General features: G+C 57.0%; 217 protein-coding genes, 2 tRNA genes and 1 pseudogene (1 of these 220 running past the window's edge). 108 read left to right on the forward strand and 112 right to left on the reverse strand.

What is annotated here, in order from left to right:
• Positions 1–144: 144 nt before the first annotated feature.
• A complete protein-coding gene (locus ACR0DK_RS12150) occupies positions 145–468 on the reverse strand; it encodes a hypothetical protein (protein ID WP_170393212.1) in 324 nt (107 codons plus the stop codon).
• Between the two features lie 164 nt (positions 469–632).
• On the opposite strand from ACR0DK_RS12150, the gene ACR0DK_RS12155 reads away from it, so the two are divergent.
• On the forward strand, positions 633–998 hold the full coding sequence (locus ACR0DK_RS12155; RefSeq protein ID WP_170465407.1) for a HesB/IscA family protein: 366 nt from the start codon (positions 633–635) through the stop codon (positions 996–998).
• On the opposite strand, the gene ACR0DK_RS12160 is transcribed toward ACR0DK_RS12155, so the two are convergent.
• Positions 995–1,909, reverse strand: a complete 915-nt coding sequence (locus tag ACR0DK_RS12160; RefSeq protein WP_480736330.1) for an isopenicillin N synthase family dioxygenase — start codon at positions 1,907–1,909, stop codon at positions 995–997. The two genes, ACR0DK_RS12155 and ACR0DK_RS12160, sit on opposite strands and share 4 nt — an antisense overlap.
• A gap of 120 nt (positions 1,910–2,029) precedes the next feature.
• Between ACR0DK_RS12160 and tpiA the strand changes: the two genes are divergently transcribed.
• Positions 2,030–2,779, forward strand: coding sequence for a triose-phosphate isomerase (gene tpiA / locus ACR0DK_RS12165; protein ID WP_480736331.1), 750 nt, complete (start codon positions 2,030–2,032; stop codon positions 2,777–2,779).
• Positions 2,780–2,788: 9 nt separating this feature from the next.
• On the opposite strand, the gene ACR0DK_RS12170 is transcribed toward tpiA, so the two are convergent.
• The 7 genes from ACR0DK_RS12170 to ACR0DK_RS12200 all read right to left on the reverse strand — a co-directional run bounded on the left by ACR0DK_RS12170 (position 2,789) and on the right by ACR0DK_RS12200 (position 10,219).
• Positions 2,789–3,235, reverse strand: a complete 447-nt coding sequence (locus ACR0DK_RS12170) for a nucleoside deaminase (RefSeq protein WP_480736333.1) — start codon at positions 3,233–3,235, stop codon at positions 2,789–2,791.
• Between the two features lie 65 nt (positions 3,236–3,300).
• Positions 3,301–3,612, reverse strand: coding sequence for a DMT family transporter (locus ACR0DK_RS12175; RefSeq protein WP_170562909.1), 312 nt, complete (start codon positions 3,610–3,612; stop codon positions 3,301–3,303).
• Positions 3,613–3,769: 157 nt separating this feature from the next.
• Positions 3,770–5,146 carry a TRAP transporter large permease gene (locus ACR0DK_RS12180; protein WP_170393218.1) on the reverse strand — a complete coding sequence of 459 codons (1,377 nt, stop codon included), beginning with the start codon at positions 5,144–5,146 and terminating at the stop codon, positions 3,770–3,772.
• A complete protein-coding gene (locus ACR0DK_RS12185; RefSeq protein WP_170393219.1) occupies positions 5,146–5,823 on the reverse strand; it encodes a TRAP transporter small permease in 678 nt (225 codons plus the stop codon). Before ACR0DK_RS12185 ends, ACR0DK_RS12180 begins: the two co-directional genes overlap by 1 nt.
• 116 nt (positions 5,824–5,939) lie before the next feature.
• Complete coding sequence (locus ACR0DK_RS12190) at positions 5,940–6,941, reverse strand: DctP family TRAP transporter solute-binding subunit (RefSeq protein ID WP_480438504.1); 1,002 nt, start codon at positions 6,939–6,941, stop codon at positions 5,940–5,942.
• 318 nt (positions 6,942–7,259) lie between these two features.
• Entirely contained in the window at positions 7,260–8,489 is a 1,230-nt protein-coding gene (locus ACR0DK_RS12195) for a sigma-54-dependent transcriptional regulator (protein ID WP_170735136.1), read from the reverse strand.
• Positions 8,486–10,219, reverse strand: coding sequence for a sensor histidine kinase (locus ACR0DK_RS12200; protein ID WP_223118110.1), 1,734 nt, complete (start codon positions 10,217–10,219; stop codon positions 8,486–8,488). Before ACR0DK_RS12200 ends, ACR0DK_RS12195 begins: the two co-directional genes overlap by 4 nt.
• Positions 10,220–10,265: 46 nt before the next feature.
• Between ACR0DK_RS12200 and ACR0DK_RS12205 the strand changes: the two genes are divergently transcribed.
• Complete coding sequence (locus tag ACR0DK_RS12205; RefSeq protein ID WP_480736337.1) at positions 10,266–11,447, forward strand: cytochrome P450; 1,182 nt, start codon at positions 10,266–10,268, stop codon at positions 11,445–11,447.
• A 105-nt stretch (positions 11,448–11,552) separates the two neighbouring features.
• Here the strand turns inward: ACR0DK_RS12205 and ACR0DK_RS12210 are convergent, their stop codons facing one another.
• Entirely contained in the window at positions 11,553–12,026 is a 474-nt protein-coding gene (locus tag ACR0DK_RS12210; RefSeq protein WP_010439761.1) for an Lrp/AsnC family transcriptional regulator, read from the reverse strand.
• A 245-nt stretch (positions 12,027–12,271) separates the two neighbouring features.
• Between ACR0DK_RS12210 and ACR0DK_RS12215 the strand changes: the two genes are divergently transcribed.
• From ACR0DK_RS12215 to infC, 6 genes are all read left to right on the forward strand, one after another.
• Complete coding sequence (locus ACR0DK_RS12215; RefSeq protein ID WP_170393224.1) at positions 12,272–12,586, forward strand: DUF2849 domain-containing protein; 315 nt, start codon at positions 12,272–12,274, stop codon at positions 12,584–12,586.
• 65 nt (positions 12,587–12,651) lie between these two features.
• Complete coding sequence (locus ACR0DK_RS12220) at positions 12,652–14,316, forward strand: nitrite/sulfite reductase (protein WP_480736340.1); 1,665 nt, start codon at positions 12,652–12,654, stop codon at positions 14,314–14,316.
• A complete protein-coding gene (locus ACR0DK_RS12225) occupies positions 14,306–15,067 on the forward strand; it encodes a phosphoadenylyl-sulfate reductase (protein WP_170421362.1) in 762 nt (253 codons plus the stop codon). The genes ACR0DK_RS12220 and ACR0DK_RS12225 overlap by 11 nt, the downstream gene beginning before the upstream one ends.
• The gene (locus ACR0DK_RS12230) at positions 15,064–15,471 is read left to right on the forward strand and encodes a DUF934 domain-containing protein (RefSeq protein WP_170393227.1); all 408 of its coding nucleotides are present in this window, start codon (positions 15,064–15,066) and stop codon (positions 15,469–15,471) included. Before ACR0DK_RS12225 ends, ACR0DK_RS12230 begins: the two co-directional genes overlap by 4 nt.
• A gap of 105 nt (positions 15,472–15,576) precedes the next feature.
• Positions 15,577–16,410, forward strand: coding sequence for a ferredoxin--NADP reductase (locus ACR0DK_RS12235; RefSeq protein ID WP_170405452.1), 834 nt, complete (start codon positions 15,577–15,579; stop codon positions 16,408–16,410).
• 245 nt (positions 16,411–16,655) lie between these two features.
• Positions 16,656–17,117, forward strand: coding sequence for a translation initiation factor IF-3 (gene infC, locus ACR0DK_RS12240; RefSeq protein WP_238528775.1), 462 nt, complete (start codon positions 16,656–16,658; stop codon positions 17,115–17,117).
• Positions 17,118–17,192: 75 nt separating this feature from the next.
• Here the strand turns inward: infC and ACR0DK_RS12245 are convergent, their stop codons facing one another.
• Positions 17,193–18,509, reverse strand: coding sequence for an aspartate aminotransferase family protein (locus tag ACR0DK_RS12245; RefSeq protein WP_480736343.1), 1,317 nt, complete (start codon positions 18,507–18,509; stop codon positions 17,193–17,195).
• The gene (locus tag ACR0DK_RS12250) at positions 18,506–19,258 is read right to left on the reverse strand and encodes a beta-keto acid cleavage family enzyme (protein ID WP_480736346.1); all 753 of its coding nucleotides are present in this window, start codon (positions 19,256–19,258) and stop codon (positions 18,506–18,508) included. The genes ACR0DK_RS12245 and ACR0DK_RS12250 overlap by 4 nt, the downstream gene beginning before the upstream one ends.
• Positions 19,259–19,368: 110 nt before the next feature.
• Here ACR0DK_RS12250 and ACR0DK_RS12255 point away from each other — a divergent pair, with 110 nt between their 5' ends.
• Entirely contained in the window at positions 19,369–20,268 is a 900-nt protein-coding gene (locus ACR0DK_RS12255) for a MurR/RpiR family transcriptional regulator (RefSeq protein ID WP_480736348.1), read from the forward strand.
• Positions 20,269–20,315: 47 nt separating this feature from the next.
• Here the strand turns inward: ACR0DK_RS12255 and ACR0DK_RS12260 are convergent, their stop codons facing one another.
• From ACR0DK_RS12260 to ACR0DK_RS12280, 5 genes are all read right to left on the reverse strand, one after another.
• On the reverse strand, positions 20,316–21,107 hold the full coding sequence (locus ACR0DK_RS12260; RefSeq protein WP_170510198.1) for an FAD binding domain-containing protein: 792 nt from the start codon (positions 21,105–21,107) through the stop codon (positions 20,316–20,318).
• Between the two features lie 95 nt (positions 21,108–21,202).
• Positions 21,203–23,563, reverse strand: a complete 2,361-nt coding sequence (locus ACR0DK_RS12265; protein ID WP_170510202.1) for a xanthine dehydrogenase family protein molybdopterin-binding subunit — start codon at positions 23,561–23,563, stop codon at positions 21,203–21,205.
• A 51-nt stretch (positions 23,564–23,614) separates the two neighbouring features.
• Positions 23,615–24,100 carry a (2Fe-2S)-binding protein gene (locus tag ACR0DK_RS12270; RefSeq protein ID WP_170393234.1) on the reverse strand — a complete coding sequence of 162 codons (486 nt, stop codon included), beginning with the start codon at positions 24,098–24,100 and terminating at the stop codon, positions 23,615–23,617.
• 156 nt (positions 24,101–24,256) lie between these two features.
• Positions 24,257–25,258 (reverse strand): molybdopterin-binding protein, encoded by a 1,002-nt coding sequence (locus tag ACR0DK_RS12275; protein ID WP_223118117.1) that lies wholly within the window; start codon positions 25,256–25,258, stop codon positions 24,257–24,259.
• Positions 25,255–26,223 (reverse strand): XdhC family protein, encoded by a 969-nt coding sequence (locus ACR0DK_RS12280; RefSeq protein WP_170393236.1) that lies wholly within the window; start codon positions 26,221–26,223, stop codon positions 25,255–25,257. Before ACR0DK_RS12280 ends, ACR0DK_RS12275 begins: the two co-directional genes overlap by 4 nt.
• Positions 26,224–26,429: 206 nt before the next feature.
• Between ACR0DK_RS12280 and ACR0DK_RS12285 the strand changes: the two genes are divergently transcribed.
• Complete coding sequence (locus ACR0DK_RS12285; RefSeq protein WP_170393237.1) at positions 26,430–26,930, forward strand: hypothetical protein; 501 nt, start codon at positions 26,430–26,432, stop codon at positions 26,928–26,930.
• 3 nt (positions 26,931–26,933) lie between these two features.
• Here the strand turns inward: ACR0DK_RS12285 and ACR0DK_RS12290 are convergent, their stop codons facing one another.
• Both ACR0DK_RS12290 and ACR0DK_RS12295 read right to left on the reverse strand, forming a co-directional pair.
• Complete coding sequence (locus ACR0DK_RS12290) at positions 26,934–28,190, reverse strand: vWA domain-containing protein (protein ID WP_480736352.1); 1,257 nt, start codon at positions 28,188–28,190, stop codon at positions 26,934–26,936.
• A 34-nt stretch (positions 28,191–28,224) separates the two neighbouring features.
• Positions 28,225–29,133, reverse strand: a complete 909-nt coding sequence (locus tag ACR0DK_RS12295; RefSeq protein WP_170421335.1) for an AAA family ATPase — start codon at positions 29,131–29,133, stop codon at positions 28,225–28,227.
• A 146-nt stretch (positions 29,134–29,279) separates the two neighbouring features.
• Between ACR0DK_RS12295 and pyrC the strand changes: the two genes are divergently transcribed.
• The gene (pyrC, locus tag ACR0DK_RS12300; RefSeq protein ID WP_480736354.1) at positions 29,280–30,317 is read left to right on the forward strand and encodes a dihydroorotase; all 1,038 of its coding nucleotides are present in this window, start codon (positions 29,280–29,282) and stop codon (positions 30,315–30,317) included.
• Here the strand turns inward: pyrC and ACR0DK_RS12305 are convergent.
• The gene (locus ACR0DK_RS12305; protein WP_170421331.1) at positions 30,314–31,609 is read right to left on the reverse strand and encodes an MmgE/PrpD family protein; all 1,296 of its coding nucleotides are present in this window, start codon (positions 31,607–31,609) and stop codon (positions 30,314–30,316) included. The genes pyrC and ACR0DK_RS12305 overlap by 4 nt on opposite strands.
• Before the next feature lie 38 nt (positions 31,610–31,647).
• Complete coding sequence (locus ACR0DK_RS12310; RefSeq protein WP_170801000.1) at positions 31,648–32,091, reverse strand: type II toxin-antitoxin system RatA family toxin; 444 nt, start codon at positions 32,089–32,091, stop codon at positions 31,648–31,650.
• Between the two features lie 72 nt (positions 32,092–32,163).
• On the opposite strand from ACR0DK_RS12310, the gene hpt reads away from it, so the two are divergent.
• Together hpt and ACR0DK_RS12320 are read left to right on the forward strand one after the other, a co-directional pair.
• On the forward strand, positions 32,164–32,712 hold the full coding sequence (hpt, locus tag ACR0DK_RS12315) for a hypoxanthine phosphoribosyltransferase (protein ID WP_010439696.1): 549 nt from the start codon (positions 32,164–32,166) through the stop codon (positions 32,710–32,712).
• Positions 32,712–32,885 carry a hypothetical protein gene (locus ACR0DK_RS12320; RefSeq protein WP_170421327.1) on the forward strand — a complete coding sequence of 58 codons (174 nt, stop codon included), beginning with the start codon at positions 32,712–32,714 and terminating at the stop codon, positions 32,883–32,885. Before hpt ends, ACR0DK_RS12320 begins: the two co-directional genes overlap by 1 nt.
• Here the strand turns inward: ACR0DK_RS12320 and ACR0DK_RS12325 are convergent.
• Positions 32,875–34,020, reverse strand: a complete 1,146-nt coding sequence (locus ACR0DK_RS12325) for an amidohydrolase (protein ID WP_480736356.1) — start codon at positions 34,018–34,020, stop codon at positions 32,875–32,877. The genes ACR0DK_RS12320 and ACR0DK_RS12325 overlap by 11 nt on opposite strands.
• Positions 34,017–34,967: a lipoyl synthase gene (gene lipA / locus ACR0DK_RS12330; RefSeq protein ID WP_170405410.1), complete on the reverse strand. Its 951-nt coding sequence runs from the start codon at positions 34,965–34,967 to the stop codon at positions 34,017–34,019. The genes ACR0DK_RS12325 and lipA overlap by 4 nt, the downstream gene beginning before the upstream one ends.
• 262 nt (positions 34,968–35,229) lie before the next feature.
• Here lipA and ACR0DK_RS12335 point away from each other — a divergent pair, with 262 nt between their 5' ends.
• Complete coding sequence (locus ACR0DK_RS12335) at positions 35,230–35,778, forward strand: peroxiredoxin (RefSeq protein WP_170393246.1); 549 nt, start codon at positions 35,230–35,232, stop codon at positions 35,776–35,778.
• A gap of 12 nt (positions 35,779–35,790) precedes the next feature.
• Here the strand turns inward: ACR0DK_RS12335 and ACR0DK_RS12340 are convergent, their stop codons facing one another.
• Positions 35,791–36,753 (reverse strand): hydrogen peroxide-inducible genes activator, encoded by a 963-nt coding sequence (locus ACR0DK_RS12340; RefSeq protein WP_480736359.1) that lies wholly within the window; start codon positions 36,751–36,753, stop codon positions 35,791–35,793.
• Between the two features lie 60 nt (positions 36,754–36,813).
• On the reverse strand, positions 36,814–37,911 hold the full coding sequence (locus ACR0DK_RS12345; protein WP_480736361.1) for a DUF6456 domain-containing protein: 1,098 nt from the start codon (positions 37,909–37,911) through the stop codon (positions 36,814–36,816).
• Positions 37,912–38,152: 241 nt separating this feature from the next.
• Between ACR0DK_RS12345 and ACR0DK_RS12350 the strand changes: the two genes are divergently transcribed.
• A complete protein-coding gene (locus ACR0DK_RS12350) occupies positions 38,153–38,452 on the forward strand; it encodes a DUF6477 family protein (protein ID WP_170610387.1) in 300 nt (99 codons plus the stop codon).
• On the opposite strand, the gene ACR0DK_RS12355 is transcribed toward ACR0DK_RS12350, so the two are convergent.
• Together ACR0DK_RS12355 and ACR0DK_RS12360 are read right to left on the reverse strand one after the other, a co-directional pair.
• A complete protein-coding gene (locus tag ACR0DK_RS12355; protein WP_170393250.1) occupies positions 38,453–39,997 on the reverse strand; it encodes a trimethylamine methyltransferase family protein in 1,545 nt (514 codons plus the stop codon).
• 134 nt (positions 39,998–40,131) lie between these two features.
• A complete protein-coding gene (locus tag ACR0DK_RS12360; RefSeq protein ID WP_170625983.1) occupies positions 40,132–40,572 on the reverse strand; it encodes a GNAT family N-acetyltransferase in 441 nt (146 codons plus the stop codon).
• Positions 40,573–40,642: 70 nt separating this feature from the next.
• Between ACR0DK_RS12360 and guaA the strand changes: the two genes are divergently transcribed.
• The 10 genes and pseudogenes from guaA to ACR0DK_RS12410 all read left to right on the forward strand — a co-directional run bounded on the left by guaA (position 40,643) and on the right by ACR0DK_RS12410 (position 50,722).
• A complete protein-coding gene (gene guaA, locus ACR0DK_RS12365) occupies positions 40,643–42,202 on the forward strand; it encodes a glutamine-hydrolyzing GMP synthase (RefSeq protein WP_480590580.1) in 1,560 nt (519 codons plus the stop codon).
• A gap of 57 nt (positions 42,203–42,259) precedes the next feature.
• Positions 42,260–42,852 (forward strand): annotated as a pseudogene (locus tag ACR0DK_RS12370) (acyltransferase).
• A gap of 187 nt (positions 42,853–43,039) precedes the next feature.
• Positions 43,040–43,927: a DMT family transporter gene (locus ACR0DK_RS12375; protein WP_480736363.1), complete on the forward strand. Its 888-nt coding sequence runs from the start codon at positions 43,040–43,042 to the stop codon at positions 43,925–43,927.
• Positions 43,928–44,064: 137 nt separating this feature from the next.
• Entirely contained in the window at positions 44,065–45,291 is a 1,227-nt protein-coding gene (locus ACR0DK_RS12380) for an OmpP1/FadL family transporter (RefSeq protein ID WP_170393255.1), read from the forward strand.
• 82 nt (positions 45,292–45,373) lie between these two features.
• The gene (locus tag ACR0DK_RS12385; RefSeq protein WP_480736366.1) at positions 45,374–46,285 is read left to right on the forward strand and encodes a DMT family transporter; all 912 of its coding nucleotides are present in this window, start codon (positions 45,374–45,376) and stop codon (positions 46,283–46,285) included.
• A 49-nt stretch (positions 46,286–46,334) separates the two neighbouring features.
• The gene (locus ACR0DK_RS12390; protein WP_170562988.1) at positions 46,335–47,207 is read left to right on the forward strand and encodes an ATPase; all 873 of its coding nucleotides are present in this window, start codon (positions 46,335–46,337) and stop codon (positions 47,205–47,207) included.
• A 38-nt stretch (positions 47,208–47,245) separates the two neighbouring features.
• A complete protein-coding gene (gene metA, locus ACR0DK_RS12395) occupies positions 47,246–48,163 on the forward strand; it encodes a homoserine O-acetyltransferase MetA (RefSeq protein ID WP_480736368.1) in 918 nt (305 codons plus the stop codon).
• Entirely contained in the window at positions 48,153–49,106 is a 954-nt protein-coding gene (locus ACR0DK_RS12400) for an alpha/beta fold hydrolase (RefSeq protein WP_480736370.1), read from the forward strand. The genes metA and ACR0DK_RS12400 overlap by 11 nt, the downstream gene beginning before the upstream one ends.
• A gap of 48 nt (positions 49,107–49,154) precedes the next feature.
• Positions 49,155–50,024 carry a polyphosphate kinase 2 gene (gene ppk2, locus ACR0DK_RS12405; protein ID WP_170393259.1) on the forward strand — a complete coding sequence of 290 codons (870 nt, stop codon included), beginning with the start codon at positions 49,155–49,157 and terminating at the stop codon, positions 50,022–50,024.
• 83 nt (positions 50,025–50,107) lie between these two features.
• A complete protein-coding gene (locus ACR0DK_RS12410; RefSeq protein ID WP_170393260.1) occupies positions 50,108–50,722 on the forward strand; it encodes a TetR/AcrR family transcriptional regulator in 615 nt (204 codons plus the stop codon).
• 11 nt (positions 50,723–50,733) lie between these two features.
• Here the strand turns inward: ACR0DK_RS12410 and ACR0DK_RS12415 are convergent, their stop codons facing one another.
• The gene (locus ACR0DK_RS12415) at positions 50,734–51,951 is read right to left on the reverse strand and encodes a tetratricopeptide repeat protein (protein ID WP_480736373.1); all 1,218 of its coding nucleotides are present in this window, start codon (positions 51,949–51,951) and stop codon (positions 50,734–50,736) included.
• 239 nt (positions 51,952–52,190) lie between these two features.
• Between ACR0DK_RS12415 and ACR0DK_RS12420 the strand changes: the two genes are divergently transcribed.
• The 5 genes from ACR0DK_RS12420 (at position 52,191) to ACR0DK_RS12440 (ending at position 57,998) form a co-directional block, all read left to right on the forward strand.
• Entirely contained in the window at positions 52,191–52,469 is a 279-nt protein-coding gene (locus ACR0DK_RS12420; RefSeq protein ID WP_480736374.1) for a hypothetical protein, read from the forward strand.
• A complete protein-coding gene (locus tag ACR0DK_RS12425; RefSeq protein WP_170405371.1) occupies positions 52,466–54,106 on the forward strand; it encodes a sulfatase-like hydrolase/transferase in 1,641 nt (546 codons plus the stop codon). The genes ACR0DK_RS12420 and ACR0DK_RS12425 overlap by 4 nt, the downstream gene beginning before the upstream one ends.
• 99 nt (positions 54,107–54,205) lie before the next feature.
• Positions 54,206–55,873, forward strand: a complete 1,668-nt coding sequence (locus ACR0DK_RS12430; RefSeq protein ID WP_170421294.1) for a sulfatase-like hydrolase/transferase — start codon at positions 54,206–54,208, stop codon at positions 55,871–55,873.
• A 45-nt stretch (positions 55,874–55,918) separates the two neighbouring features.
• Positions 55,919–57,163, forward strand: coding sequence for a DUF3179 domain-containing (seleno)protein (locus tag ACR0DK_RS12435; RefSeq protein ID WP_480736379.1), 1,245 nt, complete (start codon positions 55,919–55,921; stop codon positions 57,161–57,163).
• 82 nt (positions 57,164–57,245) lie between these two features.
• Positions 57,246–57,998 carry an outer membrane protein gene (locus tag ACR0DK_RS12440; protein ID WP_480736381.1) on the forward strand — a complete coding sequence of 251 codons (753 nt, stop codon included), beginning with the start codon at positions 57,246–57,248 and terminating at the stop codon, positions 57,996–57,998.
• A gap of 7 nt (positions 57,999–58,005) precedes the next feature.
• On the opposite strand, the gene ACR0DK_RS12445 is transcribed toward ACR0DK_RS12440, so the two are convergent.
• From ACR0DK_RS12445 to ACR0DK_RS12505, 13 genes are all read right to left on the reverse strand, one after another.
• Positions 58,006–58,713: an ABC transporter ATP-binding protein gene (locus tag ACR0DK_RS12445; RefSeq protein ID WP_170393266.1), complete on the reverse strand. Its 708-nt coding sequence runs from the start codon at positions 58,711–58,713 to the stop codon at positions 58,006–58,008.
• On the reverse strand, positions 58,713–59,444 hold the full coding sequence (locus tag ACR0DK_RS12450) for an ABC transporter ATP-binding protein (RefSeq protein ID WP_480736383.1): 732 nt from the start codon (positions 59,442–59,444) through the stop codon (positions 58,713–58,715). Before ACR0DK_RS12450 ends, ACR0DK_RS12445 begins: the two co-directional genes overlap by 1 nt.
• The gene (locus ACR0DK_RS12455) at positions 59,441–60,388 is read right to left on the reverse strand and encodes a branched-chain amino acid ABC transporter permease (RefSeq protein WP_170393268.1); all 948 of its coding nucleotides are present in this window, start codon (positions 60,386–60,388) and stop codon (positions 59,441–59,443) included. Before ACR0DK_RS12455 ends, ACR0DK_RS12450 begins: the two co-directional genes overlap by 4 nt.
• Before the next feature lie 2 nt (positions 60,389–60,390).
• Positions 60,391–61,242: a branched-chain amino acid ABC transporter permease gene (locus tag ACR0DK_RS12460; RefSeq protein WP_480736385.1), complete on the reverse strand. Its 852-nt coding sequence runs from the start codon at positions 61,240–61,242 to the stop codon at positions 60,391–60,393.
• 65 nt (positions 61,243–61,307) lie between these two features.
• Entirely contained in the window at positions 61,308–62,588 is a 1,281-nt protein-coding gene (locus tag ACR0DK_RS12465) for an ABC transporter substrate-binding protein (protein ID WP_170393270.1), read from the reverse strand.
• A gap of 96 nt (positions 62,589–62,684) precedes the next feature.
• Complete coding sequence (locus ACR0DK_RS12470; RefSeq protein ID WP_480736388.1) at positions 62,685–63,095, reverse strand: Rid family hydrolase; 411 nt, start codon at positions 63,093–63,095, stop codon at positions 62,685–62,687.
• Positions 63,092–64,273: a malate dehydrogenase gene (locus ACR0DK_RS12475; protein ID WP_480736390.1), complete on the reverse strand. Its 1,182-nt coding sequence runs from the start codon at positions 64,271–64,273 to the stop codon at positions 63,092–63,094. The genes ACR0DK_RS12470 and ACR0DK_RS12475 overlap by 4 nt, the downstream gene beginning before the upstream one ends.
• The gene (locus tag ACR0DK_RS12480) at positions 64,273–64,896 is read right to left on the reverse strand and encodes a BMC domain-containing protein (RefSeq protein ID WP_170393272.1); all 624 of its coding nucleotides are present in this window, start codon (positions 64,894–64,896) and stop codon (positions 64,273–64,275) included. The genes ACR0DK_RS12475 and ACR0DK_RS12480 overlap by 1 nt, the downstream gene beginning before the upstream one ends.
• Positions 64,893–66,272: an aldehyde dehydrogenase family protein gene (locus ACR0DK_RS12485; RefSeq protein ID WP_223118138.1), complete on the reverse strand. Its 1,380-nt coding sequence runs from the start codon at positions 66,270–66,272 to the stop codon at positions 64,893–64,895. The genes ACR0DK_RS12480 and ACR0DK_RS12485 overlap by 4 nt, the downstream gene beginning before the upstream one ends.
• Positions 66,272–67,456, reverse strand: coding sequence for a hypothetical protein (locus tag ACR0DK_RS12490; protein WP_480736393.1), 1,185 nt, complete (start codon positions 67,454–67,456; stop codon positions 66,272–66,274). The genes ACR0DK_RS12485 and ACR0DK_RS12490 overlap by 1 nt, the downstream gene beginning before the upstream one ends.
• 23 nt (positions 67,457–67,479) lie before the next feature.
• Positions 67,480–67,788: a BMC domain-containing protein gene (locus tag ACR0DK_RS12495; protein WP_170393275.1), complete on the reverse strand. Its 309-nt coding sequence runs from the start codon at positions 67,786–67,788 to the stop codon at positions 67,480–67,482.
• 43 nt (positions 67,789–67,831) lie between these two features.
• Positions 67,832–68,098, reverse strand: a complete 267-nt coding sequence (locus tag ACR0DK_RS12500; RefSeq protein ID WP_170393276.1) for a EutN/CcmL family microcompartment protein — start codon at positions 68,096–68,098, stop codon at positions 67,832–67,834.
• A complete protein-coding gene (locus ACR0DK_RS12505; RefSeq protein WP_170405351.1) occupies positions 68,098–69,390 on the reverse strand; it encodes a glutamine synthetase family protein in 1,293 nt (430 codons plus the stop codon). Before ACR0DK_RS12505 ends, ACR0DK_RS12500 begins: the two co-directional genes overlap by 1 nt.
• Before the next feature lie 92 nt (positions 69,391–69,482).
• On the opposite strand from ACR0DK_RS12505, the gene ACR0DK_RS12510 reads away from it, so the two are divergent.
• Entirely contained in the window at positions 69,483–70,622 is a 1,140-nt protein-coding gene (locus ACR0DK_RS12510) for an FAD-dependent oxidoreductase (protein WP_170393278.1), read from the forward strand.
• Here the strand turns inward: ACR0DK_RS12510 and ACR0DK_RS12515 are convergent.
• From ACR0DK_RS12515 to ACR0DK_RS12535, 5 genes are all read right to left on the reverse strand, one after another.
• Positions 70,619–70,969, reverse strand: a complete 351-nt coding sequence (locus ACR0DK_RS12515; protein WP_480736396.1) for a hypothetical protein — start codon at positions 70,967–70,969, stop codon at positions 70,619–70,621. The two genes, ACR0DK_RS12510 and ACR0DK_RS12515, sit on opposite strands and share 4 nt — an antisense overlap.
• Positions 70,970–71,058: 89 nt before the next feature.
• Positions 71,059–71,703 carry a type 1 glutamine amidotransferase gene (locus ACR0DK_RS12520; RefSeq protein WP_480736398.1) on the reverse strand — a complete coding sequence of 215 codons (645 nt, stop codon included), beginning with the start codon at positions 71,701–71,703 and terminating at the stop codon, positions 71,059–71,061.
• 50 nt (positions 71,704–71,753) lie between these two features.
• On the reverse strand, positions 71,754–73,178 hold the full coding sequence (locus ACR0DK_RS12525; RefSeq protein WP_480736399.1) for an FMN-binding glutamate synthase family protein: 1,425 nt from the start codon (positions 73,176–73,178) through the stop codon (positions 71,754–71,756).
• Positions 73,163–73,876 (reverse strand): GltB/FmdC/FwdC-like GXGXG domain-containing protein, encoded by a 714-nt coding sequence (locus ACR0DK_RS12530; protein ID WP_480736401.1) that lies wholly within the window; start codon positions 73,874–73,876, stop codon positions 73,163–73,165. Before ACR0DK_RS12530 ends, ACR0DK_RS12525 begins: the two co-directional genes overlap by 16 nt.
• Positions 73,873–74,817 (reverse strand): class II glutamine amidotransferase domain-containing protein, encoded by a 945-nt coding sequence (locus tag ACR0DK_RS12535; RefSeq protein ID WP_170421277.1) that lies wholly within the window; start codon positions 74,815–74,817, stop codon positions 73,873–73,875. The genes ACR0DK_RS12530 and ACR0DK_RS12535 overlap by 4 nt, the downstream gene beginning before the upstream one ends.
• A gap of 128 nt (positions 74,818–74,945) precedes the next feature.
• Here ACR0DK_RS12535 and ACR0DK_RS12540 point away from each other — a divergent pair, with 128 nt between their 5' ends.
• Positions 74,946–75,617: a GntR family transcriptional regulator gene (locus ACR0DK_RS12540; protein ID WP_170405336.1), complete on the forward strand. Its 672-nt coding sequence runs from the start codon at positions 74,946–74,948 to the stop codon at positions 75,615–75,617.
• A 57-nt stretch (positions 75,618–75,674) separates the two neighbouring features.
• Here the strand turns inward: ACR0DK_RS12540 and ACR0DK_RS12545 are convergent, their stop codons facing one another.
• On the reverse strand, positions 75,675–76,982 hold the full coding sequence (locus tag ACR0DK_RS12545; RefSeq protein ID WP_223118143.1) for a serine hydroxymethyltransferase: 1,308 nt from the start codon (positions 76,980–76,982) through the stop codon (positions 75,675–75,677).
• Positions 76,983–77,078: 96 nt separating this feature from the next.
• Between ACR0DK_RS12545 and ACR0DK_RS12550 the strand changes: the two genes are divergently transcribed.
• Positions 77,079–77,957: a LysR family transcriptional regulator gene (locus ACR0DK_RS12550; RefSeq protein ID WP_480736404.1), complete on the forward strand. Its 879-nt coding sequence runs from the start codon at positions 77,079–77,081 to the stop codon at positions 77,955–77,957.
• A gap of 107 nt (positions 77,958–78,064) precedes the next feature.
• On the opposite strand, the gene ACR0DK_RS12555 is transcribed toward ACR0DK_RS12550, so the two are convergent.
• From ACR0DK_RS12555 to pyrH, 10 genes are all read right to left on the reverse strand, one after another.
• Positions 78,065–78,154 (reverse strand) — tRNA-Ser (locus ACR0DK_RS12555).
• Positions 78,155–78,218: 64 nt separating this feature from the next.
• Positions 78,219–79,046: an exonuclease/endonuclease/phosphatase family protein gene (locus ACR0DK_RS12560; RefSeq protein WP_170732004.1), complete on the reverse strand. Its 828-nt coding sequence runs from the start codon at positions 79,044–79,046 to the stop codon at positions 78,219–78,221.
• Between the two features lie 87 nt (positions 79,047–79,133).
• Positions 79,134–81,587 carry a DUF3772 domain-containing protein gene (locus ACR0DK_RS12565; RefSeq protein WP_480736406.1) on the reverse strand — a complete coding sequence of 818 codons (2,454 nt, stop codon included), beginning with the start codon at positions 81,585–81,587 and terminating at the stop codon, positions 79,134–79,136.
• Positions 81,587–82,621, reverse strand: coding sequence for a cysteine synthase A (locus tag ACR0DK_RS12570; protein WP_170393289.1), 1,035 nt, complete (start codon positions 82,619–82,621; stop codon positions 81,587–81,589). Before ACR0DK_RS12570 ends, ACR0DK_RS12565 begins: the two co-directional genes overlap by 1 nt.
• Before the next feature lie 66 nt (positions 82,622–82,687).
• Positions 82,688–83,806: an NUDIX domain-containing protein gene (locus ACR0DK_RS12575; RefSeq protein WP_170393290.1), complete on the reverse strand. Its 1,119-nt coding sequence runs from the start codon at positions 83,804–83,806 to the stop codon at positions 82,688–82,690.
• 29 nt (positions 83,807–83,835) lie between these two features.
• Positions 83,836–84,276 (reverse strand): TrgA family protein, encoded by a 441-nt coding sequence (locus ACR0DK_RS12580; protein ID WP_170405320.1) that lies wholly within the window; start codon positions 84,274–84,276, stop codon positions 83,836–83,838.
• A 16-nt stretch (positions 84,277–84,292) separates the two neighbouring features.
• On the reverse strand, positions 84,293–85,501 hold the full coding sequence (locus tag ACR0DK_RS12585) for an SAM-dependent methyltransferase (protein ID WP_170393292.1): 1,209 nt from the start codon (positions 85,499–85,501) through the stop codon (positions 84,293–84,295).
• A 69-nt stretch (positions 85,502–85,570) separates the two neighbouring features.
• On the reverse strand, positions 85,571–86,995 hold the full coding sequence (locus ACR0DK_RS12590) for a cryptochrome/photolyase family protein (protein WP_480736409.1): 1,425 nt from the start codon (positions 86,993–86,995) through the stop codon (positions 85,571–85,573).
• A gap of 47 nt (positions 86,996–87,042) precedes the next feature.
• Positions 87,043–88,269, reverse strand: a complete 1,227-nt coding sequence (locus ACR0DK_RS12595) for an aminotransferase class V-fold PLP-dependent enzyme (protein ID WP_223118150.1) — start codon at positions 88,267–88,269, stop codon at positions 87,043–87,045.
• A 333-nt stretch (positions 88,270–88,602) separates the two neighbouring features.
• Positions 88,603–89,355 (reverse strand): UMP kinase, encoded by a 753-nt coding sequence (gene pyrH / locus ACR0DK_RS12600; RefSeq protein WP_480736412.1) that lies wholly within the window; start codon positions 89,353–89,355, stop codon positions 88,603–88,605.
• A gap of 97 nt (positions 89,356–89,452) precedes the next feature.
• Between pyrH and miaA the strand changes: the two genes are divergently transcribed.
• The 5 genes from miaA to ACR0DK_RS12625 all read left to right on the forward strand — a co-directional run bounded on the left by miaA (position 89,453) and on the right by ACR0DK_RS12625 (position 97,194).
• Positions 89,453–90,346: a tRNA (adenosine(37)-N6)-dimethylallyltransferase MiaA gene (gene miaA / locus ACR0DK_RS12605; protein ID WP_480736414.1), complete on the forward strand. Its 894-nt coding sequence runs from the start codon at positions 89,453–89,455 to the stop codon at positions 90,344–90,346.
• Positions 90,347–90,697: 351 nt separating this feature from the next.
• Positions 90,698–92,368 carry an ABC transporter substrate-binding protein gene (locus tag ACR0DK_RS12610; RefSeq protein ID WP_480736416.1) on the forward strand — a complete coding sequence of 557 codons (1,671 nt, stop codon included), beginning with the start codon at positions 90,698–90,700 and terminating at the stop codon, positions 92,366–92,368.
• A gap of 121 nt (positions 92,369–92,489) precedes the next feature.
• The gene (locus tag ACR0DK_RS12615; RefSeq protein WP_170393299.1) at positions 92,490–93,536 is read left to right on the forward strand and encodes an ABC transporter permease; all 1,047 of its coding nucleotides are present in this window, start codon (positions 92,490–92,492) and stop codon (positions 93,534–93,536) included.
• A gap of 13 nt (positions 93,537–93,549) precedes the next feature.
• Positions 93,550–95,013 (forward strand): ABC transporter permease subunit, encoded by a 1,464-nt coding sequence (locus tag ACR0DK_RS12620; protein WP_170393300.1) that lies wholly within the window; start codon positions 93,550–93,552, stop codon positions 95,011–95,013.
• A gap of 93 nt (positions 95,014–95,106) precedes the next feature.
• The gene (locus ACR0DK_RS12625) at positions 95,107–97,194 is read left to right on the forward strand and encodes a dipeptide ABC transporter ATP-binding protein (RefSeq protein WP_170393301.1); all 2,088 of its coding nucleotides are present in this window, start codon (positions 95,107–95,109) and stop codon (positions 97,192–97,194) included.
• 115 nt (positions 97,195–97,309) lie between these two features.
• On the opposite strand, the gene ACR0DK_RS12630 is transcribed toward ACR0DK_RS12625, so the two are convergent.
• The 3 genes from ACR0DK_RS12630 to ACR0DK_RS12640 form a co-directional block, all read right to left on the reverse strand.
• Positions 97,310–98,296: an MBL fold metallo-hydrolase gene (locus tag ACR0DK_RS12630; protein ID WP_170510750.1), complete on the reverse strand. Its 987-nt coding sequence runs from the start codon at positions 98,294–98,296 to the stop codon at positions 97,310–97,312.
• 129 nt (positions 98,297–98,425) lie between these two features.
• Positions 98,426–99,388: a LuxR C-terminal-related transcriptional regulator gene (locus ACR0DK_RS12635; protein WP_170405297.1), complete on the reverse strand. Its 963-nt coding sequence runs from the start codon at positions 99,386–99,388 to the stop codon at positions 98,426–98,428.
• Between the two features lie 87 nt (positions 99,389–99,475).
• Complete coding sequence (locus tag ACR0DK_RS12640) at positions 99,476–100,054, reverse strand: lytic transglycosylase domain-containing protein (RefSeq protein WP_170421251.1); 579 nt, start codon at positions 100,052–100,054, stop codon at positions 99,476–99,478.
• Positions 100,055–100,261: 207 nt separating this feature from the next.
• Between ACR0DK_RS12640 and ssb the strand changes: the two genes are divergently transcribed.
• Positions 100,262–100,747, forward strand: coding sequence for a single-stranded DNA-binding protein (gene ssb / locus ACR0DK_RS12645; protein ID WP_170393305.1), 486 nt, complete (start codon positions 100,262–100,264; stop codon positions 100,745–100,747).
• Between the two features lie 18 nt (positions 100,748–100,765).
• Complete coding sequence (locus tag ACR0DK_RS12650; protein WP_170595835.1) at positions 100,766–101,836, forward strand: site-2 protease family protein; 1,071 nt, start codon at positions 100,766–100,768, stop codon at positions 101,834–101,836.
• A gap of 3 nt (positions 101,837–101,839) precedes the next feature.
• Here ACR0DK_RS12650 and aroB read toward each other — a convergent pair whose 3' ends face one another.
• Together aroB and ACR0DK_RS12660 are read right to left on the reverse strand one after the other, a co-directional pair.
• Positions 101,840–102,952 carry a 3-dehydroquinate synthase gene (gene aroB / locus ACR0DK_RS12655; RefSeq protein WP_480736420.1) on the reverse strand — a complete coding sequence of 371 codons (1,113 nt, stop codon included), beginning with the start codon at positions 102,950–102,952 and terminating at the stop codon, positions 101,840–101,842.
• Positions 102,952–103,539: a shikimate kinase gene (locus ACR0DK_RS12660; RefSeq protein WP_170510337.1), complete on the reverse strand. Its 588-nt coding sequence runs from the start codon at positions 103,537–103,539 to the stop codon at positions 102,952–102,954. Before ACR0DK_RS12660 ends, aroB begins: the two co-directional genes overlap by 1 nt.
• 79 nt (positions 103,540–103,618) lie before the next feature.
• Between ACR0DK_RS12660 and ACR0DK_RS12665 the strand changes: the two genes are divergently transcribed.
• From ACR0DK_RS12665 to ACR0DK_RS12705, 9 genes are all read left to right on the forward strand, one after another.
• Positions 103,619–103,768, forward strand: coding sequence for a hypothetical protein (locus ACR0DK_RS12665; RefSeq protein WP_170393309.1), 150 nt, complete (start codon positions 103,619–103,621; stop codon positions 103,766–103,768).
• Positions 103,758–105,284 (forward strand): hypothetical protein, encoded by a 1,527-nt coding sequence (locus ACR0DK_RS12670; RefSeq protein ID WP_480736423.1) that lies wholly within the window; start codon positions 103,758–103,760, stop codon positions 105,282–105,284. Before ACR0DK_RS12665 ends, ACR0DK_RS12670 begins: the two co-directional genes overlap by 11 nt.
• A gap of 2 nt (positions 105,285–105,286) precedes the next feature.
• On the forward strand, positions 105,287–106,243 hold the full coding sequence (locus ACR0DK_RS12675; RefSeq protein WP_170393311.1) for a site-specific tyrosine recombinase XerD: 957 nt from the start codon (positions 105,287–105,289) through the stop codon (positions 106,241–106,243).
• Between the two features lie 63 nt (positions 106,244–106,306).
• Positions 106,307–107,614: an HlyC/CorC family transporter gene (locus ACR0DK_RS12680; RefSeq protein ID WP_170393312.1), complete on the forward strand. Its 1,308-nt coding sequence runs from the start codon at positions 106,307–106,309 to the stop codon at positions 107,612–107,614.
• Positions 107,615–107,719: 105 nt separating this feature from the next.
• Positions 107,720–110,137, forward strand: a complete 2,418-nt coding sequence (locus ACR0DK_RS12685) for a GcvT family protein (protein ID WP_480736426.1) — start codon at positions 107,720–107,722, stop codon at positions 110,135–110,137.
• Positions 110,138–110,168: 31 nt separating this feature from the next.
• Positions 110,169–110,783 (forward strand): nucleotidyltransferase family protein, encoded by a 615-nt coding sequence (locus ACR0DK_RS12690; RefSeq protein WP_223118155.1) that lies wholly within the window; start codon positions 110,169–110,171, stop codon positions 110,781–110,783.
• Between the two features lie 746 nt (positions 110,784–111,529).
• The gene (locus ACR0DK_RS12695; RefSeq protein ID WP_223118156.1) at positions 111,530–112,966 is read left to right on the forward strand and encodes a DegQ family serine endoprotease; all 1,437 of its coding nucleotides are present in this window, start codon (positions 111,530–111,532) and stop codon (positions 112,964–112,966) included.
• A 163-nt stretch (positions 112,967–113,129) separates the two neighbouring features.
• Positions 113,130–113,810 (forward strand): response regulator transcription factor, encoded by a 681-nt coding sequence (locus tag ACR0DK_RS12700; protein WP_170393316.1) that lies wholly within the window; start codon positions 113,130–113,132, stop codon positions 113,808–113,810.
• Positions 113,803–115,173, forward strand: a complete 1,371-nt coding sequence (locus tag ACR0DK_RS12705; RefSeq protein ID WP_170510807.1) for a sensor histidine kinase — start codon at positions 113,803–113,805, stop codon at positions 115,171–115,173. The genes ACR0DK_RS12700 and ACR0DK_RS12705 overlap by 8 nt, the downstream gene beginning before the upstream one ends.
• A gap of 35 nt (positions 115,174–115,208) precedes the next feature.
• On the opposite strand, the gene ACR0DK_RS12710 is transcribed toward ACR0DK_RS12705, so the two are convergent.
• The gene (locus ACR0DK_RS12710; RefSeq protein ID WP_480736429.1) at positions 115,209–116,432 is read right to left on the reverse strand and encodes a cytochrome P450; all 1,224 of its coding nucleotides are present in this window, start codon (positions 116,430–116,432) and stop codon (positions 115,209–115,211) included.
• Positions 116,433–116,524: 92 nt separating this feature from the next.
• On the opposite strand from ACR0DK_RS12710, the gene ACR0DK_RS12715 reads away from it, so the two are divergent.
• Positions 116,525–116,872: a TfoX/Sxy family DNA transformation protein gene (locus ACR0DK_RS12715; RefSeq protein ID WP_480736431.1), complete on the forward strand. Its 348-nt coding sequence runs from the start codon at positions 116,525–116,527 to the stop codon at positions 116,870–116,872.
• On the opposite strand, the gene rpiB is transcribed toward ACR0DK_RS12715, so the two are convergent.
• The 3 genes from rpiB to ACR0DK_RS12730 all read right to left on the reverse strand — a co-directional run bounded on the left by rpiB (position 116,869) and on the right by ACR0DK_RS12730 (position 119,166).
• Positions 116,869–117,318 (reverse strand): ribose 5-phosphate isomerase B, encoded by a 450-nt coding sequence (gene rpiB / locus ACR0DK_RS12720; protein WP_170405254.1) that lies wholly within the window; start codon positions 117,316–117,318, stop codon positions 116,869–116,871. The genes ACR0DK_RS12715 and rpiB overlap by 4 nt on opposite strands.
• A 118-nt stretch (positions 117,319–117,436) precedes the next feature.
• Positions 117,437–117,859, reverse strand: coding sequence for a nucleoside-diphosphate kinase (gene ndk, locus ACR0DK_RS12725; RefSeq protein ID WP_008757405.1), 423 nt, complete (start codon positions 117,857–117,859; stop codon positions 117,437–117,439).
• Positions 117,860–117,963: 104 nt separating this feature from the next.
• Positions 117,964–119,166 (reverse strand): multidrug effflux MFS transporter, encoded by a 1,203-nt coding sequence (locus ACR0DK_RS12730; RefSeq protein WP_170405251.1) that lies wholly within the window; start codon positions 119,164–119,166, stop codon positions 117,964–117,966.
• A gap of 105 nt (positions 119,167–119,271) precedes the next feature.
• Between ACR0DK_RS12730 and ACR0DK_RS12735 the strand changes: the two genes are divergently transcribed.
• From ACR0DK_RS12735 to ACR0DK_RS12765, 7 genes are all read left to right on the forward strand, one after another.
• Positions 119,272–121,125, forward strand: a complete 1,854-nt coding sequence (locus ACR0DK_RS12735; RefSeq protein ID WP_480704610.1) for an ABC-F family ATP-binding cassette domain-containing protein — start codon at positions 119,272–119,274, stop codon at positions 121,123–121,125.
• The gene (locus tag ACR0DK_RS12740) at positions 121,122–121,742 is read left to right on the forward strand and encodes a MarC family protein (RefSeq protein ID WP_170393323.1); all 621 of its coding nucleotides are present in this window, start codon (positions 121,122–121,124) and stop codon (positions 121,740–121,742) included. The genes ACR0DK_RS12735 and ACR0DK_RS12740 overlap by 4 nt, the downstream gene beginning before the upstream one ends.
• A gap of 41 nt (positions 121,743–121,783) precedes the next feature.
• Positions 121,784–122,365 carry a TIGR02281 family clan AA aspartic protease gene (locus ACR0DK_RS12745; RefSeq protein WP_170405245.1) on the forward strand — a complete coding sequence of 194 codons (582 nt, stop codon included), beginning with the start codon at positions 121,784–121,786 and terminating at the stop codon, positions 122,363–122,365.
• A 49-nt stretch (positions 122,366–122,414) separates the two neighbouring features.
• A complete protein-coding gene (locus ACR0DK_RS12750; protein ID WP_170731966.1) occupies positions 122,415–123,041 on the forward strand; it encodes a hypothetical protein in 627 nt (208 codons plus the stop codon).
• A 43-nt stretch (positions 123,042–123,084) separates the two neighbouring features.
• Complete coding sequence (locus ACR0DK_RS12755; protein WP_480736437.1) at positions 123,085–124,299, forward strand: MFS transporter; 1,215 nt, start codon at positions 123,085–123,087, stop codon at positions 124,297–124,299.
• The gene (locus ACR0DK_RS12760; protein ID WP_170405236.1) at positions 124,296–124,892 is read left to right on the forward strand and encodes a YceI family protein; all 597 of its coding nucleotides are present in this window, start codon (positions 124,296–124,298) and stop codon (positions 124,890–124,892) included. Before ACR0DK_RS12755 ends, ACR0DK_RS12760 begins: the two co-directional genes overlap by 4 nt.
• Positions 124,893–124,972: 80 nt before the next feature.
• Positions 124,973–126,196, forward strand: a complete 1,224-nt coding sequence (locus ACR0DK_RS12765; protein WP_170393328.1) for an MFS transporter — start codon at positions 124,973–124,975, stop codon at positions 126,194–126,196.
• 31 nt (positions 126,197–126,227) lie between these two features.
• On the opposite strand, the gene ACR0DK_RS12770 is transcribed toward ACR0DK_RS12765, so the two are convergent.
• The 3 genes from ACR0DK_RS12770 to ACR0DK_RS12780 form a co-directional block, all read right to left on the reverse strand.
• Positions 126,228–127,901, reverse strand: a complete 1,674-nt coding sequence (locus ACR0DK_RS12770) for a flotillin family protein (protein ID WP_170393329.1) — start codon at positions 127,899–127,901, stop codon at positions 126,228–126,230.
• Between the two features lie 35 nt (positions 127,902–127,936).
• Complete coding sequence (locus tag ACR0DK_RS12775; RefSeq protein WP_480736440.1) at positions 127,937–128,653, reverse strand: OB-fold-containig protein; 717 nt, start codon at positions 128,651–128,653, stop codon at positions 127,937–127,939.
• Positions 128,654–128,829: 176 nt separating this feature from the next.
• Entirely contained in the window at positions 128,830–129,786 is a 957-nt protein-coding gene (locus ACR0DK_RS12780; protein WP_480736441.1) for a hypothetical protein, read from the reverse strand.
• 210 nt (positions 129,787–129,996) lie between these two features.
• On the opposite strand from ACR0DK_RS12780, the gene metG reads away from it, so the two are divergent.
• From metG to ACR0DK_RS12795, 3 genes are all read left to right on the forward strand, one after another.
• The gene (gene metG, locus ACR0DK_RS12785; RefSeq protein ID WP_170817665.1) at positions 129,997–131,715 is read left to right on the forward strand and encodes a methionine--tRNA ligase; all 1,719 of its coding nucleotides are present in this window, start codon (positions 129,997–129,999) and stop codon (positions 131,713–131,715) included.
• Between the two features lie 291 nt (positions 131,716–132,006).
• Complete coding sequence (locus tag ACR0DK_RS12790) at positions 132,007–133,188, forward strand: efflux RND transporter periplasmic adaptor subunit (protein ID WP_170393332.1); 1,182 nt, start codon at positions 132,007–132,009, stop codon at positions 133,186–133,188.
• Positions 133,188–136,325 (forward strand): efflux RND transporter permease subunit, encoded by a 3,138-nt coding sequence (locus ACR0DK_RS12795; protein WP_480736444.1) that lies wholly within the window; start codon positions 133,188–133,190, stop codon positions 136,323–136,325. Before ACR0DK_RS12790 ends, ACR0DK_RS12795 begins: the two co-directional genes overlap by 1 nt.
• 78 nt (positions 136,326–136,403) lie before the next feature.
• Here the strand turns inward: ACR0DK_RS12795 and glpD are convergent, their stop codons facing one another.
• Positions 136,404–137,981 carry a glycerol-3-phosphate dehydrogenase gene (glpD, locus tag ACR0DK_RS12800; protein ID WP_480736446.1) on the reverse strand — a complete coding sequence of 526 codons (1,578 nt, stop codon included), beginning with the start codon at positions 137,979–137,981 and terminating at the stop codon, positions 136,404–136,406.
• Positions 137,982–138,170: 189 nt separating this feature from the next.
• Here glpD and ACR0DK_RS12805 point away from each other — a divergent pair, with 189 nt between their 5' ends.
• The 4 genes from ACR0DK_RS12805 (at position 138,171) to ACR0DK_RS12820 (ending at position 142,110) form a co-directional block, all read left to right on the forward strand.
• Positions 138,171–138,929 carry a DeoR/GlpR family DNA-binding transcription regulator gene (locus ACR0DK_RS12805; RefSeq protein WP_170510387.1) on the forward strand — a complete coding sequence of 253 codons (759 nt, stop codon included), beginning with the start codon at positions 138,171–138,173 and terminating at the stop codon, positions 138,927–138,929.
• An 89-nt stretch (positions 138,930–139,018) separates the two neighbouring features.
• Positions 139,019–139,381 (forward strand): DUF3302 domain-containing protein, encoded by a 363-nt coding sequence (locus ACR0DK_RS12810; RefSeq protein ID WP_170393336.1) that lies wholly within the window; start codon positions 139,019–139,021, stop codon positions 139,379–139,381.
• 21 nt (positions 139,382–139,402) lie between these two features.
• Entirely contained in the window at positions 139,403–140,548 is a 1,146-nt protein-coding gene (locus ACR0DK_RS12815) for an HlyD family secretion protein (protein WP_223118167.1), read from the forward strand.
• 11 nt (positions 140,549–140,559) lie between these two features.
• On the forward strand, positions 140,560–142,110 hold the full coding sequence (locus tag ACR0DK_RS12820; protein WP_480736448.1) for an efflux transporter outer membrane subunit: 1,551 nt from the start codon (positions 140,560–140,562) through the stop codon (positions 142,108–142,110).
• A 3-nt stretch (positions 142,111–142,113) separates the two neighbouring features.
• Here ACR0DK_RS12820 and mprF read toward each other — a convergent pair whose 3' ends face one another.
• Together mprF and ACR0DK_RS12830 are read right to left on the reverse strand one after the other, a co-directional pair.
• Positions 142,114–144,720, reverse strand: coding sequence for a bifunctional lysylphosphatidylglycerol flippase/synthetase MprF (mprF, locus tag ACR0DK_RS12825; RefSeq protein WP_480736451.1), 2,607 nt, complete (start codon positions 144,718–144,720; stop codon positions 142,114–142,116).
• Positions 144,721–144,811: 91 nt separating this feature from the next.
• The gene (locus tag ACR0DK_RS12830) at positions 144,812–145,240 is read right to left on the reverse strand and encodes an Lrp/AsnC family transcriptional regulator (protein WP_170393340.1); all 429 of its coding nucleotides are present in this window, start codon (positions 145,238–145,240) and stop codon (positions 144,812–144,814) included.
• 86 nt (positions 145,241–145,326) lie between these two features.
• On the opposite strand from ACR0DK_RS12830, the gene rocF reads away from it, so the two are divergent.
• The 3 genes from rocF to ACR0DK_RS12845 are packed head-to-tail and all read left to right on the forward strand — an operon-like array spanning position 145,327 to position 148,217.
• The gene (rocF, locus tag ACR0DK_RS12835) at positions 145,327–146,247 is read left to right on the forward strand and encodes an arginase (protein WP_170801112.1); all 921 of its coding nucleotides are present in this window, start codon (positions 145,327–145,329) and stop codon (positions 146,245–146,247) included.
• On the forward strand, positions 146,247–147,167 hold the full coding sequence (gene ctlX / locus ACR0DK_RS12840) for a citrulline utilization hydrolase CtlX (RefSeq protein WP_480736454.1): 921 nt from the start codon (positions 146,247–146,249) through the stop codon (positions 147,165–147,167). Before rocF ends, ctlX begins: the two co-directional genes overlap by 1 nt.
• Before the next feature lie 6 nt (positions 147,168–147,173).
• Positions 147,174–148,217, forward strand: coding sequence for an ornithine cyclodeaminase (locus ACR0DK_RS12845; protein WP_170662270.1), 1,044 nt, complete (start codon positions 147,174–147,176; stop codon positions 148,215–148,217).
• Positions 148,218–148,267: 50 nt separating this feature from the next.
• Here the strand turns inward: ACR0DK_RS12845 and ACR0DK_RS12850 are convergent, their stop codons facing one another.
• The 3 genes from ACR0DK_RS12850 to ACR0DK_RS12860 are packed head-to-tail and all read right to left on the reverse strand — an operon-like array spanning position 148,268 to position 151,380.
• On the reverse strand, positions 148,268–149,671 hold the full coding sequence (locus ACR0DK_RS12850) for a TRAP transporter large permease (protein WP_170393344.1): 1,404 nt from the start codon (positions 149,669–149,671) through the stop codon (positions 148,268–148,270).
• Positions 149,672–149,674: 3 nt separating this feature from the next.
• Positions 149,675–150,304 (reverse strand): TRAP transporter small permease subunit, encoded by a 630-nt coding sequence (locus tag ACR0DK_RS12855; protein ID WP_170393345.1) that lies wholly within the window; start codon positions 150,302–150,304, stop codon positions 149,675–149,677.
• A gap of 59 nt (positions 150,305–150,363) precedes the next feature.
• Positions 150,364–151,380, reverse strand: coding sequence for a C4-dicarboxylate TRAP transporter substrate-binding protein (locus tag ACR0DK_RS12860; RefSeq protein ID WP_170393346.1), 1,017 nt, complete (start codon positions 151,378–151,380; stop codon positions 150,364–150,366).
• A gap of 408 nt (positions 151,381–151,788) precedes the next feature.
• On the opposite strand from ACR0DK_RS12860, the gene acs reads away from it, so the two are divergent.
• The 8 genes from acs (at position 151,789) to ACR0DK_RS12900 (ending at position 161,181) form a co-directional block, all read left to right on the forward strand.
• Positions 151,789–153,753: an acetate--CoA ligase gene (acs, locus tag ACR0DK_RS12865; protein ID WP_170405196.1), complete on the forward strand. Its 1,965-nt coding sequence runs from the start codon at positions 151,789–151,791 to the stop codon at positions 153,751–153,753.
• Positions 153,754–153,760: 7 nt separating this feature from the next.
• The gene (locus ACR0DK_RS12870) at positions 153,761–154,444 is read left to right on the forward strand and encodes an adenylate kinase (RefSeq protein ID WP_170510418.1); all 684 of its coding nucleotides are present in this window, start codon (positions 153,761–153,763) and stop codon (positions 154,442–154,444) included.
• A gap of 182 nt (positions 154,445–154,626) precedes the next feature.
• Positions 154,627–154,911, forward strand: a complete 285-nt coding sequence (locus ACR0DK_RS12875) for a DUF4212 domain-containing protein (RefSeq protein WP_010439512.1) — start codon at positions 154,627–154,629, stop codon at positions 154,909–154,911.
• 5 nt (positions 154,912–154,916) lie between these two features.
• Positions 154,917–156,701, forward strand: coding sequence for a sodium:solute symporter family protein (locus ACR0DK_RS12880; RefSeq protein ID WP_170393349.1), 1,785 nt, complete (start codon positions 154,917–154,919; stop codon positions 156,699–156,701).
• A 108-nt stretch (positions 156,702–156,809) separates the two neighbouring features.
• Positions 156,810–158,633, forward strand: a complete 1,824-nt coding sequence (locus ACR0DK_RS12885) for a DUF294 nucleotidyltransferase-like domain-containing protein (RefSeq protein WP_480736462.1) — start codon at positions 156,810–156,812, stop codon at positions 158,631–158,633.
• Positions 158,634–158,660: 27 nt separating this feature from the next.
• Positions 158,661–159,179, forward strand: coding sequence for a hypothetical protein (locus tag ACR0DK_RS12890; RefSeq protein ID WP_170393351.1), 519 nt, complete (start codon positions 158,661–158,663; stop codon positions 159,177–159,179).
• Between the two features lie 2 nt (positions 159,180–159,181).
• Positions 159,182–160,594 (forward strand): 3'-5' exonuclease, encoded by a 1,413-nt coding sequence (locus ACR0DK_RS12895; protein WP_170405188.1) that lies wholly within the window; start codon positions 159,182–159,184, stop codon positions 160,592–160,594.
• Positions 160,595–160,680: 86 nt separating this feature from the next.
• Positions 160,681–161,181, forward strand: coding sequence for a flavin reductase family protein (locus ACR0DK_RS12900; RefSeq protein ID WP_170421191.1), 501 nt, complete (start codon positions 160,681–160,683; stop codon positions 161,179–161,181).
• Here ACR0DK_RS12900 and ACR0DK_RS12905 read toward each other — a convergent pair.
• The 3 genes from ACR0DK_RS12905 to ACR0DK_RS12915 are packed head-to-tail and all read right to left on the reverse strand — an operon-like array spanning position 161,178 to position 163,410.
• Positions 161,178–161,657 (reverse strand): DUF6505 family protein, encoded by a 480-nt coding sequence (locus ACR0DK_RS12905; RefSeq protein ID WP_480736464.1) that lies wholly within the window; start codon positions 161,655–161,657, stop codon positions 161,178–161,180. The two genes, ACR0DK_RS12900 and ACR0DK_RS12905, sit on opposite strands and share 4 nt — an antisense overlap.
• Positions 161,654–162,352, reverse strand: a complete 699-nt coding sequence (locus ACR0DK_RS12910; RefSeq protein WP_480736466.1) for a biotin/lipoate--protein ligase family protein — start codon at positions 162,350–162,352, stop codon at positions 161,654–161,656. Before ACR0DK_RS12910 ends, ACR0DK_RS12905 begins: the two co-directional genes overlap by 4 nt.
• Positions 162,349–163,410, reverse strand: coding sequence for an Mrp/NBP35 family ATP-binding protein (locus ACR0DK_RS12915; RefSeq protein ID WP_170510433.1), 1,062 nt, complete (start codon positions 163,408–163,410; stop codon positions 162,349–162,351). The genes ACR0DK_RS12910 and ACR0DK_RS12915 overlap by 4 nt, the downstream gene beginning before the upstream one ends.
• A gap of 132 nt (positions 163,411–163,542) precedes the next feature.
• Here ACR0DK_RS12915 and ACR0DK_RS12920 point away from each other — a divergent pair, with 132 nt between their 5' ends.
• Entirely contained in the window at positions 163,543–164,271 is a 729-nt protein-coding gene (locus tag ACR0DK_RS12920; protein ID WP_480704576.1) for a hypothetical protein, read from the forward strand.
• On the opposite strand, the gene ACR0DK_RS12925 is transcribed toward ACR0DK_RS12920, so the two are convergent.
• Positions 164,265–166,220, reverse strand: coding sequence for a 4Fe-4S binding protein (locus ACR0DK_RS12925; RefSeq protein ID WP_480736628.1), 1,956 nt, complete (start codon positions 166,218–166,220; stop codon positions 164,265–164,267). The two genes, ACR0DK_RS12920 and ACR0DK_RS12925, sit on opposite strands and share 7 nt — an antisense overlap.
• 250 nt (positions 166,221–166,470) lie before the next feature.
• Here ACR0DK_RS12925 and ACR0DK_RS12930 point away from each other — a divergent pair, with 250 nt between their 5' ends.
• The 10 genes from ACR0DK_RS12930 to ACR0DK_RS12975 all read left to right on the forward strand — a co-directional run bounded on the left by ACR0DK_RS12930 (position 166,471) and on the right by ACR0DK_RS12975 (position 175,626).
• Positions 166,471–167,025, forward strand: a complete 555-nt coding sequence (locus tag ACR0DK_RS12930) for a DUF3305 domain-containing protein (RefSeq protein ID WP_170393358.1) — start codon at positions 166,471–166,473, stop codon at positions 167,023–167,025.
• Positions 167,022–167,603 (forward strand): DUF3306 domain-containing protein, encoded by a 582-nt coding sequence (locus tag ACR0DK_RS12935; RefSeq protein WP_170626027.1) that lies wholly within the window; start codon positions 167,022–167,024, stop codon positions 167,601–167,603. The genes ACR0DK_RS12930 and ACR0DK_RS12935 overlap by 4 nt, the downstream gene beginning before the upstream one ends.
• Before the next feature lie 4 nt (positions 167,604–167,607).
• Complete coding sequence (locus ACR0DK_RS12940; RefSeq protein ID WP_480736469.1) at positions 167,608–168,219, forward strand: TorD/DmsD family molecular chaperone; 612 nt, start codon at positions 167,608–167,610, stop codon at positions 168,217–168,219.
• A gap of 56 nt (positions 168,220–168,275) precedes the next feature.
• Entirely contained in the window at positions 168,276–168,464 is a 189-nt protein-coding gene (locus tag ACR0DK_RS12945) for a ubiquinol-cytochrome c reductase iron-sulfur subunit N-terminal domain-containing protein (RefSeq protein WP_170393361.1), read from the forward strand.
• 105 nt (positions 168,465–168,569) lie between these two features.
• Positions 168,570–171,464, forward strand: a complete 2,895-nt coding sequence (locus tag ACR0DK_RS12950; protein ID WP_170393362.1) for a formate dehydrogenase subunit alpha — start codon at positions 168,570–168,572, stop codon at positions 171,462–171,464.
• Between the two features lie 11 nt (positions 171,465–171,475).
• Positions 171,476–172,069 (forward strand): formate dehydrogenase FDH3 subunit beta, encoded by a 594-nt coding sequence (gene fdh3B / locus ACR0DK_RS12955; RefSeq protein WP_037307340.1) that lies wholly within the window; start codon positions 171,476–171,478, stop codon positions 172,067–172,069.
• Positions 172,070–172,142: 73 nt separating this feature from the next.
• Positions 172,143–173,351 carry a formate dehydrogenase subunit gamma gene (locus tag ACR0DK_RS12960; protein WP_480736471.1) on the forward strand — a complete coding sequence of 403 codons (1,209 nt, stop codon included), beginning with the start codon at positions 172,143–172,145 and terminating at the stop codon, positions 173,349–173,351.
• The gene (locus ACR0DK_RS12965; RefSeq protein WP_480736473.1) at positions 173,352–174,614 is read left to right on the forward strand and encodes a c-type cytochrome; all 1,263 of its coding nucleotides are present in this window, start codon (positions 173,352–173,354) and stop codon (positions 174,612–174,614) included.
• A gap of 13 nt (positions 174,615–174,627) precedes the next feature.
• Positions 174,628–174,753: a hypothetical protein gene (locus ACR0DK_RS12970; protein WP_255612119.1), complete on the forward strand. Its 126-nt coding sequence runs from the start codon at positions 174,628–174,630 to the stop codon at positions 174,751–174,753.
• Positions 174,754–175,626: a substrate-binding domain-containing protein gene (locus ACR0DK_RS12975; RefSeq protein ID WP_480736475.1), complete on the forward strand. Its 873-nt coding sequence runs from the start codon at positions 174,754–174,756 to the stop codon at positions 175,624–175,626. It begins immediately after the preceding gene.
• 39 nt (positions 175,627–175,665) lie between these two features.
• Here ACR0DK_RS12975 and ACR0DK_RS12980 read toward each other — a convergent pair whose 3' ends face one another.
• The 10 genes from ACR0DK_RS12980 to ACR0DK_RS13025 all read right to left on the reverse strand — a co-directional run bounded on the left by ACR0DK_RS12980 (position 175,666) and on the right by ACR0DK_RS13025 (position 184,992).
• Complete coding sequence (locus ACR0DK_RS12980) at positions 175,666–176,481, reverse strand: substrate-binding domain-containing protein (RefSeq protein ID WP_170731929.1); 816 nt, start codon at positions 176,479–176,481, stop codon at positions 175,666–175,668.
• A 22-nt stretch (positions 176,482–176,503) separates the two neighbouring features.
• A complete protein-coding gene (locus ACR0DK_RS12985) occupies positions 176,504–177,238 on the reverse strand; it encodes an ATP-binding cassette domain-containing protein (protein WP_480590700.1) in 735 nt (244 codons plus the stop codon).
• Complete coding sequence (locus ACR0DK_RS12990) at positions 177,231–177,944, reverse strand: ABC transporter permease (RefSeq protein ID WP_170421167.1); 714 nt, start codon at positions 177,942–177,944, stop codon at positions 177,231–177,233. Before ACR0DK_RS12990 ends, ACR0DK_RS12985 begins: the two co-directional genes overlap by 8 nt.
• A gap of 161 nt (positions 177,945–178,105) precedes the next feature.
• A complete protein-coding gene (locus tag ACR0DK_RS12995) occupies positions 178,106–179,095 on the reverse strand; it encodes an ABC transporter substrate-binding protein (protein ID WP_170393369.1) in 990 nt (329 codons plus the stop codon).
• 59 nt (positions 179,096–179,154) lie between these two features.
• Positions 179,155–180,000: an ABC transporter permease gene (locus ACR0DK_RS13000; protein ID WP_170393370.1), complete on the reverse strand. Its 846-nt coding sequence runs from the start codon at positions 179,998–180,000 to the stop codon at positions 179,155–179,157.
• Complete coding sequence (locus ACR0DK_RS13005) at positions 179,997–180,914, reverse strand: ABC transporter permease (protein WP_170405143.1); 918 nt, start codon at positions 180,912–180,914, stop codon at positions 179,997–179,999. Before ACR0DK_RS13005 ends, ACR0DK_RS13000 begins: the two co-directional genes overlap by 4 nt.
• Positions 180,911–181,342, reverse strand: a complete 432-nt coding sequence (locus ACR0DK_RS13010) for a GNAT family N-acetyltransferase (protein ID WP_170393374.1) — start codon at positions 181,340–181,342, stop codon at positions 180,911–180,913. The genes ACR0DK_RS13005 and ACR0DK_RS13010 overlap by 4 nt, the downstream gene beginning before the upstream one ends.
• The gene (locus ACR0DK_RS13015; RefSeq protein WP_170421163.1) at positions 181,342–182,139 is read right to left on the reverse strand and encodes an ABC transporter ATP-binding protein; all 798 of its coding nucleotides are present in this window, start codon (positions 182,137–182,139) and stop codon (positions 181,342–181,344) included. The genes ACR0DK_RS13010 and ACR0DK_RS13015 overlap by 1 nt, the downstream gene beginning before the upstream one ends.
• A gap of 55 nt (positions 182,140–182,194) precedes the next feature.
• Complete coding sequence (hydA, locus tag ACR0DK_RS13020; RefSeq protein WP_170393377.1) at positions 182,195–183,649, reverse strand: dihydropyrimidinase; 1,455 nt, start codon at positions 183,647–183,649, stop codon at positions 182,195–182,197.
• A gap of 92 nt (positions 183,650–183,741) precedes the next feature.
• Complete coding sequence (locus ACR0DK_RS13025) at positions 183,742–184,992, reverse strand: Zn-dependent hydrolase (protein ID WP_480736630.1); 1,251 nt, start codon at positions 184,990–184,992, stop codon at positions 183,742–183,744.
• 171 nt (positions 184,993–185,163) lie between these two features.
• On the opposite strand from ACR0DK_RS13025, the gene ACR0DK_RS13030 reads away from it, so the two are divergent.
• Positions 185,164–185,772 carry a TetR family transcriptional regulator C-terminal domain-containing protein gene (locus ACR0DK_RS13030; protein WP_170393378.1) on the forward strand — a complete coding sequence of 203 codons (609 nt, stop codon included), beginning with the start codon at positions 185,164–185,166 and terminating at the stop codon, positions 185,770–185,772.
• Positions 185,773–185,884: 112 nt separating this feature from the next.
• Entirely contained in the window at positions 185,885–186,031 is a 147-nt protein-coding gene (locus ACR0DK_RS13035) for a hypothetical protein (RefSeq protein WP_480736480.1), read from the forward strand.
• Between the two features lie 51 nt (positions 186,032–186,082).
• Here ACR0DK_RS13035 and preA read toward each other — a convergent pair whose 3' ends face one another.
• The 3 genes from preA to ACR0DK_RS13050 form a co-directional block, all read right to left on the reverse strand.
• Positions 186,083–187,387: an NAD-dependent dihydropyrimidine dehydrogenase subunit PreA gene (preA, locus tag ACR0DK_RS13040; RefSeq protein WP_480736482.1), complete on the reverse strand. Its 1,305-nt coding sequence runs from the start codon at positions 187,385–187,387 to the stop codon at positions 186,083–186,085.
• A 45-nt stretch (positions 187,388–187,432) separates the two neighbouring features.
• On the reverse strand, positions 187,433–188,767 hold the full coding sequence (locus ACR0DK_RS13045) for an NAD(P)-dependent oxidoreductase (protein WP_480736484.1): 1,335 nt from the start codon (positions 188,765–188,767) through the stop codon (positions 187,433–187,435).
• Between the two features lie 158 nt (positions 188,768–188,925).
• Positions 188,926–189,558, reverse strand: a complete 633-nt coding sequence (locus ACR0DK_RS13050) for a cupin domain-containing protein (RefSeq protein ID WP_480736486.1) — start codon at positions 189,556–189,558, stop codon at positions 188,926–188,928.
• 152 nt (positions 189,559–189,710) lie between these two features.
• Here ACR0DK_RS13050 and ACR0DK_RS13055 point away from each other — a divergent pair, with 152 nt between their 5' ends.
• From ACR0DK_RS13055 to ACR0DK_RS13065, 3 genes are all read left to right on the forward strand, one after another.
• The gene (locus ACR0DK_RS13055; protein WP_170595910.1) at positions 189,711–190,706 is read left to right on the forward strand and encodes a hypothetical protein; all 996 of its coding nucleotides are present in this window, start codon (positions 189,711–189,713) and stop codon (positions 190,704–190,706) included.
• A 72-nt stretch (positions 190,707–190,778) separates the two neighbouring features.
• Complete coding sequence (locus tag ACR0DK_RS13060; RefSeq protein ID WP_480736488.1) at positions 190,779–192,071, forward strand: O-acetylhomoserine aminocarboxypropyltransferase/cysteine synthase family protein; 1,293 nt, start codon at positions 190,779–190,781, stop codon at positions 192,069–192,071.
• Positions 192,072–192,075: 4 nt separating this feature from the next.
• Positions 192,076–192,786, forward strand: a complete 711-nt coding sequence (locus tag ACR0DK_RS13065; RefSeq protein WP_170662233.1) for a GNAT family N-acetyltransferase — start codon at positions 192,076–192,078, stop codon at positions 192,784–192,786.
• A gap of 1 nt (position 192,787) precedes the next feature.
• Here the strand turns inward: ACR0DK_RS13065 and ACR0DK_RS13070 are convergent, their stop codons facing one another.
• On the reverse strand, positions 192,788–193,483 hold the full coding sequence (locus tag ACR0DK_RS13070) for an SIMPL domain-containing protein (RefSeq protein WP_170421149.1): 696 nt from the start codon (positions 193,481–193,483) through the stop codon (positions 192,788–192,790).
• Between the two features lie 164 nt (positions 193,484–193,647).
• On the opposite strand from ACR0DK_RS13070, the gene ACR0DK_RS13075 reads away from it, so the two are divergent.
• Positions 193,648–195,534 carry a hypothetical protein gene (locus ACR0DK_RS13075; RefSeq protein ID WP_480736491.1) on the forward strand — a complete coding sequence of 629 codons (1,887 nt, stop codon included), beginning with the start codon at positions 193,648–193,650 and terminating at the stop codon, positions 195,532–195,534.
• A 56-nt stretch (positions 195,535–195,590) separates the two neighbouring features.
• Here the strand turns inward: ACR0DK_RS13075 and hppD are convergent, their stop codons facing one another.
• On the reverse strand, positions 195,591–196,688 hold the full coding sequence (hppD, locus tag ACR0DK_RS13080) for a 4-hydroxyphenylpyruvate dioxygenase (protein ID WP_170393394.1): 1,098 nt from the start codon (positions 196,686–196,688) through the stop codon (positions 195,591–195,593).
• A gap of 99 nt (positions 196,689–196,787) precedes the next feature.
• Here hppD and ACR0DK_RS13085 point away from each other — a divergent pair, with 99 nt between their 5' ends.
• Together ACR0DK_RS13085 and ACR0DK_RS13090 are read left to right on the forward strand one after the other, a co-directional pair.
• Positions 196,788–197,291: an Lrp/AsnC family transcriptional regulator gene (locus tag ACR0DK_RS13085; protein WP_480736493.1), complete on the forward strand. Its 504-nt coding sequence runs from the start codon at positions 196,788–196,790 to the stop codon at positions 197,289–197,291.
• A gap of 20 nt (positions 197,292–197,311) precedes the next feature.
• Positions 197,312–199,195, forward strand: a complete 1,884-nt coding sequence (locus tag ACR0DK_RS13090) for a monovalent cation:proton antiporter-2 (CPA2) family protein (RefSeq protein ID WP_170393396.1) — start codon at positions 197,312–197,314, stop codon at positions 199,193–199,195.
• Here the strand turns inward: ACR0DK_RS13090 and cobT are convergent.
• Entirely contained in the window at positions 199,192–200,202 is a 1,011-nt protein-coding gene (gene cobT, locus ACR0DK_RS13095) for a nicotinate-nucleotide--dimethylbenzimidazole phosphoribosyltransferase (protein WP_480736495.1), read from the reverse strand. The two genes, ACR0DK_RS13090 and cobT, sit on opposite strands and share 4 nt — an antisense overlap.
• Positions 200,203–200,281: 79 nt before the next feature.
• Here cobT and cobS point away from each other — a divergent pair, with 79 nt between their 5' ends.
• On the forward strand, positions 200,282–201,046 hold the full coding sequence (cobS, locus tag ACR0DK_RS13100; RefSeq protein ID WP_480561699.1) for an adenosylcobinamide-GDP ribazoletransferase: 765 nt from the start codon (positions 200,282–200,284) through the stop codon (positions 201,044–201,046).
• Here the strand turns inward: cobS and ACR0DK_RS13105 are convergent.
• From ACR0DK_RS13105 to ACR0DK_RS13130, 6 genes are all read right to left on the reverse strand, one after another.
• Positions 201,043–201,804, reverse strand: coding sequence for an ion channel (locus ACR0DK_RS13105; protein WP_480736632.1), 762 nt, complete (start codon positions 201,802–201,804; stop codon positions 201,043–201,045). The genes cobS and ACR0DK_RS13105 overlap by 4 nt on opposite strands.
• A 124-nt stretch (positions 201,805–201,928) precedes the next feature.
• Positions 201,929–202,438: a CarD family transcriptional regulator gene (locus ACR0DK_RS13110; RefSeq protein WP_010439402.1), complete on the reverse strand. Its 510-nt coding sequence runs from the start codon at positions 202,436–202,438 to the stop codon at positions 201,929–201,931.
• Positions 202,439–202,722: 284 nt separating this feature from the next.
• A complete protein-coding gene (gene fdxA / locus ACR0DK_RS13115) occupies positions 202,723–203,061 on the reverse strand; it encodes a ferredoxin FdxA (RefSeq protein WP_010439399.1) in 339 nt (112 codons plus the stop codon).
• Between the two features lie 65 nt (positions 203,062–203,126).
• Positions 203,127–203,492 carry an RNA-binding S4 domain-containing protein gene (locus ACR0DK_RS13120; RefSeq protein ID WP_170393403.1) on the reverse strand — a complete coding sequence of 122 codons (366 nt, stop codon included), beginning with the start codon at positions 203,490–203,492 and terminating at the stop codon, positions 203,127–203,129.
• A 6-nt stretch (positions 203,493–203,498) separates the two neighbouring features.
• On the reverse strand, positions 203,499–206,315 hold the full coding sequence (locus ACR0DK_RS13125; RefSeq protein ID WP_480736499.1) for a helicase-related protein: 2,817 nt from the start codon (positions 206,313–206,315) through the stop codon (positions 203,499–203,501).
• Positions 206,316–206,338: 23 nt separating this feature from the next.
• Complete coding sequence (locus tag ACR0DK_RS13130) at positions 206,339–206,947, reverse strand: tetratricopeptide repeat protein (protein WP_170405089.1); 609 nt, start codon at positions 206,945–206,947, stop codon at positions 206,339–206,341.
• A 30-nt stretch (positions 206,948–206,977) separates the two neighbouring features.
• Here ACR0DK_RS13130 and ACR0DK_RS13135 point away from each other — a divergent pair, with 30 nt between their 5' ends.
• From ACR0DK_RS13135 to ACR0DK_RS13145, 3 genes are all read left to right on the forward strand, one after another.
• A complete protein-coding gene (locus ACR0DK_RS13135; RefSeq protein ID WP_170393409.1) occupies positions 206,978–207,268 on the forward strand; it encodes an SCP2 sterol-binding domain-containing protein in 291 nt (96 codons plus the stop codon).
• Entirely contained in the window at positions 207,268–208,239 is a 972-nt protein-coding gene (locus ACR0DK_RS13140) for an alpha/beta fold hydrolase (protein ID WP_480736501.1), read from the forward strand. The genes ACR0DK_RS13135 and ACR0DK_RS13140 overlap by 1 nt, the downstream gene beginning before the upstream one ends.
• Before the next feature lie 79 nt (positions 208,240–208,318).
• Complete coding sequence (locus tag ACR0DK_RS13145) at positions 208,319–210,139, forward strand: M3 family oligoendopeptidase (protein WP_480736503.1); 1,821 nt, start codon at positions 208,319–208,321, stop codon at positions 210,137–210,139.
• Positions 210,140–210,166: 27 nt separating this feature from the next.
• Here the strand turns inward: ACR0DK_RS13145 and ACR0DK_RS13150 are convergent, their stop codons facing one another.
• The 3 genes from ACR0DK_RS13150 to ACR0DK_RS13160 are packed head-to-tail and all read right to left on the reverse strand — an operon-like array spanning position 210,167 to position 212,376.
• Positions 210,167–211,060 (reverse strand): DMT family transporter, encoded by an 894-nt coding sequence (locus ACR0DK_RS13150; RefSeq protein WP_170393415.1) that lies wholly within the window; start codon positions 211,058–211,060, stop codon positions 210,167–210,169.
• Between the two features lie 15 nt (positions 211,061–211,075).
• Positions 211,076–211,345 (reverse strand): DksA/TraR family C4-type zinc finger protein, encoded by a 270-nt coding sequence (locus tag ACR0DK_RS13155; RefSeq protein ID WP_170393417.1) that lies wholly within the window; start codon positions 211,343–211,345, stop codon positions 211,076–211,078.
• Positions 211,346–211,401: 56 nt separating this feature from the next.
• The gene (locus tag ACR0DK_RS13160) at positions 211,402–212,376 is read right to left on the reverse strand and encodes a Gfo/Idh/MocA family protein (protein ID WP_170510509.1); all 975 of its coding nucleotides are present in this window, start codon (positions 212,374–212,376) and stop codon (positions 211,402–211,404) included.
• A gap of 339 nt (positions 212,377–212,715) precedes the next feature.
• Between ACR0DK_RS13160 and ACR0DK_RS13165 the strand changes: the two genes are divergently transcribed.
• Positions 212,716–213,783, forward strand: a complete 1,068-nt coding sequence (locus ACR0DK_RS13165; RefSeq protein ID WP_170393421.1) for a fasciclin domain-containing protein — start codon at positions 212,716–212,718, stop codon at positions 213,781–213,783.
• A 47-nt stretch (positions 213,784–213,830) separates the two neighbouring features.
• On the opposite strand, the gene rpoH is transcribed toward ACR0DK_RS13165, so the two are convergent.
• Together rpoH and ACR0DK_RS13175 are read right to left on the reverse strand one after the other, a co-directional pair.
• Positions 213,831–214,727, reverse strand: coding sequence for an RNA polymerase sigma factor RpoH (rpoH, locus tag ACR0DK_RS13170; protein WP_170393423.1), 897 nt, complete (start codon positions 214,725–214,727; stop codon positions 213,831–213,833).
• A 147-nt stretch (positions 214,728–214,874) separates the two neighbouring features.
• The gene (locus tag ACR0DK_RS13175; protein ID WP_480736506.1) at positions 214,875–215,909 is read right to left on the reverse strand and encodes an RluA family pseudouridine synthase; all 1,035 of its coding nucleotides are present in this window, start codon (positions 215,907–215,909) and stop codon (positions 214,875–214,877) included.
• Here ACR0DK_RS13175 and ACR0DK_RS13180 point away from each other — a divergent pair.
• Entirely contained in the window at positions 215,908–216,210 is a 303-nt protein-coding gene (locus ACR0DK_RS13180) for a DUF6476 family protein (RefSeq protein WP_170563212.1), read from the forward strand. The two genes, ACR0DK_RS13175 and ACR0DK_RS13180, sit on opposite strands and share 2 nt — an antisense overlap.
• A 2-nt stretch (positions 216,211–216,212) precedes the next feature.
• Here ACR0DK_RS13180 and ACR0DK_RS13185 read toward each other — a convergent pair whose 3' ends face one another.
• From ACR0DK_RS13185 to ACR0DK_RS13205, 5 genes are all read right to left on the reverse strand, one after another.
• The gene (locus ACR0DK_RS13185) at positions 216,213–218,213 is read right to left on the reverse strand and encodes a tetratricopeptide repeat protein (RefSeq protein WP_480736508.1); all 2,001 of its coding nucleotides are present in this window, start codon (positions 218,211–218,213) and stop codon (positions 216,213–216,215) included.
• A 155-nt stretch (positions 218,214–218,368) separates the two neighbouring features.
• On the reverse strand, positions 218,369–219,502 hold the full coding sequence (nagA, locus tag ACR0DK_RS13190; protein ID WP_223118203.1) for an N-acetylglucosamine-6-phosphate deacetylase: 1,134 nt from the start codon (positions 219,500–219,502) through the stop codon (positions 218,369–218,371).
• Complete coding sequence (locus tag ACR0DK_RS13195; protein WP_170645878.1) at positions 219,499–220,527, reverse strand: SIS domain-containing protein; 1,029 nt, start codon at positions 220,525–220,527, stop codon at positions 219,499–219,501. The genes nagA and ACR0DK_RS13195 overlap by 4 nt, the downstream gene beginning before the upstream one ends.
• 12 nt (positions 220,528–220,539) lie before the next feature.
• A complete protein-coding gene (locus ACR0DK_RS13200; protein ID WP_170393434.1) occupies positions 220,540–221,295 on the reverse strand; it encodes a GntR family transcriptional regulator in 756 nt (251 codons plus the stop codon).
• Positions 221,282–222,169: a glucosamine kinase nucleotide-binding domain-containing protein gene (locus ACR0DK_RS13205; RefSeq protein ID WP_480736511.1), complete on the reverse strand. Its 888-nt coding sequence runs from the start codon at positions 222,167–222,169 to the stop codon at positions 221,282–221,284. The genes ACR0DK_RS13200 and ACR0DK_RS13205 overlap by 14 nt, the downstream gene beginning before the upstream one ends.
• Before the next feature lie 159 nt (positions 222,170–222,328).
• Here ACR0DK_RS13205 and ACR0DK_RS13210 point away from each other — a divergent pair, with 159 nt between their 5' ends.
• The 6 genes from ACR0DK_RS13210 (at position 222,329) to ACR0DK_RS13235 (ending at position 228,353) form a co-directional block, all read left to right on the forward strand.
• Positions 222,329–223,252 carry an N-acetylmuramic acid 6-phosphate etherase gene (locus ACR0DK_RS13210; protein ID WP_170421117.1) on the forward strand — a complete coding sequence of 308 codons (924 nt, stop codon included), beginning with the start codon at positions 222,329–222,331 and terminating at the stop codon, positions 223,250–223,252.
• Positions 223,249–224,499 (forward strand): ABC transporter substrate-binding protein, encoded by a 1,251-nt coding sequence (locus tag ACR0DK_RS13215; protein WP_170405048.1) that lies wholly within the window; start codon positions 223,249–223,251, stop codon positions 224,497–224,499. Before ACR0DK_RS13210 ends, ACR0DK_RS13215 begins: the two co-directional genes overlap by 4 nt.
• Before the next feature lie 66 nt (positions 224,500–224,565).
• Positions 224,566–225,480, forward strand: a complete 915-nt coding sequence (locus tag ACR0DK_RS13220; RefSeq protein WP_170731892.1) for a carbohydrate ABC transporter permease — start codon at positions 224,566–224,568, stop codon at positions 225,478–225,480.
• Between the two features lie 10 nt (positions 225,481–225,490).
• Complete coding sequence (locus tag ACR0DK_RS13225) at positions 225,491–226,330, forward strand: carbohydrate ABC transporter permease (protein WP_170393445.1); 840 nt, start codon at positions 225,491–225,493, stop codon at positions 226,328–226,330.
• On the forward strand, positions 226,327–227,361 hold the full coding sequence (locus ACR0DK_RS13230) for a Gfo/Idh/MocA family protein (protein ID WP_480736514.1): 1,035 nt from the start codon (positions 226,327–226,329) through the stop codon (positions 227,359–227,361). The genes ACR0DK_RS13225 and ACR0DK_RS13230 overlap by 4 nt, the downstream gene beginning before the upstream one ends.
• Positions 227,358–228,353 carry an ABC transporter ATP-binding protein gene (locus ACR0DK_RS13235; RefSeq protein ID WP_170662208.1) on the forward strand — a complete coding sequence of 332 codons (996 nt, stop codon included), beginning with the start codon at positions 227,358–227,360 and terminating at the stop codon, positions 228,351–228,353. Before ACR0DK_RS13230 ends, ACR0DK_RS13235 begins: the two co-directional genes overlap by 4 nt.
• 27 nt (positions 228,354–228,380) lie before the next feature.
• Here the strand turns inward: ACR0DK_RS13235 and ACR0DK_RS13240 are convergent.
• A tRNA-Leu gene (locus tag ACR0DK_RS13240) sits at positions 228,381–228,467 on the reverse strand.
• A gap of 129 nt (positions 228,468–228,596) precedes the next feature.
• Here ACR0DK_RS13240 and ACR0DK_RS13245 point away from each other — a divergent pair.
• Positions 228,597–228,867, forward strand: the start of a protein-coding gene (locus ACR0DK_RS13245) for a DsbA family oxidoreductase (RefSeq protein WP_480736516.1). It continues 389 nt past the right edge of the window; only the first 271 of its 660 coding nucleotides appear in the window; its start codon is at positions 228,597–228,599; the stop codon falls past the right edge of the window.

A 228,867-nucleotide genomic window follows, 5' to 3' on the forward strand; every position in this document is an offset into this window, starting at 1 on the left:
GATGTCGAATAGCGGGCGTCTTATCCGATTGCCCCGCTAAATTGACATACTTCGTGAATTGCATGGGCCTCTGACCATAGCCATCCCCCATTCAATGGGCCCATTCCGGGCCGCTCTTGCCCGAGAGCGGCCCTTTTTGTTTGATTATTCGATGTTACAGGTCGACTTGATTTCAGCAGCGCGCGCGTCCAGCTCTTTTATATAGTCGCCTGACAGCATCTTCAGGTGCTTGCTCTCGGTTCCTGTGACGAGACCCAGCAAGGCACCGGCAGGGAGGATCGAGAACACGCTTTCAGCCTGCTGGTCCTCGGCATGTTTCTTTTCAGCTGCGATTGCGCGCAGATCACCGGGTGCGGTAGCACAGTTGACCGGGTGCCGTTTTGTGTCATCTATCGCAAGTGCCGCAGACGCGGACGCCAGCAACATAGATGTGAAAATGGCTGCTCCTGCCCAGTTCTGCGCTCTCATCGATCCAAACCTCTCTGGAATGCCTGTCCTTTACTTCAGGTACGCTAAAGCTTTGCGCACCATCGTGACAACCCTGCGCGGAGTGTGTATTTGAACAGGCTCTCTCTTGAGCCCGGCGCGTGTCGGCCTTAGATTAGAGATAACGCGCGATAACGGAGCCCACCATGTTTGGCATTCCCGGCAAACAAGCCGTGACCATGACACCTAAAGCTGCTGAACAGATTGTTCGGCTTATGAAATCCGGCGGTCACACCGGATTGCGCATCGGCGTCAAGAAAGGCGGCTGTGCGGGGATGGAATACACCATGGACTACGTCGATGATGCCGACCCGAACGACGAAGTGGTCGAGCAGGATGGCGCGCGTGTAATGATCGCCCCCATGGCACAGATGTTCCTGTTCGGAACCGAGATCGACTACGAGGTTTCACTGCTTGAGGCCGGGTTCAAGTTCCGAAACCCGAATGTAGTCGATGCATGCGGATGCGGAGAATCGATCAAGTTCGACGAAACCTTGGCTGAACAACGCTAACTCGCAGCTTTTAGGTGGACGTAGGTCTCATTAAATCGCCGCGTCAGGTGCTCTCCGGCGCGGATCGTGGCGTATGAACCCGGCGGCGCAACATTTGTGTCGTAAGAAGGATTGAAGAACAACGGAACCGAGATCCTCTCGTTCACGCTGCCTTTGACCCTATGCTCGGTCGCTTTGACTTCTCCTGCGGTCCAAAACTCCAGCATCTCGCCGAAATTGATTATGAATTGTCCCGGTGTGGCGTTTACAGCTTGCCAATCGCCATCGGGCATACGAACTTCCAGACCCGGTGTGCCGTCCGTGGCCAGCAAAGTCAGGCAGCCATAATCCGTATGCGCGCCGATACCAAAGTCCTTTTCTCCTGCCCAATCAGGGCGTTGCGGATAGAAGTTACCGCGCAGCAGCGCCATTGGCGTATCAAAGGCCGCATCAAAACTGTTTGCATCCCTACCGATGGCAATCGCAATCGCGCGCAAAACGCGAATGGCAACTGAGCAGGCGTCTGAATAGTAACTCTGGATCGTTCTCCGAAACGCGTCGGCCCCGTCTGGCCAGAGATTTGGGGCATACACACTTAATCCCCGCCCCGCATAGGGATCATCGGCTGGCAGTTCAAAACCGCTATCAAAGACTTCTTTGAAATCCGGGTTCGCCCTGAGATCCACCTGTTCGGAACGCGGCGCACCCCAACCGCGGTTGGCACCCGTAGCTGCCATATCGACGCTCTGCTTGATCTCAACTGGTTGACGAAAAAAATCGCGATACGCGTCAATCACCAGCTGCACACGGGCGGCATCGAGGCCGGAATTGGAGATTGTTAGAAATCCGATCTGGTGAACAGCACGTCTCAGCTTTTCCATCTCAGCTGGATCACGCAGATCCAATTTGGCGAGATCGAGATCGTCTATCATGCCATCCTCCGCAACAACGCGCGCAATGTGTCCCGACACGTGGCGCTATGCAACCGGAATTGTCAGCCCCGCCTGCGGGTGATATCCGAGGGTTCAAAGCAGAAAACCGGAGGGATCGCGATGCGGCGTAAGTTGGCGGCAGGCAACTGGAAAATGAACGGAACTGGCGTTGCGCTAAGCGAGCTGGAAGCGTTGAAAGCCTCGCACCCATCTTCTGCGGTAGAAATCCTGATATGCCCACCAGCCACTTTGCTTCATCGCGCGGCAAATACGGTTGAAGGTTCGGGCATTACTGTTGGTGGCCAAGACTGCCACGCGGCGCTCTCGGGTGCGCATACCGGGGATCTGAGTGCCGAGATGCTGTTGGATGCAGGGGCGAGCGCAGTGATCCTTGGCCATTCCGAGCGCCGTGAAGATCATGCTGAGCAGAACGAAGACATTCGTGCCAAAGCCCGCACCGCCATGGATGCAGGCCTGAAGACGATCATCTGCGTCGGTGAAAGCCTTGAGCAGCGCGAAGCAGCAAATACTCTGGATATCATCGGTGGACAGATGTCGGGTTCGATCCCGGATCAAGCGACAGGCGAGAACCTGATTGTCGCATATGAGCCGATCTGGGCCATCGGCACCGGCAAGGTTCCAACTTTGGAAGAGATCGGAGAAGTGCACGATTTCATACGCGCACGTCTGGAACGCCGATTTGGCGAAGGTGTCGGCCGGTCAGTCCGCCTGCTGTATGGCGGATCGGTCAAACCCGGTAATGCTGCCGAGATTTTCGGCGTTTCAAATGTTGACGGAGCATTGGTGGGTGGCGCCAGTCTGAAAGCAACTGATTTCTCGGGCATCATTCAGGCGCTTGAAAGCGCCTGATCGCCAACCTCATTCGGCAATATCTTCGGCCCAAAGCGCGGGCTTCTCTTCGATAAAACGCTTCATCAATGCAATGCAGTCCGGGTCATCTGCGATGATGACCTCGACACCACGATCGCGCAGGAAGTCCTCATTGCCGCCAAAATTCACGGTGTCTCCGATCACAACACGCGGGATACCGAACTGTACGATCGTACCAGAACACATCATGCAAGGCGAAAGCGAGGTATAAAGCACAGTATCGCGATAGGTCTTCTGCCGCCCAGCCTTGCGCAGCGCATCCATTTCCCCATGGGCGATCGGGTCGCCCAGTTGGACACGCTGATTACGCCCGTGCGCGACGACCTCACCACCCCGCGCAAGCACTGAACCGATTGGGCAGCCTCCTTCTTCAAGTCCAGCTTTCGCCTCATCATAGGCGACGCGCAGCAAGCGTACATCGGTGTCGGTCAGCATATGCAGGTGTCCTTTGTTCGGAGTTGTTTCGCAAAGCTGCCCGACACCACAACGGCGGTCAACGCTTAGGCCAGTTTCATGATGACCAAACCCGTCACGATTAGAACCGCAGCGCCGATCCGCATGGGCGTCAGCGCTTCACCCAGGAACAGGATGCCAATAGTGAACGCCCCTACTGCGCCGATCCCGGTCCAGATCGTATAGGCGGTACCAAGCGGCAGATCCCGCATGGCCATTGCAAGCAGGCCAAATGACCCGATCATCGCAACACCCATGATCGCCGTCGGCCACAGCCGCGTGAAACCAGCGGTCTGCTTCATCGCGACGGCCCAGACGATTTCGAGCAGGCCAGCAAACAACAGTAATATCCAGGGCATAAGAACACCTCACTTTCCGAGATCGGGTCGTCCCGAATAATCGTCCATGATGGTGAGGTCGTCCTCTGACCCTCAGATATGCGTTTGGGCATCAGTTTCAAGACAAAAAAAACCGGGCGGATTACACCGCCCGGTTCATATGCTCGGTTTAACCGATCTAGTTGGTTATGATCTCAGGCCCCATGAATGTGTTGGGCAGGAATGTCGAAATCCACGGGATATACGTAACCATGATGAGGAAGACGAACAGCACGGCCAAGAACGGCAACGCTGCCTTCACAACACTCATCATCGGCATACCTGCCACGCCCGAGGTTACGAACAGGTTCAACCCGACCGGAGGCGTGATCATCCCGATCTCCATGTTCACCACCATGATAATGCCCAGATGGATCGGATCGATACCCAACTCGATGGCAATCGGGAAGACCAGCGGGGCCACAATGACCAGCAGACCTGAGGGCTCCATGAACTGGCCACCGATCAGCAGGATCACGTTGACCACAATCAGGAAAGTCACTGGCCCCAGACCCGCCGATAGCATGGCGCTTGCGATATGCTGGGGCACCTGCTCATCCGTCAGCACATGTTTCAGGATCAGCGCGTTGGCGATCACGAACAGCAGCGTGACAGTCAGTTTGCCCGCCTCGAAAAGTGTATGCTTGGTGTCGGGGTGCACAAAGGCCGTGATCAACGCATAGGGTTTCTTGAGCAGCGAGATGTTCTGCGCATCCCCTTCGGTGCTGAGCGGACCCATATCCTTGTAGACAAAACTTGCGATCAGGAACGCATAGACGGCAGCAACAGCCGCGGCCTCGGTCGGGGTAAAGATACCTCCGTAGATACCGCCGAGGATGATGACGATCAGGAACAGACCCCAACCGGCCTCGCGTGCTGACGTGAAGACCTCACCCCAACCTTTCCAATCGCCTTTGGGAAGGTTCTTGACCTTGGCCATGACGTAAATGGTGATCATCAGCATCAGACCAGCCATCAAACCCGGAATAACGCCCGCAAGGAACATCCGCCCGACCGAAACCTCCACGGCTGCCGCATAGACCACCATCACGATTGATGGCGGAATCAGAATGCCCAGTGTCCCTGCGTTACAGATCACACCGGCGGCGAATTCCTTGGAATAGCCCACCTGACGCATGCCAGCGATGACGATCGATCCGATGGCCACAACTGTCGCCGGAGACGAACCCGACAAGGCCGCAAACAACATACACGCGAAGACGCCAGCAATTGCCAGACCTCCGGGCAAGTGCCCTACACAAGCGATCGAGAACCGGATGATCCGCCGCGCCACTCCACCTGTGGTCATGAAAGATGACGCGAGAATGAAAAACGGGATAGCCAAGAGTGTGAAATGTCCCTCAAATGCCTCGAACAGCGTGCCAGCGACCGAAGCCAATGAGCTGTCGGAATAGATCAGCAGGAATAGGGTCGAGCTGAGACCAAGTGCCACCGCGATCGGAACTCCGATCAACAATAGGCCAATGACCATCGAGAAAAGTAGTACGACGTCCATCAGTCATGCTCCCCCTGCTGGGCGCGGACTTCTTCGATCTCGTCCTCAACCTCGTGGCTAGCTACAAGGCGATCAGTTTCACCGCGCCAAATCTGTACTGCGACCTGTGCAAAACGGATCACCAGCAGCAACATCGAAAGAGGCAGAACGAAATACGGAACGACCTTGGGCAGTTTCTCGTAATACTCGCCATAGTTGATCATATCTTCCAGAAACCGCAGCGGCGCGACCATCGGGATATCATCAACTTCATAGAAGCTCTGGCTGCGCGCGCTCATGTCAAAGCCGGTCGGAAACCAGCGACCCGAGGTGGGCGGCAGATCGGCAAACACTGCCCAGTAGTCATACGAACCCTTGAGCAGGAGCAGAGAAAACACCAGACAGCAAGCCACGGCTATCAGCGCCAAAACCCGGCGTGGCGCGGGGGCCAGCATGTTCAGGATCGCATCAACACCCAGATGTGCATGCTTTTTCACTGCATAAGACGCACCCAGCAGCACCAACCAACCGAAGGTGAATACTGTCAGTTCCAGCGCCCAAAGAATGTTAGAATTGAATACAAACCGCGCGATCACATTGGCGAAGGTGACAATTGTCATCAGACCCAACAGGCACGCAATCATGGTTTCTTCGATATGGTCGACCAGCCCGCCTTGGCCGGGTTTCGCACCAGACATCTCTCTGTCCCCGCATTTTTTTGATGAGAGTGGTGGGAGTGTGGCGGGCCATTAAGGCCCGCCCAGCCTATGCGTCCATAACTCCCCAGTCCCCGGACGCGTGGCTTGAACCGGGATCAGAACCCGGCGTTGATCGCCTGTGCGGCGTCGATCTTGTCCTGACCAACGTCACCGGCAAATTTGTCCCAGACTGGCTTCATCGCATCGACCCAGGCCTGGCGCTGCTCGGGGTTCAGTTCCCGGATGATGCCCCCTGCGTCAGTGATCGAAGCCTTGGCAGCTTCGTTTACGGAAAAGGCCTCCTTGTTACGGGTCTCGGTCACTTCGGCGAGAATCGTCAGGAATTGATCGCGAACTTCAGGCTCCAGGCTGTCCAGCCAGTCAACTGAGGTTACAACCAGATAATCGATGATACCGTGGTTCGTTTCTGTGATGCCGTCCTGCACCTCGAAGAACTTCTTGCCGTAGATGTTCGACCAGGTGTTTTCCTGCCCGTCAACAACGCCCTGTTGCAGAGCACCGTACACTTCTGAGAACGCCATCTTCTGAGGGCTGCCACCAATTGCTTCCATCTGGGCAACCAATACGTCCGATGACTGAACGCGGAACTTCAGGCCGTTCGCATCCGAAGGATCTTCCAACGGCTTGTTCGCAGACATCTGCTTCATGCCATTGTGCCAGAATGCCAGCCCTTGAAGGCCGCGGCGCTGCATGCTGTCTTTCATCGCCTGACCATCAGCCGAGGCTTGGAACGCATCCACAGCATCGATGTTCTTGAACATGAACGGCAGATCGAACAGGCGGAATTGCTTTGTAAATTTCTCGAACTTCGACAGCGAGGGCGCGGCCAACTGCACGTCGCCCTGCAGCATCGCTTCAAGAACCTTGTCATCGTTGTAAAGAGTGGAGTTCGGATAAACCTCCATGCACATCACGCCGTTCATCTCGTCATTGACGCGCTGCTCAAGCAGCGAAGCGGCGATGCCCTTGGGGTGTTTGTCCGTATTGGTCACATGCGCAAACTTCACGACGATCTCGCCATCATCGCAAGCTGCTACACCAGCGGTCGCTGTCACGGACAGTGCGATTGCGGTTGCTGCCGTTGTCAGGAATTTCATCAGTCTTATCCTCCCAGACTTCCCTAAAACTTCCATCGAGCGCTCAATCAGCGCCGTATGTTGCGGAGTGAACCGAATCGGCTCCTCACTCTCAACATTTTGTTTAGATGTTACTGAAATCTGTTTTTTCCAATTAATTTCTTACTGTTAAATGATGATCGTTATAAATCTGGTGTTTCGGCAGAACTACGCTGTGCGATTTTTCGCACAGGCAGTCAGCACCTTGTGCGAATTTCCGCACAATATCCGAATCGATGCGAGCGAATCGCTCGCTTAAGACGCAGCGCAACCGCGGCTCGCCCTAGCGGAAGTGTTTTGCTAACGACGATAGTCTTCTGGCCTGATGTGGTAGCGGGTCAGCTTGTCATAAAAAGTTTTGCGCGGCAGCTTCAGTGCTTTGGCTGCATCCGCAGCCTTGCCATTGTGGCGCCCAAGGGCTGCAATCAGCAAAGACCTCTCAACCCGCGCCAATTGCTCGCTCAACCCCAGATCAGCGGCCTGTGCAACCTCATCCGGCATCCCCAACACAAACCGCATTGCCGCCGACATCAACGATCGGGCATTGCCCGGCCAATCCTGCGCCATCAACGAGGCCAGATGCTCGGGTGTCACTTCAGGTTCCGCAATCCCGGCCTGCTCAGCGGCCTGCGCCACATAGCGGCGAAAGATGACGGGGATATCCTCGGGCCGTTCTGACAGGGCCGGGATTCGCACCCGCATGACATCCAACCTATAGAACAGATCGGCATTGAATCTTCCTTGTGCAGTAAGTTCAGACAAATCAGCCGTTGCCCCCGCAATGATTCTGGCGTCCGTCCCTTGTTCGATCAGTTCCAGCGCGGCGTATTGCGTGGCATCCGACATCGCCGAGATCTCATCCAGATACAGCGATCCGCCTGCCGCATCCTTACAGACACGCAACAAATCATCCGGGTTCAGGCCTGAGGCAGGGCGTTTGACAAATGGCCCCTGTCCAACCGGAGACATCAGATGGACAACTTCAGCGACCTTTGAAACTCCGCTACCCGCTGGCCCGGTAACCAGTACCTCGGCCCGTGTTGGCGCTACGCTCCGCACTCGCTCACGCAAGGCTTCGGCTTGATCTGACAACCCAAACAGCATGCGTGCTGCGGGATCGCCACGCTCAAGTTCGCGCCGTTGCTCGCGTTCCTGCAGAATTTCTGCGCGCGCTGCGAAGGCTCGCTCGAGTACCGCCAATAAGTCCGCTGCTGCACAGGGCTTTTCCAGAAAATCAAATGCTCCCTGCCCCATGGCCTGTACCGCCATCGGGATATCGCCTTCACCTGTCAGCAATACCACCGGAAGTTCAGGATCAACCTCGCGCGCGTATGCGAGCAGATGAAACCCATCCCGCCCCGGCATGCGAATATCCGAGATGATCACACCGCCGAAGTCACGATGAATATGATCCTTTGCGGCCACGAAAGATCCCGCGGTGACCGGTTCATACTCGGCCAATTCGAGGGTTTGCGCCAAGGCCTCACGTACGGCGGCATCATCATCGACCAAAAGCACTTTGCGGATCATGCTGCCTCATCTTCTTCAAAGGGTTCCAGTTCAACCGTGAATTCAGCACCCTCGTCCGTGTTGGCACCGCGAATATCCCCCCCGAAGCTCTGAACCAGACCGTAGGATATCGACAGCCCCAGACCCATCCCTTCGGACGTCCCAACCGTTTTTGTGGTGTAGAACGGCTCAAACACGCGGTCGGGGTCCTCGATGCCGGGTCCGGTATCCCGCACCGACACGCGAATAGGCTTTCCCCCTGACAGAGTGACCAATATTCTGCGCGTCGGTCGATCGACCATCGCATCCGCTGCATTATTGATTAGGTTGACAAACACCTGCACCAGACGCACCTCTCCACCCCAAGCATAGACCGCAGTCTTTGGCGGCACCCACTCCAACGCGACGTTCTCATCGCGCAGGCGCGCCTCGGTCAATTCTGTGGCAGTGTTCAGAACCTGAACCAGATCAACGCGCCCCATTGGTTCGTTTTCATTTCTCGCAAAGGCCCGCAGGTTCTTGATGATCCGCGCCATGCGTGCGGCCATATCGGAAATGCGGCCCAGATTTTCGCCAGCTCTCTGGCCCTTGCCGCGCTCAAGAAAGGCGGTCCCGTTGTCGGCGAACTGCTGAATCGCCATCAAGGGCTGGTTCAATTCATGACTGATGCCAGCCGACATCTTGCCCAAAGCGCTCAACTTACCAGCCTGAACCAAATCGGCCTGCGCTTGTTTGAGCGCGGCCTCCGCCTCCTGCCGCTCGGCAACTTCGTGGCGCAAAGCGCTATTAGCCGCCGTCAAGGCGCGCGTACGTTGCGCGACCCGGCTTTCCAGCACGGTATTTGCCTCTGCAAGTGTCCGACGGCGTTCCGAGGCCAGAAACAACAAAGCACCAAAGGCGAAACAGATCGCCGCAACCGCCGCCGCCTGCAACCCCGCCAACCGGCGCGCCGGGGCGACATCAACCAGCATCTCTGCGGTCATCGCAATCACCGGAAGATCGAGCGTCAGATGCAGGGCGCGACGGGGCAGATAGCGACCCCAATTGAGCTTCCACACTTCATATCCCGCAATCCGGGTTGAGGCGAAATCGACATTCTCACCTTCTGGTGACATCAGCCCTTGCTGCCCTTGCCCGCGGCGCCATAGTAGCAGATCCGATCGGTTCGAGATAAAGACAACCCCATCCGTATCAACGAAAAACACCGCATCGGTACTGCCGCGCCATGTTTGTTCCACATCCTGCACATCGGCCAGAACCATCAACGCGCCTTCTATTTGGCCCAAATCCCCGAATGATGGGGCCGCGTATGAATAAATGCGGTCACTGCTTGCGTCTTCGACCCCATGTGCGCTGCCCAGGGCCCCCTGCATGGCGCGCTCGAAGGCCGGATGTGCGGACATATCGCGCTGCGTCACCGGTTGGGCCGCGACCAGAACCTGACCCTCCGGATTCAGGTACATAACGTTAACGGCAGCGGTTTTGTCTGCCACATCCAGCAGCACCTTTCGGGCGGCCCGTTGCTGTTCTGATGTTTCTAGCTCCTGCAAAGCAGGATGGTCCGCCATCAAGGCGGCCACTTCCTGATAGACCTGCATTTGAGTGCTCAGACGGTCGGCGGCCAGTTCTAAATCGGCCTCGGCCTTCTCGCTCAGTTGCGACAGGGCCTGACGATAGCCATAAGTCCAGACCGCCGCTGACAGCAATCCGACCGCGCATAAGAAACCGGCTATGATCCAAAAACGTTGCATATCTAGGGTCTTGCATTCAGCAGCCGCCATGGCAAGTCTGCACCGCATGAAGACGCTGACCCAATCCCCGACCGACCCGGCATTCGTGCAAAACCCATACCCCTTTTATGACAGCGCACGTCAGTCGGGCGATCTGTTCTACTGGAAAGACTACGGCCTTGTCGCGGCTGTCTCGCACAAAGCGGTGCAAATTCTGCTGCGCGATCGGCGCTTCGGGCGTGAAATCCCGGCGGAACTTGCAAAACCCGGCCCAGACCATCTTGCACCCTGGCTAGAAGTCGAATCCCATTCGATGTTAGAGCTTGAACCCCCGCGTCATACTCGATTGCGTTCTCTGGTACTGCGGGCGTTTACCTCTCGCGCGATCACGGCGCTTGAGGGGTCCACTGAACAGTTGTGCCACGATTTGATCAAGCAGTTTCCCGCTGGCCCCTTCGATCTGCTGGAGGCCTATTGCACCCAGGTCCCCGTGATCACGATCTGCCGTCTGCTCGGTGTGCCAGAAGACATGGCACCGCAACTGTTGCAGTGGTCGCACGCCATGGTGGCCATGTATCAGGCAAACCGGACGCGCCAGACCGAAGACGAAGCCGTCCGTGCCACACAAGCCTTTACCACCTATCTCGAAGAATACATCGAAAAACGCCGCACTGACCCGCGTGACGATCTGATCACCCGGTTGATCGCGGCAGAGGAAGATGGCGAAAAACTCTCGCGGGACGAACTGATCACGACCTGCATTTTGTTGCTGAACGCCGGTCACGAGGCCACCGTGCACGCTATTGGCAATGGCGTGAAGACTATATTAACGACGGGTACACAGCAGTATGTCCTGGCGCCCGGCACTATCGATAGCGCAGTCGAGGAAATCCTGCGTTTCGATCCACCACTGCACATGTTCAGACGCTATGCCTATGAAGACATTGAACTCTTCGGTCACCGCTTTGCGCGTGGTGACGAAGTTGCCTTGCTTCTGGGCGCAGCCAATCGCGACCCTGCTGCTTGGTCCCAACCCGATACATTCGACCCGATGCGAGATGTAAGCGCCAATACTAGCTTTGGTGGTGGCCTTCACTTCTGTGTAGGCGCTCCGCTGGCCCGGCTTGAGATGCGGATCGCCCTGCCCATCCTGTTCCAGCAATGCCCAAAGCTAGAGCTGACGGCAGAGCCGCAATATTCGGACAGCTACCATTTCCACGGGCTGACCAAACTCATGGTAGCGGTCTGACTTAACATCCTGTCAAGAAACCCGGATCCGTGCTTCATCTGGCCATAAATATCTCGGGGAGTCGCCTTCGGGCGGCGGGGGCGGCGCCCCCATTCACGCTTCATCCTATCCGACAGACTTCAGTGGTAGCATGGTGGTCGATTTGATCTCTTCCATCGAAAGCAAGGCTGTGACGTTGTGCACCCGTACCTCTGAAATCAAAGCCTGATAAAACGCATCATACGCACGCGCGTTCTTGACGCGCACTTTCAGAATGTAATCGATGTCTCCAGCCAAACGGTGCGCTTCCTGAACCTCTGGACGATCGCGCAACGCTTTCAGGAACTTCTGCTGCCACTCAGCCTCATGTTCCGACGTACGGATCAGCACAAAGAATGTGGCCTCAAAGCCCAACGCTTCGGCATCCAGCAATACGGTCTGCTGGCCAATGACCCCTGCCCCCTTGAGCTTGCGAATGCGATTCCAAACCGGCGTCTTGGAGCTCCCTACACGGGCTGCGATTTCGTCAAGCGACTGGCTGGCATCCCGTTGCAGCTCGGCTAGAATTTTCCGATCCGTGTCGTCTATTCGCACCGACATTCCAATTTCCCTTCCAATTCAGAACAAACCTTCTTCCACTCGCCGAAGATAGAACATTTGTCCTTATTTCTTAGCGCATATGGCGATTTGGCGGGAATATTTCCTATATTGGCACACAAGTCAATTCAGTCACGAGATGATCCGATGCAGGTCAAACAAACAAATATGCGCATTCACAAACCCGGCGTCGCCCGAGTTGCGCAATACCCGCACAAAGTCTCGGTTTTCAATAAGGAGCTTGCCTGATGGCCCGCGCTTTTACCCCCAAAGTCGTCACCGCCAACGACTTGTTGGAAGGTGATGTGATTTACCAGACCGAAGATGACCGGTGGTCGCGCGAGTTGTCCGATGCCGAACTGATCACGGACGAAGCCCACGCTCAGGTTCGTCTGCTGGATGCCGCGCGTCAGGCCAACAAGATCGTCGGCGCCTATCTTGCCGACGCGGTGGCCGGAGAAAACGGCCCCGAACCCACCCATTTTCGGGAGGATTTCCGCCGGACTGGTCCGTCCAACTATGCCCACGGCAAACAGGAAACCTCCCCGCAGCCTCGGGCCTGAGCTCAGGCCATTCTCTCTCCCCTTCAAGGCCCCGGGTCCGGGGCTGCAACTAAGGACAGCTAAACATGTATCGCTACTCCGAGTTCGACACAGCATTTTTGGCAGAACGCAACGCGCAGTTCCGTGCGCAGGTTGAGCGTCGCATTGACGGTTCGCTGACTGAAGACGAATTCAAGCCACTGCGCCTGATGAATGGTCTGTATCTGCAATTGCACGCTTATATGCTGCGGGTCGCTATTCCATATGGCACGCTGTCCAGTGCTCAGATGCGTCAGCTCGCTTTGCTGGCCGAGAAATGGGACAAAGGTTACGGCCATTTTACCACCCGTCAGAACATTCAGTACAACTGGCCGAAGCTGAACGACGTGCCGGATATGCTGGACGCACTGGCCGAGGTTGGCATGCACGCCATCCAGACCTCGGGTAACACCATCCGCAACGTGACCGCCGATCATTTCGCCGGTGCCGCCGCGGATGAGGTCGCTGATCCGCGCCCCTATGCCGAACTGCTGCGCCAGTGGTCGACCGACCACCCTGAATTCCAGTTCATGCCCCGCAAATTCAAGATCGCCATCACCGGCAGCGAGAATGACCGCGCCGTGATCAAGGCGCATGACATCGGTCTGCAATTGGTTGAGCGTGATGGCGTTCTGGGTGCCCGCGTCATCGTTGGCGGTGGTCTGGGCCGTACGCCCATGATCGGCAAAGAGCTATCGGAATTCGTCGCCTTTGACGACCTGCTGGCCTATCTTGAGGCCACCGTTTCCGTGTGGAACCAGATCGGCCGTCGCGACAACAAGTACAAGGCACGTATCAAGATCACCGTGCATGAGCACGGCATCGACGCCATCCGTGCCAAAGTGAACGAACGCTTTTTGAAGGTTCGCCCGCAATTCAAAGGCGCGGATATGAGCCTGCTGGACAAAATCAAAGGCCACTTTGCGCCTCCAGCCTTCCGTGATGGTTCGGTTGCCTCGTTCGAGAGTGCCTACACCAACGATCCGGTCTTCCGTTCGTGGGTCGACACCAACATCGCGCCGCACAAGAACGCGGACCACGCGATCGTGACGATCTCGATCAAGAAGCACGGCCAGACGCCGGGCGATGCGACTGCCGAGCAGATGCGCGTGATGGCCGATCTGGCCGAAGAGTTCGCCTATGACGAACTGCGTATCAGCCATGAGCAGAACGTAATCCTGCCGCATGTCCACAAATCCGACCTGCCCACGATCCATGCGAAGCTGAAAGAGCATGAGCTGGCCACCGCAAATATCGGCTTGATCAGCGACATTATCGCCTGTCCCGGTATGGATTACTGCGCACTGGCGACGGCACGTTCGATTCCCGTGGCGCAGGAAATCGCGACCCGGTTCGAAGACCTGAAACTGGAGCATGATATCGGCCACCTGAAGATCAAGATCTCGGGCTGCATCAACGCCTGTGGTCACCACCATGTGGGTCACATCGGCATTCTTGGCCTGGACCGCGCTGGCGTCGAAAACTACCAGATCACTTTGGGTGGTGACGGTACCGAATCCGCAGCCATCGGTGATCGTACTGGCCCGGGCTTCGCCTATGACGAGATCGTTCCGGCGGTCGAGCGCATCGTCGACACGTATCTGGAGCAGCGCGACAGCGCCGAAGAGACCTTCTTGCAGACCTATCGCCGCGTTGGCATGGCACCGTTCAAAGCGGCGCTTTACCCCGAGGCACAGGCCAATGCCGCTTGACCTGATCCAAACGGAACTGGGGGCTGACCGCGCCGAACTGACCGAAAAGGTCGAGGCGCTGAACGCCCGCTTCCGCCACCACAGTGCCCATGATGTGATGCATGGCGCATTGGACGAGATCGAGGAGCTTGCTCTGGTCTCCAGCTTTGGCGCGGAATCGGTGGTGTTGCTGCATATGGCTGCAGTGGTCGACAAGATGACCCCAGTGCTGTTCGTGGACACCCAGATGCTGTTTGCAGAAACGCTGGAATACCAGCAGGAGGTCAGCGAGCGTCTGGGCCTGCGCAATGTGCAGATCATCCGCGCCGAGGATGAAGATGTTCAGCGCGACGATCCTTATGGAGCGTTGCGTCTGCGTGACACCGATGCCTGCTGCAACCTGCGCAAGACCTTCCCGCTGCAGAAAGCTCTGACCGGGTATTGTGGCTGGATCACCGGGCGCAAACGGTTTCAGTCCGGCACCCGTGCCGCGCTGGACTTTTTCGAGGTCGAGGACGGAACCGGCCGGATCAAGGTCAACCCCTTGGCCCACTGGGCGCCCGACGATGTGCGCGCCTATATGGAAGAAAACAACCTGCCCCGGCATCCGCTGGTGGCCAAAGGATACCCCTCGATCGGCTGTGCGCCCTGCACTTCGCCGGTCAAAGAAGGCGAAGACCCCCGCGCCGGGCGCTGGCGCGATCAGAACAAGGAAGAATGCGGCATCCATTTTGTTGATGGAAAAATGGTGCGCATCGGAGAGAAAACATGAACGTAATCGTAAACGACGAGGGCTTTGCCCCCGATGATTGGACCGATGGCTATGTCACGCTGGACGATGCAGCGAATGACGTGGTTGCACTGGATATCGCCTCGGACACTGACCCCGATGAACTGTTTGACCGGCTGGGCAGCGCCCAGATGGTGCGCGTGGACTTTCCATCCTCAGCGGATGGGCGCGGCTTTACGATCGCGCGCGTTCTGCGTCTGAAAGGTTATACAGGTCGCCTGCGGGCAAAAGGCCATGTTCTTGCAGACCAATACGCCATGGCGCGTCGTAGCGGCTTTGACGAAGTCGAAATTGATGACACCTTGGCGAACCGGCAGCCCGAAGATCAGTGGCTGGCCCGGGCCAATTGGCAGGACAACAACTACCAGGCCCGCCTGCGCGGCTGACCCGCCATCGCCAACCTGTGATACGAAAGGGGCAATCTGCCCCTTTTCCTGACTTGGATCAAAGATTAAACGGAGATGTCGGTTTAGCAGACCGGTAGTGAAACGATGACAGAGATGAAACCCGTGAGTGAAGCAACCGCCGTTAAGGCCCCCGTCCTGCCCGACGCCCAGACTGTGACCGAGGTCAAACATTGGACCGACCGCCTGTTCTCTTTCAAGGTGTCGCGCCCTGCATCGCTTCGTTTCCGCTCGGGTGAGTTCGTGATGATCGGCCTGCTGGGCGACAACGGCAAACCGCTGCTGCGCGCCTATTCCATCGCCTCGCCTTCATGGGATGAGGAACTGGAATTCTACTCGATCAAAGTGCAGGATGGCCCGCTGACCTCAAAACTGCAGCACATCCAGCCTGGTGATCAGATCATCCTTCGGCCCAAACCCGTCGGCACGCTGGTGCATGACGCATTGCTGCCCGGCAAGCGCATCTGGTTCTTCGCCACCGGCACAGGCTTTGCGCCCTTCGCGTCGCTGCTGCGTGAACCGCAGACCTATGAGGATTATGACGAGGTTATCATCACCCATACCTGCCGCGACGTAGCTGAATTGGATTACGGTCGCGAGTTGATCGAGAGCGTCAAACAGGACGAGTTGCTGGCCGAACTAATTGGTGACGGTTTCGCCGACAAGATTCGCTATTATCCCACCACCACGCGGGAAGAGAGCCCAAAGATGGGCCGTATAACCGAGCTGTTGAAAGACGGCACCGTATTTGCCGATCTGGGCATCGAAGGTGGTATCAAGCCAGATACTGATCGCGCGATGGTTTGTGGCAGCCTTGCCTTCAACCATGACATCAAAGCAATTCTGGAAGAGTTCGGCTTGCGAGAAGGTGCAAATTCCGAACCCAAGGAATTCGTGATTGAAAAGGCATTTGTGGGCTAATGGGGTTTGCCGGTGGGGTTATCGACACCCTAAACCGGCAAAAACTCACGAAATTCATGGAAAATTCATGCGGCTTGCAATTTATGCCGCTTGAAACACCTCTCAGCCCGGTCTAAATTCCGGGCTCGAAATTCTGCAATCATCAAAGGAATGAACCCATAGCCCGCAGACCTCACAACGCGCCGCCACAGCGAGATACCGGCCCGCGCGTCAATGACAAGATCCGTGCTCCCGAAATTCGCCTGATTGGCGCCGAAGGTGAAAATGTCGGGGTGGTTCATCCCGCAAAGGCCATGCAGATGGCCGCCGATGTCGGCCTCGATCTGGTTGAGATTTCGCCCAACGCGAACCCGCCGGTCTGCAAAATCATGGATTTCGGCAAGTTCAAGTACGAACAGCAGAAACGCGAAAGCGAAGCCCGCAAGAAGCAAAAGATCATTGAGGTGAAAGAGGTCAAGTTCCGGCCCAACACCGACACGCATGACTATGACGTCAAGATGCGCAACGTGTTCAAGTTTCTTGAGAACGGCGACAAGGTCAAAGTCACCCTGCGTTTCCGGGGCCGCGAGATGGCGCACCAGAACCTGGGGCGTGAGCTGCTGGAACGTGTGGCCGAAGACGTCAAGGATCTGGGCAAGATCGAGAACATGCCCAAGATGGAAGGCCGTCAGATGATCATGATGATTGGCCCGCTGCCACAGAAGTAGGTTTTCTTTTTGTAGAATGACAAAAGCCCCTCCGAAATCGGAGGGGCTTCTTTGTTTTCTGGCTTCTCGCCTAAATCAGATCACCGAGGATATCGCCCGATCCAGCTTGTCTACAAGCTCGACCAGTTGGTCATCTTCGATGACAAAGGGCGGTGCTAGGAGGATATGATCTCCGTTGCGTCCGTCACGCGTGCCTGACATCGGGTAACAGATCAATCCCTCGGCCATGGCGGCCTTCTTGATTTTGCCCGCCACGCCACGCGACGGATCAAACGGGGTTTTCATATCTCGATCCTCGACCAGCTCAATCCCTCGGAACAAGCCGAGACCGCGAATATCCCCGACATTCGGGTGCTGACCGAACTTGTTTTCCAGCATGCTCTGCAGCTTATCCCCCATTACACCTGCCCGCGCCGGCAGATCACGAGAGGTAAGTTCCTGTATAACGGCAAGCGCAGCCGCAGTCGCAACCGGATGACCGATATAGGTGTGGCCATGCTGGAAGAAACCCGATCCATCCCGGATCGCATCATAGATTCGACCCGAACACAGCATCGCTCCGATAGGCTGATACCCTGCACCCAACCCTTTGGCGATACAAAGAATATCCGGCGCGACATCGTCATGATCACAGGCAAACAAATGCCCGGTACGACCCATGCCGCACATTACTTCGTCGAGGATCAGAAGAACGCCGTGTTGATCGCAAATTTCACGGATTCGCTTGTAGTACCCCTCGACTGCCGGAACAGCCCCAAGCGTCGCACCAACCACCGGCTCTGCCATGAAAGCCATGACCGTTTCAGGCCCAAGGCGCAGGATTTCTGCCTCCAGCTCATTCGCAACGCGCTGACCATATTCAAAACTGCTCTCATCCTCAGGCTTTTCGGCGTACTCATAGCAAGGAGCGATATGAGTCATCTCGATCAGCATCGGTGCAAACTGCGCCCGCCGCCATTCATTGCCACCCGCCGAAAGTGCCCCCAAAGTGTTGCCGTGATAGCTTTGCCGACGCGCGATCACATGGCGGCGTTCTGGCTGACCGGTTTCCAGATAATACTGCCGCGCCAGTTTGATAGCAGCCTCGGTCGCCTCTGACCCGCCCGAGACAAAATAGACCCGGTCCAGTTCGCCGGGGGCGTGTTTAATCAGCAGATCGGCCAGTGCCTCGGCCGGTGCCGAGGTCATAAAGCCCGTATGCGCAAACGCAATCTGCGCCACCTGATCCTGCACCGCTTTGACCACAGCGGCGTTGGAATGGCCGAGGCATGAAACGGCAGCATCACCACAATCCAGATAGCGACGGCCGGTTGAGTCGATGAGATAACAGCCGTCACCACCAGCGGCCTCAGGCAGTTCCGACTTTGTATGGCGTGGAAATACGTGACTCATGTCGACGTCCTTTTCAGAAGATCAATCAGCGCCGCGACGGATGCGGCATTGTCTGCCCAAGCCTGGCCATCCGGACCGGCAAGGCTGTTCTCAAAACCAACGCGCACATCGCCACCCAGCTGCGCGGCCTTTTGCAGGCACGCATGCTCCTGCCCTCCAAAGGCACAGACCATCCATGGATCAGCGCTGTGCGGAAACACATCCAGATCATTCGGACTCGATTCCTGCGCCGTGGCATAGCGACCAAGGACAAGCAGACGGTCGACCTGATCCGATTTTACCACCCCTTCAGCCTGCCAATGGGTCAGTAACTCAACGTCAGCGACATCATAGAGGATATGCTGAACACGAGTCCCTTGTTCCGCGCACAGAGCGTAGACCTTTGGCGCAAGTTCGGGCGACCGTGCAATCTCGCGCACCGAAATCGAAGCCCAGTCCGGGCGCACATTTTGCAAACAAGCAAGTTGTGCTTGAACGCCGAAAACGCCAGCAGCTTCTGTCGTAATCTGGATGTCCATGTCAGGGGCCGCAGCACGCAGTTCAGCAATGGTTTCGCGATACAAACCCGCATCTAGTGAATGGTTACCTGACTGATCGCGAATATGCAGATGCAGACCTTGCGCACCTGCCCTATGGCACGTTTTCGCGACCTTGACGATTTCATCAGTCTTGATCGGCAGGGCAGGATGATCTCCATGCCCTCGTCGCGCCCCGTTCGGAGCCACCAACACATATGGCCTTCTCGTCATCCTCAAACCAGTCCCAGACATTCCGTCACCTGTTTTTTACGATCCCGAATTAGACACCTCGCTCACGTTTTCAATTTGCAATCTTCATAACATTTGTTTTTTCTTACCAAATGCAACACACCTCATCCCAACTCACCGAGCAGCTTCGGCACGAAATCGACACCCTGCCTCAGCAAATGCAAGCCGCAGCGAAATACATCATCGACCACCCTGGCGATTTCGGGCTCGACCCGGTTCGGCTTACCGCCGAAAAGATCGGTGTCAGTTCAAACGTTTTGGTGCGGTTGGCACAACGCATGGGATTCGACAGTTTTGAGTCGTTCAGACGACCCTTTCGCCAAACCCTTGTCACAGACCGAGAAGATCGGCTGGGTCAGGGCTGGCTGGATCGCATGAAATCGGGGGGCCAATTCAGCGCCGCGCAAGCTGGGTTTGCGCAAAACGAACTGAACGTCGTAGCCCGCTCCTTGCGACTGGCCGATCCTGATTTGATGCAACAGGTCACAGAGTACATGATTGCAGCTAATCGCTGTTTCCTAACCGCGACCCGGGCCAGCTATGCTTTGGCCTACTATCTCCACTATGCGGGTCGGATGGCACACCCAGGATTTCAGCTTATCCCGCGACATATGGGATCAGCCATCGATGATTTGCTCGAGGCCGATGAAGCGGACTGCCTTTTCGCTATTACCGTTCACCCCTATTCCTCTGACACCATACAATCCATGCGTTTTGCGCGTAAACGCGGCATGCGCATCGTGCTATTGTCGGATAGCGACGTCATCGCCCCTGGTGTTAACCCTGACATCGTGCTGCCTGTAAGTACCCGCGCGCAACATCACTTTTCCAGCTTCTCCGGAGCGATGGCAGTGCTTGAATGCCTGCTGGGTCATCTCTTTGCCGCCGGGGGATCAGCCGCGCGTGACCGCGTGGAACGCTATCAGACGGCACGAGAAGACACCGGCGCCTACTGGCGCCCCGCCAAGCCCCCAAGAGTTCGGAAAGAATAAAGAGCCCCGGCTTTCACCGAGGCTCTCAAAGCTGATTAACAATCAGATCAGCTGCAAGCTTCGACAGCCCGTTTCGTCATAACAGTGACCAGATGCGCCCGATACGTTTTGCTCCCGTGCAGATCACCAATCATGTTCATCGGATTGATGTGCAGCCCCATCAAAGCGTCCGCGCGGAACTCTTTGTTCAGGGCCTCCTCAGCCTCTGCCCAGCGGAAAACTCCGTCCTCGCTTGCGCCGGTTACTGCAACCCGAACGCCATTGGCGAACCGAGCGAGATAAACCCCGACCAACGCAAACCGAGACGCGGGCTGCAAAAACTTCTGATAACTCGCCGCCTGAGGCACAGGGAAACGCACCGAAGTGATAATCTCGCCCTCTTCCAGAGCTGTCGTAAACATGCCCTGAAAGAAGTCATCCGCCGCTATCTGGCGATTATTGGTGACAATGGTCGCGCCTGAACCCAGCACTCCCGCCGGATAACAGGCCGCTGGATCATTGTTGGCAATCGAACCGCCAATAGTGCCACGATTACGCACCGCAGGATCACCAATCTGGCCGGCCAGCGCTGCCAGCGCCGGATAGTTACCAGCAGCTTCAGCGGCCACATTTGCGTGGGTTGTTGCACCGCCTATCGCTACCGAGCCATCATCCTCGACGCAGACCCCTTTCATTTCAGCGATTCCGTTGACCGAAACCAGCTTGGATGGCGCGGCCAACCGCTGCTTCATTGTGGGGATCAGGGTTTGCCCACCCCCCAATGCCTGTGCATCCTCAACTCCCAACGCAGTAACCGCGTCAGCGATGGTCGAGGGTTTCTCAAACTCGAAATTGTACATTTCGTTCTTCCTTTCCGAAAAGCGCGGATCCGCCCTTCATCTGGCTATAAATATCTCGGGGAGCGCGAGGGGCTGGCCCCTCGCACCCGAACCTCTCAACCATGCATTGCTGTCCAAACACGCGACGGGCTCATCGGCATGTCAATGTGATCAACAGCCTTACCACCCGAATTCAGCGCATCCAGAACCGCGTTGACGACGGCAGGTGGCGAGCCAATCGCACCAGCCTCGCCACAGCCTTTCACACCCAGCGGGTTGTGGGTGCATGGCGTCTGGCTGGAATGGTCGACCGCGTAGAACGGCAGATCATCAGCACGCGGCATCGCGTAGTCCATGAAGGATGCGCTCAGCAACTGGCCATTCTCGTCATAGGCGCAGTTTTCCAACAACGCCTGACCGATACCCTGACCGATACCGCCATGTACCTGACCATCCACAATCATCGGGTTAACGATGTTGCCAAAGTCATCCGCAGCGGTGAAGGCTTCGATGGTCACCTGTCCAGTCTCGGGATCCACCTCAACCTCGCAGGCATATGCCCCCGCCGGGAAGGTGAAGTTGGCCGGGTCATAAAATGCGGTCTCCTCCAGCCCCGGCTCAACCTCCAATGGGAAGTTGTGCGGTACATAGGCTGTCAGAGTCACATCACCCCAGGCCACCGACTTGTCAGTGCCCGCGACGCTGAACTGACCGTCCTTCAGCTCGATATCGGCCTCGGACGCCTCGAGCAGGTGGGCCGCGATCTTCTTGGCCTTGTCGATCACCTTTTCGGTCGCCTTAACCATGGCCGAACCACAGACCGCCAGCGAGCGTGAGCCATAAGTGCCCATGCCGAACGGGATCTTCGAGGTGTCGCCATGCACAATCTCGACCATCGACTCATCGATGCCGATCATGTCGGCCACAACCTGCGGGAAAGCGGTCTCATGCCCCTGCCCGTGGCTATGTGCACCAACCATGACACTGATAGAACCGGTGGCGTTTACCCGAACCGTAGCTGCATCATAAAGACCCGCCCGGGCCCCCAGCATGCCGACGATGTTCGAGGGCGCGATGCCGCAGGCCTCGATATAGCAATTGACGCCTAGGCCACGCAGCTTGCCATTGGCCTCGCTTTCCGCCCGTCGCGCGGCAAAGCCAGCCAAATCAGCAGCAGCTTCAAGCTTATCCATCGTTCCGTTGTAATCCCCGGTGTCGTAGGTCAGCGCCACCGGTGTGTCATACGGGAACTGGGTGATGAAATTCTGGCGACGCAGGGCGATCGGATCGACACCCAGTTCACGCGCCGCCTTGTCGATGACGCGCTCCAGCTGATAGGTCGCCTCTGGCCGACCCGCACCGCGATAAGCGTCCACCGGCACTGTGTTGGTGAACATTGCCTTCACATTCACCTGAATGACCGGCGTCTTGTAGTTGCCCGCCATCAGAGTGCCATGCAGCCAAGTCGGAACCGAGCTTGAGAAGGTCGACAGATACGCGCCCAGATTGGCGTAGGTGTTGGTGCGAAGGCCTGTGAAGTTATTGTCCGCGTCCAAAGCGAGCTCAATCGTGCTGACGTGGTCGCGGCCCTGCGCATCCGACATAAACGCCTCGGACCGGCTGGCGGTCCATTTGACCGGACGGTTGCAGGCCTTGGCAGCGAATGTACAGAACGCCTCTTCCGCGTAGTGGAAAATCTTCGTGCCAAATCCACCACCAACATCAGGCGCTACAACACGCACTTTGTGTTCAGGCAAGCCCAGAACAAATGCGCACATCAGCAAGCGGATCACATGCGGGTTCTGCGAAGTGGTGTAGAGCGTGTACTCATCCGTACCCCGGCTGTATTCGGCCACCGCAACGCGCGGCTCCATCGGATTCGCAACCAGACGGTTATTGATCAGGTCCAGAGTGGTGACATGGGCCGCGTTGGCAAAAACCTCATTGACCTTGTCATTGTCTTCTTCGCCTAGATGCCAGTCATAGCAGATGTTGTTCTTCAAATCCTCATGGATAAGCGTCGCGCCATCCTGCGCTGCGGCTTTCATATCCAGCACGGCAGGGAGCTCTTCGATATCCACTTCAATCGCTTCCGCCGCATCTCGGGCGAGTTCAAGGCTGTCCGCGACAACGGCCGCGATGGGATCGCCTACATGTCGGACCTTGCCTTGCGCCAGAATGGGATGCGGTGGTTCTTGCATCGGGGCGCCATGACGGTCGGTTACTTCCCAGCCGCAGGGCATTCCGCCCACGCCTTCAAAGTCCTTGCCGGTGAACACCTTCACAACCCCCGGCAAACCCTCGGCGGCAGATGTGTCAATGTTGGTGATCCGGCCATGCGCGATGTCGGACCGTAGGAAATGCACATAGGCCTGGCCATGTACGTTGATGTCGTCGGTGTAATTGCCTGCTCCGGTCAGAAAGCGTACGTCCTCGCGCCGCTTGGAACTGGCTCCGATGCCACTGTCTTTGGGCATTGCTTGTTCTCCTCCGTGGAAAAGAATTTTCGTCGAAAATTCTTAACCGCCTCACTCGGCGGCGATGCTGGAAACGTCTTGACCCGATGCGGCCATGATTGCCTTGACGATGTTGTGGTAGCCTGTGCACCGGCATAGGTTACCCTCAAGGTACTTGCGAATTTCGCCTTCGGTCGGGCGCGGGTTATCCTTGAGCAATGCTGCAGCGCTCATCACCATGCCCGGAGTGCAAAAACCACATTGCAGCCCGTGATGATCCTGAAAGGCCTGTTGGATCACGTTCAGCGTGCCATCTTCGGCCGCCTGCCCCTCGATCGTGCCCACATCCGCGCCGTCTGCTTCCAGCGCCAGCATGTTGCAGGATTTGACCGCCTCACCATTCACGTGCACCACGCACGCGCCACATTGAGCCGTGTCGCAGCCAATATGTGTGCCTGTCAAATTCAGGTGGTCGCGTAGAAATCCGGATAATAGAGTCCGCCCTTCAACATCACCGCTGACGGCAACGCCGTTCACGGTCATTGAGACCTTGGTCATAAGATCCTCCCCTTTTTTTGGCTTATTTGCTAAGCCAGAGTTAAACACGGTAAATTTCGTTTGAGAACAAAAATATTTGCCTGATTTTTCCGCAGTTTCGCTGATCAGCCTTCTAACAATGATGCGTCCACCAAACAGGGCAAAATTGCCGTTGCGTCATTTACTCTTGGCAGCGCGGGGCTGTGGCCGCGTCGGGATTTCTTTTAGCAGCCCACCGACACCCATCCCTGCGATGTCCGCGCCCGTCGTTTCGATTCCGCAAGCAACGCGGGACAAGACCCAATCCGCCCCGTTCAATGCTGGTGAGCGCGCGCATCCGGGCAAACCGATAATGGGGCGCCCGCCGGAAGATCCCAAAAACAACAGGTTCCCCGGATCGACCGGCATTCCAAACCGGTCGACGATACCCCCCGCTGCCCGCACAGAAGCAGGCGCCACATCATCTTTATCCGACGTGGCCGATCCGGTCAGGATCATGACGATCTCACCCCGAATGGCCGAAATCGATGCTGTTAAGTCGCCCATCCGATGCGGCACCACCTGAACATCTGACAGATTCATACCCAAAGCCTCAACCCGGCTACGAATAGCAGCGATACCTTTTTCATTAGATGGCCCGCCAGCAATGTCGGTAACGATGAGACCCGCGTTTTCGTATTTGGGCACCGATAACCGAATAGCGTCCTGCGCATGACGGGCCGCACTCTCAACGTCGGATCGAGGTACGGCATAAGAAATCACCTTGATCGTCGCGACCATGCCGCCAGCCGCCATCTGCTGATATTGCGGCACCGTGGCAACCGTGATCATCGGGTTGACCTGATTGAACTTTTGCAAGGCATCGGTATCCAGCACCGCGACGCCTGGTCCATTTGCTAAAAGGTTGACCCGGCCTGTAAAGGCTTCGGTGACACGCAGATTTGCCTGTGTGGGACTTGGTGCAAGCGCTTCTGCCAGCAGCGCTGCGGCTTCGTCCTCATGGCAATCACCTTGCTCCAGTCTGGCGACTGTGACCTCGGTCAGACCGGCTTGGTGCAACTCGGCTATGTGCTCGGACGCAAGCGTTATACCTTTCCTAAGCTTGCGGTTTCCCGCTTTGACGGAATGGGCCAATATCGCGCCGTTGGCGTCGGAAACGGGTACAGGACCAAACTTCACGCTCTGCCTCGCAGGACCGCCGTCATCTGCGCAAGGATCGCAACGGCTATCTCAGACGGTCCAGCCGCCCCGATATCAAGCCCAACAGGTCCGTGAATCAGTGAAATCTGGTCATCGTTGAACCCGGCCTGCTTCATCCGCTCCACGCGTTTGGCATGTGTGCGCTTAGATCCGAGTGCGCCGATGTAGAACACATCGGCCGCCAAACCGGCCTGAAGCGCGGGGTCATCAAGTTTGGGGTCGTGGGTCAGCAACACAAGCGCCGTGCGCGAGTCGAGACCCAGCTTTGATACAGCCTCATCCGGCCAATCCGTAAGGATGGTTTCTCCGGGAAAACGTGCGTCCGATGCGAAGGCCTCGCGCGGATCTATAATCGCCGGGTCATAACCCGCGATCCGGGCCATCGGCACCAGAGCTTGGGCGATGTGCACCGCTCCCACCACTATCAACCGTAACGGTGGGTTGTGGACAGCGACAAAGGTCTGCCCATCCTCTTCGAACCCGGACCTGTCCATACGCAAGCGTTCGGAATAGGCATTTCGGCGCAACGCGCGCTGGCCCGTCTCGACATTGACTTCATAGGCCAAGGGTTCGCGCCGCGCCCGTGCCGCGACCAGTTCGGCCAGCATTGGTTCGGGCAGGACCTTGCCGACCGGTTCAACCAAAACCCTGATCGTACCGCCGCAAGCCAGACCGACGGCAAACGCATCCTCGTCGCTTACACCGAACTCTAGCAGCCTTGCCTCGCCTTCATCTATGGCTTCCAGCGCTTCGACGATCACGGCACCTTCGACGCAACCACCAGAAACCGAGCCTTCGATCCGACCATCGCCCGCAATGACCAACTGCGCGCCTACACGGCGCGGCGCGCTGCCCCAGGTCTCAACCACAGTGGCCAAAGCCGCGCCCTTCCCGGCGCGATACCATTTTAGTGCGGTTTCCGGGCTGCTATCGAATCGTTCCATTTAGACCTCCGGCCTTGCTTGGGTTCAACATAGTCAGCTTTGGAGCAATGAAAAGCGCTCAGCGGGTCGATCTTGTGGCGCTAACAAGCCGATTTTGAACTCACATTCACAAATTGTTGAATGTTGGAAGGCGTCATTCTAGCCTGCATGCGATTCCGGGGCCTATTCGGGATCGTCCCAACATATTTCATAGCGGAGACAAACAGTTGAAACGCATTCTTACACTCGGAGCAGCGATCGGCCTGTTGACTGCCAGCACCGGCTGGGCTGACACATTTCTGAAATACGGTGAGGTCGAAGGCTGGAAGGTTTTCATCGATCAGGACAAGAAATCCTGCCTTATCGAAGCGGTTGATGACGCTGAAAATGTCGTACAGATGGGCCTGACCGAAGATCGCGGCGTTGGCTATGTGGGCGTCTTCACCAAAGCCGAGACCAACATCAAGAAAGGCGAGAAAGAGGCCGTCGCCATCCTGATCGGAGACAATATCTATGTTGGTGAGGCCACCGGCATGAAGGGGAACATCACCAAGGGTTATTCGGGCGGATATGTCCTGTCGGACGACCCTCAGTTCGCGGATGACCTTGCCAAGAAGAAGGTAATGGTCGTGTTCCCGGAAAAAGAGTTCGCCTTCACCGTCGATCTGACCGGCACTTACAAAGCCATGGAGATGGCACGGAAGTGCAATGAAGAGCAGCTTTCGTAACAGCTAGTCGGAAAGCGCGGACATCAGCCGCGCTTTCTGCCCCTGATCATCTGGCTGTGAAATCACGGCGGCCAGATCTTCCAGCGACGCAATCGAATGCCCGGCGCGGAAGCTGTCGACATGTGGAAGCATTGTCGCCACACCCTGAGCTTTCGGTGCGAACCCGTCCCAGCGCAGCAATGGGTTCAGCCAAATCAGACGCCGCGACGACAGGTGCAGACGCTCGATTTCCTTTTCCAGCATCTCGGGATCGCCCCGCTCTAACCCGTCGGTGATCAACAACACGACCGCCCCCTGCCCCATGACGCGCCGCGACCAGTCGCGATTGAACTGATGCAGGCATTCTCCGATCCGGGTTCCGCCTTCCCAGTCCCGTGCCTCGGCCCCAGCAGCGGCCAGCGCTGCATCGACATCACGTTGATGCAGATGGCGGGTGATGTTGGTCAGGCGTGTGCCAAACGTGAATGCGTGCACTTTGGCCCAACCTGCGCCTTTGGCATTCGAAACCGCGTGTAGAAAGTGCAGAATGATCCGACTGTATTGGCTCATCGACCCGGATATATCGCACAACGCCACCAAATTCGGCCACCGAGGTTTGGGTTGCAAGTGCGCGATATCGCGTAGTTCGCCACCCTGCCGCATCGCTGACCTAAGTGTCCGAGCGCGATCAATGCGGTGACCGAGGTGACTGGCCTGACCTCGGCGAGACTCGATGGGTTTGACCGGTAAGTTCAGGCGCGACAGCATGCGTTTGGCCTGGGCGATCTCGGATGTACTCATCTGTTCGAAATCGAGGTTGCGCAAGCGTTCTTCAGATGACGCGGTTTGGGTTGCGTCGATCTCGATCTCGCTTTCCTCTTGTTGCTCGGTTGATTCTGGCAAGTCGCGTTCGACGCCATCCAATAACGCCTCAGCCGCGCGCTTTTCAGCCGCATCCGCTTTGCGCTCCTCCTGAACACCGCGAATGGCGGGCAGCATCATGGACATCATATGTTCTAGATACCGCGGATCGCGCCAATAGAGGCGGAAGACTTGCGCAAAAACCGTTCGATGTTCCGGCCGGTTCACGAAACAGGCATGCAGCGTCCAGTAGAAATCTCTTTTCTCGGTGAACCCCGCAGCCTGCACCGCGCGGATCGCGTCAATCACGCGCCCAGTTCCTATCGGCAGTCCGGCCTTGCGCAAAGCGCGCGCAAAATGGGTGATGTTCTGGGCCAGTTTGGGGTTGTCCGGTATATCGAGTGGGAGTTGTTCGGCCATCAAACCCCCAAAGTATTTTCGAGCATATGAAGCATCAGGCTGGTTCGAGATCGGCTTTCGCCTGATCCAGAATGCGTTTGGCCTCGGACCCCTGCAACTTTTGGATGTCGTCCTGGTATTTCAGGATGGCACCCAACGTATCACCGATTACTTCGGGACTGAGGTTGATAACGTCCAGCGCCAGCAGACACTTAGCCCAATCGATGGTCTCGGCCACCCCCGGTTTCTTGAACAAATCTTCAGTGCGCAAGCGCTGAACAAAGGCGACCACCTCACGGCTCAGCGCTTCTGCCGCTTCGGGAGCCCGTGCGTGCAGGATTTCGATCTCGCGCGCAAAGTCAGGGTAATCAACCCAATGATATAGGCAGCGGCGTTTCAGTGCGTCGTGTACTTCGCGCGTGCGGTTCGAGGTAACGATCACAATGGGCGGTTCTGGAGCTTTGACAGTACCAAGCTCGGGGATCGTGACCTGAAAGTCACTGAGTGCCTCCAGCAAGAAAGCCTCAAAGGGTTCGTCTGTCCGGTCCAATTCGTCAATTAGCAATACAGGTGCCCCATTGGCATCCGGACGCATGGCCTGCAGCAAGGGGCGTTCGATCAGATAATCATCCGAGAACAGCTCGGTCTGCAACGCGCCTCGGTCCGCCCCACCCGACGCTTCTGCGGTTCGGATCGCCACCATCTGGGCGGGGAAATTCCACTCATACACAGCGGAAGAGGCATCAAGGCCTTCGTAACACTGCAACCGGATCAAGCGGCGGCCTAGTCCTGCGGCCAGCGCCTTGGCAATTTCGGTTTTGCCGACGCCCGCCTCACCTTCCAGAAACAGAGGCCGACCAAGTTTCAGCGAAAGAAACACAACCGTCGCCAAAGCCCGGCCACAGACATAACCCTCAGAGCCCAGAAGCTCTTGCACGGCATCGATGGAGTTTGGCTGTGTCATGAGTTCCCCTTTTTCCTGCGCCCCAACAGGTCATGACCACAACCAGAGGTCAAGACCACCATCCGTCAGTGACTTACGGCGATCTGTCTCATCGGCAAGGGCAAGAGGGTCTTTCACCACCCAAGCGGCTGTGTTAGCCGGGGGCCATGACCCAATCCCTGACGATCCGCCGCCCCGATGACTGGCATTTGCATCTGCGCGATGGCGCGATGCTGCAAGCCGTCTTGCCTGAAACCGCGCGCCATTTTGCCCGTGCCATCATCATGCCGAATCTGGTTCCGCCCGTTGTCAAAGGTGACGACGCAGCAGCTTATCGGGACCGCATCCTTGCTGCTCTGCCTGAGGACATGACGTTTGAGCCGCTGATGACGCTCTACCTGACAGAAGACACAGACCCGGCGGATGTGGCCGCCGCACATGCAAGCGGTTTGGTCAAGGCGGTAAAGCTTTACCCGGCTGGGGCAACAACCAACTCGTCTTCTGGCGTTCGCGATTTCGACAAGGTACGCCCGGTGCTGGAGAAGATGGCCGAGATCGGTCTGCCGCTATGTGTGCACGGCGAAGTCACGGGTGCCGAGATCGATATCTTCGATCGCGAGGCGGTGTTCATCGACCGCGTTCTTGATCCGATTCGCAAAGCAACACCCGGACTGCGCGTGGTGATGGAGCACATCACGACGTCAAACGGCGTGGATTACGTCAAGGCGAACGAGAAAGATCTGGGTGCGACGATTACAACGCATCATCTGATCATCAACCGCAACCACATTCTGGTGGGCGGCATCAAGCCGCATTACTACTGCTTGCCGGTCGCCAAGCGCGAAGAGCATCGGCTGGCGCTGCTGACCGCCGCGACATCAGGCGATACGCGTTTCTTCTTGGGCACAGACAGCGCGCCGCACACCGATGCAAATAAGGAAATGGCCTGTGGCTGCGCTGGCTGTTTCACTGCAACCAATACGATGTCACTGCTGGCCGAAATGTTCGAACGAGCGGATGCGTTGGACAAGCTAGAGGCGTTCACGTCACTCAGCGGCCCGGCCTTCTATCGCCTGCCAGTAAACGAAGAGACCATCACGCTGACCAAAGGCGATGAGGTCGTCTATCCGGCCAAAATCGAAAGCGGCGACGGCCCCGTGACCGTATTCGATCCGGGCTTTCCACTGCATTGGCGCGTCGCTTAATCAGTTAGCCTTTCAGCCAAATCCGCTGCGCGCCCACCGGTGCGTAGCATTGACCAGATGGCGTCTGCCTCATCCCCTCCGATCAGCTTCGCCGCTTTCTCCCTGACGCGATCTTCGCGATCCGATAGAGACATCGGAGCCAGCAGATCATGGCTGGCCTCGCGGCGCGCGCCGTCCCGGCGTAACAGGGACAGATGGGCTTGTGTCTCGGATAGACTCTCATCCGCCTCGACCGTGATCCGATCCCTTAAGGATTGCAGTCTTGGATCAGCACAAATCTTGTCGGAATAGCTCCCTGGCAGAGCTGTATCGTAGCCCATTGCCTGCATAGCAATCACGGTACGATAGGAAAACTTCGCTCCTAACCCACTGGTCGGCTGCAGTTGATTGCACACACTCATCCAGCGGGGGTGGGTTTTGATCTTGATCTCGGCCACCTCGGGCTCGGCGATGTCGAGATCGCGCGCAGCCTCAAGCGCCGCGTGCAGGCCATGGCAGCAAGCGTGGAATTTGTGGCTGATGCTTTCGAACAGCCACTCGTCCCCCAAACCATCAAGCGCAGCAGCTAAATCGTCAGCCCCCAAATGTGTCGCCCCAAACCCAAACGGGCCTTCCAATGCGTCAGCACCGGGTTGAAAACCGTTGCGGATCAACTGGGCGGCCTCAACCCCGTTCGAGGCCGCAAGTCCAGCGTTATAGGGTTTACCCATAGTCCCGAACTGTGATTTCTGCCCTGAGGCCCGGGTCGCGGTTAGCCCCAGCAGGTCACGCATCTGCTTTACGTCAAATGCCATAATCCGACCCGCAGCCACCGCAGCCCCAAACGCACCAGCCGTGGCTGTTTGGTGAAAACCAGCCTGATAATGACCACGACCAAGCCACAAACCGATGCGGATCGATAACTCCATTCCCACTAGCGCTGCCTCAAGCAGATCGACCAGAGGTCGGTCTTCCCACGCAGTAAGAGCAAGGGCTGCAGGAAAAACAGCAACCGATGGATGACCGATATGAGCGAAATGCGTGTCGTCATAATCAAGCGCATGAGAAATGGTACCATTCACCAGCGCAGCTGCGCGTAGCGGCGCATCACCGCCTCCGAACAAACGCGCCTGTGCGGCACCGCTCTCGGAAAGAACCATCTGACGTATGATGCGGGAAACCGGCTCATCTGCGCCTGCCCGCCCCACAGCAAGCCAGTCCAACGCGGATAGAGATGTCACGATACGAGCCTGCGCCGTGGTCGACACAGAACCAGCAGCAAACTCGGCAAGGGCAGTTGTCAAATCGGTCATGTGGCGCAGTCTAGCGCGCGCCGCTCGGGCGTAAAGCCTCAGCCGTACAGGACGGCAGCACGTTGTTCGAATGCTCGGACGATACGGTGCATGGCTTCGTTGAAAACCACGCCAATGATTCCTTGCAGAACCGCGTTCTTGAATTCGAAATCAACGTGGAACGAGACGTTGCAGCCATCAACTGTATCCTCGAATTCCCAATCCGAGCGCATGTATTTGAACGGACCGTCCAGATACTCGGTATCGATCCGTTTCAGCTCATCAAATAGCGTGACCCGACTGCCAAAGCGTTCTCGGAATACCTTGAATGAAATCACCAGATCCGCCTCCATCACCTTGCCATCTCCGGCTTGATAGGTCCGACGGATGCGGGCCGCAGCGCACCATGGCAGGAACTCGGGGTATTTCGCCACATCCGCGACCAGATCATACATCTGCTGAGCGGTGTAAGGCAGCGGGCGGGTCTCGGAATGGGTTGGCATGATATCCGGGATTAACTGGTGACAATGGCGCGTGATTTCGTATGTTGCGCGCCAAAGATCAAGGGGGCAGCGATGAGCCAGCGCGCATATGTGATAGATGAGATGATCTCGGCCAAGGCAATTGCTGCCCGGATCGAAGAGCTTTGCCGCGAAATAACGGCTGAATTCGGCGGCACCGACAAGCTGGTCGTTGTCGGCCTGCTGCGCGGCAGCTTCGTCTTTATCGCTGATCTGGTGCGTGAGCTGGACCTGCCCATCGAGGTCGATTTTCTTGAGGCATCATCCTACGGAGACTCGATGGAAAGCAGTCGAGAAGTTCGTATTCTCAAGGACTTACGCGGCGCCATTGAAGGGCGCGATGTTTTGGTGGTCGAGGATATCGTGGATACCGGCCATACCCTGAATCACGTCTCCAAGCTGCTCCGTACCCGCAAGCCGCACCGGTTGAAATCCATCGCCCTTCTGGACAAACCCAGCCGGCGCGAGGTTGATTTCCGTTCGGACTGGATCGGGTTTGAAATCCCTGATGAGTTTGTCGTGGGTTATGGCATCGACTATGCGCAGCGCAATCGCAACCTGCCGTTTATCGGCAAGGTTCGATTTGTCGAAGATCAGGACTGATGAGTCTGCGCCACTTTGTTCGCATGTCAAAATGGGGGCGAAACCCGCCCTCGGAACGGCGCGTGAAACTGGTGTTTGGCGCGATCCTTATCTGCCTGATGATTGCCGGAATTGAATATATGGGTTGGTGGCCCGAATGGGCAGAAAGCCAGCCCAGAAAACTCAGGCCTTGAGCGTTTGTTCGATAGCAGCCAGAAAAATATCTGTCCCGATCGGGATCAAAGCATCCGGGAAATCATAGTCGGGGTTGTGTAGCTGCGGATGATCCCGCCCCGCGCCTAGCCAGAACATGGCGTTTTTTGCGCCTTTTCCGAACTGCCCAAAATCTTCCGAAAACCTTTGTGGGGTTGCAACCAGCTTACAAGGAATGTCGCGGCTTTGGCAGGCCTCTGACAGGATCTGCACGGCTTCACCCGAATTTGTGCAAGCCTCAAACACATCGTCATAGGTGATTTCAACACCTAATCCTTGTGCCTGAGCACGTGTAGTCACCAGCTGTTCTGCGTCGCGGATCAGGCTTGCCATCCGGCTGTCCGAGACCGTGCGCAGGGTCACCCACAGTTCGGCCTGACCGGGTGCGATACCAAAAGTGGCCTCACCCAGCCTAGCATGGGTTACCGTTGTCAGCGCATATTCTGCATCCAGCGCCCCACCCTGCCCCAGAATGGCCAAAGCAGGCATAAGCTCTGCCAACGCACCGGCTGGCGACACTCCATCCTGAGGAGCCGCCGCGTGAGAGGTTTTGCCCGTCAAAACAATTCGCATCCCACGCGAGGCGCAATTCGCCGGACCCGAGCAAAGCTCAACCCCGCCCAATTCCAAACCCGGCAAATTGTGCAAAGAAAACACATAGTCCGGAGCGATATCCGCAAACTTGGGATCAGCACGATAGGCAATCGCACCTTGACCGGTTTCTTCGGCGGGTTGAAAAATCAGAACCACCCGCCCCTTGGTCGGACGCTTGTCCCCCAATACAAAGGCAACACCAAGCACCATCGCCATGTGGCCATCATGCCCGCAAAGATGCCCCTTTCCGGGATGTTGCGACGTGTATCGTGCACTTGAGATTTCCTGAATCGGCAAACCGTCCAATTCACATCGGATTCCGATGGTTGGTCCGGGCTGTCCGCTATCATAAACCGCCGCGACACCGTGGCCACCGATACCTGTCAGAACCGCATCGGGATCACACGCCTGAAGCAAGTTCGAGATACTCGTCGCGGTTCCACGTTCCTCGCCCGATATCTCAGGCACTTGATGCAGTTCATGGCGCTTTTCGGTAAGCCAGGATTGAAGTTCGGGTTTCACCTCTGGTTCAACTTCTTTTGTCGAGCTTCGCGCAAACGGGCGAAATCATCGCCCGCATGGTAAGACGACCGGGTCAAAGGAGTTGCCGAGACCATAAGGAAACCTTTGCCGAATGCAGCTTTTTCATAGGCCGCAAACTCTTCGGGTGTAACAAAGCGGTCAATGCCATGATGCTTGGGTGTTGGCTGCAGATACTGGCCGATAGTCAGAAAATCGATATCCGCCGCGCGCATGTCATCCATGACCTGACGAACTTGCTGCTCGTCCTCGCCCAGTCCGACCATTATGCCGGATTTGGTGAAAATGGACGGGTCCATCTCTTTGACCCGCTGCAGCAAGCGCAATGAGTGGAAATATCGCGCACCGGGACGCACCTGAGGATAAAGGCCCGGCACCGTTTCAAGATTGTGATTGAACACATCTGGCTTGGCCTCGACAACAATCTCAAGCACCGAGGGATCGCATTTCAGGAAATCCGGCGTCAGAATCTCGATCGTAGTCTTGGGCGAGCGGTGTCGCACCGCACGGATGGTCTGTGCAAAGTGATCGGCGCCTCCATCGAGCAGGTCATCCCGGTCCACGGATGTGATGACCACATGGTTCAAGCCCAGCTTCTGCACCGCATGCGCCACGCGACCCGGTTCAAATGCATCCAGAGTATCCGGCTTACCGGTCGCGATGTTGCAGAATGTACAACCGCGCGTGCAAATCTCGCCCATGATCATCATGGTCGCGTGACCCTGGCTCCAGCACTCACCTACATTCGGGCATCCGGCTTCTTCGCAGACGGTGACCAGATTATTGTCACGCATGATCTTGTGCGTCTCGGCATAGCCCTTGCCACCCGGCGCTTTGACACGAATCCAATTCGGTTTGCGCGGAGCCGCATTGTCAGGTCGATGTGCCTTTTCGGGGTGTCTTTGCTCGGGTATTTTCAGATCACGCACGGCTGGCTTTCCTGACTTTGGGTCGGTTTTCTTTGTTCATAACATAGACCGACTCATTTGGTTACACCAGCGGCGCATAGCCGCTATGCGGCACGTCTACGCGCGTGCAGCGAAAGTGACCATACACATCATTTTACGCATTACTTATAATGCTTTAACGCCATCAAAGATATTATGCTGTTGCAGCATATATATCATTGAAGCCGAGTTAGAATCATTTTAACTCTCGCGGCAAACATATGTGAATCACAGGAGTTTGATGATGAAAACCGGTGCAAAACTGCCTGACGTAACCTTCCACACCCGTGTCCGCGATGAGGCCGTCGAAGGCCCCAACCCGTTCCGTTGGGAAGACAAGACAACTGCGGATTATTTTGCAGGCAAGCGTGTTATCCTGTTCTCGCTGCCCGGCGCATTCACCCCGACATGCTCGACCTATCAATTGCCTGGTTTCGAAAAAGGCCACGGCGATTTTGCGGCCAAGGGCATCGATGCAATCTACTGCATGTCCGTCAACGACAGCTTTGTCATGAACAAATGGGCCGCCGATCAGGGTCTGGAAAACGTCAAGGTCATTCCTGATGGGTCCGGTGAGTTCACGCGTAAAATGGGTATGCTGGTCGACAAGGACAATCTGGGCTTTGGCATGCGCTCGTGGCGTTACGCAGCCATCGTCAACGATGGCGTTGTGGAGGCATGGTTCGAAGAGCCCGGCCTGATGGATAACTGCCCCGAAGACCCTTACGGCGTGTCGTCCCCAGAAAACCTAATGAAGCATCTGGACGAAGCCCGCGAACCGGCGCTGGCATAATCCTGTCATGCCCTACTTTGAAAGGCCCGTCATTTCGGCGGGCCTTTTTCGTTTGGTTCGAGTTTTAGCTACCACGTCTTCACCGACCTGCCGGATTACTTGCGCCAATCGATCGAACCACTCCTCCGCTCCGGTCGAGCTGCGACGCACCAGGCCAATGGTCCTCGCCGGTTGCGGCGCACCAAATCGCAACAATCGCAGACCAGGGACTGCATCCGTCTCGGCCTGCGCCGCAAGTTCAGGCATCAACGTCAGGCCAAACCCTTCGGCGACCAAACGCGACAACGTGGCAAGTGAGGACGCACCCATATTAATTTGGCCGCTGGTACGATCCTGACCGCAAACTTCTAGCGCCTGATCTGTCAGGCAGTGCCCGTCTTCCAACAGCATCAATTGCGCTGTCTTCAAGTCCACAGGCCGCAACTCTTCCGGGCTGATGGTCAATCGATTCAAGCGAGTCTGACTTCCTGCCAGCAAGAACCGATCTTCGAACAGTGGCTCTTCGTGGAAAGTTCCATTTCCCAGGGGCAGCGCCAGTACGGCGGCATCTATTTCGCCCAAGCCCAACATGGATAGCAGCCGCTCGGTCCGGGCCTCGCGAATCTGAACCCGCAACGAGACATCCGCAGCCCGCAACCCGGCCAGTACCCCCGGTAGCAAATATGGCGCAACCGTAGGAATAATCCCGATCGACAGGGACCTATGGCCACCCGAATGGTCGCGTGCAAACCGGTCCAACCGTTCGGCCGCGTTCAGGACATGTTGGGCATAGTACAAAACGTCTCGACCAAGTGGTGTCAACAGGATGTCGCGGGCCTGCCGTTCGAACAACGGCCCACCGATCGAGTCTTCCAGTGACTTGATTTGAACTGAAAGCGCAGGCTGCGACACATGGCAGACCTGCGCGGCACGGCCAAAGTTACGCTGTTCGGCGACGGCCTGGAAATATTGCAGCTGGCGGAAGGTGAAATTCATAACCCCTGACTATCATTTGGGGTTATTTCCGCAAGGCCGGTATATGGCTGCATGAATCGTTCAGCCGATCATCCGATCCCGCTCGGTCTGGTCCTCGTAGTGGCGCTTCAGCCTTTGCAACGCGATCCGCAGCACGATCTTGCCTGATCGCGCAGACCAGCCCATCCGCTTTTCAGCCAGCTCAAGCCCTTCTAGATAACAACAACAGCGCAGCGCGACGTCGCTCAAACCCGGCCCAAGGTCAGACAGCGCGCGGGCCACACGATCCCTGGCACCAGAAGGTCCTCGCCCCACCTGGCTGTCCGAGGCAAAGTCACCGCGTCCACCGCCTGTCAGAAAGCGATCCCAATTTTGTGTGACCTGAGGTCCGATCTGCGCCAGTTCGAAATCCTCACGCAAGCGCTCGCCCGCGCTCACCAGAGTTTCATCCAGAAACGGCTTGCCATCCCGGTCGCGGCGGCGCGCCAAAGCGATCAGCGGGCTTTCCACAGTGCTGTAACGAACGCGGGGCTGCGATGGCGCCCTTGCACCCGCAGTTGCGGGTTTGAATGCGGCCTGCGCTTCCGCCATGCCAAATTCATTCTGCGTACGCGCCCGGTTTTCGGCCTCGGCAATCAAATGACTTAGTGCAGCCCTGCCCGAGGTTGAAATCCGGTAGCGCGAAATCCGACCCGGACTATCGCATGAAATCCAATCATTCAGCGCCAGAGCCTGCGCGATCCGGCAATCTACAACTGCTGTTTTGGTAGTTCCTCCTTTGCCGTTGTCCCGAACCACAACAGCCTTGTCCATATCCTCGGCCACGGCAAGCACGGCACCGGATTCACACATGCGCCTCAGTACACGCAGCGACTCGCGCTCGAATTCGTCGTCTTGGGCTTCGGGCCGTCCTGCCTCAGACGTCACGAATGCAAAAGAAGAACCTGTGCGCTCCATTGGCGCAAAGTGTGATTGGGCCAGAGAATGCAGAGCTGCATCCACCAAAGGATCGTCCCTGCGCATCTCAACCCTGCGGATCTGACGCAGAATGGTCGAGGCATGGCACCCTGCGGACCGCGCAATATCCCGAATAGATCGCCCTGACTCCGTATGGTCCAGATATCGTTGCGCCCCTTCGGGAACCCATGCCGGAACAGTGAATGCCACGCTGTTTTCCATATTTCTTCGCCCTCGTCGACAAAACAAACTGACAGTTTTAGCCGTCGGATTCTTAGTTAACCAAATCTAACTAGAGTTGCTTTCGTTACTCGTTCGTTAATCGCAGACGGCACAGAGCAGAATTGATTCAAAAAGATAAACAGTGGTGAAACCATAGTTCGGGGTGATCCCGCACAAGGCAACACCCGCTTAGGTTGTGTCACATTTCAGACAGCGAAATTGAAAAAGAAGGAAAGCTGCCGTGCAGGACCTGATGACCATGATCACCACACTCCGCCGCCCGCGACTATTGGCCCGTGCCGCCAAGATCGGGGCGCAGGACTATAATCGCGACCGCCACCTGCAACGGCTTCTTGGGTATGGATCAACACCGGGCACTGGCGCAGCGTTGATCCGTTTGCTGGAATTGGAGCGTGAGATTAACGCGCAGCGCATCGAAGAAGATGCGGCCTATTCACTTGTTCGCCATCTTGATCTGCTGATTGCATTGAATGGCGAAGCGCAACTGTATCAGGCCAGTCGCGCAACGCAGTATCAGTAATCAGGTGAACGCGTCCGGCATCGATGCTTTCTTTTCGGCAACATATGCGTCGAGCGCCGCCTTTACATCAGGGTCAAGCTGCGGCTGCTGGTAGTTCGCCAACAGATGCTCAACCCGTGCCGAAGCCAGCGTCCGTGTATCGCGGGCGCCTTCTTCTTCCCAGGTCTCAAACGGCTTGTAATCCAAGAGATCGGTTTTCCAGAACGCTTCCTTGAAGTTGGCTTGCGTATGGGCACAACCCAAATAGTGACCTCCGGGACCGACTTCGCGGATGGCGTCCATCGCCTGTGCATTCTCATCATAGGCCACACCTTTGGCCAATCCGTGCAAGACGCCCAACTGATCGGCATCCATGACGAATTTCTCGAAATCCGCCACCAAGCCGCCTTCGAGCCAACCGCAGGAATGCAGCATGAAATTCACACCCGACATAAGGCCCATGTTCAACGAGTTCGCGGTCTCATACGCAGCTTGCGCATCCGGCAATTTTGAACCACAGAACGAACCCGCAGAGCGATATGGCAGACCCAGTCGGCGCGCCAACTGACCCGCACCATAAGTGACGTGCGAAGCCTCTGGGGTGCCAAAGGTCGGCGCTCCTGAATTCATGTCGATCGACGATACGAATGCCCCAAAGATCGCAGGAGCACCCGGACGGATGATCTGGCTATATGCTACACCTGCCATGACCTCGGCCAGAACCTGCGTCAGCGTGCCCGCGACCGAAACCGGTGCCATAGCACCACCCACGATGAACGGCGAAATAATGCAGGCCTGATTGTTTGCGGCATAAACTTCCAGAGAACCCATCATCACGTCGTCAAAGGTCATCGGCGAGTTGATGTTGGTCAACGATGTCATCACGGTGTTGTTCTGCACGAACTCTTTGCCGAACAGGATCTCGCACATCTCGATCGAATCCTGCGCCCGGCTGGGATCAGTGACCGAACCCATGAACGGTTTGTCGGACAGAGTCATATGCGCCATCAGCATGTCCAAATGGCGCTTGTTTACCGGAATATCTGTCGGTTCGCAGACCGTACCGCCCGAATGGTGCAGCCACTTGGACATGTAGGCCAGCTTCACGAACTTGTTGAAATCGTCCATTGTCGCGTAACGACGTCCGCCTTGCGCATCGCGTACGAACGGAGGACCATAGACCGGAGCCAGAACCATATTGCGGCCGCCGATGACTACCGATTTCTCAGGATTGCGGGCGTGCTGGGTAAATTCGCTAGGGGCGGTCTTGATCAGCTCACGTGCCAGGCCGCGCGGCAGGCGGACGCGCTCACCATCCACATCTGCACCCGCGTCTTTCCAGCGCTCAAGCGCTGCCGGATTGTCTACGAAATTGACGCCAATCTCAGCCAATACGGTTTCCGCATTGGTTTCGATAATCTCCAGCGCCTCTTCGTTGAGGACCTCGAAATTGGGGATATTGCGTTCGATATATTTCGCGGTTTCGATCTTGACCGCCGTACGCTCGGCACGACGGGCGGCACCACCGCCACCCCGTGCCCTGCGCCGGGTGTTTGCCTCTGCCATTGAGTAAATCCCGTGATTGGTTGGTTTGGTAGATGTGTTACATGAACGGCAAACTCCGCCACAGGTAGTTTACGGCGCTCTAGAGGTAAAAGCGACATGAACTGTAGGCCACAGCGACATATGTCGGTCAGTCCCTACTTTGCCCATTTCTGCATGACGACAGAATTCCCTGCCTCCTCGACCTCCACCCAACCCAGATGGGTGTACATTTCACGGGTTGCACGCATCAGCCGATGTGTCCGCAAGCGCAGGACTGAAAGCCCGGCCTCAACGGCCTTAGCTTCAGCAACTGCAAGCAGTTGCCGCGCAACACCCTTGCCCTGAGCCTCTGGCGAAACGGCGAGATTGAATATCATCATCGCCTCGGCCTGTTGATCAAAGATGATGACCCCAAGAAGTTTCCCGTCCACTTCTGCAATAACAACCTGATGCTCTGCGATCTCTTCCTCGATACCAGACGCAACATCCGGCAGATCGGCGATGTCTCTCATCGCATCGGCATAAGCGCTTGCGATACAAACTTGTATCGACTTGGCGTCGCTTCGTTCGGCAGTTCTGAGTTTTATGGTGGTCATGTATCAGCCTCCTCGCTGAATTGACGTCATTACGCTTGCACAAGCAAGGCTTGCGACCTAATAGCCAATCATGACCCAAGACAGCCATGACCGCCTTTTGATCATCGACTTCGGCAGCCAGGTGACGCAGCTTATTGCCCGCCGCTTGCGCGAACTGAACGTCTATTGCGAAATCCACCCCTACCAGAACGTCACGATGGATTTCGTGCGAGAGATGGCGCCCAAGGCCGTCATTTTTTCGGGCGGCCCTGACAGTGTTACGCGCGAGGGTTCACCCCGCGCCCCGCAAGAGATTTTTGACTACGGCGTGCCGATCCTGGGCATCTGCTATGGTCAGCAGGTGATGATGCATCAGCTGGGCGGCAAGGTTGAAAGCGGGCATGGCACCGCAGAATTTGGCCGCGCATTTGTTACTCAGAATAATCGGCTTGATATCCTCGATGGCTGGTTCGCCGAAGGTGACGAGCAGGTCTGGATGAGCCACGGCGACCATGTCAGCGAAATCGCTCCGGGTTTTGAGGTGTTCGGTACTTCACCCAACGCGCCGTATGCCATCACGGCCGACGCCTCGCGTCATTTCTATGCGGTGCAATTTCACCCCGAGGTTCATCACACACCCAAGGGTGCAAAGCTCTATGAGAATTTTGTCAAACTGGCAGGGTTCAAGGGCGATTGGACCATGGGGGCTTATCGGGACGAGATGATCCGCAAGATCCGCGAACAGGTCGGGGACAAAAAAGTCATTTGTGGCTTGTCTGGCGGTGTCGACAGTTCGGTTGCGGCGATCCTGATACATGAGGCGATTGGCGATCAGCTGACCTGCGTGTTTGTCGACCATGGGCTGCTACGCAAGAACGAGGCTGCCGAAGTCGTCGGCATGTTCCGCGACAATTACAACATCCAGTTGATCCACGCGGACGAAAGCGAACTGTTCCTGGGTGAGCTTGATGGTCAATCCGATCCTGAAACCAAGCGCAAGATTATCGGCAAGCTGTTCATCGACGTGTTCCAGAAACACGCCGACACAATCGACGGCGCCGAGTTCTTGGCACAGGGCACCCTGTATCCAGATGTGATTGAATCCGTGTCGTTTTCGGGCGGTCCATCTGTGACCATCAAATCGCATCACAATGTGGGTGGCCTGCCTGAAAAGATGGGTTTGAAGCTGGTCGAGCCTCTGCGTGAACTCTTCAAAGACGAGGTCCGCGCGTTGGGCCGAGAGTTGGGCCTGCCCGACAGCTTCATCGGTCGCCACCCCTTCCCCGGCCCCGGCCTTGCCATTCGCTGCCCGGGTGAGATAACTCGCGAAAAGCTTGAGATCCTGCGCGAAGCCGACGCCATCTATATCGACCAGATTCGCAAACATGGTCTGTATGATGAGATTTGGCAGGCCTTTGTCGCCATTCTTCCGGTGCGCACAGTCGGTGTAATGGGGGATGGACGAACATACGATTACGCCTGCGCCCTCCGCGCGGTCACATCCGTCGATGGCATGACAGCGGACTACTATCCGTTCAGCCACGAATTCCTCGGTGAAACCGCCACGCGTATCATCAACGAAGTCAAGGGCATCAACCGGTGCACTTACGACATCACCTCGAAACCTCCCGGAACGATTGAATGGGAGTGATTATTCCCCCTCGACAGTGCTGAAATGCACCGCGTTTGACGGGAGAAGGACAATTCGATGAGCAACTACTCGGTACATGAAACGGCAATCGTCGATGAAGGCGCGCAGATCGGAGATGGCTGCCGAATCTGGCATTGGGTGCACATCTGCGGCGGCGCTAAGCTGGGCCGAAATGTTTCACTTGGGCAGAATGTATTCGTTGGGAACAAGGTCATAATTGGCGACGATTGCAAAAAATTCAGAACAACGTTTTGAACTATGACAACACCACGCTGGAAGACGGCGTATTCTGTGGGCCGAGCATGGTGTTCACGAATGTGTACAACCCGCGTTCATTGATCGAACGAAAGGCCGAATACCGCAATACTCTGGTAAAGAAAGGGGCCACGCTGGGCGCCAATTGCACGATCGTTTGCGGTGCTACAATCGGGGAATACGCTTTTATCGGCGCAGGTGCCGTTGTTAATGCTGACGTGAAGCCATACGCACTGATGGTGGGCGTCGCTGCCAAACAGATTGGCTGGATGAGCGAGTATGGCGAGCAGTTGGATTTACCTCTCACTGGTCGTGGTGAGGTTACCTGCCCTCATACCGGTGCTCGATACGTGTTGAACGGCGATTCGGTCAGCAAAGCTCTGCCAACCACCTGAGTATCAGTGCCAGCGCGCTGACCGGTAAAGAACCCCCTTTATTTGCGGGTTCGCGTCAGAATACTGGCATCATCTAATCCGCTCACCCAAAGCGATCATAGACGGCCAGACTTACATTTAGCCTTGCTTCATCGGGTAAAACGCAATCTATTCAGCCCGTTGCACCACGGCACATGTAAGAGATCTCATGAACAGCAATAAAATGCAGATCGGTAAGGCGGCGCTGTGGATGACAGGGGCGATAGCCTCATTCACATCGATGGCCATTGCCGGCCGCGAGCTGAGCGTGACGCACGACACCTTTGAGATCATGTTCTATCGCAGCCTAGTTGGTATCTGCGTGGTGGCAATCGTCCTCTCGGCTTCACGCAAATGGCATCAGGTAACCACCGAACGTCTTGGTTTGCATGGTATTCGAAACGTGTTGCATTTCACCGGGCAGAACCTGTGGTTCTATGCAGTAACGGTGATCCCGTTGGCCCAGGTCTTTGCACTCGAATTCACTCAGCCCATCTGGGTGATCCTGCTGTCCCCACTGCTGCTGCACGAGAGGTTGACCGCTTTGCGTCTGACCGCAGCCCTGATCGGATTTGCCGGGATTCTCATTGTGGCCCGTCCAGGGGCCGCCACACTTAGTCCCGGCGTTATTGCTGCGGCCGCATCTGCGATTTTCTTCGCGTTAACAGCAATATCGACCAAGTCCTTAACGCGCATAGCCAGCATCGGATGCATTATGTTCTGGCTTACTTTGATGCAGGCCGGTTTGGGTCTGGTTGCATCAGGTCTGGATGGGCAAATAACACTTCCAACCTTAACGACTGCGCCGCTTCTTTTGCTTGTCGGCTTGGCAGGCCTATTGGCCCACTACTGTATTACCAATGCCCTGGCCATCGCGCCTGCGACCGTGGTCGTGCCGTTTGATTTTGCACGTCTTCCGACCATCGCGATCCTCGGGATGGTCCTTTATCACGAGCCGCTGGATCACTGGACGCTTCTGGGGGCCGTGGTGATCTTTGCCGGGATTTTCCTGAACGTTTGGTCCGAGAACCGTAGCAATTCAGCAACACCCGCATAGAGCTATTTTGCTGAATAACGCTCCGTCACCGGTTGACCCAATTTTAAAGTTTAAGACAGTAAAAAGCGGTAACGAGGCCGAATACGCCCAATGAGGATGCGTATAACAGGCAATTTGGACAGTGTAGGGAGGAATATATGAAACGAGTGTTGTTGCACACATGCGCGTTGTGCATTGGGGCAACCGCGGCGCAGGCCGGCGGCCTAGACCGAAGTGGGCAAGGTGTTAACATCCTGTTCGAAGAGGGATCTGTCGTGCAGTTTCGGCTTGGGTATACAAAGCCGGATGTAAGCGGATCGATGGAGGATCAAATCCCGACCAGCCCGACGTTTGGGGAAACGATTGACTCGGGCAATGTCTCGAACAGCTTTTTCACGCCGCATCTGGCATACAAGACTTCTTTGACCGAAAAGCTCGACTTCGCGCTGGTTTATGACGAGCCGTTTGGCGCGGATATCGACTATTCTTCGGATTATCCCTTGTCGCAGAATGTCTTGGCTCTGGCAGGTCTTCCCGGAGCAACAACTGACGTGCTTCGCGCGAAAGCAGATACCGATGCGATCACGGCTTTGCTTCGCTACAAATTGGATGGTGGCTTCAGTGTTATCGGTGGTCTCCGCGCCCAGCGTCTGAAAGCAAGTGTTTCAGTTCCGATCGCTGGTGCAAGCACAACACCATTCGCGTCCGGGGGATACCGCGTTGAAACCGATGCCGAGATCGATTTCGGTTACGTTGTTGGTGTTGCTTGGGAACGGCCAGATATCGCCGCACGGGTCGCTCTGACCTATAACTCGAAAATCACACATGATCTGTCGCAGACCGAAGCGAACGATGCCATCACTGGAATTGTTCCACCCGGCATACCCGTCGTGGGTCGCGTCAGCGCTGATTCATCGACCGAGGTTGTGACGCCTCAATCGGTCAATCTCGATTTCCAAACAGGTGTCGCGCCAAAAACGCTGTTGTTTGGTTCGATCCGTTGGGTTGACTGGCCGCAAACCGTGTACGCACCGCCGGTCTATACTGGTCTGACTGGTATTAACCTGGTCGACTACGAAGAGGCGACATGGACCTACTCACTGGGTCTCGGCTATCAGTTTAGCGAAGAATTCTCTGGCGCGGTAACGCTGGGTTACGAGAGCTCTCAGGGGAACTCGGTCTCGAACCTAGGCCCGACGGATGGGTTCTGGAGTATCGGTCTGGGCGGCACTTACTCTCTTGAAAAGGCCAAGATTTCCGGTGGTGTACGCTACACGGATATTGGGGATGCCACTGCCAACGGTACTGGCCCCGATAACCGTGCCACGTTCACTGGCAACAGCGCATGGAGCGTTGGTATTCAGGTGACTTACGCGCTGAACTAAAGCAGATGCAAATGTGCATATTAAGCCCCGCCAATTCGGTGGGGCTTTTTCGCATGTTCCGGGTCGATATGCTGATTGAGAGATGCCAGAACAAGCCATGACTTCTCAGAAAACACTCACAGCTCGCACTTGGTCCGAATTGATACTGCTTGGTGTCATTTGGGGAATGTCATTCCTTGCGATCCGAATCGCACTTGATACGATTCCCGTCATAACATCAGTTTTCCACAGGGTTTTTTGGGCAGCGCTGGCGTTGTGGATCGTCATCATCTTTCAACGCCAACCGGTCCCGAGCGATCCGAAGGTCTGGGGTATTTTTCTGATCATGGGGCTGTTGAACAATGTTCTGCCATTCTCGCTTATGGCCTGGGGGCAGCTCTATGTCGAAACTGGGCTGACATCGATTCTGAACGCTGCCACCGCGATCTTCGGCGTCCTTTTAGCGGCCTTGTTTTTTCGCGACGAGAGGCTGACCAAAACCCGCCTCCTTGGCGTAGGGCTTGGGTTTCTGGGCGTTTCAATCACAATTGGCCTCAGACAGTTTAGCAACCTAAACCCAAGCAACCTGGGTCAGGTTGCGATCCTGGCTGGGACGCTTTCTTATGCGTTTGCAGCCATCTGGGCGCGTAGCCACATGAGCGCCCTTCCCCCTAAGATCGCCGCGGCAGGTATGTTGACCGGATCTGCGATCCTGATGACGCCTGTTATGTTGTTGGTCGATGGAGTTCCAACCTTCACCCTGCCCCTGCAAACCTGGCTGGCAATCGCCTATTACGCCCTGCTGGCAACAGCCGGAGCCTATCTGCTGTACTATCGGGTGCTACAACAAGCAGGCAGCGGCAATGTTCTGCTCGTAACGCTCATAATTCCGCCAATCGCAATACTAATGGGTGCTTTGGTACGCGATGAAGCTTTGCCACCACGTGCTTTTATCGGTTTTACGGTACTGGCGATCGGCTTGCTCATCCTCAGCCGATCTCGCCGACGCGATTGACGCCGCCAGCGGCCCGTTTTAGCTAGGGCAAAACAAGGGACGGCGGATTATGATCTACAACTCGGCAACGGACTGGCGTCAGGCTGCGCGAAAGAAGGTGTTGTTCTTCGGTATGTCCGGGTTGGGAAAATCCTATGTCTCAAACACGCTGCGAGATGCCGGGGACTGGTTCCACTATTCAATCGATTACCGCATCGGCACTCGCTATATGGGCGAACATATCGCGGACAATGCCAAGGCTGAGGCGATGAAAGTACCCTTTCTCCGCGAGCTTTTGCTGTCGGACTCGATCTATATCGGATCGAACATCACGTTTCAAAACCTGACCCCGGTGTCGACTTATCTGGGCAAGCCGGGCAATCCCGATCTGGGCGGCCTTGAAATCTCGGAATATCAGCTGCGGCAAGACCAGTTTCGTCAGGCCGAAATCCATGCCCTGTTGGATACCAAGTATTTCATAGACCGGGCCAATCGTCTTTATAGCTATCCACACTTTATCTGCGATACCGGCGGGTCAATCTGCGAATGGGTAGAGCCTGACAATCCAAATGACCACATTCTGACCGAATTGTCGCGCCAGACCCTGATGATCTGGATCAAGGGCGATGAAGCCCACACTGAAGAACTGATCAAACGCTTCGACAAGGCACCAAAGCCTATGTCCTATAAGGCAGAGTTCCTGCAGAGGGTTTGGGACGAATACCTCGCCCTCAACAAGTGTTCCGGCACCAAGGTTGATCCGGATGCATTCATCCGCTGGACCTATGCGCAAGCGCTGGCGCACCGGCAGCCACGCTATGAAGCGATGGCCCGAAATTGGGGCGTTACGATAGCAGCCGATGACATCGCCAAAGTGCGGGATAGTGGCGATTTCGATGAGTTGATCGAACGCACCCTTGAGACCCGCCCCAACCCCGCCTAAGTTCCAGACTTCCTTCGCAGTTTCAACAGCGTGAACAAATGCCGATCAAAATCCCCTCTGACCTGCCCGCCTTTGAAGTCCTGACAAATGAGGGCGTCATGGTCATGGCTGATGATCAGGCCGCACGGCAGGATATTCGCCCCCTTCGGATCGGGCTTTTGAACCTGATGCCAAAGAAGATACAGACCGAAAACCAGTTCGCACGCCTGATCGGAGCGACCCCGCTGCAGATCGAGCTATCGCTGATCCGCATGACGGAACATCAGACCAAGAATACCGCCGCCGAGCATATGGCCGAGTTCTACCATCCTTTTCAGGAGGTGAAGGACCAGAAGTTCGACGGCCTGATCATAACCGGTGCACCAATCGAACATCTGGATTTCGCTGACGTCACCTATTGGGATGAAATCCGCGAAGTGTTCGAGTGGACCCAGACCAATGTGCATTCCACATTTGGCGTATGCTGGGGTGGTATGGCGATGATCAACCATTTCCACGACGTTGAAAAACACATGCTGGATGCGAAGGCCTTTGGCTGCTTCCGGCACCGGAACCTTGCACCCGCATCTCCATTTTTGCGTGGTTTTTCTGATGATTGCGTGATACCCGTTAGCCGCTGGACCGAGATGCGGCAATACGAGATCGATGCGGTTCCCGATCTGATCACCCTGCTTGGCAGTGATGATGTCGGCCCCTGCCTGATCGAAGATCCCGTGCATCGGGCGCTCTATATCTTCAATCACTTTGAGTATGACAGCGATACGCTCAAACAGGAATATGACCGGGACATCGCAAATAACACGCCGATTAATGTGCCTATCAACTACTATCCCGACGATGATCCAAGCCAGAACCCTCAGAACAGGTGGCGCAGTCACGCGCATCTGCTTTATGGTAACTGGATCAATGAAATTTACCAGACAACCCCGTTTGAAATGAGTAAAATTGGCCAGTAAGCTTTTGATATCGCTCAGCGTAGCGCTTGTGGGTCTCGCCCTTGTGACCGCATGGCGCAGCGCGCAGCGTGAAAGCAGCGCCGAGGCTTCGTTTCCGCCAGAAGGCCAGATCGTCGATGTCGATGGCGTTGCTGTGCATGCCGTAGTGATGGGCGTAGGGCCGGATGTGGTGCTTATCCACGGGTCCAGCGGAAACACGCGCGACATGACTTTTGCGCTGGCCCCAATTCTGGCCGAGAGCTATCGCGTCATCGTCTTTGACCGCCCGGGTCTTGGATACTCAGATAGCTTTAACTCCGACGGCGAAACTATTGTCGAACAAGCGGAAATCCTACAACGAGCCGCATCGAAACTAGGCGCAGAAAAACCGATCGTCGCCGGGCAAAGCTATGGCGGTTCGGTTTCGCTTGCCTGGGCTGTCACCCGGCCCGACAACATCGCAGCTTTGGTCCTGATCGCTCCGGCGGCGATCCCGTGGGAAACACCTCTGGACGCGTTCAACACTATTGGTGCGACGACAGCGGGCAACGCCCTTGCTTTGCCTTTGGTCAGCGCATTTGTTCCTGACTGGTTTGTTACGAAGGCGTTGGACCAGGTGTTTGCACCGCAAAAAGCCCCCGAAGGATATGCCGAGCATTTCGGGCCGGGCTTGACCATGCGCCAGTCTTCGATGCACGCAAATGCCAAACAGCGTGCAAATCTGCTGGATGAAATCACCGAGCTTCAACCCCACTATGGCGAGATCTCCGTGCCAACCGAAATTGTCCACGGTACCGCGGATACGACTGTCGGGCTGGGCTGGCATTCCGAGCGCCTGATCGAACAGATTCCCGGCGCTGAGCTGATCGAATTGGACGGCATAGGACACATGCCGCAGGTTGTGGCCGCCCCAGAGGTTGCCGCCGCAATCGACCGCGCAGCCGAGCGCGCGGGTTTGCGTTAAGTCCATCCGTAATTCATAGTAAGATATGGATTTTATGGCGAGGCGTGCATGACCCAATCAGACCCGGACACTATCGAGAACTATTTTCACAACCACGCCCCAAAACCCATACGCTCGGCTATTGAAGAGGCCAAGAAGGGTGAAATTCTGAACCCGACCTACCCCTACTCCAAAAAGCTTAAAGGCAAGGAATACGATCAGCAGATGGAAGGTCTGCAAATTGAGCTGGTCAAGATGCAGCGATGGGTCAAGGAGAATGACCAGCGCATCGCTATCCTGTTCGAGGGCCGTGACGCCGCTGGCAAAGGCGGAACCATCAAACGGTTCCGCGAGAATTTGAACCCGAGGGGCGCGCGGAACGTGGCGCTCAGCAAACCCTCGGACGCAGAACGCAGCCAATGGTATTTCCAACGCTATATCTCTCATCTCCCATCGGCCGGTGAAATCGTGTTTTTTGATCGCAGTTGGTATAATCGGGGCGTTGTCGAAAATGTCTTTGGCTTCTGCACGACGGAAGAGCGTGAACGGTTTTTCAGGCAGGTCCTGCCCTTGGAAACCGGTTTTAGCAATGATGGCATACATATCTTCAAGTTCTGGCTGAATGTCGGGCGCGCCGAGCAGCTTAACCGCTTTCTTGCCCGCGAAACCGACCCTCTGAAGCAGTGGAAACTCAGCCCGATCGACATCGCAGGCCTACACAAATGGGACGAATACAGCCAGTCGATTACCGAAACCCTTACACGAAGCCATTCCGAAAACTGCCCTTGGACGATCATTCGATCAGATGACAAGAAACGCGCCCGGTTGGCAGCCATTCGCACCGTGCTAAGCCAACTGGACTACGAAGGCAAAAACCTGGAAGTGGTGGGCATGCCGGATGAAAAGATCAGTGGTGGTCCGGAAATCTGGGATGCATAAGCTAATTGCAACACTCTGCTCAGCCTACGCTGGATTAGGCCCTGGCCGCTGCATATATACAATAAAACGCGCCTGAGGCCGGGATGACGAAACGCGGATATCACCACGGAAACCTAAAGCAAGCCTTGATGGAGGCTGCCTTGTCCCTGATCGAACAGAAGGGACCGACCGGTTTTACATTGTCAGAGGCCGCAAAGACCGCTGGGGTCACTCCCGCAGCCGTTTATCGCCATTTCGAAGGGCGTGAGGACCTGATCGCCGAGGCTGCCCGTCAGGGGTTTGAGATGTTCGCCGACCTGATGCAATTTGCCTATGACAAAGGGCAACCCTCGGCACTTGCGGCGTTTGAGGCCACGGGCCGCGCCTATCTCGCCTTTGCCCGCAAGCACCCCGGCTACTATATCGCGATGTTCGAAAGCGGGATTTCGATCAATCGTACACCGGAACTGGCGCTGGCCGCGAACCGGGCCAAAAACGTGCTTGAAAAGGCCGCCAGCGATCTGTCGCAGCATATTCCGCCGGAGAAGCGTCCGCCCGCTTCGATGTTCAGCGCCCATATCTGGGCCATGAGCCATGGTGTTGTCGAACTTTTCGCACGCAATACCGGCGCAAGTTCCCCCTTCCCGCCTGAAGACCTTCTGGAGAGCGGAATTGGAATCTATCTGCGCGGTTTGGGTCTGGTCGCACAGGACGAATAAGACCGTGCCAGTCAATCACTTTCGCGGGCGGTCCCGCCGTCGATCAACGGGACTCCCGCCGCCCTCACGCCTGCAATAAGCGCATCAACCGGTTGCGACTCTTTGAATACGCGGCGTTTCAGGTCCTCCAGCGGAAAACCAGGCCAAGTTTTCTGGTAAACATTGGCGAGACGCCGTGCCTCGACTTGTTCGCCATTGTTCCAATGCGCGGCCATCAGATAGGCCGCTGATATCGGCCCAAATGGTCCTCCGCGCTCGATCGTGTCCTCGTAAGTTCGGATCGCCGCTGCATAGTCTTCGGTATGAAAATGCGCAGACCCCAGTACATTGCCAAAGACAAGCCCGCCGCTGCGTTCCGCGAGCTCTTCATACCATTCAGATTGCGCCAGGATCCGCTCGAAATTCAGAGTATAGAGTGAAATAAGCGCATCGAACTCAGCGACATGCGGATCGGTGGGGGCCAGATCAACGGCTCTGCGAGACAGGGCTGATGCCCGATCGTAATTGCCCAGTGCAAATTCCAGCCAGGCCCGCGCCGAAAGCGCCCAAGCCTCATCAGGTGCGATATCCATCGCATGGGCGCTTTTTTCATCGGCAGACTTCAAATACTTTTCTGCATCCGGTTCAAAGAACAGCAAAATGGCCAGCATGGTCTCGACCTGTGCCGCTCCGGCATAGCCGCAGAAAAAGAGTGGATCTCGTTCAATCGCCGTCTCAAAAATCAGCAAAGCCGGTTGCAGGCGCGATAGGTCAACGACGGGGAACATCACATCGCGGCCAGCACTACAAAGGTTTATCGCTTCTACCCGCGCGGGAGATACGTCATAAATCGCGCTTTGCCCTCGGCCCACAGCGCTGCGAGGCTCATTCTTTGAGTAATAGCCTGATACCCAGATGCCTAAGCCAATCAAAGCCAGAAAGAACGCGATGACCAACGCGCTTCGCCGAATGCCCTGTGGGTTCTGGGCTTGCGAACTCCCCAGCGTAAATTCGGGTGCATAGCTACCGACAGGCAGTGAAATCACCACGGGATCAGCTTCGCCATCACCTCCGTAGTAAGCTTTTAGCTTTCGCCTGACACGACCCGCATCAACGCGCACAACCCCTTCCCGCTTGGTCAAGTCGTCGGCGCTGTAACCATAAACATCCATGGCAATGGTCTTGGCGCGGATCTCATCCGTGCGGCCCGCAAGCGCTTCGGTCACGACATAGCTAAGAAAGGCCCGCATTCGGGCAGATCCTTTGAAGCCACCTGAGTTCAATACCCGCTCAAGAGCACTTCGCACCTCCTCATCCGAGAAAGAAGGCGTTGTGTCACGTTGTTTGTTATCCGCCTGGGCAGTCAAGAACTATCCTTTCATGACAATGGCTTGACCCCATGGTGCTACGGTAGCATGCGGCTTTATACGTTCAAGTCATATTCTAGGGAATGCATGCTTTATGAGCAATTTCCACGAAGGCAACGCGGATGGACGAAGAAGACTTCTTTGACGCACAATTCCCGGGAACCTCCGTTCTGCTGCGAAACATGCGCGCCCAAGACAGTGAGTTCGACCGGATTTGCCTCGATTATCAGGAGATGATGACCGAGCTGGCTCAGTCTCCTCTTTCCGACACGGGCGTTCGCCCTCGGTACCTCGCGGATCTGGCGGAAACCGTTACTGATTTGCGAAGCTCTATCGAAGCAAAGCTGTCAGACGTTCCGGGTACGCCTGGGCATATGGGTAAAACGAAAGGCTTGAAATGACCCTGAAACACATTTTGCCCGCGCTAATCCTCACTGCAGGTTCGGCATATGCCCAACAGAACCCGATTATTCACGATGGTGAGTTCGAATTTCTGCGTGCCCAGTTCGGCGCGGTCTGGGATGCCCAGGACATTGAGATTGACGCGAAACTGGCCGAAATCCGCGACGCAAACGGGGGCAAACCACCCAATATCCTGTACATCCTGATCGACGACATCAGCTTTGGTCAGATGGGTGATCGCAAGATGAACTACGTCATGGGCATCGAAACGCCCAGCATCAACCAGTTCGCCACCGAAGGTTTGTCGCTGATGCGAATGTACACGGAACCCTCGTGCACGCCGACCCGCACGGCAATGCTGACGGGGCGACATCCGGTGCGTGCCGGTGTGACAGAAGTCAAAGTGGCTCTGGTAGGCGAAGGCCTTCCAGCCAGCGAGGTGACCCTGCCCGAGATCCTAAAAGAGGTTGGCTACAACACCGTGCATGTCGGCAAGTGGCACCAAGGTGATATCGAACAGGCCTACCCCCACAACCAAGGTTTCGATTGGGCCGCCTTCCCCCTGCATCAACAAGTTCAACTGAGCCTCATGACCCCCGAGGCGATGCGCGCGAATAACATGCTTGGATACGTGCCCGAGGGGCAGAACAATCAGTTTCTGCTGGATGAGCGTTTCAAACCCTACGGGCTGGTGACCGGTGTCGAGGCAGAAGCAGGCGGCACCGCTCGAGAGGTGGATATGTCACCGGGCGAGGTCTGGACCCAAGCCAAGTATGAAGCCATGAACGAGAGGTATCAGCGTCAGGCTCTTGAGCAATTGGAGCGTGCCGCAGCCGAGGAAGAACCGTTTTTCCTGCAATACTGGCCGCTCTACCCGCTGAATTTCGTTTATGCCGAGAACGCAATCTCTCGCAACGGCGGGTTTCATGCTGACAAACTGCAACTACTGGATGGCTGGATCGGTGACCTGCTGGTCAAGCTCGAAGAAACCGGAGAAGCCGACAACACGATTGTGGTTTTGATGGCCGACAATGGACTGATGTACCACTACGAAGGAACTTCGGGGCTCAATCAACTGATCTATCGTGGCGGTAAGACCCAACATCTGGAAGGTGGCGTACGCACGGATGCATTCATTCGCTGGCCCGGAGTAATCGAGGCTGACAGCGCCGCCGGAGATATCTTTCATGTGTCTGATATCTATACCACAATGGCTCGGATCGCAGGCGCGACTGATCATATCCCGCGCGACCGCATCATCGATGGTGTCGATCAGACCGCCCTGCTGCTGAACGGTGAAGGCAACGGTCGCCGCGATTATGTATACGTCTATGAAGGCCCGGTTTTGCGCTCGGTGGTCAAGCAGGAATTCAAAATGCACCTGCCCGCGCCCGGCCAACCCGGAGCGGCGGCCCCGACCTTCAACATCTATCGTGATCCACGCGAACTGCACCCTTTGGTCGGTTACTCACTTTGGGCCGGAGCGTCGTTTCAGGACATGATCAAACGCCATCAGAAGATGATCGCGAAACACCCGCATTCCGAAATCGGGCGCGGCATCCCCTACGAGGGCATCGACAACCTGCGCCCGGAATCTGAACTGGCTCGCGATGTGTTCACCAGCTGGCAGCAGTGAAGGCTACAGAAATTCCTGTTTAAATATGATAATGTTTTAATGTGAAATCAGCGGCAGGAGTGTTTGCGTTCCGCCCAGTACACGATCGGGGGATATCGAATGAAGATTTCAGGGGTATTGGTTTTATTCGTCGGCCTTGCCGCGCGCAGCACGTTCGCGCAAGAAAACCCAATCCAACACGATGCCGAATTCTATATCTTGCAAGCACAGCGCGCAGAGCAATGGGCCCAGGATGATATGGCTGTGGATGAAGCCCTGGCTGCATTTCGCGAAGGCAACAACGGTAAGCCACCGAACATCATCAGCGTTCTGATCGATGATCTGGGATTCGGCGACATGGGGATACCCGAGTTGAACGCCGTTCGGGGTTATTCGACGCCGAATATCAACGATTTCTCCGACGACGCAATGCGCATGGTTCGGATGTATACCGAACCCTCTTGCACCCCTACTCGCGTCGCCCAAATGACAGGGCGGCTGCCTGTACGCATGGGAATGGGTGATACCACCGTTGATATTGCCGGCTTTGGCCTGCCGGGGGCAGAAGTGACATTGGCCGAAGTGCTGAAACAGGTTGGCTACGCAACCAGCCATGTTGGCAAGTGGCACATGGGGGATATCGCGGAAAGTTGGGCGATGAACCAAGGCTTTGACTATGCGCAACACGCAATTCACCAGCAGGGTCAGCTGACGATTTTCAATGATGATGCAATCAAAGAGCAGGTCTCGGTCGCGATCAGAGATTATGATGACAAATACACGCTGGACGGTTGGTTCAGGCCGGACGCCTCAGCGATGATGACCGTCATCGAAGGCGAAACAGGCGGTCCAATTCGCGAAATTCGGATGGAGTCAGGGGAGCGCTGGAATGCGGCCAAATACGATGAGATGAACCAAGCCTTTCAGGACAAAACCTTGTCAGAGCTTGAACGTCTTGCCAGCGACGATACCCCCTTCTTCCTGCAATATTGGCCGATGATCCCTCTGGATAATACCCGCGCCGGACGTTCTGGTCCCGAAAGCGCGAATGGCGGTCTCTATGTCGACAAGATGCAACTTTTGGATCAATGGCTGGGTGATTTGTTCGCCAGCATGGCAGAGTTGGGGGTCAGCGAGAATACCATCGTCATCGTTATGGGGGACAACGGCCACTTTACCAAATACGCCCCGCAATCGGGCTATACTCCGATGATTTATGCTGGTGGCAAAGGGGATACGACCGAGGGCGGTGTTCGGGTCGATGCCTTTATTCGCTGGCCGGGGATGATTCAGGCAGATGGTTTGCTGAACAGCATCATTCACGTGTCGGACCTTTATACAACGCTTTCACGTTTTGCGGGGGCCGAGCAATACATCCCGCGAGATCGTCTGGTGGATGGCGTCGATCAATCCGCAGCGCTATTGTTTGCGGACGAAGCCAAAGCGCGCAGAGATCACGTGATCATCTATTCGGTGAACAAACCCGAGGCGATCGTGAAGGACCAGCTTAAGCTGAAGCTGCCGGGAGCCGGGGAAAGCGCCATTCTTGCAAAGTTCTTTGATCTCTACCGGGACACGCGCGAGGAATATTCAGTCTCGACCGAGGTTGGCGCCTGGGGCGGGCAGGAATTCGCACGCATCCTTGGCCGACACATGGCCCGCAAAGAGAAATTCCCCGACACGCCACCCGCGTATGGCGTGCCCTATGAAGGGATCGAGAACCTGCGCCCCGAAACCCAACAAGCGGTCGAGGCTTTCCTGATCAAAAGCCAATCCCCGCAGCAATAGCACGGTGTCGCCGTCGTCATTCACTCAAGTTTCTAGGATCATCACATGCTTGGATTACTCCTATTCGCACTGGGTTTAATCGGATCACTTGGGATCGGGTTCGTCTATTTCCGTGATTTGGGCGACGTGTCCCAGATGCTGTTGAAGGTAAAGCGCGAGAATATGGTGCGTTTCATCCGCAATGAATACCGCTTGATTGCCATCGGGTTTGGCGCATTTGCTCTCGCAACGCTCGCGCATTTCGCCCTGGGAGCCGGGCCGTTCTGGCTTTGGCTCATTGCCGCTTTACTTGTTCTACTTCTCTATGGCTTTCCCTATGTCTGGGTTCATCTAGGTCTGAGAAATCAGCTAAATGACGCGCAGTATTTTCCCATCGACGAGGCCCGCAAATATGTCGGGCCGACTGCCCCCGTGATGGTGATTGAGAATGACGGCCATGCCCGAGCCCATCCTGATGCACAAATCATGCGCCCACATTTGGCGGGCGACGACAAAGGGCTGGGCGGAGAAGACGTCGTGATGACCTATTGCGCCATGGCCAATCTCGGTCAGGGCTATGCGCCAAGCATCGAAGGCAAACGGCTGAACCTTGAGGTTCTCGCCCAGCATGGCAACAACCTGATCCTGCGGGACAACGATACTGGCGAGCCCATCCAGCACATATACGGTTTTCGCGAAGCGGATCGTGACACAAATTCAGACGGTCTCGCGTGCCCTCTGCGGCCCGAAGCGCAGATGACACCCTGGCCAACCTATCGGATGACTTTCCGTGGATTTCAAAAGGCTTTCCCGGATGGAGAGGTGTTTTTGAACAAACCCTCCCCAAACCCCTTGCTGCGGCTGCTGGACATGATGACCGAGATCACGTTCGGCTGGGGCATTGGCCGCCAGCATCAGGAAGAGGCTCCGGTGATGGACAACATGGACCGTTCGGACAATCGGCTGCCGAATAAAACCTATGTCTGGGGGATCACAATCGGACAGGATGCCACCTGCTGGACCGACGATTTCGTTGTCGACAACGATTGGATCGTCAACGCGCGTGTCGGCGGGCGGGATATCGTCGTCAGCCTCGATCCGAAATTTGAAAGCTTGGGCGTTTGGTACAATGACAGCGGTCAACCCGTGACCCAATGTGACTTTTGGGGAATGTCTGATCAGGGCCAACTGCAACGGGTCGAAACCCTGCGCGCAGGCGTGTTCTGGCATGTCTGGTCCGAGTTTTTTCCCAGCACCGATATCAATCGTGTCGGTGACGGCGCAGGCAAATCCGAAGACGTGGCAGCATGAAAGAATGAACATTGCGCTTGGCTAGATTGGCATGAGGCGACAACGGAATTTCAATTCAAGGTTCTTGGCGGGAGACGGAAAAATGGATGTGACAGTAAAGTGGACAGGATTGGCGCTTGGCCTCACAATGGCAGGTTCGATGGCACCAATGGCCTTGGCCCAACAGTCGGACTGGTCATATGAGGCCTCAATCTATCTTTTCATGCCGGAAACTGAGACCTCACTCAGCACACCGATGGGTACACTGGATGGCACCCTGAGTTTTTCCGATGCGTTGGACAATCTCGATTTTGCCTTCATGGCCGCGTTTGCCGCCACAAATGGCCGGTGGTCCCTGTTGGCCGACTATAACTATACCAATCTGTCTTTCAGCAGCGACACTCCCGGCCCTGCCAGCTCAGGCTTGGACACATCCTTCACCACGCAATTTCTCAGCGGCTATGTCGGCTATAGGGTCTACGAGGATCAAACCGCGAATGTGGATATTGTCGGTGGATTCAGGTGGTTCAGCACGGAAACCGACTTTGAATTGCAACCAGGCGCGGCCCCCGGCCGTCGAACAACGGTTGATTCAAGCTGGACCGATCCCGTGATCGGGGCCCGCGCACGCGTCAAGTTCTCGGACAAATGGTCAGGAACTGGGTTTGTAGACTATGGCGGCTTCCGCAGTGGCAGCGAGACATGGCAGGTTCTGCTGACAGCCGACTATGCGATTAATGATCGTTGGCTGATCCGCGGTGGATACCGCTATATCTCATTCGACCACGACATCGACGGAAACGATTTCAAGTTCGACCAATCCGGTCCAATGATTGGCGCGACTTACCGCTTTTGAGCGGCTTTTAGTGACCGCCAAAGTAAGCCTCGAGCAATCGCTTATCATTCCGCAACTCATCTGCGGTGCCTGATGTCTGCATGCGTCCTGACTCGAGCACGTAAATCCGGCTCGCCAGCGAAAGCGCGAAGTTGGCGTTTTGCTCGGTAATCACCACCGTCAGCCCGTATTCCTTGTTGAGCTTGCGCACCACCTCGGCGATTTCGTGACAGATTTTCGGGGCCAGACCAATCGTCGGTTCGTCGACGAGCAACAGCTCGGGGCTGGTCATCAGCGCGCGTCCGAACGAGACCATCTGACGTTCCCCGCCCGACTGGGTCGAGGTCTCCTGCCCTTCCCTCTCTTCGAGACGCGGGAACAGGCTGTGTACCATTGCCAGATTGCTCTGGATGTCTTCGCGGGCCGTGAAGGCACCGACCATTAGGTTGTCACGCACCGACATATAGGGAAACAGGTTGAAGCGTTCGGGCGCATAACCCACGCCATGTCGTACAATTTCGGAAGGCGTCCGACCGGCAAGGCTGTGCCCCCTGAGCCGGATATCGCCCTCGATTTTGACTAGCCCCATGATGCTGTCCAGCAAGGTCGATTTTCCAGCCCCATTTGGACCCACCACAGCGACAATCTCACCGGGTTGGACGGTGATCGAGATGTCGGTCAGCGCTTGCGCCTTGCCATAGAATGCCGACAGGTTTTCGATTTCCAGATACGACATTACGCGCCCCCCAGATACGAGGCCTGAACAGCCTTGTCGTTCATGACTTCGCTGAACGAGCCCTCGGCAATCATCGTGCCCCGTTCAATGGCGATCGCGCGGTCGACCAATGGCTCAAGCGCAGGCAAGTCATGGCTGACGATCAGAAAAGTCATCCCATCTTTGCGCATCGACTGAATGAGATCAGAGATTTGGGCGATCTCTCCTGTGGTGAGACCCGCAAACACTTCATCCAGCAGCATCACCCTGGGCGCGGTTGCCATTGTGCGCGCCATCTCAAGTTTACGCAGATCACCCATGGCCAGTTCTGTTGGCGCTCGTTTCAAATCCGCTTCTGTAAACCCGACGCTGAGCGCAAGCTCTCGCTCACGTTCTTTATCTGGGGCTGAGACGATCATCTGCCAGATATTGTCGGGCATTAGGCCAACCCGGATATTTTCGGCAACGCTCATATCACCAAACGGGCGTGGGATCTGATAGGTTCGGCTGACCCCGGCCCGAATGCGTTGTGGCGTCGACAGCGTCGAAATCTCCTGCCCGAACAGTTCGATCGTTCCGCCGTTTTGCCGCAACTCACCCATGATCTGGCTGAACACGGTCGTCTTGCCTGCCCCGTTGGGACCGATCAATCCAAGCGACTCGCCCTCTTTGAGAGAAAACGACAGATCATTCGTCGCGACTAATCCGCCGAAACGTTTTACCAGACCTGAAACCTGTAACGCCACGCTCATGTCGTCCGCCCCTTGCCCAGGCCTTTGAAACCACGCCGAACCAGCTCAACAATGCCTTTCGGCTGATACATGTAGAGGAGCAGCGCTATGGCTCCGTAGACGAAATACCGTTCGGCGCCAGGCAGGACCGGTCGCAGATACTCTAAAAGGAATGTCATGAAGAACGCGCCGATCATGGGGCCAATGATGGTCGAGGTTCCGCCCAGAAGTGCCGCAACGATGATTGTGAACAGGAAGTTAATATCAAACAACGCACGCGGCGCGAGCGATCCCAGATAGTGAACGTAGAAGGCACCACCCAAGCCCGCGATCATCGCACTTGTCAGAAAGGCAAAAGCTTTGAGGCGCGTGGTGCTGAGGCCCGAACCGCGCACACTTTCCTCGTTCATTCCGATGGCAGACAAGGCCGTACCTAGTCGCGTCTTCATCAAAAGCCACATGCTGACGGCGATTGCCAACATCAGCGTCGTGGACAGGTAGTACCCGTTGGCCGCGCCGCGCGTCAGAGTTTGAATACCCGACATGCCGCGCGTTCCGCCGGTCAGATCCGGGCGAATGACCTGAACCAGTTGATACAGCAATTCCATGAAGGCCAGTGTGACCAGAGCGAAGTAACTGCCCCGAATACGTAGCGCCGGTAGCAGTACCAGCAGCCCTGCAATCATGGTGACAAGCACCGCGATCGGGATCGAGATTTCAACCGCGACATCGAACCGCTTTGTCAGGATCGCAGTGGTGTAGGCCCCGATACCGATCAGGAATGGATGACCAAAGCTCACATAGCCTGTTCGGCCAGACAACACGTCCCAGCTGATAGCGAAGATCGCCAGGTAGTTGGCAAAGATCATCGTGCGCATCGTCCCGTTCGAGACGAATTGCGGAAGCAGGAACATTCCGACGATCAAGCCACCCCAGAGTGCAAAGTGAAACCAGCGTAGCCCCATCGTCACAGCTCCTCTCGGCCGAACAGGCCCTGCGGCCGCGTGACCAGCACCCCGATGATCAACAGCATAGTGAAGACACCTCGCAACTCAGGTGCAAGCGTCGCCACAACGATGACTTCGAGGAAGCCCACAATATGCGCCACCACCAAAGTGCCCAGGATCGAGCCGATCCCGCCAACGATAACCACAGCCACCGAGATGATTAGCGGAGCCACCCACATGGATGGCGATAGCTGAGTGTAGCTGGCAAAGAAGACGCCTCCCATTGCGCCCAATGCGCCAGAGATACCCCAGGTGATCAGATTGATGCGATCCGGATCGATCCCGGAAATTGCAGCGCCTTTAGCATCCATCGACACCGCCTGCATCGCCCGTCCGGTATGTGTGAGCCGCACAAAGGCATAGAGCCCTAGCAGAATTGCCCAGCTAATAAGGGTTGCAATCAGGATGTTATACGTGACCGAGGCCCCGGCCACATTGATCACCCCGGGAACAATCGGCAAAAGGATTTTGCTGCTGTCGCCAAAGACCAAAACGATCCCGGCCTGAATGACGACCGCAAGGATCAGTGTCGAAATCTCGACGGCCACGTGATCCCCTTTGAGCGTTTTGACAATCAAACGGTACTTCAGAACTCCCATCAGCACACCCAGCGCAGCGGCCACGGCAACCCCCATAAGCTTAGGCATTCCAAGCGATTGCGATATCCAGAAGTAAATGTAGCCGCCGACCATCAGATAGGCACCATAGGCGAGATTCAGAACGCGACCGATGCTGAAGATCAGCGTAAACCCCATTGCTATAAGCGCGTAGAGACCGCTGAGCAAAAGCCCCTGAATCAGTATCTGCAACATAAATGGATCCTTGGCTGCGGGTGCGCGCTGCCGCGCACCCGTTTCAAGCTAACGACGCGACCGGGTTACGGCTTGACCCAGCTGGGAAGCGTGAATTCGCCCGTCGCGTATTTCTCGGGGTACACAACTGCGGCAGTGCCGTCTTCATACCACTGAACAACGACCATTGACGGGGCCGCATCATCAAACGGCTCGGACAGATCAAAGCGAATGTTGTGAGGATAGGTGCGGCCTGTCACAGGCTCGACCTCATCATCGCCCCAGAAGGCGTAGCGCAGCCAAAGCTGACCATCCATCTCAAGAACCAGATCCTGCTTCTTCATTGCGTCGGCCCAGCCTTCGACATTGTCGAAGCCACCCGCCTCTTCCGCGGCAGCCATAGCCTGTTTCAGACCGTGGTAGGCGTTGAAACCATTGAAATGCGGCAGCAGTGGGCGGCTGTCATACTTGGCCTGATAGGTGTCGACAAAGGTCTGGCTTGCCGGGTCAAGTTTGAACCCTACAGACGGGATCGGTGACAGGGTCGAGATGCCGCCCCCGGCTCCGCCAGTGTCTTCCCAATATTCCATACCCAATGCAGCTACGTTCACGCCTGTCATCGCCATGGGCACCTGCAGTTTCACATATTGCGACGAGACCACCTGAGAATTTACGGATGAGACCTGGTAGATGAAATCCGCCCCTGTATCCTGCGCGCGGCTGAAGATCGGCGCGAAATCAACGGTGGCAACATCATAGGTGATGATGTCCTTGACCTCGATCCCCGCAACCGGCGCAAGCGCCTCGGTCACCAATCCGGTGATCGCTTCGCCAAACGCTGTATCCTCAGCCAGAATGACAACGGAGTCCCAACCCATCTTTTCCTTCAGGACGTCGGCACCAAAATTTATATAGAGCGTGGCAAGCGCCTCGTCTGAGGCGATGTTCATGAAATATGGTGCCATGCTTTCGGGATCTTCGACCACCATGTCGATGATGCCGATATATGACGTCCACGTGTCCAGCGTCGGAATCCGGTATTCCTGCATTCGCGGCAGCCAGCCCAACGAAACATCATCGATAGAGCCTGAGATGATGAAATCTACTTCCTCGGTTTCCGCCAGATATTCATAGGCCCGCACCCCTTCGGTCGGGTCCTGCCCAGTGTCGGCGGACACCAGCGTGATCTGTTCCCCCATAACGCCGCCATTCGCATTAAGCTCTTCAATCGCGATCTCTGCACCACGCAGCGTCGACAGACCGGTGTCTGAGGAAAGAGATCCAATAAAGCCCACCTTGATTTCAGCTGCGGCCGCCGAGGCCACAAGCGCGATACATGTTCCGCTGAGTAGCGCTGTCTTGATCATCACATTAGCTCCCTGTGTCTTATTGTGCCCTTCTTGTATTCTGTATACAGTACACAAGACGATAGTTCGATCAAATCCTTTCTTGGTGACTCATGTTCAGATTCCGCTGATTTCGCCGTTTACGTCGTGAATTACCGCATCCACATCTATTTCCACCGTCAATCCAGGCTGCGTAAGCCCCGCTTGAACGGCTGTCAGAACCGGATCGATATCTTTGAATACCTCTCCGTGAACGCTCGCGAATTCACCCGCGCGCGACAGATCGGTCAGATACGCGCGGACCCGGCCTACATGGCGCATCTCGGCACCGACGGCCTTAAGCGCCTCTTCTATACGGGACAGAATGTATTTTGTCTGGGCTCCCACATCTCCTGGCGCATGAATACGCCCGCTGGGTTCGATCGCTGTGGTCCCTGCGACCCAAACGAAGGGACCGATGCGCTTTGCGCGGGAATAAGACGCAACTTCTTCGAACCGCCCGCCTGACGTCCAGATGCGGAGGGTCACAGGCCTAACCTCGACCGGATGGCATCCGCCGCTTTCTGCAAGGCTGCTTGTTCTTGATCGGTCAGCCGCAACTCCTCGACTTCGACCAACCCGGAAGACCCCAGATGGGCAGGAACACCAAGCACAACCCCATCGATGCCATATTCCCCCTGCAACATGACCGAGACCGGAACCGGGCCGGTGCGTGCGCCCCGGATATGGTCGATCAACTCGATCGACGCGTGCGCCGGTGCTATGGTTGCGGAACCGGATTTCTTCAGGGCAACTACCTGCCCACCGCCGGTCACGGCGTCCTGAACGCAAGCCTCAATCTGATCAGGCGATAAAAACACATCCAATGCCCTGCCCTTAATTTTGGCCCGGCTTGGGATTGGCGCCATCTCGTCCCCGTGGCTTCCGAGCGTGAAGGCCTCGACATCAGCGGGCGCTACTCCCGCAGCCATAGCAAGGGCGTTGCGAAACCGGCTGCTGTCCAGAGTACCGGCCATGCCCAGCACTCTTTCACGAGGGAACCCGGTTGCGCGCAGCATTTCTACGGTCATTTCGTCAAGCGGATTGGTCACCACGATGACGATGGAATCAGGCGCAGCGGAGCGTATGGCCTCAGCGGCCTGGCGGATCACGCGCGCATTCACGTCGATCAGATCCGCGCGGCTCATACCCGGACGCCGGGCACGGCCTGCGGTTACCACGACCACCTCAGCCCCTGACACAAGGTCCAGCGACTCGCCACCAACACATCGTGCCCGTGCGCCGGTAATGCCTGACGTGTGGTTCAGATCCAACGCCGTAGCAGCGGCCATTCCGGGCGCAATATCGATCAGCGCGATCTCATCCGCGATATCCTGCATCGCCGCCAGATGCGCCACATTGCCCCCGACGCCCCCTGCCCCGATCATGGCAAGTTTGCCAAGCCTTCGGGCCTTGCGTTTCGAACGCACCGGAGCAACCCATTTGGGCGAGCGGCGATACAACACACGCTGCATTGAAATAGCAGCGTCTGTACGCGTTGATTGTGGCTTTTCCAGCGGTCCGTCGACAAGCTTTATGCCAACACGCTCGGCAGTTTCGCGTGCCAAGGCCGTCACGATATCGTCGGGAAGGACTTCAAACACGATCCGACCGCGACGGCGGGCATCTTCGACCGCCTCTGAACCTATGACGCGCGGCGCTGCCATCAGTTGGCTTGCCCGTCCACCGCCTCTATCGCGCGGGTTGCGGCCTCGACGGCGGTCTTGACCGAGTTTTCAGACCCCGAGATGAACAGGCGGCCAAACCGCCCCACGGCGCGCACTTCGACAATATCGATCTCTGCCGCCTTCTCCGCTTCATTCGCGGCAATCGAGATATAGGCTGCCGGGGCACATTCGACGATGCCCAGCGTCTGCCCTGGAACGATCAGAGCCCCTTTGCGCCATTTGTTCAGCAGTTGCGCCTGATAGGGTTCGACGCTGGTGATAATCTGCGTGGAACTGATCGCCGGTTTCAACCGGTCAGACATTGTTGCGCCGAGCTCGGCCAGCATCGCATCGCGCGCGGCGGACACCTCCGCATTCGACGGAGACCGCAGGATAAAGAACCCGAACTCGCGCTCGACCATTTGTGTTGTCGCCTCAACCGAAGATGCCTTGAGCGCCCGGTCGATCAGCGAGAATACTCCGTTACCCGGCGCAAACTCTCCGATCAAAACCGTATCCCCGGACAAGGGCACCGACCCTTGCACCGTCGCACCGTTATAGGCGGCGAATTTTGGTTGCAGGTTGTCGATCTGCATCAGCGCCCGGATAGTAATCTCGCTCATGCGCCATACTCCTCGTAAATGTCGCGCCAGGGTCTGCTTTCATAGGCTACCCGTTTGATGTTGATGAGATGCAGGGCCGTCACATTGTCCGAAGTGATCGAACCTGACCACGTGCCGGTGCCCAGCATGAAGGATGGTTCCAGATCAGTCGAATATCCCATACCGCCCATGATGCCCGGTGTATTCACCAGTACCCGACCCGTCGGCACGGTGGCAAAACGGGCCACGATCTCAGGGTCGTCCGAATGGATGACCGAGGAATGACCCCAGCCTTCGAACTTGGCGATGGATTGTGCCAGCTCGATCCCATGGTCTGTGGATTTCGCCGCGTAGAACGCCAGAACGGGGTTCAGCTTTTCTGCAGACAGCGGGCGCTGCCAACCTACTTCAGTTTCTTCCGAAACAAGGCACCGGGTGCGTGGTGGGATGGAAAAACCGGCAGCATCCGCCAGCGCCTGCGGGCTTTGCCCCACCTTCTCAGGGTCCATGGCCTGCACGCCTTTGAAGATCACCCCGGCAAGTCGATCCGCTTCGGCCGGTGTGCAGAAATAGGCACCTTTCAATTTAAGCTCGTGGCGCAAATCACGTGCGATCTCGGGATCAGCGACGACGGCCTGCTCACTGACGCAGGCGGTCCCGTAGTCAAAGCTCTTCGAAGTCACGATCATCTCGGCGACTTCCGCCAGATCGCGTGCTTTCGACTTGTGTACGTAACACGGCACGTTGCCCGCACCGACCGCGAGCGTGGGTTTGCCGCTGGAATACGCCGCTTTGACCATGGCAGGACCACCGGTTGCCATCACAACCGAGGTACGGCGGTGTTTCATCAACTCGGCTGTGCCCTGAATTGTCACGGAATCCAGACATTGGATTAGACCCGTGGGCGCACCCATTTGCTCTGCCACGCGCGCCATAATTCGCACCGTTTCGATGCCACAACTCACGCCACGTGGATGCGGCGCGCACACGATCGCATTGCCTGCCTTCACCGCAGAAAGCACTTTGTAGATGATCGTTGAAGTGGGGTTCGTCACCGGGATCAGAGCTGCCACAACGCCCATCGGTTCACCGAAGGCTGCGATCTTTGTCGCATCATCGCGCCAAAGCAATCCCAGCGTTGTCACATCTCTTAGATAATCCGCGACTGAAAGCGCGTTGAACAGGTTCTTGACGCGCTTGTCCGGCACATTCCCATATCCGGTTTCCTCGACGGCCATTTGCCCCAGCCGTTCGGCCTCGGGCTCGATGGCGCGCGCCATGGCGTCGACTATTGCGTCTACCTGCGCCGGGTCGGTGCCCAAAAAGGCGCGATAAGCCTCGAAAGCGCTATCTGCGGCACGCCGTGCGGCGGCGATTGATTTCAGATCTGCATCCATCAAGAAGCTCCGGTGACGATGGTGTCAAAGATACGGCGCGCTTGAACAACGTCGCCCGCTGAAACCCCTATGGCTTCGAGGCGCCGTCCGGCGGCAGCCACATCCGCCCCCAAAATTCGATCGGACATCGCGATCAGGCTGTTCGTCAACGGGCTCGGGATACCCGCAAGCTCACCCGCTGAGACCAAAGGTACAAGCGAGCCCAACACGCCATCCCGCATCATACCGCGCGACGTTTGCTGATCCGGGATCGGACGCGCGCCCGAGCCACGTTCGGCGCCGGCAAAGGTGGCTATCCACTGCCCTGTCTCCGGCAGGTTGCGAACTCCAAACGCAGCAGCAATGCGTCGCCGTTCGTCTGCAAGACCCTGAATGACCTCTGCCTGGTCTGGACCAATCAGAGACACAAAGGTCTGGTTATCCTCAAGCGGAACACCACCCATTGGAATGTCAGGACCACCTGTCCCCATTGCGGCACCGCCGAGGATCAGCGCAGGTATCTCGACTGCGGCCGACAGATCGTTGAAGCCGCACGACAAAACCGAGTCGACCGCCTGAACGTTGGACAAATAGGCGGACACGGCGTCCAGAACTTCTTCCCGACCGCGCGGCAAGGTTGCCGCAGCCATCGGTGCCGCCTGCGAAAGCGTCAAAGCTGCGCCCTCGGAACGGAACCAGTATGGCAGACCCTGAACCTCGACCAGCGTGACGTCCGCCGCGCAGCCTCCGATCCGCAATAGCCACGCTGTTTCCACAGCCCCCAGGGATCGTCCTGGCGCAAGGACCAAGATTTGCCCGTCGTTGAGGTGATCGGCCAGCACCATCGCATACGTGCGCTGTTTGTGAAGCGGTCCGGTCAGGAATATCACCTGTGCATCGCGCACCGCTGCATCCAGCTCAGCGGTTGTGCGCACCGACGGCCCATCCCGATCGACTTGATAGGTCCCGACCGGACCTTCACCGCGAAGCGAGATGCCCGAGGACTGGGCCAACAGCGACAGTTCGGCCCCATAGGCCGAAAACAAGGTGACTTCAGCCCCTTCGGCAAGGCAAAGAGCGGCCAACAGGCGTGCATCAGCCCCGCCGCCCAATACCGATATCCGGTCGAGCTTGGGATGTTCAGGTGCACCCCGGGTTGAGCCACGTGTCGCTGCACGTGTGAATTCCTCGAAACCGGCTGACATAGCGTCTCCTCAAGACAGACGGATTAAGCCGCAGAGCCAGCACCAAGGCTGTCGATTATGGCCTCAAGTTCATCATGTGGGCGCGCGATCACGTGGACGGATACGACTTCACCCACTTTGTTTGCCGCTGTCGCACCGGCATCCGCGGCGGCTTTGACTGCGCCGACTTCACCACGCACAAGGGTGGTGACTAGGCCTCCGCCAGCCTTGGTTTGGCCGACAATCGAAACGCTGGCCGCCTTGACCATCGCATCTGCCGCTTCGATCGCGCCGACCAGTCCGCGCGTTTCGATCATGCCCAGGGCCATTTGCCCCGCCACTGGTTTCGCCATTTTTCGTTCCTCCAAAGAAATTTAGATGTTTGGTGTTCTTGGTTCAGGTTGTGGACACGCGATCCACAATCGCGATGATCGCCAGATCGACGGGCGCGGTGGACAGACCGGCGGCCATACGCGCCGCCGAGCCGTTGACCAGCAGAACCGTATCCCCCACCCCGGCACCGCAGGTGTCGACGGCGACCCGCGCCGGTTCGATCACCTTGCCTTTGCTATCGACCAAATCCGTCACCAGCAGTTTCGTACCGACCAGTTTTGCGTCTTTGGCCGTGGCTGTGACGGTCCCGGCGACCTTGCCCAAATGCATCAGAAGGTCCTCAGGTAACGGTCCAACTCAACCGGAGTGACCTGTTGATTGAAGAATTCAAGCTCGCGCTCGGCCTGTTGCAATACCAACTCCCACAGCATTTCGCCCATGAGATCGCGAAGCCATTCGGATCCTCGCGCCAGTTCGATCGCCGTTGGCAAGTCGGTCGGGATCGGATCGCCGATCCCTTCTTCGTAACCGTTGCCGGTTGTCGGCTCTGACGGAGCCAGGCCCTGCTCGATCCCGTCCAGCCCCGCTGCAATCTCGGCCGCCAGCAGAAGGTAGGGATTGGCATCTGCACCAGCGTCACGTTTTTCTACGCGCACCGCGCTGTCGGATCCTTCAATGACCCGAATACCAACGGTCCGGTTGTCATAACCCCAGCTCGTGTTGATCGGGCAGAAAGTATAAGGCTGACGGCGTCGATAACCATTGACGGTGCCACTGCCACAGATTGCCGTTTCGCACATGCGTTGTTGCAGCCCGGCGATGAAGGATTTGCCGGTATCGTTTATCTTGCCGTTATCGGCAAAGACATTCTTGCCGTCTTTCCAAAGCGAGTAGTGTGTGTGGAAGCCGTTGCCGGACTGATCGAAGAACGGTTTTGGCATGAAGGTTGCCAGATAGCCGTGGGCGATGCCCAGCTGGCGGATCAGCGACTTAAACAAGACGACACGATCTGCCGCTGCCAGCGCTTCGCCGTAACGGATATTTACCTCAATCTGACCCGCAGCGTATTCGGGGTTCGATTGCTCGATTGGAATACCGCACTCGTTGATCTGTTGGCGGATCGGCCCAACGATGTGCTCCATCCGCGCAGCACGGCCCAGACCGTAGACCTGGATCCCGCTATCGCGCGGCTGTCCGGTCTCCGGATCCAGTAGATAGAATTCAAGTTCAGTACCGACATTGACCTCGAACCCCATTTCGCGGGCCCGTTCAACTTGACGCACCAACGCCTGACGCGGATCGATCGGAACAGGCTTGTGATCCATACCTTCCGCCCGACCAAAGCAAACAGCGACGCCTGGCTCCCACGGCACAGCGACGGGCTGGGTCATTGGGAAGACGTGCATATCGGGGTAGCCGTTGTCGAAATTGACATAAGGCGTATCCCAGACGTCGCACGTCATATCGATCGCCATCAATGCAATCGACAGCGCATTGCCGCTTTTGCAGACGTGGTCCCAGTGGCTGGCCGGAATGCGCTTGCCACGCATGATGCCGTTGAGGTCACCCACACCAAGTATGACGGTGTGCGTGCCTTCGGGCAGATCAAATCCCGAACTCATTGATGCGCTCTCCCTGTTTTTTGGCTTTATAATTGTTGTATTCTGTATACAGTATTCACAAAGACAATCGATAAACAAGGAAAATCTGCATCATGTCCAAGAACTCGGTCATCGTTGTCGGAGGCGGCATCGTCGGCGTCATGACGGCGCTTACACTGCAACGACGTGGTGAGGCAGTGACTTTGATAGATCGCTGGGAACCGGGACATTCCCGTGCATCTTCAACGGATTACAACCGTGTCATCCGTGCGATTTCCGGGCGGGATGAGTTCTATACACGTTGGGCCCGCGAAAGCCGCCTGCGCTGGCTGGAACTGCAAGCCGAGAGCGGCCAGAACCTGATGTATGAATGCGGTGCGCTGATTCTTGCAACAGGCGGTCATTGCGACTGGGAGAACGCCACAGCCGAAACCTTCGACCGCGTTGGTGTGCCCTACTACAAGTTCGGGCGGCAGGACATCGAATCGCGATTTCCGCAGTTTCGCGTTCCTGACATCGAATACGCCCTGTTCGAACCCGAAGCCGGAATGTTGATGGCGCATCGCTGCGTCCTGACCGGGCTTGAGCTGTTTCGTCGAGCGGGCGGGATCGTACAGCGCGGTCGCGTGACCACCGATGGATCAGAGCGCCCAATGCTGGATGGAAAGCCGCTTGAGGCTGATCTTATCATTGTCTCAACCGGCCCCTGGATGGCGGACATGTTCCCCAGGACGATCAAGCCGATATCGACGGTGGTTGGTGTGAATGTCCTCTATACCTCAACGCCAGATGGGTCCGAGGAGTTCGATATGAGCCGAATGCCCTGCTGGATCGATCATGGTCAAGGCTCATTCGGGCTGCCCTCCTCCGAGGGTTCAGGCGTGAAAGCCGCGGTCGTAATTCCGGACAAGATCGACCTAGACAATGACGAAAGGCTGATCCGGCAGGAAACGCTGGGACGCACTCGCAGCTACATCCGTCATCGTCTTCCGGGCCTTGAGGGTGAGCGGGTCGTGGATTCCAAATTCAACCAAATCATCCTGACGCCAGACACGCACTTTATTGTCGACTGGCACCCCGAGCATGAAAACGTGCTGTTCGCCGGAGGCTGCTCGGGACATCTGTTCAAACACGCGCCGGTTTTTGCAGAATTTGCGGCAGGTGTTGGAATGAAGGATTTCGGAACGGCTGATCGTTTCAAGATCACTGGTCGAAGAAAACTGAGCCCAAAAGAAAGTCCAAGCGGGCGTTAACCTTCTGAAAGCGCCGCATAGAGTCCTGAATTCGGGCACTTTTCCTGAGGCAGGCGAACGCCTGATCGAATTGCATCTCGGCAGGTCTTTGCTTGGCGACAATGTCCACATTTTTCCGCCAACTCAAGGCCAAGCTCAGGATGGGCATTAAGATCATCTTCACTCAGGCCAAACTGACTAGCCATCGAGAGTATACGCTCTCGCGCGTTGGGCGCGCCAGAGCGCAACATGGCCAAGTCAGCGCGGGACAGGCCGAGATCCGATAGCTCCAGATCGCTGATACTTCCCTCGCGTGGAGCATTCACAATCTGCGCAATCCTCTCAAAGAAATCCTTGTATCCCGTCATTGCCAAATCTCCCAACCGATTGCGTATACAGTATACAAAATGCGGCTTGGCTGGACTTGATTAGGATCAAGAGCCGTTCGCTCAAACGCTTATTGTTCAGGGACGTATGCACCGCGAAAAAGCTCTACTGCTTGAAGCGCTGCAATATCGTCCGGCACCTTTGCCGCGTTGATCGAGGACATCCCATCATCCGCCTCCGTAGCTGACAAAAGCACCTCTCGACCTTTGGTGAACAGATCGCGCAAGTGATGCGCCTTGTATTCGGGATGAAACTGAACAGAGCGGGCAGGAAAATCATAATCCAGTGCACCAACTGGACAGTGGCCCGCTGATCCGGTCACCCGAGCCGAGTCCGGAATGCTTGTTACCTGATCCTTATGCCAGACATATGCATCCACGCTATCTCCGCCATAGTCGAAGGGCCGTGCGCCAACGACATTGCCTACCTCGGCTTTCTCGGCCTGACCACCATAGACGTCAGCCATGATCTGATGACCGAAACAGATACCAAAGACTGGTTTTCGGATTTCTCGACAACGGTCCAGGAAGGCACGTAGCGGCTGCATCCAATCCGTGTCATCATAAACGCCAAATTCAGATCCGCCGACTATAGCACCGTCGAAATCGCTCTCGTCCGGGAGCGGTTCTCCATCAACAACCCCGACTACTACGAACTCGGCTTCCGGTAGGTGTGGGGCGATCCACTCCTGTATCTGCTGTGAAGTCCGCGGCATTCCCTCCAACAATGGCAGCGGGTGGCTAGTCAACTCAAGAACTGCGATTTTCACCAGTCAAAAACCCTGTCAATTCCAGCCATTTTCACCCCAGTGAAAGCTGACGCTTGAAAGCTAAGCGCACGCAAGTCTTCGGTTTCCAGATTGTGTACCGAGGACTTTCCGCAGGCTTTCGCAAGCGCTGTAATCTCCATGGTCATGGCCGTCAGATAGCGCGCAATGCGCTCTGCACCTGCATTCGGGTTCATACGAGCTTCGAGACTTTCATCCTGCGTCGCAATCCCGACCGGGCAGCGACCTGTGTGACAATGGTGGCAGGCACCGGGGGATGTTCCCAAGGCCGAGTAATCTTCGAGATAGCGCGGACTGTTGCACCCTAGCGCAACCATGGCCGCGTTGCCGATCATCACAGCGTCAGCACCGAGGGCCAGACACTTCGCCGCGTCCACACCGGACCGAATGCCACCGGCAGCGACCAGAGAGACTTTGCCGGTCATGCCGCATTCGTCTAATGCTTCACGCGCAGCGCGAATGGCGCTCATCGTCGGGATACCGGTATGGTTTAACAACAACTCCGGAGACGCGCCGGTACCACCTTCGGCACCATCAACTACTACAACATCAGCACCCGCTTTGGCGGCAACTGCCACGTCAAACCGGGGACGTGTCGCACCCATCTTGATGAAGATCGGCACCTGATAGTTGGTGGCGATGCGCAATTCTTCAATCTTCACTGCCAAATCATCAGCGCCGAGAAAATCGGGATGGCGGATCGTAGATCGCTGATCCACACCTTCGGGCAAAGTTCGCATCTGGCTGACGCGCGGGCTGACCTTCATGCCCAGCAGCAGACCCCCGGTTCCGGGTTTCGCACCCTGCCCCACGACAAGTTCCAAGGCATCCGCGCGGCGCAGATGATCCAGATCCACACCATACCGCGCGGGTGACATCTGATAGAGCAGGCGTTGGGAGGCTTCGCGCTCCTCTTCCAGCATGCCACCCTCACCCGTGCAAGTCATGGTTCCTACTTTCGAGGCCCCATAACCCAGCGATGCCTTGGCCGATGCCGACAAAGCACCAAAGGACATTGAAGCGATGTAGATCGGGATCTTCAATTCAAGCGGGCGCTCCACAAGGCCGCGCCCTCCACCCAGAACGGTCGTCGTATCGCAATTCTCGCGATAGCCTTCCAGCGGCAGGCGGGTCATCGTTGCAGGAACGAATGTCAGATCATCAAAGGTCGGCAATTGCTTGTTGAACGTGTTGTATCCACGCACTTGATAGCGCCCAAGCTGCGCCAGCGCGTGAACTTCCGAGATCGCCTCGGGTGTCCAGCGGGTCGATCCTCCTTCGTCATACGACGAAGGAACGCCAGCCGGGCGGCCGTCGATCGCTCCCGCATCGCGGAACCTGATTTCCTCTTCCGAGGCAACGTCGAACGGATATTCGTAAGGTTTACTCAGATCATGAGCCATGCGCTTGCGTCCCTGCTTTCAAAATACCAAAGACGCTGGCCCGAAACCATTTTGCGCCAATTTCGCGAACTGTCGACAAGCCCGAGCGGGTCGAGGATCGCATCGACCTCGGCCACTTCTTCAGCAGTCGGTTCGATCACGTCGACATCCACACCCAGGCTGTCGACCTCGCCAGCTACCCAGACTTCGCCTTCCCAAAGCGCATCAGCACAGGATTCACCCGCACCGCCAAGCGCTATGATCCGACCGGAATGCGCCATGAAGCCGGACTGATAGCCAATCTTTCCTTCGACGACGATGTTTCCACCTTTCATCGCAACGCCGACCCTTGGGCCCGCATCGCCTTTGACATGGATCGTGCCGCCGATCATCGCAGCACCACAGGACATACCGGCATAGCCACCGACAGTGATGTGCCCTTTGGCCATACCTTCGCCAACGGCCCACCCACAATTGCGCTCAATTGTGATGTTCGCCCCGGTGTTGAGGCCGCCGCAGTAGTACCCCACAGAGCCCTCAAATGTGATATCCACATTGTCTGGCAGACCCACGCCCAAATTATGACGAGACAGCGTATCTACCACGCGGATCGGCCGACCCATTGTGCAGGCTTCCATTATCTCACGATTGACCTCGCGGATATGTCGCTTGCCGACTTCGATGACGATCTCATCCATCTTTGCAGCCATCTCATTCATGCCGCCAAACTCCGGTTTCCGACGCCCCAGATACCGGTCAGCGACGGGCCGTCGTAGTTGATCACATCGCATTCCTCGGTCATCACCCGGCGGACCGCTTGTTCTTCGGTCGCAGCCGCCAGATCGCCATTGCGGTTGACGACGACCAGAGGCTTCATTGCAAATCGGTCTTTGGCAAACCCAATCCCGTTTGGCGTTGCGATCATATAGGTAAACACACCATCGATAGAGGTAATGGACTTCTTTAGCGCCTGCTCCATGGTCAGGCCCGCCTTCATCTGGTCGCTGACCCAGACGGCAATCAACTCGCTGTCATTCTCAGTCAAGAACCGATAACCCATTCGGGTCAGCTTATCGCGCCAAGTGAAGTAATCGGTGATCTGCCCGTTATGTACGATCGCGACATCCGAAAATGGGCGCGCCCAGAACGGATGCGATGCGTTAGGCAATACCGAACTTTCCGTCGCAAGCCGCGCATGCCCCAGCCCATGTGTTCCTATCATATCGCGAACGCCGTGCTTTTCTGCCACGGCTTCGGCACCACCAATATCCTTGATGATCTCAAGACTGCGGCCGCAGGATTGAACTTCAATGCGGTCTGTCAGCTCATCCGCGTCCGCGACCCAGGCTTGAAGATTCCTTGGGTCTGAAATTTCCATCCGAAAGCAATAGTGACGACTTTGGTCCGTTACGATTTGGGGGTCAGACAGAAAGCTGCTTCCGTGTTCACGCAATATCGTTTCAAACGCGGAGAGATCCGCATCCTGTTGAGACTTGTCGAATCCCATTCCGCGTAAAACGTATCCGGTTTCTCGTGGCAACCCATAAACGGCGAAGCCAGTGCTGTCGGCGCCTCGATGTTCCTGCGCATCCATCAGGTCAACAAGATCCGCCCCAACCTTCCCGGGCGCGGCCAGTATTCTACCAGCAATTCCACACATGAAGAGCTCCCTGTTCATTCTTTCCTGTATACTGTATACAGTACACGAACAATAGCAACCCCATTCGCCTTGGCAGCAGTTGTTTTATTGAATACAGAATTCATGAAGGACAGAAAGAGAGGCTCCGAGTGGCTCTGAAACAAATCAAAACACAACGCAGACGCCTGGCGGACGAGGTCTATGATCAACTGGTCGAAGCCATCATGAGTCGCGAGATCACCGGTGAAGATCGGCTGGTGCAGGAAAAGCTGGCCGCCGAGTTGAACATCAGCAGGACGCCTGTACGTGAAGCGCTCATGCGGTTGGAGACTGAAGGCGTGTTGGAAGTGGCCGCCAGCGGCGGATTTCGATTGGCGCGCATGGACCAGACCGAGGTGCGGCAACTATACCAGGCACGTGCCGCGATCGAAGGACAAGCCGCGCGCATACTTGCGGTACACGCAGAACCAGAGGTGCTGGATCGATTGCGTGAACTCATTCGTCGCGAAGAAGATCTGAGCCAGCCAACGACCCGAGACTATTTTATCGCAAACCGACGCATTCATCGTGCCTTCATGGTTGAGGCGGGCAACAAATTTCTTATCGATATGTTCGATATGATCTGGGGCAAAGCGATGGCGTTCCATCTGTTTTCAGCGATTGAGAATGTTGATATCTCCAAATCGCTCGGAAACCACCTGACGCTAGTTGACGCGATAGCGACGGGTGATGTCACCGAAGCGCTGGAAACTTTCACCAGCCACATTCAGGAAGGTTTCGACCTTCAGATCGAAGGTCTGAAAGAAGCGGATAACGGTTAAACCGCGTTTCTGAGCGAGCGGCCAATCAGGGCCTTTGCCTGATTGGCCGCAGCTTGTTCAAATCACAAAATGCAGCCTGTCGAACTCAGCGCGCCATCCAGATACCTCGGTTAGAACGGATTCACCGCTCAAGCCACGTCGGATCAGTTCCGCCAGACGCTCTGCATCTCCTGCTGTCATACCCCACCGGACCAGCTCGGGCGTGCCGATCCGTAGGCCATTCATGTCGCCTTCCACCGGCTCAACTGGCAATCCGATGCCACATGCCAGAAACCCGGATTTACGAAGCAGTTTGGAGGCAGTCTGACCGCCACCATACGGCGCTGCCAGTACCGCGAATTGATGAGAATTGGTGAAACCCTCTCCACCCGCGAAGACCGGAACACCTTGCGCATCCAACGCGGCAGCAAGTGCTTTGGACATCGCAATCATCTCATCTGCATAGGCTGAGCCGAACTCTTTCCAATCCAGCATGGTGACGGCAAGTGCAGCCGTTTTTGCGGCATCAAAGTTGGCTGTCATACCGGGGAAAGCAATTGCATCCAGCGCCTTGGCGATTTCTGCATCGTTCGACACAATCAGACCCCCGGCCGGTCCGCCCAGGCTTTTGTAGGTACTCATGGTCATGAAATGCGCACCCTCCTTCAGCGGGTTGCACCACGCACGCCCTGCGATGATGCCGCACTGATGGGCGGCGTCGAACATGACCTTTGCGCCAATTTCATCTGCTATGGCACGCACCTCGGCCACAGGATGCTCAAACAGGTTCAGACTGCCGCCTATCGTGATTAGCTTGGGGCATTCGGTCTTCGCCAATGCCCTCAACCGGTCCAAATCAACGGTATACCCATCCGCATTGACGGGGGCCTCAATAGTGCGCAGACCAAACAGCCCCGCACACCCCGCCAAATGATGAGTCACATGGCCACCAATCGATGCTGGCGGAGCGATTATCGCATCACCGGGTTTGCAGGTCGCCATAAAACCATAGAGGTTGGCAATTGCGCCCGAAGGCACGCGAACCTCGGCGAACTGCGCATCAAAGACATCGGCACATAGTTCTGCGGCGATAACTTCGATCTCTTCGATCGCCTCCAGTCCCATTTCATATTTGTCACCGGGGTATCCCAGCGATGGCCTGGATCCAATGCCCGAAGACAATAGCGCCTCGGCCCTCGGGTTCATGACATTTGTCGCCGGGTTGAGATTGAAGCACTCTTTTTCGTGAATGCGCCGGTTTTCGTCCGCCAGATGCTCGATCCGGACCAGTAGATCGCCAGACGACGTCGAGGCGGCCTTTGTCGCGATATCCTGAATCAGGGTTTCGCTTGCGGCAGGCACCCAGTCTCTTTGTACAAGTGTCATCTGACATCCTCCTGTTTTTTGCAGTTTGGCGGCTTTCGCGTGACACCGCAAAGCAGAATTGTTATTTCTTGGCGTAGAAAAACTAAGGCTAGATCGATGAGTGTCGCCCCCAAACGCCCCAAGGGACCTCCGCTGAATGCAATGAGGGCGTTCGAGGCCGCGGCGCGGCATGTCAGCTTTGTCGCGGCGGCGGAAGAGTTGAACGTCTCACCGGGGGCGATCTCGCAACATGTAAAGGCGTTGGAGGGTTGGGCAGGTGCGCCGCTGTTTCGCCGCAACGCGCAAGGGGTTGAACTGACGCCCCAAGGTCAATCACTTGTCGCGGTCTTCACCACAGCCTTTGATCAGATGGGCGATGCCGCTCGGGCCCTTCGGAACCTCAAGCCAAATGCCGATTTTCACATCGCCGCCTTGCCTGCTGTTGCCCAACTCTGGTTGCCCAAACGATTGCGCCGGATCAGAGAGTGTTTTCCGCATATCAATTTTTCGGTCACGGCGCTGGAAACACCACCCAGCCTGTCGCGTGAGATGTTCGATTTGGCGATCTTCTTCGCGACCTTGGACGAAGCACCTGACCAAATTGTGCTGTGCGAGGATGAAACCCAACCGGTTTGCGCGCCTGCTCTGCTGGATCGGGTGACCGGCAACAACGGGTTTCAAGGCACTCCCTTGTTGCACGATCAGACGTGGAGCAGCGATTGGTCCACATGGTCGCGAAGCACAGGTTGTGAGGTCCCAGATGTCAAAACTGGTCCGCAGTTTTCGCTCTACAGCCTTGCCGTGGAAGAGGCCAAGGCCGCAGCTGGCGTGCTAATGGGGCACCTATGCTTACTCGAAGAGCCATTGAAATCTGGTGTACTCGTAACGGCCCACGCGCAATCCTGCCCGACAGGGCGTGCTCTAGCGGTTCAAGTGCCGGTGGCATCGCGACGAAGACCCGAGACCGATCAAGTCATCGCCTTGTTGTCAGATTGATTCAAATCTCATCAATCCGGTGCATTGTGCACGACGCTTCACATTGAAAGCCGTGCACAAAACAGTCTCGCATAGACCGCAAGGCAACTCAGATTTCATGGGGCATATGGCGGAGAGACAGGGATTCGAACCCTGGAGACGGTTTCCCGCCTACACACTTTCCAGGCGTGCGCCTTCGACCACTCGGCCACCTCTCCGGTAGAGGTGACTTATGCGAATTTCTGAACCGAGCGCAAGGCCCCTTTCGCAAAAATGGACGGGTCAGAAAATACGAAAGCTGGCAACAAATGGCAGATGATCCGACACCTCATCCTTGAACGCCTCGCGCCCCATATTCATGGTCCAGTGCATTGGAAACAGCCGCAGGCTGCCACGGACATAATCGGTGGAATAGGTGCGTGATACGGCAAAACCGTCCAGTAAATTGGCGCGACCCCTATCCAGAATATGCGAAAATCGGTCTTGCAGATCCCAGCACGAAACAAAGTCCATCATGTCATCCCCACCAAGATGGTGGAAGTTGCTAACGTCCTGACCGGGGATCATGTTGAAGTCGCCCATCAGCAGAATCGTGCGTTGAGTCAGACCGGGGGTCGAGCGGATTTCAGCGATCTTATCACCGATGATCTTGCATTGGCTGTCACGTATCTGCTGCTCGGGCCGGTCTCGTCCGGATTTAAGATGCACAGCGATCAGCTTGGCCTTGAATTTGCCGACCTCGACATCGGCGATCAGGGCCTGACGTCCGCCGGGATCGTCACCTTCCGAGCCGTCGATCAGCTGCAAACCTGTCACCGAGACCCCCGGTTTGTGCAGAAACCCGATATGGATATTGCCGTTGGGCTGCGGCAGGATCTTGACCTGATAGTCCAGCCCCTTATCGGCCAGACCCAAGGCAAGCCGATCAATATGTTCGATGGGGCTGACCTCGACCAGAGTGATCAGTTCGGCGTCCAGCAGGGCCAGCCCTTCGATTTGATGGGTGACTCGGTCACTGCTGGCTGGAATACCCAGACTTGTGTTCACCGGATTGAAGCCGGCCAGATTCCAGACGGCAATACGCGCGAGGCTGTGTGAAAATGTAACCATCAAAATTCCTCCTGCAAATGACTTCAGACTACATCAAAATGAAACAGTCCGATAACCATTTGCGGGAAAATGCCGATCGCATCACGCTCAGTGGTTGTCGCCCTCGCCGTCCTGATCCCCTGCCGCGTCCAGATCGTCCGCTGTCATGTCCACTGGTTTTGTCGATGGCGCATGGGGTGATAGGTCGTCATCCACGGCAGAAGCATCATTGGACGGATCGGACTGACCCGTCAGCACCTCAGGGTTACGGAGCCACAGGTCTCGCTGCGCAAACGGGATCTCGATGCCTTCCTCAACGAACCGGCGATTGATCTCGTGGTTCATGTCGGATTTGACAGACAGCACCCAATTCACATCCCGCAGGATTGCGCGGATTTCGAAATCCAACGAGTCTGCACCGAAGCCCTGGAACACTACGCTGGGCGCGGGATTGGCCAGAACCATCGGGTGCCCGTTTGCGATCTCGCCCAGAATAGTTTCGACCTTGCGGGTATCGGTACCATAGGCGACGCCTACAGGCACGATCACTCGGCCAATCGTATTGCCCCGGGTGTAATTCGTAACCACCCCACTGATCAGGTCCGAGTTCGGAACGATCACATCCGTCCGGTCGAACGTCTCGATCCGCGTCGACCGGACTGAGATATCGCGCACATATCCCATCATGCCGTTCACATCGATCCAGTCACCTTTGGAGATAGGACGCTCAACCAGCAGGATGATCCCTGAGACAAAATTCGATACGATGGTCTGAAGACCGAAACCGATGCCGACCGACAAAGCACCCGCCACGATCGCAAGCGAGGACAGGTCAAAACCGGCAACCATGATGGCGATCAGTGCCGCTAGAAAAATTCCGACATATCCGGTACCCGACACGATGGCATTCTGCCCGCCGGGATCAATGCTGGTCTTCGGCAGCAGTGAATTGCGCAGCCCGCTTTGCAGCAAACGGGTCAGCGTATATCCAATGGCGAAAATGGCAACGAACGTCAGGAAGTTACTGGGTGAAATCGTAACCCCGCCAATATCGAACCCCAGCAACAATCGCGACCAAGCTTCAAGCAGGTCCGTCTGGCGCGCGCCCCAGTAAAGCGCCAATATCGGCAACGCCAGAATGGCAAGCGCGAACCCGACCAGAACCGAAAACAGTGAATCGCGCGCGGCGTCGCCCTGCCCTGAAAGCCAGCCATATACCGTACCAATAAATCGCTGCACGATCACCAGTGCTGCAATCAGAACCAGCGTTTTGATGGCAGGAAATACGATAGCTTCGGCAGCGTTAATGTATCCGAAGGCCCCCAAGATCGGAGTCGCAATCCCAAGCATGAACAAGGCGCGCCGCAAGAACTCGACCAATTGGCTGAACCCTGCGCCACGGCGGGTAGCTTCCTGGTCCGTCTGTTCTTGCTGAGGCTCTGATTGGCGGACCTGACGCACACGCAGCAGAAGAAGGGCAGACACCACAACGATCGGGAAGCCAACAACGGCGCGGGTCGCGTCAGAGATATTCTCGATCTGCTCGAACAATTGCGCCAGCTCGTGCAAAATAAGCATGACCGCCAACAGGTCTATATAAACCCGCAATTCTCTGATTTTGCCTGCGGACAGTCTTTGGAAGTTCTGCGCCGCTCCCATCAGATAGACCTGCCGGCCGATCCAATCAAAATAGAAGATAATCGCGGCCCAATAGGGAATTTGCTGGAACAAAAGTGTACCGCGCAGGCCCAGCACGCCAGTTAGCACGACAGCGGTGACAAACGCCAACACGCCCAACCAAGGCAATAGAATGCGCAACAGCGAGACAATAAAGGTCCAGACCCCGCTGCCGCTACCTCCTAGCGAGCGGAGATATTCGCCGCCTTTCTCGGACCATTTGCGCCCAAACAGCAATAGAACTGCTGAAACAACCAACAGCACGAGAATGCCAAGACCGCGCTCGCGGATTTGTTCGCGCACCACATCAGAGCGCAAGTTTTCGATGGTTTCGTTAATAAGACTGTGCGTCGCCTCTTTGATGTCGACCCAGGCTGGTCCCCAATAGACGGGGTTGAGCGGCGACGGCCCGCGTTTCAGCATCTCTTTCTTTTGTCTGTCCCGGACGATCCGATCAATTTCGCTGATCAGCCCATTCGCGCGACTGAAAGCCTCTTCCGAGATGATGCGGGGAACACGCAAACTGTTCAACTGGGTTTCGAGTTGCGCGCGCAGCTTGGCAATGTCTTCGGCCTCGCTTTCCCCGTCAGCCGGCTTTGGGCCAAGCGCCTTGAGTTGGCTTTCCAGCGTCTGAATACGATCGGTGTTGGCACCTCGGGCTTTGTTAAAGTCTTCGCGATACTCATTTATTTCCGAACGCAAATTCTCTAATGCTGCGTTGGATGCACGGTTCGCGCGAATAACAGATTCCGCCCGGTCCGCCGTGCTGACCCAGCCCTGATAATACTCGCTTTGCCGATCAGTAAGTTGGGCAGAGGCGATTCCGCCCAAACCAATCAAGCAGAATAGCACCAGAACCAGACACAGGCGGACCTGTTGCAGCATCACACGTCCTCAAACACGCCAGGAATACTGCGCGGCGCATCGGTCATCCAATCGGGCACGGGAAGTTCCTTTTCACGCAGGAATTCAGGATTGAACAGTTTGGATTGATAGCGGGTGCCGTAGTCACACAAAATCGTAACAATGGTGTGCCCTGGCCCCAGTTCTTTCGCCAAACGGACGGCACCGGCAATGTTGATCGCGGTTGACCCGCCCATCACCAGACCCTCTTCGCGCAGCAGATCGAAGATATAGGGCAGCGCTTCGCTATCGGTAATCTGCCAGGAATGGTCGGGTGTGAACCCTTCGAGGTTCTTGGTAATCCGCACCTGTCCGATACCTTCTGCGATAGAACCACCCTCCATCGCGATCTCACCAGTGGTGTAGAAGGAATAGAGCCCCGCCCCCATCGGATCAGCCAAACCGATCTTGACACCCTTGGGCTGCAACGCTTCGGCCACCCCGGCCAGAGTACCACCCGATCCAACGGCACAGATGAAGCCATCGACTTTACCGCCGGTCTGCTCCCAGATTTCGGGACCAGTGGTTTCCACATGTGCCTGACGGTTGGCGACATTGTCGAACTGATTGGCCCAAATCGCGCCATTTGGTTCGGTTTGAGCCAATTGTTCGGCCAGACGGCGCGAATAGTGCACAAAGTTGTTGGGATTACGGTACGGCGCCGCAGGCACCTGCACAAGCTGAGCCCCCGCCAGGCGGAGCATATCCTTTTTCTCTTCGGATTGGGTTTCGGGAATGACGATCACCGTCTTGAACCCCATCGAGGCACCAACCAGCGCCAGACCGATGCCGGTATTCCCGGCCGTGCCCTCAACAATCGTGCCGCCAGGTTTCAGATCACCGCGCGCTATCGCATCGCGGATGATAAACAACGCAGCACGGTCTTTGACGGACTGACCCGGGTTCATGAATTCGGCCTTGCCGAGGATCTCGCATCCCGTTTCTTCGCTGACGCGACGCAGCCGGATCAAAGGTGTTTTACCGACGGCGTCGGCAAGGTCTCGTGCAATGCGCATGGCATCCTCTTGTAATATGGTATTGCAGCAGATTTACAGGTGCCCTGACGCGATCACAAGCAGGGATCACTTAGCGCGCAGTCGATCGCGGTTCCGCGCCAACCAATAAGCAAGAGTTAGAAGCGGCAGATCCTTGAAAACATGAGCATCTACCATGCTCATGAATTCATCAAACGGCAGAATTCTGCTGCGGATATCCTCACCTTCCGAAGCGAGGCCACCGCTTTCAACCGTACTAGTCAGATCCCCAAGACCGACATAGAGATAAACATATTCTGTTGACGATCCGCTGGATGAATAGGCACCACCTGCATATTCCAGTTGGTATAGTGAAATCTGCGCTTCTTCCATGGCCTCGCGGGTGGCCGCCTGCTGAGGTGTTTCGCCCGGGTCGATCATGCCAGCCACAGGCTCCCACATCCACGGCTCGGGGTCGTCGATCAAGAACACGGGCGCGCGAAATTGCTCTACCAGCAACACCGTGTCGCGCACCGGATCATAAGGCAGGACGATCACTGCAGACCCTTGCATCAACCCGCTGCGATGCAGCACCGGGCTCAGGGCGCCGTCATACTGACGATGCTGCAGTTCAATTTCATCCATCCCAAAATAGTTGACATAAGCGTGCTTGCGGTCATGAACGATCACGTCATCCGCAACGCTCCGCTCATCCCCCGTTCCACGTTGTCTTGCCGCTAATCTGGCCCAGGCGCGTGTTCTCATAGCTGGAAAGCTGCGCACGATGTCCGAGGCATCGACTCTTCCAAAATGGGCCATCACCTCGTCTGCCGCGAACACCGAAAGCGCACCCCAATCCCTGATCCAGGTTTCAAGATCCCACGGTGCGCCTTTTTTCCAAATGTCAGTATCCGGAAAGAACACCAAGGCCTGATGTTCTTTTCCATCCTCAGTCACGATTGTCTCCGGGCGCAGTTCATATTCGAACCCGCCTTCATAGAAGGCCAATCGACTACGCTCGACGTCACCTAGGCCCTGCACCAGAACGCCACTGGCCTTACTGCCCTTTTCGGTGACAATCATTGGAAAGGGTTGATCTTGAACCGCATATACGGCGTGATCGGGCAAAACAGCCTGCATCGCCGATAAATCGTCTGCGCTGCGACCCATGACGAGTTCCAGCAAAGAGACATGGCGCAGAGTGCCATAGAAAAACAGATTGGACAAAGTTGAGGCCCCGAATTGGCAGATCAGATTTAACGCCAGCGGCGAAAGGCAATTTCGGTAAGTATCCCGCTGAGAACAGCACCAAAACCCAGCGTAAGCAGGATTTCCGGTGCCAGAAGCTGTTCACCATAGCCAATCCCGATCTGAAAGATAGCAAGCAGAGCCTCAAACGGACCACCAAACCGATGGCGCATCGCCTGACTGAACATCTCGTAGGTGCCCTGAACGAACAGCCCCCAGAACACCAGCGCCGCAACACCGGTCAAACCGTTGTTGACGGCCGCGGTCCAGCCACGGCCAGCACGTTTACCCATGACAACCCAGCCGCAGATCCAACCCAGGATTATGTTCACGTAGGTGAAATAACCATAGTCCTTACCCTCTTCCCCGTTATCGATAATCATGCCCGACACAAGGAACGCGATCACCAGCAGACACAACGCGGCGACGAGACGTGAGGCTGTAGGCATTCGATTTTTCCGTTCTTCAACTGGGTTTGGCTATCGTGATCTGTGTCACATCACAATTACCGGTGTCAAAGGCTGCGCCACATGCGGTCAAATAATAATTCCACATGCGGCGAAAACGCTCATCAAACCCCATCTCCGATATCTGATCCCACTTGGCATTGAAGGTCTCGTACCAGCGCCGCAGGGTCAGATCGTAGCTTTTGCCAAACTCTTTTGAGCGTACAACGGTCAACCCCGCCTGATCGATCTGATCTCTAAGGATAGACGGTGCTGGCAACATCCCGCCGGGAAAGATGTATTTCTGAATGAAATCAACGCCGTTCTTGTAAATATCCCAACGATGATCCGCGACCGTGATGATCTGCAAAGTGGCATGGGCACCCGGCTTCAACCGATCACGGACCGTGTTGAAATATGCGGGCCAATATTTCTGACCGACCGCCTCGAACATCTCGATCGAGGCAATTCCATCATATTGACCCTGCTCATCGCGGTAGTCCTGTAGCTTGAACTCCACCAGATCAGAAAGCCCTGCTTTTTCAATTCGCTCTCTAGCAAACTTCAACTGCTCTTGGCTAATGGTCAGCCCGGTGACGCGCAACCCACGCTCTTTCGCGGCATATTCGGCGAACCCACCCCAGCCGCACCCGATCTCAAGGATATGATCCCCCGGTTTGGCCCCCATTTCATCCACCAGGCTGGCGTATTTCGCAGTTTGCGCCTTTTCGAGGCTTTCCTGACCCGTTTCAAATATGGCACTGGAATAGGTCATCGTGTCATCCAGCCACAGGCCATAGAAGTCATTGCCGAGATCATAGTGATACGAGATGTTCTTTTTCGCCTGCGACCGGTTGTTACGATGCAACCAGAACCGCAGTCTTTCATAGGCTCGCACTAGAAACTGTCCGGTAAAATCATCGTAGACCGTCTCAGTTCCCAGATGCACGAGGTCCATGAAACTGCGTAGGTCCGGTGTGCTCCAATCGCCTTCAAGGTAGCCGTCCGAGAAGCCCAGCTCTCCCTCGCGCACCAGCCGGGAAAAGACGTCCGGGTCGTGGATGTCCACATGTGCCACGGGGCCTGGTTGTGGCGCATCCGCGCGGAAAATGCGTCCGTCGGGCAGCGCGATGTCAAGTCGGCCGCGCTCCATCCTCTTCAGCATCTTGAAGACTTGTGTAAAATATCTCGGCAGGTTTTCCTGCCCTTCGGTGCTCGTCAGGAACATCCGCTCTCCCCTCTGCGGTTGCGGGTCAAAGCTAGGACGGGATTCGGTTTCTGGCAAGTTTTCAGTTCCTTACTGGTCTTTTCTGGCATTATACGCGCCCAACGCACGGGCGCGGCCTTCCTTCAGCCCCACCACCGGTGCGGGATACATCTGGCCACGAGAAAGCCCCCATGATCGCGGCACGGCATCAAAATAGGCCAGCGCGGTGGATGGCGGCTCGGATTGGCCCTCGGCAATCCAGCGACGCACATAACCTGAGTTTGGATCAAACCGCTCGCGCTGTGTGTCGGGATTGAAGACACGGAAATACGGTGCGGCATCAGGGCCGCAACCGGCCACCCATTGCCATCCCATCGCATTTGCAGCTGGGTCCCAGTCGATCAGGCAATCCCCGAACCAGTCTGCGCCGATTTTCCAATGCGTCATCAGATGCTTTGTCAGATAACTCGCGACAATCATCCGAGCCCGATTGTGCATGCGTCCGGTGACATACATTTGTCTTAGACCGGCATCGACAAGCGGAATTCCGGTTCTTGCCTGACGCCACGCGCGCACTTCGGGGGTGTAGGGATCAGTATTCCAAGGGAATGCGTCCCATTCAGGCTTCCAATTGGCACTCAGAAGATGCGGCCAGTGGTACATTAAGTGATATGCGAACTCACGCCACACAAGCTGACGCAGATAGCCTTCACCACCATGCGCTCCGGTTTGGTCGGCGATTTGCACCCGGTGCCAGATTGTACGCGGCCCGATCTCGCCCAGTGCAAGGTATTCTGAAAGATCAGAGGTACCAGATTGATCCAGTTGATCCCGCTGTTCGCGATACTGATCAATACGTTCCAGAAACGCATCCAACTGGTCCAGCGCCGCATTTTCGCCCGGGTGGACAAACGGGCGGACCACTGCGGCCCCGCGCTGCATAACCCGATCCAATCGCCAATCAGACAATTGATCGGACGCAGGCCAGGTTTTCGGCGTCATAAGCCGCGTGGGCGCGGGCTCGGGCAAAGAGACTTCGCGCCCCTGCACTGATCGCCACATCGGAGTGAAGACCCGAAACGGCTGGCCGGTTTTGGTGGCGATCGTCCAAGGCTCAAACAGAAGTTGGCCAGCAAATGACTGTGCCTGGATACCCTGTTCGGTCAAAGCAGCCTTGATCTGGGTATCCCTGTTGATCGCCTCCGGATCATAAGCCCGCGTCCAGAATACGGAGCCTGCCCCAGTTTCTCTGACCAGTTCACAAAGAACATCCAGTGCTTGACCCTGGCGCAGTATCAACTTGCTGCCAAGCTGCTCAAGCCTGCCGGCAAAAGCGTCAAGGCCCAGACCAAGGCGCCATTTCGGCGCGGCACCCAAAGTCTGAACCTGATGATCGAGAACAAATACGGGCACGATGGGTCGACCTGATTGCACCGCCGCGCTCAGCGCCGGATGATCTCCTAACCGAAGATCGCGCCTGAACCACAAAATGATCGGAGAATGATCAAAATTCATGTCCGCCCCATGTTTTCTTCGAACTACGAAGCGCCGCAGAAACTGGATCACAAAACGCGGTCAAGCGCCTCCAAAAGCTGATCAATTTCCTGTCGACTGGTGTAGTGTGTAAAGCTAAGGCGCAAGACCCCTTGTTCTGCGTCAACGCCCATCGCTTGCAACGGGCGATGTGCGTAGAAATCACCGCCACCTGCCATGATACCGTGTTTGGAAAGCTCGGCAGCAACAGGCTCGGCCTTCTTATTCAGACTTAACGCTACCGTCGGTGCACGCCGGCTGGCATCAGACGGTCCGATGAGGCGCAGAGCGTTCCGGTCTTTGACCGCGTCCAGCAGAGGTTGCAATAAAGTGACCTCGTGTTCCCGCATCAGATCATGCACAAAGGACCCCCTTGCCGAAGCTCCTGTTTCCGGTCCTCCATGATGGGCACAAAGCAGGTCCACATAGTCCGCCATGCCTGCGCTGGCCGCGATCTGAGCATGGTCAGGCCCGGCTGGTGTGAACCGCTTAAAAAGAGTGTCGCCGTTAAAATAATGCGCTTGGTTGGGCAGCAATTCACCCAAAGCTCGTCGAATAACCATGCAACCCTGATGCGGGCCATAGGTTTTGTAGGCGGAAAACAGATAGATATCTGGGCCCAGATCACCGACATTGGGGAACCCGTGCGGTGCGTAAGAAACCCCGTCGACACAGGCAAAAGCACCCGCAGCATGGGCGATCGCGGTGATTTCGGTGACCGGGTTGATTTCCCCAACGACATTCGAGCAATGCGGAAAGCACACCAGCCGCACTTTCTCGTCCAGCAAATTCTCCAAATCTTGCGGGTTCAAAGACCCACTCTCCGGATCAATCTTCCATTCCCGAATTTCGATCCCCTCATCGGCCAATCGCCGCCAGGGCCCCGAGTTTGCTTCGTGGTCCTGATTGGTCACGACAATCGCTTCGCCCGGCTGCATCCACTGCCGGAATGCCTGAGCCAGTACATAGGTGTTCTGTGTCGTCGAAGGGCCAAAGCTCAGCTCATCTGTTTCCACCCCCAATATCGCGGCAAGTCGCGCTCGTGCTTCGTCCATTTCCGCGCCACCCGCACGGCTCGCCTCATAGGGCGCGTAGGGCTGAACCTTTCGCTGGATGTAGAACCGGCTCAACCGATCAAGCACAGGTTTGCAGGTATAGGACCCACCTGCATTCTCAAAAAAGGCCTGTCCTTGAAGGCTGGGTTCCGAAAAGGCCGGGAATTGTGCCCGAACGAATTCAATATCAAGAGCGCCCATCGCATCTCTCTCCCTTATCATGCACTACAGTCCGGGTTGTTGCCCGCGCAAAGTCCGGACATCCCCGAAAACAAGGCAGGTCTTCCAGCCCAGCCGCAGGTCCTTGGAACGGGTAAGGATCGACGGCAGCCCCCATGATGGCCCCATCACCACCAGCAGACCCGGCCAGATAGCCAGAGGTAGAAGGTTGGGTCAAGTGATTGCGTTAATGGTATTTTTTGCCGCCACGCAATGCGTGCACTGACGAAGTCATTGGCCCACGCGGGGCTTAGTTTCTTTTAGGTAGGAAAATGCCGGGCAGAGATGCCCGGCTCAGTGTTGCTCAAATCAGCATTAGCCCTGAACTTTGGTATAAGTCCCCTCACCCGCCAGGATGCCGCGGAACCCGCCGGGTTCATCCAGACCGAAAACGATCAGTGGCAGATTGTTGTCGCGCGCCAATGCAATGGCCGATGCGTCCATCACGCGCAGCCGCTTGGCCAAAACATCGTCATAGGAAACCTGATCATAGCGCACTGCATCCGAGTGTACCTTGGGGTCTTTGTCATAAACGCCATCCACACCGTTCTTGCCCATGAAGATCGCCTGACACGCCATTTCGTTAGCGCGCAGAGTCGCAGCGGTATCGGTGGTGAAATAGGGGTTCCCGGTTCCTGCGGCAAAGATGCAAACCCGCTTTTTCTCAAGGTGACGAACAGCACGGCGGCGAATGTAGGGCTCGCACACCTCATCCATCCGAATGGCCGAAATTACACGTGTAAAGACCCCTACCCCCTCCAGAGCGGATTGCATCGCCAGCGCGTTCATGACAGTCGCCAGCATACCCATGTAGTCGGCTGTCGTACGCTCCATCCCCTGCGCAGATCCAGACAGACCACGGAAGATATTGCCACCCCCGATGACCATGCAAATCTCAACACCAAGATCATGAACCGATTTGACCTCTTGCGCGATGCGCTGAACGGTGGGCGGATGCAGTCCGAATCCCTGATCTCCCATCAGCGCCTCGCCGGAAATCTTCAACATGACTCGGTCATATGTTGTTTTTGGGGTCTTGGTGGTCTCGACGGAAGGGGAAAGGCTCATGTTGCGCTCCGGGCTGGCACGGGGTTATTTTCCGGCGCAAAATGAAGCAAAACCTCCGCAGGTTCAATGCGGATAGTCAGGAACGGGGCAACCAGTCATGGCCGACAACTCTGAGAACCGGCTTTTGGCGCATTTGCCGTCGATTCCCGATGACAAACCTGTATTGATCGCCGGGCCCACTGCCTCGGGTAAATCGGCGCTGGCGCTGTTGATCGCCGAGCGTTTCGGAGGCGTGATTGTCAACGCCGATGCTAGTCAGGTCTATGACTGCTGGCGTATTATCTCGGCCCGCCCCTCGCCCGAGGATGAGGCCCGCGCACCGCACCGTCTGTATGGGCATGTTGCCTATGACCAGACCTATTCGACTGGTCATTGGCTGCGAGAGGTCACGCCGATGCTGTCGCAACGCCCTCGTCCGATAATCGTCGGAGGGACCGGTCTGTATTTCACAGCTCTGACCGAGGGGATGGCCGATATCCCCGCAACCCCGCCGGAAATCCGGGAACACGCGGATAAGTTGCCGTTGCAAGAACTAATCGCGGGTTTGGACGGTCTGACCCTGCAGAGGATCGACACCCAAAACCGCGCGCGTGTTCAGCGCGCCTGGGAGGTTCAGAACGCAACCGGGCGATCCCTTTCGGATTGGCAGGCTGACACCCCCGCCCCGATACTGGATATTCAAAACACGGTGCCGATTGTTTTCGACGCCAGAAAAGACTGGCTGCTGGATCGCATCAACCGACGGTTCGACCTGATGTTGGACCAAGGAGCTATAGAGGAAGTGGAGGCCATGCGCGATCGCTTTGACCCCTCTTTTCCCTCCTGTAAAGCGATCGGCGTTCCGGAGCTAATGGGCTACCTGGACGGCCGCATGACACTGGATGAGGCGCGCGAAAAAGCGACGATCGCGACACGGCAGTTTGCCAAGCGCCAACGCACATGGTTCCGTGCGCGCATGAAGTTCTGGCATCACCTTGACGCTGCGTGTTGAAGGCTGCAGTCGCCGGAGACGATAAAGCCTAATATAACAACGCTTTAATCAGCACTATGGTGAGGGATAGATATGTATCCATCTATCCGTCACAACGCGACTCGGTTCCTTTCACATTGAAACTTTCCGAACCTCACTTTCTGCCCGGATGTCGTTTTTGTACCATCTATGACGATTTCCAACATTGACGCAGGGAAAAAACTGGTGCCGAATGCGGCTATGGGGATGTTGATAAATCGTAAATCCAAGCCCGTGGCCCTACCAACCGAGACTAAACGGTCCCTGTAGTGCCCGGCTCTATCAATCAGAAACACGAAATCTAAAAAAATTATGTGTCACAGGGAGACATCTATGGAAAACCAGACAATCAACGGAAAGCCGATGCATTGGGCGGCAGAGATGCACGCCAAGGAATATCGTGAGGGCAATCTGAGCCGTCGTGAATTTCTGGCCCGTGTAACCGCGCTGGGCGTTGCTGTACCGACGGCATATGGCATGATTGGCCTGCAGTCACCGGCAGCCGCTGCCGAGCCTCAGCGTGGCGGCACCATCCGCTATCAAATGGAAGTGCGCGCACTGAAAGATCCGCGCACATATGACTGGACGCAGATCGCAACCTTCACGGCTGGCTGGCTGGAATATCTTGTCGAATACAATAATGACGGCTCGTTCAAACCCATGCTGCTGGAAAGCTGGGAAGCCAATGATGACGCCACCGAATACACGCTGAACGTCCGCAAAGGTGTGAAGTGGAACAATGGTGACGATTTCACTGCCGAAGACGTAGCTCGCAATATCGAAGGTTGGTGCGACGGGTCTCTGGAAGGGAACTCGATGGCCTCGCGCATGGCCTCACTGATGGATGAGAGCACTCAGAAAGCCGCAGATGGCGCCATCACCGTTGTCGACTCGCATACAGTCAAGCTGAAGTGCAACGCGCCGGATATCACGATCATCCCCGGCATGGCAGATTACCCGGGTGCAATCGTACACAGCAGCTTTGATGCAAATGATATGCTGTCCAACCCAGTTGGTACGGGTTTCATGATGCCCGAAAGCCATGAGGTCGGCGTGAAGGGCGTCCTGGTCCGCAACGAAGACTTTGACTGGTGGGGCTACGAAGCTGGTAAAGGCGGCTATATCGACCGGATCGAATTCATCGATTATGGCACTGACCCTGCCGCTTTCCTGGCCGCCTATGAGGCCGAAGAGATCGATATGAACTGGGAATCGGTTGGCGAGTTTGTCGACATCTTTGACAGTATTGGCCTTGTCCGCTCGGAAATCCCATCGGGCTTTACCATTGTCATTCGCCCCAACCAGCTGGCTGAAGACGCCGATGGCAACAAAATCTATGGCGACAAGAGGGTCCGTCAGGCCCTTGCCATGGCAGTCGACAACGCCGTCTGCCTTGAACTTGGCATGTCCGGCTACGGCATCACTGCCGACAACTGTCATGTAGGCCCGATGCACCCCGAGTACGACTCGGCTGTGACGCGTATCCCTTACGATCCAGCAGGCGCAAAGGCGCTGATGGACGAAGCGGGTATGGGCGATTTCGAGCACGAAGTGCAGTCGATCGACGATGACTGGCGTCGCAATACCACGGCTGCGGTAGTGGCTCAGTTGAACGATGCGGGCATCAAGGCAAAGCACACGGTTCTGCCCGGTTCGACATTCTGGAACGACTGGACCAAGTACCCGTATTCCTCGACCAACTGGAACCACCGCCCGCTGGGCACGCAGGTTCTGGCACTGGCGTATAAGTCGGGTGTCGCTTGGAACGAGTCTGGTTTTGCCAACGAAGAGTTCGACAAGCTGCTGGCCGAGGCGAACTCGATCGCGGATGTCGATATGCGCCGTGAGGTGATGGCGAAGCTGCAGACGATCATGATCGACGAAGGCGTGGTCATCCAGCCCTATTGGCGGACCGCGATGCGTCACCACCGCGACAATATGGTCGGTGTCGAAAAGCACATTGCGGACCTGCCGCAGCTTTATAAGTTCGGCCTGACTTCCTAAGCCGAAACCTACAAGGGCCGCGCCAATCTGGCGCGGCCCTTCGTCCTCAATACGGCGACCAGAATAATAGCAATGCGCGGGGCGAAATGCCTGTCACGCCAGCCGATCAACAGGGGCTAACATGGGACTTTTTATTCTAAGGCGTGTGGGGATTATGCTGCTGACAGCATTGTGCCTGACATTCCTGGTCTTCTTCCTTACCAATCTCTACCCGAACCTGGAAAAGCTTGCGAAGACGCAGGGCAATTTCCGGATGTCTGATGAACAGGTCGAGAGCTATCTGGAGAAAAACGGCTACCTCCAGTCCACGCCGATCAAATACGGTGAATGGCTGGGTGTCCTGCCCTCGTTCCGACACACAAATGAGGACGGAACCGTTCAGGGTAGATGTATCCTGCCAGGCAAAACTGCCGAGGAATCTCCGAATTTCTGCGGTATCCTGCAGGGGTACTGGGGATATTCAACCGTCTTCAAGGAAGAGGTCTCTACCGTTGTTGGCAACCGGCTGGCACTGACCGGACGGCTGATGTTCTGGGTGATGCTGCTGATGGTCCCTTCGGCACTCATTCTGGGCATCCTGGCCGGGATGAAGGAAGGTTCGGCCACTGACCGGACGCTTTCAACCTTTGCCATCACGACGACGGCGACGCCAGAATACGTCTCGGGCGTTATCTTCATAGCGATTTTCACATCCTCCGCCGTCGGGTTGAAATGGTTCAAAGGCACCGCCACGCAAGCGATGGAGAACCCGACGTTCGAGAACTTCTTCCTACCAGTTCTGACCATCGCGCTTTACGGGATGGGCTATATCGCCCGGATGACCCGCGCCTCAATGACCGAGGTGATGACGGCGCAATACATCAGGACGGCGCGTCTGAAAGGCGTGTCATTCCCGAATATCGTCATGAAACACGCGCTGCGCAACGCGCTTATCGCGCCCTTTACAGTCATTATGTTGCAGTTCCCATGGCTGCTGAATGGTGTCGTGATCGTCGAGACCCTGTTTAACTACAAGGGCTTTGGCTGGGCGCTTGTACAGGCAGCGGGCAACAATGACATCCAGCTGCTGCTGGCGATCTCGGTCGTGTCGGTCTTTGTGGTGCTGGTGACGCAGCTGATCTCGGATATCGGCTATGTCTACCTCAACCCGCGCATCCGCATTTCGTAAGGAGGGATAGATCATGGAACCACTTACCTGGACCGGCTCTATCGCCTTCCTGAACCCGCTGTTGATGCTTGCGTTGGGACTGATGCTTTTGTCCATCGTTGTCTGGATGCTGGCAAGTATCGTGCTGCCCGAAGATCAGATGATTGTGAATGCCGATGGGACGCTCAGTTCGAGCTCTGGCCTGAGAATCCTGATACAATCGGCGCTGCGCTATAGCTTTTTGGCAAGTGTGGGAATCGCGGTGGCGTACATTGTCCTTGGCATCCTGATGGGGACCAGTGCTGGCATCATCGGCGCTATCTCTCAGCAGTTTCTGCCCGTCTGGCTGTCGCTGATCATCCTTTATGCGATGTCGATTGCGTTCAAGCGCAAGCTGGGCCTATATGGCAAGCTGTTCGACAGCCCCATTGGTATGATCGGCTTTGGCCTTGTGATGTTCTGGGTGTTCACCGGCATATTTGGCGCACTCGATCTGATCGTAACCCACGATCCCCTGTCGCAGGTCTCGGGTATGAAGAACAAAGTGCCGGGCACCCCGCTTCCCAATCTGGAGGATGGACAATACGCTTGGTATTTGCTGGGTGGAGATAACCTCGCGCGCGACGTCTTTAGCCGTATGGTTAAAGGTGCCTGGATCGTCGTGCAGATCGCGCCGCTGGCGACGATGTTTGCCTTCATGGTCGGTATCACTCTGGGTTTACCCGCAGGCTACTATGGCGGGCGTCTGGATACGCTCCTGTCATTCCTCGCGAACCTGATCCTGGCCTTTCCCGTGATCTTGCTGTTCTACCTTTTGGTCACGCCCGAGATCGTAGCGACCGGCGTGCCGAACTATATGGCCGCGATCCTGTTCGTGTTCCCGATCATCTTCCTCGGCGTTCTACTGAATTCGCGTTTCTATACGCGTCCCAGTTTTCGAACGCCTTTGTTGATCGGGGTTCTGGGTGTTGCGCTCTGGCTCTACCTGTCGCTGATTTCGACCGGTGGCTACATCATCAACACCGACAGCTACCGCATCTGGGGTCTGCCGACCTACCTTGATCTGTTCGATATTCCAGGCGGTATTCTGGTGGTGTTCGTCTCGGTGGTCTTCGTGAACTCTCCGACCGTGTTCCGCATCGTACGCGGACTGGCGCTGGACATCAAAACTCGCGACTATGTGGCTGCGGCCCAAACGCGCGGCGAGGGTCCATGGTACATCATGCTGTGGGAAATCCTGCCCAACGCGCGTGGTCCGCTGATCGTCGATTTCTGCCTGCGCATCGGCTACACGACCATCCTGCTTGGAACCTTGGGTTTCTTTGGGCTGGGGCTGCCACCGGAAAGCCCGGACTGGGGCTCGACGATCAACGAGGGGCGCAAGCTTCTGTCGATCTATCTACATCCCGCACTGCCGCCCGCGCTGGCATTGCTGTCGCTGGTTCTTGGCTTGAACCTGCTAGCGGATGGTCTGCGCGAAGAAAGTCTGAAGGACTGATTGTGATCGAGGCCGGGGGCTCTGCCCCCGGGCCCCCGGGATATTTTTAGCCAGATGAAGGGGAACCCCCGGACTCTCGCGAGGAGTAATAAGATGAACAAACTGGCGGATTATGACGGGCCAATCCTGGAGATCGACAAGCTTTCGATTTCCTTCTTTACCCGCCTTCGTGAGATCCCTGCCGTGATGGATTTCTCGGTCAGTGTGCAACCCGGCGAAGCCGTCGGTTTGGTGGGTGAATCAGGTTGTGGGAAATCCACCGTGGCGCTGGGTGTCATGCAGGATTTGGGCAAGAATGGCCGCATCGTCGGTGGCTCGATCAAGTTCAAGGGGCGTGATCTGGGTGAAATGACCACCGAAGAGCTGCGCGACATTCGTGGCAATGAAATCGCGATGATCTACCAGGAGCCGATGGCATCGCTGAATCCGGCGATGAAGATCGGCAAACAGCTGATGGAAGTGCCAATGATTCATGAGGGCGTTGGTGCCGAAGAGGCCTATGCTCGTGCGTTGGAAGTGGTCACCGATGTACGCCTGCCCGACCCTGAGCGGATGCTGAACTCGTTCCCGCATCAACTGTCAGGCGGTCAGCAGCAGCGGATCGTGATTGCGATGGCGCTGATGTCGAAACCTGCCTTGTTGATCTTGGATGAGCCAACAACCGCTCTGGACGTGACGGTCGAGGCCGCCGTGGTCGAGTTGGTCAAGGATCTGGGCAAGAAATACGGCACCTCGATGCTGTTCATTTCGCACAATCTGGGTCTGGTGCTGGAAACCTGCGACCGGCTGTGCGTGATGTATTCAGGTGAAGCCGTCGAGCGTGGCTCGATCAAGGATGTATTCGACGAGATGCAGCACCCGTATACGCAAGCGCTGTTCCGCTCGATCCCGCTGCCGGGCGCTGACAAGAACTCGCGCCCGCTGGTGGCCATACCTGGGAATTTTCCACTGCCCCATGAGCGGCCTCCGGGCTGTAACTTTGGTCCGCGCTGCGACTATTTCGAAGAAGGTCGCTGTGACGCCAAGGATATCCTGATGGAGGCGGTACCGGGCAACGACCGACACCACACGCGATGCTTGAAATTCCAGGAAATCGACTGGAACGCGCCAATCACCGTTGGTGAACAGAAAGAGAAAGGCGAGATTGGCCGGACTGTTCTGAAAATGGACAACCTCAAGAAATACTATGAGGTGGCGGCGAATGCATTGTTCGGCGGTGGTGAGACCAAAGTGGTCAAGGCCAATGAGACGCTAAGCTTTGAAGCGCATGAATCCGAGACGCTTGCCATTGTCGGCGAATCCGGTTGCGGCAAATCCACTTTTGCGAAGGTCTTGATGGGGCTGGAAACGGCCACCGACGGGCAGATCCTGCTGGACAACCGCAATATCGAGGACGTGCCCATCGAAGAACGCGACGCCAAGACCGTTGGCGAAGTGCAGATGGTGTTTCAGAACCCGTTCGACACGCTGAACCCGTCGATGACCGTAGGCCGTCAAATCATCCGGGCGCTGGAAATCTTTGGCGTCGGTGACTCCGAGGCTGATCGCAAGAAGCGGATGCTGGAACTGCTGGATCTCGTGAAATTGCCCCGCGCCTTCGCGGACAGGATGCCACGCCAGCTATCAGGCGGTCAGAAGCAGCGCGTCGGTATCGCCCGCGCATTTGCCGGTGATGCACGGATCGTGGTTGCGGATGAACCGGTTTCGGCGCTGGACGTATCCGTACAAGCTGCCGTTACAGACCTGTTGATGGAAATTCAGCGCGAGCACAAAACCACGCTGCTGTTCATCAGTCACGACCTTTCAATCGTGCGCTATCTCAGTGACCGTGTGATGGTGATGTATCTGGGGCATGTGGTTGAACTGGGCACCACCGATCAGGTCTTTAGCCCACCCTATCATCCCTACACTGAGGCATTGCTAAGTGCGGTTCCAATCGCAGACACATCGATCGAAAAGCAGCACATCGTGCTTGAGGGCGATATCCCCTCGGCCATGAACCCGCCGCCGGGTTGCCCATTCCAAACACGCTGTCGCTGGAAATCAGAAGTGCCGGATGGGCGATGCGAATCCCATGTGCCTCCGGTGCAGACACTTGCGGATGGTCATCAGGTGAAATGTCACCTTGCCGAAGACATTCTGGCCAAAATGGAGCCGGTTATCAAAATTGCGGCCGAATAAATCCGCGCAAACGAAAGAAAAGGGCCGGTCAAAGACCGGCCCTTTCAATTTGCGTCACGTTTAGTGGGGAGACAGGCGACGCAGGTCGTGGGTGAGTGGCAGTTTCTGATCGTAATCAGCCCGTCATCACGTTGTTGCCGAAGTGCATGAACTCCTGGTTCATACCCGCCACATCTCCGGCTTCCAGTTTTAGACTGGCGCTGTCGAGCATCTTGTAACTCTGCTGGCTTTTGACCCAATCGTCTGCGGCCTGCAGCGTCGTAAGCGTGTATGACGTAACCTCATTGAGGTAGTGCGTCGGGATGATGATCTTGGGCTTGAGCTTGGCGACAATATCGTTGCCCTGATCGAAGCTAAGGATGTGTTCCGATCCGTCGACGGGCAAAGTCAGCACGTCTACCTGTCCTATAGCATCCCAGAACTCCTGAGGCGGATTGTGGCGGTTGTCGCCCCAGATCAAGGTGCGAATGCCTCCGGTTTCGACAAGGTAGACCACCATATCCATATGTCCGACGTTGTTGGGCGGACAAGCTTCCGCGCCAAACTCGGCCAAGGCGTTGGTCCATTCGTACCAACCCGGCGCAACGCAGGCATGTTTGTCAGCAAAACCTGTGATCTTAAGATCAGCAAATTCAAAATTGCCCGCCATCCTGTCTAAAACCATTGTGGAACTTGGCCGCTCGATAGCGTCATGGTCAAAATGAGCATGAGTGGACATAGTGATATCAACTGGGATCTGCGGGAACTCGTTGCGGAACCACAGGCCCCATGCGCCGGAGGGATCATCGCGCCAAGGATCAAACAACACGGTCGCTCCGTTTGGAGAGGTGATTTTAATCGCGCAGTGACCGTAATAATCGATTCCAACCGCTCCCGTGCTTGCCTGACCAGTCGAGCCCTGTAGATCGATTACGTGGTTATTATTGCCAGGCTGTAGCCAGGCCTGCGATTGCGCCTCGGCCGGTTTGCTACCCAGCAGTGAGGCCCCTGCACCGACACCGGCGGCCCCGGCAGCCATAAAGAACGATCGACGCGACAGACCAGTTGCCAATGTGTCGCGTTCTCCGTTTAGAATTGTGGGTTTCAGATCTTTGCGATCCATTTTTATCCTCCCGAGTTGAAAAGGCCCGGCTTGGTCCGCACCCTTGCGACCAGCCTAGCGCGCGTGGCACAGGTTGCTCAGATCAGAAAAATCGGGGGGGAATATGGGGGAAATCCCCATATTCAGAAATCACGAAATCGACAAAAGATGGCTTCGCAAATTCTGGTCACGGCCTTCGAGGCCAAGTTTTCGACGAATATTGTTACGATGAAAATCAATTGTAGAAGTTTCGCGCGACATCGCCCGGGCGATATCTTTCGTGGTTTTGCCCGACATGACCAGCTGAGCAATTTCGATCTCGGTCGGCGTCATGACCGAAAACGCATCCGATAGTTTGTCGGAAATCATTGAAGTAATCTCTTGCAGATTACGCTCGGCCAATTCCAGATAAACTTGCGAGGCGTCGCCTTCGGTCAATAGCCCGCGCAACTTGTCCAGATAAGGCAACACCATCGTGCGAACCTGATCTACGATATCCTGATCCCGGTCTTTCCGATCGTCGTCCAAACTGGTCAACAGCACCCGTAGCGCCGTGTTTGTTTCCTGCAGCTCCCGCGTCCTCGCCGCGACGCGGTGCTCCAGTTGCGCCAGAGTTTCATTCAACTTCACTTCCAGCGCTCGGCGCAGGTAAACCTCTTGGATCAAAGCCAAATCCGATTCAACCATGCGCGCAAACTGTGCCAAACCTTCACGAAACAACAAGGCCCGGCGATTGCGGTGACGGTCCAAGACGCAGATTGTTCCGAATACCGAACCATCCGGCCACTTCAGCGGAAAACCGATATAGAAGGACATGCCATGCTCCATGTCCTCATTGTCGCTCCAGGCCGGGTCACATGTTGCGTCCTCGACAACAAATTCGCCGTCGCGTTCCAGAACGCCCTGACAATAGAGCTTGGGGTTCAGTCGAAAATTCATGCCGACCGGGTATGGGTTTTCTGGATGATCCGATGTGATCAGAACCGCATGATCCGGCGCTTCGGTCTTCATGATCAAAGTGGCGGGCACATCGGCCAGCTGCGAAACAAGGTCGACCAAACGCTGCCAGTTCGCCATTGTTTCGGGTGGTATGTTGGGTCGATCTTGGATCATCGTAATTCGCACAAGTCCGAAAGGTTATCCAATCAGACTAGGACAGCGTTTGGCGGTAGATCAAGAAACAGACACGCTGCGGCGCAGCTAGCCCCCCCAGATCACTTTTACGTAGTTCTGGGTTTCCTTGTAGGGTGGAATTCCGCCGTGCTTTTCAACTGCTTTGGGCCCTGCATTGTAAGCTGCCAGTGCAAGGCGCCAGGACTTGAACTTGCGGTATTGCCAGGAAAGATAACGCGCACCACCCTCCAGATTCTGGATCGGATCGTGCGGATTGACGCCCAGCAGCCGCGCGGTCTGGGGCATCAGTTGCGCAAGACCTAAGGCCCCTTTGTGGGATTTGGCATTCGGGTTCCACCCGCTTTCTTGTTGAACAAGTCGCAGGAAAAGTTCTTCCGGCACGTTATGTTGCCGCGCTGCTTTTCTGGCATGATCCAGATACTGGCCTCGATAGTTACCAGAGTAACGCTTGACGAATTTCCCACGCTCGGTCTTGGGTTTAAGCCGTTCAGAGCCGCGATATTGCGTAGCGGCCCGATTATCCAAAACCTTGGATTGCTTGAGGAATATCGCCTTGCGATTCTTGGTGGACAGCGTTTCTGCCTGCGTCGCGAACGACGTCAGACAAAGACCCAATACCGAGATACCGCCGACCAGAAAACGCATTAATGCCAATCCTGCACCCTCAACAACCAATCAGATTATAGTTAAATCAGCCGGAAATGAAAGCTTGGTTAAGACAGTCCTAATGTTTTCCTGCTCAGCGTTGCACGATCAATCATGTTTCAACCAAGTCGTAGCCCGTATAGGGTCAGCACCAGAATACAGCGCCAGATTCGGGCGCCATCCAGTCAGAGTAAAACGAGGGAATATATGGCGGGTTCAGTCAACAAGGTCATTCTGATCGGCAATCTCGGTGCCGACCCCGAGGTGCGGTCGTTCCAGAACGGTGGTAAGGTGTGCAACCTGCGCATCGCAACGTCAGAGACATGGAAAGACCGCAACACTGGTGAGCGTCGGGATCGAACCCAATGGCACACAGTCGCCATCTTTTCGGAACCTCTGGTTCGCGTTGCCGAGCAGTATTTGCGTAAAGGCAGCAAAGTCTATGTCGAGGGCCAGTTAGAGACCCGTAAGTGGCAGGATCAGTCGGGGCAGGATCGCTATTCGACTGAGGTTGTCCTGCGCCCTTACCGCAGCGAGCTGACTATGCTGGATGCCCGCGGTGAAGGCGGTGGCGGCGGTGGTGGCTATGGCGGTGGTCAGGCCGGAGGAGGCTATGGTGATCCCTATGGCGGCCAGTCCAGCGCCCCTGCCCCTGCATCCGGCGGCATCGATGACGACGAGATTCCGTTCTAAACCAAACGGAGAAACAACATGGCATGGTCCTTCTCACTTGGCCGATTGCTCGGCTCGGAACTGAGGGTCCATGTCACCTTCTTCCTGCTGCTCGCCTGGGTTGGTTTTGCAGCGTATTCCAGCGGTGGTTGGCCCGCTGCGCTCAACAACATCCTGTTCGTTCTGGCTTTGTTTGCCTGTGTCGTCGCGCATGAATTCGGTCACGCGCTCATGGCAAGGCGATACGGGATTCGCACCCCTGATATCACTTTGCTGCCAATCGGTGGACTGGCACGTCTTGAGCGGATGCCAGAAAAACCGATGCAGGAGGTTTGGGTCGCCTTAGCAGGCCCGGCCGTAAACGTCGTCATCTGGGCCATCCTCGTGGTTTTAGGCGCGGGGATACAACTTGGATCGCTGGCCCAGATCGACTCGGCAGGCACAAACCTACTGAGCCGTCTGGCCTATGTGAATCTGTTGCTGGCGGCCTTCAACATGATCCCGGCATTTCCGATGGACGGCGGGCGTGTATTCCGCGCCTTGCTATGTATGAAGATGGAACGTGCCAAGGCCACGCGGATCGCCGCCCTTGGCGGTCAGATCGTAGCGGTCGGGCTTGGTTTTCTGGGGCTGACCTCTGGCAACCCGATACTGGTTCTGATCGCCGTCTTTGTCTTCATTGCCGCGAATTCCGAAAACCAGGACGTTGCGCTACGTTCGGTTGCGCGGCGTGTTAAGGCCCGGGATGCGATGATCACCGAGTTCAAGGCGTTGTCGCCCGATGATACGTTGGCGACGGCGGCTCAAGCGGTCATTCATACGACCCAGCACGAGTTTCCGGTCTTGGCCGAGGATGGCAGCCTTTTGGGTTTTGTCACCCGTGACCGACTGTTCGCAGCGTTAGCAAGCGACCATCCCCGATCCGAGCCTGCAGCGTCGATTATGGATAAGAACATACCACAAGTCGCGCTCACCAGCGGTTTGGATCAAGTTCTGAATGGCCTGCATAAAGGTGCACCCGCAATTGCTGTTTGTACCAAATCGGGACACATGGTTGGCTATATCACCCGCGAAAACATCGGCGAGCTGATGGTAATCCAGGGGCGCTGAATCTCAGCAGGCGGCCAGCGCATCATCAAGCACCGAGACCACTGTCTCGCGCGGCACTTCTGAAGTGACGAACGCCTGTCCGATGCCTCGTGCCATAATGAAACGCAACTGGCCATCCATGACCTTTTTGTCCTGCGCCATCAGATCGACCAGCGTTTCTGCATCCGGCAATTCACCCGGAATATCGGCCAGATCAGTCTTCATGCCCATGGCGCGCAAATGCGCACTGACACGGCTTGGATCTTCTTGCGGGCAAAGCCCCAAGCGAGAAGAAGTTTCAAACGCCAGCGCACAGCCGATGGCGACACCTTCACCGTGCAGCAATCGATCAGAATAATCGGTTGCAGCCTCAAGCGCGTGGCAGAAAGTATGACCCAGATTGAGCAGCGCCCGGTCGCCCTGCTCGGTCTCGTCGCGCGCGACGATATCGGCCTTCATCTGAACCGAGCGTGTGACGGCCTGCACCCGCGCCGCCATATCGCCGGATGCTAATAGAGGCCCGTTATCTTCAAGCCACTCAAAGAACTGGGCATCGCCCAACAGTCCATATTTGACGACTTCGCCATATCCGGCGAGAAAGTCTCGCGTCTGTAACGTACCCAGCACGTCCGTGTCGGCCAACACCAGTGACGGCTGGTGAAACGCTCCAATCAGGTTCTTGCCCTGTGGCGCATTTATCCCAGTCTTGCCGCCAACCGAGCTGTCGACCTGTGCCAGCAGCGAAGTCGGTATCTGAACAAAGCGTACCCCGCGCCGCATCACTGCTGCAGCAAATCCCGCCAGATCACCGATCACACCCCCTCCTAGCGCAACGACGATGTCGTTCCGTTCGACCTTCTCCGCCAGCAACCATTCTACCGCGCGCTCAAAATGCGGCCAGCTTTTGGTGGCCTCACCCGCTGGCATTGCCAGAGCATTCATCTCGATCCCGGCTGAGGCCAGGCCTTCACGCAGTGCATCCAGATGCAGGCCCGCGACAGTCTCATCCGTCAGAACCGCGACACGCTTACGCTTTATCAGTGGAGCAATCCGTTCCCCAGATTGCGCCAAAAGGCCGGGGCCGATCTCTACATCATAAGAACGCTCGGCCAGATCAACATGTACGGTTTGATGCATTAAATTCGTTCCAAAATATCAGGGCGCGTCACCAATGCGGCGATCACCCGATCCACCATATCTTCGATTGCGGTTTCACCATCTGAGTCAGCCACCAGATCGGCCTGTTCATAGATCGGCACGCGCGCCTCGTACAAACCGCGCAACGTTGCATACGGGTCTGCCGTACGCAGCAACGGGCGCGTGTCTTTATGTTTGACGCGATTCCACAACACGTTCAGATCGGCCCGCAACCACACAGATGCACCGCGATCTGAGATCATTTTTCGATTGCCGTCTGCCAGAAACGCGCCGCCTCCAGTCGACAGGATGCCTTTTTCCTCGTCCAGAAGCCGCCCGATGATCTGACTTTCCTTGCTGCGAAAGAACGCCTCGCCATCACGGGCAAAGATCTCGGGGATGGTCATGTTGGCCGCCGATTCGATCTCGGAATCGCTATCGAGAAAGGGAACGCCGAGCCGCGCCGCAAGGGCCCGGCCCACCGCAGTCTTTCCAGCCCCCATCATTCCGACCAAAACGACGGTTTTGTGCAGTTGAAACTGCGCCGCTGTGTCGGAACGCACCGTGTTATGCTTAATTTCGCTCATTTCGTCGTGAATGACGTGATCTTAAGAAAAATGCTAGTTATAACTTGGGCAAAAGCAAAAATTGAGGCAGCGTTCACCCATGGGCCGTTTAATCAAGTTCCTGATTTACCTCATCTGCCTGTGTTTCATCGGGCTGGTTGGGTATGCCTATGTCGGGCCGTTTTTTGGTGCGGACTTTTCCGCTCCTCAAAGTGAAGTCCGCGAACCGGTCATCTTGAATGCCGACTAGAACCACTCTTCTGGCGTTTTTACTGGCCGGAACTGCGCAGGCACAATCGACGGAGCCCTTGTCGATCATTGACTGGCTGACCGACCCCCCAGAAAATCTGCCGGGCACAGTGCTGATGGAACCGCCTGTGACCCAGACAGGGTTGCAGCCGGATATTCAGGTCACCCCGCTTGAGGCGCTGTCGCCACCGCTGGGTTTGGTGGCCTCTTCCGTCACAGGTCTGCCGGTCAACTTGTGGCAGAACAGCGATGCGGATCGCTTGGCGGAACTGATCGCGCAGGTGCGGGTCAAGTCCAACCCCGCAATGCAACGGCTGCTGTTCACCCTGCTCCTTTCCGAGGCACGTCCCCCGAGCGGAGGACAGGCAGAAGACAAATTGCTGATGGCGCGACTGGACCGCCTTATGCAATTGGGCGCATCCGATCCGGTACAGTCTCTGGTTCAGCTGGCCGGTCCGACCGATACGCAAGCTCGTTTCAAACGCTGGTTCGATGCAACTTTGCTGACGGGTGACGAAGACCGGAGTTGCACCGCGCTGATCGCGCAGCCGAATTTGTCTCGGGATTACGCGGCGCAGATATTCTGCAAGGCCCGTCGTGGAGATTGGGCCTCAGCCGCGCTGACGCTCGAAGCCGCTCATGCGCTGCAGGTGCTGCCCGAAGACCAGCTTGCGTTGCTCGATCGCTTTCTCAGCCCGGAATTGTTCGAAGGGGCTGAGTATCTTCCTCAGCCCGACGACCCGAATCCGCTTACGTTCCGTCTGTTCGAAGCCATTGGTGAACGTTTGCCCACGGCTTCGCTGCCACGGGCGTTCGCCAATGCCGATCTGCGCGATGTGGCGGGCTGGAAAGCCCAGGTCGAAGCTGCTGAACGATTGACGCGGATTGGGGCGCTGACACCCAATCAGTTGCTTGGCCTATATACCGAACGTTCGCCGGCTGCTTCCGGCGCCGTGTGGGATCGCGTGGCCGCCATCCAACGGTTCGAAACCGCATTGGAAACCGGAAATCCCGAGGCAGTTTCCAAAACTCTTGTTGAGGTCTGGGCTCAGATGAAAACCGTCGGGCTTGAGGTTCCGTTTGCCGAACTTTTTGCCCCGCGTCTGGCAGCAATGAAACTATCAGGTTCGGCCGCCAAGAATCTGCGGTGGCGTATTCTGCTGTTATCCGAGCTTTATGAAGACGCGGCGCAAGATGTGCCCGAAGGTTCCGATGCGAATATGTTTCTGGCCGCCCTTGCACAGGGCGATCCGCAACGCGCGCCGTCGCCAACCCCTCTGGCGGATGCCATTTCGCAGGGCTTTGCCTGGTCCGCGCCCATCCCTTCGGATATCGACGGGCTGCTGAGTAACGATCAATTGGGCGAAGCCATTCTGGAAACGATGCAATTGTTCGCCCATGGCGCGCGCGGCAATCTGGTCGACCTGACCGCTGCAATCGCTGCGTTCCGCCGCGTGGGTCTTGAAGACTCCGCACGTCGGGCCGCGTTGCAGTTGATGATCTTGAACGGGGCTTGAGCATGACCGCGCCCGCGTCTCAGGAGCTGTGGATTTCCACCTTCCTCGAAGCGCAAGCTGCCGAGCTTGGCGCTGCCACCAACACCCTGCTCGCCTATGGCCGGGATCTGAAAGATTTCTCTGATTGGTTGACGCGTCGGAAATCGGGCTTTTCCGAAGCGGATCGCGATCGGATCGAAGGTTACCTGATCGATTGCGATGCGCAGGGCCTGTCGCGCTCGACAAGGGCACGGCGGTTGTCGGCGATCAAACAATTGTATCGATTTGCTTTCGAAGAAGGCTGGCGCGAAAGCAACCCGGCCATCCAGATCAAGGGACCAGGGCGCCCCAAGCGATTGCCAAAAACACTGGACGTGCCCGAAGTTGACCACCTGCTTGCAGCAGCGCGGCGCACGGGCCGTTCCGACGCAGACAAAATTCGCAACACGTGCCTGATGGAACTGCTCTATGCGACGGGGATGCGGGTGACAGAACTGGTATCGCTGCCGGTCAGTTCAGCCAGAGGTGATCCGCGCATGCTGCTGGTCCTCGGCAAAGGCGGGAAAGAACGGATGGTTCCGCTGTCCCCCCCTGCCCGCGAGGCGTTGGCAGACTGGCTGCAAGCCCGCGATGCGGCCGAGGAAAAAGCTATTTCCAAAGGGGGGCAAGCGTCGCGTTTCCTGTTCCCGTCGCGCGGGAAATCCGGGCACCTGACGCGGCATCGCTTCTTTCTGCTGGTCAAGGAACTGGCGATCGAAGGCGGTGTTTCGCCTGAAAAAGTCACACCTCATACGCTGCGCCATGCGTTTGCGACGCACCTGCTGGCCAATGGCGCGGATTTGCGCTCGATCCAGACGCTGTTGGGCCATGCAGATGTGGCGACAACCGAGATCTATACGCATGTTCTGGATGAGCGCCTGTCGGAACTGGTGTTGGAACACCACCCGCTGGCCAAAGACGACACCACAGATCAGGGCTAACCCCTTGATTGGCCGGGCCCGCACCCCCATAACGAATGCAGCAACACGAACAACCTAGGACCAATGGAACCCACTCCTTCTCTGCTTGATGGCGCATTCTGGATCACGACAGGATCCATTCTTCTTCTCCTTGTCCTATCGGGCTTTTTTTCGGGCTCCGAAACTGCGCTGACCGCATCATCGCGTGGCAAGCTGAGAGCGCAGGCTGACAAAGGCTCGCGCGGGGCGAAAAAAGCGCTGGAAATCACCGATGATAACGAACGTCTGATCGGCTCGGTCCTTCTCGGCAACAACCTTGTCAACATCCTTGCCGCTTCGTTGGCAACCGCCCTGTTTACTCGCCTGTTCGGCGAAAGCGGTGTGGCGCTGGCGACGCTCGTGATGACCCTTCTGGTGCTGATCTTTGCCGAGGTGCTGCCCAAGACCTACGCGATTACCAACGCCGAAAAAGCCGCCGCCTTGGTGGCACCCGTTATCAGCGTCGTCGTAACGGTGTTCTCGCCGGTGGTGGCTGCCGTCCGACTGCTGGTGCGCGGTGTATTGCGCCTGTTCGGCGTACAGATCGACCCCGATAGCAACATCCTTGCGGTCCGTGAAGAAATCGCTGGCGCATTGCAACTGGGCCATTCCGAAGGTGTGGTCGAAAAAGAAGATCGCGACCGTATTCTGGGCGCGCTCGATCTTGGCGATCGCGCGGTGGAAGAGATCATGCTTCACCGCTCGAATATTGAGATGATCGATGCGGATGACGAACCCGAGGCGATCCTGAAACAGTGTCTGGAAAGCCCACACACCCGCCTGCCTGTGTTCCGTGAAGAACAGGAAAACATCGTGGGTGTCGTGCACGCCAAAGACTTGTTCCGCGCAATGTATGCACAGGTAGGCGGCGCGGATGGTGATCCAGAGCGGCTTAAGAATTTCGACATCGCGAAGGTTGCCAACGATCCTTATTTCGTGCCCGAAACCACCACTCTGGACGACCAAATGCGTGAGTTTCTTCGCATGCACAGCCATTTCGCGCTTGTTGTTGACGAATATGGATCGCTGCGCGGGCTGATCACGCTGGAAGATATTCTGGAAGAGATCGTGGGCGAGATCGCAGACGAGTTCGACATCGACGAAGATGTCCCCGTTACCCGATCTGACGACGGCCAGTATCTGGTCGAAGGCGCAATGACCATCCGCGACGCCAACCGCGCGCTTGACTGGTCGCTGCCGGATGAAGAAGCCAACACGCTGGCCGGTTTGGTGATCCACGAGGCTCAGATGATCCCCATTGTGGGCCAAGTATTCTCGTTCCACGGTTTCCGATTTGAGGTCACGGCCCGCGAAGGCAACAGGATCACCGCCCTCAAGGTTCGTCCTCTCTAAGCCCTACAGCGCGCGTATTCAGCAAACGACGCGCGGTGTCGCGAACGGAACAGTAATACGCCAGAGCCCTCGGCAGGCTCGGCCAAAAGCCGAGGGAGAAACATCGTGAAAACCACCACCCGTGTCGCAGTTATCGGAGGCGGCGTTGTCGGATGCTCGGTCCTCTATCACCTGACCAAGCTCGGTTGGTCGGATGTGATGCTGCTGGAACGGTCTGAGCTAACCAGCGGTTCGACCTGGCATGCGGCGGGCGGGTTTCACACCCTGAACGGTGACACAAACATGGCCGCCCTGCAGGGCTATACCATCCGGCTGTACAAAGAGCTGGAAGAGATCACGGGCATGTCGTGTGGACTGCACCACGTCGGCGGCGTCACGCTGGCTGACAATCAAGACCGGTTCGACATGTTGCTTGCCGAACGCGCCAAGCACCGATTCATGGGTCTTGAGACCGAGATCGTCGGGCCTGAGGAGATCAAAAAAATTGCTCCGATCACCAACACCGATGGCATCCTTGGTGCGCTGTATGATCCGCTGGACGGGCATCTTGATCCGTCGGGTACAACACACGCATACGCCAAGGCCGCGCGTATGGGCGGGGCTACGATCGAAACACATTGCATGGTGCGCGAGACCAACCAGCGCCCGGACGGAACTTGGGACGTGGTGACCGACAAGGGTACAATTCACGCCGAACATATCGTCAATGCGGGCGGATTGTGGGCGCGCGAGGTCGGTGCGATGGCCGGGATCTATTTCCCGTTGCATCCGATGGAGCATCAATATCTGGTCACCGATAACATACCCGAGATCGAGGCCATCATCGACGCAGGTGGCGAGCACCCGCATGTGATGGACCCCGCTGGCGAAAGCTATCTGCGGCAGGAAGGGCGTGGACTGTGCATCGGCTTCTACGAACAGCCCTGCAAGCCTTGGGCTGTCGATGGCACCCCGTGGGAGTTTGGCCACGAACTGCTGCCCGATGACTTCGACAAGATCACCGATAGCATTGAATTCGCCTACAAACGCTTCCCTGTTCTCGCTGAGGCGGGTGTCAAATCCGTCATCCATGGGCCGTTTACCTTTGCCCCGGATGGCAACCCTCTGGTCGGTCCGGTGCCAGGAGTGCGGAACTACTGGTCAGCCTGCGGTGTCATGGCCGGTTTCAGCCAAGGCGGTGGTGTTGGCTTGACCCTTGCTCAATGGATGATCGAAGGCGAACCCGAACGCGATGTGTTTGCCATGGATGTGGCGCGGTTTGGCGATTGGATCAGCCCGGGCTATACGCGCCCCAAGGTGATCGAGAACTATCAGAAGCGGTTCAGCGTCGCTTATCCGAACGAGGAACTGCCTGCAGCGCGACCCAACCGAACGACACCAATGTACGACATCTTCAGCGATCTCGGTGCCGTTTGGGGGCAGCAATACGGGCTGGAAGTACCAAACTACTTTGCCCAGGGCGATGAACCGGATTTCGAGACACCCTCGTTCCGCCGTTCCAACGCCTTTGAGGCCACCGGCCGCGAAGTTCGTGCCGTGCGTGGAGGTGTTGGGATCAACGAAGTCCACAATTTCGGAAAATACCGTATTACCGGTGCCGGTGCTCGTGCATGGCTGGATCGCATCATGGCGGGCCGCATACCCAAACCAGGCCGCGTTTCACTGACGCCAATGTTGTCGCATAAAGGTAAGCTGATCGGGGATTTCACCGTCTCCTGCTTGGGCGACGACCTTTTTCACCTGACCGCCTCATACGGCAGTCAGGCATTTCATATGCGCTGGTTCCTGCAAAACCAGGACCATGGCGTGGGCATCGAGAACATCAGCGACCGGTTGAATGGGTTTCAGATCGCAGGCCCCAAGGCCACCGAGGTTTTGTCGGCCTGCACCCGAGAAGCAGTCACCTCGCTCAGGTTCCTCGACGTGCGCGAGATGACAATTGGCATGACGGACTGCATCGTTCAGCGTGTCAGCTATACCGGCGATCTGGGTTATGAGATTTATTGCGACCCAATGGCCCAACGGCAACTCTGGTGGAGTTTGTGGCAAGCGGGTCAAGCTCATGACATGACCCCATTTGGCATGCGCGCAATGATGAGTCTGCGTCTGGACAAGTTCTTTGGCTCGTGGATGCGAGAATTTTCACCCGACTATACAGCGGCAGAAACCGGGTTGGATCGGTTCATCTCATTCTCCAAGAACAGTGATTTCATAGGCCGAGCAGCGGCCGAGGCCGAGCGCGCATCTGGCGTTGATCGCTGCTTGGTGGCTTTTGAGGTCGACGCGGCAGATGCGGATGTAAACGCGTACGAACCGATCTGGTTAGACGGCGCTGTTGTCGGCTTCTGTACATCTGGTGGGTATTCGCACTTTGCGGGCAAGTCGATTGCCATGGGGTTCCTCCCGACTGAACAGGCCACCGAGGGACGTGCGGTTGAAATTGAAATTCTAGGTCAGATGCACAAAGCGCGTGTCATCACGACCCCACTTTTCGATCCCGATGGCGCAAGAATGCGGGGATGACTTATTAATCCACCGACGGCATGCTTGCGAAATGACCCAGATTCCCATCATCCTGCTCGCTGCCGGGCAATCCAGCCGCATGGGTGGTGCTGATAAGTTAATGCAACCGATTGAAGGCGTGCCGCTTCTGCGCCGAGTGGCTCAGCGGGCGCTTGCCGCAGGTCACGTTATCATCGCCCTGCCCCCGGCCCCACATCCCCGATATACGGTGCTACAGGGCCTCGATGTTCAACTGGTCGAAATCCCAAATGCGCAAGAAGGCATGAATGCCAGTTTGAGAGGCGCAATGGCCTCCGTTCCAGCAAATGCACCTGCGGTCATGATCCTGTTATCGGACCTTCCGGACCTCACAACCCAAGACCTGAACAGCGTTCTCCGATCAGTCAAAACCCACCCTGACAATCTGATATGGCGTGGGGCTACTGACGAAGGCGCTCCCGGCCATCCTGTCGTGTTTGATCGTTCTCTATTTTCAGAGCTTTCGGAACTGAACGGTGACAGCGGCGCGCAGATTGTTGTGCAACGCTACAAGGGCAAGGTTCATCTGCATCGCCTGCCCGCCCAGAATGCGCTGCTTGATTTGGATACACCCGCCGATTGGACCCGTTGGAATGCGGGCCGACCGCAAAAGCAGCCCCTCAAATAAACGCGACCCGGTCAATAATGACCGGGTCGCATGCCCAAAAACAGGACTACCACTTTCACCAATCTCTAAAGCGCGGTCAGATCGCCAATCAGGCTTCCCGACGTTGTGCTGCTGAACCTAAACAAGACCCCCTCGTTAACATGCCGCTCAGCGCTATGGAGACTGAGATGCGCCTTTGACACCCCCTAGTGCCTAAGGCCCCCCTCACTTGGGCAACTCCAATGTCGCTGATCCGATGCGTTCAAACAATGTAAAATTGGATGAAATGGTAAATTTCAGCGCAGGCGCACTGGCTTTTGAGCAACAATGCAACACTCTGGTTTCTACCAATGGTTGCATCGACTTATACTTTTTCCAGAAGTTTCCGTCAGTTGCGCACTTAGAATACGGCTAACTTACCTATTTCAAAGGCATCGACGGGCGTGTTCGAAATTTGAACACTCCATCTCACGCAACTTTTAGGAGAAGTATTTTTGAGACCGCAAAAGCGTCGTTTCTTTGTTAACAAAAATGAATCAATTCAATGCTTTTTCGAAATTATTGACTTTATCGGCAACAATCCACCGATTCGCCACATAGCACCCAAGCTGATTCTTGCTACCCGAGCACGTTGAACGGAGTCATTAAAGCGGCGAAACGTGGCGAAATTAAGGTTTCTTAATATTTCTCTCAGGATATCCCAAGGTTGCCAGTGCATCTCCTGTCTCAATGCGCGGGATCAACCGCCGAAATAGACAGGAGTCAAAATGAGCATCCGTAAATCCTCACTGCTTATTCCACGCACATCCAGCTGGATGGGAGCTACCGCACTGGGCGCGGCCATGATGGCCACCACCGCCCTGCCCGCAATGGCAGACGAGGCTCTGGCCGATCTGGTCGAAACCGTCTCGCCTTCGGTGGTCACGATCACCGCCAAGCAAGATGCCAAACCACGCCCCACACAAGGTCAAGAGTTCGACCTCGAAAACCATCCCTTTGGCGAGTTCTTTAAACGGTTCGGCGGTCCTGAAGGATTTGACATGCCGCAGCGAGGCCCCAGCCAGGGTTTGGGATCAGGCTTTGTACTTGATAAGGCGGGATACATCGTTACCAACCACCACGTTGTCGACAACGCCAGCGAAGTGACCGTACGTCTGAGCGATAACCGCACTTTCGAAGCCGAAATCGTCGGAACAGATCCGCTGACGGACATCGCCGTACTTAAAATCGACGCAGGGGAAGACCTGCAAGCCGTTCAAATGGGTGACAGCGACGTCATTCGTGTGGGCGAAGACGTCGTCGCCATCGGCAACCCGTTTGGCCTGAATGCAACTGTCACGACCGGTATTGTTTCCGCGAAGGGACGCAATATTTCGGAAGGCCCTTATGCCGAATTCATCCAGACCGATGCTGCCATCAACAAAGGCAACTCGGGCGGTCCGCTGTTCAACATGGAAGGTGAAGTGATCGGTGTGAACTCGGCTATCTATTCGCCGAGCGGCGGCTCAGTCGGGCTCGGCTTTGCGGTGACCTCGAATATTGTAGATCACATCACGGCTGATCTGCGCGATGACGGCGAGGTCAGCCGCGGTTGGTTGGGAGTGTCGATCCAGAATGTCAGCCCCGAACTGGCTGCTGCGATGGGTATCGATACGGCAACAGGTGCACTGGTATCGGATGTTGTACCTGACAGCCCGGCCGATGGCGTACTGCAGCAAGGTGACGTGATCCTGACCTTCAATGACGAAGCCGTTGATTCCAGTAGCGATCTTCCGATCCTGGTTGGCACGACCAAGGTAGGTACTGATAGCACGCTGACTGTTCTTCGAAATGGCAAAGAAGAACAGATCGAACTGACAATCGGTCAGCATCAGTCAGCCTCGGCGGCGACCGATAGCGTGGTTGAAGACAAGTTCGAAGGTACGTCGCTGGGCGTAACCGTGGCACCGCTGACCGAAACCGCCCGCGCCGAGATTGGCGTGGCCGAGAACATCGATGGTGTTGTTGTCACCGATCTGGAGCCCGAAAGCCCTGCGGCCAAGGCCGGATTGCAGCGTGGTGATGTGATCGTTCGACTGGGCAATCTGGATACCGTTACGCCAGACGCTTTGAAAGAAGCGCTGGAGAACGAAAAGACGGATCCAGCTCTGGTTTTGATCAATCGCGGTGGCAACCAGATCTTCGTCGCGGTCGAAATCGCCTAACCCTACACCTAAGCGCGCCACATGATGGGGAAATCTGGAGCGCTTATTCTGGCAGGCACGGATTGTCCACGTGCCGCCGGAACAGCCGGGTGCACCTTTGCACCCGGCATGTTTTTTTCAAAGAGTATGTGTGTTTAAATCCCATTGGGAAGGAGCCCTGACCATGAGCAGACGCTTGTTGATCGTTGAAGATGACCAAGACACACGGGACTTCATTGCCAAGGGATTTGGTGAAGAAGGCTATGTTGTCGAAGTCGCATCAGATGGCCGCGAAGGCCTGTACCACGCAACTGACGGCGGATTTGATGCGGTCGTACTGGACCGAATGCTTCCCGGGCTGGACGGGTTATCACTGATTAAGTCAATGCGTGCGGCTGGGTTGAAAACACCTGTTCTGATGTTAACCGCCATGAGTGCAGTGGACGAGCGAGTCAAAGGCCTCCGCGCGGGCGCAGACGATTATCTGGTCAAACCATTTTCATTCCAGGAACTTCATGCCCGGATCGAAGCCCTGTTGCGTCGACCGCAAGAAGCCGAAGAGACGCCTACCCTTGCCTGCCGCGATCTCGAAATGGATCTGTTAACCCGCAAGGTCACGCGCAACGGTCGTGAAATCACCCTGACCCCGCGCGAATTTCAAATTCTGGAGTTCTTTCTGCGCCGAAAAAACCGCGTCGTCTCGCGCACGATGTTGCTTGAAGGTGTGTGGGATTACCACTTTGACCCGAACACCAACGTGGTCGACGTCCATATTTCGAAACTGCGCCGCCAGCTTGATGAAGACGGAGCTGACCCGGTGATTGAAACAGTCCGAGGCGCCGGATACATGGTTTCGGATGGATAACCTGCGCCTGTCGCTGAAAAACTCTCGTACTCGGTTGGTTCTGGCCAGCATGGTGCTTAGCACTTTGCTGACGGCGACCGTTCTGACGATGGTGTATTTTACGGCCAATCGCACGATTTCAGGCGAGACGCGTTCGGTCGTTCAGGCCGAGCTTACGGGCCTGGCAGATGAATATGAACGGCGTGGCATGATCGGGTTGATCTCTGCCATCGACCGCCGTTTGCCGACAGCGGCCGAGCGGGATGCCTTGTACCTGCTGACAGGTCGGCAAGGCACGAAACTGGCGGGCAACCTGACGCATTGGCCGGAAGGGATAACTCCGGGCAGCGGCTGGGTCGATCTTCAACTTCGCAAAGAAGATACGGATCAATATGTCCCGATCTCTGCCGCTTCGGTCCGGCTGCCGGGTGGTGAGAGGCTGCTTGTCGGGCGTGATTCATTGGCCAGACAGCAATTCGACCGGGTTCTGTTCCGATCTGTTGCACTGGCACTTGCCACTGCATTGGCGCTGAGTTTGTTGACCGGCTGGCTGCTGACCCGGCTGGTGTTTTCACGACTGAAAGACATCGCCAATACAGCCGACAATATCGTTTCCGGCGATTTAGCTCTGCGCATGCCTCTACGTGGCACGGGCGATGAATTCGATCAGGTCGCGGGCACGTTGAACAACATGCTGGACCGTATTGAAGAGTTGATCAGCAACCTGCGCACAACCTCCAATTCGATTGCTCATGACCTGCGCTCTCCCTTGTCGCGGCTGCGGCAAAGGGTCGAATCTCTGGCTGAGCCCGGCAAAAGCGATCAAGATCGCGAGATCGACATGGCGCGCGCGACAGGAGAGATTGACCACCTGCTGCGCGTTCTCAGCCAACTGACCGAGATTTCGCGCGCCGAGGCCGGTCTGGGCCGCGAACAATTTGAACCGGTAAAGCTTTTGCAACTGGTCGGTGATGTGGTTGAGTTATACGAACCTGTCGCGTCTGATCAGAACATCCGACTCGAGGTCGTTGGAAACGCGAAACCCATCCAAGGCCACCGCCCTTTGCTGTCTCAAGCGCTGTCGAACCTTCTTGAAAACGCCATGCGCTACGCCCCGCCCGGCACAGCGATCACCATCGAAATTCAAGACGACGGCGACTATGCGTTACTCAGCGTTCGCGACCGGGGCCCTGGCGTACCAGAAAGCGATCTGCCCCGATTGCAGATGCCGTTTGTCACGCTTGATCCCGCAAGGACAGGGCGCAATGCTGGTCTTGGACTAGCGCTTGTGGCGGCAATTTCGCATATGCACGGCGGCACGTTTCTAGCGCGTAACCGGAAGCCAGGGCTTGAGACAACTCTGAAGTTATCACGCAATTCGTAATTGCATGAAGAACATCTACTAGAGCGTTGATCAAATTACATAACTGCAGGCAAGGAAGCGTATCCGTGAAAGCGAATGCGACCACCCTGCACCCGTTTTCCTTGAATCTGGTAATCGGGAAAACGATTCAACAACCGGCCCAATGCAACACGACCTTCAAGACGCGCCAAAGTCAGGCCAACGCAGACATGCGGCCCGCCTGCGAAAGCTAGGTGCCTGTTCGGCTTACGTGTGATGTCAAACCGGGTCGGGTCGGTGAACACCTCGGGATCACGGTTCGCTGCCCCGATACATAGATGCAGGTTCGTTCCTTTGGCGATCTGATGTCCTCGGATTTCAACGTCCGCCGTAGTTTCCCGGTTGCCAAATTGGTTGGGCGACCGAAAGCGCAAGACCTCTTCAACCGCCGGAGCAATCAATTCGCCATCTTCCAACAGCCTTTGGCGTTGTTCTGGATAGTCATGAAGCAGCGCCAGCCCATTGCCGATCAGATTGGTGGTCGTTTCGTGGCCCGCATTCAGGATAAAGATACAGTTTTGCAGAAGCTCAATCTCGCTCAGCATCTCGTCCGCGCCTTCGCCTCGGATCAGACGTGTCAGAACATCTGTTTCCGGATCTCCCGGATTTGCGCGACGACGGGCAACAAGATCCTGAAGATAGGTTTTGAATTCGCGAACAGCAGTGTGGCCCTTTTCCAGCTGAGCTTCTGTCAAAGCGGGTTCCAAAGCACCAAGGATGGCCAACGACCAATCGCGCAGAGGCGCGCGTTCGTTCATCGGTACATCCAGCAGATTGCCGATGATCTGGATCGGAATGGTCGAAGCAAAATCCGCGATCAGGTCAACCTGCCCCCTGCCCGCCATATCATCCAGCAGCGTATCAACGGTTTCGATCAGACCCGGCTCCATCCGCGCGATTGCCCGGGGCGTCAGGGCTGAGGTCATGATCTTGCGCACACGCGTGTGCAAAGGCGGGTCGGAGAACACCAATGAAGTTGTATGATGTTCGAATAACGGCGAGCCAACACCGAATTTAGGGCCAAACGCCGCCTCCTTATCCGAGGAATAAAGCGTCGTGTTGCGATAAATGGCATCCAGATCCGCATGGCGCGACAACAACACGGAACCGTCCGGCTGTCGCAATACTGGCGCATGCTCAAGCAGTGCATCGTAAAAGGGGAACGGGTCGTTGACAAACCCCTCGTGCGGGTTCATCAGGTCCAGATTTTGCGCGACATTCTCTAGGCTTAGATCGTTCATTCTTGACCCCTCCAATGCTTGGGTAGCGGAAAGGGAAGCCGCAAACAACCTTGAGCGGGTGACAGGCCGCATCGGGCGGGATAAGACAAGGCATGTCTGATCCGATCTCCTCCATCCGCAATCTTGGCCCGGCATTCGAACAAGCCTGCGCACGAGCGGACATTATGACAGCTCAGGAGTTGCGAGCGTTGGGAGCAGACGAGGCATATGCGCGCCTGTTACAGGCCGGAACGCGCCCTCATTTCATCGGCTATTATGTGCTGGTCATGGGCTTGCAAGGCCGCCCTTGGAACGACTGCAAGGGCGAGGAAAAGAAAGCCTTGCGCGAACGATTCGATGCGATCAAAGCCGGAGTCAGCATAGCGCCAAAGCATCAGATGATTGCCGATCTTGATGCTTTGGGCGTGCGAATTTCAGCCAAGGATTTGGCGGCAGACTAGGCTTCGAGCGCCCCGATCATATCGACCCGCGTTGCGTGGCGACCACCTTCGAATTCGGATGTCAGGAAAGCAGCCGTGATTTCCAGTGCTTGCTTTTCATCGATAATCCGCGCCCCCAGCGAGAGCATGTTTGCGTCATTGTGCTGACGGATCATCTGGGCCGAAAAGACATCACTGCAAACGCCACATCTGACGCCGTTGATTTTGTTCGCCGCCATCATGATACCCTGACCGGTGCCACACAAGATGATACCAAAGCGACAATCACCCGAAGCCACAAGGCGCGCTGCGGCAGCTCCGTGTTCGGGATAATGAGTGCTTTCCGATGTGGTCGGGCCGATATCTACGGCCTCCCAACCTTCGGCTTCAACGTAAGCAGAGATAGCCTGCCTGAGGTCGATTGCAGCGTGATCACTGGAAAGAACAATGCGTTTGTTTGTGCTCATGACGGCATTTCGCTCCTGTCAACAATAGCAATGCGGACAAACACTCTTGAGCCCTGCCCTCATAAGAAAGGCCGCACCCGATATGGGGTGCGGCCCAAAGCTAGGATCTGACGGCCGATTAGCCGACCAGTTCGATGCCCGAGAAGAAGTAGGCGATCTCAACCGCGGCAGTTTCCGGTGCGTCCGAACCGTGGACCGAGTTTTCGCCGACCGATTCAGCGAACTCGGCGCGGATGGTGCCAGGTGCTGCGTCTGCAGGGTTGGTTGCGCCCATGACTTCGCGGTTCTTTGCAATGGCACCTTCGCCTTCCAGAACCTGAACAACAACAGGGGCCGACGACATGAATTCGCACAGTTCGTCATAGAACGGACGCTCGGCGTGCACGTCATAGAACTTGCCAGCTTGGGCTTTGGTCATGTGGATGCGCTTTTGCGCGACGATGCGCAGGCCAGCTTCTTCGAACTTGGCATTGATCTTGCCAGTCAGGTTGCGGCGGGTTGCATCGGGTTTGATGATCGAGAATGTGCGTTCCAGTGCCATGTCGGCCTCTCCTTGACTTTAGGGCGCGACACCCGCGCCGAAATCCATCGCGCGCCGCCTAACATGGTATTTGCCTCATGAAAAGCGTTATGATCGTTTATCGCTCAGATCGCCTCAGGCAGTGGGTCGGTACGATCCAAACGACGGACATAGAGCACTGCTAAAAGACCAGCAAAGCTGCTGCCGCACATCATGCTCAGCACCAGATAAGGCCCGTTTTCGGGGCTTACGAACGTCCCGGTCATCATGGTCAAGACCGCCCCCAGCGCCACGATCAAAGCGCCTGATAAGCCGGCCGCGCTGCCAGCCAATTTCGGGCGTACCGACATCACCCCGGCCGAGGCATTTGCATTGGTCAGACCATTTCCGAAACCAACGCAGATGGCGGATCCAAAAAACACCCAGACCGAGCCCATATTGCCGATGAACAGCAGCAGCCCGCAAAATGGCCCAACCGAGGCCACGACCCGACCGAACAAGATCATTGTCGTCAGCTGGGTACGCTTTGCGATGCGCCCGGTAACAAAGTTGCCGACCATAAACCCGCCCGTGATGATACCGATGCCCAGACCCAGCATTGCTGGGCTCAGGTCGAACCAGGCTGCGGCGACCAGAGGCGCGCCGGTGATAAAACTAAAAAAACCGCCGATGGAGAACGCGGCGCATAAGGCGTAACCCCAGAACCTACGCGCGCGGAACAAATGCGGGTATTCCCGCATCTGCGCCGCGAAAGTCGACGAGCGGTTGGTGTTGGTTTCACCCATGTCAGCCCAAAGCAGCAACAGCACCCCTGCCCCAAGCAGCGAATACAGCACGAACCCGGCCCGCCAACCAAAAAGCATATCCAGCGCTCCACCTAGCATTGGCCCAAGCATCGGTGCCAGTGCCATGGCCATTGCGACATAGCCCAGCTTGCTGGCGGCCTCGTTTGGTGGATATCGGTCGCGGATCGAAGCACTCGACAGCACCGGCCCGGCCACCACCGCCGCCTGAATCATCCGAAACGAAAGGAAAACCCAGATTGACTCGGCTAAAACGCATCCAATTGATGCGGCGACAAATATGACCATCGCGATCAACAAAACCGGCCTGCGCCCGTAGCGATCCGACAGCGGCCCGACGATCAACTGCAAGACCGCCGAGACAAATAGGTACCCTGCGACGGCCACGTTCATCAGGCCATAATCCACGCCGAAATCTTCGCTCATATGCGCCAGCGACGGAAGGAACATGTTCAGTGTCAGAACCGAGAGCGCCGTTGCAAAGATCAACGTAATCAGGGTTGGAGGAGATTGAGCCGCACGCATATCGAAACCGTTTGGAAGACGAACCGGAACAGCGCTAACACATTGCTTCTGGCTTGAACATGGTGACCTCTGGCGGCGTCTTGGATGCTCTGATAAGAGCGCCTCATGCTACGGATCGATAACATCACATACGCCGTTGAAGGGCGTCCTCTGTTCGACGGGGCCAGTGCGACCATTCCCGATGGCCACAAGGTCGGCCTTGTCGGGCGCAATGGTACCGGAAAGACGACGCTCTTTCGGTTGATCCGGGGCGAGCTGTCGCTGGAATCAGGCAATATATCCCTGCCAAAACGCGCGCGGATCGGGGGCGTGGCGCAGGAAGTGCCGTCCTCGGATGTCTCGCTGATCAACACGGTTCTGGCCGCGGATGTGGAACGCAGCACATTGATGGCCGAAGCAGACAGCGCAATAGATCCGGACCGAATTGCTGAAATCCAGACACGGCTGGCTGATATCGACGCATGGTCGGCTGAGGCTCGGGCAGCCTCAATTCTCAAAGGACTGGGCTTTGACGATGAGGATCAGCTGAAACCCTGTTCGGATTTCTCGGGCGGATGGCGCATGAGGGTAGCGCTGGCGGCCGTACTGTTTTCGCAGCCTGACCTGTTGCTGTTGGACGAACCGACCAACTATCTGGACCTTGAAGGTGCGTTGTGGCTTGAAAGCTATCTGGCCAAATACCCTCACACCGTCATCATCATCAGCCACGACCGGGGGTTGTTGAACCGCGCCGTCGGATCAATTCTGCATCTCGAAGATCGCAAACTGACTTATTACGCGGTTCCCTACGACAAGTTTGCCGAACGTCGCGCTGAACGTCTGGCACAAGCAGAGTCGGAAAACGCCAAGGCCAAGGCCCGCATCGCACATCTGCAAAGTTTCGTGGATCGTTTCCGCTATAAGGCGTCAAAGGCCGTTCAGGCCCAGTCTCGTTTGAAGATGATCGAGCGCATCCAACTGGTTTCAACTCCGCAAGAGGCGGCTTTGCGCGCCTTTTCATTCCCCGAGCCAGAAGAACTGTCGCCACCGATCATTCAACTTGAAGGAGGGGTAACCGGTTATGGTGAGACCGAGGTTCTGCGACGACTGAACCTGCGTATTGATCAGGATGATCGGATCGCTCTGCTGGGCAAGAATGGTCAGGGCAAGTCAACCCTTTCAAAACTGCTATCTGACCGCCTACCCCTGATGGCGGGTAAAATGACCCGAAGCTCCAAGCTGCGCATCGGCTATTTCGCGCAGCATCAGGTAGATGAGCTGTATGTGGACGAAACACCATTGGATCACCTGCGCCGCCTGCGCCCGAATGAGGCGCCCGGCAAGTGGCGCTCGCGTCTGGCGGGGTTCGGATTGAACGCGGATCAGGCGGAAACGTTAGTCGGGCGTCTTTCTGGCGGGCAAAAAGCGCGTTTGTCGCTGCTGATCGCTACCATCGACGCGCCGCATATGCTGATCCTTGACGAACCGACGAACCATCTGGACATCGAAAGCCGCGAAGCGCTGGTCGAAGCGCTGACTGCCTATTCCGGCGCGGTCATCTTGGTCAGCCACGACATGCACCTACTGTCGCTTGTCGCTGATCGGCTATGGCTGGTCTCGGATGGCACCGTGAAGCCATTCGATGGCGATCTTGAGGCCTATCGCGCTCTTTTGCTGGCCCGCGAGAAACCGGTCAAGGATAAACTACAGGCGCCCAAACCCAAACGTGCGTCACGCGAGACCGTATTGGCCCTGCGTGCGGATCTGCGCAAATGCGAAGACCGGGTCGAGAAACTGACCGATATGCACGACAAGCTTTCTGCCAAGCTGGCCGATCCGGCGCTTTATGAAGATGACCGGATCAACGATCTGGAAACCTGGAACCGCAAATTCGCCGAGGTGGTCGAAGCCATGCAAAAGGCCGAAGCCCTATGGGTTGCCGCCGCAGAACGGTTGGAACAGGCAGAGAGCGCAGCATGATCGACATGGCCTTTTTCATAACGGCTTTCACCACGATGTTTGTGGTGATCGACCCTTTCGGAACCACGCCAATTTTCGTTGCCTTGACGCAGGACATGGATGCGGCCACACGCCGTAAGATTGCCATTCGCAGCTGCCTGACCGCGGTTTTCATCCTGATCGCCTTTGCCGCTTTTGGTGAAGCAGTTCTTGGATTCGTCGGCATCTCGATGGAAGCCTTCCGCGTTGCAGGTGGCGCGCTTTTGTTTCTGACTGCGCTGGACATGCTGTTCGACCGCCGTACCAAACGCCGCGAGGACCGCGCCGAGGAAGAAGATCATTCTGACCCTTCGGTTTTCCCCCTGGCCATACCCCTGATCGCGGGCCCTGGATCGATCGCAACAATCATTCTTTTGGCCGGACAAAACCCGGGCGTCCCTGGGATCGCAGCGGCCTGCGCTGTTATGCTTGCCGTCATGTTGGTTGTATTTGTGTTCTTTCTGGCCGGCGGCATGATCGCCCGTATTCTCGGTAAAACCGGGCTGAACGTGCTGACACGGCTGCTGGGTATGCTGCTGGCTGCACTGTCGGTTCAGTTCATTCTTGATGGCCTCAAAGCCTTTGGTTTCGCCTCTTGAAACACCATATTGGTATGAGAAAACTGATTTCGGGTGATTGAATGGACGGCTACGATATTGGGCGATTGACCTATCTGGTTTTGCTGGGTGCGGCCCTGTTGATGTGGTTTATCACTCAGAACCGTCAGTCTTTGGGCAAAACCATGCAGCAGGTCGCGGCTTGGGTGTTTATCTTTATCGGTGTCATTGCCGTTGTCGGATTGTGGGATGACATCCGTTCAACCGTCAGCCCGACCCCGCAACTGACCGTAACTGATCAGCGGATTGAAGTGCCCCGCTCTTATGATGGACACTACTATTTACCAATGCTGGTGAATGGCACAGCGGTGACCTTTCTGGTCGATACCGGGGCCAGCAATATCGTCATCAGCCCGAAAGATGCCGAACGAATTGGAATCGATACGGATCAATTGAACTATCTCGGCCGCGCCTCGACGGCCAATGGCATTGTGCGTACAGCGCCGGTTCGGCTGGACAGCCTGTCTTTGGGCCCCATCACCGATCGCGATATCCTGGCCTCGGTCAATGAAGGCGATCTGGGTCAATCCTTGCTAGGGATGGCGTATCTGCACCGCTTTTCGAACATCCAGTTCGCAGATGGGCGTCTAATCCTGTCGCGTTGACCGCATTCCCCAATTGAGAACAAAATGAGAACATGCTAATTTGATCAGCATGTCCACCAATCTTCTTGGCCGCAAGCCCGCGCGCACCCCACCCGGGGTGGCCCTGCACCCACAGATCAGTCTGCAACTGGCCCGTGTACACGAAGCCTGCGGCCCTGCCCGGCGTAGCTTTGCTCTGTGGATAGCGGGGCAGACTCAAGGGCCAGTGATGTGGATTGCCCCGGCTTGGGAGGTGGCGCAGCTACATCCCGAGGGCATGCTGCCTTTTGCCGATCCGTCCCGGTTTCTGCTGATCCGCCCTGACAAACCCGAAGACCTGTTGTGGTGCATGGAAGAAGCCTTGCGCAGCGGTGCCGCCCCGTTGGTCATTGGCGATTTGCCCGGCCCGCCGGGTCTGACCCCGGTCCGGCGGATGCATCTGGCTGCCGAACAGGGCGGCATATCGGGACAGGCCCCGCTGGGGCTACTGCTGACGCCTGACGATGGTGGCGCACAGGGGATTGAGACGCGCTGGCATATGGTGCCCACCTATCGGGACGAGGCCTGCAGTTGGTGTCTGACCCGCCGCCGCGCCCGCGCCCTGCCCCCGGCCAGTTGGCACGTGACGCGGGCTGCTCCTCATTGCGGACTGCAGTTAAAGCAGATCAAATCCGAAGACGCCCCGATGATCACATAACTTGTGACTGGCCAAAACCGGACTTGCCCCCTAGCGTGCCGGCATGACACACCCGATCCATGACAGCCGATATTCCTGGCTTCGCCTGCTGATCACCCTGGCCATCGCAACCGTGGTCAATGTGGGCATGTGGGCTGTGATCGTCGTCATGCCCGCCATCGAGGCCGAGTTTGGCGCAGACCGAGCCGCAGCGTCGATGCCCTATACGCTCGCCATGATCGGCTTTGCCTTCGGCAACATGTGGCTGGGCAAGCTGGTGGACCGACTGGGCGTGACAATGGCGTTGATCGGCGCCGCTGTGCTGAGCGCGGTAAGCTATCTGCTGGCAACCCTTGCGCCGAATATTGCGCTGCTGTCGGTTGCGCATCTTCTGCTGGGGCTCGGCACGTCAATCGGATTTGGACCGCTGATCGCCGATATCTCGCATTGGTTCATGCGCAGGCGAGGGATTGCCGTGGCACTGGTGGCCAGTGGCAACTACCTGTCGGGCGCGATCTGGCCCACGCTGCTATCGGGCATTCTGCAGCGCGAAGGGTGGCAGCAGGTTTATCTGAGCCTCGCCGTCATCACCCTGGTCGCCGTCATTCCTCTGTCCCTGCTTTTGCGCAGACAGGTCCCCGTCGAGGCGCACGGCACGGCAGCAGCGGCAGCACAGGTCAAAGCACAAAGCGTCGGCTTTTCACCCCGCGCCCTGCAGTACATCCTTGGGTTGGCTGGTATCGGCTGCTGCGTGGCCATGTCGATGCCCCAGGTCCATATTGTCTCCTATTGTGTGGGCTTGGGCTATGGCCCGGCCGTTGGGGCCGAGATGCTGTCTCTGATGCTGTTGGGCGGCGTGGTTAGCCGCATCATCTCGGGGCTTGTCGCGGACCGGTTGGGAGGGCTTTCAACACTGCTGATTGGCTCGGTCCTGCAATGTATCGCTCTGTTCCTGTTTCTCCCTTATGATGGGATGGTTTCGCTTTATGTCGTCAGCATGCTATTCGGGCTGGCCCAGGGTGGTATCGTCCCCAGCTACGCGCTGATTGTACGTGAATATATGCCCCCGCAAGAGGCCGGTGCGCGCGTGGGTTTTGTCATGATGATGACTATCCTCGGCATGGCTCTGGGTGGTTGGATGTCGGGCTGGATCTATGACGTGACTGGCAGTTATCAGCTTGCTTTCATCAATGGCATCCTTTGGAACGGGCTGAACATCGCAATCGTGCTGATGCTCATGAAACGCTCGCGCCCGCGCGGTCGCACGGCGATGGCATGAGGAACCTTACCCGACGCAGCCTGATTGCAAGCCTTTGCGCGTTACCAATGGCACGGGCAGCGATGGCCGCCCTCACCCCATATGCGCTGGCAGCATCGCGCAGTTCCGTTGGCTTCACCTATGATTTGTCCGGCGCGCTTCAGACGGGCACGATGCCAGTACAGTCGGCCCAAATTCTGATTGATACCAATCGCTTGCAAAACAGCCGGGTCGATGTCGTGCTGGACGTGGCCCGGGCGCGGACGAACCTACCATTTGCCCGAGGTCCGATGTTGGGAAAGAGTGTGTTGAACGCTGCCCAATACCCCACCATCCGTTTCATCACGACCAAGATTCAGTTGGGACCCACTGGCCGTATCTCGGAAGGTGCAACCGTGACCGGCGATCTGACAGTGCGCGGTATCACGCGCCCGGTGACTTTGAGCGCCAACCTGTATCGAAGACCGGGAAGCGCGGTGGATGATTTGGACACCCTGTCCATCCGGCTAGAGGGGGCGATCAATCGAAATGAGTTTGGCGCGTCTGGATATCCTGATCTTGTACAACCCACGATCGGCCTGGACATCCACGCCGAAATCATCCGGCAGGATTAACCACAAAAAGGCAAAAAACGACGTCGGGGCGTCGATTAGGCGCGCGCATTTCGTGGCGACAAGGTCAAGTTGCACCTATCATGCGTACGATCATTTCATTTGCCGCCCTCTTTCTTTCGGTCATTCTGCTGCAGCTCTCAACGGGTGGTGTTGGTCCGTTGGATGCAATCTCGGGGCTGACGCTTGATTTTTCGACCGAACAGATCGGACTGCTGGGGTCATCGCACTTTATTGGGTTCTTTGTTGGTTGCTGGTGGGCTCCGCGGCTTATGGGCAGTGTCGGGCACTCGCGCGCATTTGCGGTCTGCACCGCTTTGGGCGCGATGGGGTTGCTGGGGCATACGCTGACTGAAAACCCTTATGTCTGGGCCGCTCTGCGTATCGCATCGGGAACCTGTGTGGCCGGGTGTTACACCGTGATCGAGGCTTGGCTTAACGCCAAGGTCACCAACGAAACCCGTGGGCGCGCGATGGGTACGTATCGTATCGCCGATATGGGGGCCTCGCTTTGTGCACAGCTTATCATTGCTGTTCTGCCACCCGCCTCTTACGTTTCATACAACCTGCTAGCGATCCTATGCTGTGCATCGATCTTGCCGCTGGCCCTAACTCGCGCCAGCCAACCCAAGACACCGGACACCCCGCGCCTGCGTCCCAAGCTGGCCTGGCACAGCTCACCACTGGCTGTGGCGGGCGTTATCGTGGCTGCGCTCAGTTCGGCATCATTGCGCATGGTCGGCCCGGTATACGGTCAGGAGGTCGGATTGGGCGTAGATCAGATTGCCTTCTTTCTGGCCTCTTTCGTTCTGGGCGGCGCACTGGCCCAGTACCCCTTGGGTTGGCTCGCAGACAAGTATGATCGACGCTGGGTGCTGATCTGGCTATCCGTGGCAGCGGTGCTAAGCTGCGGTGTCACGATGTTGGCTAGCGGAACTGGAACGGTCGGCGTTATGCTGGCCGCCGGGTTCTTTGGCCTGACCACGTTTCCGATTTTCTCGGTTTCCTCGGCGCATGCGAATGATTTTGCCACGACCGAACAACGCGTTGAATTGGCAGCAGCCTTGATGTTCTGGTACGCGCTGGGGGCGATTGCATCGCCCTACATCTCATCCACGTTGATCCAGCAATTCGGCCCCGGAGCCCTGTTTGCTTTTGTTGCATTGGGTCATGTGTTTCTTATTGTCTTTGGCCTCGCCCGTATGCGTTCGCGCCCGACGCCCGAGAAACGGACGAATTATGTCTATGCACCGCGCACATCCTTTACCATCGGCAGGCTGCTCAAGGGTTCTCGCGAAAAGCAATGAAAAAGGGCCGGGAAATCCCGGCCCTTCTGTTTTACTGCTGGACCGCTGGCCCGTGGTCCTCGACCGCGTCGACCATCTCATCTGGGTCCCCGGTGCTCTCAAGCGCACCGTTCACCACGCCCCCGACGCCGTTCTCCATGGACAAGCCAAGCTCTTCGCCCAGTTTCTTGAGCGCTGGCATCTGCACGGCCATTCCCATGATCGAATCCAACGCCTGATTGACAACCGGCTTTTCACCGCTTGAAACACCACCACCATTGGCAGCTCCGATCCCACCAACCTGATGGATTTTGATCGAGTCGATTTTTTCGGCCGGTTTGACCATTTCCGAGATGATCGAGGGCATGGTTTCAATGCGGGTCAAGTCGACCTTCATCCGGATCTGCTCAGGTGACAGGGCATTGTCGGCCTCTACGATCGCACGCTTACCTTCCGCCTCGGCCAGCATGTCGTTCTTCTTGGCCTCGGCGCGAATGTTCAGCGCGTCTGCTTCGGCCTGCGCTTCCTCGCGGCGGGCTTCGGCGCGGTCTGCGGCGGCCTCTTTCTCGGCCTGCGCTGACAAACGGATCGCGGTGGCCTGGCGTTCGGCCTCACGGGTGGCTTCAATCAGAACAATCTGCTTCTGACGCTCGGCCTCGGCCACTTCGCGCGCCGTAGCCACGGCTTCGGTTGCTTTGGTCGCCTCGGCTCGAGCCAGATCGGCGGATGCGCGCGCACGGCTTTCCTCTTCGGATTTCTGCGCGATGATGATCTGGCGTTCCTGTTCCGCGACTTCGATCTCACGCTCTTTGGCGATCTCGGCATCGCGGATTTTGCGCTCGCGCTCAATCTCGGCGGAACGAATGGCCTCTTCACGGGCAATCCGGGCGCGTTCGGTTTCGCGTACCGAGTCTTCAGTTCGCGCAGCGATCTCCGCCTCTTGCGCCACACGAAGAGTTTCCACCTTCTGCGCCTGCTCGATGCGCGCCTGCTGTTCGTCCTGTTCGATCAGCAACTTCTGACGCTCCGCTTCCATCGCCGCACGACGCACCTCAACCTCGGCCTCGGCGTCGATCTGCGCGCGTTCTTTTTTGGATATGGCGATCACCTCGGCCAGCTTACGCATACCCACGGCGTTAAAGGCGTTATTCTCGTCCAGAGCCTCGAACGGGGTCTGGTCCAGCGCGGTCAGCGAGACGGATTCTAGCGAAAGACCGTTCTTAAGCAGGTCCTCGGACACCGCATTCTGCACCTCTTGCACAAAGTCGGCGCGGTTTTCATGCAGACCGTCCATGGTCATCTGAGCGGCCACAGCGCGCAGACCGTCGATCAGCTTGCCTTCGATCATCTCACGCAGTTGCTCGACGTCAAAGGTGCGATCACCCAGCGTTTGCGCGGCGCGCGCGATGCCCTCTTCAGTCGCCATCACCGAGACGTAGAATTCGACACCCACGTCGACACGCATCCGGTCTTTGGTGATAAGCGCGGCCTCACCGCTGCGCTGCACCTCAAGGCGCAGAGTCTTCATGTTGACCGGGCTGACTTCGTGCAGCAACGGTACGATGATGACGCCGCCATCCATAATGACCTTTTTGCCACCCGCGCCGGTTTTTACGAGGCTGATCTCGCGCGTGGCGCGTCGATAAAGGCGGCCAAGTACAAGGCCTATGAACAAGAGTACGGCTAAAATAGTCACAACTGTAACGGCCAGGAATGATAGTTCCATGCAATATCCTCCGGATTGGGGTTAAGATTTTTTGGTTAAACTGACATGCGAACCAGAACGAACCGGTCGCGCCGTCGATCACGCAGAACAAGGACTTCTGTTCCCTGCTCCAGCGCATCTTTGTCCTGCAACGGCTCTGCGCGAAGGTAGTGCGTGTTGCCAAAGCGATCCATGACGCGGACTTCGGCTGGACGGCCTCGCGATGCGATACCCTGAGTGATCACGCCACGGCGGCGGGCCAGCATCCGTTCCGACATCGCTTCGGTTTCGGTTTTGGGCAGGAGGCGAGCGAAGACACCACCAAAGCCACGTGCGAACCATAGGCCGAATACTCCGGCCGGAACCGCGGCCAACCATGAAGGTAAGTCAAAGCCCAGCAGATCACGCAGCGCCAGTTGCAGGCCTATGCCACTCAGGCCGAAACCAGCCAGCAGCACAACGAGCCAGATCATGAATGGCATCTTGCCAATGCCCAACCAGCCAAACGGGTCGACGGGCGTAGCCGCAGGCACATCGGTTTCAATTTCGGCCAGTTCCAAGTCACCCAGATCGATGTCGGCGTCGATATCCAGATCAAAGTCGACGACGTCCAGATCGGGCGCGTCGACCATGTCCAGATCAACCTCGCCCTCGCCTGCCAGAAGACTTCCCCCGAAAACCAATGCGATCAGTTCAAGGCCCAGGAGACCGAACAGAAGCGCAAGCGCCAAGGTAAAGGGCACAAATGCGCCCTCTAGTAAAAAGTCAAACATCAGCAGATTGCCCTCGTTATTGTATACTTTTGTATACATTTTAAATGGGAAGTCATTGCTACAATTTCAAGAGGTTGTGATTCTGTGTTTCAACCTGAGGTTATTTACATCCAAATGTCAGGTACAATCTGCAACCATGACAATAAGCTCAATTTCTTTCGCCCGTGCGAAACGTATTACCTGTTCACACCTGCTGGAGTAATTCTCAAATCGGTGGGCTTTGGCGGTGGTGCCGGGATCATTTCATCCAGGATCGAACCCGCCTCATATCCCAGCAGGTCAACCCGCATCCGTTCAGGGTCTCCGAACACCCATGCACCAACATGCCTCTGCATTCGAACGTATCCGGCGTATCCGGCCAACGCGTCGTTCCCGTGTGCGTTCTCAGCGAACAGAACCTGCCCGGCAGCAACCTTTTCCGGCATCACGCGCTGTAGGTACAGTAGCACGACATTGACGTCTTTGACGCTTGAGCCGCCGTGATGCACGACATACATCTTGGTCCACTCCTCTTCGCTCATGGCTGCGCGTGCGTCGGACACGGCGGAATGAAGTGCGTTCAACTCCGCACGTGCAGATTTCTCCATATTCTCTGCCCAGATGGGCCGCATGTCGTTGATCACCTGCGAAACCGCTTCACGTGTGATCTGATCCTTGTCGAGTGCACCTTGAGCAAATGCCCGGGCTGTTTCGAGCATTTTGCGCTGGCTCGCCAAGTCGTCCTTGGCTATGTCCAGTTCGTCCAATGCCGCAAGAAATACATCTATCTCATTGATGATAATTGCAAACTCCGCCTTCCAGCGCTCATCATCGGTATTTTCATCAGGCCATGGAGTCACCGCCCCGATCAATCCCAACACAACATGCGACGTGGACTTCAGATGTTGATAGGTTGGCGCATCCCTTGGATAGCTCGCCTCTCCGTCTTCGGTCATGACCGTGACATCACGTGCGATAATCATGACGGGCCGGGTTTCAGCCGTCAGCGTATCCTGGCCACGGTGAAAGATCGAGAGCATAGCGTGGTCAAAAGCATGCACCGGATCATCTGTGGCGCTCTGGTCGGCGATGGCGCTGGCGGTAAATACAATAGCTGCAACGGCGGCACAGCAGCCCATCCATAAACTCTGCATAATGAAATCCCCCCTAAGCTGGGTTCTCCTGATCATAATACACCATTGGGACGCACGGGGCGAAATCGCTGGCGAACGCGACACAAACTCCCGAGAATGCACGAAGTCGCGTAGTAATACCCGTTAAATTCAAGCGGGTATGAATGCGGGCTTTTGCTTACTGGCCACATAAGGTAGACGGGCGCGCAGACAGATACGTGGAAGCGCATTATGGCCCGAATTCTCATCACCTCGGCGATCCCTTACATCAACGGGATCAAACATCTCGGCAACCTGATCGGCTCGCAATTGCCTGCCGATCTGTACGCTCGCTATCAGCGCGGCCGGGGCAACGAGGTCATGTTCCTGTGTGCAACCGACGAGCACGGCACCCCGGCCGAGCTGGCCGCCGCCAAAGCGGGCAAACCTGTGGCTGAATATTGCGCTGACATGTACGCAGTACAGGCCGATATCGCCAAGCGCTTTGGCCTGAGCTTTGATCACTTTGGCCGCTCGTCCAGCGATCAGAACCGTAAACTGACCCAGCATTTCGCTGGCAAACTGGATGAGGCCGGGCTGATCCGGGAAGTCAGCGAAAAGCAGGTTTATTCCAACGCCGATGGCCGTTTTCTGCCCGACCGCTATATCGAAGGCACCTGCCCCAATTGCGGCTATGATCGCGCACGCGGCGACCAGTGCGAGAATTGCACCAAACAACTGGACCCGACCGACCTGATTGAGCCTCGCAGCGCGATCAGCGGCTCGACCGATCTTGAGGTGCGTGAGACCAAGCATCTGTATTTGCGTCAATCCGCAATGAAAGATCAGCTGGACGCGTGGATCGACAGCAAGACAGACTGGCCGATCCTGACAACCTCGATCGCCAAGAAGTGGTTGCACGATGGCGACGGCCTGCAGGATCGCGGCATTACCCGCGATCTGGATTGGGGTGTACCAGTCAAGAAAGGTGATCAAGATTGGCCCGGCATGGAAGGCAAAGTCTTCTATGTCTGGTTCGATGCCCCCATTGAATACATCGCCTGCGCCAAGGAATGGGCCGACGCCAATGGTAAGTCTGATGCCGATTGGGAACGTTGGTGGCGCACCGACAAAGGCGCGGATGATGTGCGTTACGTTCAGTTCATGGGCAAGGACAATGTGCCCTTCCACACCCTGTCTTTCCCGGCCACCATTCTGGGATCGGGCGAGCCCTGGAAGATGGTCGACCACCTGAAATCATTCAACTACCTGAACTATGACGGTGGCCAATTCTCGACCTCACAGGGCCGTGGAGTGTTCATGGATCAGGCGCTGGACATTCTGCCCGCCGACTACTGGCGCTGGTGGCTGTTGAGCCATGCGCCAGAAAGCAGCGACAGCGAGTTCACATGGGAGAACTTCCAGCAGTCGGTGAACAAAGATCTTGCGGATGTTCTGGGTAACTTTGTCAGCCGGATCACTAAGTTCTGCCGCTCGAAATTCGGTGAAGCAGTGCCCGAAGGTGGTGCGTATGGCGAACGTGAACAGACCCTGATTGCTGAGCTTACTAGACGAGTACGTGCCTACGAAGGCCACATGGAAGCGATGGAAGTGCGCAAATCCGCGCAAGAGCTGCGAGCGATCTGGGTCGCAGGCAACGAGTATCTGCAGGCTGCCGCACCATGGTCTACCTTTAAGGAAGATCCTGCGCAGGCTGCGGCGCAGGTGCGGCTGGGGCTGAACCTGATCCGCCTCTATGCAGTTCTGAGCGCGCCGTTCATTCCCGATGCGTCTGCAAAAATGCTTAGTGCGATGAACACACTCGATACCAGCTGGCCCGAAGATATCGATGCCGCGCTGCGCGCCCTGCCCGCTGGCCATGAATTTTCGGTTCCCGACGTGCTGTTTGCCAAAATCACGGACGAACAGCGCGAAGACTGGCAGAATCGGTTTGCGGGAACGCGTGAATAACAACAAAATTCGATTTATGAATGCCGCAGCGGAGCCCTGAAACGTCTCCGCTGCTGGTTTTTGGCATAGAAAATTCGCCCGCCCCTATTGTCATCGGGCAGGTAAACGCCTGCGGATGCAGGCTAAGTCTGCAGACTGGAAAGAAATTTCGGGTCGATTCTTGCCAACGCATTACCTCAACACGCTTGAGAAACCGCGTCAAACCCGCCATCCTGCCTATAAAATCAATCGACTCATCCGGGGGTTTCTGTTGCCCGGTTGTGCAATCTTTACTTTGAACGAGGCGCCAACATGTCCCTTGCATTTAAGAAGCCAGCACTCCGCCCACGCGGCTATTTCAGGGCACTCGGCGTTTCTGCCGCTTTGTTTGCATGTTCCAGCCTGCCTCAGATAGCGGTCGCGCAGGATCAGGGCGATGCCCCTGCGCCCAAGGTGTCGATCGCCGCAGCTTATACCGAAGAGATCACCGATCAGGCCACCTTCATTGGACGGGCCGAGGCAATCGACAAGGTCGATATCATCGCGCGCGTCAGTGGATTCCTGGACAGCCAGAACGTCGACGATGGCTCTCCGGTGAATGAGGATGACCTGCTGTTCACGATCGAACCGGATCTTTACGAAGCCACGCTTGAGGCACGTAAAGCCGATCTGGATCGGGCGCAGGCAAACCTTGAACTGGCCAAAGTCGATCTCGCCCGCAAGGAAGAGCTGTACAAGCGCGACGCTACACCGGAATCAGAACGTGACATTGCCCGAGCCAATGAACTGGTCGCCGAGGCCGAGGTCAAAGCCGCCAATGCAGCGATCCAACAGGCCGAGCTTGATCTGAGCTACACACAGATCCACGCCCCGTTTTCGGGCCGCATCGGCCGCGTGGAAACCAGTGTCGGTGATGTTGTGGGCCCCAACAATCCGCCGCTTGTCACCCTGGTCAGCGAAGCCCCCATCTATGTGAATTTTTCGTTGAATGAAAAGCAGTTCACGTCGGTTCTTGAACAATTTGGTGAAGACCCGGCCACGCTAGCTGAAAGCAGCCAAAGCCCGAATGTTCATGTGACTCTGCCGAACGGTACTGAGCTGGATGAAACCGGCGAAATCATTTTTGTCGACAACCGCATTGATCCACTGACCGGCGCCATTACGATCACGGCTCAATTCGACAATGCCAAGCGTCTGCTCGTTGATGGTGCCTTCGTGAACGTTCAGATCGAAGCGCTTGAGCCGACGCTGCAGGTATTGATCCCTCAAGCAGCGCTGCAGCGTGATCAGCGCGGCGAATTCGTTCTGGTCGTCAATGACAAGCAGATGGTTGAACAACGCTATATCACAACCGGAGATACCGTGGATTCGGCGATTATCGTCACAGATGGCCTGCGCGAAGGCGAAAGCGTCATCGTCGAAGGCCTGCAACGCGTGCGCCCCGGCGTCGCCGTTGATGCAGTCGTTGCGTCCGAGCAGCCGGAGAATAACTGATGTTCTCAGCCCTGTTTATCAGCCGGCCCAAGCTGGCGCTTGTCATTTCGCTGGTCCTGACCATTTTGGGCGGGATCGGTTATCTGGTTCTGCCGGTTGCGCAGTTTCCCGATATCACGCCGCCGGTGGTCAGCGTAACGGCCACCTATACAGGTGCAAATGCCGAAACCGTGGAAAACACCGTGGCCGCCCCGATCGAGGCGCAGGTCAACGGTGTGGACGACATGATCTACATGACGTCGACCTCATCGGATAACGGTTCGTATTCGTTGAACGTTACGTTCGAGGTGGGCACCGACCCCGATATCGCCTCGGTCAACGTACAGAACCGTGTGGCACAGGCGATGGCATCGCTGCCGTCCGAAGTGACTTCATCCGGTGTTGTCACGCAAAAAGCGTCAACCAACATGTTGTTGCTGGTCACGCTGACCTCGCCCAATGGCACATATGACAGTGTGTTCCTGTCGAACTATGCCTCAATCAACTTGAAAGACGCTCTGGCGCGGGTTCAGGGCGTGGGTAAAGCGGATGTTCTGACCAATCTGGAATACGCCATGCGGATCTGGATGGATCCGGACAAGATGGCCGCGCTGTCAATCACTCCGGGTGATGTGATCAATGCCATCCGCGAACAGAATATCGAAGTCTCTGCGGGCTCAATCGGGTCGCCTCCTGTGCCTGAAGGACAAACCTTTCAGTACACGATCAAGACCAAAGGCCGCCTGACCTCGGCCGATGAATTCGGAGATATTGTAATCCGTACAGGCGAAGCCGGTGCGATTGTGCGCGTCAAAGACATTGCGCGCGTCGAGTTAGGGGCGCAGTTCTATTCCGCCTCGGGCTATTTCGAAAGCGTTCCTGCGACCGTTATCGGCATCTATCAGGCCCCCGGCGCAAACGCCCTTGCGGTGTCCGAACGTGTTGAGGCCGAACTTGAGCGCCTGTCACGGTCCTTTCCCACAGATGTCGAATACGATGTTCCATTCAATACGACGGATTTCGTGGAACAGTCGCTCAATGACGTGGTCTCGACCCTCATCCTGACATTCATATTGGTGATCACAGTTGTGTTCATCTTCCTTGGCAGTTGGCGGGCGACGATCATTCCGGCGGTGGCAATTCCGGTCTCATTGATCGGGACATTTGCCTTCCTGCTGGCCTTTGGCATGTCGCTGAACACAATCTCTCTGTTCGCGCTTGTGCTGGCCATCGGGATCGTTGTGGATGACGCGATCGTTGTGGTGGAAAACGTTGAGCGTATCATCGCCGACGAAGGCCTTTCCCCTGCCGAGGCGACCCGCAAGGCCATGGGTCAGATCACCGGCCCCGTGATCGCAACCACGTTGGTACTGCTGGCCGTGTTCGTGCCGGTGACGTTCATGCCCGGCATATCCGGGCGATTGTATTCGCAGTTTGCCGTCACGATCTCGACCGCTGTTGTGATCTCGTCGATCAACGCTCTGACGCTTTCACCGGCCCTTTGCGGGCTGGTGCTGCGGGCGCGTTCAGGACCGCCCAAGGGGCTGCTGGCCGTGTTCGAGGGATTTATCGGCGGCATGCGCAGCGGCTATGTCGCCATTGTGCGGAAGCTACTGATCCTGCCAGTCATTTCGCTTGGGATCATTGCGGCCTTCGCGGCGGGCACCGGGACCATTATGGGCAACACGTCCAAAGGGTTTATTCCGCTGGAAGACAATGGATATCTGTTCGTTGATATCCAGCTTCCCGACGCAGCGACTCTTGAGCGGACCGAAGCGGTTTCCGCCCGGATCGATGAACAGATTCAGCAGATCCCGGGTGTGGCCAGTACCGTTCTGGTCAATGGGTTCTCGCTGTTGAACGGGACCACTACCAATGGCGCAGCCATCTTTGTCAACCTGACCAACTGGGAAGAGCGGCAGGAACCCGAGCTCAGTGCGGATGCGATCCTGAACCAGGTTCTGGCGATTGCATATGGTGAGTCTGCCGCATCGATTGTTGCGTTCAACCCGCCACCCATTCAGGGCCTTGGTATGTCTGCAGGGGTTGAAATGGAAGTGCAGCAGACCGGTGGCGGCTCGCCGCAGGATCTGGCCTCGGCCGTTGGGTCGTATGTCTATGCCGCAAACCAGCGTCCTGAGATCGCGCAGGCCTACACCACTTTCCGCGCGAACGTGCCGCAATTGTTTGTCGATCTGGATCGGGAAAAGGCCAAAACCCTGCAAGTCTCGGTGGCCGAGATTTTCCAGACCATGCAGGCGCAGCTTGGCTCGTATTACGTGAATGACTTCAACCTGTTTGGTCGTGTCTATCGCGTAATGATCCAGGCCGAAGGGTCATACCGGAATAAGGTCGATGATATCTCAGAGCTTTATGTACGTTCCACCAAAGGTGAGATGGTACCGCTTGGCACGCTGATCGATATCGAGAACGTGCTGGGTCCTGTCCTGCTGAAGCGGCATAACCTGTTCCGCTCGGCCACTGTGACAGCGGTTCCGGCACCGGGGCTCTCCACCGGGGACGCCATCAATGTCATGACCGAGGAGTCGGCGACCGCCCTGCCCCCCGGCTATGCCTATGAATGGACCGGAACGGCGCAGCAGCAGCTGGCCTCGGGCGGCCTGGTCGTGGTGATCCTTGGGTTGGCGATCCTGTTTGGGTACCTGTTCCTTGTCGGCCAATATGAAAGTTGGACGATGCCCGTTTCGATCCTAATGTCGGTGACCGTGGCCTTGTTCGGTGCCGTCGCAGCGGTGGCAATCGTTGGCAGCGACATCAACCTCTACACGCAGATCGGGATGATCATGCTTGTCGGGCTTGCGTCAAAGAACGGGATTCTGATCGTCGAATTCGCGATGGAGCAAAGGGCCAAGGGGCTGTCAATCAAGGAGGCCGCGGCCGAAGCCGCATATCAGCGTTTCCGCGCTGTGATGATGACCGCCCTGTCCTTCCTTTTGGGCGTGGTTCCCCTGCTGGCCGCGAACGGGGCCGGAGCTGCCAGCCAGAAGGCCATCGGCGTTGCCGTGTTCGGCGGTATGCTGGCAGCCACTCTGTTCGGGGTCATTCTGGTTCCCGTCCTGTACGCTGTGATGCAGAGCCTGCGCGAGTGGGTCAAAGGCAGCAAGAACGACCCGGAACCGTCAGAAGAAGCCGCGTAAGACCCGCATTGAAATCGAAATACGCCCCGCACATCTGCGGGGCGTTTCTTTTTTTGCACGGATCAACCGATCCGCGCGCTAGTCAGTTAACCGTTTGGCCATCCAGTCGTCTATCCGGCCGATCTGCTCGAGGCTGAGCCTTAGACCCAGCTTATTGCGCCGCCACACGACATCCTGAGCGGTGCGCGCGTATTCCTTGTCCATCAGCCAAACCAGTTCGGCCTCGGTCAACGTCGCGCCGAAATCGTCACCCAGATCGCTCTGATCTTTTGCCGGACCCAGAAGGTCCCAGGTCTCGGTGCCATAGGCCCGGATCAATCGACGGGCCCAAAAATCGGTCAGGAACGGGTACTCCGCCATCAGTTTCCCGATCAAATCCTGCACGCCGTCGACCGGAAAATCCCCGCCGGGCAATGGGACGCCTGCGGTCCATGGTCCGCCAAGATCCGGGAAATGCTCTCCAATCTTCTCCAGCGCGCTTTCCGCGAGGCGTCTGTAGGTGGTGATTTTACCACCAAAGACATTCAACACCGGAGCCCCGCTCTCGGCGTCAACTTTCAGCGTGTAATCGCGGGTAGCCGCCGTGGCACTGCTTGCGCCGTCATCATATAGCGGACGGACGCCTGAATAGGTCCAGACAATATCTTCACGGGTAACGGGCTTCGCGAAGTAATTCGATGCGAAAGCGCACAGATACTCCTGCTCGGCCTCGGTACAAACCGGAGGCTCGGAGGGGTCAGAATGATCCTGATCCGTGGTTCCGATCAAGGTAAAATCCTGCTCGTACGGGATCGCAAAGATGATGCGCCCGTCTTCGCCCTGAAAGAAATAGCACTTGTCATGGTCAAACAGCTTGGGTGTCACGATATGGCTGCCACGCACCAGACGGACGCCTTCTCGGGAATTGACCCGGATCTTGGTCTGGATGATGTCACCTACCCAAGGTCCGCCCGCATTGATCAACATCTTCGCAAGGACGGTTTCGGTCTTGCCGCTATCCCGATCCCGGATCGTGACTTGCCACACTTGATCGATCCGCTCAGCCGAAAGAACCTCGGTCCTGACCATGATCTTGGCCCCGCGTGCCTCGGCATCGCGGGCGTTCAGGACCACCAGCCGCGAATCCTCGACCCAGCAGTCCGAGTATTCATAGGCGGTTTCAAATTTGTCTTGCAGCGGAGCCCCCTCGGGTGCCGCGCGCAGGTTCAGCGAACGTGTGCCCGGCAGGATTTTACGACCGCCCAGATTGTCGTACAGAAACAGGCCAAGCCGGATCAGCCAGGCCGGACGCCGCCCGCGCATCCAAGGCATCACAGTACTAAGCAACCGTGAGGTCGGTGTTTCAGAGTCAAAACGCATATCAGCGTGATAAGGCAGAACGAAACGCATGGGCCAGCTGATATGGGGCATCGCGCGCAGTAAGGTCTCGCGTTCGACCAGCGCTTCACGCACCAAACGAAATTCAAAAAATTCCAGGTACCGTAGCCCGCCATGAAACAGTTTGGTCGAGGCTGACGACGTCGCCGAGGCCAGATCGTTCATTTCAGCCAAGGTGACCGATAGGCCCCGACCTGCCGCATCACGTGCGATACCGCACCCATTTATACCCCCGCCGATCACAAAAAGATCGGTAACTTGGCTGCTGTCCGATGACATATCCAATTGATTCCCCAACGTGGCAGTTTCAAGCGCATTAGCAGCATGATGGTTCGTATCGTCAACTTTATTTTTCGATAATGTTCGTTTTAGCTGAAACAACGAATATTAATAAATGCAACTAACGAATTCCCTTGCTTAACCGCAAAATTAGAACAAAAACGAAAACTCCGGAACTCAGGACCGCCCATGTCACTATCATTTCGCCAATCGGACATTCTTTTAGTCGCCGAGCAAGAGGGCCGCGTTACTGTCGAAGGGCTGGCCGAGCGTTTTCACGTGACGGTCCAGACCATTCGCCGTGACCTGACTGAACTGTCAGAAGCTGGTAAGTTGGATCGGGTTCACGGGGGTGCCGTTCTGCGTTCTGGCGTGTCTAATATTGGATACGAAGACCGGCGCGCCCTGAACCATGAAGCCAAGACACGCATCGCTGAACGCTGCGCGGCCGACATCCCCGAGGGCAGCTCGATCTTTATGAACATAGGCACCTCGACTGAGGCCGTTGCCCGCCAATTGCTGAAACACAAAAACCTAATGGTCGTGACCAACAATATGAACGTTGCCAATATACTGGCCGATAACCCCGATTGCCAGATCGTCGTTGCAGGCGGTGTGCTGCGCAGATCAGATAGTGGGTTGGTCGGGAATCTTGCGGTCTCGACCATCCGCCAGTTCAAATTCGATCACGCGATTATCGGCTGTTCCGCATTGGATGCGGATGGGGATCTAATGGATTTCGATCTCCAAGAAGTACTGGTCAGTCAAACTATCATTGAACAAGCCCGGCAGATCAGCCTAGTTGCGGATGCTTCAAAGTTTCAGCGCACCGCGCCCGCACGCATCGCCTCATTATCCGATGTTGATATGGTTTATACTGATCTACCGCTGCCCGGCGACCTCCATCAGAAGTGCATAGACTGGAACACCAAAATTATTGAATGCTGATGCATCCTTCCGATCAGCCAGAAAGTGATTGATTAGCTGGACAACAGCGCCCGAGGATGGAACAGTTTCCAACAACAGGAGGCGCGAGCATGGGACTTTTGGGGCAGCCGCTGGGCTACTATGACTATCTGACATTTGTTGCACTTATCTTGCTGCTGGCAGCGGTGATGGCGTTGTTTCTATTCATAATGGGTCTGCCCGGACGTATCGCGATCAAACGCAATCACCCCCATGCCGAAGCGGTCAAGATCATGGGATGGATGGGATTTTTGGCGATTGTCCCTTGGGTGCATGCCTTTATCTGGGCGTTTCACGACGGCGTCACCGTCGACATGCGCCGCGGCCCTGATGAAGAACGCAAGGCCATAAGGGATGAAATCAAGCGTCTGGGAGGCACCGTCAAACCGGAATACCAGGACCCACTTGATACCGACGAAACAAAGCAAGCCTAAGGCCAAAGGAATTCAGCACTCATGTTCGTCGCCCTAGGCATCACGCTTTTCTACATTATTTTTGTCTGGTTCATCTTCTTCAAGGTGCAATGGCTGAAATTCAACATCATGTGGGGGATCGTCTCATTCTGGGTCGGCGCTCATCTGCTGCTGATCTTTTTGGTCGCGCTGCGCTTCTTTCAGCCCTTTTCTGTCGACAGCCACGTCGTGCGCTCCACCATCCAGATCGTCCCGCGTCTGACTCAGCCCACAATCCTGTCCGAGGTTTTGGTCGAGCCCAACACCTGGGTCACTAAGGGCGATCCGCTGTATAAGTTCGACGACACGGTGTTTTCGCTGGCCGTGGACAAGGCGAATGCACAGCTGGTGGCGGCGCAGCAAAACGCAAAGATCCTTGAACAGGACGTTATCGCGGCGGGAGAAGCAGTCGAACGCGCGAACGCGCAGCTGGCCTATGCGCTGACCGAACAAGCGCGATACGAGAACCTCGTTCCCGCCGGGGGCGCCCGCCAGGATGAACTAGACCGCTGGAACGAACAGGTCGCGGAAGATCAGGCGAAGATTAAGGAAGCTCAGGCCAATCTTGAAAAGGCCAACCTTGCGCTGGATTCACAGATCGACGGGGTGAATACTGGCATTCTTGAGGCTGAGGCACAGTTGGCCGAAGCCGAGTATTTTCTGGACAACACAACCATCTATGCCCCCGAAAATGGCATGATCGTTTCGCAACAAGCGCGCCCGGGTATGGTTGTGGGGGAAATTCGTCTGGGTGCCATTGCCAGCTTTGTAACCGAAGACAGCCCCTATATTCTGGCCACGTTCCGCCAGCAGAACCTGAAGTTCGTCGAAGTCGGCCAACCGGTTGAAGTCGCTCTGGACCTCTATCCTGGTGAGATTCTGACCGGAAAAGTCGAAGCCATCTGGTGGGCGACACGTCAGGGTCAATACCTGCCCTCAGGCCGCCTGCCCGGTTTTGAATTGCCGAAACTGCCCGGTCGGATCGCTGTTCAAATATCGGTCGAAGTGCCCGAGGGGCACACTTTTCCTGCCGGTGGTCATGCCGCCGTGGCAATTTACACCGGCATGGGCAAGAGCTTTGAGTTTCTGAGGCGCATCAATATCCGCCTCTATTCCTTCGCCAACTTCATCCGGCCACTGGATATCTGAGGATGCGTACGATGACACTCCGCCGGTTGTTGGGCACCGCCCTTTGCGCCGCCACCCTCACCGCCTGTACGCCGGTGGGGCCTGATTTCGTGCGTCCGAACTCTCCGGTCGTGAAGCAATGGATAGAGGTCAACAGCCCCAGCACGGGCCAGAGCGGCCTGACCTCACGCAGCGCTCCCGTTGTGCGCTGGTGGGAAACGTTCAATGATCCGACACTGAACAAACTGATCGCCGAAGCCTATGCGCAGAACCTGACCTTACAGGTCGCAGGCGCACGCGTGCTACAGGCCCGCGCGCAACTTGGGATCGCATTTGGAGAGCTTTACCCGCAATCGCAGGCCGTGGGCGGTTCGCTCCAACGCCGACAGATCAGCGACAATCTTGGGCCGATTTCGGACATCCGGCGGATTATTCCCTTGGACACCGAATTCTCGACTTCGCAAGTTGGGTTTGATGCGCAATGGGAACTGGACGTATGGGGCCAGCAACGTCGCGGCGTACAGGCCGCGCGATCGAACCTGGCACTGCAGGTTGCTAATTATGACGACGCACTGGTCACGCTGACCGGGGACGTAGCGGCGCTTTATATCAACATCCGTTCGTTGCAAGAGGCTCTGCGCATCGCGCGGGAAAACATCACGATTCAGCAGGCATCGGCAGACCTCACTCAGCTGCGCTTTAACAACGGCGTTACAACCGAGTTGGATGTGCAGGAATCGACTGCCCTGCTCAACAACACCAAGGCACTCGTGCCCGAGTTGGAAAGCGATATCCAACAAGCCAAGAACGCACTGGCGGTTCTGTTAGGAAAAACGCCGTCTCAGATGGCGGGCTTGATCGGAAACTCGGGTCGCATTCCAACAGGGCGCAGCAACGTGGCCGTTGGTGTGCCCGCCGAATTGCTGCGGCGACGGCCTGACGTCCGCGCCGCCGAATTGGCGGCAGCCACCCAATCGGCGCAGGTGGGGATCGCGCTGGCTGATCTCTATCCACAATTCATCCTGTCCGGATCGATCGGATTGCAGGCCTCGGGTGGGCGCGATCTGTTCAGCACCAACAGCGCCACAGGATTGGCTAGCGCAGGCGTAGTCTGGAACGTCCTGAATTACGGCCGCATCAAGAACAATGTCCGCGCGCAGGATGCCGCCTATCAAGCGTTGATCGCCAACTATCAGAATACCGTTCTGACCGCGTATTCCGAGGTCGAAAGCGCGATGGTTGCTTACGCGCAGGCGCGCAAACAGGTCACCTATTATCAGCGCAGCGTCGAAGCTTCGCGCAAGGCGGCTGAAATCGCGGTCGATCAGTACCGAGACGGCATCGCCAGCTATTCGCGTATCCTGAACACGCAGACCGCGCTATTACGATCGCAGGCGAACCTGATCGAGGCCCGGCAGGAGGTCTCTTCGAATCTGGTCGCGATCTACAAAGGTCTGGGTGGTGGTTGGCAGATTCGGCAGAATCAGGAATTCCTACCCGAGACGGTGCTGGCCGAGATGGCCTATCGCACCGATTGGGGTGATCTGTTGGAGAAAACGCCAACACGCGCCAGCTTGAACTAAGGCCTATTTCGTCAACCCGCGCAGGCCACCCGAGATCAGGATGTTAACTTCGTAGAGGATACGTGGCGCGGCCAACCCGCCGGGGCTGGCTAGATAGTTGGGGCTCCATTCCGGATCGAATTTCTGCTTGAAGGCGCGCAGGCCTTCGAAGTGGTAGAATTGTTCGCCATGTTCATAAACGAACCCACCGATCCGATTCCAAAGCGAGGCCAACTGCCGGTTTTCGATCCCTGAAAATGGCGCTGCGCCCAGTGAGAACCAGTGGAATCCCTGCTCGGACCCCCAGACCATCATCTCAGCAAACAGCGCATCCATGACAAAGTTTGGGCTGTCCGGTTCATAACGCATCAAATCCAGAGACAGTTCGGATTTGTTTCCGCCTTGAAACAGGTTCGCAAAGGCCATGATCTTGCCCGTCTCATCCCGCAGAACCGCATGGTCGAAATAAGAAAGGTAGGCATCATCAAAGCCGCCCAAGGCAAAACCCTTTTCCTCACCTGCCTTTTGCGCCAACCAATCGTCCGAGATCTGACGAAGTTCGGGCAACACCGGTGCAAGCTGTTCTTTGGGGATAATTTCGAACTTGTACCCCTCACGCTCAGCCCTGTTCTTCGCCTGCCGGAACCGTTTGCGCGATTTTCCGTCCAGCGAGAAATTCTGCAGCGGTACGCGGGCCACTTCTCCGATCTTCAGGATCGACAGGCCCAGGTCCAGGAATGTCGGCAGATATTTGGTCGATACACTGTAAAACGCACAAAGCTTGCCTTCGCGATCGGCCATTTCTCGCAATTGCCAGATCAGTTGCTGCCCCGCTTGCTCATCACCCACAGGCTCTCCTTTGGTGATCAGCGCATTGCCAGTATCGGCATAGGCAAGGAATGCGGTTTCGTCAGGCGAGATCAGGAATTGCTTATCACCCGTCAGTGAAATCTGAGATTCGGTGTCTTCGCTCTCCATCACGAGACGTTCGACAACTTCGGGGATTTCAGTCCTAACCGGCGCGGGGATTTCACGGCCGAACAGCGAGTTCACCGCCACGATGCCAACGATCACGGCCACCACGAGGCTGGACCGCAGGAATCGCGAGGCATCTCCACTCCAGGCAAAGTCCCACCACAGCGCGTTTTGATATTCGACATGGGAATAAGCGAACAATCCAATCCAGAAAATCACCGCCAGCAACGCGACGACGCTGACCAGCCAAGGGATATTTAGCCGAAAGATAGATGCACCGCTTACCCGGTAAAACGCACCCCGAAACATCGCCAAAAGGCCAATCGTGAACAGCAATGAAAGGGCTTCATGCGTATCAAGCCCTTTGGCGAGCGAGGCGAAGAAACCCGCCACCATCAAAAGCATGGCAACAACCCATGCCCGATAGAGCTTGCGGAATAGGCCACGTGAGACAAGTAGCAGTAGGACACCCACGGCGCTGCCTGCAAGATGAGATGCCTCGACAAATGACAAAGGCAAAACCTCTCGCAGTACGCCAAGGTTCTGCGTACTGGAAGGCAAAGCCCCTGAAACCAACAGGATAACTCCTGCCACAGCCGCGACGCCGGCAGCCACCATCGGGACAATGGGGCGAATTGCGCGATAGACCCAAGTGACCGCGCCCCCGATGCGATGGCGCTGTGTCAGCACCGACGCGACCGCGATCGACAGGCTGGCGATGGCAAACGGAAGGAACGTATAGACCAGTCGGTAGAGCAGAAGCGCAGCGATCACATCAGACCGGCCCGACGCCCCTAGACCAGCGATCAGAGTGGCTTCGAACACACCGATTCCACCCGGTGCATGGCTAAGGATACCCACCGCTATAGCGCCTATATAGACCGCGAAGAAATACGGGTAGCCAACCCCCAGATCGTCCGGCATGAGCACATACAGCGCCATTGAAGCGCCGAACAGATCGCCTACCGCCGCGACTGTCAGCAAACTTGCCAGCTTGCCGCCCGGCAGGTTGAACCCAAACCCACCATAGGCCAATCGCCGCCCTCCGCTTGAAAGCCAGACAAACAAGACCGCAAGCCCCGCCAACATGCTCAGACCGATCACAGTCTCCGTCGTTTCACTGATCGGCAGGACCTTGGAAATGCCATCCGGGTGTATTGTAAGCAACAGGCCCAAAAGCAGGATCAGTCCCATCCAGAACGCCACCCAAGAGGTCGCGATCACCCCGGCCACGCGGCCAAGATCAAGCCCCAGCGACGCATAGATACGGTATCGGATCGCGGTGCCGGTGATATAGGAGAATCCCAGGCAGTTCGATACCGCATAGCCGCTTGCACCGGCCATCCCCGCAACGGGCAGAGGCACTTTTCCATCGGCGACGCTCTGCACGGCAAGCACATCGTAGAACGAAAGCGACAGAAAACTGAAAGCCGTCCAGCACATCGCAAAAAACATGAATTTCCATGGTTTCGCTGCGATATCGCTTTGGATATCTGACCATTTAACATGCGCAGAGAGGTCATGCAGAACCGCAAGCGCGATTCCTGTAATCAGCAACGGAACCGCAATCTTGACCAGCGGCTTTTCCAACAGCCCTGTCACATACTCGGCCAGACGTACGGCGCGTGTCTCTTCCGTTGTCGGCTGTGTCGTCATTCCGTTCGCCCCTGCCCCGCGATCCTCAGATCAGTGTCAATTCAAAGCTTTGCACGAATTTTCCATCCGGCAAAGGGCCTAGGCCAACGCGTCACGAGCGTCCCTTGCGTGTCGAAAGCAACAGATTGGTCTCAGATCGTGTAACGCCCTCCATCCGACGGATCTGGAACAGGACTTCATCAAGCTCATCCAGTGTATCAGTTCCGATCTCTGCGATCAGATCCCAACTTCCATTGGTTGAGTGCACCGCCCGAACCTGACGCATCGCAGCGATCCGCGATCTGATCCGCTCGGTCCCGCGGCCTGCGATCTCAAGCATCATCAATCCACGAACAGGGCTTTCCGATACGCCCTGCCGTGTCACAACGGTAAAGCCGACGATTTCGCCAGACTGCTGAAGCCGCTTTAGTCGGCTGCGCACGGTTGTTCGGGTCACCCCGAGCAGTTCAGCCAGTTCCGACAACGACGCCCGAGCGTCCCTGTGCAGTGCGTTCAATAAGCGATTGTCCAGTTCGTCCATGCGTGATTACCAAATCGGAATTAGCTAATTCACTTTGACCAATTTGATCTCTTTTCTCAACTCATATCGTATCGATAGATAGACTTATGAGCAAAATGAACATCATTCTCGCCGGAGCGCCGATGGATGCCGGCAAACACCGCCAAGGCTGTCGGATGGGTCCAGATGCCTATCGGGTCGCGGGTCTCGCCCAAGCGCTGTCAGATCTCGGGCATTCTGTGTCGGACATCGGTGACACGCGACCAGATGCCGTCGACATGTCGGAAGACACCCATCTGTTCTCTTTACCGGAATGCGTTGGCTGGACACAGGCACTAAGCCGCACGGCTCAGGAAGCCGCGCTTGAAGGCCTTCCCATTTTCATGGGCGGTGATCACGCCCTGTCGATGGGCACAGTGGCAGGAATGGCGGCACATGCGGACCGTATCGGGCGCCCTCTGTTCGTGCTCTGGTTAGATGCACATAGTGATTTCCATACGCCCAGCAGTACGGCCAGCGGCAATTTGCATGGAACGCCGGTCGCTTATTTCACTGGCCAGTCAGGCTTTGACGCCTTTCCACCGCTGATATCGCCGATCCCAACGGATCGCGTCGGTATGATTGGTTTGCGCTCGGTCGATCCCGCCGAACGCGCGGCATTGGAAAAAGATCACGCGATGCTCGCCGATATGCGCAGCATCGACGAGCACGGGATCAAGACACCCCTACTGGCCTTCCTTGACAAAGTGCGCGAAGCAAACGGCATCCTGCATGTCTCGCTGGATGTAGATTTCCTTGACCCGTCGATCGCACCAGCCGTCGGCACCACTGTCCCCGGCGGTGCCACCGAACGTGAGGCCCATCTGGTCATGGAATTGCTGCATGAAAGCGGTCTCGTTTGTTCGCTGGATCTAGTTGAACTGAACCCATTCCTGGATGAGCGCGGCCGAACCGCAAAACTGATGGTCGATCTTGCAGCCTCGCTGATGGGTCGTCGCATCTTCGATCGCCCAACCCGGAGCTTCTGATGATTTCTCTTCAATCTCCTTCAGCTGTCGTGATGGTGCGCCCGCACGCATTTGCGTCGAATCCTGAAACCCGCGACGACAATGCATTTCAAACACTGGCAAATCGATCTGCTGCAGCGACGTCTGCTGCCGCGCGGGATGAGCATGACAAAGCAGTAGAACAGCTTCGCGCTGCTGGTGTGACCGTTCATGTGTTTGACGACGAAGGCGAACGTGACACACCCGACAGCGTGTTCCCAAACAACTGGTTTTCGACCCATCCAGGCGGTCATGTCGCTGTTTATCCGATGTTCGTTCCATCGCGCAGACGCGAAAGACGCTCAGATGTAATTGAGTTACTGAAGCGGGAATATCGAGTGCAAGACGTCATCGACTATTCCGGCCTCGAACAGGACGACCTCGCGCTTGAGGGCACGGGCGCGATGGTTCTGGATCACGTGGGCCGTATTGCCTACACTGTTCGATCCAACCGCGCCGATCCGGTGTTGTTGGAGCGTTTCTGTACGCATTTCAACTATGAGCCGATTGCCTTTGATGCAAAGGATGCCGAAGGACGCGATGTCTATCACACCAATGTTCTGATGGGGATCGGGACGCACTACGCGCTGATTTGTTTGAACATGATTTCCGACCCGGAACGCCGCGCAACAGTTCGGGCACGGCTGGAAGAATCTGGCCGTACTGTCATCGATCTGTCCCATGAGCAGATTGCAGATTTTGCAGGAAACGCAATTGAGCTTAGTGGCAATGATGGTCTTGTCTTGGCGTTGTCCAGCCGAGCGCTACAGGCTCTTACACCTGTTCAAGTCGCGATCATCGAAGCCAGTGCAACTCCGCTGCCGCTCTCGGTTCCCACAATAGAAACAGCCGGTGGATCCGTACGTTGTATGATCGCTGGTATCCATCTTTCCCGCCGATAGGAGTCTTTGATGCAACCTTCTGATAAGGCCCTCGTGCCATTTGTATCCGTCGACAACATGATGCGTCTGGTCCACCACATCGGGGTCGAACAGATGATCACGCAGATTGCCGCGCAGATCGAATCCGATTTTAAACGCTGGGAGAGCTTTGACAAAACGCCCCGCATCCCTGCCCACTCACCACATGGGGTGATCGAACTGATGCCAACCTCGGATGGTGAGGCATACGGGTTCAAATACGTCAACGGGCATCCCAAGAACACGTCTGAGGGCCTGCAGACCGTGACCGCGTTTGGCCTGCTGGCTGATGTCTATACCGGTTACCCGACATTGTTGACCGAAATGACGATGTTGACTGCTTTGCGGACAGCGGCAACCTCTGCGCTGGTCGGCAAATACCTCGCGCCCAAATCCGCGACGACGATGGCGATGATTGGAAACGGCGCGCAATCCGAGTTCCAGTGCCTCGCCTTCAAAGCCATGTGCGGCATCGATACGGTCCGGCTCTACGACACAGACCCGAACGCGACGGCGAAATGTGCAGCCAATCTGCAGGGCAAAGGGCTGACGGTCGTGCCCTGCAAAACGCCGGAGGACGCAATCGAAGGCGCTCAGATCATAACGACCTGCACCGCTGACAAGAAATACGCCACCATCCTGACCGACAACATGGTCGGCCCTGGCGTGCATATCAACGCCATTGGCGGCGATTGCCCCGGCAAAACCGAACTGCACCGCGATATCCTTCTGCGCTCGAATATCTTTGTAGAATACCCCGAGCAAACGCGGATCGAAGGTGAAATTCAAGCTCTGGAGAATGATCACCCTGTCACCGAGATGTGGGAAGTTATGACCGGACAAGCCAAAGGCCGCACCGATGATCGACAGATCACGTTGTTCGACAGTGTCGGCTTCGCGATCGAGGACTTCTCGGCACTACGTTACATCAAAAGCGCGATTGAAGGCACTGATTTCTATGAGCCATTGGACATGCTCGCAGACCCAGACGACCCGCGGGATCTGTTCGGGATGTTGATGCGGGCAGGATAAAGAACCCGCACTTCTAAAACTGTGCCCCGGCCTTTGGCCGGGGCTTTTTCTTATCCCGCAAGCGATGGCAGGTAGAGAACAATCCCTGGAAAGGCCACCAGCAGTGCGATGGTCAGAGCATCGGCAATGAAGAACGGCGTTACACCTTTGAAGACATCCTGAACACTAAGATCGGGCCTCACGCCTGCGACAACAAAACAGTTTAGACCAATAGGAGGTGTGATCAGGCAGAACTCGGCCATTTTGACCACCAAGATACCAAACCAGATCGCACACATCGGCCCGGACATACCAAAGGCGCTGTCTGCTGCGCTGACAGCCTCGCCTCCGTTCAGGGCCATAACGGCGGGATACACAACCGGAAGTGTCAAGAGCAGCATACCGATCGCATCCATGAACATGCCCAGCACGGCATAGGCCAGCAGGATGCAAATGAGGATCAACATAGGCGACATTTCGAGCGAAGTGATCCAGTCGGAAAACGCCCCCGGCAGATCTGCGAAACCAAGAAAGCGCACGTAGATCAAAACACCCCAAATAATCGCGAAAATCATGGCGGTCAGTTTGGCGGTTTCAAGCAAGGCCGATTTGAATTCAGGCCAGCGCATGCCGTGGATCAGGGCAAAGCAGAACACGATGAAGGCCCCGATGGCCCCGCCCTCGGTCGGGGTGCCCCAGGCCTTGTCGCCGAAAGGGTTGTAAACAAAGCAGATAATGATGAGGATCACCGCCACAATGGGCAGTGCGCCCGGAAGAGCAGCAAATCGTTGTTTCCAGGTAAACCCGGTGACCGGCGGTCCGACGGACTTGAAGATCACGGCGATACCGACGATCAGCAAGCCATAGATCACCGCCGAAAACGCACCGGGGATGAAGCCTGCGAGCAGCAGTTTTCCCACATCCTGCTCGACAATGATGGCGTAAATCACAAGGATCGCAGATGGGGGGATTAGCGAGGCCAAGGTCCCGCCAGCGGCAACCACACCGGCGGCGAAACGTTTATTATACCCGACGGCCAGCATTTCAGGGATGGCGATGCGCGCAAAGACGGCTGATGTGGCGACCGATGCACCTGATACGGCGGCGAAACCGGCGGTCGCAAAAATCGTTGAAACGGCCAACCCGCCAGGCACCCATGCCACCCAGCGTTTTGCCGCCTCAAACAAGGCGCGGGTCAGGCCAGCGTAGTAGGCTAGATAGCCGATCAGGATGAATGTTGGGATCAGGCTCAGCGTATGAGACGCCACCTTGGAATGTGGCACCTGGCCAGCCGTTTTGACGGCCACCGTCAGTGCCTTACCAAACCGCTCGGGATCATACCCAAACTTTGCCCAGAATATCCAAACAAGGCCAACCAACCCTGCCAGACCTGCAGCAAATGCCACCCGCATGCCAGTGACGACAAGAACCAACAGTCCGGCAGTGACCCAAAGGCCGATATCAATCGTGTCCATGGGTCAGTTACGTCCTTCGAATTGTTCGGCCTCGGCTGCAGCCTGTGCGGCGGCATCCTGTATCAGCGGTACGGCCACCGGTGCCTCGAGCCCCAGCATGAAGGCGCGTCCATAGCCCCAGACCTGCAAGATTAGCCGGGCGCACAGCACCGAAAAAGCAACGGGTGCCAGCAGCTTGGCTGGCCAAATAGGAATCCCGATATCAATTGAGCTGTCGCGACTCCACATCGGAGCGCCGAAGTCAAAGGACCGGTCAAAGTGGGACCAACTACCCCAAACCAGCGCCAGCATCAGCAGCAGTATCAGCAGAACCGAGATCAGCTCGAACAACCACAGCGCCCGCCCTTTCAGGCGCGAGATAACGATATCCATTCGGATGTGCCCGCCATCGCGCTGCACAAACGAAATACCCAGAAACGCGATCAGGGGCATCGCCTGTTCAATCCAGTCAACATATCCGGGCAAAGGCGCGTTTAAGGCGTTTCGGCCGCTGACTGACACAACAGCTAGCACCATGAGCCCGAAAACCGCGAAACCGCTGATCAGCGCCATAAAACGCTCTAGACGTAACAAACGGTGATCCAACCGGCTTAGAAGACTGCCATCCTCAAGCACCGTGGCATGTCCTGCCATCTCAGCATTCCTTTGATTGAAGGAGATGCCGGGTGCCTAATGACACCCGGCTGTGGCGATCAGTTACCGCCGCGCTGCTGTTGCAGCGTCGATTGCACAAGATCATAAAGATCCTGCGCAGGCAGACCCTGGGCGGTCATGTCTTCGATCCACTTCGCGCGAATAGGATCAGCGGCTTTGGCGCGAAACTCCTCAAGCACGGCATCGTCAATCTCGACCTTTTCAACGCCTTTCTCTGCCAGCACGCCATCCCACTTTTCAAGCAGTCCACCGTAGTTGGCCAGATAGTGATCGATAGCCTCATTAATCGAGCTGTCCAGCGCTTCGCGATGTTCGGCTGGCAGCGCTTCATAAGCGTCGATATTCACCACCACCGGACAGTTTACCGTTCCAGGATTCAGATTGGCCGTCCACCAGTCAGCTTCGTTGATCGTCCCGAATGACAAATGCGCATGCTGAGCGAAGGCCACGGTATCGACCACGCCAGATTCCATCGCATTGTAGGCTTCGGTCGCAGGCACGGACGTAGGTACGCCACCAACTGCTTCAAATGCTTGCCCCAAACCGCCAGTTGCGCGTACGCGCATACCGTCGAACTCGGCAAGCTCATCACGAGGGTCACCGGTACCAACAAGATTATATTGAGGCATCGGTGAAGTCATGATGATGCGCGCGTTCCACTGCGCCATCTCGTCCTTGACTGCTGGATGATCGTAGACTGCGTGGCTGACGGCCACCTCTTCATCCAATGTGTTTACGCCAAGGAAGGGCAGTTCCAAAACGGTGATCGCGCGGTTCTTATCGCGGTGATAGCCCGCACAGAACTGCGCCATCTCGAACGCGCCAATCTCGATTCCATCCAGGTTTTCCTTGGGCTTCGACAATCCGCCATAGCTAACATTGATGGTGAAATCGCCGCCGGTTTTTTCGTTCACCAGTTCAGCCAGTTTCTCAACATGCTCGGTAAATGCGCGGCGCTTACCCCAGACCGAGGCATTCCATTCGGTCGCGGCTGCTTCGGTGACAAACGCCACACTCAGGGCGGCAAAAGCCGCACCGCTCAACATCTTTTTCATAGTGGTATCTCCCTTAGTTGCGCCCCCTATCGGGATGCTTGATTGTGAAGCTAGCGCCAAGTCTAGAAGCTGCCAACCCCTGCGAGGAGAAGTGGTGTTATCGCCACCAGACTTCGAGATTAAAGTGAAGCTATCGGCCAAAGCCCCAGACACATGCCAATGAGCACTTATGTCATTACAGCTATCTTGCTGATTTAAGGTGTATATTACGCACAATTTCAGAATTATTTACAATGCTAGTGCCGGAAATGAAATTTCTTTACAAAGAAATCCAAGGATTATGGCAATTTATTTATTTCTTTTCTGATCCCCGTATTATTCAACTTGGGGAGGAACCGGATCGACATTGCCTGATCGGCTGGCAAAATCGGTCCCATGTAATCCAGTCCAGAGGGAGGAGCCTCAAAGATGACTACCGCTGCCCAGGCAGATGCCAAGACATATCCGCCATCCGCAGAAACTGTCGCCCGTGCGCATGTCGACGCCGACAAATACGCAGATATGTACGCTGCGTCGATCAACAACCCCGAAGCATTCTGGGATGAGCAAGGCAAGCGCGTTGACTGGATCAAGCCTTATACTCAGGTCAAAGACGTCAGCTATGATTTTGGTTCGGTTGGTATCAACTGGTATGCGGACGGCACGCTAAACGTCTCGGCCAACTGCCTTGATCGTCATTTGAATACGCGCGGCGATCAGACAGCGATCATCTGGGAACCGGATGATCCAAACGACGAAGCTCAGCACATTACCTACGCCGAACTGCACCGTCGCACCTGCCGCATGGCCAATATTCTCGAGTCGATGGGCGTGCGCAAAGGTGACCGCGTTGTAATCTATCTGCCGATGATCCCTGAAGCCGCCTATGCGATGCTGGCTTGTGCACGGATCGGAGCAATCCATTCGATTGTATTTGCTGGGTTTTCACCCGATGCGTTGGCAGCCCGAGTCAACGGATGTGATGCCAAGGTCGTCATCACTGCCGATGAGGCACCACGTGGTGGCCGCAAGACTCCGCTGAAGTCCAACGCAGACGCGGCCCTGCTGCACTGCAAAGACAGCGTGAAATGTCTGGTGGTCAAACGCACCGGTGGGCAGACCACTTGGATTGATGGCCGCGACTATGATTACAACGAAATGGCGCTTGAAGCGGATGACTATTGCGCACCCGCCGAGATGAATGCCGAAGATCCGCTGTTCATTCTCTATACTTCCGGTTCGACCGGTCAGCCCAAAGGTGTCGTCCATACGACCGGCGGTTATCTGGTCTATGCCGCGATGACGCATGAGATCACATTCGACTACCATGAAGGCGACGTCTACTGGTGCACCGCCGATGTCGGCTGGGTCACCGGCCACAGCTATATCGTCTACGGACCACTGGCCAACGGCGCGACCACACTGATGTTCGAAGGCGTGCCGACCTATCCGGATGCATCACGCTTCTGGCAGGTGTGCGAAAAGCACAAGGTGAACCAGTTCTACACCGCTCCGACGGCAATTCGCGCTCTGATGGGTCAGGGTACCGAGTTCGTCGAGAAATGCGACCTGAGCGATCTCCGGACGCTGGGCACAGTCGGCGAGCCGATCAACCCGGAAGCTTGGAACTGGTACAATGAAGTTGTTGGCAAAGGCAAATGCCCGATTGTTGACACCTGGTGGCAGACCGAAACCGGCGGTCACTTGATGACCCCCCTGCCCGGTGCGCATGCGATGAAGCCCGGCTCGGCGATGAAACCGTTCTTCGGCATCCAGCCGGTAGTTCTGGACCCGCAATCCGGTGTTGAGATCGAGGGAAATGGCGTTGAGGGTGTTCTGTGCATCAAAGACAGCTGGCCCGGTCAGATGCGCACCGTCTGGGGCGATCATGAGCGGTTCGAGAAGACCTATTTCTCGGACTATAAAGGCTACTACTTCACCGGCGATGGCTGCCGTCGCGATGAGGATGGCGACTACTGGATCACTGGCCGCGTCGATGATGTAATCAACGTCTCCGGCCACCGGATGGGCACGGCCGAGGTGGAAAGCGCGCTGGTCGCCCATGCCGCCGTCGCCGAGGCCGCTGTGGTTGGTTACCCCCATGAAATCAAAGGGCAAGGCATCTATTGCTATGTCACTTTGATGAATGACCGCGAGCCGTCGGATGAGCTGCTGAAAGAGCTGCGCACCTGGGTCCGGACCGAGATCGGCCCGATTGCCTCGCCTGATGTGATCCAGTGGGCCCCCGGCCTGCCCAAGACTCGCTCGGGCAAGATCATGCGCCGAATTCTGCGCAAGATTGCCGAGAACGACTTTGGTTCGCTTGGCGATACGTCGACCCTGGCCGATCCGTCAGTGGTCGAAGACCTGATCGAAAACCGGGCAAACAAGTGAGGATGTGATGGACGCTGCCACGACCATATCCCCCGCTGTTCTGATCCTTCTCGGCCCTCCGGGCGCCGGGAAGGGTACGCAGGCTCGTATGCTTGAAGAGAAGTTCGGGCTTGTACAACTCAGCACCGGTGATCTGCTGCGTGACGCGGTCGCCGCAGGTACCGAGGCTGGTAATGCTGCCAAAGCGGTTATGGAGGCAGGCGATCTTGTCAGCGACGGCATCGTCATCGCGATCCTGCGCGACCGCATGGCAGAACCGGACTGCGCCAAGGGCGTCATACTAGATGGTTTCCCCCGGACCACAGTCCAGGCCGAGGCTCTTGATGGTCTGCTCGCGTCTTCAGATCAGAAGATCAACGCGGCCATCAGCCTTGAAGTTGAAGACGCCGAGATGGTGACGCGGATTTCGGGTCGCTACACCTGCGCTGGATGCGGTGAGGGCTATCACGACACATACAAGCAGCCCGTCGAAGACGGCAAATGCGACAAGTGCGGACACACAGAATTCAAACGCCGCGCCGACGACAATGCCGAGACGGTCGCGTCGCGTCTGGCGGCCTATCACGCGCAGACCGCACCGCTGATTGACTACTATCAAGCCCAGGGCGTGCTGAAAGGCATCGATGCCATGGGCCAGATCGACGACATCGCACAAGACCTTCACGGGATTGTCGGCGAGGTCATGAAATAAGGGGAGGAGATAAGCCCTAGGGCTTTGATCCTAAATCAGAATACTTCAATGGACCCGCCTTGGCGGATCAGAGAAGTTATGCCTGACGTCACGGGGCGTTTGGCACAACCGAGAAGCGGCCCACCGCACTGGAGGAGTTGGGCAATGGGCCGCCAATGAGGGAAGCGAAGGAGGAACCCGCGATGGCGGATCATTCAACAAACTCCGCGCAGACTGCCGAAGCCGACAAGGGCTATTGGCAGGCCAACCTGCGCCTCATCTACATCAGCCTCGCGATTTGGGCGCTGGTGTCGTTTGGATTCGGCATTCTGCTGCGTCCGCTGCTGTCCGGCATCGCCGTTGGCGGTACAGATCTGGGCTTTTGGTTCGCTCAGCAAGGATCGATCCTGGTCTTTCTGGTGCTGATCTTCAACTACGCCTGGCGCATGAACAAGCTCGACGCTGAGCACGGCGTGGACGAGGAGTAATCGGCATGGATCAGTTTACCATCAACCTGCTGTTTGTGGGCGCGTCTTTTGCGCTTTACATCGGCATCGCGATCTGGGCCCGTGCGGGTTCCACATCGGAATTCTATGCCGCCGGTCGCGGCGTTCACCCGGTCACCAACGGTATGGCGACAGCAGCGGACTGGATGTCTGCGGCCTCGTTCATCTCGATGGCGGGCCTGATTGCCTTTACCGGCTATGACAACTCGACCTTCCTGATGGGTTGGACCGGTGGCTACGTGCTGCTGGCTCTGCTGCTTGCGCCCTACCTGCGTAAGTTCGGCAAGTTCACCGTGTCGGAATTCATCGGCGACCGTTTCTACAGCCAGACCGCACGTATCGTTGCTGTGATCTGTCTGATCGTTGCGTCGGTGACCTACGTGATCGGTCAGATGACCGGTGTTGGCGTGGCCTTTGGCCGCTTCCTCGAAGTGTCCAACACTACAGGTCTGCTGATCGGCGCCGGCGTTGTGTTTGCCTACGCAGTGTTTGGTGGGATGAAGGGCGTGACCTACACTCAGGTCGCTCAGTACTGCGTGCTGATCACCGCTTATACCATCCCGGCCATCTTTATCTCGCTGCAGCTGACCGGCACGCCTGTTCCGGCGCTGGGTCTGTTTGGTGACACCGCCAGCGGTGAACCCCTGCTGACCAAGCTGGACGCCATCGTGACCGAGCTGGGCTTCAACGACTACACGGCCCACCACTCGAACACGCTGAACATGGTGCTGTTCACCTTGTCGCTGATGATCGGTACAGCTGGTCTGCCGCACGTCATCATGCGCTTCTTCACCGTTCCCAAAGTGTCTGACGCACGTTGGTCGGCAGGCTGGGCGCTGGTCTTCATCGCTCTGCTGTACCTGACGGCTCCTGCTGTTGGTGCAATGGCGCGCCTGAACATCACCGACATGATGTGGCCCAATGGTGGCATCGAAGGTGGCGCTGTTTCGGTTGAGGAAATCGACAATGATCCGCGTTACGACTGGATGGCCACTTGGCAGAAAACCGGTCTGCTGGATTGGGAAGACAAGAACGGCGACGGCAAGATCCAGTACTACAACGACAAATCCGAGGCGATGACTGCAATCGCCGAAGAAAAAGGCTGGGTCGGTAACGAGCTGACTAAGTTCAACCGCGACATCCTGGTTCTGGCCAATCCTGAGATTGCCAACTTGCCAGGTTGGGTGATTGGTCTGGTCGCTGCTGGTGGTCTTGCGGCTGCTCTGTCAACCGCTGCGGGCCTGCTGCTGGCGATCTCGTCGGCTGTGTCCCATGACCTTGTCAAAGGTGCAATCAACCCGTCGATCTCTGAAAAGGGTGAACTTCTGGCGGCACGGATTGCCATGGCTGTAGCCATCGTGGTTGCAACCTACCTGGGTCTCAACCCTCCGGGCTTTGCGGCACAAACCGTGGCCTTGGCCTTTGGTCTGGCAGCAGCCTCGATCTTCCCGGCGCTGATGATGGGGATCTTCTCGACCCGCATCAACAACACCGGCGCGGTTGCAGGTATGCTGGCTGGTCTGACCGTAACCCTGGTCTACATCTTCCTGCATAAGGGCTGGCTGTTCATTCCGGGCACCAACTCGTTCACCGATGCTGATCCGCTTCTGGGTCCGATCAAGTCGACCTCGTTCGGCGCCATCGGTGCGATGATCAACTTCGGCGTCGCCTACGTCGTTGCCGGTATGACCAAAGAGACTCCGCAGGAGATCAAAGATATGGTCGAAAGCATTCGCATTCCCCGTGGTGCGGGCGCAGCTCAGGATCACTGAGTGTGATGCGGTCGGCGGCTCTTGTCTTCGATCGCATCTTTCGACTTACTGTTCCCGCCCGGCACACCACCGGGCGGGATTTTTTATTCGGAACTCCGGAGAGCGTAAATGCCCCTGTCCCATGACGAAATCACCCGGTTTCTGAAGTCTGTACACCCCTATGACTCGTTGCCCCATGATGCTTTGGACGATCTGGCCAAGCAGATCGAAGTGCGCGAAGTCGATGCCGATGGCAGCATTTACCAGTTGGGCAACGCTCTGCCCGGCGTCTTTGTGATCTATGAAGGACAGGTAGAAATTACCGATGAGAACGGCGCTGTCGTTTCGCATCTGGGATTGCGCAATTCTTTTGGTGAGCGCGGATTGCTGAAGGACGGCAAAGCCGCCACACATGCGCGCGCGCACACGCCGTCAGTGTTGATCGTGTTGCCGCCAGACCTTGTGAAAAACCTGATCGAAGGTCACGATGTGGTGTCCAAGTTCTTTAACCGTTCACGCGGAGGGCGGAGCGGACCGCAAAGCCTGGCTACCAGTGCAATTGATGTGCTGATGGCTCGTGACCCTGCCACCTGCCCGCCCGATACTCCGGTTCAAAACGCCGCGCAGATCATGCGCGACCGCCATATCTCATCGCTTTGCGTGACCGAAGGGGACAGATTGTTGGGTATCGCAACCCTCCGCGATATTTCCGGCAAATACGTCGCCGAGGCGATGCCCGCTGACACCGCGGTTTCGGCGATCATGACCGCCGATCCAATCATTCTTGCCCCGACAGATATCGGCTCGGACGTATTACACGTGATGATGGAACGTGGCATCGGTCATATTCCAATTTCCGAGGCCGGTAAGCTGGTCGGAATCGTAACCCAAACCGACCTCACCCGCTATCAGGCGGTCAATTCTGCCGAGTTGGTAGGACGAATTGCCCGCGCCGACAGCCCGCAAGAGATGGCTCAAGTCACCGTTGAGATACCACAACTTCTGGTCCAACTCGTCGCGGGTGGCAACCGGCACGAGATCGTTACACGGCTGATCACCGACATCGCAGACACTGCGACGCGGCGGTTGCTGGCACTGGCTGAGGCTGAACTGGGTGCGCCGCCAGTGCCCTACTTGTGGCTTGCTTGCGGCTCGCAAGGACGGCAGGAACAGACCGGAGTTTCTGATCAGGACAATTGCCTGATGCTTGATGACAGTGTGGCAGACGGTGATATGGCCTACTTCGCTGCGCTGGCCAAATTCGTCTCAGACGGGCTGGATACCTGCGGTTATTTCTATTGCCCCGGTGACATGATGGCGACCAACCCTCGCTGGTGCCAGCCCGTGCGTGTCTGGCGCGAGTATTTCAATGGCTGGATTGCCAAACCCAACCCCGAGGCGCAAATGCTGGCCTCGGTGATGTTTGACCTGCGGCCCATCGGAGGGTCCTTCGATCTGTTCACCGACCTGCAGGCCGATACGCTGGCGGCAGCCAATGCGAATTCGATCTTTGTCGCGCATATGATTTCGAACTCACTGAAACACACCCCTCCTCTGGGCCTGCTGCGTGGGTTCGCCACCATACGTTCGGGTGAGCATCGCAATACGCTCGACCTCAAGCATAATGGCGTGGTGCCTGTCGTGGATCTGGCACGCATCTACAGCCTGCAGGGACAATTAACCGAAGCGAACACCCGCGCCCGTCTTAGCGCCGCCGAGGCTGCGGGTGTGCTCAGCGCGTCTGGCGCACGCGATTTACTGGACGCATATGACCTGATCGCTGAGACCCGATTGGAACATCAAGTGCGTCTGGTCAAATCCGGGGATGCACCAGACAATTACCTGCCACCCGCTGAATTGTCGGACTTTGAGCGAAGTCATCTCCGCGATGCCTTTGTCGTGGTAAAAACCATGCAATCAGCGGTTGGCCATGGCAAAGGAATGCTGGGTTAAGAAACTGGAAATGAACGGAGAAATCACATGTTTCTGGAACTGATCGGCACGATTTTTGCAGGCTTCGCCTTTGCGGGTGTCGTGATGGTGGTGAACAAGCTGACCGGGGGCCGCTTGCCCAAATGGGCCGCGCCGGTTGCGGCAGGTGCGGGGATGATCGGTATGACGATTACCAGCGAGTATTCTTGGTATGACCGTACGCGCGACCAACTGCCCGACAGCCTCACCATCGTGCAGGAGGTGGAAAGCCGCGCCTTTTATCGCCCTTGGACGTACGCCGTGCCCTTTGTCGACCGCTTTGCTGCGATCGACGCCACATCGGTACGCACCAATGCCAATTTGCCGGACGAGCGTCTGGTTGATCTTTACTTTTTTGGTCGCTGGGCACCGGTCTCGAAGATGCCGGTCGCTGTAAACTGCGCCGAAAACAGCCGCGCCAACCTGGCAGACGGGGCCGAATTCGCCGATGACGGACGTTTGCTGAACGCCAGCTGGATCAAGATCGACGCTGAAGATCCGGTAATCGAGGCAACCTGCGGGGTCTGACTATGTTGAACCATCTGAGCCTGCGCCTGAGGGTGTTCCTGTTCTTCCTATTACTTGCGGCAGGAGGGCTGATCATCAGCACCCTGGCTTTGTGGGTCGGTTATCAGAGGGCAAGTGATCCCGCTCTTATGGATGCGTTCATCTTCGCAGAGATACTGATCGCGTTTGGAATGTTGGCGCTGGTTGCCGGAGTCTGGCTTCTTTTTGATGATAACGTTGCAAAACCAATCGAGCGGCTCTCGGCCCAACTCCGGGCGCGCGCACACGCCGGGGTCAGCACGGATCTGGACCTTCAGGCGGCGCGCTATTTGGGCGATCTGGCCCCCGCCGCCGCTGGACTGGCCGAACAACTGGCTGCCAACGCCATGACCACGGCTGAGGCCGTGGCCGCGGAAACGGCCCATCTGGCCTCGGAAAAACAGCGTCTCACCGCGCTGCTGACCGAGATCCCGGTTGCAATGCTTTTGGCCGGACCGAAGCATCAGATCGTTCTATATGACGCGCAGGCGGCTGAGGTTCTGGCACAGATCGCACATCCTCGGCTAAACGCCTCGCTTTTTGACTACCTCGAAGCGACCGGTCTGACGGATTCCTACGCGAAGCTGATCAAAACCGGGAAAGACGTCCATTGCACACTAACCAGTGTTGATGGGCGGCAATCCTATTCTGCCCGTATGAAACCATTGGGCGATGCCCCTGGTTACATGCTGGTCTTCGATGACAGTGCTGCGCAGATCGACCCCGACGCGGCCCGCCCGCTGGTTTACGATTTCGAACTTCTCGACACACCCGGCGATGACGCGTTTGAAGATAGACCCCTGTTGGACCTCTGCTTCGTAGTCTTTGACACCGAAACCACGGGCCTGCTCCCGCATAAGGATGAGATCGTACAGATCGGTGCGGTGCGCGTCGTAAAGGGTAAGATCGTCGAAGGCGAACGGCTGGATACCCTGGTCGACCCCGGCATCCCGATCCCCCCAGCTTCAACCAAAGTGCATAAGGTCAGCGACCGGATGGTTCAGGGTGCGCCTGATATTGCCGAGGCCGGTCGCAGCTTTCACCAATTTGCCCGGGATGCTGTCATTGTTGCCCATAACGCACCATTCGACATGGCTTTCCTGCGCCGCCATGCCGAGCGTATGGGGGTGGAATGGAGCCACCCCATTCTGGATACGGTCCTGCTGTCGGCGGTGCTGTTCGGGGCAAGCGAAACGCATACGCTGGACGCTGTCTGCGAACGGCTTGGCATAACAATTCCCGAAGCCCTGCGTCACACGGCCTTGGGTGATGCCGTCGCGACCGCCGAAGTGCTGGTTCGGATGCTACCGATGCTTACGGCCCGTAATTTGGTGACCTTTGGCGACGTCATCACCGAGACTCGCAAACACGGACGGTTGCTTGAAGACCTGAACTGACCAGAAATTCCTAAAATCACCGCAGCTTTCCGTGGACAATCCCGGCGTCGCGTGGCACCTGAGACAGGCCCATGTACGAGCGCGCGATGACGGAAAAAACTTTCATTCCCAGCCCCGAGCAAAGCCTTGCCTTTCGCGAGGCCTTGGGCTGTTTCGGCACCGGCGTCACCGTTGTGACCACAAATACCTCCGAGGGCCCTGCAGCAATCACGGTGAACTCATTTGCGTCTGTATCGCTGGACCCGCCGCTGGTCCTGTGGTGTCTCGATCGGGGCTCGAACCGGTACGACGCGTTCCACAACTGCGAACATTACGCGATCCATGTAATGGCGCAGGACCAGCACGACCAAGCATTGCAATTCGCGCGAAACGGGTTCGATTTTTCCCATGCGGATTGGCAGGAGGATGACGCCGGGCGCCCCCGACTTGCGGAATGCCTCGCCCGCTTCGATTGCCGCCTGTCGGCCCGTCATGAGGCAGGTGACCACCTGATCCTTGTTGGTCATGTTGAACAGGTCATGCATCGCCCAGGTCAGGGGCTGATCTTCAAGCGCGGACAATTCGGCGGCTTCGCCGATCTGATCTAATCGTCCAGCGAGCCGTGGACGGCCAACGCTTCAAGTTGCGCCTCTTGCGGGGCGATCACGCGGAATGCCTCGTGCACGCCTGCACCCGTCAGCTCTCGGGCGACGGTCAGCAATGTGTTCGGGGCATGATCTTCGCACAGCTCGTACATATGCGAGATTTCGGCCTGCGCCACTTCTAACGCGGCTTCAACCGAAGGCGCGCCGTAGAATTGCACGAAATGCTCGGCCAGATATTGCGTGATCTGGTTAATCTCGGCCTGCTCGACCCGCGTAACGGCAACAAATGTAACGCGCCCGAAGGTTTCAAGCCCCAGCCATCCATTGGCAAAGGCCTGACGCGCCTTACCTTCCAGATCAGCCTCACTCCAGTTCGAAAACTCGAATCCGCCCGAGATGCACCATTCACCGGTTCTTGCGGGTGAATGAAACACGTTCATATCGCTTTCATCAAAATGGATAGCACGGGCGAGTTTCATCTGGCGGTCTCCAATAATTCTGTCAGCGGGCGTATATGTGTGTCCGCGCCGTCGCGGATCAGCATACCGAAGCGCTCATCGGTGCCCAGAAAGACACCCCCTTCTGCAATAGGTTCTCCGACACCGCGCAGCAGCCCCATCCACTCTGCGTGAAGCGGCGCGTTACCGTCCTCGTTCCAGCGGTTCAACCAGGTCAACATGTGACGCGACCAGCTCTCGACCAACTGCGTCGCAGAAACCTCGGCGCATCCTTCATCATAGAGCGAGGTAACATCCGGTGTTTCCCCCGGTGCATCGCTGGTTTGAAGCAAGGCCAGTTTCCAACCAACGATCAGCCAATCGGGAACCTCATCCACCTCGGCAGACGAGGCTGAGACTTTTATTGTCCCACATTTTGCACCGTTTACACAGATCAGCCCATCCCAACCCAAGTGCACCGCGACCTCGGGCGGGGCCAGCGCGCCCAGCGCATTCTGGAACCCGACAGCACAAAGCGGCAGCATCGCCATAGCATCCCGCAACGGAACCTCGGGCGCGAATACTATCGCAACGCGCAGACGATCCGCCTGAATATTGTGGACCACAGTTCCCGCGTCACAGCCCAGTGCTGCCATCGCCTGCGCCCGCTCGAACGGGTCTTCGCCAGCCTTGGCAGGTTGCCCTTTGAGCAATGGGGGAAAGACTGGCTGGGTCACGCGTTGCCCTTGGCAATCATGTCGCGGGCGATCTTGCGGAAGGCTTCGGCTTGCGGGCTGTCAGGTTTGCTGACCACGATGGGGGCACCCCCGTCGGCGGCAACTCGGATATCCAGATGCAGCGGAATTTCCCCCAGCAATGGCACGCCCAGCGCCTCAGCTTCTGAGGCAACACCGCCATGGCCAAAGACATGCTCTTCGTGTCCGCAATTCGAGCAAATGTGCGTCGACATGTTTTCGATCATCCCAACAATGGGCGTCTTGAGCTGGTTGAACATATCGATCCCCTTGCGGGCGTCGATCAAAGCAACATCCTGTGGGGTTGAAACGACAATGGCTCCATCCACTTGAAACTTTTGGCTCAGCGTCAGTTGCACATCGCCGGTTCCGGGGGGCAGATCAACGATCAACACATCCAATGCGCCCCATTGCACCTGACTCATCATCTGCTGCAAGGCGCCCATCAGCATGGGGCCGCGCCAGACAACCGCCTGCCCTTCGTTGGTCATTAACCCCATCGACATCATGGTGACACCGTGATTGCGCAGCGGCAGGATCGTCTTACCATCTGGGCTGGCCGGTCGCCCCGACACACCCAGCATCCGGGGTTGTGAAGGGCCATATACGTCTGCGTCCAACAGGCCTACGCGACGGCCTTCAGCAGCCAGCGCGCAGGCAAGGTTGGCCGACACGGTGGACTTGCCCACGCCACCCTTGCCCGACGCAATCGCGATGATCCGGTCCACACCGGGAACGGCCTGCGGTCCGGTTTGCGAGGGCTTTGGCTTGGGCTTCAAATCAGGCGGCGCCTTGTCCGAATGCGCGGTCAACATTGCCGAGACCTTGGAAACACCATCAACCATCTGCGCCGCCTGTTCGGCTGTGGCGCGTACGGGCTCCATCTCCTCGGCCTGTTTGGGATCGATCTCCAGCACAAACCGAACGGTATCGCCTTCAACATTCAATGCACGCACGATACCCGCGCTCACAATATCCTGACCAGAAACCGGATCGGTAATCTTCTTTAAGTTCGCTAGAACTGCATCACGGATGCTCATGCCGTCTTCCCCTTGATCCGCCCCACGCTGGGCGCCTTGCGTATCGACAGAATATAGTCGCCGCTCATTGCATGTGTCTCCGTCTCATTTTGTACATTTGACGCATCGGGTCAGCCACCGTTAGGCTTAACCATGCGCTTTGTCCTGTTGTGCCTGAGCCTGACGCTCACCGCCACCCCCTCTTGGTCGCAAGAGGCATTGGGCCTTGCCGCCCCGGATGAGGTGACAAACTCAGGTCTTTTGCAACATATTCTTCCGCGCTTTTCTCTCAAGACCGGAATACGTGTTGTTGCGGATGAAAGCGGCGTCATGTCACTGGCCCCGAGTTCGCCCGGCGATCCGGTCTTTGCCCGTGACGGGGTGGTCTATCATCTACGAATCGACGACAGCGCCAAGCAGGTAAGGTTTCGTGAATGGCTACTTTCCGACATTGGCAGACGGACGGTTGAAAACTTCATCCCCGACGAGGGCACGCCCTTTAGCGCAAGTTTCGAAACTGCCACTGTTACCGAAGAGGTCGTGGTCGACGGAAACGCGCTGCTTGGCGAAGATCTGTCGATGACCCATTGTGGCCGGTGCCATGTGATTGGCCCACAGAATCGGATGAACGGGCTGGGTTCGACCCCGTCTTTCGCAGTGCTGCGCGCAATGCCCGACTGGTCGGAACGGTTTCAGGCGTTCTTTGCCCTGAACCCACACCCAGCTTTCACACAGATCGAGGGCGTCACCGAACCTTTCCCGCCCGAGCGCCCCTCGCCGATCCATCCGGTCGAGATGAGCCTGGATGACCTCGAAGCAATTCTGGCTTTCGTGACCGCCATGCGCGCCGCCGATCTGGGCGCGCCACTGCAACTTCAGTGATCCTTGCGCTTTGAAAGGTAATCATCCGTTGTGACGACCCGTGGTCTGGGGGCGGATTGAAACGGATTGTCAGCGCTATGGAACTGGGCGTTCACCCGGCAATTGTCGCACATCTGGATCATCCGCGCCTGATCCGAGGTCGCGAACATCGGATGTGTGCCCGACAACTTTTCCATGATCCGCTCAACCGTTGATTTAACGCCAAACGCTGCGCCGCATTCGACGCATTCAAAGGGTTCCTCTTCATTCAGCACCTGTTGTGACAGCGCTTGGTCGCTCAGATCAAGCTGGGGCACTAGTGTGATCGCCTGTTCTGGGCAGATCGTTCGGCAAATCCCGCATTGCAGGCAGGCGTCCTGCTGGAAATTCAACTGCGGCTTGTCCGGGTTATCGATCAGCGCCCCCGATGGGCAAAGGGACACGCAACTCAGGCACAATGTACAGGTGTCGGTATTCACTGCAATCGCGCCATAAGGCGCGCCCTCGGGCAAGGCCAGCGGCACCTCGACCTCCGGGTTCAAAGCTTGCGCCGCCAGACGCGCTATTTGACGACGATTACCCAGTGGAAGCACCGGATCAGCCAATGGCTGCGGAACATTCTGCGCATAAAGCAGATCTGCCAGCGCATCCGGGTCGGTTTCATCAATCAGACTCAGCGCGTCGTGCACTTCGATAGCCCGAGCCAGCTCTAATTCACGATCAAGCGCGTCCCGTTCAGTCTTAGGGCTAATCAGGATATCGGCGCGCGCAAAGCCATGCGCCAGCGCTGCGAGCATCTCGGCATGTCCAAAGCCCGAAACCACATTCAGCTCCAGCGGAATGACATCCGCTGGCAGTCCCCGTCCAAACCGGGCCGCCATCCGGATCATCTGCGCCCCATGGGCGTCGTGCACCAGTAATCGCGGTGCAACGCCGCCCGCGCGCCGGAAGGTCCGGGCCAGTATGTGCATCCGCGACAATACCGCCGAGACCGGAGGGTCTTCATATGTAATGGCAGTCGACGGGCACAACGCCGAACACTCACCGCACCCAGCGCAAATCATCGGATCAATGGCTACATGATCGCCAGCCGGTGTGATCGCACCGGTCGGGCAGACGTCCAGACAGTTTGAACACCCCGTTTGTTCCGCTCGCGAATGGGCGCAAAGCGTCTCATCCAATCGGACATAGAGCGGTTTTTCAAAGGTCCCGACCAGTTGCACCGCTTCAAAAGCAAGACGCGCGACGGCCACCGCATCGCGAGGATCAGCGCGCAAGTACCCCTCGCGCTTTTCGGGGGCATTAACCAAAGGTGTTGCTCCGGTCAGATCAACAACAATGTCGCAACGCGACGTTGCACCGTCACGGGGTGCGCTCCAACCAAATTCTCCGCGTCCGCCGGGATCTAGTTGCTGCACCTGATCCAGATGCCAAACAAATCCGCCCAGCGCGCCGGTCAGTCTGCGTATTCGTGCGCGCGCAACGTCATAGTTGCGGCTTAGCGGTTCTGCATCGTCAACCAAAAGCACAGTCACGGCCAACACAGCGGACAGCTGTTCGGCCAACGGAAAGACAACCTCTCCGGGCCCCAAAATACAGCAGGTTCCTTCACTGATGACATCGAAACTTGGGGTCACTGGCTGCGGCAGTAATGCCTCAGCCGCGAGCGCAGCCATTTTGGGGGTTGCATCGGTACCCTGTTCGGACCAGCCAGCCCGGTCGCGCAGATCGACAAATCCGGGCACTTCAACACCCAGTTCCTCGGCAAGCTCACTAAAAACTGCACTTTCCTGAGCGCAGGCAAACACCACCTGCTCATCGCCCGTCATCAACTCGGCGGCAGTTTGAATCTGGCGCGTACAAAGGGCGGTATGCACCTTCGAGCACTCCGTATCGCAGGCTGCAGAAATACCATCTGCGTTCAGGGACTGCGTCCCCTCGCAATCACACAATATGAGCTTGCTGGCCATTTCCCCTCCCGACGCTGCGTTCTGCCCCATCAGCAGCTTAGACCCAATCCGCGCCGAGGCAATGCGAAGCATCAGAGAAAATCCCGATATGTGCATTATTTTTCATCACAAATCGCCATCAAAACCTGAAGTTGGAAATAAACTCTAAGTGAATGTCTCATATTAGGCGAAACTAGACTTGGCAGGTCGCCAATTTATGTAACATAGTACATCAATGGAAGGCAGGGGAGAGCCTTCCGGGGAGGAGCCAGTGGCCAAGGCCGCAAGCCGGACTGAAATGACAATTGGCGTCGTCGTGCGCAGAACACCCGGGGTGACACGCTGGGCGCGTTGGAACTGGCGCGCGGTCGCTGTTTTGCCAGGTGCAAAGCCTGCCGACTGGCAAGAGTTGCGACGTGAAGGTGAGGCCATCGAATACCATGCAGCCACCCTGCCCCTCACCCTGTGGGCCGATGAAACCGAAGCCTACATGGTCAACCTGTCGGACGGTCAACCTTCGCTGTACCTGGTTTTGCGGGATGAGCTGAAAGGCGAAACACCCCTGAATGCCGTATTGATCACCGCCTCACCGTTCGAGGGTCAGGATTATGCGGATACCGGCGAAGAGATCGTTGAGAAGATTCCGATGACCGAAGGGTTGATTGCATGGCTCCGCGATTTCACCCTGCAGCATCATCAGGACGAGGTGTTCATAAAACGTAAACGGGACAAGAAACGCACCGATCTGGTGGAAGACGGCAAGGGCGATGCACGAATCCGGCAGGATTCAGATGTCTACCGGGCTCCGCGTCGGGTGCTGCAATGACCCAGGCCCGCGATTTCTGGTCCCGCCGCAAGGCCGCCGTTCAGGCCGAGACCGAAGCAGAAGCTTTGGCCGCAGAGGAACAGATTATCACAACGCGGCAAGCTGAGTTGGAGGAAAAAAGCGACGCTGAAATTCTGGCCGAGTTTGATCTGCCCGATCCCGATACACTGGAAGCCGGCGATGATGTCTCGGGCTTCATGGCCAAAGCTGTACCTGACCGTCTGCGCCGCCGCGCCTTGCGGCGCCTATGGCGGTTAAATCCTGTTCTGGCCAATGTCGACGGGCTGGTCGATTACGGCGAGGATTATACCGATGCGGCTTGCGTGATTGAGAACATCCAGACCGCGTATCAGGTTGGCAAGGGTATGTTGGCGCATGTCGAAGCGCTCGCTGCCGAGGCGGAAATGTCCGAAGCAGAAACAGAAGCTGACATGCCCGAGGCGATCGAGTCAGGTGAAGAACCGATCAACGCCGTCGAACCAGAACCGGAAGCCCCACAGATGGTTGAAATGGAAGAGCCAGAGGAAATCGAACTCACCCCTGCTCCACGCCGTATGAAATTCGAATTCGAAGGATAACTCTATGACCGCAGACAACGCGCAAACATTGGATATCTCAACTGAGGATCGTCTGCGTGCGGATTTCTATAATTTTCTTGGCCTGCTATTGGCCGGTCCACCCGATCAGTTGCTTTTGGATCAGATGGCCGGGCTAAGCGGTGATGACTCGGATCTAGGTCAGGCCATTCAGGCAATGGCACGGGTGGCCAAGGTGACCAAGCCTGCCGCCGCAGAGCGCGAATTCAACGCACTGTTCATCGGATTGGGCCGAGGCGAACTGCTGCCTTATGCCTCTTTCTACCTGACGGGATTTCTGAACGAAAAACCCCTGGCGCAGCTACGCAATGACATGGCCGCGCGGGGCATCACCCGGGCGAAGAATGTTTATGAACCCGAAGACAACATCGCCTCGCTAATGGAAATGATGGCGGGCATGATCGTCGGTCGGTTCGGCGCGCCCGCCACGCTGGAAGATCAAAAGGCGTTCTGGAGCAAACATATCGGGCCCTGGGCCGCGCATTTCTATTCGGATTTGGAAGGTGCCGAGAACTCGGTTCTCTACGCCTCGGTCGGCACGGCTGGTCGGGTGTTCATGGAGATCGAACGTGAAGCCTTTCGAATGACGGCGGCCTAGCCCGCCATTCGCCGGTGCCTTTAGGCACCAAACCGCAATTGGGACAGGAGGAGCCCATGAGCAAGACCAAGGAAGAAGGCGCAACCCGCCGCGACTTCCTGAAACTGGCCGGTACCGCAGCGCCCGCTGCTGTAGCCGCCGCCAGCCTGTCTGGGAAAGCCGAAGCAGCCGAACTGCCGACGGACGAAACCCGGATGCAGGACACCGCGCACACGCGCGCATACCTCGACAGCGCCCGGTTCTGACCCGGACGTAGTCATACCCGACTGACGGTTGCGATTGGCCCTGAAGTCGGTTTCGCGAAGTACCAAGCCAGCCATGGGTTACATGGCCAGCAAGGGAGGAAAGAAATGCTTAGGAAAAAGACCAACGGGGTTGCGAGACGCCCCCAGCGGACAAGTATCCTGTCCCAGGTCGGCGAGAAAACCGTCGATCGCCGCGCATTCTTGCGTGGCTCGGGCCTGACGATCGGCGGCCTTGCCGCGATCAGCGCCACGGGTGGAACCGTGACGCCCGCCAGTGCCCAGACAGCGGCAAACACCGCCGTTGAGAATATCAAATCCGTATGCACTCACTGCTCGGTCGGCTGCACGGTCGTTGCCGAGGTACAGAACGGAGTCTGGATCGGGCAAGAACCCGGCTGGGACAGCCCATTCAATCTGGGTGCACACTGCGCCAAGGGGGCCTCGGTCCGCGAGCACGCCCATGGCGAGCGCCGCCTGAAATATCCGATGAAAAAGGAAGGTGGCGAGTGGAAGCGCATCAGCTGGGAAGAGGCGATCAACGAGATCGGCGATGGCATGATGAGCATCCGCGAAGAATCCGGGCCGGACAGCGTGTACTGGCTGGGGTCTGCGAAGCACAATAACGAACAGGCCTATCTGTTCCGCAAGTTCGCCGCCTATTGGGGCACGAACAACGTGGACCATCAGGCCCGTATCTGCCACTCGACCACTGTCGCGGGTGTTGCGAATACATGGGGCTACGGCGCCATGACCAATTCGTACAACGACATGCACAACAGCCGGGCCATCTTCATCATCGGTGGTAACCCGGCCGAGGCGCACCCCGTCTCGCTGCTGCATATCCTGCGTGCAAAAGAGCAGAACAATGCGCCTTTAATCGTCTGCGACCCGCGCTTTACGCGCACCGCGGCCCATGCGGATGAATATGTCCGCTTCCGCCCCGGCACAGACGTTGCGCTGATCTGGGGTATCCTGTGGCATATCTTCGACAACGGCTGGGAGGACAAAGAGTTTATCCGCACCCGTGTCTGGGGGATGGACCAAATCCGTGAAGAGGTTGCCAAGTGGAACCCGGATGAGGTTGAGCGCGTCACCGGTACGCCCGGCTCGCAGCTGCGCCGCGTCGCACGGACCATGGTGAACAACCGCCCCGGTACCGTTGTATGGTGCATGGGTGGTACGCAGCACACCAACGGCAACAACAACACTCGCGCCTACTGCGTGCTTCAGCTTGCGCTTGGCAACATGGGCACCTCGGGTGGTGGCACCAACATCTTCCGCGGCCATGACAACGTGCAAGGCGCGACAGACCTTGGTGTTCTGTCCCATACCCTGCCCGGCTACTATGGCTTGTCAAAAGGCGCATGGGGTCACTGGGCCCGTGTCTGGGGTGAAGAGCCCGAGTGGCTTGCAGGCCAGTTCGCCACGATCAAAGACAAGGAAGGCAAGGATAAACCGCTGCAGAATGAGCGCGGCATCCCGGTTTCCCGCTGGATCGACGGTGTTCTGGAAGACCCAGCTAACATGGATCAGGACAATAATGTCCGCGCCATGGTGCTGTGGGGCCACGCGCCCAATTCACAGACCCGGATGACGGAAATGAAGACGGCGATGGAGAAGCTGGACATGCTGGTCGTGATCGACCCGTATCCCACCGTCTCGGCCGTGCTGCATGACCGCACCGATGGCGTCTATCTGCTGCCCGCCTGTACGCAGTTCGAAACCCGTGGCTCGGTCACGGCCTCGAACCGATCGCTGCAGTGGCGGGACCGCGTGGTCGAACCTCTGTTCGAAAGCCTGCCGGACGAGGTCATCATGGCCAAGTTCGCCAACAAGTTCGGCTGGGCGGATCGGTTCTTCCGCAATATCGAGATGGAAGATCCCGAAACCCCGAATGTTGAAAGCATCACGCGTGAGTTCAACAGCGGCCTTTGGACAATTGGCTATACCGGTCAGTCGCCGGAACGTCTGAAAAGCCATATGGCCAACCAGCACACGTTCGACAGAACCACGCTGCAAGCCATTGGTGGCCCCAACGACGGCGAGTATTACGGTCTGCCCTGGCCCTGCTGGGGAACGGCTGAGATGGGTCATACGGGGACACCAAACCTGTATGATATGTCCAAACCGGTGGCCGAAGGTGGCCTGACCTTCCGCGCCCGTTTCGGCGTGGAACGGGATGGTGACAACCTGCTGGCCGAAGGGGTCTATAGCGTTGGGTCGGAAATCCAGGATGGTTATCCGGAATTCACGATGCAGATGCTGATGGACCTTGGCTGGGACGGTGACCTGACGGCTGAGGAACGTGCGGCCATCGACGCCGTTGCGGGACCAGAGACCAACTGGAAAACCGACCTTAGCGGCGGTATCCAACGGGTCGCGATTGCCCATGGCTGTGCGCCCTTCGGGAACGCAAAGGCACGCGCGGTCGTATGGACCTTCCCGGATCCGATCCCACTGCACCGCGAGCCGCTCTATACAAACCGGCGCGATCTGGTGGAGGACTATCCAACCTACGATGACCGTCAGGCCTATCGTCTACCTACCCTTTATGCGTCGATCCAAAAGAACGACTTTTCAAAGGATTACCCGATAATCCTCACGTCTGGTCGTCTGGTCGAGTATGAGGGTGGCGGCGATGAGACGCGGTCGAACCCGTGGCTGGCTGAGCTCCAGCAGGACATGTTCGTCGAGATCAATCCGCGCGATGCCAACAACCTTGGTATTCGGGACGGATCACAGGTCTGGGTCGAAGGTCCTGAGGGCGGCAAGGTCAAGGTGATGGCGATGCTGACTAACAGAGTCGGCGCCGGTGTCGCCTTCATGCCCTTCCACTTTGGCGGCCATTTCCAGGGCGAAGACCAGCGGCACAAGTATCCTGCTGGTGCAGACCCCTATGTGCTGGGTGAAAGTACCAACACCGCCCAGACCTATGGCTATGATTCAGTGACCCAGATGCAAGAGACCAAAGCGACTCTCTGCAAAATCTGGTCAGCGTAAGGAGGACGATAATGGCTAGAGCAAAGTTTCTCTGCGACGCTGAACGCTGCATCGAGTGTAATGCCTGCGTAACCGCGTGTAAGAACGAGCACGAGGTGCCGTGGGGCATCAACCGCCGCAGGGTGGTGACGATCAATGACGGCAATCCGGGTGAACGCTCGATCTCGGTGGCCTGTATGCATTGTTCGGATGCGCCCTGTATGGCGGTGTGCCCGGTCGACTGCTTCTATCAGAACGAAGAAGGGGTCGTCCTGCACTCCAAGGACCTGTGCATTGGCTGCGGCTATTGCTTCTATGCGTGCCCCTTCGGCGCGCCGCAATACCCGCAGGCGGGCAACTTCGGATCGCGCGGCAAGATGGACAAATGTACCTTCTGTGCTGGCGGCCCCGAGGAAACGCACTCGACCGCAGAGTTCGCCAAATACGGTCGCAACCGGATCGCAGAGGGCAAATTGCCCATCTGCGCCGAGATGTGTTCTACCAAGGCCCTGCTCGCCGGCGATGGCGACGTGGTCTCGGCTATTTACCGTGAGCGTGTCGTCGCGCGCGGATTTGGTTCGGGCGCTTGGGGTTGGGGCACGGCCTACGATCAGAAAGACGGCTGACCCCGTCTACCAAAGCAAAACGGATGACCCGCAGATGTGGGTCATCCTGCATTGGATTTTTATTGAGGTTCCGATGTTGCGCTTATTCATCGCTTTCCTGCTTTCGCTAACGCTGACCCAAGTTGCGGGCGCTCAAACCAGTGAGGGGGCCGCCCCTGCGGATTCGACCGACCGGTCTACAACCGGCGGCGCGACCACGCTTGAGGACATTCTGGCCCGCCAGCGTGGCGAGAAGGTCGACAACAGCTACAGGTCTGAAAACACCGGTCAGGGCAATCTTGAAGGCCTGCTGGGACAGTTCGGCACCCACGGTGTTGCCTCTGACAGTGACGTCTACCGCGCGCTGCGTTACGGATCTGCGGACGTCACCGTTTCATCCCAGGGACCTGCGGACAGCGTGCTAATTCAAGACGGCGGCATGTGGTGGTTGAACTTCCGAACTGGCCCGTTGCGTGAATATGGAACCTACATTCTTGGCGGAATGCTTGCGATCATTGTGCTTTTCTTTCTGATCCGAGGAAAAATCCGCATCGACGGAGAAAAAACCGGCCGCACGGTCCTTCGTTTCAATAGTTTCGAACGTTTCGGTCACTGGCTCTTTGCCGGGTCGTTCCTTGTGCTCGGCATCACAGGCCTACTGACCCTTTATGGCCGCGATTTCTTGATCCCGGTCTTTGGCAAAGAAGGGTTCGCCACTATCGCGCAAGGGTGCAAGTGGCTTCACAACAACCTCGCATGGGCCTTCATGCTGGGACTGATAATCATCACCAAAAATTGGATTGCCCATAACATCCCCAACAAGACCGACCTGAAATGGTTGGCCGCCGGAGGGGGCTTGTTCACCAAAGACAGCCACCCACCAGCCAAGAAATTCAATGCGGGTCAAAAGATAATCTTCTGGGCTTGCATTCTACTGGGTGTCTCTATCAGCCTGTCAGGCCTGTCGCTGCTATTCCCGTTCGAGCTGCCGATGTTCGCCAAAACCTTCTCAATCGCCAATTCGACAGGTATTCCGCAGGCGTTGGGTCTGAACCTGCCAGTGCAGATGTCACCGCAGGAAGAGATGCAATATGCCCAAGTTTGGCATGTCATGGTCGCCTACGTGTTCATCGCCATCATCATCGCCCATATCTACCTTGGCTCGGTGGGCATGGAGGGTGCGTTTGACGCCATGGGCACCGGTGAAGTCGAAGAACAATGGGCACGCGAGCACCACTCGCTGTGGCTGGAAGAGGTGCAAGAAAAAGAGGCCGGCAAGGCAGCGGCCTCACCTGCAGAATAGATGCGCTGGCTCGCTCTTGCGCTTGTTTTGACCCCCCTGCCCGCCTGGTCCGAGTTTTTCACGCTCAAAGGCCATGGCGGGCCGATCATGGGGATCGCTTCGGCACCGGATGGGCGCATCGCAACGGCCAGTTTCGACAATTCGGTCGGTCTCTGGACCGGACAGACACCGGAATGGCTGGAGGGGCACGAAGCGGCAGTGAACTCGGTCGTTTTCAATGGCACTGCAATCTATTCTGCCGGGGATGACTTCACCCTCCGCCGCTGGCCCGGCGGGGATGTAGTCGGGCAGCACAAAGGCAAGATTATCGGCATTGCAGCGTCGAAAACTCATATCGCGACGGCCAGCTGGGATGGTACCATCGGCCTGTGGCCGGTGGACGGGTCCGAGCCGACCCTGCTTGGGCCAATCGGCAGCGGGGTGAATGCAGTTGTTTTTACGCCGGACGGAAAGCAGCTTTATTCGGCAGGTGTCGACGGAGCGTTGCGTATCTGGGATGTCGCCAGCGGTCAGGAAACAAATCGCCTGATCGAGCATGGTTTTGGCATCAATGAATTGGTCCTGAACGCACAAGACAACTGGATCGCCTACGGTACCGTCGATGGAGTGACACGCATCCTGAGCCTCACCACCGAAGAAGAACATGACTTTACGTTGGATCGGCACCCGATCCTCGCCATGGCACTGAGCCCCGATCGCAAGCTGTTGGCTGTCGGCGATGGTGAAGGCTTTATAATGGTCATCGACACTTTCGAATGGCGCATTGCACAAGATTTCCGTGCCACCCTGCGCGGTCCGGTTTGGGCGCTCGCTTTTTCTGCAGATGGTCAAAATCTTCACGCAGGCGGCATTGATGAGGCAATGTACAGCTGGCCCGTTTCAGCGCTGGGCGATAGCGAACAGATGGCCGCTGCCGAACCCAGCTTTCTGAAAGACCCAAGCGAGATGGGCAACGGAGAACGGCAATTTGCACGCAAGTGTTCGATCTGTCACAGCCTGACGCCGGATGGAGGTCGACGTGCGGGCCCTACCTTGCACGACATCTTTGGGCGGAAGGCGGGCACATTGCCCGATTATTTGTACTCGGATACGCTGCAAGACTCTGATATTATTTGGAATGAAGAGACAATAAATGCTCTTTTCGACGAAGGCCCGGACCACTACATTCCGGGGTCAAAGATGCCAATGCAGCGGATCACGCAAGCACAGGACCGGTTAGATCTGGTCGCGTTCCTGCGCAGCGCCACCGCACCGCAGGATTGAGCCGGAGGAGAACATGAAAGCCTTTCTGACCGCCGTCGCCGCGATGGTCGTGATCACTGTCGCCGCTCCTTACACGCTGGATCAATTCGGTTTCAGCGCCGCCGACAAGACGTCCGGTTCGGCTGTACGCCTCGACTGAATGCCGCAATACCTGACCACCCGCGAATTGGCGGATCTGCTGCGCATTGGTGAGCGGAAGGCCTATGATCTGGCATCCTCGGGCGAAATCCCGTGTGTACGCGCCATGGGCAAGCTGTTGTTCCCAAAAGCCGAGATCATAGCGTGGCTCAACGCCTCACGCTCTGGCCCCGATGTCGTCGAACCACCCCTGCCGCCGATCGTGGCAGGTAGCCACGATCCCCTGCTGGACTGGGCTTTGCGGGAAAGCGGCTCTGGGCTTGCGACTTATTATGATGGGTCTTTCGACGGGCTGAATCGTCTTGCGGAGCGCAGCGCACAGGCGGCGGCTTTGCATATCCACGAACCAGAAGGCTTCAACACTCAGACCCTGCGCGACACGATGGGCGAAGCACCTGTGATCCTCTACCAGATTGCCAACCGGCAGCGCGGCCTGTTGCTGGCACCCGGCACCTCGGACATCTCGGGGTTTCAGGATCTGAAAGGCAGACGGATCATTCTGCGGCAAGACAGCGCCGCCAGCCAGCGTCTGTTCGATGCACTGCTCGGCGCCCACGGTCTGGGTCGTGATGATCTGAACACCCTGCCTGTTTGCGCCCGCACCGAAGAAGAGCTGGCCACCGCCCTGCGTGACGGCAAGGCAGAGGTTGGTTTTGGCCTTGGTGCACTGGCGCGCCCGTATGGGCTGAATTTCATGCCCACCCATTCCGAGCGTCTGGACCTTGCAATCTGGCGCCGCGCCTTCTTCGAGGCCCCCATGCAGACGCTGACCCGGTTTTTGAAATCCGAGCGTTTTACCGAACGCGCTGATGAACTAGGCGGCTATGACCTCGCAAATCTGGGTCGGATCCACCACAACGGCGCCAGTGGTTGATCTGTCGTCTATTCGCGGTTGCGCTAACCCAAGTCGAACTTACTGTGCGTTTGGAAAAAACAACTGCTCACCATCCAGCGTGTAAGACGCAATCGCCGCCTGTCCATCAGGGCCGATAAGCCAGTCGATAAACCTTTGCCCGGCAGCGGCGCGAACGCCGGAGTGCTTTTCAGGGTTCACGAGGATTACACCATATTGGTTAAACAGGCGCGGATCGCCCTCGACCAAGACCTCCAGATTGCCCCGGTTTCCGAAGGATAACCAGGTTGCCCGGTCGGTCAGAGCATACGCGTCCATGCCGCTGGCCACGTTCAGCGTTGCCCCCATCCCCGATCCGGTCTCGCGATACCAAGTCCCCGACGCCGCCGTCGGGTCAACGCCTGTCGCCTCCCAATAGCGCATCTCGGCTTTGTGAGTCCCGCTGTCATCCCCGCGCGAGGCAAAGGGTACCTTCGTTTCGGCCACAGCTGTCAAAGCGGTTGTAATGTCGTTGCCCCCGGCAATTCCGGCCGGATCAGATTTTGGGCCAACCAATACAAAATCATTGTACATGACATCGAACCGTTCGACACCCCAACCGTCTGCTACAAACTGCTCTTCAGCGGGCTTGGAGTGAACCAGAAGAACATCGCCATCGCCGTTGATTGCGTTCCGGATCGCCTGACCGGTCCCGACGGCCACAACCCGTACATCGATACCGGTTTCGGCCTCGAACCCCGGCAGGATATAGTCCAGCAGACCCGAATTCTGCGTCGAGGTCGTTGATTGCACAACGATAAAGGGTTCTTCGGCCAAACCTGCGCCTGCGGTCAGCCCAAGCGCGACAATTGATGCCCGAACGAAATCAGGGATCATTCGAAGTCTCCATCTCTGTTCATCAGGTTACCAGACCGCCAGCCAGATACCGGCGCGACTCGTTGCTTTTGGGGGCTTCCAGAACCTGCTGCGCCCTTCCGTGTTCCACCACACGCCCTGCCTGCATCATCACGATGTCAGATGCCAGGCGCCGCGCCTGCCCGATGTCATGCGTCACCATCACGATGCGCACACCCCGGGCCGAGGCGCGCAAGACCATCCGTTCGATCATCTGCATAGCACTTGGATCCAATGCGCTGGTGGGTTCGTCCAGGAACAAGGTCTTGGGGTCTAAGGCCAACGCGCGCAGGATCGCCAACCTTTGCGCCTCGCCACCAGACAGCGAACGCGCGGATTGACGTGCTTTACCATCCAGTCCTCCTTCGGCCAGCAAAGCTTCGATACGATGCCTGCGCAAGGCACGGGGCATCGATTTCCGCTTTAGCACAAAGTCCAGATTGGCCGCGACCGAGCGGCGCAGCAGCACGGGGCTTTGAAACACCATCGCCTGCCGCGCTTTGTGGGCTGCATTCAACACAACACCGTCCTGACAGACACGCCCGCTGTCGGGTTGAATCAGACCATGCAGACAACGCAGCAACAGACTTTTGCCAGCGCCGTTTGGACCCAAGATCATGGTCGGACCCGGGCCATCCAGGCACAAATGCGGGACATCGAGCAGCACCTTGCCTTCGCGTGCAATGTGCAACCCTTGGACCTCTAACATACCCGGCGCCTCGGTCACGACATCACGCATGGCGCAGCCCTTCCCGCTCGGCCCGCAGGGTCAACGCGCTGACCATCGCGTTTACCGCCACGGCCAAACCGATCAGGATCACACCCAAGGCCAGCGCCAGCGCCAAGTTCCCCTTCGAAGTCTCAAGCGCAATCGTGGTCGTCATCACGCGCGTCACGTGATTGATATTGCCGCCGACGATGATCACTGCGCCTACCTCGGCGATTGCCCGGCCAAACCCGGCCAGTAATGCGGTGACCAGAGCCAGACGCGCGTCCCACAACAGCACCGGGATCGAAGCCAACCGCGATACGCCGAGCGAGCGGAGTTGTTCAGAATACTCCTCGGCCAGCATCTCGACCACCTGCCGGGTAAGTGCGGCCATGATCGGCGTCACCAGCACCACCTGCGCTATGATCATTGCGGTGGGGGTGTAGAGAAGTTCCAGCACCCCCAGAGGACCGGATCGGGACAACATCAGGTAGACCAGCAAACCGACGACGACTGGTGGGAACCCCATCAGAGCGTTCACAAGGATAATCAGCGCCCGCCGTCCCGGAAACCGCGCGACGGCCAAAGCTGCCCCAATAGGCATCCCGATGACCGCCGAAATCAGAACAGCAAAGATCGAAACACGCAGCGACAACAACACAATTGCCCACAGCTCTGCATCCCCTTCGAGGATCAGCGAGAGCGCCTGAGTGAATTCTGATGCAAATCCCTGCATATTCTACCAGTCATGCCGTATGCTGTGACAAAATGCTATGAATTACAGGGAAATACTAAAGGTTCTGGCCAGCAAGTACAGGCACAAATTCGACATTCAAAACTAAGAACGCGGCCCTGACGGGGCCGCGTTTGATTGGCACGTCTTTTGCTGTAGCTGGTTCAGTTCAGCGCAGCGTCGGTGATCTGATGTGTCCATGCCCCTTCAGGCTTTTTGGTGATAACCGGATCAGATCCGCCCGCCAGCAGGGTATCAACCGTGCGGTCGAAATCGGCTGGATCCAGCGCCCCGTTCGACCCTGCGGTCAGCTTGGCAATCTCGCCCATCATGCGCTTTTGATGCTCTTCTGTCTGGGCACCGGTTGCATCGTTTTCGAGAACGATCTCGGCGGCTTCATCCGGGTTCTCTTCGGCGTATTTCCAACCCTTCATCGAGGCACGGACAAACCGTTCCATCTTGTCGGTGAAGGCCGCATCGCTCAAATTTTCTTCAAGCACATATAGACCATCCTCAAGCGTGGCGACGCCCTGATCTTCGTATTTGAAGGTTACCAGTTCTTCAGGCGTGACACCGGCATCAATGACCTGCCAATACTCATTGTAGGTCATGGTGCTGATGCAATCGGCCTGACGCTGCAGCAGCGGGTCGACGTTAAAGCCTTGTTTCAGCACTTCGACACCGCTGTCGCTTTTGCCATCGGTACCGATTCCCAGCTGACTCATCCAGCTCATGAACGGGAATTCGTTGCCGAAGAACCAGACTCCCAGCGTGCGATTTTTGAGATCTTCAGGCGAGGCAATCCCCGCATCTTTCCAGCAGGTCAGCATCATGCCCGAGCTCTTGAAAGGCTGCGCGATGTTCACCAGAGGCAGACCCTTTTCGCGCGCAGCAAGTGCAGCCGGCATCCATTCCACCGTAACGTCTGCTCCGCCACCTGCGATCACCTGTGTAGGCGCAATATCAGGACCGCCGGGCAGAATGGTGACGTCCAGCCCCTCTTCTTCGTAGAACCCTTTATCTTTTGCCACATAATAGCCCGCAAACTGCGCTTGCGTGACCCACTTCAATTGCAGTGTCACCTCATCCGCAGCAAGTGTCGCACTGGCTGCCAGGCTAAAGGCCGCAACCGCCCCACTGAGTAGCTTCTTCATCTTCATATCTCCTAGTTGCTTATGTTTGCCCCGTTTATGGGGTCTGTTGAGTTATTCCTTTATCCTCGCTGCGACGGATGCCAGAAGGTCACCGCCTTTTCGATCATCGCCACTACGCCATAGAAGGCAGTCCCCGCCAGCGCGGCCACCACAATCTCGGCCCACACCATGTCCAGCGACAATTGCCCGACGCTGGTCGATATCCGAAAGCCCATGCCCAATGTGGGGGAGCCAAAGAACTCAGCCACGATAGCGCCGATCAGCGCCAGAGTGGTAGAAATCTTTAGCCCGTTGAAAATAAACGGCATCGCGGCGGGAAGGCGAAGTTTCAGGAAGCTCTGCCAATAGGTGGCGGCATAGGTCTCCATCAGATCGCGCTGCATCGTTGTGGCTTCGCGCAGCCCTGCCACCGTGTTCACCAGCATCGGGAAGAACACCATCACTACGACGACCGCCGCCTTGGAATGCCAGTCGAACCCGAACCACATCACTAAAATGGGTGCGGTGCCCACGATAGGCAGCGCTGCAACAAAGTTGCCGACGGGAAGAAGCCCGAGGCGCAGGAAATCCCATCTATCCACGGCAATTGCCATGAGAAAGGCCGAACCGCAGCCGATGATGTAGCCGCTGAGTGCTCCCTTGATGATCGTTTGAACAAAGTCAGCCCAAAGTGTTGGCAAACTATCCCAGAAACGGTCCCAGATGACTGATGGCGCGGGCAGAATGACCAAGGGCACTTCTAGTCCACGCACCACCAGTTCCCAGATGCCAATCACGGTCAGACCGAAGATCAGGGGCGCAAGAAACCGCACCATCCGTGTGTCAGAATAGGGTCCGCTGGCCAGACGGCTGTTCAACCACCAACCCAATAACCAGACAGCGATTGCACCAACAATAGGTATCATTGTGCCATCCCCATTCGTTTCAGGACGGTCCGCTCGATCAGCCCCAGCAACCCGACGAGACAGGCGGCGAGAATGGCCGCAGCAAACAGCGCCGACCAGATCTGTACCGTCTGGCCATAGTAGCTACCGGCCAGCAGCCGTGCACCCAACCCGGCAACAGCCCCGGTCGGCAGTTCTCCAACAATGGCCCCGACCAGCGAAGCAGCGACGCCAATTTTCAGCGATGTAAACAGATAGGGCATCGAGGCCGGCAGCCGCAGTTTCCAAAACCCCTGCGAACGGCTGGCATTGTAGGTTCGCAGCAAATCCAACTGCATAGCATCCGGGCTGCGCAGCCCTTTTACCATGCCTACGACGACGGGGAAGAAACTCAGATACGCCGAAATGATCGCCTTAGGAATGATCCCCTGAACCCCAACAGAATACAGAACAACGATGATCATCGGAGCCAGCGCAATGATAGGAATGGTCTGGCTAACGATCGCCCAGGGCATCACCGACAGATCCATCACCCGACTGTGCACGATCCCGACCGCCAGCAGGATGCCCAACCCGGTTCCGATAGCAAAACCCAGCATCGTGGCGCTCAGCGTGACCCAGCCATGATAAATCAGAGAGCGTTTCGAGGTGATTTTTTTCTCAATCGTGGTTTCCCACAACTCAATCCCAACTTGATGCGGTGCAGGCAGCCGCGGGCGGTCCTGCTCCCATGTGGCTGGGATTGCAAACGCGTTGTTCAAGGCCAGACCGATCTCACCCATGTCACGGCGATCCTTGGCTGAAGGTGGTTGGACTTCAGCACCCGCGCGCTCCTGTTCGGTCAGAACCCCTTTGATATTCATAGGAATACAGGCCGCGTACCAGACAACGACAATGGCGGCGATCACGGTGAGGACTGCAATGATCTGCTTCATGCGTGCCACTCCATCCGAATGACAGGCACCGTGTCAGGTGGCACCGGAGGCTCTCTTCCCGTCTCAACAAAGCCCTCGCGCCGATAAAACCGTTGCGCGTCGACATTTGGCACATGTGTGGTCAGCCAAAGATGGTCGCGCCCCTCCTTCGCCTTATCCAGCAATTGCTTGCCGATGCCCTGTCCAGTGCGCAAACAATACAGCGCACCAACCTTATGTTCGACCGGATCGACAGACATATAGCAATCAATCGGATCACCTGCGATCCAGATGTCCCTGTTCGGAAACGCCTCAAGGATCAGATCCGCCAGCTTTTCTTCTGGCAATTCCTCGGGTATCCAATCGGTCTGCGCGGCCCAGGTCGCGATGATGCGCGCGCAATCCCCCACATCTTCGCGGGATGCCCGTCTGATGCCTTTATCCGCCATCACACATCATCCCCATGACCCGCTCGCAATCCTTCTCGCACGCGGTGGGCGACTTCGATAAACTCGGGCGTGTCACGGATATCCAGAGGCCGCTCTTTCGGCAGAGGGCTATCGATCACATCCGTGATCCGGCCAGGCCGAGGGCTCATTACCACGATCTTGGTGCTGAGATACACCGCTTCGGGGATCGAATGTGTTACGAAACCGATGGTCTTCTCGGTGCGCGCCCATAATGCCAGAAGCTGTTCGTTCAGATGGTCGCGCACAATCTCATCCAGCGCACCGAACGGTTCGTCCATCAGCAGAATATCCGCATCAAATGCCAAGGCCCGCGCAATACTGGCCCGCTGTTGCATCCCGCCCGAGAGCTGCCAGGGGAACTTACCGCCAAATCCATCAAGATCAACAAGTTCCAGAACCTTTCTAACGCGTTCCTCCTGCTCGGCGGAGGAATAGCCCATGATCTCAAGCGGCAGCTTGATGTTCTTTGCAATGGTCCGCCACGGGTAGAGCCCGGCCGCCTGAAACACATACCCATAAGCGCGCTTTCGCCGTGCTTCGTCAGGCGTCATGCCATTCACGGTCAGGGTCCCGCCGGTCGGTGTTTCCAGCGCTGCGATACAGCGCAGGAACGTCGTCTTGCCGCAGCCCGAGGGGCCGATAAAACTAACGAACTCCCCCTTGCCAATCGACAAGTTCACATCTTTCAGCGCATGAATAGGCCCATCATTCGTCTGAAATGTAAGATCCAGCTGCCTTGCCTCAATAACGGGCTGAGTAGTATTTTCTGTATTCATTCGATTGCCTTGAAGAAGCTCAGACCCGGGTCGCCAGAAAGGCGACCCAAGGGGTTTATACACCCGTTGCCGGTATACCTGTCCGCTCAACAGGCCGGGGCGCTGTCAACTCTTTCCAGGTGCTCAGCGCCTTGTTCACATGGGTATTGGCCTCACGTGCCACGAACTTCCCGTGCCCTTCCTGAGTCTGAATCTCGCCATCATGTACGGCCACCGCCCCACGAGTTAGCGTGAACCGGGGCAACCCGCGCACTTCCTTGCCTTCGAACACGTTGTAATCGATCGACGACTGCTGCGTATCAGCCGAGATCACCTTGGCCTTATCCGGATCCCAAACCACCAGATCAGCATCCGCTCCCACGAGAACCGCACCTTTTTTCGGATAACAATTCAATATCTTGGCAATATTAGTTGAAGTCACGGCCACGAACTCATTCGGTGTCAACCTACCTGTGTTCACCCCATGCGTCCAAAGCATCGGCATCCGGTCCTCCAACCCGCCGGTGCCGTTCGGGATCTTGGTGAAATCCCCAACGCCATAGCGTTTCTGCTCGGTCGTAAAGGCACAGTGATCCGTGGCCACCACACTCAGTGTTCCGGATTGCAAACCGTTCCACAAGCTATCCTGATGCTGTTTGTTCCGGAACGGAGGGCTCATGACCCGCCGTGCCGCATGCTCCCAATCGTGGTGAAAGTATTCACTCTCATCCAATGTCAGGTGTTGGATCAAAGGTTCGCCCCAAACCCGCTTGCCTTGCATCTTGGCGCGCCGGATGGCTTCATGCGCCTCCTCACAGGAAGTATGCACCACATAGAGCGGCACACCCGCCATATCCGCGATCATGATCGCGCGGTTGGTTGCCTCGCCTTCCACCTGTGGTGGGCGGGAATAGGCATGCGCCTCTGGCCCTGTGTTTCCTTCGGCCAACAACTTCGCGCTCAGTTCAGCGACCACATCGCCATTCTCGGCATGGACCATCGCGGTGCCACCCAACTCGGCCAGACGCTTGAACGAAGCAAACAGCTCATCGTCGTTCACCATCAGCGCGCCTTTATAGGCCATGAAATGCTTGAAGGTGTTGATGCCACGCGTCTCGATGACGGTTTTGATGTCATCAAACACCTGCTCGCCCCACCAGGTCACCGCCATATGGAACGAATAATCACAATTCGCGCGCGTAGACTTGTTGTCCCAACGCTTCAGGGCGTCCAACAGGCTTTCGCCCGGATTAGGCAACGCGAAATCCACAACCATCGTGGTCCCGCCTGCCAGCGCTGCGCGCGTGCCGCTTTCGAAATCATCGCTGGAATAGGTTCCCATAAACGGCATTTCCAGATGCGTGTGCGGGTCGATCCCTCCGGGCATGACATAACAGCCCGATGCATCAAGTTCCTTATCACCTCGCAGGTCCGGCCCAATCTCAGTAATCACACCACCTTCGACCTTTACATCCGCCTTATAGGTCAGATCAGCGGTCACAACGGTTCCGTTCTTGATTACAGTGCTCATGTTAAACTCCCTGATGCGGTCTGCGCCGCTTGCTTCATCTGGCTAAAAATACCCCGGGGGAGCCGCCCATCGGGCGACGGGGGCAGAGCCCCCTATTCCACGATCCCAGCCGTCTCGACGACCGCATGCAGTAGAACATCCGCCCCAGCTGCAGCCCAATCCTTGCTGATCTCCTCAGCTTCATTATGGCTCAACCCATCAACGCATGGGCACATCACCATCGCTGTTGGCGCCACCCGGTTGATCCAGCAGGCATCATGACCGGCGCCCGAGATGATATCCGTATGCGAATACCCCAACCGCTCAGCCGCATCGCGCACCGCCGCCACGCAACCTTCATCAAACTTCACCGGATCAAAACCGCCCACTTTCTCGAATTCGATCTGCAGCCCCATCTCTTCGACGATATCTTCAGCTGCGACTCGCAGACGGTTCTCCATATCAGTGATAACGTCCAACTCGGGCGAGCGAAAATCGATCGTGAACACTGCCTTTCCGGGGATCACATTGCGTGAGTTCGGATAGACATCGATATGCCCCGCCGCACCCACGGCATGAGGTGCATGCGACCATGCAATCTCGTCCACTTTCTCAAGAATACGCGCCATCGCCAGCCCGGCATTCTTACGCATCGGCATCGGCGTAGACCCAGTATGCGCATCCTTGCCGGTCACGGTAACCTGGGTCCAGCTCAAACCCTGACCATGGGTAACAACGCCAATATCCTTACCCTCAGCTTCCAGAATCGGGCCCTGTTCAATGTGCAACTCAAAGAAAGCGTGCATCTTGCGCGCACCAACCTCTTCATCGCCGCGCCAACCGATGCGGTTCAGCTCATCTCCGAACTTCTTTCCTTCGGCATCCTCACGTGCATAAGCCCAGTCCTGAGTGTGCATTCCGGCAAACACCCCCGAAGACAACATCGCCGGGGCATACCGCGTCCCTTCTTCGTTGGTCCAATTGGTGGCCACAATAGGGTGCTTGGTCTTGATGCCCAGGTCATTCAGCGTGCGAATGATCTCCAGCCCACCAAGCACGCCAAGAACGCCATCATACTTGCCACCTGTGGGCTGCGTATCCAAATGCGACCCTACATAAACCGGCAGTGCCTCGGGGTCCGCTCCCTCTCGTCGGGCAAACATGTTGCCCATCTGGTCCAGCCCCATCGAGCAACCGGCATCCTCGCACCATTTCTGAAACAACGCGCGCCCTTCGGCGTCCTCGTCCGTTAGCGTCTGACGGTTGTTGCCACCCGCGACGCCTGGGCCGATCTTGGCCATCTCCATCAGGCTGTCCCATAACCTGTCGCCATTGATCCTGAGATTCTGCGCCGGAGCTGCCATCATGTTCTTCCCTGTTGCTTGCGATTTGGCTCGCTTTTGGTGTCTTGATTTGACCATCTGGTCAAACTCACGCTATCACGGGTTCGACATCAGTCAAGAAATTGCAGTGGCCTGCCGGAATTTTCGACATAATTGACGCCCAACTGGCCGAAAAAAGGACAACAGGTGAACATGCCCAAAGACCGCGCCCCAACCCGGATTCAGCAAAAGAACCGAGCAGCGATTCTCGAGGCGGCCCTGAATGTGTTCTCAGCCCACGGTTTTCGCGGCGCAACCGTCGACCAAATTGCAGCCGAGGCGGGGCTGAGCAAGCCCAACCTGCTCTATTATTTTCCATCGAAAGAAGCGATCCATACAGCCCTGTTGTCGGGTCTGCTTGAAGTCTGGCTCGCTCCCCTGCACGCGTTGAATGAGGATGGCGACCCGCTGGAAGAAATACTGTCTTATATCCAACGCAAACTTGAGATGAGCCGCGACCTGCCGCGCGAGAGCCGCCTCTTTGCCAATGAACTTGTTCAGGGCGCGCCGCGCATTCATGAAGCTTTGTCCAGCGATCTCAAAAAACTGGTCGATGAAAAAACCACGATTCTGACAAGCTGGATGGCTCAGGGCAAAATTGCACGAGTCCATCCCTATCATCTGATTTTCTCGATCTGGGCACTGACACAGCATTATGCGGATTTCGATGTTCAAGTCCGGGCAATTCTTGGGGAAGAAGACCCATTCGAAGGCGCAGTTCCGTTCGTGGAAACGCTCTATCGAAAACTGCTTACACCTTAAGAGACACTTAACCCTATTGAGAAAAGCTCGGAGCATGATGACGTATCGCTCAGATCCCGAGCCTTGGATCACCCAGCTTTTCTCGTCCCGATCTGCTCGAACGGGAGCTGTTGTGCGACGCTTAGTTGCTTGGATCGAACGGGAGGTTGGTCACGCGGCTTTTCAGGCAGAAGTGAAACGGCGCGGATACCATTTGATCCGCACCGCCAATCAATATGTCATCATCTGCCACAACGGACCCATCGACATTCTGTTCTGAGTAAATTCGTCGAATTTTCTCCGCCAAGATTTTTCGACGAAAAATCTCTGACTACTCCGCCGCTTTCGCCATGGGGTTGTTGGGGTGTGTCGTCCAATTGGCATATTCAGGATCAACGACCTTGCCTGTGCGCGGATCAACCGCTCCGGCGGCCATCGGCTCCATGGAAATACACCCCTCTACAGGGCACACATCCACGCAAAGGTTACAGGCCACGCATTCCTCGTCGATCACTTCGAACACCCGATCCGGCGACATTGAAATCGCCTGATGGCTGGTGTCCTCGCAGGCGGCATAGCAGCGACCGCATTTGATGCATTGATCCTGATCGATTTCCGCCTTGGCGATGTAGTTGAGGTTCAGGTATTGCCAATCCGTCACATTGGGCACCGCGCGTCCGATGACTTCGTCGATACTGGAATAGCCTTTCTTGTCCATCCATTCAGACAAACCAGCCGTCAGTTCATCGATGATTTTGAACCCATAGGTCATCGCTGCAGTGCAGACCTGAACGTTACCGCAGCCAAGCGATATAAACTCGGCAGCGTCGCGCCAAGTGGTCACGCCTCCGATGCCCGAGATCGGCAGCCCACGCGTGGCTTCAGCTCGAGCAATCTCTGACACCATGGACAAGGCAATCGGCTTCACCGCCGGACCGCAATAGCCGCCATGGCTGCCTTTGCCATCTATTGAGGGTTCAGGGCTGAACGTATCCAGATTGACGCTGGTGATCGAGTTGATCGTATTGATCAAAGACACCGCATCCGCGCCGCCGTTCTTGGCAGCCGCCGCCGGTTTGCGAATATCGGTGATATTCGGCGTCAGTTTCACGATGACCGGGCGGTCGTAGTACTGTTTGCACCACCGGGTCACCATTTCAATGTATTCCGGCACTTGTCCGACGGCCGAACCCATGCCGCGCTCGCTCATCCCATGCGGGCAACCGAAATTCAGCTCGATCCCGTCCGCACCGGTTTCAGCCACACGCGGCAGAATGGCCTTCCACGCGGCCTCTTCACAGGGCACCATGATCGAGGCAATCAGGGCACGATCTGGGTAGTCGGCCTTAACACGGGCCATTTCCTCAAGGTTCACCTCAAGTGGCCGGTCGGTAATCAGTTCGATGTTGTTGAGCCCCAACAACCGGCGGTCCGCACCGTAGATCGCGCCATAACGCGGCCCATTTACGTTTACGACCGGAGGGCCTTCGGACCCCAAAGTCTTCCATACCACACCACCCCATCCGGCCTCGAAGGCGCGGCGAACATTGTACTCCTTATCCGTCGGTGGCGCCGAAGCCAGCCAATACGGGTTTGGACTTGAAATTCCAAGAAAGTTTGTCGTTAAATCAGCCATTTATCCGGCCTCCCTGATGCAGGTTTGCATCTTTGTCTTTGAGTTTCACGCGCTCAGAGCAGCATGGATATCCATCGCTGCATCGCGACCTTCGGCTACGGCGGTCACGGTCAGGTCTTCGCCTCCTGCCGCACAGTCTCCGCCAGCCCACACACCGGCCATTGAAGTGCGTCCCGCCCCGGTCACGGCAATCTTATTGCCATCCAGCGTTAGGCCTTCCGGCGCACCGTCAAGCGTCTGACCGATGGCCTTAAGAACCTGATCGGCCGGCACACGGACAGTTTCACCCGTTCCGGTCAGTCGACCATCATGGCTCGCAGTATACTCCAATTCGATCTCTGCTGCGGCACCATTTCCGTGAATGGCCACCGGCTGAACATTGCAGAGAATCCGAACACCATGCGACGCCGCCAAATCCTGTTCGTACCGGCTGGCACCCATCGCGTCGCGACCTCGGCGATAGGCGATGGTGACGTGCTCAGCGCCTAGCAGTTTCGATTTCACTGCCGCATCTACGGCAGTCATACCACCGCCAATCACAACGACATTGCGACCCACAGGTAGATCAACCAGATCGCTGGCCTGTCGCACATCCGAGATAAAGTCGACCGCCGGGCGCACCCCGTCTTTATCGACCCCATCAGCCCGCAGTGCGTTCACCCCCGCAAGTCCGATTGACAGGAAAACAGCGTCATAGTTCTCCTGCAACCCTTCCAGAGAAATCGTCTCTCCCAGAATCGAACCGGTCTCGATCGCGATCCCGCCTATTTTAAGCAGCCAATCGACCTCGGCCTGTGCAAAATCATTGGTAGATTTATACGCCGCAATCCCGTATTCGTTCAGACCGCCTGGCTTGGGCTTGCCTTCGTGGATCGCCACATCATGCCCCAGCATCGCCAGACGATGCGCACAGGCCAGACCGGCGGGCCCTGCCCCGACCACAGCGATTGTCTTACCGGTTGACGTGGCGCGCTCGAACGGATGAACGCCCGAAGCCATCACATCGTCGGTTGCATAACGCTGCAGGCGTCCGATCTCGACCGGCTTGCCTTCGGCCGTCTCACGCACGCAAGCCTCTTCACACAAAGTTTCGGTCGGACAAACCCGGGCACACATGCCGCCCAGAATGTTCTGCTCCAGAATGGTCTGCCCTGCCGCTTGCGGCTGCCCGGCCTGAATCTGGCGAATGAACAACGGAATATCGATATCCGTAGGACAGGCCGTCACACATGGCGCGTCATAGCAGAAATAGCATCGATCGGCGGCCACGGCGGCCTCGTGCGGGGCCAGTGGCGGATGCAGATCGGTGAAATTCGAGGTCAGCTCATCGCTGGAAAGCCGCCCGGAGACGATCCCGGGTGCCATCTGGCCCTGTGCCATCACTCTACTCCCTGTAGATATGTTTGTTATGGACCCCAGCTTGCCATAATCTGATTTTTTATCAATTGGTAAAATTTGCCAATTGATAAAAAATGCAAAATCCGGGCGGAATGGCCCGGATTCAGTCAGAAATTGCCTATTTTGTTGGCAGCGGCGGCTCAGACCATCCCGCCCAGGTGGCCGGATTTGATCCAAACACGGGCTCCGCCCTCTCCTGCTACAGCAGCAAAGCGTGATCCAGGCGGCAAGCGCAACCAGTCCCAAGTGCCAAATTCTTCGCCCGCCTCGGCAAAGCCACCTTCGATAACAAAGACCTCAAACCCCTTATCGGCGTCCAATTCAATATGTTCGCCCGCGCCCCAGGTTTGCACCTGGACATCCTCATGCACGTCCTTGAACAAATCGATATCTCCGCCCCCCTTGATCGAGCGCCGAACCTCGGTGCGGTCGTCGGGGTCGAACTGATGCAATTTGACCAGAATAGTCGCGCCTTCGCTGGCCGAGGATGTATGGGAGGACGTCGGGGGATTGCGTACATAGCTGCCGACAGGGGAATCTCCGGTTTCATCCTGGAACACTCCGTCCAGCACCAGATACTCCTCACCACCGTCATGAGTATGCGACGAAAACGCGCTGCCGGGGGCAAAGCGCACGATGGTTGTGGCACGCGCCACTTCCTCGCCAATGCGGTCCAGCATCTTGCGTTCGACGCCAGCAACCGGTGACGCGACCCATTCGGTCTGATCAAAGTGAACGGCGACCCGCTGTGTGAAATCTGCATTGACCCGCATATGCAATCCCCCTGCGTTGCTGTCACATTAGATGGGAGCACGAGCCGGATTTGCAAACCGGTCATGTTTGGGGTTTTGACGCCCTTCACAGCTTGTTGTACTTCCGGTTGAGGCAGCGGCCGAATACCGGCCCGATCAGAAAGCGCAACACGATGCAGGCAAGCCCGGCGACATTTAACATCCTCATCATCGGGCAAAACAACCGGCTGCAATACGAGGCATTGCTTTTCGCCGCCTCGCTGCGCCACAGCTCATCAGGGTTCAAAGGTCGGCTGTTCGTGGGGGTGCCACAGCCCGGCCCTCTTTGGCCTCAGAACCCCAGCATTCAGGATGCCGAAGTTCTTGAAGCCCTGCAGCATCTGGGTGCCGAGATTCTGCCTTTTGAGTCTCATGCTTTTGGCTCGAGCTATCCCAATGGCAACAAGATCGAAGCTTTGCTGGCGATGCCAGAGGGCGAGCCCTTTGTCTTTTTCGACTCCGACACTCTGATCACCGGCGAAATTTCCGACGTCCCGTTCGATTTCGAACAGCCCGGCGCCTCACTTCGGGTCGAGGGAACATGGCCCAAACCCACGCTCTACGGCCCAGGATATGAGGGTATCTGGCGCGCACTGTATGACCGGTTCGGGCTGGATTTCGAAAGCTCTCTCGATCCCAGCCAGCCCGAGGGCTATTGGCGGCGCTACCTGTATTTTAACGCCGGTTATTTCTTCTACAAATGCCCCCGCCAATTTGGTGAGCGGTTTATGGGCTATGCCCGCGCCATTCGCGACGAGGAAATCCCCGAACTGACCGGGCAAGTTCTGAACCCGTGGCTGGATCAGATCGCCTTGCCGCTGGTCATCCATTCCTTCGGTGGCGGACGGGATGCCCTGCCCGAGGGCCTGCTGGATGGGTCGGTTAGCTGCCACTATCGCCTGTTCCCGATGCTCTACGCCCGCGAAAGCGATCATGTGGTCGAGGTATTGGAAACCGTCGTGGCCCCGAACAAGATCAAAAAAGTGCTCAAAGGCTATGATCCACTGAAGAAGCTGGTGATACAGCGCAAGGGTGCGAAGATCCGGGCATTGTTCGACCGAAACAACCTGCCCGCACGCGAACAGGTCATTCGCAAAACGATCAAGTCCAAGGGGCTTTGGCTGCGGTGACGCGGACATTGTGCCGGGCGAGCCAATGTCCTAGAGATTCAGCAACACACATTCCAACAGGAGATTTCCTCGATGTCTGACGGACCCACCTACGGTTTTGACACGCTGCAAATTCACGCCGGGGCCCGCCCCGACCCTGCCACAGGCGCGCGCCAGACACCGATCTACCAGACCACGGCATATGTATTTCGCGACGCGGAACACGCCGCCGCGTTGTTCAACCTGCAGGAAGTGGGTTTTATCTATTCGCGACTGACCAACCCGACTGTTGCGGTGCTGCAGGAACGTGTGGCGACGCTTGAAGGCGGTGTCGGTGCGGTCTGCTGTTCCTCGGGACACGCAGCGCAGATCATGGCGCTGTTCCCGCTGATGGGGCCGGGCTGCAATGTTGTCGCCTCGACCCGCCTCTACGGTGGGACGGTGACGCAGTTTAGCCAGACGATCAAACGTTTCGGCTGGTCGGCCAAATTCGTTGATACCGATGATCTGGACGCCGTCAAGGACGCTATCGACGAAAACACCCGCGCGGTGTTCTGCGAATCCATCGCCAACCCGGGCGGTTATGTCACCGATATCCGTGCGCTGGCGGATGTGGCGGACGCAGCAGGCATTCCGCTGATCGTCGACAACACCTCGGCCACGCCCTACCTGTGCCGCCCGATTGAACACGGCGCGACTCTGGTCGTTCACTCGACCACCAAGTACCTGACCGGAAACGGCACCGTGACCGGCGGCTGCATCGTGGATTCGGGCAAGTTCGACTGGTCGGCAAATGACAAGTTTCCTTCGCTCAGCGAACCCGAACCCGCCTATCACGGCCTGAAATTCCACGAGACCTTCGGTCCGCTCGCCTTTACTTTCCACGGCATCGCGATCGGTCTGCGCGATCTGGGCATGACGATGAACCCACAGGCGGCGCATTACACGCTGATGGGGATAGAAACGCTATCGCTACGGATGGAACGCCATGTCGAAAACGCGCAGAAAATAGCAGCGTGGCTCGAGGCAGACGACCGTGTGGATTACGTGACATATGCTGGCCTGCCATCCTCGCCTTATAGCGACAGGGTAAAAAAGCACTACCCGCGCGGCGCGGGCGCCCTGTTCACCTTTGCGGTCAAGGGCGGCTATGACGCCTGTGTAAAGCTGGTGAACGCGCTTGAGATCTTCAGCCACGTGGCCAACCTTGGCGACGCACGGTCGCTGATCATCCACTCGGCCTCGACCACACACCGTCAGTTGACGCCCGAGCAGCAGGAAGCTGCAGGCGCAGGCCCTGGAGTGGTGCGCGTGTCCATCGGGATCGAGGATGCAGACGATCTGATCGCTGATCTCGATCAGGCTCTGTCCAAAGCCAGCGCCTGATCCGATGACCGGGCACAACACAAATGAACTGGGTCAACCCATCGGTTTTTCGGTCACGGGCGAGTTCCCTCGCCCCACGCCACCTTACACACCGATGCAGGGCCGGTTCTGTTCCGTTGTGCCATTGGATGTAAACAGGCACGCGCCCGGCTTGTACCGGGCGTTTGCCAATGACATGGACGGCCGCAATTGGACTTACCTTCCCTACGGCCCGTTCGACTCTGAGGCGGATTTCACCGCATGGGCGCAGTCAAATTGCATGGATGCGGACCCGATGTTCCATACAGTGCTCGACGCGGATGAGGTACCCGTCGGGATGGCCTCGTACCTTCGAGTCGAACCAGCCGCGGGTGCGATCGAAGTGGGCCACATCCATTTCTCACCTCTGCTGCAGCGTAAACCGCAATCGACCGAAGTGATGTATCTGATGATGCGCCGGGTATTCGATGAGCTTGGCTATCGCCGCTACGAATGGAAATGCGATGCGCTGAACGCGCCATCAAAACGCGCAGCTGAACGTTTGGGTTTCACGTTCGAGGGCGTCTTCCGGCAGGCGACACATTACAAAGGACGCAACCGGGATACGGCGTGGTTTTCGATTATCGATAGCGAGTGGCCGCGCATTCGCGCGGCATTCGAGAACTGGCTTGCGCCGGGGAATTTCGATGCATCGGGCCAGCAGCGCCAACCGCTGCAAGCCCGCGTTGGATCGTAGCTTACTCCGCGATTTCGAACTCCATCGCGATATTGACCGAAACGGAAATCTCTCCGCCTGCGACCGGCACGCCACCGGCGTCCGACATCGCCATCTCGCGCATCTGAGCCATCGGGCGAACACCTCCGCCGTGGTCGTTGATCGATAGGACGGGACCCAGGGTAACTCCGGACGCCTGCGCCAGTTGCTGCGCCTTCTCGGTCGCATCTGCCACAGCTTTGGCCCGTGCTTCAGCCTCAAGCGGTTTGGGCTCTTGCACGCCAAAGCTCAGACCGCCGAAATCATTGGCACCGTCCTTGATGACCGCATCCATGATCTGGCCCAGATTATCCAGATCCCGCACGCGTACCGAAACGCGGTTGGACGCGGTGAACCCAGTGATCTTGGGTGGCTCATTGCTGGAATTGCTGCGCCCCGACCAGACCGGTGAAAGCGAAAGATCGCGCGTCTGAACATCGCGCGCCTCCAATCCCATTTCGTCCAGTCGTTTGAGGATCTGCGTCACCGCGTCCGAGGTCGCCTGCATCGCTACCGATGCCTGCGCATCCTGATTGGTCACGCCCAGTGTTATCGTTGCCATATCGGGTGCAACCAGAGCCGTACCGGTCCCGCTGACCGAGATGCGACGTTCTTCCGCATGGGCGGGCAGAGTCGCGGTGGCAGCGGCCATGGCGGCCAAAAAAGCAAGTGTCTTCAAGATGATCCCTCCTTGATGCTTGCTCTCAAGATGGGTGGTCGGGCCCGTACACGGCAAGGGGGAAACGTGCCTTTTTCTTTCCCTCGGCGAGTTCCTGCTCTAATCTCGGCGGGCAGACATCTAAGCGTTTGCATAAAAGCCGACAATTATGGTTCATCGCGATTATGAAACCCGCCTTTGCGCTGTCATTTTCTGAAAACGGCATTTCCTTGCATCATCAGTCGGATGGAGACTGGTACTGCATTGGAACCGTTCCGTTAGATGCGTCGGATTTCGCGGACCAGATGCAGGCCCTTCGGGATCAGGGATTCGCGCTGGAAAATGACCTGAGTTGCAAGCTTGTTATTCCATCCGATCAGGTGCGCCTCTTGGTTGTCGACACCCATGGTTTGGACACCGATGCAGCGGCGAAAAAGGTCAAGGATACGTTGGCCGCAGCCACGCCCTATGAGCTATCAGAGCTGGCTTATGTCGCGGGCAACGCGGGGACTGAGACCCCGGTTGCCGCTGTGGCCCAGCAAACGCTGGACGAAGCCAGCGCATTTGCCACCGATCATGGCTTTATCCCCGAGGCATTCTGGGTCAGCGCAACCGGCAACGATGCTCTGGACGCGCCATTTCTGGAACTGCCGATCATTGTGGATGAGGACGCTGTGATTGCGGCCCCCAAACCCGTTGATACGCCGGACATACCGGTTCACGCCATCGCTGAAGATGCAGCCCCCCCTGCATTTGAGCCTGCTACCAAAGCACTGCCCTCGTCTGCCAAGACAGGAACGGATCTGAAACGCTTTGCAATTCCTGCGATCGCAGCGTCGGTTGTGGTTGGAATGTTGCTGGGTGTCTGGTCTTACAACAGCTCTGACCCCGAAATTGTCGAAGTGGCCGAACCGTTAGAGCCCGAGCTGCAGCCAGAGCCAGAAATTGCAACTGCAGAACCGCAGGCACAACCCGAACCTCAGGAAACCGAGATCGCAAGCCTCCCACAAGAACCTGAAGTGGCAGAGGAAGAACCGGTGCTCACCCCCACGGACGAGGCCATTCTCGAAGCACTGAAGATTGAACCGGAGCCGGTCGAAGACATCGCTGATCTGCCAGAGAGCAGAACCGAGTTTCGTGAGTTTACCGGCACCGCCCCTGTTGAACCTTCAGAACTGGAGCCAGCGCCTGTGGCTGGCGTGGATAATCAATATCTCACATCGGTCGATCGCTCGGACCTGTCGACCGATTCCGTCGCACTACCCGAACTTGCCAGCCTCGACACAGATGCGTCTTTTGAGTCGATCTCTTTGCCAGGCCAAGCGGGGCAGCGGTTCAACCTGGATGAACGCGGACTTGTGACGCCAAGTGCCGAAGGCACGCTGAACCCGGCCGGTGTAATGGTTTATCTGGGTCGTCCCGCGTCCGTGCCCCCCGAACCCCCAACCAGGTTCGAAACAGAACCCGTTGTCATAGAAGAGTTCGATGAGAGACTCGCGGCGTTTCGCCCACGGCCACGCCCGGAAAATCTGGTGGATCAATTCGAACGCCAGCAACTTGGCGGTCGATCCCGGCAAGAACTGGCCTCGGTCCGGCCCAAGCTGCGGCCCGAGTCTCTGCAAACCCCTCCGCAGGTCGATGAAACCCCGACTGCGCTGGCTGTTGTACGGGTACCCCGTCCAAAAATCAGGCCTGCCAGCATCACGGCGCGCGCGACACGGCAACCTAGTTCTGGGAGTGCAGCGCTGGCCTCGACCGCAAATGTGGCCAGTAATGCCGATGAAGTTGGTTCGTTCCAACCCAGAACGGTCAATCCCAAAATTCCGTCTTCCGCGTCAGTTGCGCGACAAGCAACCATCGACAACGCGATTAACCTGCGCAAATTGAACCTAATCGGCGTGTACGGCACCCCGGCAAACCGCCGTGCTTTGGTCCGCCTGCCCAGCGGACGCTACAAAAAGCTGAAGGTGGGCGATCGCATCGACGGAGGTAATGTCATCGCCATCGGCGACAGCGAGTTGCGCTATCAGAAGCGCGGCAAGAACATCACGCTCAAGATGCCGCGCGGGTAAAGAAAAAGCGCCATGTCGGTCAGACACGGCGCTCGGTTGATTTCATTGATTCATGTTTAGGCTGCCGAGATTTCACCCGACTCGATCTGCTCGCGTTCGATCGATTCAAACAGGGCTTTGAAGTTGCCCTCACCAAACCCGTCATCCCCTTTACGCTGAATGAACTCAAAGAAGATCGGGCCAATGACTGTTTTCGAAAAGATCTGCAGCAGAATCTTGGTCTCACCGCCATCAACTACACCTTCGCCGTCGATCAGAATGCCGTGCTTCATCATCCGATGCTTGGGCTCATCATGGCCGGACACACGGTCGTAAGACATGTCATAATAGGCCTCGTTCGGACCGGGCATGAACTTCAGACCCTTCTCGGCAATGGCATCGGTCGAGGCGTAGATGTCGTCGCTGCCCACCGCGATATGCTGGATGCCTTCGCCATTGTACTTCTTCAGGTAGGAGACGATCTGTCCGGTCTCGCCACGATCTTCATTGATCGGAATTCGGATGCGACCACAAGGTGAAGTCAACGCGCGACTGTAAAGCCCGGTGAACTTACCTTGAATGTCGAAAAAGCGGATTTCACGGAAGTTGAACAGGTCGCCGTAGAATTTGAACCACTTGTCCATGTTGCCCTTGAACACGTTGTGGGTCAGGTGATCGAGATAGTAGAACCCATCGCCGCGCGGTTTTGACTGCTCCAGCCATTCAAATTCCTCGTTGTAGGGCGAGGTGTCATAATACTGATCGATGAAGTAGATCAGCGAACCACCAATGCCCTTGATCGCCGGAACATTCATGGTCTTGTCTGCGCCATCATAAGGCTCAGCCCCTTTGGCGATCGCGTGTTCATAGGCCTTCTGAGCATCAACAACGCGCCAGCCCATGGCAGGGGCGCAGGGGCCGTGCTCGGCCACGAATTTGGCTGCAAAACTGTCAGGATCCGCGTTCAGGATGTAGGTTACATCACCCTGTTGCCAAAGCTCAACCTTGGGGGTGTTGCGGTGATAGCCGACATAGTCGAAGCCCATTCGCGCAAACAGGTCTCGCAGCTCTTGCGGCTCGGGGTGTGCGAATTCAACGAACTCGAACCCATCGGTGCCGGCGGGGTTTTCTTCGCTGATGACAGATTTCGGGGCGTTATGCGGGAAAGGACCCATGGCGCGTCTCCTCGGAAAACAGGAATTTCATTGCTGATTCAAAAATACGCCTTAATGAGTGCTGTTTCTGCGCATTGTTTTCGTATAAACTAAGTTTAGATGCGTACTTTCCGCATATTGATTGCAAATTTTGGGGAAACGCCGCACGTGCTGGATCGGATTGATATCGGAATACTCGCAGCTTTGCAGCGCGACGCGCATCTGACGTCGCAGCAATTGGGTGATGTGCTGAATCTATCCGCCAGTCAGGCGGGCCGTCGCCGACAGCGCCTTGAGGCCGAGGGTTATATCACTGGGTACACCGCACGACTGGACCCGCTGAGGCTGGGGCTACAGGTTCAGGGGTTCATTCAGGTGCATCTGGGCACTCATGGCCCCGAACAATCCGCAGGCTTCGCCCGCATGGTCAACACCCGCCCCGAGATCACCAGCGCCTGGACGATGACAGGTGAGGCAGATTACCTGCTTCATGTCTATTGTGACGACTTATCCGCACTCAATACCTTGCTTCACGAAGTGATCCTGCCGCATCCTGCAGTTGCACGGGTGCAAAGCCAGATCGTGATGGACCAATTGAAACGCGACGCGCCGCTCCCGACCTGAGCGGATTTAAGAGGACAATAATGAACGAGTTCCTTTATCAGGCATCGATCTATCTGGCAGCTGCGGTGATCGCGGTGCCGCTTTCCGCCCGTTTGGGTCTGGGATCGGTGCTGGGTTATCTGGCCGCAGGCATCGCGATTGGTCCCATTTTGGGCCTTGTCGGGGCCGAGACGGAAAGCCTGCAGCATGTGGCCGAATTCGGCGTCGTGATGATGCTGTTCCTGATCGGGCTCGAGCTTGAGCCCCGTGCCTTGTGGGATATGCGGGACAAATTGTTAGGCTTGGGCGGGCTGCAGGTCGGCCTGTCGACCGCAGCAATCGCAGCTGTGGCGTTTTATGCTGGTCATCAATGGTCGGTGGCGCTGGCGGTTGGATTAACCTTGTCACTTTCTTCCACGGCAATCGTGCTGCAGACCCTGTCCGAAAAGGGCCTGATGCAAACCAACGGAGGTCGAGCAACCTTCTCGGTCCTGCTGACGCAGGACATTGCCGTAATCCCGATCCTAGCTTTTCTGCCGCTGCTTGCCCTGCCCGCAAGTATCCATATCGAAGATGACGGCTCCATCAGCCGTGGCGTAGGCATAGCCAAAGACGCGGACTATCACGCCAAACTCTCGCTGGTCGAAGGACTGCCCGGCTGGGCCGTTACGCTTGTCACCATTGGCGCCGTCGCGTTTGTCGTATTGGCCGGCATCTACCTGACCCGCCCACTGTTCCGTTTCATCCACGCCACCCACCTGCGCGAGATGTATACGGCACTGGCGCTAATGATCGTGGTCGGCATCTCGTTCCTGATGACCCTTGTGGGCCTGTCGCCCGCTCTTGGCGCGTTTCTCGCCGGAGTGGTTCTGGCCAGTTCGGAGTTCCGACACGAAATGGAAAGCGACCTTGAGCCGTTCAAGGGGCTGTTGCTGGGCCTGTTCTTCATCACCGTGGGCGCTGGGATCGATATCGGGTATTTCTTCGCCGACCCGTTTGACCTGATCGGTTTGGCCTTGCTGGTCATACTGGCCAAGGGGATCATCCTGTTCATCGTCGGGCGCGCCTTCAAGCTGCGCGGGCGCGATCACTGGCTGTTCACGCTGGGTTTGGCCCAGGCCGGCGAATTCGGCTTTGTCTTGTTGGCGTTTTCTACGCAGCAGAACGTGATTCCACCGGGTTTGTCGCAAAAACTGTTGATGATCATTGCGCTGACCATGTTGATCACACCGCTTCTGTTTATCGTCTACGACGTACTTTCGCGCTTTCTCGGCGAGAGCAATCCGCAGGTTGAACCCGATCAGATCGACGAAAAAGGCCCTGTCATCATCGCCGGGATCGGTCGCTTTGGGCAGATCGTCAACCGGCTGGTACAGGCAAGCGGGTTTAAAACAGTTGTTCTGGACCACGATATCGAAACGATCCAGCTGATGCGACGGTTCGGTGTCAAAGGCTTCCTTGGCGACCCCACTCGCCCCGAATTGCTGCGCGCTGCTGGAATCGAAAAGGCAGCGGTCCTTGTCGCGGCCATGGATGACTACAAACAGGTCACACGTCTCGTCGGATATGCCCGCCGCCAGCGGCCCGATCTGCACATCATCGCCCGCGCCCGCGACCGCAACCACGTCTATGAACTCTATCAGGCCGGGGCCAACGACATTGTCCGCGAGATGTTCGACGGATCGCTACGCGCGGGCCGCTATGTTTTGGAGAATATCGGCCTCAGTGAATACGAGGCCGCACAGGCCGAACAGACCTTCTATCACCACGACCGGGGATCGGTGCGCGAGCTTGCAGAACTGTGGATCCCCGGCATGCCGACAGCCGAAAACAAGAAATACATCGAGCGTGCGCGGCAACTGGAAAAAGATCTGGAAACCGCGCTGCTGGAACTGGCCGAGGAACACGCCAAGAAGTCGGCTTAACCGGCCGACACACCCGCTTCAGCGAATGTCGCCATGCCGGAATGGCAAGCAACCGCGCTTTTCAGAATATTGATCGCCAACGCTCCGCCCGAGCCTTCGCCCAGGCGCAGGCCGAGGGTCAGCAATGGCTCCTTGCCGAGCTTGCCCAGCATCGCGGCATGCGCGCCCTCGGCGCTTTGGTGGCCCGCGATGGTGTGATCCAGCGCTGTTTCCGAAATCTGCGCCAGACAGGCTGCAGCTGCGGTGCAGATGAATCCATCCAGAATGACCGGTATCCGCAATACGCGCGCGGCGGCTGTCGCACCAGCCATAGCCGCAATCTCGCGTCCGCCAAGGCACCTTAGAATATGAAGTCCATCGCCCTGACCATGCAGAGCGACGCCTTCCGCAACAACCCTGGTTTTGTTCGCCAGACCTGCATCATCCACACCGGTCCCGCGGCCAGTCCAGTCGGCAGCATCCCCGCCAAATAGCGCGCAAGCGATGGCGGCAGCCGGCGTGGTATTTCCGATCCCCATCTCTCCAACAACCAGCAGATCGGCCTGCGGATCAACCGCCTGCCATCCTGTGCGCAGTGCGCTTAGAAATTCCTCTTCGCTCATCGCGGGGGCATGGGTAAAATCTGCGGTCGGACGGTCCAGCTCCAGCGCGTGCACGTCCATCTTAGCGCCCGCAGCCTTTGCCAACTGGTTGATCGCCGCGCCGCTATGTTCGAAATTCATGACCATCTGCACCGTCACTTCGGGCGGGAACGCCGAAACGCCTTGCGCCGTGACACCATGGTTGCCCGCAAACACGATGACCTGTGGCGCGTTGATCTGAGGCCGCGCATCCCCGCGCCAACCTGCATACCAGATCGCTAGATCCTCAAGCCGCCCCAACGCGCCGGGCGGTTTGGTTAGTTGACCGTTGCGCTCTTCCGCGCCCTGCTTGGCAGCGGTGTCCGGACCGGGTGCGCCGGTCAGCGCATTGCGGAAACTGTTCAGGTCATTGAGTTCGGGCAGCATGGAAAGCCTCGTTGCATCAGAGTGGTTGTGTGTGTTTAACCAATGCTGGCAAAGCAACAAGACCCGGAAAGGCCTGGGAGTGACCAAAAACGACACCGCCCCGTTTTCCCTGTGGGATATCCCGCTGGCTCTGGTCCTTTTGACGCGCCTGCCCCTGCCACCCCTGCCCGATCAAGCGTTCACCCGCCAGTCGCGTGCGGCTTGGGCCCATCCCCTTGCCGGGCTTGTTGTGGGGGCGCTGGCTTGCGGCGTCGCCTGGATTGCAATCTGGGCGCAGCTGCCAACCCTTGCCACCGCCGCCCTGCTGGTCGCCACGTTGATCATCGCAACCGGAGCGATGCACGAAGACGGGCTAGCCGATACGGCCGACGGGCTTTGGGGCGGCTTCACAACCGAACGTCGACTGGAGATCATGAAGGACAGCCATATCGGCACTTACGGCGTACTGGCCCTGTTGCTGGGCCAACTGCTTCGAATTGCTGCTGTCATGGCACTGATCGGTGCGGGTCTGTTGACGGGCATATTGGCCGCCTGCCTGTTCTCACGCGCCGTGATGCCCGTGCTGATGCGCGCGCTACCCAACGCTCGCAAATCGGGGCTGAGCCATTCGGTTGGTGCGCCCCCCTTGTCTGCGGTGCTGGCCGGTATCGTACTGGCTATCGTCCTGTCGCTATTGCTGCTGGGTGGATCAGCCATCACGCCGATGCTCTGCGCCCTGCTTGCAGCGGCTTTTGTCGCTCGCATCGCCAAGACCAAGATCGGTGGCCAAACCGGTGATATTCTGGGGGCCACGCAGCAGACCTCGGAAATCACCTTCCTCCTGGCGCTGACAGCCTCAATCTAAGACGCCCCACCGGTTTCAATGCGCAGCGTCGCGCCACAGTGTTTGCAATGCACAGCATCCGGATCGTGCCGGTACAGGCCGCAGCTTGGGCATTTGTAGCGCACTTTCTGCGGCATGAAGATTGCCTGCGCCAGACGAACAAACAACGCCACGCCAACAACCATGATGAAAACGGAAAACAGCTTTCCCGCTGGTGTGCCCAGCGTGATATCTCCGAACCCCGTTGTCGTCAGGGTCGCCATAGTGAAATAAAGCGCGTCGATATAGGGGGTCTGCGCATCTTCGGGGACGAAAAAGACCAGTACTGCAGTCGAGGTTGCAAAAACAAAGACCATCAGATTGATCGCCGCAATCACCGCGTCCTCGTGGGTTCGAAAGAAAGGACTATCTCGGCGCAAATCCCGCAGCAGATGATAGGAATGGATCAGCCGCAACGCGCGCAATATCCGAAGGAACGCGAGATTGCCGGTCAGGAACGGGTCAAGCAGCAGCGACACGATCACAACGATGTCTGCCATCGTGTAAATCTGGCGCAGCAGTTTCCAGCGGTCTTTGGAAATCCACATCCGCGCGGAGAAATCCATTAGGATGATCAGCCCGACACCCAAACTTGCCGCCGTCAGCCCAGGCCCGTGCGGGATATTCGCCGTGGAGACAAAAAAGATGATCGAGGCGATATCGAACAGGATCAGCCCATAGCGAAACCAGACCGAGATCGGCTCGTGGCTGATGTAGAGAAACTTGACAGTTTGCTTCATCATGTCCCCGTATCTTCCTGCAGTTACAGAAAAATACCCGACACACACCACAAGACCAAGCGCCTAGTCACGAAAAAGGGCCGCCCCGTATATCGGGACGACCCTTAAATTGGCTTGAACGCGATCAGGCTGCGCGTGAGGTCAGAACCTCATCGACCTGTTTGGCAGCCGAAATCTCATCGGCGCCAGAAACTGCGGCCACTTCGCGTGTCAGACGTTCCAGCGCGGCTTCGTACAGCTGACGCTCGGAATAACTCTGCTCGCGCTGGTCGTCGGTGCGGTGCAGGTCGCGGACCACTTCGGCGATCGAGATCAAGTCGCCCGAGTTGATCTTTTGCTCGTATTCCTGCGCCCGACGCGACCACATAGCGCGTTTGACCTTGGCCTTGCCTTTAAGCGTCTTCATTGCCTGGCTGATAACATCCGGCGAGCTAAGCGACCGCAGACCGGATTCGGTGACCTTGTTGGTTGGTACCCGCAGGGTCATCTTGTCTTTTTCAAAAGAAATCACGAACAGCTCAAGCGAGAAGCCTGCAACTTCCTGCTCTTCGATTGACACGATCTGACCTACGCCATGAGCCGGGTAGACGACATAATCGTTCGGGCGGAACTCAAGCTTTTTCGATTTCGACATTCATATTCATCCTTCATTACTGATCGGGATATGAGACGACAAAAGCACCACAGCCGAGGCCCTGCATGGCCCCGTCAGGCGGCTTATTTGTCATAAATTCAGAACTCCAAAGCGAGCATACTTACGGAGCACATCCCAATCACAGTCATCATTCGGTCCTAAGTATATCACAAATTTGCGACACTCAAAAGACCGCGCCAAGGTAAATGGGAAATTCCCTTTCTACCTCAACTAATTAATGCACAGATTGATGCCAAATGAACGGTAACCGGCTGCCGAATCGGTCAACCGCCCTCGCCTGGGGCTTCCGAGAAATATTTCTCCATCTTGCCTTCTTCGCCGTCGCGTTCCTCGGCCTCGGGTAAGGGGTCTTTTTTGGTCACGATCACCGGCCACATTTCCGAGTATTTCCGGTTGAACTCGACCCACTGCTCCATCCCCGGCTCGGTATCGGGGCGGATGGCGTCGGCGGGGCATTCGGGTTCGCAGACACCGCAGTCAATGCATTCGTCGGGGTGAATGACCAATGTGTTTTCACCTTCGTAGAAACAATCCACCGGACAAACCTCGACACAGTCGGTGTATTTGCAGCCAATGCAGTTTTCGGTGACAACGTAGGTCATGTTGGATTTCCCGTTTGCGCTTTGGCGACTAGCTAATCCAGTCTGACCGCCGCTTCAAGGTCAGATCACCCCTTTGGGATGCGAGAAAGATCAAGCGCGCGTCTTTCTTTCTTGGTTGGACGACCTTTTCCCTCAAACGCAGGATTCTTGGGCGATACGTCCTGCTTTTCGGTCATATCAAAGTACAAAGCTTGCGCCTCGGGGGCTGGGCCGCGACGCACGCCAAGCGCTTCGATACGTACAACCCGAACAATACGCCCCTGCGGAAAGGTCAGGACATCTCCGGGTGCCACGGCTTGCGCCGGTTTCAGCACCCGATTTCCGTTCAGACGCACATGGCCGCCGCTGACCTGTTTGGCGGCCAGGCTACGGGTCTTGAAGAACCGCGCCTGCCACAACCATTTGTCGATCCGCAGCTTGGCCTCGGCCATCGCGGATCAGTTGCCGTCCTTCAGACCCATCAACGCTGCCGCAAATGGGTTATCGGGATCGATTGCCTTTTCCTTTTTGGGTGGCCGTGACGAGAAGGTCTTGGCGCCCTGAGGCTTGCCCCCCTTCTTGCCATGCGGCTTGCCCTGAGGTTTACCACGCGGCTTGCCCTTGCCCTGCCCCTGCTCGCGACGCGGACCACGGTTTTGCTGACGTTGGCGCCCCCAAGTGAAGGTGTAGAACACCTCAATTTCGGGCTCATCCAATTTGGACTCTGCTGATTTCTCAGTGGCCGTAGCCTCTGCTGCCGCCTCGGTGCTTTCGGAGGCTTCGGCTGACGCCTCGGCGGTTATACCGACGTCATCCGATTCGGCATTTGCGGTCGGTGTCTCATCGATGACGGGTTGTTCCTCGGCTTCCGCCACAGGCTGCTCCGTGGGGGCCGGTTTGGCCTTCTCACGTTCGCCGCGTTCTGCCTTGTAACCCAGTCCCTGCATCAGGTCTGCAAACTGTTCCAAGGTCATGCCGGTAATTGACAACATGTCGGGTTTGGCTTCGAACCCACCGCGGCTATCCTCGGACCGCAGCATGTCGGCCAGCCGTTCCAGCATATCGATCCGGATTGAGCGTTCGCCCGCATCGCGGTAGCCGCACATGGTGTCATAGCCCTGCGGCGCATCCTTGGCGACCGGAACGGTAACCAGACCCGGAGGTGGTGCTTCGGGGAACTCCTGCAAGCCGCCGGACAATGCCCATAGTACCAGACGCAGGCGCGTTGGCGCGGGTTTCAGCAGCAGCGGCATGAAGATGGTGAATTGACCGAACCGGATGCCATGTTTGCGCAGCGCACCACGGGCGTCCTGATCCAGATCCTTGACCTCTTGCGCAACCTGCACACGGGGCAGCACGCCCAACGACTCGACCATACGGAAGGCAAAGCCCTTCGCCAGGCCCGTCAATTCTTCATCCCGCGACAGGTTCAGCAGCGGCTCGAACAGGGCTGCCACTTTGCGGTCGATGAAATGCTGCAGGCGGCGCTGAACCTTCTGTTCCACGTCCGGCCCGGCGGCCTCATCGACAAAAACCTCGACCACAGGCTTGAGAGGCTCGGCACCGGCAACAAGTTTGCCCACGGCATACTCGCCCCACATCAGGCCACCCTGATCGGTGAAATCAATTTCGGTATCGGGCGCATTGTAGAAGCGATCGGCACGCAGATGGAATTGCGGCGCGAGTGCTTGCAGAGAGGCTGACTTCAAGGCTTTCGCTTCAGTCCCCTGCGCGCTTTTGTCCGGGGTAAACCGGAACCCTTCCAGACGACCGACGAATTCACCTTCGACGGTCACTTCACCCTTGTCATTTACTTCGGCCAAAAGGGCCTCCTTCTGTTTGAGCCGGCGCAGCAACACTGACGTGCGCCGGTCCACAAATCGCTGAGTCAAACGGTCGTGAAGAGCGTCCGACAGCCTGTCTTCTACAGTGCGCGTTTCCTCGCGCCAATGGGATTCGTCACGCACCCAACCGTTTCGTTGCGCAACATATGTCCAAGTGCGAATATATGCCAACCTTTTGGACAATGCATCAATGTCGCCATGGGTTTGGTCGATACGGCGGATTTGCCGCGCCATGAAATCATCGGGGATACTTCCGCGCTCATGCAGATGGCCATGGATCACCTCAAGCAGGCTGGCATGTTCGGCATGGCTGATGCCGCGAAAATCGGGGATTCTGCACACATCCCATAGCAAACGGATCGACGGTCCATCGCTGGCACGAGCAACGACTTCGGTGACTTGGGACAGAGATTTCAGGACGTTCAGATCGTCAGCTGGCCGCGCTTTGATCAGGTGCTCATTGTCTGGGCTGATCTCAAGCGAGTCGATTAGTGCGTCGATTGAGCCGAACCGCAAAGCGGCATTCCGCCAATTCAACTTTTTCATAGGCGTGAACCGGCTGTCCATAATGGCTTGGGCTACGCCCTCATCCAGCGGCGGAGCCTCGCCCGTCACACCAAACGTGCCATCCGACATTCCGCGCCCGGCCCGTCCTGCGATCTGGGCCAACTCGTTGGGGGCCAGAGGCCGCATTCGGCGGCCATCAAACTTGGTCAGAGATGAGAACGCCACATGGTTCACATCCAGGTTCAACCCCATTCCGATGGCATCCGTAGCCACCAGATAATCAACCTCACCGTTTTGATAGAGGTCAACCTGCGCATTCCGCGTGCGAGGACTGAGCGCCCCCATGACGACCGCCGCCCCGCCCTTTTGGCGACGAAGCAGCTCGGCGATGGCATAGACATTGTCGACCGAGAATCCGACGATCGCACTGCGTGCAGGCATTCGGCTGATCTTTTTCGAACCAGAATAGACCAGCTGAGACATCCGTTCACGCCGGATGAACTGCGCTTCTGGCACAAGGGCCGCGATGGGGCCGCGCATGGTGTCAGAGCCGAGGAATAGCGTTTCATTGGTGCCGCGCGACCGCAACAGGCGGTCAGTAAAGACATGGCCGCGTTCGGGGTCCACGCAAAGCTGAATTTCGTCAATCGCCACAAAATCAGTGCCCATGCCTTCTGGCATCGCCTCAACTGTACAGACCCAGAATTGGGTGCGCGGCGGTACGATCCGTTCCTCGCCTGTCACCAGCGCCACCACAGACGGACCGCGAATAGCGACAATCTTGTCATAGACTTCGCGCGCGAGCAGCCGCAGCGGCAGACCGATGACACCGGTCCGGTACCCCAGCATACGTTCAATCGCGTAGTGAGTTTTACCTGTGTTCGTCGGGCCAAGTACGGCCACGATTCGGGATGACCCGCTCACCTTTGCCCCCTGCGCCCTAAGACTTACAGCGCCTTGCCTTCAACCTGAGGCTTCAGCCGATTCACGGCATTGGTTACTTCTTCATGATGGGGATGTATAGCCAGCGCACGTGAATAGGCCTCAAGTGCTTGTTCTGGCTTGCCCACGATCTCAAAGATGAGGCCAAGGCCGTAGATAGCGTCGTAGTTGTTCGGATTCAGGGTCAATGCCTGTTCAAGATCCGCCGCAGCCATGCCAAACCTGTCAATGCCGAAGAAAACCGAAGCGCGCACATGCCAACCCTCGGCAAATTCGGGTGCGTGATCGGTAAGCGCCGTCAAATGATCAAGCGCGGCCTCGACATCCCCATCATCCAGCGCTTCGCGTCCGCGTTCCAACAGCAAATCCGCCGAAGCCGAACCTGATTGTGACCACAGCGCCTGCAATTGCCGATCCAATCCGATGGCCTGTTCGGGCGTCGATTGCGCCAGTTGCTGCAACAGTGATGCCTCGTCCCGCGAATCCGCCTGCTGCGCGATGCAACTGGTGGAAAACGTGACTATGACGGCAAGTGCCGCGACGGTACGTTTGAGATTGGTGATTGCAATACCCATAACAATGGTCAGTGTAGCGTAGCGACCGGGGATGTCCATTCACGGCGCATGAACAATATGAGGAAGACCATGAGCGATATTCTGGAAAAAGCCGCGGCGGCATTGAATGAGAAACTGTCGGGCGGCGATTTCGATGCGTCAGCCAAATTTGCCATTGCCGATCTGGGTTCTATCATTCTGGATGCAAGCGGTGCGCGGGTAAGCGACGAAGATGCTGATGTGACCCTCAGCGCCGATGCGGACACCTTTGAACAGATTCTCAGCGGTGACCTGAACCCAACCGGTGCGTTTATGTCCGGCAAGCTGAGCGTTGACGGAGACATGGGTATTGCCATGAAACTCGCCTCGGTGCTGGCCTGATGGAGTTTTCGCCGGCCCCCTTATTCGAAGACGTGGCCGGCGGCCCTGCCGATGGTGCGGCGCATTGGCTGATCACCGAAGATGGCAAACGTATCCGCGTGGCACATTGGCTGCCCGGAGGCGATACGCACGGCACGGTGATGCTGTTCCCCGGTCGCACGGAATACATCGAAAAATATGGTGATACCGCCAAGGAATTTGTGAACCGGGGCTTTGCAAGCTTCGCGGTCGATTGGCGCGGGCAAGGGCTTGCAGATCGCCTGCTGGATGATCCGCGGATCGGTCATATCGAACAATTCACCGATTACCAGCACGACGTTCGCTCAATACTGAAACTGGCCGAAAAACTGGAGTTGCCCAAGCCTTGGTACGTCATAGGCCATTCCATGGGCGGGGCTATCGGGCTTCGCGCCGTTCTGGAGGGGGCTGATTTTGCGGCCTGCGCCTTTACGGGCCCGATGTGGGGGATTTTCTTTACACCAATCATGAAGCCTCTCAGCCAGCTAACTGCCTATTGGGGGCCACGCTTGGGCTTGGGCGAGAAAACACCGCCCACCACCACGCTAGAGAGCTATGTGGCCTCACAGCCCTTCGAAGGAAACGTGCTGACACGCGATCCGGCGATGTACCGAATGATGCAGGATCAGTTGGCCGCACACCCTGAACTTGCTTTGGGTGCACCGTCCACCATCTGGCTGCGCGAGGCGCTGGATGAATGCACCTGGCTGATGGAACAGACCGCGCCCGAGATCCCTGCCCTGACCTTCTTGGGCAGCCACGAACAGATCGTAGACCGCAAGGCCATTCGGACACGTATGGCCAACTGGCCTAGCGGTACTCTGGTCGAGATTCCCAACGGCGAACACGAAGTTCTGATGGAGGCACCCGAGGTGCGCGGGCCGGTCTTTGATCAACTTGCTGCACATTTCGCGGCAGCCGCGGCGAAACCAAAACCCGAGCCCTGTCATTAAGGCCCAAGCCGACAGCTTGCTTGTGATCCGGACGTGCCGCGCCTAAATGTTTGCCAACGCAGTTTATTCGAGGTGTTCCATGCGCGACCTTCCCTTTCCCGTCCGTGATGCAAATGCAGGCGGCGGTGCCGATGATCTGGGCAATTTGCCGGAATGGGATCTGACGGACCTCTATGCCTCGGAAGATGCACCCGAACTGGCCCGCGATCTGGACTGGTTGGAGGGCGAATGTGCGTCCTTTGCCACTGATTATGAGGGTAAGCTGGCCGAATTGGACGCAGCTGGCCTACTGACCTGCGTGCTGCGCAACGAAAAGATCAACGCCATCGCCGGGCGGATCATGTCCTTTGCCGGATTGCGCTATTACCAACTGACCACCGACGCGGATCGCGCCAAGTTCCTGTCTGACATGCAGGAGAAGATCACCGTCTTCACCACGCCTCTGGTGTTCTTCACGCTGGAACTGAATCGCATCGACGATGACGCGCTGGCTGCTCATTTTGCCGCCAATGCCGATCTGGCGCGATACGAGCCCGTGTTCCGTCGCATTCGCGCGATGAAACCCTATCAACTGTCTGATGAGTTGGAAAAATTCCTGCACGACCTCGGCGTTGTCGGCGACGCGTGGGAACGCCTATTCGACGAAACAATCGCGGGCCTGACCTTCACCGTCGATGGTGAAGAGCTGAACATCGAAGGTACGCTGAACCTGCTGACCGAGCAGGATCGCGCCAAGCGTGAAGCCGCAGCGCGCGAACTCGCCAACGTTTTCCAAAGCAACATCAAAACCTTCGCGCGCGTTCATAACACGCAGGCCAAAGAAAAAGAGATCGTTGATCGCTGGCGCAAAATGCCATCTGCCCAGACCGGTCGTCACCTGTCGAACGATGTCGAGCCCGAAGTGGTCGAAGCCCTGCGCGAGGCCGTTGTGGCCGCCTACCCCAAGCTGAGCCATCGTTACTACGAACTGAAACGCAAATGGCTTGGTCTGGACGTGATGCAAGTGTGGGACCGTAATGCTCCGTTGCCGATGGAGGACACTCGCATCGTCGATTGGTCCGAGGCCGAGAAGACGGTGATGGACGCCTATAACGCGTTTGATCCTCGGATGGGTGAGATCGCAGCTCCCTTCTTCTCGAAGGGTTGGATTGATGCGGCCGTGAAGCCCGGCAAAGCCCCCGGCGCCTTTGCGCATCCCACCGTGACCGAAGTTCATCCCTACGTGATGCTCAACTATCTGGGCAAACCGCGCGATGTGATGACCTTGGCGCATGAATTGGGCCACGGGGTGCATCAGGTATTGGCCGCCGATCAGGGTGAGATGCTTTCATCGACCCCGCTGACTTTAGCCGAAACTGCTTCGGTCTTTGGTGAAATGCTCACTTTCCGCAAAATGCTGGATCAGGCCGAGACAGCGGAGCAGCGCAAGGTGCTTCTGGCCGGGAAGGTCGAGGACATGATCAACACAGTCGTCCGCCAGATCGCCTTCTACGACTTCGAATGCAAACTACACGCCGCCCGTCGTGAGGGCGAGCTGACACCAGACGACATCAACGCCCTTTGGATGAGCGTTCAGGCTGAAAGCCTTGGCCCCGCATTCGAATTCATGGACGGGTACGAGACCTTCTGGGCCTATATCCCGCACTTCGTCCACTCGCCGTTCTACGTCTATGCCTATGCCTTCGGTGATGGCCTCGTGAACGCGCTCTATTCGGTCTACGAAAGCGGTGCAGACGGGTTCGAGGACAAGTATTTCGAAATGCTGCGTGCCGGTGGCTCCAAGCACCATAAAGAGCTTCTGGCCCCGTTCGGACTGGACGCCAGCGACCCTGAGTTCTGGGACAAAGGCCTGTCGATGATCTCGGGATTTATTGACGAACTGGAAGCGATGGAAAGCTAAAGTTGAAAGGCAGCCTGTATGGCTGCCTCATTTCTCTTTGGCTGATTTCATCGTCGTCACGAAAATGGCCGTGACAATCAATACCGCGCCAACAATCGAAAGCGGTGTGATCGTTGCGCCCAGAAACAGTGCCGAGTTGACAAAGGTAAACACAACCGAGGCGGCGAATAGCAACGTTGCCGTCAATGTCGACACGCGGGCGGCGGCCTCGTACCAAAGATAATATGCAAGCGCGGTGGGTAAAACGCCCAGAAGGATCAAGAAGATCACGTCGTTTGCGGTCGGCATCTGAATAGAAAAAGCCGCCAGTGGCACCAGCAAAACGCCCGAACACAAAAAGATGCCAAACAGGAAGTTCAACCTTTCGGCAGTGGTCTCCGATGACTGCATCGCGCGGCTGCTGGAAATCAGGAACACCGCCCAGCTAAGTCCCGCCCCGATTTCCATCAGATCGCCCAGCAGGGGTTCTCCCCCGCCTTGAAAATCCCGATAGACGGTTAGAAACACACCGAGGATCGCCAGCAGGGTTGCCAATACATCAGTCCGGCCAACGGTGGTATCCGCGAAGAAATACAGGAATATCAACACAAAGAACGGCGCGGTATTCTCAAGCACCATCGCATTCGCGGCACCTGTATGCTCCAGGCCAATATGGAACAAAATATAGTTCACCACCGTCGACAACACCGCCAGTCGGAAGTTCCAATCCCTGTACTGGATTGAAACCCGTGCGCCCATCACCCGCAACATGCAGTAAATCGCAAAAGCAGCAATGAACAGGCGCGACACGGCAATCTGTAACCCGCCGAGATCACTAGTCAAATATCGCACGATAACGCTGTGCGTGCCCCATAGAAACGCGGCTAGGAACCCAAGAACCAACCCGTTTTGCAGTACTGATCTCTGCGGCTGATCCTTCACCGGGTGCTCCTCGCGTTATTTCAACTGACTGTCTTTCGAACCCCGCCGATTGATCCCGCCGCGAGATTTGAAGCTGCTGTCACGCTCTTGCTGGCAATCCAGGCACAGCTTTACGCCGGGCAGAGCAAGGCGGCGTTTTTCGGGGATCGGTTCTTCGCATTCAGCACAATGTGTCAGGCTTTCGCCCACAGGTCGCTTTTGCGCCTGCATCCGCGCCAGTTCATCTGAAATCGACGCTTCGATCTGTTCACTCACCGCGCCATCGCGCGCCCAGCCGCCCGCCATTTAGCCCTCCTGATCCGGTCGGGACAGGATACGCGAGACACCACAGGGGTGGCAAGCTAGAGCGAAACGGCGGCGTCAAAGACCTGATCGATAACCTCTTGTGTGCCCCTCACGAATTCCAATGAACAGGGATATTCAACCCCTTCGCGAACCGATCGGCAGAACGCTTCGACCTGCAATTGATAGTGGTTGTCCGCAGGAAACCGGGGCACCAGAACTTCAAGGCCCGGTCGGTGCAGTTCAACTCGCGCCTCGCCGAACACACGGGCATTGAACGGAGCGGTTAGACGGATCATGCCACCTTCTCCGTGAAACACCATTTCCTGATGTGGATGCATGCGTGTAGAGACGTAGGCGGAATAGGTAAATTCGGGAAACTGCGCGCGTATCTCGGTGAAGACATCCACGTCATTTTCCCACCGGATCGCACCGCTGACCGAGACCGGCTCTTGCCCAGTCGCAAACCGAGCGCTGCCGATAACATACACCCCGATGTCACGCAGCCCGCCCCCACCGGTTTCCGCACGGTTGCGGATGTTGCCCGTGTCCGCCCGGTTGTCATAGCTGAACGCCCCGGTGACATGGACCAGCCGGCCGATCGCTCCGTCCGCGATCAGTTTACGGGTCAGATGCCACTGAGGGTGATGCACGATCATATATGCTTCGGCAGCCAGCAAACCCGTCTGGTCCCTCTTTGCGATCAGCGCGTCAAACTCATCGGCCCGCATGGTCATCGGCTTTTCGCACAGCACATGCTTGCCCGCATCCAGCGCCTTCAGGCTCCATTCGACATGAAGATGGTTTGGCAGCGGGATGTACACCGCCTCAATCTCAGGATCGGCTAGCAATGCCTCATAGCTGTTGTAGACATTCAGATCAGGGCAATATCTGGCAAAGGGCTCGGCCTTGGCCGGATCCGAGGTCGCCAACCCCGCCAGCCGCGCGCCCTCTGCCGCATGGATGGCGGGCGCCATGTGTTGTCGTGCGAATCTGGCTGCACCCAGAACACCCCAATTGACCGGTTTATGCATGCGCGCCCCCTAAAAATTGATGTAACCCGCCCACGGCGAGCTCAATGTAATTCAGTTCCTGATCTGTCTATCAACCACCTGCCAATAAGTCAGTCCCTTCTCTATCTATTTGAAAATCATACGCCTCGGTAAATTTTTTGATGAGATTAAAAAACCCCGATAACCTTATACTTTATATCGATAATCTAAAATCGATCGGCGTCAAACCTGCCCTCGCAAATCAGTTTTGTTGATCCAGTCTGATACTGCCGCCGTAGCTCAAACATCGACTGAATCATGCTCGGATGGTGCTCTGGCAACATCCGGAGCAACGGCAAACAGGGTGGGAGGCTTACTGAAATGCCAGCAACACATACGATTACAGGAACAGTGCTAAAAAGCGGTGATCCCGGAACGTTTGACAGCGACAATCAGGATTTCGACATTCTCCGCGAAGCGGTGATTGCAGCCGGGCTGGCGGAAACGCTGGACAATCCTGAGGCAGAACTGACCGTCTTTGCCCCAAATGACGCTGCCTTTATTACTCTGGCACAAACACTTGGGTATCAAGGGGATGACGAGGCCGGGGCTTTGGGCCACATCATCAAGGCGCTCACCCTGCTTGGCGGCGGAGACCCTATCCCTTTGCTAACCAACATTTTGAAGTATCACGTGGTCGATGGTGAGTTCGACAGCACCACAGTGGTCGGTTTAGGCGACGGGGCTGAAATCCAAACTCTGCTTGGGTCGTCAGTCGAACTGAACCTTGAAAGCGATCCCCCCAGTCTGGGCGATGCCGATCCGGGCATCGACGATCCCGGCTTGATCGCGTTCGACGTGGATGCGTCAAACGGTATCATTCACGTACTTGACGGCGTACTTCTACCCGTCTCGGTGTCGGGCATTCTGGGCAAAAAGAACACGGACTTTATCCTGGGTGACAGCAGCGATGAATTCATCTTTACCGGACGCGGCAAAGACTTTGTTCACGGTGATGGTGGCAATGACGTGATCAACACCGGCTCGGGCAATGATGTGGCGCTTGGCGGTGCCGGGAACGACATAATCTTCGGGGGGCGCGGAAAGGATATTCTGCGTGGCGATGAAGGCCATGACAAAATCTTCGGAGGCCGAGGGAAAGACATCATCGACGGCGGCGAAGGCAATGACAAACTCTTTGGTGGGCGCGGTAAGGACACGTTTGTGTTCGATGAAGGCGACGGTCACGACTGGATTGTCGATTTCCGCGTCGGCAAGGACAAGATCGACCTGTCCGAATACGATGGCATTACCAGCTTTGAGGACATCGAAGACGATATCGACGGTAAGTTCTTCGGGACCAAGATCGAATTGGACGACGGAGACAGCATCTATCTGTCAGGCGTCTGGGCAAGCCACCTGTCCGAGTCCGATTTCATTTTCGCATAACAAAAAAAATCAGCCCGCTCATATGGCGGGCTGATATCAGTTTGGGGTTAGTTTGAACCCAGCATACCTTTTTCGCGCGCAAGCTCACGCATCTTCTTTTGCAGCTTCTCAAACGCGCGCACTTCGATCTGACGAATACGTTCACGGCTGACATTGTACTGCGTGCTGAGCTCTTCCAGCGTAACAGCCTGGTCCATCAGACGGCGCTGAGTCAGGATGTCTTTCTCGCGATCGTTCAGAACATCCAGCGCAGCAGCGAGCAATTCGCGCCGGGCTTCCAATTCATCGCGCGCCTCGTAGTCACCAGCCTGATCGGCATCTTCATCTTCCAGCCAATCCTGCCACTGCATGGTGCCTTCGCCTTCGGACCCCACGGTCGCGTTCAGCGACGCATCGCCACCGGACATCCGACGGTTCATGCTGATCACTTCTTCCTCGGTCACTCCGAGGTCTTCTGCAATCTTGGCCACGTTTTCAGGACGCAAATCACCCTCTTCCAGCGCGCCAATGCGTGCCTTTGCTTTACGCAGGTTGAAGAACAGCTTTTTCTGCGCCGATGTTGTACCCAGTTTCACCATCGACCACGACCGAAGGACGTATTCCTGGATCGAAGCGCGGATCCACCACATGGCATAGGTCGCCAGCCGGAAGCCTTTTTCGGGGTCAAATTTCTTGACCGCCTGCATCAAGCCCACATTGGCTTCGGAAATCACCTCTGCCTGCGGCAGGCCATAACCGCGATATCCCATGGCGATCTTGGCCGCCAAGCGCAGATGAGACGTGACCATTTTATGCGCGGCCTCGGTATCCTGTTCCTCGACCCAGCGCTTGGCCAGCATATATTCTTCCTCCGGCTCCAGCAGAGGAAACTTGCGAATCTCCTGCATATAGCGGTTCAGCCCACCCTCGGGTGTCGGCGCTGGAAGATTTGAGTAATTTGCCATTTATTTCTGCCCCTTGGACAAATGTTTAAGCCCTTAACATGGGATATGGGTACCAGACCCGATACATTCAAGAGGATCTGTTAACAGTCTGAGATTAACCCTATGTAAAGGAAAGCTGAAAAGGCCTTTTTCACAAGCCTTTGCAGTTTATTTCAGTGGTTTTCTGAGATTTTCCAGCAGGTCCGCCATATCCTGCGGCAGCGGTGCTTCAAAACGTAATGCCTGGCCCGAAACCGGGTGTTCGAAGCCTAACACTGCTGCGTGCAGAGCTTGGCGGGGGAAAGCCTGCACCGCCTCGGCGCCCTCAGGCGTGAATGCCCGCGCGGCCAGTTTGCGCTTTCCGCCGTAAACCGGGTCTCCGACAAGCCCGTGGCCGGCATGGGCCATATGGACACGGATTTGATGCGTTCGGCCCGTCTCAAGCCAGCATTCGATCAGAGAGAGGCTGCCCGGCGTTCCAAAAACCTCGACAATCCGTGCGCGCGTTACCGCATGGCGCCCACCGTGAAACAGCACAGCCTGCTTTTGTCGATCGGTCTTGTGCCGTGCCAGCTGTGTCGTCAGACGCATGATGTTGCCCGGCTCAAAGCTAACACCCTTGATCCCATGCAACCGAGGGTCATTGGCATCCGGCACACCATAGCAGATCGCGCGATAGTAGCGCTCGACGCTATGCGCCTCGAACTGGGCAGCCAGCCCGTGATGCGCCGCATCCGATTTCGCCACAACCAGCAACCCGCTGGTTTCCTTGTCGATCCGGTGCACGATGCCCGGGCGCTTGACGCCCCCAACACCCGAGAGATCATCCCCGCAATGATGCAGCAGCGCATTGACTAGCGTACCGTTCGGCGAGCCCGGCGCCGGATGCACGACCATCCCTGCTGGTTTGTTGATCACGATCAGATCGTCGTCCTCATAGACGACTTCAAGTGGGATATCCTCAGCGCCGATATGACTATCTTCGGCTTCGGCCACGGTGATCCCAATCTGCGCGCCTTCGGTTATCTTAGCTTTGGGGTCTTCTACGGCGACGCCATCAACGGTGACGGCACCCTCATTGATCAGTCGGGCCAGCCGGGTGCGCGACAGGTTCTCTTCCGCTGGCACATCCCGCGCAAGCGCCTTATCAAGGCGGGGCGGCGGAGCGGCCGCGATATGAAACTCTATCAGGCGGGTGCCCATGACTGTCCCTTCCGAACCTCAGGAACCGCAGGAAACACCGCAGCTTCGACTGCTGCGGCGTATGGTCATGCTGTTGACCGCGGTAATGATTGGCGGGGTTCTAGTGACATTCGCCCTGATTGTCATCCGCCTATCGGACCGCACTCCGAAGCTGCCCGACCAGATCGAACTTCCGGACGGCGCAAAAGCGCAAGCGTTGACCATCGGCAACAACTGGTATGCGGTCGTGACCGAGGACAATCGGATTCTGATCTTCGACAAGACAACCGGAAAACTACGGCAAGAGGTCGCGCTGGATTAGCGTCAGGCCTGACCCGAAAGCCGGTTCAGCTGATTGGTAAAGCGCTTGTGAGGCGGATAGAGATCGCGCGCTTTCTCAAGATAGGGACGTGCCTTGTTCTTGTTCCCGCGCCGCATGTGTATCTGGCCCGCCATGCCCTGAATAACGACGGTCACGTCATCAAGATCGGCAGCTTTCAGAATAAGCTTCTCGCCCTGCCCGATCTTGCCCGTCCGCTCAAGCAAGCGACCCATGGCGAACATGAGAAACGGGCTTTCCGGGTCACAAGCCAGCGCCTCAGCCATCGTTCGATGCGCAGCTTCGGTATCGCCTTCTGCTTCGTAAAGTTCGGCCAGCCGCTTTTGGTACAAGGCACTTTCCGGCACACCAGCTACGATCTGGCGGGTTTTATCGATCGCCTGAGCTCCGGATATTTCCCCCAGATGCCTCTGTAGTATCACCCTCGCGCCCAACAATCGCGGGTCGTCTGCTGGTACGTCGTGAACCTCATCGAGTGAGGTAGAAAGCGCTTCCAATCTTTGTTGGTGATCAAAGATACGACTTGCGCGTTGATCCAGCGCCAACTCGGCCCAATCCAAGAGTATGAAATCGAAGTTGCAAGGACGCCTGACAACAACATTGCGCTGAACCAGATACAGGTTATTGAACGGTGGAAATCGGCGTTGCCGAACGACCTTCTGAAACGACCAATCCACAGGCGGCATTAGCCTAAGCGCAAGTTGGGCGCGGTAGAGCATTCTGGACCCCAGCACCACAACATCCGGCCGTAAGGGTTTGGACCAGAACGCTTTAGCAAAGTGCAGCGTCGCCGCACCGCGCTTGCCCTGCATGCCAAGAACAGCGCCGCGCAACGCGCACAAAACAGTATAGTCTTCGGGCCAGAGATGCGGGTTCTGCAATCCCTCTTTGGCATGTGCCTCGCTTTCCTGCCACTTCGACAGGTAAAAACAGTTCAGGGATTGCAGAAGTGGCATAAAGGCGTTGTCGGCCCCGGCGTCCAGAATAGGTTTCGCATTATCATACGCCTCTTCGCAGCGATCCTGCGCTGACAGATGTTGCACCGCCTTTGAATAGATATGCGCCGCCTCTGAGGGATTCAGAAAGGCCGATGGCCCCTTCGCAACCCGTTCGATGAACCGCGCATTGGCCGCCTGCATCTCATCCTTGGACAATACATCGCGGAACACTTTACGCTGCTGCCCCGAAATCCGGGCTGCAGCCATTGAAAAGCCAGATATGTGTGGCGCGATCACCTGATCCGCCCGTGACATCGCAAAAAGCTCCAGAAAGTCCCGCTGCGCCCGGGTCAGAGCCGACAGATCAGCGATATCCGACATCTGCATGAGCTCCGGAAACCGTTGCTTGAAACGGTCTATCACCTCTGGCTGATCCGAAAACATGATCGCCGTCTGGCCCTTGGATTTCTCCAGATGGGCCTCGTAAAACTCGTCAGGTTCGATCTTGGCGGGCCAGATCGAATGCTTCCATGGTAATCCGTTCAGGATTTCTCCGCGCCGAATGTGGTAAGCCGAAACCCCCTGCCCCGAGAGCTTCTGATCCGCGCGATCCATGATCTGACGAACCTCATCCACAAATCCAACGCTATGTATGAAATCGCGATAGCGGGGACGGATGGTTTCGATATCTTCCCACGGGAAGCCAAATATCTCGCTCGCTTCTTCGACCAGAACCGAACGGCCAGACGCCAAATGGTCGATCAGCCGCTCGGGTGATGGATCGTTTTGGAAGGCCCAAATTGGCAGAGCGGTCGCGCTTATCGTGTCGAACTCTGCCTGATCAAGGAAATGCGCATCCATCCAGTCTTTGGTGAATAACTCCTCGGGATGATCCAACTCCGGCGCATCGGCGCCTTGCGGGAACCAGTTCACCCGGTAGTCTGTCCCAAAGTCTTCGGCCAGACGGATACAGGTCAGGATCATCAGCAGGCGCGCGCCCAAACAATCCGTACGCTGACCAATGAAAACGCCACGCGTTTGGATCATTGCGCGATCCGGGTGGTCAATGCCCTGCCAACTATTCCAATTATCTGATACATACAGACATTCCCAAACCACGTTCGCCTAAGGTCTTACACAACCGCTACAGTTGAGGCGAGATGTGAAAAACGCGCTGTTTCGCAATTTGTTGCAACACGAGGTTAAGCAACCGCCGGACGGGCCTGCGACAAATCCGGAGAAATGCGAATGGCCTGCGAGATCAAGTTCAGGCACGCGATTGAGCGCTGGGAAATGATATCCGCCGGAATGCGTGTGGCCGCTGCCAAGGCGTCCGTCAGTGAAACGCCGACATCCGTTGTCAACACGCGCAGCGCGGTGGTCAGGTTCAGATCGGCCCCGGCCAGGGTTCCATCCGGTAAGGTCAGCCTGCTGTTTTCACGTTGGATGACACGCCCTTCCAGCTTGAATTCCTGCAGATCCGTTCCAGCAACGGCCATCGCGTCGCTCACCAGAAACAGATGCCCCGGCCCCTGTTTAGCTGCAAAGGCGGCGCGCATCGTCTGCGGGTGAACATGGATTGCATCCGCTATCAACCCGGCAGACATCGCACCGCTGGACAAGACTGCGCCAACCAGCCCCGGTTCGCGGTTGCCCAACTGACTCATCGCGTTAAACAAATGGGTGGCGCAGTGCGCGCCCGCCTGTGCGTAAGCCACGCAGGTCTGAAACTCGGCATCACTGTGCCCCAACGACACGATGACCCCCGCCTTGCTGAGCGTTTCGACCTGAGCAATCGTGACACTTTCAGGCGCAAGCGTAACCATCAATGCAGGCAACGCCCCTGCCGCTTCTATCAGCTGTGCAAGATCAGCGTCCTGCATCCGGCGGATCAGCCCGCCGTCATGCGCGCCCTTGCGTCGCACCGAGAGATGCGGCCCCTCAAGATGCAAGCCGACAATCCCCTGAACTCCGCGCTGAATGGCCTGAGAAGCAGCAGAAATGGCAGCCGTTGTCTTTTCGGGCGTGTCCGTGATCAGCGTCGGAAGGATCGACGTCGCGCCAAGCTTGCGATGAGCCGCCGCAATACGCTGTAATGTCTCGACCGATGGATCGTCGTTGAACATGACGCCTCCGCCGCCATTCACCTGCAAATCTACATAGCCGGGGCTTAAAATATCGCCCGACAGATCCTGAACCATCTCATCCGAAGGCAACTCGGCTTCGGGCAAAATACTGTCGAGCAGCCCGCCGACGAAACGGGCGGCGTGGCCGTCCTTCAGGGTTTTACCATCAAAGATAGGCCCGCCCGCGAAGGTGATCGTCGCATCGGTCATACCGTCTCCGTCACTTTCCGCAGGTGACGCGGTGCATCGGGATTGATGCCCCGGCGCGTGGCCACAGTTTCGACCATACCGTAGAACGAAGCGATTGAGGCTACCGGATCTGTCATCCAGTGCGTGGTGCGGACATGTGGTAGCCTCACGGCATCAGACACCTGATTGGTCGTTGCGAAGACTTTTGCGCCCTTAGCTGCGAGCGCATCGGCGACTTCGGCGATGTTGGCCTCAGCCGCGTCTCCGGACGAGAACGCAATCACCGGAAAGCCCTGATCCACGATCGAAACCGGGCCATGCAGAACTTCGGCCGAGGAATAGCTCTCCGCATGAATTTGGCAGGTTTCCTTGAATTTCAGCGCCGCCTCATTCGAAATTGCCCAGGACATCCCACGTCCCAAAGTGAACAGGGATTGGCCATCGACTGCCTCGACCACCGCACTCCAATCGCAGGTGATCGCCCGCGATAAATCTTCCGGCAATTTGTGAATTGCAGCCAGCAAGGTATCGTCGCCCTTGACCTCGGCCAGCAACCAAAGCCCGGCGACCAGAGAGGTGACGAAAGTCTTGGTGGCAGCCACGCTAAGCTCGGGGCCTGCAAGGATGGGCAGAGCCGAGGTGGCGTTCTGGGCCAGTGCAGACGTGGTATCGTTCGTGATCGCCACCGAATACGCGCCGCCTTCTGTCAGGGACTTCGTCAGCTGTACGATGTCGGGGCTTTGACCCGATTGGGATACCGAAATACACAGCGCACTGGGGCATCGCATATCGACCCCATAGATCGATTTCACGCTCGGCCCAACCGAGGCCATGGGCAGGCCCAGCAGCAGTTCCGAAGCGTATTTCAGATAGCTGCAGGCATGGTCCGACGAACCTCGCGCAACCGAAATCAGGAAGCCGGGATCGTGCGCGCGGATCGCGCTGGCCGTCTTTGTAATCGCCGTGGCACCATCAGTGAGAAGCCGATCAACGGCAAAAGGTATCTCATTGATTTCCTGCCGCATTTGAGTTGTATCGCTGGACATGAGCCCCGCCTTTCAGGTTGACAGACGCAGCTCTGCCACGAAATCGTAAGCATCGCCGTGATAGATGGATCGGGTCAGTTCAGCAACGCGCCCGCTTTCTAGATACGAGGTCCGCTGAATGCGCAGCCCCGCCGTACCTTCTGCAACATCAAGCAATCCAGCCTCGGTTGCTTCGAGATTGATGGCCGAGATTTTCTGGATCGCGCGCACCGGACGATTGCCTGAGTGTTCGAGAAAGGCATAGAGAGATCCGGTAACCTCAGTCGGGTTGGGCAATATATCCAGCGGCAACGCCGCGCGTTCCAGCGCCATCGGTCGCCCGCCAGCCGCGCGCAGACGATGAATGCGGGCGACCTGATCACTCGCCGATAGGCCCAGCGCCAGCATTTCATCAGGTGACGGCAGGAATATTCCGCGCTCCAACCAGGTTGAAGTCGTTTCAAAACCGCGCCTCTCCATGTCTTCGGTAAACGAGGTCAAATGCGACAGCGACTGCTCAACCCGCGCAACCGCTTGACGCACGAATGACCCCGAGCCTTGCCGCTGTTCAATCGCGCCTTTGCGCACAAGTTCCTGAATCGCCTTGCGGACCGTCACCCGCGACAAGTCCGTCAGTTCGGCAATCTCGCGCTCGGGCGGGAGTGAACTGTTCGGGGCCAGAATACCCTCTTCGATCCCCTGCTCCAACCGCTGCCGCAGCTGTACGTAACGCGGACCGGCAGTCTGACCCAGCCAACCCTCGGGCCGCAGGAAGTCAGCAACGCTCATGTCGGGTCTCCTTTTGAAAGGCGTGGGCCAACGCGATGGCACCGGTCAACGGATCGCCCAGCGGGTCGGCCAATTCCTGTTGCATCTGTGCGGGAAGAAATTCCGCGTATTGCGGGCCGATGCCGCCGGTCAGGCAGGTCGAAAGGCCGGGCATCCAGCCCATCGCCAACATCTGATCTGTCAGATACTGTGCACTTTCCTCCATGATCGACAACGCAAGCGCATCTCCTTGCTTTGCGTGTTGCGTGACAACAGGCGCCAGCGCTCCGAACTCGGTAGGCGACATCTTGGAGGCGGCCCTGACAATCCCAGCAGCGCCATCAAAACGCGACAACAGGCTGTCCGCCAAATCAGACGCAGGCTTCAGAGCGTCCACACAGTCAAGCGTAAAGGCCAAAGCCCGCCGCCCAACCCATTGCGCCGAGGCCTGATCCCCGAGAACAGGTCCCCAGCCCCCGGCAAATGACCTGCGATCCCCATTCTGGACCGCCAGAAAAGAACCCGTTCCGCAATGCGCTACGAAACCGTCTTTCGAACCCAACGCACCACGTAATGCGGCGGGCCTGTCATCTTCAATCAGAACATGGTCAAATGGCAGCTTTTCTGCCAGCCGATCAGCCAGCGCGCGCCCCGTGATACCGGCCAGCCCCAAGTAGGCTGGCGCACGAGCGATTTGAGTTGCCTCTAGTCCGGCACGTCGGGCCAAAGCAGCAATTCCGTGCATCAACTCAGCGCAGGCTGCGTCAAAATCGGTTGATACATTTGCCGCACCAACCTCGACACACTGAACCGCAGAGCCGTCTGAAACAGCAAGACGGCAGCGTGTTCCACCGCCATCAGCGGCCAGCACAATGGTATCAGAAGGGCGACTCATGGAGATACCTTTATAATACCTATTTCAAATTTTGAAGACCAAATTACGCAATAATGCAGTAATAGTTGTCTAAATCTTGAAAATAGTGGGCGTAAAAATAAAATGGTAGACTAATGGTATCTAAAAGGTATGATATTCAAAATCTCGGGGGAGAATCACGTGACCAAGCCAGTTACCGAACAGCTACATCAAGACGCGATCGGACTTGACGCCCGACCGCTGACTGAAGTGGCCGAGCTGCTGGCCCGCTCGCAAGCCGACGCTGCCGCTGCCCCGCTTTCCTCGCTGCCCACCCTCTGCGCAGGCGCAAAAGCTATGGCGCAATCCATCCGATCGGGCGGGGTTTTGCGCTATTTGGCGGCAGGCTCTTCCGGCTTGATGGCCGCCTCGGATGCGCTGGAACTCGGGGGAACTTTTTCGATACCAGCCCGCCAGATTCGCATCCACATGGCAGGTGGATTGCCCTCAGGAGTTGAGATGCCGGGAGATGTCGAAGATGCCACCGACAGCCTTGCCCGAGACCTGGCCGATCTTTCTGCCAAAGACACCTTGATCACCGTCTCGGCCAGCGGAACCACACCGTACACAACCGCAGCAGCGCGGATCGCGCGGGACAGAGGCGCCACAGTTATCGGCATTGCCAATAACGGGGGCACCGAACTGTTGCAGCTTTCTGACCATCCAATCCTGCTTTCGACACCACCTGAACTGATCTCGGGCTCTACCCGCATGGGCGCTGGTACAGCGCAGAAAATCGCACTGAACATGCTTTCGACGCTGATGGCGATGGAGCTGGGGCATATTCAGGACGGCATGATGATCAATTTGCGCGCTGACAATGACAAGCTACGCGCCCGAGCCAACGGGATCGTCTGTCAGTTGACCGGTGTTTCCTCCGCGCAGGCTACAAAGGCGTTGACTGCGGCAGAGGGCAACCTCAAATGCGCGGCCCTTTTGGCTGTAGGCGCAGGGTCCCTGGACGCGGCGCAAGCAATGCTAAGCAACACCGACGATCACCTCCGCCCTGCGCTGGAGCGGATGAAACAAAACCAAGAAACCATCAACCTGGGAGATATCAAATGACACGCAAAGTTCTGAGCCTTGCCATGATGAGCACGGCGCTGGTCACAAGCGCCTATGCGCAAGAGGCCACTTTGACCATCGAAAGTTGGCGAAACGACGATCTGGCGTTGTGGCAGGAAAAGATCATTCCGGCGTTCGAGGCCGAGAATCCCGGCATCAAAGTAATATTCTCGCCCTCTGCACCGGCAGAATACAACGCTGTCTTAAACTCAAAGCTCGAGGCCGGATCGGCTGGCGATCTGATTACCTGCCGTCCGTTTGATGCCTCGCTTGCGCTATACGAGTCGGGGCACCTGACCGATCTGTCTGATCTTGAGGCCATGGGAAACTTCTCGGACGTGGCCAAATCTGCGTGGCAAACCGATGACGGTTCAGCCAGTTTCTGCGTCCCGATGGCGTCAGTGATTCACGGCTTCATCTACAACAAAGATGCGTTCAATGAGTTGGGCATCGAAGTTCCAACTACCGAAGCTGAGTTCTTTGCCGCCCTCGATAAGATCAAGGAAGACGGTACCTATATCCCGATGGCGATGGGCACCAATGACCAGTGGGAAGCCGCAACGATGGGCTATAACAACATCGGCCCGAACTACTGGAAGGGTGAAGAAGGTCGTCAGGCGCTGATCAAAGGCGAGCAGAAGCTGACCGACCCCCAGTGGGTCGCCCCGTATGCGACACTGGCCAAGTGGGCCGACTATCTCGGCGACGGGTATGAAGCGCAAACCTATCCCGACAGCCAGAACCTGTTCACGCTGGGTCGTGCAGCGGTCTATCCAGCAGGCAGCTGGGAAATCTCGGGCTTCAACACGCAGGCCGATTTCGAAATGGGCGCCTTTAAGCCACCGGTCCAGAACGCGGGCGACACCTGCTATATTTCGGACCACACCGATATCGGCATCGGCATGAACGCGGCGAGCGAGAACCAGGAAGCTGCGCGCACCTTCCTGGCTTGGGTCGCAAGCCCGGAGTTCGCCAGCATCTTCGGTAACGCCCTACCCGGCTTCTTCCCGCTGTCCAGCACTCCGGTCGAGCTGGAAGATCCACTGGCCAAGGAAATCGTCGGTTGGCGGGATGAGTGCGAAAGCACAATCCGCTCGACATACCAAATCCTGTCGCGCGGCACGCCGAACCTCGAAAACGAGACTTGGGGTGCATCCGTTGCAGCCATCAAGGGTGCCGAGACACCCGAAGCACTAGGTCAGCAACTGCAAGACGGTCTGGCCAGCTGGTACGCACCGCATCAGTAACAACTAGGCCACTCACACCGGACGCGGCTACCGCGTCGCGTCCGGACCTTTCCCCCGGAGATTCCCATGCAGACCCGCCGCATACGCTGGCACATTGCCGTTTTCCTCGCCCCTGCGGTGCTGGTCTACACGGCAGTGATGATCTTCCCCTTGTTCAACACACTGCGCCTCGCACTGTTCACCGAGGTTGATCAGACACGTATCTACGTGGGCTTGCAGAATTTCCGCACCCTGTTCTTCGATCCGATCTGGTCCGAGCAGTTCTGGAACGCTTTGGGCAACAACTTCTGGTTCTTCCTGATCCACATGCTGGTTCAGAACCCCATCGGCATCGCTTTGGCCGCGCTTCTGTCGCATCCACGCTTGCGGTTTGCCGCGCTCTATCGGTCCGCGATCTTCATTCCGACCATTCTGAGCTTTGTGATCGTCGGTTTCGCGTGGAAGCTGATATTGTCCCCGCTTTGGGGCATCGCACCTTCAATGCTGGACGCCATTGGTCTGAAGTCGCTGTTTGCACCATGGCTGGGCAAGGAAGAATACGCGCTGACAACACTGGCACTTGTCTCGGTCTGGCAATTCGTCGGCATCCCGATGATGTTGATCTACGCCGCCCTGCTGTCGATCCCCGAAGAGATCATTGAAGCCGGAGAAATAGACGGCATCACCGGTGCTTCGGCGTTCTGGAAGATCAAGCTGCCGCTGATCATTCCCTCGATTGGCATCATCTCGATCCTGACATTCGTCGGCAATTTCAACGCGTTCGATCTGATCTATGTATCGCAAGGTGCACTGGCGGGCCCGGATTTCTCAACCGACATCCTCGGCACCTTCATGTACCGCACCTTCTTTGGCTTCCAGCTGCAACTTGGCGACCCGCATATGGGCTCCGCCATCGCTGGCGCCATGTTCGCCATCATTCTCGTGGGTGTCTGCATCTACCTCTTCGGCATCCAGACCCGGATGCGCCGGTACCAACTGTGAGGATAGCCGGATGAACAAAGCACGCCATAACCCGCTGAACACGGCCGCCATGCATGGGGCGCTGATCCTCTACACGTTGATCGCCCTCTTCCCGGTCTTCGTGATCATCATCAACAGCTTCAAAACCCGACGCTCGATTTTCCGCGAGCCGCTCGCTCTGCCCGATGCCGAAAGCTTTTCTCTCATCGGTTACCAGACGGTTATGAAACAGGGGGATTTCTTCCTCTATTTCCAAAACTCACTGATCGTGACCGTGGTGTCGCTGGCCTTCGTTCTGCTGTTCGGCGCCATGGCCGCTTTTGCCCTGAGCGAATACAAATTCAAGGGCAACACTCTGATGGGCCTCTATCTGGCGCTTGGGATTATGATCCCGATCCGCATCGGCACCGTGGCGATACTAGAGATGATGGTGGCAACCGGGTTGGTGAACACCCTTTGGGCCCTGATCCTTGTCTATACCGCGCAAGGTCTGCCGCTGGCGGTGTTCATCCTGTCTGAATTCATGCGGCAAGTCTCGGACGATCTGAAGAACGCAGGCCGCGTCGATGGGCTGTCCGAATACACCATATTCTTCCGATTGGTCCTACCGCTGGTCCGCCCCGCCATGGCGACCGTGGCCGTGTTCAACATGATCCCCATCTGGAACGACCTCTGGTTCCCGCTGATCCTTGCCCCGGCCGAGGAAACCAAAACACTGACGCTGGGCAGCCAGGTCTTTATCGGCCAGTTCGTCACCGACTGGAACGCGGTTCTGTCGGCGCTCAGCATGGCGATCCTGCCGGTGCTGGTGCTCTATGTCATCTTCTCGCGCCAACTGATCCGCGGCATCACTTCAGGAGCTGTCAAATGACCAAAGTTCTGATCGCTGGCCTCGGCAATATGGGGCTGAGCCACGCTTTGGCCCACCATCACCACCCGGACGCTGAAGTCGTGGGGCTGGTGAACCGGTCTGGCCGCGTGGATCATCCTGGCCTGACAGGCTATCCAGCCTATTCTGAGTTTCACACCGCTCTGGCCGAGACCAAGCCCGATCTGGTGGTCGTGGCGACCTACTCCGACAGCCACGCCGATTTCGCCTGCGCGGCGATGGAGGCCGGGGCGCATGTATTTGTCGAAAAGCCGCTAGCGACCACTGTGGCAGATGCCAAACGAGTCGTCGCGAAAGCCATTGAAACCAAACGCAAACTGGTCATCGGCTACATCCTGCGCCATCACCCTTCATGGATGCGCCTTATTTCCGAGGCGCGCGACCTGGGCGGGCCCTACGTGTTCCGGCTGAATCTCAACCAACAAAGCAGCGGGGCCGAGTGGGAAACACACAAAGCTCTGATGCAGACCACCTCGCCCATCGTCGATTGCGGTGTGCATTATGTCGACGTGATGTGTCAGATCACTGACTCCGACCCCGTGCGAGTCCACGGCATGGGCCTGCGCCTAAGCGATGAGATCGCCGAAGACATGTACAACTACGGCCAGTTTCAAGTGGTCTTCGAGGATGGCTCGGTCGGCTGGTATGAGGCCGGTTGGGGCCCGATGATGTCCGAAACCGCGTTCTTCGTGAAAGACATCGTGTCGCCCAACGGCTCGGTCTCGATCACCGATGGAAACAAGGGCGCATCCGCCGATATCGACGGACACACCAAGGTTGGCGGCCTTCTGGTCCATCGCCCCGATGGCAACCAGACAATCGACATGCCCGATGAGCCCGGCCATCAGCAGCTCTGCGATGCCGAACAAGCCTATGTGCTGCGCGCCATCGCCGAGGACATCGACCTGACCCGCCATATGAACGACGCCGTGCAATCGCTGGCCATCTGTCTAGCTGCCGATGAAAGCATCCGCACTGGCCAACCCATTTCGCTGAAAGAGGCACGCACATGACCGCCCTGACGCTGACAAACGTGAACAAGTCCTTCGGCACTGTCGAGGTACTGAAAGATATTAACATCGAAGTCGAAGACGGAGAATTTGTCGTCTTCGTCGGCCCCTCCGGCTGCGGCAAGTCCACCCTGCTACGCGTGATCGCGGGGCTGGAGGACGTGACTTCGGGCGAAGTGCGCATTGGCGGAGAGGTGATGAACCTTACGCCCCCCTCGAAACGCGGCATCGCGATGGTGTTCCAAAGCTATGCACTCTATCCCCACCTGAATGTGCGCAAGAACATGTCGCTGGCACTGAAACAGGAAGGCCAGAGCAAGCAGGTCATCGAAGAACGCGTCGCCAAGGCCAGCAAGATGCTGAACCTTGAGCCCTATATCGACCGTTACCCCTCGGAACTATCCGGCGGACAACGCCAACGCGTCGCTATCGGCCGCGCCATTGTGCGTGAACCCAAATTGTTTCTGTTTGACGAACCTTTATCCAATCTGGACGCCGCCCTGCGTATGAATACGCGACTGGAAATCGCCAACCTGCATCAGCAGCTCGATGCATCGATGATCTACGTAACCCATGACCAGACCGAGGCGATGACGCTCGCTGACAAGATCGTCGTCCTGCGCGACGGGCGCGTTGAACAGGTTGGCAGCCCGATGGAGCTATATAATAACCCCGCCAACCAGTTCGTCGCGGGTTTCCTTGGCGCTCCGTCGATGAATTTCTTCCCCGCCAGCGTAATCGGCGACAGCGCGGACACAACATTGGGCATCCGCCCAGAGGACTTGTACTTATCCGACGAAGGCCCCCTGACCGCGAACGTGACACATGTTGAGCATCTGGGCGGAGACACAAACGTGATCGCGATGATGCAAGACCACCAGATCACCGCGCGCCTGTTCGGCCAGCATCAGGTCAACGCTGGTGAATCCGTCCATTTCGGCTACGCCCAGGATCGAACCTATCGCTTCAACCAACAGGGCGCCCGTCTCACCTGACAATTTCGGGTAACGATTTCAGGATGTTGGTGCGGTCGAGAAGACTCGAACTTCCACGGGTGTTACCCCACAGCGACCTCAACGCTGCGCGTCTACCAATTCCGCCACGACCGCACTGCCAATGACTTGGTAGAGGGGCGTATAGACGCTGAGCCGCGCGATGTGAAGAGGCAAAAACACAGCCGATTGAAATCACGTGCTTTAGCCATATCTAACCGCGATACAATGCAATCTGGAGCAGCCATGCCCTCGCCCGATCCCCGCCCTACAGTGCAGATTGATGTCGTCTCGGATGTGGTCTGTCCGTGGTGTATTGTCGGCTTTCGTCAACTCGATGCCGCGCTGAAGCAAGAGAATGTACTGGCCCGATTGCGCTGGCATCCGTTCGAACTGAACCCCAGCATGGGCCCCGAGGGGCAGAACCTGCGGGAGCATATTGCCGAGAAATATGGCTCGACGCCCGAACAAAGCCAGCAGGCGCGCGAGCGTTTGACTGCGTTGGGTACTGAACTTG

The organism is Ruegeria sp. CE6, assembly GCF_056537485.1.

Bases quoted from the DNA above. Each gene is read 5' to 3' on its own strand.
- ACR0DK_RS12150 (WP_170393212.1), bottom strand. From the start codon at position 468: ATGAGAGCGCAGAACTGGGCAGGAGCAGCCATTTTCACATCTATGTTG.
- ACR0DK_RS12155 (WP_170465407.1), top strand. From the start codon at position 633: ATGTTTGGCATTCCCGGCAAACAAGCCGTGACCATGACACCTAAAGCT.
- ACR0DK_RS12160 (WP_480736330.1), bottom strand. From the start codon at position 1,909: ATGATAGACGATCTCGATCTCGCCAAATTGGATCTGCGTGATCCAGCT.
- tpiA (WP_480736331.1), top strand. From the start codon at position 2,030: ATGCGGCGTAAGTTGGCGGCAGGCAACTGGAAAATGAACGGAACTGGC.
- ACR0DK_RS12170 (WP_480736333.1), bottom strand. From the start codon at position 3,235: ATGCTGACCGACACCGATGTACGCTTGCTGCGCGTCGCCTATGATGAG.
- ACR0DK_RS12175 (WP_170562909.1), bottom strand. From the start codon at position 3,612: ATGCCCTGGATATTACTGTTGTTTGCTGGCCTGCTCGAAATCGTCTGG.
- ACR0DK_RS12180 (WP_170393218.1), bottom strand. From the start codon at position 5,146: ATGGACGTCGTACTACTTTTCTCGATGGTCATTGGCCTATTGTTGATC.
- ACR0DK_RS12185 (WP_170393219.1), bottom strand. From the start codon at position 5,823: ATGTCTGGTGCGAAACCCGGCCAAGGCGGGCTGGTCGACCATATCGAA.
- ACR0DK_RS12190 (WP_480438504.1), bottom strand. From the start codon at position 6,941: ATGAAATTCCTGACAACGGCAGCAACCGCAATCGCACTGTCCGTGACA.
- ACR0DK_RS12195 (WP_170735136.1), bottom strand. From the start codon at position 8,489: ATGATCCGCAAAGTGCTTTTGGTCGATGATGATGCCGCCGTACGTGAG.
- ACR0DK_RS12200 (WP_223118110.1), bottom strand. From the start codon at position 10,219: ATGCAACGTTTTTGGATCATAGCCGGTTTCTTATGCGCGGTCGGATTG.
- ACR0DK_RS12205 (WP_480736337.1), top strand. From the start codon at position 10,266: ATGAAGACGCTGACCCAATCCCCGACCGACCCGGCATTCGTGCAAAAC.
- ACR0DK_RS12210 (WP_010439761.1), bottom strand. From the start codon at position 12,026: ATGTCGGTGCGAATAGACGACACGGATCGGAAAATTCTAGCCGAGCTG.
- ACR0DK_RS12215 (WP_170393224.1), top strand. From the start codon at position 12,272: ATGGCCCGCGCTTTTACCCCCAAAGTCGTCACCGCCAACGACTTGTTG.
- ACR0DK_RS12220 (WP_480736340.1), top strand. From the start codon at position 12,652: ATGTATCGCTACTCCGAGTTCGACACAGCATTTTTGGCAGAACGCAAC.
- ACR0DK_RS12225 (WP_170421362.1), top strand. From the start codon at position 14,306: ATGCCGCTTGACCTGATCCAAACGGAACTGGGGGCTGACCGCGCCGAA.
- ACR0DK_RS12230 (WP_170393227.1), top strand. From the start codon at position 15,064: ATGAACGTAATCGTAAACGACGAGGGCTTTGCCCCCGATGATTGGACC.
- ACR0DK_RS12235 (WP_170405452.1), top strand. From the start codon at position 15,577: ATGACAGAGATGAAACCCGTGAGTGAAGCAACCGCCGTTAAGGCCCCC.
- ACR0DK_RS12245 (WP_480736343.1), bottom strand. From the start codon at position 18,509: ATGAGTCACGTATTTCCACGCCATACAAAGTCGGAACTGCCTGAGGCC.
- ACR0DK_RS12250 (WP_480736346.1), bottom strand. From the start codon at position 19,258: ATGACGAGAAGGCCATATGTGTTGGTGGCTCCGAACGGGGCGCGACGA.
- ACR0DK_RS12255 (WP_480736348.1), top strand. From the start codon at position 19,369: ATGCAACACACCTCATCCCAACTCACCGAGCAGCTTCGGCACGAAATC.
- ACR0DK_RS12260 (WP_170510198.1), bottom strand. From the start codon at position 21,107: ATGTACAATTTCGAGTTTGAGAAACCCTCGACCATCGCTGACGCGGTT.
- ACR0DK_RS12265 (WP_170510202.1), bottom strand. From the start codon at position 23,563: ATGCCCAAAGACAGTGGCATCGGAGCCAGTTCCAAGCGGCGCGAGGAC.
- ACR0DK_RS12270 (WP_170393234.1), bottom strand. From the start codon at position 24,100: ATGACCAAGGTCTCAATGACCGTGAACGGCGTTGCCGTCAGCGGTGAT.
- ACR0DK_RS12280 (WP_170393236.1), bottom strand. From the start codon at position 26,223: ATGGAACGATTCGATAGCAGCCCGGAAACCGCACTAAAATGGTATCGC.
- ACR0DK_RS12290 (WP_480736352.1), bottom strand. From the start codon at position 28,190: ATGGCCGAACAACTCCCACTCGATATACCGGACAACCCCAAACTGGCC.
- ACR0DK_RS12295 (WP_170421335.1), bottom strand. From the start codon at position 29,133: ATGACACAGCCAAACTCCATCGATGCCGTGCAAGAGCTTCTGGGCTCT.
- pyrC (WP_480736354.1), top strand. From the start codon at position 29,280: ATGACCCAATCCCTGACGATCCGCCGCCCCGATGACTGGCATTTGCAT.
- ACR0DK_RS12305 (WP_170421331.1), bottom strand. From the start codon at position 31,609: ATGACCGATTTGACAACTGCCCTTGCCGAGTTTGCTGCTGGTTCTGTG.
- ACR0DK_RS12310 (WP_170801000.1), bottom strand. From the start codon at position 32,091: ATGCCAACCCATTCCGAGACCCGCCCGCTGCCTTACACCGCTCAGCAG.
- hpt (WP_010439696.1), top strand. From the start codon at position 32,164: ATGAGCCAGCGCGCATATGTGATAGATGAGATGATCTCGGCCAAGGCA.
- ACR0DK_RS12320 (WP_170421327.1), top strand. From the start codon at position 32,712: ATGAGTCTGCGCCACTTTGTTCGCATGTCAAAATGGGGGCGAAACCCG.
- ACR0DK_RS12335 (WP_170393246.1), top strand. From the start codon at position 35,230: ATGAAAACCGGTGCAAAACTGCCTGACGTAACCTTCCACACCCGTGTC.
- ACR0DK_RS12340 (WP_480736359.1), bottom strand. From the start codon at position 36,753: ATGAATTTCACCTTCCGCCAGCTGCAATATTTCCAGGCCGTCGCCGAA.
- ACR0DK_RS12345 (WP_480736361.1), bottom strand. From the start codon at position 37,911: ATGGAAAACAGCGTGGCATTCACTGTTCCGGCATGGGTTCCCGAAGGG.
- ACR0DK_RS12355 (WP_170393250.1), bottom strand. From the start codon at position 39,997: ATGGCAGAGGCAAACACCCGGCGCAGGGCACGGGGTGGCGGTGGTGCC.
- ACR0DK_RS12360 (WP_170625983.1), bottom strand. From the start codon at position 40,572: ATGACCACCATAAAACTCAGAACTGCCGAACGAAGCGACGCCAAGTCG.
- guaA (WP_480590580.1), top strand. From the start codon at position 40,643: ATGACCCAAGACAGCCATGACCGCCTTTTGATCATCGACTTCGGCAGC.
- ACR0DK_RS12375 (WP_480736363.1), top strand. From the start codon at position 43,040: ATGAACAGCAATAAAATGCAGATCGGTAAGGCGGCGCTGTGGATGACA.
- ACR0DK_RS12380 (WP_170393255.1), top strand. From the start codon at position 44,065: ATGAAACGAGTGTTGTTGCACACATGCGCGTTGTGCATTGGGGCAACC.
- ACR0DK_RS12385 (WP_480736366.1), top strand. From the start codon at position 45,374: ATGCCAGAACAAGCCATGACTTCTCAGAAAACACTCACAGCTCGCACT.
- ACR0DK_RS12390 (WP_170562988.1), top strand. From the start codon at position 46,335: ATGATCTACAACTCGGCAACGGACTGGCGTCAGGCTGCGCGAAAGAAG.
- metA (WP_480736368.1), top strand. From the start codon at position 47,246: ATGCCGATCAAAATCCCCTCTGACCTGCCCGCCTTTGAAGTCCTGACA.
- ppk2 (WP_170393259.1), top strand. From the start codon at position 49,155: ATGACCCAATCAGACCCGGACACTATCGAGAACTATTTTCACAACCAC.
- ACR0DK_RS12410 (WP_170393260.1), top strand. From the start codon at position 50,108: ATGACGAAACGCGGATATCACCACGGAAACCTAAAGCAAGCCTTGATG.
- ACR0DK_RS12415 (WP_480736373.1), bottom strand. From the start codon at position 51,951: ATGCGGGCCTTTCTTAGCTATGTCGTGACCGAAGCGCTTGCGGGCCGC.
- ACR0DK_RS12420 (WP_480736374.1), top strand. From the start codon at position 52,191: ATGGACGAAGAAGACTTCTTTGACGCACAATTCCCGGGAACCTCCGTT.
- ACR0DK_RS12425 (WP_170405371.1), top strand. From the start codon at position 52,466: ATGACCCTGAAACACATTTTGCCCGCGCTAATCCTCACTGCAGGTTCG.
- ACR0DK_RS12430 (WP_170421294.1), top strand. From the start codon at position 54,206: ATGAAGATTTCAGGGGTATTGGTTTTATTCGTCGGCCTTGCCGCGCGC.
- ACR0DK_RS12435 (WP_480736379.1), top strand. From the start codon at position 55,919: ATGCTTGGATTACTCCTATTCGCACTGGGTTTAATCGGATCACTTGGG.
- ACR0DK_RS12440 (WP_480736381.1), top strand. From the start codon at position 57,246: ATGGATGTGACAGTAAAGTGGACAGGATTGGCGCTTGGCCTCACAATG.
- ACR0DK_RS12445 (WP_170393266.1), bottom strand. From the start codon at position 58,713: ATGTCGTATCTGGAAATCGAAAACCTGTCGGCATTCTATGGCAAGGCG.
- ACR0DK_RS12450 (WP_480736383.1), bottom strand. From the start codon at position 59,444: ATGAGCGTGGCGTTACAGGTTTCAGGTCTGGTAAAACGTTTCGGCGGA.
- ACR0DK_RS12455 (WP_170393268.1), bottom strand. From the start codon at position 60,388: ATGGGGCTACGCTGGTTTCACTTTGCACTCTGGGGTGGCTTGATCGTC.
- ACR0DK_RS12460 (WP_480736385.1), bottom strand. From the start codon at position 61,242: ATGTTGCAGATACTGATTCAGGGGCTTTTGCTCAGCGGTCTCTACGCG.
- ACR0DK_RS12465 (WP_170393270.1), bottom strand. From the start codon at position 62,588: ATGATCAAGACAGCGCTACTCAGCGGAACATGTATCGCGCTTGTGGCC.
- ACR0DK_RS12475 (WP_480736390.1), bottom strand. From the start codon at position 64,273: ATGGCAGCGCCGCGCGTCATAGGTTCAGAGGCGGTCGAAGATGCCCGC.
- ACR0DK_RS12480 (WP_170393272.1), bottom strand. From the start codon at position 64,896: ATGAGCGAGATTACTATCCGGGCGCTGATGCAGATCGACAACCTGCAA.
- ACR0DK_RS12485 (WP_223118138.1), bottom strand. From the start codon at position 66,272: ATGGATGCAGATCTGAAATCAATCGCCGCCGCACGGCGTGCCGCAGAT.
- ACR0DK_RS12490 (WP_480736393.1), bottom strand. From the start codon at position 67,456: ATGTCAGCCGGTTTCGAGGAATTCACACGTGCAGCGACACGTGGCTCA.
- ACR0DK_RS12495 (WP_170393275.1), bottom strand. From the start codon at position 67,788: ATGGCGAAACCAGTGGCGGGGCAAATGGCCCTGGGCATGATCGAAACG.
- ACR0DK_RS12500 (WP_170393276.1), bottom strand. From the start codon at position 68,098: ATGCATTTGGGCAAGGTCGCCGGGACCGTCACAGCCACGGCCAAAGAC.
- ACR0DK_RS12505 (WP_170405351.1), bottom strand. From the start codon at position 69,390: ATGAGTTCGGGATTTGATCTGCCCGAAGGCACGCACACCGTCATACTT.
- ACR0DK_RS12510 (WP_170393278.1), top strand. From the start codon at position 69,483: ATGTCCAAGAACTCGGTCATCGTTGTCGGAGGCGGCATCGTCGGCGTC.
- ACR0DK_RS12515 (WP_480736396.1), bottom strand. From the start codon at position 70,969: ATGACGGGATACAAGGATTTCTTTGAGAGGATTGCGCAGATTGTGAAT.
- ACR0DK_RS12520 (WP_480736398.1), bottom strand. From the start codon at position 71,703: ATGCCGCGGACTTCACAGCAGATACAGGAGTGGATCGCCCCACACCTA.
- ACR0DK_RS12525 (WP_480736399.1), bottom strand. From the start codon at position 73,178: ATGGCTCATGATCTGAGTAAACCTTACGAATATCCGTTCGACGTTGCC.
- ACR0DK_RS12530 (WP_480736401.1), bottom strand. From the start codon at position 73,876: ATGAATGAGATGGCTGCAAAGATGGATGAGATCGTCATCGAAGTCGGC.
- ACR0DK_RS12535 (WP_170421277.1), bottom strand. From the start codon at position 74,817: ATGTGTGGAATTGCTGGTAGAATACTGGCCGCGCCCGGGAAGGTTGGG.
- ACR0DK_RS12545 (WP_223118143.1), bottom strand. From the start codon at position 76,982: ATGACACTTGTACAAAGAGACTGGGTGCCTGCCGCAAGCGAAACCCTG.
- ACR0DK_RS12550 (WP_480736404.1), top strand. From the start codon at position 77,079: ATGAGTGTCGCCCCCAAACGCCCCAAGGGACCTCCGCTGAATGCAATG.
- ACR0DK_RS12560 (WP_170732004.1), bottom strand. From the start codon at position 79,046: ATGGTTACATTTTCACACAGCCTCGCGCGTATTGCCGTCTGGAATCTG.
- ACR0DK_RS12565 (WP_480736406.1), bottom strand. From the start codon at position 81,587: ATGCTGCAACAGGTCCGCCTGTGTCTGGTTCTGGTGCTATTCTGCTTG.
- ACR0DK_RS12570 (WP_170393289.1), bottom strand. From the start codon at position 82,621: ATGCGCATTGCACGAGACCTTGCCGACGCCGTCGGTAAAACACCTTTG.
- ACR0DK_RS12580 (WP_170405320.1), bottom strand. From the start codon at position 84,276: ATGCCTACAGCCTCACGTCTCGTCGCCGCGTTGTGTCTGCTGGTGATC.
- ACR0DK_RS12585 (WP_170393292.1), bottom strand. From the start codon at position 85,501: ATGTTCCTGACGAGCACCGAAGGGCAGGAAAACCTGCCGAGATATTTT.
- ACR0DK_RS12590 (WP_480736409.1), bottom strand. From the start codon at position 86,995: ATGAATTTTGATCATTCTCCGATCATTTTGTGGTTCAGGCGCGATCTT.
- ACR0DK_RS12595 (WP_223118150.1), bottom strand. From the start codon at position 88,269: ATGGGCGCTCTTGATATTGAATTCGTTCGGGCACAATTCCCGGCCTTT.
- pyrH (WP_480736412.1), bottom strand. From the start codon at position 89,355: ATGAGCCTTTCCCCTTCCGTCGAGACCACCAAGACCCCAAAAACAACA.
- miaA (WP_480736414.1), top strand. From the start codon at position 89,453: ATGGCCGACAACTCTGAGAACCGGCTTTTGGCGCATTTGCCGTCGATT.
- ACR0DK_RS12610 (WP_480736416.1), top strand. From the start codon at position 90,698: ATGGAAAACCAGACAATCAACGGAAAGCCGATGCATTGGGCGGCAGAG.
- ACR0DK_RS12615 (WP_170393299.1), top strand. From the start codon at position 92,490: ATGGGACTTTTTATTCTAAGGCGTGTGGGGATTATGCTGCTGACAGCA.
- ACR0DK_RS12620 (WP_170393300.1), top strand. From the start codon at position 93,550: ATGGAACCACTTACCTGGACCGGCTCTATCGCCTTCCTGAACCCGCTG.
- ACR0DK_RS12625 (WP_170393301.1), top strand. From the start codon at position 95,107: ATGAACAAACTGGCGGATTATGACGGGCCAATCCTGGAGATCGACAAG.
- ACR0DK_RS12630 (WP_170510750.1), bottom strand. From the start codon at position 98,296: ATGGATCGCAAAGATCTGAAACCCACAATTCTAAACGGAGAACGCGAC.
- ACR0DK_RS12635 (WP_170405297.1), bottom strand. From the start codon at position 99,388: ATGATCCAAGATCGACCCAACATACCACCCGAAACAATGGCGAACTGG.
- ACR0DK_RS12640 (WP_170421251.1), bottom strand. From the start codon at position 100,054: ATGCGTTTTCTGGTCGGCGGTATCTCGGTATTGGGTCTTTGTCTGACG.
- ssb (WP_170393305.1), top strand. From the start codon at position 100,262: ATGGCGGGTTCAGTCAACAAGGTCATTCTGATCGGCAATCTCGGTGCC.
- ACR0DK_RS12650 (WP_170595835.1), top strand. From the start codon at position 100,766: ATGGCATGGTCCTTCTCACTTGGCCGATTGCTCGGCTCGGAACTGAGG.
- aroB (WP_480736420.1), bottom strand. From the start codon at position 102,952: ATGCATCAAACCGTACATGTTGATCTGGCCGAGCGTTCTTATGATGTA.
- ACR0DK_RS12660 (WP_170510337.1), bottom strand. From the start codon at position 103,539: ATGAGCGAAATTAAGCATAACACGGTGCGTTCCGACACAGCGGCGCAG.
- ACR0DK_RS12665 (WP_170393309.1), top strand. From the start codon at position 103,619: ATGGGCCGTTTAATCAAGTTCCTGATTTACCTCATCTGCCTGTGTTTC.
- ACR0DK_RS12670 (WP_480736423.1), top strand. From the start codon at position 103,758: ATGCCGACTAGAACCACTCTTCTGGCGTTTTTACTGGCCGGAACTGCG.
- ACR0DK_RS12675 (WP_170393311.1), top strand. From the start codon at position 105,287: ATGACCGCGCCCGCGTCTCAGGAGCTGTGGATTTCCACCTTCCTCGAA.
- ACR0DK_RS12680 (WP_170393312.1), top strand. From the start codon at position 106,307: ATGGAACCCACTCCTTCTCTGCTTGATGGCGCATTCTGGATCACGACA.
- ACR0DK_RS12690 (WP_223118155.1), top strand. From the start codon at position 110,169: ATGACCCAGATTCCCATCATCCTGCTCGCTGCCGGGCAATCCAGCCGC.
- ACR0DK_RS12695 (WP_223118156.1), top strand. From the start codon at position 111,530: ATGAGCATCCGTAAATCCTCACTGCTTATTCCACGCACATCCAGCTGG.
- ACR0DK_RS12700 (WP_170393316.1), top strand. From the start codon at position 113,130: ATGAGCAGACGCTTGTTGATCGTTGAAGATGACCAAGACACACGGGAC.
- ACR0DK_RS12705 (WP_170510807.1), top strand. From the start codon at position 113,803: ATGGATAACCTGCGCCTGTCGCTGAAAAACTCTCGTACTCGGTTGGTT.
- ACR0DK_RS12710 (WP_480736429.1), bottom strand. From the start codon at position 116,432: ATGAACGATCTAAGCCTAGAGAATGTCGCGCAAAATCTGGACCTGATG.
- ACR0DK_RS12715 (WP_480736431.1), top strand. From the start codon at position 116,525: ATGTCTGATCCGATCTCCTCCATCCGCAATCTTGGCCCGGCATTCGAA.
- rpiB (WP_170405254.1), bottom strand. From the start codon at position 117,318: ATGAGCACAAACAAACGCATTGTTCTTTCCAGTGATCACGCTGCAATC.
- ndk (WP_008757405.1), bottom strand. From the start codon at position 117,859: ATGGCACTGGAACGCACATTCTCGATCATCAAACCCGATGCAACCCGC.
- ACR0DK_RS12730 (WP_170405251.1), bottom strand. From the start codon at position 119,166: ATGCGTGCGGCTCAATCTCCTCCAACCCTGATTACGTTGATCTTTGCA.
- ACR0DK_RS12735 (WP_480704610.1), top strand. From the start codon at position 119,272: ATGCTACGGATCGATAACATCACATACGCCGTTGAAGGGCGTCCTCTG.
- ACR0DK_RS12740 (WP_170393323.1), top strand. From the start codon at position 121,122: ATGATCGACATGGCCTTTTTCATAACGGCTTTCACCACGATGTTTGTG.
- ACR0DK_RS12745 (WP_170405245.1), top strand. From the start codon at position 121,784: ATGGACGGCTACGATATTGGGCGATTGACCTATCTGGTTTTGCTGGGT.
- ACR0DK_RS12750 (WP_170731966.1), top strand. From the start codon at position 122,415: ATGTCCACCAATCTTCTTGGCCGCAAGCCCGCGCGCACCCCACCCGGG.
- ACR0DK_RS12755 (WP_480736437.1), top strand. From the start codon at position 123,085: ATGACACACCCGATCCATGACAGCCGATATTCCTGGCTTCGCCTGCTG.
- ACR0DK_RS12760 (WP_170405236.1), top strand. From the start codon at position 124,296: ATGAGGAACCTTACCCGACGCAGCCTGATTGCAAGCCTTTGCGCGTTA.
- ACR0DK_RS12765 (WP_170393328.1), top strand. From the start codon at position 124,973: ATGCGTACGATCATTTCATTTGCCGCCCTCTTTCTTTCGGTCATTCTG.
- ACR0DK_RS12770 (WP_170393329.1), bottom strand. From the start codon at position 127,901: ATGGAACTATCATTCCTGGCCGTTACAGTTGTGACTATTTTAGCCGTA.
- ACR0DK_RS12775 (WP_480736440.1), bottom strand. From the start codon at position 128,653: ATGTTTGACTTTTTACTAGAGGGCGCATTTGTGCCCTTTACCTTGGCG.
- ACR0DK_RS12780 (WP_480736441.1), bottom strand. From the start codon at position 129,786: ATGCAGAGTTTATGGATGGGCTGCTGTGCCGCCGTTGCAGCTATTGTA.
- metG (WP_170817665.1), top strand. From the start codon at position 129,997: ATGGCCCGAATTCTCATCACCTCGGCGATCCCTTACATCAACGGGATC.
- ACR0DK_RS12790 (WP_170393332.1), top strand. From the start codon at position 132,007: ATGTCCCTTGCATTTAAGAAGCCAGCACTCCGCCCACGCGGCTATTTC.
- ACR0DK_RS12795 (WP_480736444.1), top strand. From the start codon at position 133,188: ATGTTCTCAGCCCTGTTTATCAGCCGGCCCAAGCTGGCGCTTGTCATT.
- glpD (WP_480736446.1), bottom strand. From the start codon at position 137,981: ATGTCATCGGACAGCAGCCAAGTTACCGATCTTTTTGTGATCGGCGGG.
- ACR0DK_RS12805 (WP_170510387.1), top strand. From the start codon at position 138,171: ATGTCACTATCATTTCGCCAATCGGACATTCTTTTAGTCGCCGAGCAA.
- ACR0DK_RS12810 (WP_170393336.1), top strand. From the start codon at position 139,019: ATGGGACTTTTGGGGCAGCCGCTGGGCTACTATGACTATCTGACATTT.
- ACR0DK_RS12815 (WP_223118167.1), top strand. From the start codon at position 139,403: ATGTTCGTCGCCCTAGGCATCACGCTTTTCTACATTATTTTTGTCTGG.
- ACR0DK_RS12820 (WP_480736448.1), top strand. From the start codon at position 140,560: ATGACACTCCGCCGGTTGTTGGGCACCGCCCTTTGCGCCGCCACCCTC.
- mprF (WP_480736451.1), bottom strand. From the start codon at position 144,720: ATGACGACACAGCCGACAACGGAAGAGACACGCGCCGTACGTCTGGCC.
- ACR0DK_RS12830 (WP_170393340.1), bottom strand. From the start codon at position 145,240: ATGGACGAACTGGACAATCGCTTATTGAACGCACTGCACAGGGACGCT.
- rocF (WP_170801112.1), top strand. From the start codon at position 145,327: ATGAGCAAAATGAACATCATTCTCGCCGGAGCGCCGATGGATGCCGGC.
- ctlX (WP_480736454.1), top strand. From the start codon at position 146,247: ATGATTTCTCTTCAATCTCCTTCAGCTGTCGTGATGGTGCGCCCGCAC.
- ACR0DK_RS12850 (WP_170393344.1), bottom strand. From the start codon at position 149,671: ATGGACACGATTGATATCGGCCTTTGGGTCACTGCCGGACTGTTGGTT.
- ACR0DK_RS12855 (WP_170393345.1), bottom strand. From the start codon at position 150,304: ATGGCAGGACATGCCACGGTGCTTGAGGATGGCAGTCTTCTAAGCCGG.
- ACR0DK_RS12860 (WP_170393346.1), bottom strand. From the start codon at position 151,380: ATGAAAAAGATGTTGAGCGGTGCGGCTTTTGCCGCCCTGAGTGTGGCG.
- acs (WP_170405196.1), top strand. From the start codon at position 151,789: ATGACTACCGCTGCCCAGGCAGATGCCAAGACATATCCGCCATCCGCA.
- ACR0DK_RS12870 (WP_170510418.1), top strand. From the start codon at position 153,761: ATGGACGCTGCCACGACCATATCCCCCGCTGTTCTGATCCTTCTCGGC.
- ACR0DK_RS12875 (WP_010439512.1), top strand. From the start codon at position 154,627: ATGGCGGATCATTCAACAAACTCCGCGCAGACTGCCGAAGCCGACAAG.
- ACR0DK_RS12880 (WP_170393349.1), top strand. From the start codon at position 154,917: ATGGATCAGTTTACCATCAACCTGCTGTTTGTGGGCGCGTCTTTTGCG.
- ACR0DK_RS12885 (WP_480736462.1), top strand. From the start codon at position 156,810: ATGCCCCTGTCCCATGACGAAATCACCCGGTTTCTGAAGTCTGTACAC.
- ACR0DK_RS12890 (WP_170393351.1), top strand. From the start codon at position 158,661: ATGTTTCTGGAACTGATCGGCACGATTTTTGCAGGCTTCGCCTTTGCG.
- ACR0DK_RS12895 (WP_170405188.1), top strand. From the start codon at position 159,182: ATGTTGAACCATCTGAGCCTGCGCCTGAGGGTGTTCCTGTTCTTCCTA.
- ACR0DK_RS12900 (WP_170421191.1), top strand. From the start codon at position 160,681: ATGACGGAAAAAACTTTCATTCCCAGCCCCGAGCAAAGCCTTGCCTTT.
- ACR0DK_RS12905 (WP_480736464.1), bottom strand. From the start codon at position 161,657: ATGAAACTCGCCCGTGCTATCCATTTTGATGAAAGCGATATGAACGTG.
- ACR0DK_RS12915 (WP_170510433.1), bottom strand. From the start codon at position 163,410: ATGAGCATCCGTGATGCAGTTCTAGCGAACTTAAAGAAGATTACCGAT.
- ACR0DK_RS12920 (WP_480704576.1), top strand. From the start codon at position 163,543: ATGCGCTTTGTCCTGTTGTGCCTGAGCCTGACGCTCACCGCCACCCCC.
- ACR0DK_RS12925 (WP_480736628.1), bottom strand. From the start codon at position 166,220: ATGGCCAGCAAGCTCATATTGTGTGATTGCGAGGGGACGCAGTCCCTG.
- ACR0DK_RS12935 (WP_170626027.1), top strand. From the start codon at position 167,022: ATGACCCAGGCCCGCGATTTCTGGTCCCGCCGCAAGGCCGCCGTTCAG.
- ACR0DK_RS12940 (WP_480736469.1), top strand. From the start codon at position 167,608: ATGACCGCAGACAACGCGCAAACATTGGATATCTCAACTGAGGATCGT.
- ACR0DK_RS12945 (WP_170393361.1), top strand. From the start codon at position 168,276: ATGAGCAAGACCAAGGAAGAAGGCGCAACCCGCCGCGACTTCCTGAAA.
- ACR0DK_RS12950 (WP_170393362.1), top strand. From the start codon at position 168,570: ATGCTTAGGAAAAAGACCAACGGGGTTGCGAGACGCCCCCAGCGGACA.
- fdh3B (WP_037307340.1), top strand. From the start codon at position 171,476: ATGGCTAGAGCAAAGTTTCTCTGCGACGCTGAACGCTGCATCGAGTGT.
- ACR0DK_RS12960 (WP_480736471.1), top strand. From the start codon at position 172,143: ATGTTGCGCTTATTCATCGCTTTCCTGCTTTCGCTAACGCTGACCCAA.
- ACR0DK_RS12965 (WP_480736473.1), top strand. From the start codon at position 173,352: ATGCGCTGGCTCGCTCTTGCGCTTGTTTTGACCCCCCTGCCCGCCTGG.
- ACR0DK_RS12970 (WP_255612119.1), top strand. From the start codon at position 174,628: ATGAAAGCCTTTCTGACCGCCGTCGCCGCGATGGTCGTGATCACTGTC.
- ACR0DK_RS12975 (WP_480736475.1), top strand. From the start codon at position 174,754: ATGCCGCAATACCTGACCACCCGCGAATTGGCGGATCTGCTGCGCATT.
- ACR0DK_RS12980 (WP_170731929.1), bottom strand. From the start codon at position 176,481: ATGATCCCTGATTTCGTTCGGGCATCAATTGTCGCGCTTGGGCTGACC.
- ACR0DK_RS12985 (WP_480590700.1), bottom strand. From the start codon at position 177,238: ATGCGTGATGTCGTGACCGAGGCGCCGGGTATGTTAGAGGTCCAAGGG.
- ACR0DK_RS12990 (WP_170421167.1), bottom strand. From the start codon at position 177,944: ATGCAGGGATTTGCATCAGAATTCACTCAGGCGCTCTCGCTGATCCTC.
- ACR0DK_RS12995 (WP_170393369.1), bottom strand. From the start codon at position 179,095: ATGAAGAAGCTACTCAGTGGGGCGGTTGCGGCCTTTAGCCTGGCAGCC.
- ACR0DK_RS13000 (WP_170393370.1), bottom strand. From the start codon at position 180,000: ATGATACCTATTGTTGGTGCAATCGCTGTCTGGTTATTGGGTTGGTGG.
- ACR0DK_RS13005 (WP_170405143.1), bottom strand. From the start codon at position 180,914: ATGAAGCAGATCATTGCAGTCCTCACCGTGATCGCCGCCATTGTCGTT.
- ACR0DK_RS13010 (WP_170393374.1), bottom strand. From the start codon at position 181,342: ATGGCGGATAAAGGCATCAGACGGGCATCCCGCGAAGATGTGGGGGAT.
- ACR0DK_RS13015 (WP_170421163.1), bottom strand. From the start codon at position 182,139: ATGAATACAGAAAATACTACTCAGCCCGTTATTGAGGCAAGGCAGCTG.
- hydA (WP_170393377.1), bottom strand. From the start codon at position 183,649: ATGAGCACTGTAATCAAGAACGGAACCGTTGTGACCGCTGATCTGACC.
- ACR0DK_RS13025 (WP_480736630.1), bottom strand. From the start codon at position 184,992: ATGGCAGCTCCGGCGCAGAATCTCAGGATCAATGGCGACAGGTTATGG.
- ACR0DK_RS13030 (WP_170393378.1), top strand. From the start codon at position 185,164: ATGCCCAAAGACCGCGCCCCAACCCGGATTCAGCAAAAGAACCGAGCA.
- preA (WP_480736482.1), bottom strand. From the start codon at position 187,387: ATGGCTGATTTAACGACAAACTTTCTTGGAATTTCAAGTCCAAACCCG.
- ACR0DK_RS13045 (WP_480736484.1), bottom strand. From the start codon at position 188,767: ATGGCACAGGGCCAGATGGCACCCGGGATCGTCTCCGGGCGGCTTTCC.
- ACR0DK_RS13050 (WP_480736486.1), bottom strand. From the start codon at position 189,558: ATGCGGGTCAATGCAGATTTCACACAGCGGGTCGCCGTTCACTTTGAT.
- ACR0DK_RS13055 (WP_170595910.1), top strand. From the start codon at position 189,711: ATGCAGGCAAGCCCGGCGACATTTAACATCCTCATCATCGGGCAAAAC.
- ACR0DK_RS13060 (WP_480736488.1), top strand. From the start codon at position 190,779: ATGTCTGACGGACCCACCTACGGTTTTGACACGCTGCAAATTCACGCC.
- ACR0DK_RS13065 (WP_170662233.1), top strand. From the start codon at position 192,076: ATGACCGGGCACAACACAAATGAACTGGGTCAACCCATCGGTTTTTCG.
- ACR0DK_RS13075 (WP_480736491.1), top strand. From the start codon at position 193,648: ATGAAACCCGCCTTTGCGCTGTCATTTTCTGAAAACGGCATTTCCTTG.
- hppD (WP_170393394.1), bottom strand. From the start codon at position 196,688: ATGGGTCCTTTCCCGCATAACGCCCCGAAATCTGTCATCAGCGAAGAA.
- ACR0DK_RS13085 (WP_480736493.1), top strand. From the start codon at position 196,788: ATGCGTACTTTCCGCATATTGATTGCAAATTTTGGGGAAACGCCGCAC.
- ACR0DK_RS13090 (WP_170393396.1), top strand. From the start codon at position 197,312: ATGAACGAGTTCCTTTATCAGGCATCGATCTATCTGGCAGCTGCGGTG.
- cobT (WP_480736495.1), bottom strand. From the start codon at position 200,202: ATGCTGCCCGAACTCAATGACCTGAACAGTTTCCGCAATGCGCTGACC.
- ACR0DK_RS13105 (WP_480736632.1), bottom strand. From the start codon at position 201,804: ATGAAGCAAACTGTCAAGTTTCTCTACATCAGCCACGAGCCGATCTCG.
- ACR0DK_RS13110 (WP_010439402.1), bottom strand. From the start codon at position 202,438: ATGTCGAAATCGAAAAAGCTTGAGTTCCGCCCGAACGATTATGTCGTC.
- fdxA (WP_010439399.1), bottom strand. From the start codon at position 203,061: ATGACCTACGTTGTCACCGAAAACTGCATTGGCTGCAAATACACCGAC.
- ACR0DK_RS13120 (WP_170393403.1), bottom strand. From the start codon at position 203,492: ATGGCCGAGGCCAAGCTGCGGATCGACAAATGGTTGTGGCAGGCGCGG.
- ACR0DK_RS13130 (WP_170405089.1), bottom strand. From the start codon at position 206,947: ATGGACATCCCCGGTCGCTACGCTACACTGACCATTGTTATGGGTATT.
- ACR0DK_RS13135 (WP_170393409.1), top strand. From the start codon at position 206,978: ATGAGCGATATTCTGGAAAAAGCCGCGGCGGCATTGAATGAGAAACTG.
- ACR0DK_RS13140 (WP_480736501.1), top strand. From the start codon at position 207,268: ATGGAGTTTTCGCCGGCCCCCTTATTCGAAGACGTGGCCGGCGGCCCT.
- ACR0DK_RS13145 (WP_480736503.1), top strand. From the start codon at position 208,319: ATGCGCGACCTTCCCTTTCCCGTCCGTGATGCAAATGCAGGCGGCGGT.
- ACR0DK_RS13155 (WP_170393417.1), bottom strand. From the start codon at position 211,345: ATGGCGGGCGGCTGGGCGCGCGATGGCGCGGTGAGTGAACAGATCGAA.
- ACR0DK_RS13160 (WP_170510509.1), bottom strand. From the start codon at position 212,376: ATGCATAAACCGGTCAATTGGGGTGTTCTGGGTGCAGCCAGATTCGCA.
- ACR0DK_RS13165 (WP_170393421.1), top strand. From the start codon at position 212,716: ATGCCAGCAACACATACGATTACAGGAACAGTGCTAAAAAGCGGTGAT.
- rpoH (WP_170393423.1), bottom strand. From the start codon at position 214,727: ATGGCAAATTACTCAAATCTTCCAGCGCCGACACCCGAGGGTGGGCTG.
- ACR0DK_RS13180 (WP_170563212.1), top strand. From the start codon at position 215,908: ATGACTGTCCCTTCCGAACCTCAGGAACCGCAGGAAACACCGCAGCTT.
- ACR0DK_RS13175 (WP_480736506.1), bottom strand. From the start codon at position 215,909: ATGGGCACCCGCCTGATAGAGTTTCATATCGCGGCCGCTCCGCCGCCC.
- ACR0DK_RS13185 (WP_480736508.1), bottom strand. From the start codon at position 218,213: ATGATCCAAACGCGTGGCGTTTTCATTGGTCAGCGTACGGATTGTTTG.
- nagA (WP_223118203.1), bottom strand. From the start codon at position 219,502: ATGACCGATGCGACGATCACCTTCGCGGGCGGGCCTATCTTTGATGGT.
- ACR0DK_RS13195 (WP_170645878.1), bottom strand. From the start codon at position 220,527: ATGTCCAGCGATACAACTCAAATGCGGCAGGAAATCAATGAGATACCT.
- ACR0DK_RS13200 (WP_170393434.1), bottom strand. From the start codon at position 221,295: ATGAGCGTTGCTGACTTCCTGCGGCCCGAGGGTTGGCTGGGTCAGACT.
- ACR0DK_RS13205 (WP_480736511.1), bottom strand. From the start codon at position 222,169: ATGAGTCGCCCTTCTGATACCATTGTGCTGGCCGCTGATGGCGGTGGA.
- ACR0DK_RS13215 (WP_170405048.1), top strand. From the start codon at position 223,249: ATGACACGCAAAGTTCTGAGCCTTGCCATGATGAGCACGGCGCTGGTC.
- ACR0DK_RS13220 (WP_170731892.1), top strand. From the start codon at position 224,566: ATGCAGACCCGCCGCATACGCTGGCACATTGCCGTTTTCCTCGCCCCT.
- ACR0DK_RS13225 (WP_170393445.1), top strand. From the start codon at position 225,491: ATGAACAAAGCACGCCATAACCCGCTGAACACGGCCGCCATGCATGGG.
- ACR0DK_RS13230 (WP_480736514.1), top strand. From the start codon at position 226,327: ATGACCAAAGTTCTGATCGCTGGCCTCGGCAATATGGGGCTGAGCCAC.
- ACR0DK_RS13235 (WP_170662208.1), top strand. From the start codon at position 227,358: ATGACCGCCCTGACGCTGACAAACGTGAACAAGTCCTTCGGCACTGTC.